Genomic DNA, 227,371 nt, shown 5'->3' with positions numbered 1-227,371 from the left:
ATTCCAGCGTGACAACGTCACAGGCAGAAACACAGCCTGCTGCATGCCCTCGCCGCCTGTTCCTGCCGACCACCGACGCCCGCCTGATTGCCATCAACGCGGATACCGGCAAGGTCTGCGAAGATTTCGGCGACCATGGTACCGTGGATCTGAGCGTCGGCATGGGCGAGATCAAGCCCGGATATTATCAGCAGACCTCTACGCCGCTGGTCGCAGGCAATGTTGTCGTCGTCGGCGGTCGCGTCGCGGATAACTACTCAACCGGCGAACCGCCGGGCGTGGTGCGCGCCTACGACGTGCACACCGGTAAGCTGGCGTGGGCGTGGGACCCGGGTAATCCGAACCTGACCGGCCTGCCGCCGGAAGGCCAGACCTACACCCGCGGCACGCCGAACGTCTGGTCAGCGATGTCCTACGACGCTAAGCTGAATCTGATCTACCTGCCAACCGGCAACGCCACCCCGGATTTCTGGGCGGGCGAACGTACCGCGCTGGATGATAAGTACAGTTCCTCCATCGTCGCCGTCGACGCGACCACCGGTCAGGTGCGCTGGCATTTCCAGACGACCCATCACGACCTGTGGGATTTCGACCTGCCTTCCCAGCCGCTGCTGTACGATCTGCCTGACGGTAAAGGCGGCACCACGCCTGTGCTGGTGCAGACCAGCAAGCAGGGTATGATCTTCATGCTTAACCGCGAAACCGGCAAGCCGGTGGCGAAGGTAGAAGAGCGTCCCGTTCCGGCAGGTAACGTTGAGGGTGAACGCTACTCTCCGACCCAGCCGTATTCCGTTGGCATGCCGATGATTGGCAACCAGACGCTGACCGAATCCGACATGTGGGGGGCGACGCCTGTCGACCTGCTGCTGTGCCGCATTCAGTTTAAAGAGATGCGCCATCAGGGCGTCTTCACCCCGCCGGGTCTCGACCGTTCCCTGCAGTTCCCCGGCTCTCTCGGCGGGATGAACTGGGGCAGCGTCTCCGTTGACCCGAACAACAGCCTGATGTTCGTCAACGATATGCGCCTGGGCCTGGCAAACTACATGGTGCCGCGCGCTAACGTGGCGAAAAACGCCAGCGGCATCGAGATGGGCATCGTACCAATGGACGGCACCCCGTTCGGCGCGATGCGCGAACGCTTCCTGTCACCGCTGGGCATTCCGTGCCAGAAGCCGCCGTTTGGCACCATGTCGGCCGTTGACCTGAAAACCGGCAAGCTGGTGTGGCAGGTACCTGTCGGCACGGTGGAAGATACCGGCCCGCTGGGCATTCGCATGCACATGCCAATCCCAATCGGCATGCCGACGCTGGGCGCATCGCTCTCTACCCAGTCCGGCCTTCTGTTCTTCGCCGGCACGCAGGATTTCTACCTGCGCGCGTTTGATACCGCCACCGGGAAAGAGATCTGGAAAGACCGCCTGCCGGTCGGCAGCCAGTCCGGCCCGATGACCTACGTGTCGCCGAAAACCGGTAAGCAGTACATCATCATTAACGCCGGGGGCGCCCGACAGTCGCCGGATCGCGGTGATTACGTTATCGCGTACGCGTTGCCCGATAAGCAATAAGATGTGAAAAAGGGACCGAAAGGTCCCTTTTTTGTAGGTCAGATTTTGTAGGTCGGGTAAGCGAAGCGCCACCCGACACTGCCGACAACTCAGAACGTCTCCCAGTTATCCCCGGAAACCGTCGCCGCCGGACGCAACGGCGCGTTCTTCGCCACTGGCGCAGACGTCACCGCGCGGCCCGACTTTGCACCGCTCAGACGAAACGCCCCGACCGCCTCGGTCAGACGCGCGCCCTGTTCTTCCAGAGACGCCGCCGCCGCAGAGGCTTCTTCCACCAGCGAGGCGTTCTGCTGGGTCACTTTATCCATCTCAGAAATCGCCTGGCTTACCTGCACGATACCGCGGCTCTGCTCGTCGGACGCGGCGGCAATCTCCAGCATGATGTCGGTCACACGTTTAACCGCTTCGACGATTTCATTCATGGTGTTGCCGGCAGCCACAACCTCACCGGAGCCCTGGTCGATCAGCGAGACCGATTCGTTAATCAGGCTTTCGATCTCTTTTGCGGCATTCGCACTGCGGCTTGCAAGGGTTCGGACTTCGCTTGCTACCACGGCAAACCCGCGCCCCTGCTCGCCCGCCCGCGCCGCTTCTACCGCCGCGTTAAGCGCCAGGATATTGGTCTGGAACGCAATGCTGTTGATGACGGCGGTGATCTCGGAGATTTTTTTCGAACTGGTGGAGATATTGCCCATGGTTTTGACCACGCCGGAGACCATCTGGCCGCCGCGGCTGGCTTTCCCGGAGGCATCTTCCGCCAGCTTGCTGGCATGATGGGCGTTATCAGCGTTCTGTTTCACCGTCGCGGTGAGCTGTTCCATGCTTGCGGCGGTTTGCTCAATGGCCGCAGCCTGCTGTTCGGTACGCGAAGAAAGATCGGTGTTACCGGCAGAAATCTCGCTGGTGCCGCGGTAGATCTCCTCCGCCCCCTGACGTACGGTGCCCACGGTGTTTTCCAGCGAGTGCTGCATGGTTTGCAGATCGCGCGTCAGGCGGCCAATTTCGCTGCGCCCGGCCACGTCGTCCGGCATCGTCAGGTCGCCTTTGGCGATATTCTCGATACGTTTCGCTGCACGCTGCAAAGGATTGATTACCGTACGGCGCAGAACGACAAAGGTCATCGCCGTCAGCACCAGCGCCAGCGCAAACGCGCCCACCATAAACATCAGGCCCAGCTGCGTGCGGCTGTGCGCCTGCGCCGTCAGCGCATTGGCACGCTCGGTACGGATCTTAATCGCCTTCAGCAGCACGGCGTTGTAAGCGTCATCCAGCGGGCGCGCCGTTTCGTTTTCGTGGTTGATAATCGCTTCGAACATGCCGTTTTTGGCAAATTTCACCATCGGCTGCATGCCCGAGATATAGGCGTCGTAGCGTGCTTTCAGATCAGCGTCCAGCGCTTCGTCTGAAGAGGTGCGCACCGTACGGTTCATATAGGCGGTAAAGCTATCCTGGGACTGCTTTATGCGCTTTTCCGCCTCGCTGATGTTCTGCTTCATCGCATCCATCTCCGCGATGCGGCTTGCCGCACCGGCGTGAATCAGATTGATACGTGCGGTTCGCAGATGGTTTGAGCTGTTCGACAGCCCCATACGCACCTGAATTTCGGATGTGACATCCTGCTGATCGTTATCGGCCTGCAGCAGGAAATACCCCGCCAGACCCGAGCTCAAGGCGAACAGAAGAATAATGCCACCGAGAATGGAGGAAAACAGCGGAACCAGCCTGATGTGATGCAAGAAGCTCAGCTTGCGCTGCGCCTGCATCGAAGTAGTGTTGTCCATGACCGTCGACTCTCTTGTAGGTAAGATGCGTAAAAACATGCGTGTTAAATAGTCATCGGCACGGTGGGAATTTAGATTACGGCTAAAAACGCCGCACTGGTCACACTTTAGAGAAGATTATTAAAGAAACGCCAGCGGTGAAAAACCGCTGGCAGAAGAGTTACTTGTCGCCGAAATGAATGACGGTACGGATGGATTTTCCTTCGTGCATCAGATCGAACGCGTCGTTGATCTGCTCCAGCGGCAAACGGTGGGTAATGAACGGGTCGAGCTGAATCTTGCCGACCATAGCATCTTCAACCATACCCGGAAGCTGAGTACGGCCCTTCACGCCGCCAAACGCGGAACCTCGCCACACGCGACCGGTGACCAGCTGGAATGGACGGGTTTTAATCTCCTGGCCCGCGCCAGCCACGCCAATGATGATGCTCTCGCCCCAGCCTTTGTGGCAGCACTCCAGCGCTGAACGCATCACGTTCACGTTGCCGATACATTCGAAGCTGAAGTCAACGCCGCCGTCGGTCATCTCAACAATGACATCCTGAATCGGTTTTTCGTGATCCTTCGGGTTAACGAAATCGGTCGCGCCCATTTCACCCGCGAGCTTGAATTTCTCCGGGTTGGTGTCGACCGCAATGATACGACCGGCTTTCGCCTGCACCGCGCCCTGAATCACCGCCAGACCAATGCCGCCGAGACCGAACACCGCCACGGTGTCGCCCTCTTTGACTTTTGCCGTGTTATGCACCGCGCCGATACCGGTGGTCACGCCGCAGCCCAGCAGGCAGACTTTATCCAGCGGCGCCTGCGGGTTCACCTTCGCCAGCGAGATCTCCGCGCAAACGGTGTATTCGCTGAAGGTGCTGGTGCCCATGTAGTGATAAACAGGCTCGCCGTTATAGGAGAAACGGGTGGTACCGTCCGGCATCAGCCCTTTCCCCTGGGTAGCGCGAACCGCCTGGCAGAGGTTGGTTTTACCGGATTTACAGAACTTACACTCGCCGCACTCCGCGGTGTACAGCGGGATAACGTGATCGCCAGGCTTCAGGCTGGTCACGCCCTCGCCCACTTCCACCACAATCCCGCCGCCTTCATGGCCGAGTACCGCCGGGAAAACGCCTTCAGGATCGTCACCGGACAGCGTAAACGCATCGGTATGGCACACGCCGGTATGGGTGATTTTGATCAGCACTTCGCCTTTCTTCGGCGGTGCCACGTCGATTTCAACGATTTTCAGCGGCTGGCCGGGACCAAATGCAACTGCAGCGCGAGATTTCATCATGTCTTCCCTTTTTGTCAGGTATGTGGGTTTATTTTAGATAAGAGCGCAGCAAATGGCCGACTTCTGCCATGCGTACGGCTCGCTGATCCGGCGTGGTTTCCCCCGTCACCAGCTCATCTTTGAGGTGAATTTCAACCATTTCGCCCATCAGGCCATTGGCAGCCCCGCGCACGGCGGCGATTTGCTGCAGGATGGCCAGACAGGGGTCGCCCGACTCCAGCGCGCGTTCAAGGGCCTCAACCTGGCCCCGAATGCGGCGGACGCGAGTAAGAATACGTTTTTTATCTTCGGGTGAATGCGGCATACGCCCTCCTGATACTATAGGGGGGTATGGTACCTATTTTATCCTTGATATGTAAACACTCTGTTTTTTATGGTTAATGCGCATTTCGTTAACGTTGCGTATTACTCCGGCAGCGCTATACCTGAAATCTCAGTACAAATATTAATGAGACGATCCTGCAATGCAACGTCGTGCGCCTGCGGATTAGCTGTCATGCGCTTCATGTGATAGAAATATTTCCCCGTTACGTCAGCCTCAGTATCACGGCTGGCGGCAAGCCAGGCCTGGGTCAGGTGCGCCTGGTCCATATCGTCCGGGGCATGCGGCCCCCCCATCTTTGTCGGCACCCAGCCAGGCTCGAGGCTGTTACTACGCACATCACGCCAGCGACGCGCCAGAGCAAAAGCCAGCATAGCGTCGTGCAATTTACTCTCCGCATAGGCGTCGGCCCCATTCCAGCGACGTTTGCGCCAGAGAATATCATCCAGGTTTGCCCGGGCATGATGATGCATACCCGAACTCAGGTAGACGAGGCGATGCGGACGTTCAATCACCGCGGTGAGGATGTAAGCCGAGAGCGTGTTGATCGCGAAAACGTGCGGCAGCCCGTCGCGGGTCACGCGATACACTTCATTGTAGCCAACGGCAGCATTGTGGATGACGGCATCGAAGCGTCCCAGGGCGTTGACACTTAATGCCGTTTGCCTGGCACCTTCAATTGTCTCCAGGTCACCGACAACGACGGCTTCAGCCTGGGGTAAGGCGCGGTGGGCCTCTTCTGCACGGTTCGCATTACGCGCGTGCAACACAACCTGATGTCCTTGTTGAACCAGCAGTTCGGCCGCCATCAGACCAAGGCCTGTGGACGAACCGGAGATGAAAATGCGTGACATATAATTTCTCCAGATTAGTAAACCGACAGCAAAGGCTGCCGGCTCGAATGTTTATTCAGGATTGCTGCATCCGAGACGCGCTCGCAATCAGCGCCCCCAGCAGCGCACAGGCCGCACCAGAGAGATATACAGCGGCATAACTAAACTGACCGGCGATCAGGCCAGCTACCGGCCCGGCGATTCCATAAGCGACATCCAGAAATGCAACGAATGCGCCCATTGCGCTGCCGCGGTTGGCTTGTGGAACACGGTTTAAGGCTTCAACGCCCAGTGCAGGGAAAACCAGTGCACAGCCCAGTCCGGTAACCAGAGCACCTGCTAGTGCCATCCATTCGTTTGAACCCAACCACAACATTGCCTGGCCAAGCGCTTCAACCACCAGTGACCAAACCGCAACGCGATAGCCGCCTGTTTGGTCTGGCAGATGCCCCAGGGCGAGGCGAACGAAAATAAAACCCAGACCAAACGCAGTCATCACCAGGCCGGCGTTCTGCCAGTGATGTGCCGCAAAGTACAGCGAGGCAAAAGCGGTTAGTCCTGACAACCCAACGCCCTGCAGCATTAATCCCAGCCCTTCGCGCCAGATGCGCCCTACTACGCGATGGAATGGCAGTCGCGGACCTCCAGGCGATATATATGATGTGGTACAAAATGCAACCAGAGCGGCCAACATCGGTGCAGCAATACAGGCAATCATCGCCATTGTGAGGCTGTAATGCTGATATAACGCCATGCCAACAGGAGCACCAATCGACAGCGCCGCGAACATCGCGATGCCGGTCCAGGACATGGACATACCGGCGCGCTGAGGGCCAACTGAGGCAATGGCCCAGGACACACATCCCGTCACGAACTGACTTTCGCCAAAACCGGCCATCAGACGACCTGCGATAACAATGCAAAGGGTTGCAGCAGGCGATAAATCCGTTACCGAAGCCACCAGATACAGCGCCCCTGCTATCGCTGAAAGTATTGCTCCCTGCAGAGCAGAACGTTTACCGCCCTGCTGGTCCGTAACCCGTCCGGCATAGCCGCGGGTCAGGACTGTGGCCAGAAACTGGATGCCGACCACCAGTCCCACCACGAGGTTACTGAAGCCGAGATGACCATGGATGAACAATGGAATCACCGGCAGTGGCAGTCCGACTGCCAGATAGCCAAAGAAAAGTGCGGCAATAACGCCCGTTGCCGGGCGGGGAAGCAGGACGCGCGGGGTGTTATCCTCCGCGAGCCGCTTAATGGCGAGGGCTCCCATGTCATTATCCTTTATGAAATATGATTAAGTGGGTTGAACGGCCCGGTGTATCAGGCCGCTCTGTCATCAGGATGCTTTAAAAAGATCGATGTGATAGCCGCTGGCGTTGAGCAGGTAATCACGAGAAGCGGTTATCTCTGTACTGAACGCCGCCAGATCAATATCCACCAACTTGCCCGCACGTTTACGAAGCTGGCCGGCCACCATCACGGTATCCACATCAGACCGCTCTATCGCCTGCACGACGGTACCAATTACGTTGGTTACCGGGAAAACAGCGGCTCCGCTGGTGCGAACCATGATAATGTCGGCCTGCTTGCCTGGCGTAAGGGTGCCAATCTGATCCTCCAAACCGGCCGCACGCGCGCCATTAACCGTTGCCGCTTTCAGGACCTCCTCGGCCGTGATGGGTGACGGCACATTGTCCTCACCACGGAAGCGACGGTAGCGCATAGCCGATCGCTGTTGCCCGAACAGAGCGTGCATTTCCCCGAACATATCGCTGCCAAAGGCAGTATCAAGGTCAATGCCCAGTGCCGGGGTCAAGCCGCGATCGACAGCCTGCTGGTAGGCAAAACTTTCATCGTCGAAGCCAAATAGCGCATCCGACCGTGGATTGACCGTGATGTTTACTCCTGAATCGGCCAGGAGCTTCCAGGTATCCTGAGTAACCCTTGAACAGTGGTTGAAGATGTTATGTGTGTCCAGTACGCCCGGCGTGGCAAACTCAGGGCCTAGATTGGCGAGATCGCCGATGAATTCGGTCAGAATACGCATGTCGAGTTTGCGAGCGACCTTCCACCAGTCAAGATTGAGCTGACCAAACAGACCAACGTGCACCAGGCTGTCACTTGTATTCCAGCTTCGCGAGAGTCGCTCCAAATCGGCAGGCAAATGCGCCGATGAAGCTTCTTTATCCATTGCTGCACCGACCATATGTAACGCACGGATGCCGCTTTCCTTTAGAGCATCTAATGCTGCATCAGTATGCTCGGGGCTGCGCGAGTTGTGGCAGGCATCAATGATGGTAGTAATACCGGCATCCAGTGAGGCAAGTGCCGTGAGCCTGGTACTCAGGTACATGTCCAGGGGACGATAATGTTTGCCCAGTTTCTCTGCGACCACATCAATGTAATCAAACAGATCGTCGACATTTGGCATCATGCGGCGCATTACGCCAAGCCACATATGGTGATGAGCATCCACCAGGCCGGGCATAACGATATGGCCAGCTGCATCAATTACCAGGGCATCATCCGCCTGCAGTTCCGGACCCACAGCTGCGATACGGTCGCCATGGACGAGAACATCGCCCACGGAGAGGTTGGGTATATCGGCATCCAAAGTAAGGATGATGCCGCCTTTAAAAAGAGTGCGCGTCGTTGTCATTTCGTATTCCTCAGGGTTAAGTGATGCCGTTCGTTGCGAGGTTTGCCCAGCCGGGGACAGGGAAAATAGCGCCTGGCAACGAATTGGCTGACACAATAGGTTGCGCACCATTTTTGATAAAGGTAGTTTTATGCAAATTATATTTGAATAAATTCAAAGGTGAGTCTCTATGAGTTTTGACGGAAGGCTACTGTCAGGATTGAGCGTGTTGGCCGCAGTTGTCGAGGCGGGTAGTTTCAGTCGCGCTGGCGAGGTGCTGGGACTGTCCGCTTCTGGCGTGAGCAGATCGATAGATCGCCTTGAAGAGAGGCTCGGTGTGCGTTTGCTAAACCGTACGACGCGTACGATGAACCTGACGAACGAAGGCCGAGCTTTGTATGAGCGCGCCTCGCCACATCTTGAAGGGATTGAAGTTGCGGCAAGCTACGTATCCGGTGCCGCCATTGCTGTACGAGGATCATTACGGGTCAGCGTTAATCCAATCTTCGCTCGTTATATTTTGGCCCCGAAACTGCCTCTTTTGCGCGAACGTCATCCGGAACTGGAACTTACAGTAGTGCAGCAGCCTGACGTAGGGGATCTTGTGACAGAGGGTATAGATGTTGCGGTGCGTTTCGGGCCACAACTCCCCTCAACTATTTCTTCGAAATTGCTCTTTCAGACGCGCGTACTCACTGTGGCATCACCGGCATATCTGAAACGGCATGGTCGACCTGAGCATCCTGAAGAACTAGTCACGCATGAGTGCATTCAGTATATCGATCCTCGCCACGGGAAACCGTTTGAGTGGGAATTCCGTCGTGATCGCGAAGTACTGGCTATTGATACTCATGGTCATTTGACGACAACCGATGTAGATCTGATGGTGCAATCCTGCGTAAGTGGTGTTGGCATTGCCCAGGTACTTTCACTCAGCGTCACGCAGTTGATCGCTGACGGAATGCTGGTCGAACTTTTTCCGGAATGGCCTGGCGAAACCTATCCGCTGTATATCACGCGGCCATCTCGTCGACTGCCCCCCGCTGCTGTCGAAGCCTTTATGGAATTTTGCGCTGAAATTTGCGCAAATCATGCAGCGAATTGAAAAAAGAAGCTATCAGCTGCTGGCCGCACTTCAGCGGCGAGCAGCTGATGGCCTCAGCGATAATCAAAGAATTTGTCTGCTCACAAGCATGGCCCCATTAATTTATTCCTTATTCGAGATTATTTACTCTGCCTCAACATGTACGCTGATGTTCAGCCGTTTTGCTTCCATCGATATCATTTTTTGGGCAAGAACCATATTGCCGCCATGTACTTGATCTATTAAGTGTTGAACGAGAGTCATCATCAAATAATCCTTATTAGCCGGATAAAAATCGATCATATCAATCCCGCTATCCTGCAGCTGCTGGTGCGTAGTTCTCTCCGTTTCAGCAACAATTTTGGCTACGCTGGCCTGCATCTTTTCGATTTGCTCAAATACAATACGGTTTATGATTTCGATTTGTTCTGGCTTTAAGTCCTTTACCATCATTACCTCTCATAAAATTTTGTAGCTAAGAAAATTTGGATTATGACAAACCTAATATAAGTACAGGAAGTGAGTCTTCATTCATCATTCATCATTCATCATTCAGCAGTATCTTAGGTACGACGGAACGTTTGCTGCCGCACAACGATATACCGCCAGTATAACCTCTCCATAATCAGCAAGATCGGTCAGGATTTTGGCCGTTCGGTGAGGCAAAGTAGGTCATCAGGAGGATGCAATGAACGATGCAATCAAAACGGCTTACCGCGAGCGCTTCACGACGGTGTGCGACTATATCGCCCAACATCTTGATGAACCGCTCACGCTGGAGAAGCTCAGCGCGTTAGCCTGCTGTTCGCCTTATCATTTTCACCGGCAGTTTCTGGCGTTTAGCGGCCAGCCTTTATATCGCTATATCCAGTGGCTGCGTCTGCGTCATGCTTCCTGGCGACTGGCGTTTAATCCTCAGGATAAGGTGATTGATATTGCGCTCGATGCCGGGTTCCAGAGCCCTGAATCGTTCAGTCGCGCCTTCAGAAACGCGTTTGGAAAAAGCCCGCGTCAGTTTCGGCAGCAGCCGGACTGGCTGAACTGGCACCAGCGCGTACCGAAAATGACCTTTCAGGAGCAAAAAACGATGGAAATTAAGATTGTCGATTTCCCACAGACCCAAGTGGCAATGCTTCAGCACCGTGGCAACCCGGATCGGGTAAATGACAGCGCGGCGAAATTTATTGCCTGGCGTAAAAGCTCGGGCCTATCGCCAGTACACGAAAGCAGCACGTTTGGTATCGCCTGGGATGACCCGGCAACCACGCCCGCAGACGCCTTTCGTTTCGATATCTGCGGCAGTATCTCTGAAGCGATACCAGAAAATGAATTCGGGGTTTGCAGTGGCGAAATCGACGGCGGACGTTACGCCGTAGCCCGCCACACGGGTTCTCTGGATACCATTTCCGCCACGGTGTGGGCAATGTTTCGCGACTGGCTACCGGCCAGCGGCGAAACGCTGCGCGATGCCCCGGTATTTTTCCACTACCTCAACTTCATTCACGAGGTGCCAGAACATGCGCTGCAAACGGATATCTACCTGCCGTTAAATTGACTATCCCTTGCTTCCACCTTTTCCGGGTAGCGCTGAGCTTGCCCGGCATAGCCCCCCTTGCAAACTGCGCCAGCGTTTGACGTTCCTCCTTGAGATAGCAACTGAAACCCTGTCACTAATGGGCCATCCGCGCCTGCGCGATTGGTGCAAAAAATCAAACACACCTTTAGATAAAGGCCACTTATTCTGGCATACGTTACAAGGTAGTATTCAGACACATGACGAGTAAAGTTGTAACTTAATAGTCGCAGTACCTCTAATGCAGATAAACCAACCCACGGAGATAAAATGCTGGTATTTTTAACAATGTTTATATTTTCACTGACGCTTTCATTTTCTCCTGGTCCCGTTAATATGGTGATTATATCGTCTGGTGCCATTCACGGCTTTAGAAAGACCTTCTCATTTGTCTCCGGTGCAACGATAGGGTTTACGTTATTACTTATCTTTATATGTTTCGGCTTTTACGCTGCAATCGAAAAATATCCAGTGTTTTTCCGGTATCTTAATATTGCCGGTTCTTTATTTATCATGTATCTGGGCTATAAGATAGCGTCGTCACGGTCCGATATGTCATTAACAAAAACGGATTCACCCGGTTTTATTCAGGGTTTTGTCATGCAGTGGATCAACCCCAAAGCATGGACCGCGTGCGCCTCTGGGGCAGCGATGTTTTCTGAACCCTCTAGCCCTGTTACAGCTCTCGTCTTTATCACGGTCTATTTTTTAGTCTGTTATATGTCGCTTTCAGCATGGGCCTTGATGGGAGAAAAAGTATCTGTGCTGCTCAGGAGCACGCGGCAGCTCCGCACGTTTAACGTGTTGATGGGCGGACTGCTGCTTATTACGGCGTGTTACATGCTCTTTTTAGCGTTTTAAACCCGTTATAACGCGTGAAACTCAATCTCGTTATAAATATCATTAATCAATTTGTAGGCAATACTGCTGGTCGACATATTAGAAGGCCATACGGCATAGACTTTCAGCGGTTCTAATGACCAGTCAGGAAGTATTTCCTGCATTTCTCCGCGCTTAACATCCTCTTCGCTTAAATAGCGAGGAGGTGCTGCGAGACCAATTTGTTGTCTGGCAAGGGCATAAGCGGCTTCGACATTATCTACATACACCGTGGGCGTATACGTTACGACGGCCACTTCTCCATTTTTATGTCGAAATTCCCGGTTATTCTGCCTCATATTGAGTCCAATCCATGGCAGTTTCGCCAGGTCATCAGGATGCGTAATCGTCGGGTAATGGCTGAGCAATTCCCGGGACGCAACTACCTGGCGCGGGAGCACAAAAAGATGGCGCGCTTTAAGAGAACTGTCCGGAAGCTCGCCGATTCGAAATGCCACATCGATACCGTCGGCAATAATATCTCTGCGCGTATCGCTATAAGAGATATTCAGTAAAATGCCCGGATGACGTTTTATAAAATCGGCCAGATGGCGGGTAAACGCACTCTTCAGAAAAACGGCAGGAAGAGAAACAGTCAGCTTATTCGCCGTTGATATCGAACGCTGCTTAAATTCAATGACCCCCTGCTCATAAAGCGCCAGCATCGATTTGGCCGTTTCCAGCAAATTGGCTCCATCGTGAGTCAGAGAGAGTTTACGGGTATTTCTGTACAGTAACGCGCAGCCAAGATTTTTTTCCAGCTTTGATAAATGCGCGCTTGCCGTTGCGGTTGTAAGCCCTAACGCTTCCGCCCCACCTGAAATGGATCCTGCCTCAGCAATCTTTGCAAACACTATCAGATAACGAATGTCATCAATCATTTATCGTCCTGTCGCGACGGTGTTCCTGCGAACTACGCGTTTAATCATAGAGTTACGATATCGTACTTTCCTCTCCGGTCGCATCTCTTTTTATCGTTTGGACTTTAGCGCCCTACTCATTTTGCGAGGCGCTGCAGTGTCAACCCGGCGACATCCTCTACTGGGAGCCGGACAGCCCGTAATGACGCGCCTGCGCCAGCGTTTGCAGCTCCTCCTTAAGCCAGCGCGTTGCGCCCCGCTGGCCGCTGCGTTTATGCGAGTAAATTTTCACTTCAAACGTGCGTATCGAAAACGGTAAAGGAAAAATCCTCAGGTCCGCTGCCGCAGCCAGCTTCTCAGCGGCAAAACGGGGGATCGCCATCAGCAGGTCGCTCTCCGCAACGATAAACGGCGCGCTGAGCATCGACGGCGTTTTGATCGCGATTTGTCGGGTATAGCCCAGTTGTTCCAGCCGCACGTCCAGAACGCCCTGCTTCTCATTCCATGGCGTCACCACCAGGTGTCGGGCCGCGAGATACTCCTCCAGCGTGAGACGCGTCCGGCGCGCGTTGCTGATGACCACATACTCATCTTCAAACCAGTCGATCTCTTCCAGCTCCGGGTGCCGGATATCATCCTGAGTGCTGAACCCCAGCGCGAGATCCACTTCGCCCGCCAGCAGTTCCGTCAGCGCAGGGCTGTGCGGCAGATAGCGCAATTCGAAACGCAAACCCGGGGCAGCAAGCTGCAGTTTGTGCATCAGCGCCGGGAAAATGCACAGCGCGGTAAAGTCCGTAATCCCAATTTGTAAGCTTTCGGTACTGCTGGCCGGGTCAAACTCCGGCTGCGGGGTCAGCTCATGATTGAGGAACGACAATGCGGAAGCAATGGAAGGCGCAAGCTGAGTGGCATACACGCTGGGGGACATGCGATGCCCTTCCCGAAAAAAGAGCGGGTCATTAAGGGTGATGCGCAAACGCGACAGCGCATGGCTCAGTGCCGATGTGCTCATCGCCAGCTCGTCAGCGGCCAGCCGAACGGAACGGTGGCGGTAAATCGCGTCGAAAACGGGCAGCAGGTTTAAATCAAGACGCCTCAGTACCGGATGCATAATATTCATCATTTGTTGATTTCATTGCACTTAATTCTTCGGACAATACTCCGTATGCTTAACGCCATCAATCGAAACACAGGAAAAACAATGAGCATCACCATTCGTCAGGCCCGCCCCGAAGATGCAGCGGCAATATACGCCATGATCTACGAGCTGGCGGTGTATGAAAAAGCGCCGGAAGAAGTGGTTACCACGCCGGAGGAGATCCGCGAAACGCTCTTTGGCGCAGGCACAAAAACCGAAGCGTTGATCGCGGAGTTTGACGGCAAGATAGCCGGCTATGCCGTGTTCTTCACCAGCTATTCGACCTGGCTGGGACGCAACGGGATTTATATGGAAGACCTGTACGTTTCTCCGGATTATCGCGGTAAAGGCGCGGGAAGAGCGCTGCTGAAACATATCGCGCAGCTCGCGGTAAAACGGCAGTGCGGCCGCCTTGAATGGAGCGTTCTGGACTGGAACCAGCCCGCCATTGATTTTTACCTGAGCATAGGCGCGCTGCCGCAGTCCGAATGGGTTCGCTATCGTCTTGATAGCGACGCGCTGCTGAAATTTGCCGAATAGCGACACGTGGTACCGGAGAAGATCCCGCCCTGCGGGATCGCTCTGTCCTGCCTTTATCCCGCCTCAACAGATTCTGAATTTATGCTACCCTTCCATAAATTTCATAAACATATTGCAGAACGCCATGACGACAGCCCCTTTTATTCGCCCACAACTTACCCTGCCCGACGGTGCCGACAGGCTGCTGTTGCATTCCTGCTGCGCCCCCTGCTCGGGTGAAGTGATGGAGGCTATCCAGGCGTCGGGGATTGACTACACGATTTTCTTCTACAATCCCAATATCCATCCGCAGAAGGAATACCTCATTCGGAAGGAGGAAAATATTCGGTTTGCGGAAAAACACGGCGTGCCGTTTGTTGATGCCGATTACGACACCGATAACTGGTTTGAGCGCGCGAAAGGCATGGAATGGGAACCCGAACGTGGCGTCCGCTGCACCATGTGCTTCGATATGCGTTTCGAGCGTACGGCGCTCTATGCGGCAGAAAATGGATTCAGCGTCATCAGCAGCTCGCTGGGGATCTCCCGCTGGAAAAACATGCAGCAGATAAATGACTGCGGCCAGCGTGCTGCCGCGCGCTATCCGGGTATGGTTTACTGGGACTATAACTGGCGTAAACAGGGCGGCTCCTCACGCATGATTGAGATCAGCAAGCGGGAGCAGTTTTACCAGCAGGAGTACTGCGGGTGCGTTTATTCACTCAGGGACAGTAACCTGCATCGTAAGTCTCAGGGACGCCCGCTGATTCGCATCGGGAAACTGTATTACGGTCAGGATGACAATGAGAAATAACGGGTTCCCGGTATAGAGATATATCCGAAAACAGCCCTGACGTGTACCGAATTTAGCCTTATGTCTCCCACATCCAGAAAGAGCGGCTATCCTTTAATTATCAACAAAAGGAGGTAAAAATGTCTGATTTCGGTACTGATAAAAACACCCAGTTTGCTGAAGATAAAGCAAAAAATAAATTTGATGAACTCGCAGGTTCAGCGCAGCAGCAGTTTGGTGAATTCGTCGATTCACCAAAACATCAGGTAAAAGGTGCCGCGAAAAAGTATGCCGCTCAGGCCAGCGATGCCGTTTCCGACGTCACTGAAGCTGTCAGAAATAATCCACTCACCGGCCTCGTCGCAGCGGGTGCGGTCGGTATTGTTCTCGGCCTGCTGCTGGGTCGAAAATAATAAAAGGCCCTTCGGGGCTTTATTTTTTCTTAGCTAAAAATCCTGACCATACGGTCTAACTCTTCCTCTTTCACGGCCCGCGATAAATAATATCCCTGAAAGTTTTTGACGCCTAACGCGACTAATTTTTCAAACTTTTCTTCACTATCAACCCCCTCGGCAATACAGTCCGTTCCGGTCATGTCGCTGTAAATCTGTATCGCTTTAATCAGGTTATAGTCATTGTCGTTTGCCACAAAATGCTCAACGATGTCCCGATCCAGCTTAAGACCATCAAAATGCACCTGCCGCACCGGGAACATAGTTTGATGATTAGAGAAGCAGTCATCCAGGAACAATCGACACCCCGTATTACGCAAATGCCGCATGGTTTCAGGGATCCTCTTGTCCTTCGTCACGTCAATATCTTCGGCGAATTCAAAGACCAGCTTCTCGGCCCACTGCGGTTTGAGCAGCATGTCGATAGCTTTCTTTGCCATATCAGGCAATGCATTCCCGGAAGCCAGGCGAGGCGGAATATTCACAGAAAAATAGTATTTACCGTTATACTTATTAATCCCGGACACGGCGGCATGGATGACTAACGCCGTTATTTTTAACCATATCTCATGGTTTGAAATATCCGTGAGAAAACTGGCCGGCTTGACAATTTTACCGTTTTTATTCCAGCGGATCAGTATCTCAAAGCCTACGCCTTTTTTGTCACGATCGGTAATGATCTGATAAGCAGGGAAGATCTCTTTTTTATATAATGCATTGAAAATCTCTGCTTCCTTATCCGTAAACTCCTTATTTTGACTCCGCCGCTTGATACTTCTTTCCGCATTAAAATTGTGCGAATCGTGTAACCACCGCTTAATTAAGCGTAATTTCAGCACGCCTTCCTTACGGTGCGTATAAACCGTTTTATTAGAAAGCCCCATTTCATCGCACATTTCTTTTACGGACATGCCGCGGTAGAAATTTAATAAAACGTCAATCTCTCTTTTTGTTAGCCATTTTACGTTGTCTTGCGAAGGATTATCCTTGTAGCGATCGCGTAATAAGTACGAACGATCTTTAAAAACATGATGGTGCGTTTGAGAACCAGTGACGACATCTGAAACGCGGGCTATGCGAATCAATGATAATTGATAACTATTATTTAAAAGAGTGCCCAGGGTGCGATATAGCCAGCCATCCGGTATGTCGCCATACAGGGTGACGCGTCGAATAACGGGAAGTGCATTGAGCACGGATGCCAGTCGCTTCAGGCTCTCCAGGAGACTGACGATACCTTTACCGAGAAACACCACAATATGAGCGCTCTGATTTATAAGGATATTTTCCAGATCCTGTTGGGATGCCTCATCCCCGTCAAAGTGAATATGCGAAGCCTGTATTCCGTACTGGTTAAGGATCAGACGATATCCCTGGAACGTAAAACCGCAGGCGGAGATGACAAATTTATGTTCATCGCACGCCTCATTTCTGAGAGAAATTTTGTGGGTCATAAACTGCTCCTGGGCACTAAGGCGCCATTTCCAATTTGTGAATACGTAAAATTTAACGCACCTGTTATAAACATTAATTTTACAGTACCGCCTCAGGGTAAGAAACAGATATCAGCTGAACTCACAGGAACATCTTTGCGTTAATCACCGTCGTTTAAATGTACTTTTCTTTGCAAATAACAACGGCAAATATCTTATTCTCAGGGTATAATGAAAATTCCGAAAAGAAGAGTGGACACTTCATCTATCGGCTCATTCAAATACGAGAAAAATGCTATGGATAATCACATCTCATCCAGGGCCTTGCTACATCGAAGGGATGTTATAAAGAACAATCCGCGATTCGGTGAGGCAATATTAGAGCACTACACAATTAATGACACCATCTACAAAAAACAACCTTTGTTCTACAAGACAATGCTGCAGGAATCACGATTTAACATTATTCTCTCCATGTGTTGTTTTATTTTTGGAAATCAGGCCGAGTCAGTTTCAGAGATTAAAGAGCTATGCTCTCGCTATAAAATAGCCAGCCCCAACAGCGTGATTGCGATCATTACGATACTGAGAACCACCGGGCGCATCAGGACCTGGCGCTGCACGGATGATCGACGCAAAACGAGAATCGCGCCAACTGAAAAAGGACTCAATGAACTTAAGCGTTATATGTCCGGCGCTTTTTTGCCCGTCAGCATTCTTTATCCGGCATTTAATATTAATGTTAATCTGCTGGATAATGATATTTTGAGAAACAACTTCTTCCGCCGCGCGGCTGAATATCTTTTTCGGGGATTAACGTTCAGAAAGGTGTTGCCTGAGGTGGGATTATTTATTGATAAAGATGGCGGCCGTATGATTATGCTTTATATCTATCTGCAGGCCATGAAAAATAAATCCGCTCACGGTGCGGTCATTGACTATTCAGCCAGCACGCTCGCAAAAGAATTTTTTGTTTCACGCATCCACGTCAATCGAATTATCAAATCGGCACAAGAGGCGGGATATCTTAAAGATCGTGGTGATGGTCGGATGTCGATATACCCGGCGTTTATCGACCTTGTCGAAAATTATGCCGGTTTATATTTTGCGTATGTTACGCATTACATCAACGTTGTGCCTAAAGAGCGACGCCACGCTCACAACGTGACGTCAACCGTATAATCCAGCAGGCGTTCGGAGTTCCGAACGCCATTCCCCTATCGTTCCCGCAGCGCCTCTTTTGCCTTGTTCAGCGGTTTCAACAGATAATCCAGAATGGTTTTACTGCCGGTTTTAATATCAACGGTAGCAATCATGCCCGGAAAGACCGGAAATTCCTGACCCTGCTTATTGGTCAGATGGTTACTGTCGGTACGGATATAAACGCGATAGTAGTAGACATCCCTTTTCACCTCATCCTGCAGGGTGTCCGGCGAAATCATGGTCACTTCCCCTTCCAGCCCGCCGTAAATGGAGTAGTCATAGGCCGTAATTTTCACCAGCGCTTTCTGGCCAGGATGAATAAACGCCACATCGCGCGGCGAGATTTTCGCTTCGACCACCATCTGATCGTCAAGCGGGACAAGGCTCATCAGCTTGCCGTTCGGCGGGATAACGCCTCCCACGGTCGTGACGTCAATATCCTTCACGATCCCGCGAACCGGGGCATTGAAGGTCAGCCGGGTCAGGGAGTCCTCACGCCCTTTCATCACTGAACGCTGGGCCTCAATCTCCGCATTGGCTTTTGCCAGCTCTTCACGGGCGCGAACGTAATACTGGTTTTTCATCTCGGTGATTTTATTCTCAAGCTCATTTTTTTGACGCTCAAGACGTAACACCTCAACCTTGCTGGCCGCTCCCTGGGTCACTAGCGGTCGGGTTAACGACAGCTCGCGCTGCACCAGCTCGGCGCCCTGACGCAACCCGGCCAGCCCTTTTTCGAGACTTTCACGACGGGACTGATAGAGCGCCGTTTCCTGTTTGACCAGCTCAACGTCGTCATCCAGCTCCTCCGGAAACGCGAGCTCCGTGTCGTTCACCTCGGCCTTCAGGCGCGCAGCGGTTGCCAGCGCCGCATTCAGGCGAGACTCGCTCTCCAGCACGCTCGACTCGGTTTTTGTCCGGTCAAGCTGCGCAAGCTGCTGGCCGCGTTCCACGATGTCGCCTTCGCGCACCATCAGGCTGTGGATGATGCCGCCTTCCAGAGACTGGATGACCTGCTCATGCGAAGACGGTATGACCTTGCCGCTGCCGGTCGTCACTTCATCCAGGTGGAACAGGCTTGCCCAGGCGATAAACACCGCCAGCAGGGCGAACAGGGACCATGCCACCAGCGACGAGCGCGGCAGGCGCGGCTCCTTCAGTCGGCTATTGAAACGAGAGAAATCATTCATGATGCGCCCTCCTCTGCAACCGCCGCCGGCTTCATGGTCACCGTACGCTGCGCGGCTTTCTGCGGCGCCATGCCGTGCTGGTGCAGGATCGCATCGCGCGGGCCGTCCATCACCACCTTGCCGTTTTCCAGCACGATGATGCGGTCGACCAGGTCCAGAATCGGCAGGCGATGCGTCGCCACCACCAGCGTCCGGCGTTTACCCAGCCATTTGTGAAGATGCTGAATAAACTGCTTCTCGCTCATTTCGTCCAGCCAGGCGGTAGGCTCGTCCAGCAGCAGGATAGTCGGCGAGGTAATCAGGGCACGCGCCAGCAGCAGCGCCTGACGCTGACCGCCGGAGAGGCCAGCCCCGCCCTCGTTGATGATGTAGTTCAGCCCCATTTTCTGCTTGCGCACAAACTCCAGCGCGCCGCTGTTAACCAGCGCCTGATGAATCTCATCGTCGGTGGCTAACGGGTTCCCCATCAGGATGTTGTCCCGCACGGAGCCAAAGAACAGCCGGGCCTGCTGGCTGAGCAGCTGCATGTCGCGACGCACGTCGGCCGGGTCCAGATGATTGAGGGCGATATCGTCGAGCAGGATGCTGCCCTGCTGCGGCTCCTGCATGCCCGCCAGAAGCTGCAGCAGCGTGCTTTTACCGGAGCCGTTGCGCCCAAGCACCGCCACGCGCTCTCCGGCGCGGATCTGCAGCTTGCTGATGTTGAGCACGGTGAGTTTCTCTTCCTCGTCGTAATAAAACCCGACGTCCTCAAGGCTATAGTCGCCGCGCAGGTGGGCTTTATGCACCTTCTTGCCGTGCTGCGGATCGTCAATCGGGCGCTGCATCAGGTCGTCCAGCCCCTTGCGCGCCACCTTTGCCGACTGCCAGCGCGAGAGCACGCCTGAGATCTGCGACAGCGGCGCGATAGTGCGCGACGCCAGAATCGAGGTTCCCACCAGCGCACCGGTGGTCATGTCACCGCTGATGACCAGATAACAGCCCACCAGCAGTACCACCGCATAGACGATGGACTGCACCTCCTGCGTCCAGGTGAGCAGCAGGCCCGTCAGCCAGCGCTGCTTCATGCCGACGCTGGCGGCGACGTCGTTGGTGTTGTTCCACTGGTTCTGGAAACGCTGCTCGGCGCGCATCAGCTTGATGTCCTCAATGCCCTGCACCGCCTCCACCAGCGTGGCGTTACGGATGGCGGATTCACGCATCCCTTCGCTGGAGAGTTTCCCCAGCGGGCGCTGCACCAGCAGGCCGGGGATGAGCAGCAGCGGCACGGCGAGCAGGACCACCAGCACCAGCGGGCCGCCAATCATCCACAGAATAAAGACGAACAGCAGGAAGAACGGCAGATCGGAAATCGCCGCAATGGTGGTCGAGGTGATCAGCTCGCGCACCGACTCCAGCTCGCGGATCTGGGCGATAAAGGATCCGGTTGATTTGGATCGCGCGCCGTTTTTAATCCGCAGCGCGTGGGCAAAAACGCGTTCGGAGATGCGCAGGTCGGCGCGCTTCCCCACCACGTCAGAAATATGCACGCGCAGCATGCGCATGATGAATTCGAACACGATGGCAATCATCACGCCGCCAAACAGCACCCACAGCGTGGCTTCCGACTGCGACGGCACCACCCTGTCGTACACCTGCATGGAGAAAACCATGCCGGAGAGCGCCAGCACGTTGGCAACCAGCGCCACCAGCATAATGTCGCTGTAGCGTCGCCAGTCCTTCAGCGCCAGCTGCCAGAACCAGTTTTTCTCATAGGGTTTGATGTAGTCGTCCACGCGGGCATCCGGCGTGGATTCGAGCGGGCGCAGCACCATCAGCCCTTTTAACCGCGCCCCGAGCTCATCGCGCGTCAGCGTGGTCTCCAGCCCCGCGTCGCCGCTAAACTGCAGGCTGACGTTGCCTTCGCTGTCCATGCGGTTAATGACCGCGATTTGTCCGCCGGTGAATTCCGCCAGCAGCGGCAGGCGCCACGGATCGAGGGATACCGCTTCAGCCGCCACCATACGCATCCCCAGCCCAAGCTGGCGCGCCATCTCCTCCAGCACCAGCTGGCGCGGAGACTGGCTTTCATGGTTAATCGTGACCCGAACATGCTCCGCTGAGAAATCCAGCCGGTAGTGCTTCGCGATGATGAGCATGCCCTGCAGCCAGGGTTCGTACTGTGGATGTGTCTTCATAATGCTACGTCCTGTCCAGAGCGGTAATTTCGCACTGAAATGATACCTTTACGGAATGATTAAAAATCGAACACTCTCTAAACGAGCCCGCAAAATAATCTTGTGAAATATAGGGTTATGGCTATTCATGTAAAGAAACGCAAAAGGCCGCGAGGATCGCTCCCCGCGGCGTTGTTTTACGCAATTAACAGCTGATGGTTCGCCAGCAGCGTTGCCAGATCCGTCTGCACGCCGTTCAGCGTCACCAGCGTGGTTGGCGAGAACTGACCGCCGGTACCGTCCAGGTCAACCTGGATCTCGGTATTGCTGCCGTTTTGCACCACGCGGATGTAATCGCTGATATTGCCCGCGCTGCTGTCCAGCGTGGCGACGCCGTTCACGTAGCTCGCCGAGCCCGTGCCCGTATAGCCGCTGCCGGAGAGCAGATCGCGCAGGTCAATACGATCCGTGTCCGCGGTCCCTTCCCAGGTGCCGACCGTAAAGCCGTTCACCACGTCGTGACCGTTACCGCCCGTCGCATCCGAGGCGTTAATCAGCTTGTAGAGCAACGTATCGTGACCACCGCTGCCGATGTTGAAGGTGTCGTTTCCGCCGCGCCCTTCGAACTGGTTATCACCGCTGTTGCCGGTAATAACGTCGTCGTAATCCGAGCCGTTGATGCCTTCAATGTTCAACAGTCGCGTGGTACCGAACCCGGTGTTCTGCGCGGTTGAGAGGCGCAAATCAACGTTAACGCCGGAGGTCGCGTTGCGGTAATCCACCACGTCCATCCCACCGGTGTTGCTCCAGGTGTCGTAGTCGGAGTGGGTATTCCAGCCGCCGGAGCCGTTGTAGGTATAGGTGCCGTCCTCTGCGATAAAGGTGTCGTTATACCCGGTCCCGGTGATGGTCCCGCTGTGGCCGCCGGTGGCGGCTTCGGCCGTCAGGACGTAGCCCTCTTTGCCGTTGCCCGCCTCCAGACCGCTCCAGGTGACGTTATCCGACACGCCGTTGGTGATCTTCAGGATCTCGGCCGAATAGGTTTCATTCGGATCCAGACCGTAGAAGCTCACCAGCGCAGAGGTATCGTTCGACCCGATACCGGACTGGGCGTTGATGATCTGCGAGGCCACCAGCACGCCCGCGGCGTTGTACAGATTGACCGTGTTGCCGTAGTAGGCGTTGATGCCCTCGCTGTCGACAATGTGCAGGTGCATCGCGGTGCCGTCAGCAATGGTTTTGCTGTTTTGCACCAGCACCACCTTGCCGTTCTGCTGAGAGACCAGCAGATCCTGCGCGCCGTCCCAGTTGTAGTCCACCGCCGCCACGCCGGTCGCGTAGGCAATACCGGACGCCAGCTGGCTGGAGGTCCAGGTGGAACCGTAGCCGCTGTTGGTGAACAGGGTCGCCGTCTGCGAGCCGCCGTAGGTGCTGAGCTTGATGATATCCATCTGACCGTCGCCGTTCCAGTCCACCGCCACCGACAGATACCCTGCCGTGGCGTTAGAGGCTTCCACCGCGCTCTTGGTGGCAGAGAGCTTCCCGGTACCGTCGTTGTAGTAAATCACCCCGCCGTTGTTGTTGTAGCTGCTGCCCAGGTACAGATCCATGTAGCCATCGCCGTTGAAGTCCGCCCACGTCATGGACGCCGCCGTGGTGGTATTCGAGGCGTTGACCACAAACACGTTGGTCAGGTTCTGACCGATAGAGAGCGTGCCGTTACCGTTGTTGTTGATCACGGTTAACGAGTACGCGCCGCTGCGGTTGGTGTGCTGAACAATATCCACCGTGCCGTCGTTGTTCAGGTCAACCCCGGAAATTTCGCGCCCGGAATCGAACTGACCGTAGAACCCGCCTTCCCCGCCGGTTCCGTCCGGCGACAGAACGCCGTTGTTGTTCACCAGGTAGGTCAGTGAGTCCATACCGGCATCGCCGTACGCCAGATCAAGATAGCCATCCCCGGTTTTGTCGTAGGCAATCACGCCGCCGTACCAGATGGTGGTGCCCATCGCCAGCTGGCTGGCGTTATAGGTGCTGCCATCATAGGTCCACATCACCTGCGTGGAGCCGGCGTAGGTGTTCTCGGTCGCGAAGATATCCTGCGTGCCGTTACGGTCAAAGTCGGCGGCGGTCTGGCTCACCACGTAGTAGTTACGGGTATTGGTCAGCGTATTGCCGGCATAGGTCGAGCTATCGCTGCTGGAGTATGACTGGCCGTTAGCGATGATATTCCACAGACCGCTGCTGTTCATGCCGAGGGTCATGGTGGAGTTGTTGCTGTTCCCCGCCGTGGTTGCCCAGTCGGTATTCACCGAGGTGGTATCAATCACCAGGCTGCCGGTCGCCGTACCCGTGGTATTGCCGTTACCCGCGCTGCTCTTCACCTGCGCGGTCACGCTGTAGCTCGCCACGCTCAGCGCATCGCCGTCCGGGATCTGCAGATACCAGGTGTTGTGATCCGGGTCGACTACCACCGCACCGCCGGTCTGGGAGGTGTAGGTTTTGCCGTTCACCGTCACCACCAGATATTCGCCGTTCACCAGGTCAGCGGAGACGGTACCGCTGACGATCGGCGTAGTGTCCGACGTGGTCTGCGCGGTAATCGCCGCCGTGGTGGTCGGGATACTGGTATCGACGTTCAGCACAAAGCCGTCGGATTCCGTGTAGTTTCCGGCCCTGTCGGTGACGCGCACGATGTAGGTGTGATTCCCGTCGCTCAGGCCGTTGTCCTGGAAGGACCAGCTCGCGCTGCCGTTCATGGTCACCTGGCCGAGCAGAACCCCGTCACGGTAGAGCTGCACGATCTCGCCGTCATCCGGGGCACGGTTGAGCGTCCCGTTGATCAGCGGCGAGTTATCGTCCGTTGCCACCGCGCTGCCAAAAGTGCCCTGACGCTCGCCTTCGCCGTCGGTGTAGCTCACGACCGTGCCAACCGTGGTCGGCGGCGTGGTGTCTACCGTGACGATCTGAGACGCGGTGGAACCCACATTGCCCGCCTGGTCGATAATCCGCACCTGGTAGATGTAGTCCCCGTCAGGCAGATCGCGGGTATCGGTGTAGCTCCAGCGCTGGTTGGTGACCGTGGTATCGAGCCAGGTATTTCCGCCGTCCAGGCTGATCTGCACGCGCTCGTCGTTTGCCAGCGCGCTGCCCAGCGAACCGTTGATGGTCAGCGTGGTGTCCATGGTGATGAAATCACTCCCGGACTGGCCGGTATCTTCGCTGATGCTGTCGATGGTGACGCCGTACTGCGGCGCCTGCGTATCCACCGTCACCAACTGCGAGGTGGTTGCCCCGACGTTCCCCGCCTGGTCAACAACCCGCACCTGATAGTTATGGCTGCCGTCGGTCAGGGTACGCGTGTCGCTGTAGCTCCACTGCGTACCGCTGACGGTGGCGTACACCCAGGTGCTGCCGCCGTCCATGCTCACCTGCACGAATTCACCCGCGCCAGGCTCTGCGCCGAGCGTTCCGTGCAGCGTGTACGAGGTCGAACTGGTCAGGAAGTCGTTATTGTCGAAGCCGGTATCCACGGTGATGTTATCCACGGTCACCGTAATCGACGCGTCCGGGGCGACCGTATCGACGGTCACCTGCTGATGGGCGCTGGCCCCCACGTTGCCCGCCGCGTCCACCACGCGAACGTAGTAGTCATAGGTCTGGTTACCCAGCGTGCGGCTATCGACGTAGTACCAGCTGTTGCCGGTGACGATCACGTTCTGCCAGGTGACGCCGCCGTCGATGCTGATCTGGGCATACTCGCCGTCGGCCAGCGTTGCGCCGAGCGAGCCGTGCAGCGTCAGGGACGTATCGTTAGTGACAAAGTCGCTGCTGCTCAGGCCAGTATCGTCGCTGATGCTGTCGATGGCGATGGTTTTGCTGGCGTCCGGCGCAACCGTATCAATGGTCACCACCTGGCTGGCGGTGGCGCTGATATTGCCCGCGTCGTCAATCACGCGCAGCTGGTAGTTATAATCCCCGTCGGCCAGCGTGCGGCCATCGACATAGGTCCAGCTCAGGCCGCTGACGCTGACGTCTATCCAGGTAACGCCGCCGTCGAGGCTGATCTGCGCGTGGTCGCCGCTGCCCAGCGCCGCGCCGAGCGTCCCTTTCAGGCTGATCTGGTTGTCGCTGGTGATAAAGTCGCTGCCGGACAGACCCGTATCCTGGGTGATGGAATCAACCGTAATCGTCGTTGCTACAGGCATGGTCAGGTCAATCACCACGTCCTGGCTGTCCGTCGCCCCCACGTTGCCCGCGTTATCGATCACGCGCACCTGGTACTGATACGTACCGTCCGTCAGGGTGCGGCCATCGGTGTAGCGCCAGGTGGTGCCGGTCACGGTCAGGTCAATCCAGGTGGTGCCGCCGTCGAGGCTGATCTGCGCCTTCTCGTTATTGCCGAGCTGCGCGGTCAGCGAGCCGTTGACCACCACCTGAGCATCGTTGGTGATGAAATCAGTCGCGCTCAGGCCGGTGTCGTTTTGCAGCGAGTCAATGCTGATGCCCATCGACGGCGCGGTGAGATCCACGGTGACGGTGTGGTTATCGCTGCCGCTGTTGCCGATGGTGTTGCTGACCTGTGCGTTAATCACGTACGAACCGCCGTCCGCCAGCGCGGTCACGTCTGCGCTGCCGACCGTATAGCTCCAGGTGCCGTCATTCTGGACGGTCGCCGTGTAGGTTTTGCCGTTCAGCGTAATGGTCACCGTCTGGCCCGCCGGGGCGTCGGTGGTACCGCTGACGACCAGCGGCGTACCGTGCTCGGCGGCGTTAACGATATCGTCCTGCGCAAAGGTGTTGATGGTGATGGTTGGGACATCGCCGTTCAGCGTCACGTCGTGCGTTGCGCTGCCCGGGTTACCCGCCTTATCGCTCACCGAAGCGGTGATGGTGTAATCCCCGTCGCTCAGGCCGAGGAAATCACGGCCCGGCACGAAGACCGACCAGGATCCGTCCGCCCCGACGGTTGCCTGATAGCTGTGCCCGTTGAAGGAGACGGTCACCGTCTGGCCCTGTTCCGCCGTGGTGGTACCGCTGATGGTCTGGCCCGCCAGCTGCTCCGCGTTGTTGACGATATCGTCATCGGCCACGGTGCTGATGGTCACGGTTGGCGCGACGGTGTCTACCGTTAAGGTGTGCGTGGTCTGGCCGTTATTACCCGCTTTATCGTTGACCGAGGCGGTCACCGTCAGCGCGCCCTGGCTCAGGGCGGCCAGGTCTGCCGCCGGCACGTCGAGCGTCCAGGTGCCGTCGTTCGCGACGGTGGCAGTGTAGGATTTGCCGCCCAGCGTCACGGTGACGGTCTGACCCGCCTCCGCGCTGGAAGAGCCGCGCACGGTCAGCGGCTGCTGCGCTTCTGCGGCGTTCAGCATATCGTCAGCCGACAGCGTCGCAATGCTCACGACCGGCGCAGTAGTATCCACGCTGATGCCGTGCGTCGCCGACGCGCTGTTGCCCGCGCTGTCCTGCGCCGACACGGATACCTGATAGCTCGCGCCATCGGCCAGCGCGCCCACGTCGGCGGCCGGAACGGTGGTCGTCCAGCTGCCGTCGCTCTGGATGGTGGCCGTATAGCTCTTGCCGTTCAGCGTCACGGTAACCTGCGTACCGCTGGCGAACTGGGCGCTGGAGCCGTTAATCACCAGGGACGAACCGGCTTCAGCCGCGTTAATGACGTCATCTCCGCTAACGGTGTTGATGGTCAGCGCCACGGAGGCGGTGTTCACTACCACATCGTGGGTCTGGGTGCTGCTGTTGCCCGCGCTGTCGGTAATCGTCGCGCTGAGGGTCACGGTGCCGTCGTTCAGCGCGGAAATCACGCTGGCCGGCACGCCCACGCTCCAGTTACCGCTAGCGTCAACGGTGGTGGTGTACTGGTTCGAACCGATGGTGATGACCACCTTATCGCCGACGCTCGCGCCGGTTGCGGTGCCGCTGACAATCTGCGCCTGCCCATGCTCCACGCTGTTGATGACGTCATCGCCCGCGACGGCGTTAAAGCTGACGGTCGGCGGCGTGGTATCAAGCGTAATCGCTTTGCCCGCGCTGCCCGGGTTACCCGCGGCGTCGCTCACGCTGACCTGCACGGTGTAGCCGTTATCCGCCAGTGCGGACAGGTCTGTGCCCGGCACGTTCACGTTCCAGATACCGCCCTGCTGCACCTGCGCGGTATAGCTCTTACCGCCCAGCGTCACGGTGACCGTCTGACCGACTTCCGCCGTGGTGGTGCCGGAAATGGCCACGCCCGCAGCCGCTTCGCTGGCGTTAATCACGTTATCGCCTGCGACCGTATCGATGGTCACGGTTGGCGCGGTGGCGTCCACGCTGTACTCCCGGCCCGCCGAGGCGCTGTTGCCGTGCGCGTTGGTGACGCTCACCTGTACGCTGGCATCGCCGTCCTTCAGGCCCGCGAGATCCGCAGACGGCACGGTGGCCGTCCAGTTACCGTCAGCATCCACCTTCGCGGTGTACGTCTTGCCGCCGAAGGTAACGGTAACGGTCTGGTTTTCCTCAACGTTCGAGGTGCTGCCGGAGAGCACCAGATCCGCGCCTTTCTCCGCCGCGTTAATCACGTCGTCGGTGGCAATCGCATCGATGCTGATAGCCACTGCTGACAGATCGACGGTCACGTCATGGCTGATGGTCACCGGGTTGCCCGCCGCGCTCTGGCCTGCAGCGGTCACGGTAATCGTGCCCGCAGCCAGGGCCCCGACGTCTGCCGCCGGGATCGCCGCGCTCCAGGTGCCGTCTGCCAGCACGGAGGCCGCATAGGTTTTGCCGTTGACGGTCACGGTGAGCGTGGTGCCTGCCGCCAGCCCGTCGCTGGAGCCGGTAACGATCAGGTTCTGCCCGTGCTCGATGCTGTTGATCACATCGTCGCCCGCCACGGTATCGACGCGCAGGCCCGGCAGGCTGGCGTCGATAGTGATTTCGCGCTCGCCCGCGCCGGTGTTGCCGTGGCCGTTGGTGACGGTCGCCGACACGGTCAAATCGCCGTTGCCCAGCGCGGTCAGGACGGATTCCGGCACGTTAACGGACCAGGTCAAATCGTTCTGTACCGTCGCGGTGTACGTATTGCCGCCAATGGTCACGGTGACGGTATTGCCCGCTTCCGCGTTCGCTACCTTGCCGCTGATGGTCTGGCCCGCGGCCACTTCCGCCGCGTTGATGACGTTATCGCCCGCAATGGTGTTGATGGTAACGGTCGGCAGCGCGGTGTCCACCAGCAGGGTCGCCGTATTGCTGACGCTGTTGCCCACGCCGTTGGTCGCGGCTGCGTTCAGGGTGTAGTTGGCTTCGCCCAGACCCGCGAGATCCGCTGCCGGAACGGTCAGGCTCCAGGTGCCGTCTGCCGCCGTCGTGGCCGTGTAGTTTTTGCCGTTCAGGGTCACGGTCACCACGGTGCCTTCCGCCAGGTTGGCGCTGGTGCCGCTCACGCTCAGATCCTGACCTTTTTCTACCGCGTTCAGCACGTTGTCGCCGCTGATGGCGTTGAACGCCACGGACGGCAGGCCGGTATCAACGGTCACGTTATGCGTGCCGGTACCTGTGTTGCCCGCCGCGTCGGTGACGGACGCCGTGACGGTTACGGTGCCGTCGCTGAGGCCGGAAATCACGCTGGCCGGTACGCCCACGCTCCAGTTCCCCGCCGCGTCCAGCACGGTGGTGTAGGTCTGGCCGCCGATGGTCACGGTGACCTTATCGCCCGCTGCCGCGCCGGTGGCGGTGCCGCTGACGATATGCGCCTGAGCGTGCTCAGCGATGTTAATCACGTCGTCGCCCGCCACGGTGTTGATCGTCACCGCAGGCACGGTCACGTCGACCGTCAGAGTGTGATCAACCGACGCCGGGTTGCCCGCCTTATCGCTTACCGATGCGGTAACGGTCACGCTGCCGTCCGTCAGGGCCGCAACATCGGCCGCCGGGACGTTGAGTGTCCAGCTGCCTTCCGCGCTGACGGTTGTGGTGTAGTCTTTGCCGTTCAGCGACACGGTCACGGTCTGGCCCGCTTCGGCGGTGGTGGTGCCGGATACGGTCAGATCGGACTGCGCTTCTGCGGCGTTCAGAATATCGTCAGCCGCAAGGGTGTTGATGGTCACGGACGGCGCGGTGGCATCCACGCTGTACTCACGTCCCGCCGAGGCGCTGTTGCCGTTGACGTTGGTGACGCTCACCTGCACGCTGGCATCGCCGTCCTTCAGGCCAGCCAGATCCGCAGACGGTACGGTCCAGGTCCAGCTGCCGCTGTCGTCCACCGTGGTGGTGTAGATTTTGCCGTTCAGGCTGATGGTCACGGTCTGCCCGGCTTCCACGTTGGTGGTCGCACCGGACAGCACCAGATCCGCGCCCTTCTCCGCCGCGTTAATCACGTCGTCGGTGGCGATGGCGTTGATGCTGATGGCAACGGTCGCCAGATCCACCGTCACATCGTGGCTGATGGTAATCGGGTTACCCGCTGAGCTGTCGCCGGTCACGCTGATTTTGACGGTGCCTTCCGGCCACGCGCTCACGTCGGTAGACGGAACAGCCGCGCTCCAGGTGCCGTCCGCCAGCACCGTGGCCGCATAGTCTTTGCCGTTGATGGTGACGGTCAGCGCCGTGCCTGCCGCCAGCCCGTCGCTGGAACCGGTGACAATCAGGTTTTGAGTATGTTCGATGCTGTTGACCACGTTGTCGCCCGCGACGGTGTCGACGCGCAGGCCCGGCAGGTTAGCGTCTATCACGATTTCGCGCTCGCCGGTGCCGGTGTTGCCGTGGCCGTTGGTGACGGTCGCCGTTACGCTCAGGCTGCCGTTGCCCAGCGCGGTCAGCACGTCGGACGGCACGTTCACGGACCAGGTCAGATCGTTCTGCACCGTTGCGGTGTAGCTGTTGCCGCCAAGGGTGACGGTGACGGTATTGCCCGCTTCGGCGTTCGCCACGGTGCCGCTCAGGGTCTGGCCTGCCGCCACTTCCGCCGCGTTAATGACGTTATCGCCCGCCACGGTGTTGATGGTGACCGTTGGCAGCGCGGTGTCCACCAGCAGGTTCGCGGTGTTGCTCACGCTGTTGCCCACGCCGTTGGTGGCGGTCGCGTTCAGGGTATAGTTGGCCTGGCCGAGACCGGCCAGATCCGCTGCCGGAACCGTCAGGCTCCAGGTGCCGTCTGCCGCGGTCGTCGCCGCGTAGTTTTTACCGTTGAGGGTCACGGTCACCACGGTGCCTTCCGCCAGGTTGGCGCTGGTGCCGCTGACGCTCAGATCCTGACCTTTTTCTACCGCGTTCAGGACGTTGTCATCGCTGATGGCGTTGAAGGCCACCGATGGCAGACCGGTATCAACGGTCACGTTATGCGTGCCGGTACCGGTGTTGCCCGCCGCGTCGGTGACGGACGCAGTGACGGTTACGGTGCCGTCGCTGAGGCCGGAAATCACGCTCGCCGGTACGCCCACGCTCCAGTTCCCCGCCGCGTCAAGCACGGTGGTGTACGTCTGGCCGCCGATGGTGACGGTGACCTTATCGCCCGCTGCCGCGCCGGTGGCGGTGCCGCTGATGATTTGCGCCTGGCCGTGTTCTGCGATGTTAATAACATCGTCGCCCGCCACGGTATTGATGGTCACCGCCGGGACGGTGATATCTACCGCCAGGTTGTGATCCACCGACGCCGGGTTGCCCGCCTTGTCGCTTACCGATGCGGTAACGGTCACGCTGCCGTCCGTCAGGGCCGCAACATCGGCCGCCGGGACGTTGAGCGTCCAGCTGCCGTCCGCGCTGACGGTTGTGGTGTAGTCTTTGCCGTTCAGCGACACGGTCACCGTCTGGCCCGCTTCGGCGGTGCTGGTGCCGGAAACCGTCAGATCGCTCTTCGCTTCGGTGGCATTGAGAATGTCGTCCGTCGCCAGGGTATTGATGGTCACGGACGGTGCGGTCGCATCCACGCTGTACTCGCGGCCCGCCGAGGCGCTGTTGCCGTTAACGTTGGTGACGCTCACCTGCACGCTGGCGTCGCCGTCTTTCAGACCCGCCAGATCGGCCGCTGGCACCGTGGCGGTCCATTTGCCGTCGGCGTCTACCGTCGCGGTGTAGCTCTTGCCGCCGAAGGTGATGGTGACGGTCTGGTTTTCCTCAACGTTCGAGGTCGCTCCCGAGAGCACCAGATCCGCGCCCTTCTCGGCCGCGTTAATCACGTCATCGGTGGCGATGGCGTCAATGCTGATGGCAACGCTCGCCAGATCCACCGTCACATCGTGGCTGATGGAGACCGGGTTACCGGCGCTGCTCTGGCCCGCAACGGTCACGGTGACCGTGCCTGCATTCAGCGCACCCACGTCCGCGGCCGGGATCGCCGCGCTCCAGGTGCCGTCCGCCAGCACGGTCGCCGGATAGGTTTTGCCGTTGACGGTCACGGTCAGCGCCGCGCCCGCCGCCAGCCCGTCGCTGGTACCGGTGATAATCAGGTTCTGCCCGTGTTCGATGCTGTTGATCACGTCGTCACCCGCCACGGTATCCAGGCGCAGGCCCGGCAGGTTAGCGTCTATCACGATTTCGCGCTCGCCCGTTCCGCTATTGCCCACGCCGTTCGTGACGCTGGCTGACACGGTCAAATCACCGTTGCCCAGCGCGGTCAGCACGTCGGACGGCACGTTCACGGACCAGGTGAGATCGCTCTGCACCGTTGCGGTGTAGCTGTTACCGCCAATCGTCACGGTCACGGTGTTGCCCGCTTCGGCATTCACCACCTTACCGCTGATGGTCTGCCCGGCTGCCAGCTCCGCCGCGTTAATGACGTCGTCACCCGCAATGGTGTTGACGATCACGCCCGGCAGAACGGATTCCACGTTCACGGTGTGCGACGTGCTGGTATTGTTGCCGACGCTGTCCGTCGCTGAGGCGGTGACGGTATAAAGCGCCTCGCCCAGCTGACCGACCTCGTTCGCCGGAACGGTAGTCGTCCATTTTCCGTTATTGTCCACCTGCGCGCTGTACGCTTTGCCGTTCAGCATCACGGTCACCACTGCGCCTGCCGCCAGGCCGGAAGCCGTACCGGAGATCGTCAGATCCTGGGCTTTCTCGGTGTTGTTGATCACATCGTCACCGGAAACGGTGTCAATGGTCAGCACCGGCGCGGTCAGATTCACCTCCACGCCATGCGTGGCGCTGTTGCTGTTGCCCGCTTTATCGGTCAGCGCCGCTGTAATGGTGTAATCTCCGGCGGCCAGCGCGGTAACGTCCGCCGCAGGCACGCCCACGCTCCAGTTGCCTGAGGCATCCAGAGTGGCGGTGTAGGATTTGCCGTTGAGGGTGACGGTGACCACGTCGCCCGCCGCCGCACCGGTCACGGAACCCGTGACAATCAGTGCCTGCGCATGCTCGGCGCTGTTGATCACGTCGTCGTCGGAAACGGTGTGGATGGTCAGCTGCGGGACGGTGGTATCGACCAGCACGTCGCGATCCGCAGAGGCCGGGTTGCCCGCCTTATCAGACACGGCGGCGCTGATGGTGTAGCTGCCGTCGGTAATGCCGCTCAGATCCGCGGTCGGCACGGTCACGCTCCAGCTGCCGTTTGCCTGCACGGTGGTGGTGTAGTCCACGCCGTTCAGCGTCACGGTGACGGTCTGGCCCGCTTCGGCGTTGGTCACGCCGTCAATAACCAGATCCTGCTGCGCTTCGGCCGCATTGATGATGTTGTTGTCGCTTACAATTTCAATAGACACCGTCGGCGCGGTGGCGTCCACGCTGTACTCGCGGCCTGCCGACGCGCTGTTGCCGTTCACGTTGGTGACGCTCACCTGCACGCTGGCATCGCCGTCTTTCAGGTTGCCTAAATCGGCAGACGGTAAGGTCGCCGTCCAGTTGCCGCTGGCATCGACCGTCGCGGTGTACGATTTGCCGCCGAAGGTGATGGTGACGGTCTGGTTTTCTTCCACGTTGGAGGTAGAGCCGGACAGCACCAGGTCCGCGCCTTTCTCAGCCGCGTTGATTACGTCGTCCGAGGCAATCGGGTCAATGCTGATGGCGACTGCCGCCAGATCCACCTTCACGTCGTGGCTGATGGAAACCGGATTACCCGCCGCGCTCTGGCCTTCCACGGTCACGGTGACCGTGCCCGCATTCAGCGCGCTGACGTCTGCCGCCGGAATAGCCGCCGTCCAGGTGCCGTCCGCCAGCACGGTTGCGGCGTAGGTTTTGCCGTTGACGGTCACCGTTAACGCCGCGCCCGTTGCCAGGCCTTCGCTGGAGCCGGTGATAATCAGGTTCTGAGCGTGCTCAATGCTGTTGATGACGTCGTCGCCCGCTACGGTATCCACGCGCAGGCCAGGCAGGTTAGCGTCTATAACGATTTCGCGCTCGCCGGTTCCGGTGTTGCCGTGGCCGTTGGTGACGCTGGCTGACACGGTCAGATCGCCGTTCCCGATGGCGGTTAAGACCGTGGACGGCACGTTGACCGACCAGCTCAAATCGTCCTGAACCGTCGCGGTCCAGGTATTGCCGCCGATTGAAATAGTGACAGTGTCACCGCTCGCCGCGCCGCTCACTTTCCCGCTCAGAGTCTGCCCGGCAGCCACTTCCGCTGCGTTAATGACATCGTCCGTGGCGACAGGGTTGATGGTGACCTGCGGCAGCGAGCTGTCGACCAGCACGCTGTGGCCGGTGCTCGCGCTGTTGCCCGCCGCGTCGGTTACGCTCGCCGTCACCACGTAGCTTGCTTCACCCAGCGCGGAGACGTTTGCCGCCGGAACGGTGATGCTCCAGCTGCCGCTGGCGTCGGTGGTGGCCGTATAGCTGATACCGTTCAGGGTCACCGTAATGGTGGTTCCGTCCGGCTGGTTGCTGGTGCCGGACACCTGCAGATCCTGGCCTTTCTCTGTCGCGTTGATCACGTCGTCAGCCGCCAGGGTATTGATGGCAATGACCGGCGCGGTCAGGGAGACGTCAAACTCGTGCGTCGCGGTGGTGCTGTTACCGGCTTTGTCGGTGAGGGTCGCAGAAATCGTCTGCTCACCGTTGACCAGCGCACCCACGTCCGCCGCCGGAACGCCCACGCTCCAGCTGCCGGACGCGTCCAGCATGGCGGTGTAGTCTTTGCCGTTCAGGGTCACGGTAATCACGTCACCCGCCTGCGCGCCCGTGACCTTGCCGGAGACGATCAGCGCCTGGCCGTGCTCGGCAATATTCACGACGTCGTCGCCCGCAACGATGTTGAACGAAATCTGCGGTACGGTGGTGTCGACCAGCACCGAAGAGCCCGCGCTGGCCGGGTTACCTGCTTTATCGGACACGGATGCCGTGACCGCCGCGCTGCCATCGGTAATGCCTGCCAGATCCGCCGCAGGCACGTCCAGCGTCCAGCTGCCGTCCGCCTGCACCTGCGCGCTATATTGGTTGCCGTTGAAGGTCACGGTGACCGTCTGACCCGCTTCGGCAGTAGAGGTCCCGCTCAGGGTCAGATCCTGCGCCGCCTCTGCCGCATTCAGCATGTTATCGCCGCTGATGGTGTTGATGGTAACCGTCGGCGCGGTGGTGTCGACGCTGAATGCCTGCGCCGAAGACGCGGCGTTGCCGTTCACGTTGATGACGCTGACCTGAACGCTGGCGTCGCCGTCTTTCAGGCCGCTCAGATCGGCAGCCGGAACGGTCCAGGTCCAGTCGCCGTTGCCATCCACCGTCGTGGTGTAGGTTTTCCCTGCGAAGGTGATGGTCACGGTCTGGCCCGCTTCAACACTGGAAGTGGTGCCGGACAGCACCAGATCCTGGCCTTTTTCCGCCGCGTTAAGCACGTTGTCGTCGGTCACGCTGTTGATGGTGATGGCGACCGGCGCGAGATCGACGTCCACGACGGTCCCGATGGTTACCGGGTTGCCAGAAGCATCCTGCGCGCTTGCCTTGATATCCAGCGAGCCATCCGCCCACTGGGACACGTCCGCCGCCGGTACCGCTGCCTGCCAGGTGCCGTCCGCCAGCACCGTTGCGGAATAGGCTTTGCCGTTGATGGTCACGGTCACGGCGCTGCCCGCCGCCAGATCGGTGCTGGTGCCGGACACAATCAGGTTCTGCGCGTGTTCAATCACGTTGATCACGTCGTCGCCTGCGACCGTATCAATACGCAGTCCCGGAAGCTGGGCGTCGATGGTGAAGTCGAGCGAAGAGGAACCGGTATTGCCGTGCGCGTTGGTGACGCTTGCCGATACGGTGAGATCCCCGTTGCCGAGCGCGGTGAACTGGCTCTCGCTTAACGGCAGGCTCCAGGTCATATCGTCCTGCACGGTAGCCGTGTATGTCTGGCCGCCAAGGATAATCGTGACAGTGTCACCTGGCGCCGCGTTCGTGACTTTACCGGACAGGGTTTGCCCTGCCGCCACTTCCGCCGCGTTAACGATATTGTCGCCCGCCAGCGTGTTAATCGTCACCACCGGCAGCGAGCTGTCTACCAGCACATCGTGTGAGGCTGAGGCGCTGTTGCCTACGCTATCGGTGACGTTCGCCGTCACGGTGTAATTCGCTTCGCCCAGCGCCAGCACGTTTGCCGCCGGTACGGTCACGCTCCAGTTGCCGCTGGCGTCAGCGGTGGCCGTGTACTGAATGCCGTTCAGGGTCACCGTAATAGTCGTGCCTTCCGGCTGGTTGCTGGTGCCGGAAATCTGCAGATCTTCGCCTTTCTCGGTCGCGTTAATCACGTCGTCCGCCGCCAGCGTGTTGATACCGATGACAGGCGTCACGGTATTCACCACCACATCCAGCGAACTGCTTCCGGTATTGCCGGATCTGTCGGTCACGGAGACGTCAACTGTCCAGGTGCCGTCAGCCAGCCCCTGCACGACGGACGCCGGCAGTCCAAGGCTCCAGTTGCCCGCCGCATCCACCACGGTGGTGTAATCGATGCTGTTAATGGTGATGGTCACCAAATCGCCCGCTGCCGCGCCGGTGACGGAGCCGCTCAGGACCTGCGCCTGTGAATGGGCGAGCTGGTTAACGGTGTTGGTGTCGGTGACAAAGCTGTTGATGGTCACCTGCGGCACGGTCGCGTCCACCAGACCCACGCGGTCGGCGCTGCTGGTGTTGCCCGCCACGTCGCTCACGGTGGCCGTCACGGTCACAATGCCGTCCGTCAGGGCACCCACGTCAGCCGCAGGCACGCTCAGCTGCCACGTACCGTCCGCCTGAACCGTGGTCTGATACGTTTTGCCGTTCAGCGTCACGGTGACCGTCTGGCCCGCTTCCGCAGTGCTGGTACCGCTTAAGGCTAAATCCTGCTGCGCTTCAGCCGCGTTGATGATGTTGTCGGCGGTCAGGTTATCGAGCGTAATCGCCGGTGGCTGCGTATCCACCGTGACCACGCGCGACGCGTCGGCACTGTTGCCATTGACGTTAGTGACGCTGACGCTCACCTGCGCGCGCCCGTCAATCAGGGTTTCCATGGCGCTGGCGGGCACGGTCAGGCTCCAGGAGCCGTCCTGCTGCACCAGCGCGGTGAAGGTCTGGTCGGCGAATTTCACCACCACGGTCTGCCCCGCCTCCACGCCCTGCGTCTGGCCGGAAATTGTTAAATCGGCGCCTTTTTCTGCCGCATTCAGCAGATCGTCGCCGGAGACGGTATCGATGGTGACCGCCACGGCGTTCAGATCCAGTTCAATCGGGTGTTCAGCCGCAACGGGATTGCCCCAGGCATCTACCGCACTGACGCTAACCGTCATGCCGCCCGCCGTCCAGGCCTGCAGGTCCGCCGCCGGAACGCCAATCTGCCAGCTGCCGCTGGCGTTAACCGCGGTGACGTACTCCACGCTGTTGATGGTGACAATAATCTGCGTGCCCGCGGCCAGATGGGTGCTGGAGCCGGTGACGCTCAGATCCTGCTGCTGTTCTATGGCGTTGATCACGTCATCGCCGGAAATGGTGTTCACGCGCAGGCCCGGCAGCTCCGCGTTGATATTGATATCACGCTCGCCGGTGCCGGTATTGCCGTGCCCGTTGGTGACGGACGCGGTGAAGGTTAAATCCCCGTCGCCGAACGCCTGAAGATCCGCTGACGGGATTTTCACGCTCCAGGTCAGATCGCTCCCAACCGTTGCGGTGTAGCTCTTGCCGCCTGCGGTGATGGAGACGGTATCGCCCGCCGCCGCGCCGGTAACGCGACCGCTGAGGGTTTGATCGACGCCCGCTTCGGCGTTATTGACCAGGTTGTCGCCCGCAAACGTATTGATAATGACCTGCGGAAGTACGGTATCCACCAGCAGGTTCGCCTCGGCAGAACCGCTGTTACCCACGCTGTCGGTCCCGCTGACGCTGACGGTATAAAGCGTGTTCGCCAGATTCAACACGTCAGAAACCGGCACCTGGACCGCCCAGATACCGTTTTCGACGGTTGCCTGATAGCTGACGTTGTTCAGCGTCACGGTGACGGCAGTGCCGTCCGGCAGATTGCTGGTACCGGTCAGGCTCAGCGGCTGCATCGCCTCCTGGGCATTCAGGACGTTATCCTGGCTGATGGCGTCAATCGTAAATTCCGGCGGGTGTCCGCTCAGCGTAATGCCGTGCGTGGCGCTGCCGGTGTTGCCTGCCGCGTCGGTCACGGAAACTGAAATCGTATGGTTACCTTCTCCCAACGCGCCCAGCACGGACGCCGGAACGCCTACGCTCCAGCTGCCGTCCGCCAGCACCACGCCGGTGAAAGACTGTCCGCCAACGGTCACGGTGACCACATCGCCTGCCGACGCGCCGCTCGCCTGCCCGGAAATAATCTGCGCCTGCCCCTGCTCGCTGATATTGAGGGTATCGTCGCCCGCCACGGTATCGATAGTGACGACCGGCGCGGCGGTATCCACCGTGAAATCTCCCGTCACGGACGTACCGTTGCCCGCTTTGTCGCTAACGTTAACCGTCAGAGTGTGATTGCCCTCGTTGAGCGCCTGCACGTCGTTCGCTGCAAGCGTGACGGACCAGGTGCCGTCGCTACCCACCGTAGCGTTATAGTTTTTACCGTTCAGGATGACCGTGACGATCTGACCGGCTTCCGCATTCGTTTTACCGGTCAGGGTCAGCGGCTGGTTGTGCTCAGCCGCATTAATGATGTTGTCCTGCGCGAGGGTATCGACAGAGAGGGTTGGCGCGGTGGTATCCACGCCAATCGTCTGGCTTCCGCTGACGGTGTTACCCGCCGCGTCTTTTCCGCTCACGTTAACCGTCCAGGTTCCGTCGCCCAGCGCCTGCGCGTCCGCCGCAGGCACGTTAACACTCCACGCGCCGTCTGCCCCGACTTCAGCCGCGTAGGTTTTGCCGTTCAGCGTCACGGTGAGTTCGGTACCCTGCGCCAGGTTTTTGCTGGCACCGGAAAGCGTAAAGCCCGCAGATTGCTCGCTGGCGTTCAGCACGTTATCGCCCGCCGTGGTGGCCAGCGTAATGGCGGCATCGGCGGTAGAGACCGTCACGGTGATACTGCCCGCAGAGGTGGTTTTACTGCCGTCGATCTGCACGACCGACCAGGTGTGCTCCCCGTCCGTCTGGGTCGGTAATATTACCGTCCACGTGCCGTCTGTACCGACCATGGTGCTGGCAATGGTGCTGCCGCTGCTGTCTTTGATCTGGATGGTCGCGCCCGGCTGGCCGGTACCGCTAAAGGTTGGGGTGCTGTCGTCCGTGATCTCGTTTGCGCTCAGCACGCCCTGCTTGTCACCCGCTTTATCCGACAGCAAGAAGGTCGGCGTGGCGCTTTCAACTTCTTTCGTATTATCAATGACTTTTGTTTTAGTTCCGCCGTCACCGCCGTTTGCCAGCAGCGCCCCGATGGCACCGCCGCCTAACGCCGCTCCCGCAATCCAGCCCCACGGCGCGTCGCTTAAAACGCTTTCCTGCTCGAGGAAAGGTTGAATGCTGCTAATCGGTGTGGCCTGCGCGGTTAACTCAGTCACCGCAGCGCCTGACGCTTCCCCGGCATCGGCAAAAGAAATATGCGTCAGTTCCTGACGGTCGTTGAACACCAGCTCTGACTGATTATGCGTTTCTGGATCTTCTGCGAAATAGTTATTGCAGCGAATAACGCTGCCATCTTTCATATAAATGAGGAGGTCTTTACCCTGGCGGACATAGCGCGCCACATCCTGAGCAGAGCCCTGGATTTCAATCACGCTCGGCGATGAAATAGAGACCGACAAATTTCCTTCGCCGGTTAATTTAGTTTTCTCCGCCGTTTTGCGAATGATGACATCAACAACTTTTATGTTACTCATATTCTTCTCCTTGCAGGTGTACGGATTCCTGTGGATATGTCCACCAGACGGATGTAGCTATCCCTGGGAAAAAACACCCATTATTTTCAGTCTTACTTTGCGCAACACTGCGCGTCTTTTATTAACTCAAGTCGGGTAATTTTGCGGCAGCGTTTTTCTCTATTCCAATAAGCGGCATTAAATTATCAACCGCGGAAGCATAATTAATTGCCGAACTCCAGCCGTCATACTCAGCGATTATTTTCGCAGATGTGGCCTGCCAGACATCCTGCTCAACGCTGAGCAGATCGTTAATGCTCCGCTTGCTCAGGGTGTATTCATTTTTATAAACATCGCGGGCCCGCAGAGCATTTTCCAGCTGTTGCTTCCCCGCCTCCATTCGTCCCCGTGCGCCGGTCCAGTCAGCCTGCGCGACGGAAGCTTTTTGCAGGACATCGAAACGCGCCTGATCGACCTGAGAGGAGGCCATGGCCCGCGCGCCTTCCGCCTGCCGAACGCGAGCAGAAACCGCGCCACCCTGATACAGCGGCGCGTCGATATTGAGCTGTATCTGGTCGTCCCAGTAGGAACGGTTGTCCGATTCATAACGGGTGCGCCCCCCCTTCAGGCTTAGCGTAGGCCAGTGCTGGGACTTCGCCGTTTCCACGCCATACTGAGCCGAACGTTCCATGTTCTGCGCGGCCATCACCGCCGGTATCAGGGAATAATCGATGCGGTTGAGCGAGTCCGGCTCCACGGCAAGATTCGCGGGCACCGGCGAATAGGCCTCTGCCTGCATCCCGGTTAATACCGCAAGCCTGGCGCGCGCGCTGTTTAAGGCGGCGTGATACTGCGCGACCGTCGCCTGCATGCCGGCAATGCGCGTGCGGGTCTGGAGCTCATCGGAGGTCGAACTCACGCCCGCGTCGGCACGCAGCTTTGCCAGCTGCTCAACGTTTTTCAACGCCTGAACGTTCTCCTTTGCCGCCTGCAGCAGATCGGCATAGCGTTTGACCTCGACGTAGCTCAGCGCCGTTTTTTCCGCCACGTCAGAGAGCGTGCCCATCAGCTGATAGCGATAGCTATCGCGCTGGGCCGAAGACTGGCTGATGCTGTTATTGGTCTTGCCAAAATCGTACAGCAGCTGCGTCAGGCTCAGCCCCCAGGCGGCCGAATTCTTCAGCGACCCGCTGGAATCGGTGGTCTGGCTGTGCCCTGTACTCCCGTTCAACGATATTTGCGGCATCCAGCCGCTGCGCGCTTCATCTATTTGTGCCTGGCCAATACCTAATTGTGCGGCCTGCTGGCTAATTGACGGATCGCGATCGATAGCAAAAAGAATACTTTCTTTTAAGGTTGTTGTTGAAACGGGGGCAATACCCACCTGCCCACTATTGGCGCAGGCAGTATTTATGGCTATCGAAAATAGTGCCATCGCGGCGGTATATCGAAGTAACATAGAATTTCTCAATATCGTCATTTTATCTCCCTGACTCTGAGTGATACTCATGCAAATACCCAAAAAGAGGTACAGATAATTAGACTAATATCTTCTTTGGTTTCCTCTCCGAATTTTAGGTAATACTCCCCATACCCATGTCCATTGGAGATGAGATCTGCCTGCGTCTTATTTCAATTAAGAATTTACTTATTTCTTAAACTGGTTAGCAGCATAACAAAATGCGGTATACCCCACTACACCCACAATGTTAACGCGGTGTTACAGATAAGAAAAAACATGGGGTTTCTGGACAAAACTCTGAAAATGGAGTTTCAAATGAAACATATAAAACCACTGTTATTTAAGGAAAATTCTTAATTCGTAATATGCACATTTTTGCGTTAATTTCAGCGCGGGTCAGACACAAAGATTTTCAAAGAAGTGTCAACTTACGTAGCTTATGGGATATATTTAAAATTAAGCGCCTTTAAAAAACTAATTAAAGCAACAAAATCCTGCATAATTTTAATTACACAGCATTTAAACCTACCCAGTGGCAGTACACTGGTTGTATAAACCAAATCGTTAAATAAAACATAACAATAACATTGTGATTAACATTCAAAACGGCTTCCTTATACCTGCTTAATAAAATTTTAATAATCACCTATGTGAATCATCACACCGCTGCACATCGTCATGACCACAATCCCCTTCTCTCTGCGTCAAAATGCTGTATTATGCAAACTATTGCGACATTTTGCAGGAATGTACCCCGATGCACAAAACCGCTCGTCAACGCTATGTCCTGGATATCCTCAGCGAGCAAGGCCAGGCCAGCATCACTGAACTGGCCGAAAAACTTCAGGTTTCAGCGGATACTATCCGTCGGGATCTGACCGATCTGGAAAACCAGGGCCTTGCACAGAAGAACCACGGCGGAGCCATCGCGCTCAACCTCTCCGCCATGAACCGTCAGGGCCGCAACACGCTGCTGCCGGAGACCAAACAGCGCCTGGGTAAACAGGTCGCACAGCAGGTTCCACCAGGCTCCACCCTGTTTCTGGATGCCGGAAGCACGGTGATGGCCGTCGCCACCTTTCTTCAGGGTCCGCTCACCGTTATTACTCCCTCACTGGATATCGCCCAGCATTTTAGCGACCGGGAAGATATTGAGCTGATCCTGCTCGGCGGGAAATGGGACCACAAGCAGCGACTGTTTGCCGGCAGCGCCACGCTGTCTTTGCTGTCCCGGTATCGGGCAGATATCGCCATTCTTGGAGCATGCGCCATTCATGCCGAGCTCGGGTTGAGCGCCGGTAAAGAAGCGGATGCCGAGGTTAAACGCGCAATGCTCGACGCAAGCCATGCGCACTGGATTGTCGCCGATCACCTGAAAATTAACCGCTGCGAGCCGTATCTGGTTTCCGGGTTATCCCGCATCCAACAACTCTTTTTAGATCGTCCCTGGCCTGAGCTTGGGGACCATAGCGCACTGCAGGTTACGGTGTGCGCGAATTAACGTGGAGAAGGTCATGAGTAAAGTTCAAACAATCAACATTGCGCTGATCGGGTATGGATTTGTCGGTAAAACCTTCCATGCTCCGCTGATCCAGTCGGTGGACGGGATTAAGCTGGCCGTGGTCTCTTCTCGTGATGAAGAGAAAGTTAAACGCGATCTGCCGGACGTACAGGTAGTTGCGACACCGGAAGAGGCCATTCAGCATCCTGATATCGATCTGGTGGTAATTGCCTCCCCCAACGCCACCCACGCCCCGCTGGCGACGCTGGCCCTGAACTCGGGGAAACACGTGGTCGTGGATAAGCCTTTTACCCTCGACATGCAGGAAGCCCGCGACCTGATTGCGCTGGCGGATGAAAAGCAGCTGCTGCTCTCCGTCTTCCACAACCGCCGCTGGGACAGCGATTTCCTCGGCATTAAGCAGATTATTGAACAAGGTACGCTCGGCAAGGTTAAACACCTGGAATCGCATATTGACCGCTTCCGCCCTGAAGTGCGCGTGCGCTGGCGCGAGCAGAACGTTCCCGGGAGCGGTCTGTGGTTTGATCTGGGCCCTCACCTGATTGACCAGACGCTACAGCTCTTTGGCCTGCCGGAGTCGGTTCAGGGGAATATCGCCACGCTGCGCGACGGCGCAGAAGTTAACGACTGGGCGCACGTGGTCTTAAACTACCCGGAGCATAAGGTCATTCTGCACGCCAGCATGCTGGTTGCTGGCGGTACGGCACGCTTTACCGCCCACGGGGACAAGGGCAGCGTGGTGAAAGCCAGAATCGACCAGCAGGAAGCGCAGCTGCTCGCAGGGGTGATCCCCGGCAGTGAAACCTGGGGCGAAGACGGCGACAGCATGGTGTTCTTTGGGGCCGACGGCGCACCGCAGACGATCCCTACTCCGAAAGGCGATCAGCGCCAGTATTACGTCAACGTACGTGATGCGCTGCTCGGGAAAATCACCAACCCTGTCCACCCTGTTGAGGCACTGGCGGTCATGGCCGTGCTGGAAGCGGCGGTGAAGTCGTCGGAGACGGGGTCAACGCAGGCGCTGGCGTTAACTGCCGAAGAGCGTGCGCTGCTGGGTTAAAAAACAAGCCGGGTGGCGCTGCGCCACCCGGCAAGCGTTAAAGACTACGAACGCTTTTTCGGCATCATGCGCAGAAGGGTATTATCTTTCCAGAAATAGTGATGCATCAGCGCCGCCGCCGCGTGCAGGCCAATCACAAAGTAGCCCAGGTTCGCCAGCGTCTCGTGCCACTCTTTCAACATATCAACCAGGTCGAAATTGGACTCCGCCGCATGCGGCATCGCCAGGCCGAAAGCAAACCAGTCGCTGCCCCGGTTATACATCATCACAATGCCTATCAGCGGCAGCGCAATAAACAGCAGATACACCACCAGATGCCCCAGATGGGACATCCCCGTTACCATCGCTTTTGGCTTCGGTTCAATCGGTGGCGCGCGGAACTTCAGGCGAACCAGAAGACGCGTCACCATCAGCACCAGGATACCGATCCCGCATGAGACGTGGATCATGTTGATCGCCGGGCGCGCGGTGCGCGGGAAGAAACCTCTGAACTCCATGGCGCAGTAGGCGACGATGATTAACAGAAACACCAGCCAGTGGATGCCGATTTGCAGGCTTGTATATTTAGTGCGCATGTGATTTCTCGATTAAAAACAGTTACCGCGCCAACATAATCCCCTTTCCTTAAAAATTCATTAACTTTTCTGTATGGTTTTTCAAATACTTCCTCCCGCATGAAGCATCTTCAATTGCCGCCCTGCCCGTGATGGTCTAAGCCTGGATGAGTTCAAACTGTCGCATCGACACGTTTACAGGAGAACACCATGAGTAAAATTGGCATTAACGGCTTTGGACGCATTGGGCGCCTTGTACTGCGTCGCCTTCTTGAAACCCAGGACAGTAATACCGTCGTCGCCATCAACGACCTCACCTCCCCGAAAGTGCTGGCCTACCTGCTCAGGCATGATTCCAACTACGGTGGCTTCCCGTGGAGCGTGGACTTCACCGAGGATGCGCTGATTGTGGACGGTAAAACCATTGCGGTGTACGCCGAGAAAGAGGCGAAGCACATTCCGTGGAAAGCCGCAGGCGTGGATATTGTCGTGGAGTGCACCGGCTTTTATACTTCTGAAGAGAAATCACGGGCGCACCTGGACGCCGGCGCGAAGAAAGTGCTGATTTCTGCGCCTGCGGGTGACATGAAAACTATCGTCTACGGCGTGAATGACGAAACCATTGACGCCAGTGATACCATCATCTCCGTCGCCTCCTGCACCACCAACTGCCTCGCTCCGCTGGCGAAAGCCCTGAACGATGCGTTTGAAATTAAGGTGGGCACCATGACCACCATTCACGCCTATACCGGTACGCAGGCGCTGGTAGATGGCCCGCGCGGGAAAGACCTTCGCGCTTCACGGGCGGCAGCAGAGAATATCATTCCCCACACCACCGGTGCCGCAAAGGCCATCGGTCTGGTGATCCCTGCGCTCAGCGGCAAGCTGAAAGGCCACGCGCAGCGCGTGCCGGTAAAAACGGGTTCGGTCACCGAGCTGGTGGCGATTCTCGGCAAGAAAGTCACCGTTGAGGAGATCAACGCCGCGCTGAAAAAGGCGACGCAGGGCAATAAATCGTTCGGGTATACCGACGAAGAGATTGTCTCGTCCGATGTGATTGGCTCGCATTACGGTTCGGTGTTTGACGCCACGCAGACGGAGGTGTCAGAAGCGGGAGAGCTACAGCTGGTGAAAGCGGTAGCGTGGTATGACAACGAGTACGGTTTCGTGACGCAGCTGGTGCGGACGCTGGATAAGTTTGCGGCGCTGTAATTCTATGCCTTTATTCAGGGCTAATATGAGCAGTGAAGCATCCCCTCTCCCTGTGGGAGAGGGTTAGGGTGAGGGGAACATACGGGTGTGGTGGTCATTCCGTTCACTTTATGTTCCTTGCTACTCTTTAACGACATAACCGGTGAACGTGCCAGGGTGGCTCAATCGCCCCCACCCTGGCAACCCGGGCTCCCGGCGGTAAATCGCCGCTTCGCGGTACCCTCAGCTTATTCCTTCAGGCTATCGGGTCGGGCATGAGCCTGCATCCCTGCAGGCCACGCCCTCTCGGCGCATCCCTGCGCCTCGCCCCGGCCTTACGGAAACGCTTCGGCGATATACAGCCGGACCAGGACATTGCTGTAAGCCAAAGGTTATTCTGAAGCGGTTGTTATCGCTTCTGATTACACCCTTAAATCGAGCGCCTGGACAACGCATCCGCGAGGATCGGATCCTGCTGCAGCTGTTTCCACGCGGCAATCACCGCCTCAGGGAATTCAACGTGCGCGATAAAATCCCGCCCGACCGGACCATAGCCGTTAACGTCATCATACAAACGCGGCAGCTCCCCCAGAACCAGTGAAAGATAACGGTCAACGGGCCACAGTCCGGCGTTACCCCCACTGAACTCCACGCCCTCTTTTCCGTTTTGCAGCGTTGGCGTAAACCCGGGATGGCTTATCCACTGTGGTGATACGGGCTCATCCCGACAAACGCGGGCAAACGTCGCCATCGTTCGGCGCTGCATCGTCGGATCCTGCACCACCAGCACCCGCCCGGTCGTTCGATGACGCTGTTTCAGCATATTCCAGCTAAAACGCGCATTCTCACCGCAGTTGGTGGAGCGATCTTCAATCCACAGGCGCGCATCGGGGATCTGCCAGAACTCCCGCGCAATGTCGGCAAGAATGCTCGCTTCGGCCCGCTCTTCGACCTGTAAGGTGTGATAACGCGGATGACTGCCGATAGCTGAATATAAAAACGCGGTTGAATGACCAATACCGCCGCTAATCAGGAGCGGGATTTCTCTCTGCGCGGCAATACGGCAGGCCGCCTCAATGGTCGGGATCACCGCGTTCCCTGCCAGGATCACCGCATCGACGTCCGAGTGCAGGCGGCTGTCACTCAGGTCGTCCTGCGCCAGCCATTCACCGACAGTATTGATGGCCGCCAGGGTGGCATCCGGCAGGATGGGAAAATGGGGCTGAACCATGGTGAACTCCTCATTTATGTCTCTTCAGGGTAGCGGCTTCTTACCGATAACGCAGAGGCGGGCTCTGAAATCAGACGTTGTTTTATCGCCCAAATTGTCATTTTTCTGAAATAACCAGAAACATCCAAAAACAATCGGGTTGCACCTGCATATTATGCTTTTTGTTTTCCATCATACAAAACATCCTGTTGCACATACTCTCTGCAAAAGCACCCAACGCTGCTTATTTCACCGTGATCTGACCAGTTTCATCTCCCGTTAGCTTGCTAAATACAACATCCAACCCTAAGTTGCTTAACAATTTCACAACCTTTTTCATCATCACAGGTTGCACCTGAAGCGCGCCAGGTGACACCTCATACATCATCAACGTGGCGGGGTTTCAGGTCATGACAGAACATGAAAGTACGACGACGGTATTACGAAAAAATAAGAAGGTGTTAATCGCCAGCCTTACCGGGAGCGCCATTGAATGGTTTGACTATTTTCTCTACGGTACGGCGGCCGCGCTGGTCTTCAATAAGATCTTTTTCCCGATGGTCGACCCGGTGATCGGGCTCATCCTCTCTTATCTCTCTTTCTCATTAACCTTTTTCATTCGCCCCATTGGCGGGGTACTTTTCGCCCATATCGGCGACCGCATCGGCCGTAAAAAAACGCTCGTACTGACCCTCTCTTTGATGGGAGGTGCAACCGTCATGATCGGCCTGCTGCCCACGTATGAAATGATTGGCCTGTGGGCGCCCGCTCTGCTGATCCTGATGCGTATCATTCAGGGGATGGGCATCGGCGGTGAATGGGGCGGCGCGCTGCTGCTGGCCTATGAATACGCGCCCGAAAAACGTAAAGGCTTCTTCGGCAGTATTCCGCAGGCGGGCGTCACCATCGGCATGCTGTTGGCGACCTTTATCGTCTCGCTGATGACCCTGTTCAGCGAGGAGGACTTCCTCTCCTGGGGCTGGCGCATCCCGTTCCTGCTGAGTTCGGGTCTGGTGTTGCTCGGCCTGTGGATCCGTAAGGACATCGACGAGACGCCTGATTTCAAGAAGGTAAAACAATCGGGCCAGGTGGCGAAAGCGCCTCTGCGCGATACCCTGAAACATCACTGGCGCGAAGTGCTGATTGCCGCCGGTCTGAAGGTGGTAGAAACCGCGCCGTTCTATATCTTCTCGACGTTTGTCGTGAGCTATGCCACCACGACGCTGACGTATCAAAAATCTCAGGCGCTGGAAGCCGTGACGCTGGGAGCCCTGGTGGCCACGGTGATGATCCCGTTAATGGGGCTGCTCTCGGATAAAATTGGCCGTCAACGCATGTATGCCGCGAGCGTCTTCATCCTGGGTTTGTTTATCGTGCCGTGGTTTATGCTGCTCAATACCGGAACAACCTGGGGCATTGTGCTTGCGACGGTCATCGCCTTTGGCGTGTTGTGGGCACCGGTAACGGCGGTACTCGGCACGCTGTGCTCTGAAATTTTTAGTGCAAACGTACGCTACACCGGCATTACGCTCGGTTATCAGCTGGGTGCCGCGCTGGCAGGCGGTACCACGCCGCTGATTGCCACCGGACTGCTGGCAAAATATGACGGCGACTGGGTTCCGGTGGCCTGGTATCTTGCCGTCACGGTAGTCATTTCCCTAATCGCGATTTTCTGCGCCAGCCGCGTCAAGCGAACGACCCTTCTGCAGGCACAGCCCGAACATCTCTGATCGTTGTCGGCCCGATTTTCGGGCCGCTCTTTTTCCTTAAACTTCCCTTCTACATTTGATTAACATGCGTAAATCATATTCACTTGAATTATCATTTGCGGCAGACGTAGAATCGCTAGCCCGCTAATTATTCAATTATTTCTAAGGTAAACGACGTTATGCGCCTGCCCGAACGCGACCCTTATGCTCCTCGCGAGTGGCAGCCACATGAGAAACCCGCCCTGCTGGGTTCGCCTTCCACACCCGAGCACAGTACGCTAAAACGGATTGCCTACGGCGTCGTTGGCCTGCTGGTGTGCCTGACGGGAGCGCTGGGAAATGCGGTGGTGACCGCCAATCTGCAAAACCTGCAGGGGACCTTCGGGGCCTGGTCGACCGAAATCGCCTGGCTGCCCGCGGTCTACGTGATGACCAACATCTCTATCAACCTGCTGCTGGTCAAGTTCCGCCAGCAGTACGGTCTGCGCGCCTTCACCGAAGGTTTTCTGGTGCTGTACGTGCTGGTGACCTTTTTCCACCTGTTCGTTAACGATCTCAGCTCGGCGCTGATGGTGCGCGCCGCGCACGGGATGGTGGCCGCCGCGCTCAGCTCGCTGGGGATTTACTATCAGATCCAGGCCTGGCCTGCGAAGCACCGCCTGAAGGCGCTCACCATCGGGATTACCGGGTCGTCGCTCGCCATCCCTCTGGCCCGCCTGTTTTCCACCGAACTGCTGCAGCTGGACGAGTGGCGCGGGCTCTATTTCTTTGAGCTGGGGCTGGCGCTGATCTCCCTCGCCTGCGTGATAGCCTTAAAACTGCCGCCGGGCGACAGGCGCAAGGTCTTCGAGAAGAAAGACTTCATCACCTTCTTTTTAATGGCCCCCGGAATGGCCCTGCTCTGCGCCGTACTCTCGTTAGGCCGCCTTGACTGGTGGTTCGAAGCGCCGTGGATTGGCTGGTCGCTGGCGCTATCGCTGGTGCTAATTGTGGCTGCCATCGTCTTTGAACATAACCGCGCCAACCCGCTGCTGAACACCCGCTGGCTGTCGAGCGGCAGCATCGTCCGTCTGGGGCTCATCATGCTGCTGATCCGTATCGTACTGGCAGAGCAAAACACCGGGGTCATCGGCTGGCTGCAGTACGTGGGGTTGCAGAACGAGCAGATGACCCACCTGGCGTGGTCCATTTTCGCCGGGATCGTCTGCGGGATTGTCACCAGCTGCCTCACGATTAAGCCGACCAAACTGGCGTGGCCGATTATCACCTCCCTGGCGCTGATGATTGTTGCCTCGCTGCTGGACAGCCAGTCCAACAACCTGACCCGGCCGGATCAGCTGATGCTAAGCCAGTTTCTGCTGGGCTTCGGCAGCGCCTTCTTCCTGGCACCCGCCATGCTGGCCGCCATTGGCGGGGTGATCGCCGACCCGCGCAACCTGGTCAGCTTCTCGGTGATGTTTGGCATGAGCCAGAACCTCGGCGGCCTGCTGGGCTCCGCGATCCTCGGCACCTTCCAGACCTGGCGCGAGAAGTACCACTCCAGCCTGCTGGCGGACCAGCTCACCACGCTCAACCCGCTGGTCAACGAGCGAATTCAGCTTTATACCCAGATGTATAAAAGCCTGATTGGCGACAGCGCGCTGCTGGGAACGCAGGCGATAACGCAGCTGCAAACGGTCACAACGCTGGAGGCGAATATTCTGGCTTATAACGATACTTATCTGCTGACGGCGAGCATCGCTGCCGCCACGCTGGTCTGGATTTTATGGCGCTTGCTGCGCCTGCGCATCACTGCCCGTCTGGCGCTGAAGAACGCCACCGGCAATAAATAATTGAAAGAGTTCTGGAGAGTTTATGAGTCAGCAGGATGCCGCCAAAGAGCAGGCCAACACCCGCAAAAATGTGCGCATTGTTTCCGTTTTTACCGCCGCCGCCATCGGTATTGTTGGCGTGCTGGTGATCCTTTACGCGTGGCAGTTGCCGCCGTTCACCCGCCACGCACAGTTTACCGACAACGCCTACGTGCGCGGTCAGACGACGTTTATAAGCCCGCAGGTAAACGGCTATATCACTGAGGTCAAGGTTCAGGACTTTGAGCAGGTCAAAAAAGGCGACCTGCTGGTGCAGATCGATGACCGAATCTATCGGCAGCGCGTGCATCAGGCCGAGGCGCAGCTGGCGATGAAAATTGCCGCCCTGAATAACAACCTGCAGCAGCGTAAAAGCGCCGAAGCCGTCATCGCCAAAAATGACGCCGCGCTGAAAAATGCCCGCGCCCAGAGCCTGAAAAGCCAGGCGGATTTAAAGCGGGTGAAAGAGCTGACCTCTGACGGCTCGCTTTCCATTCGCGAGCGCGACGCGGCGCTGGCCAGTGCCGCCCAGGGCAGTGCCGACATCGACCAGGCGAAAGCCGCCCTTGAGATGTCGCGTCAGGATCTGCAGACGGTGATTGTGAACCGCGGCGCGCTGGAGGCGGATGTCGAAAACGCGAAAGCGGCGCTTGAGCTGGCGCAGATTGACCTGCAAAACACCCGCATCGTGGCGCCGCGCGACGGCCAGCTCGGCCAGATCGCCGTGCGTCTCGGGGCGTATGTGACCGCAGGAACCCATCTCACCACCCTTGTGCCTCCTCAGCACTGGGTCATTGCGAATATTAAAGAGACTCAGCTCGCGGAGCTGCGCGTCGGCCAGCCGGTGAAGTTCACCGTTGATGCCCTGAACAACAAAGCGTATCAGGGCCGCGTCGAGAGCATCTCCCCGGCGACCGGCGTGGAGTTCAGCGCCATCACGCCGGACAACGCCACCGGCAACTTTGTCAAAATTGCCCAGCGTATTCCGGTGCGCATCGAGGTGCTCGGTAAGCCTGAGGAGTCCGCCCTGCTGCGTCCGGGTATGTCGGTACAGGTGACCATTGATACGCGGGAGGCGAAGTAATGATCCTTCGTCCGATAGCCGCGCTGGTGGCGGCGGTCATGCTGGCCGGATGCCAGTCCGTTGACGTCAAGCCGGCGCAGCCGACGCTACACATCCCCACCCAGTGGCGAGCTGACGCCGGGCCTGCGAGCCCGGCGGAGCAGCTCTGGTGGCGCAATTTTCATGACAACCACCTCAATCGCTATGTGGATCAGGCGCTTAAGAATAACAGCGACGTGCTGATCGCCCGCGAACGAATTAACGAGTATCAGGCGCGGGTCTATGCAGCTGACGGGAGCCTGTTTCCTTCGCTTGACGCGGGCGTAACCGGGACGCGCGCCCGTTCGCAGTCCGCCGCGACCGGGCTGCCGGTCTACGGCACGCTGTACAGAGGTAGCCTGACGGCGAGCTATGACGTGGATATCTGGGGCGTCAACCGCAGCACGGCCAGAGCCGCCGAGGCCTCGCTGGCGGCGCAAAAAGCCGCCGCCGCGGCCGCGGATTTGACCGTTGCCTCCTCCGTTGCATCCGGCTACGTCACCCTGCTCTCGCTTGACGAACAGCTGCGCGTGACCGAATCCACCCTGAAATCACGCGAAGAGGCGTTTAACCTCGCGAAACGTCAGTTTGAGACGGGCTACAGCTCACGCCTGGAGCTAATGCAGTCGGATTCCGAACTGCGCTCAACGCGGGCGCAGGTTCCCGTGCTGCGGCATCAGATTGCGCAGCAGGAGAATGCCCTCAGCCTGCTGCTGGGAAGCAATCCCGGCGCGGTGGCGCGCAGCGAAAGCTTCGCGGGACTGACGCCGCTTACGCTGCCGACACAGCTGCCTTCTACGCTGCTGAACCGCAGGCCGGATATCGTCCAGGCCGAACGCCAGCTGGTGGCGGCTGACGCCTCGCTCGCGGCGTCGCGCGCCAGCCTGCTGCCGTCGATCAACCTGACCGCGACAGGATCGATACAGGATCGCACCCTGTCCGGCCTGCTGGACAACCCGCTACAGCTCTGGAGCGTCGGAGGCAGTATTCTCGCCCCGCTGCTGAACCGCCTGGCGCTGAATGCGCAGGTGGATATTTCCCAGTCCCAGCGTAACCAGGCGCTGTACGCCTATGAAAAAACCGTGCGTAACGCGTTTGCCGAAGTGAACAACAGCCTTGATGCTATTACGCGCTATCAGGAACAGCTGACCGAGCTGCTTGCCCAGCAGAATGTAGCGCAGGAGACGCTGCGCATTGCGCAGAACCGCAATCGCAACGGCTACTCCTCCTATCTGGACGTGCTGGACGCCCAGCGCACGCTGTACTCGGTGCAGACCAGCGTGGTGCAGGTGAAAAATAACCTGCTGCTGGCGCAGATCGATTTGTATAAAGCGCTGGGCGGCGGCTGGAATAGCGCGTGAACCGCCTTGCGCGCTGATGCCCTCACCCCGACTCTCTCCCACAGGGAGAGGGAGAAAAATCCAAGGAGTCAATCTATGCAACAAAAATGGTCTGCCGTAGATAATTACATGATTTCTTCTCTTATCCCTGACGATGACGTACTGAATCAGGTTCTGGAAAACAACAAACGCGCCGGGCTCCCCGAGCACGACGTAGCGGCCAATCAGGGGCAACTGCTGGCGCTGTTCGTGCGCATGACGCAGGCAAGACGTGTTCTTGAGATCGGGACGCTGGGTGCCTATAGCTCAATCTGGATGGCGCGCGCCCTGCCGCCGGACGGTAAGCTGATTACGCTTGAGGCCGATCCCACGCATGCCCGCGTTGCGCGCGAGAATATTCAGCTTTCGGGGTTAAACGAACGCATTGAATTAATTGAGGGCCCGGCGCTGAGTTCGCTGGAAAATTTCGGCAACGTTCCCCCGTTCGACCTGATCTTTATTGATGCCGATAAGCCAAACAATCCCGGCTATCTGGAGTGGGCGCTGCACTATTCCCGCCACGGTACGGTGATTATCGGCGATAACGTGGTGCGTGACGGCGGGGTAATCAACGGGGAAAGCGACGACGCGCGCGTGCTGGGGGTGCGGCGTTTTATTGAGATGACAGGAGATAATCCGCGCTTAACCGCCACCGCGCTGCAAACGGTGGGGGTTAAGGGATGGGATGGGTTTACGCTGGCGATTGTGAACGGGTGAAAATTGTGCGGGCTGATGCCCTCACCCCGACCCTCTCCCACAGGGAGAGGGAGAAAACCCGGCAAGGGTTTAACCGGAAATCTGCTCCATCGCCTGCAGAATACGCTTATCCGAAATCGGATACGGCGTACCGAGCTGCTGGGCAAAGAAGCTGACGCGCAGCTCCTCGATCATCCAGCGGATCGCCTGCACGTCTTCATCGTCGCGGCGGGCAGGCGGCAGTTTGTTGAGCCACTGCTGCCACGCCTGCTGGACGCTCTCCACTTTCAGCATCTGCGCGCGATCGCGGTGCGGATCGATGGCCATCTTCTCCAGCCGTTTTTCAATCGCCTGCAGATAGCGCAGCGTATCGCCGAGACGATTGAAGCCGTTGCCGGTCACAAAGCCGCGGTAAACCAGGCCGGCCATCTGCGCTTTAACATCCGACAGCCCCAGCGCCATGGTCATATCCACGCGCCCCTTCAGGCGCTTGTTGATATTGAACACGGTGGTGAGGATCTGCTCGACCTGTTTGGCAATCTCCACCACGGTGTCGTTCAGCTCCGCGCGCACCTTTTCATGGAGCTGAGCAAAGCCCTCTTCCGTCCAGACCGGACCGCCCGCCTCGTGGATCAGCTTGTCCACGCCGCAGGAGATGCAGTCGTCAATCAGATCCAGCACCTTGCCGTACGGGTTAAAGTAGAGCCCCAGCTTGGCCTTGTTCGGCAGCTTCTCGTGCAGATACTTGATCGGCGACGGGATATTAAGCAGCAGCAGGCGACGCAGCCCGCGCCACATCATCTGCTGCTGTTCCTGCGGGTTATCAAACAGTTTGATTGCCACGCTGTCGCGCTCGTCCACCAGCGCAGGCCAGGCTTTGACCTTATAGTTGCCGCGCTTCTGCTCGTAGCTTTCCGGCAGCTGACCAAAGCTCCAGATATGCAGCCCGCTCTGCTCGATACCGTCGTCCGCCACCGCAGACAGCGTTTCCTGAACTTTGCCTTTCAGCGCCTCTTTCAGCTCGCTCAGTGAACGCCCTTCCAGCAGCTTTTTGTTTTTATCATCCACCACGCGGAAGCTGATTTTCAGGTGATCGGGCACCTGATCCCAGTTCCAGTCTTCGCGGTCGATGGTAGTGCCGGTCATGCGTCGGAACTCACGCTCGAGCGCGTCCAGCAGCGGCAGCTCCAGCGGCGTGACGCGGCCTAAAAAGGCTTCCGCATAGTTTGGCGCAGGCACAAAGTTACGGCGCACCGGTTTCGGCAGGGATTTAATCAGCGCAATCACCAGCTCGCGGCGCAGGCCGGGGATTTGCCATTCAAACCCGCCCTCATCGACCTGGTTTAGCAGCGGTAGCGGAATATGAACGGTCACACCATCCGCGTCGGCACCCGGTTCAAACTGATACGTCAGGCGCAGCTTGAGGTTGCCCTGATGCCAGAAGTTCGGGTAGTCGAGCTTGCTGACCGACTCCGCCCCCTCTTTAATCAGCATGCTCTTTTCGAAGTTGAGCAGGTCCGGCGTCTCTTTGCTGGCCTTCTTCCACCAGCTGTCGAAGTGGCGGGCGGAGATGACATCGTGGCTGATGCGCTGGTCGTAAAACTCAAACAGCGCCTCATCGTCCACCAGAATGTCGCGGCGGCGGGACTTGTGCTCAAGCTCCTCCACTTCCGCGCGCAGCTTCAGGTTTTCGCGGAAGAAGGCGTGGCGCGTCTGCCAGTCTCCCTCCACCAGCGCGTGGCGGATAAACAGCTCGCGGCTGAGCGCCGGGTCAATCTGGCTGTAGTTGACCTTCCGCGCGGCAACCACCGGCAGGCCGTAAACGGTCACCTTCTCGGTCGCCATTACCGCGCCCTGCGCGCGCTCCCAGTGCGGTTCACTGTACGAGCGCTTAAGCAGATGCTGCGCCACCGGCTCCACCCATTCCGGATCGATACGCGCGGCAATGCGCCCCCACAGGCGGCTGGTTTCCACCAGCTCCGCGACCATGGTCCATTTCGGCGGCTTTTTGAACAGGCCGGAACCGGGGAAGATGGAGAAACGGGCGTTGCGCGCGCCGGTATACTCCTGCTTTTCGGCGTCCTTCATCCCAATGTGGGACAGCAGGCCGGTCAGCAGCGCGATATGAATCTCGCGGTACTCCGCCGGCTCGCTGTTGACCGGAATGCCCAGCTCTTTCACCACCTGGCGCAGCTGGGTGTAGATATCCTGCCACTCGCGCACGCGCAGGTAGTTGAGGAAATCCACGCGGCACTGGCGGCGGAACTGGTTCGAGGAGAGCGCTTTCTGCTGCTCGCCGAGATAGTTCCACAGGTTTACGAAGGCGAGAAAGTCGGACTCTTTGTCGTGGAAGCGACGGTGCTTTTCGTCAGACGCCTGCTGTTTGTCCATCGGACGCTCGCGCGGGTCCTGAATGGAGAGCGCCGAGGTAATGATCATCGCCTCGCGCACGCAGCCGTGCTTTTGCGCTTCCAGCACCATACGGGCCAGACGCGGATCCACCGGCAGCTGGCTGAGCTGGCGGCCCAGCGGCGTCAGCTTGTAGACCGCCGCCTGCTCGTCGGTGGTAATGGCGCCGAGCTCTTCCAGCAGACGCACGCCGTCCTGAATGTTGCGTTTGTCCGGCGCTTCGACAAACGGGAACGCGGCGATGTCGCCCAGCCCCAGCGCAGTCATCTGCAGGATAACGGACGCCAGGTTGGTGCGCAGAATTTCCGGGTCGGTAAACTCCGGGCGCGACAGGAAATCATCTTCGGAATAGAGACGAATACAGATCCCTTCCGACACGCGGCCGCAGCGGCCCTTACGCTGGTTAGCGGACGCCTGGGAGACCGGCTCAATCGGCAGCCGCTGGACCTTCGTGCGGTAGCTGTAGCGGCTGATGCGCGCCGTGCCCGGGTCGATCACGTATTTGATCCCCGGTACGGTCAGCGAGGTTTCCGCCACGTTGGTCGCCAGCACGATGCGTCGCCCGCCGTGCGGCTGGAAGACGCGGTTCTGCTCGCTGTTCGAAAGGCGCGCGTAAAGCGGCAGGATCTCCGTATGGCGCAGGTCGCGCTTGCTGAGCGCATCGGCGGTGTCGCGAATTTCGCGTTCGCCGCTCATGAAGATCAGGATGTCGCCCGCGCTCTCGTTGCCCAGCTCGTCAACGGCGTCGAAGATAGCCTGCAGCTGGTCGCGCTCGGTATCATCCGCCTCTTCCACAATCGGGCGATAGCGCACTTCCACCGGATACGTGCGTCCTGACACCTCGATAATCGGCGCATTGTTGAAATGCTTTGAGAAGCGCTCAGGGTCGATGGTCGCGGAGGTGATGATGATTTTCAGATCCGGGCGACGCGGCAGCAGCTCTTTCAGGTAGCCGAGCAGGAAGTCGATGTTCAGGCTGCGCTCGTGCGCTTCGTCAATGATGATGGTGTCGTACTGCATCAGCAGGCGATCCTGCTGGATTTCCGCCAGCAGAATACCGTCGGTCATCAGCTTGACCATGGTGTTATCGCTAACGTGGTCGCTGAATCGCACCTTGTAACCGATGCAGCCGCCCGGCTCCGTCTGCAGCTCTTCGGCAATACGGTTCGCCACGGTGCGCGCCGCCAGTCGACGCGGCTGGGTGTGGCCTATCAGCCCTTTTAGCCCGCGTCCCAGCTCCATACAGATCTTCGGCAGCTGGGTGGTTTTCCCCGAGCCGGTTTCCCCCGCCACAATCACCACCTGGTGGTCGCGGACGGCCTCAAGGATGTCCTGTTTTTTCTGGCTGACGGGCAGGTTTTCCGGATAGGTAATCGCCGGGCGCGCGGTTTCGCGCAGCACAACTTTCCCTGCTGCCTGTTCAATCTCTTTCGCCATCTCCTGGTAAATGGCCTGTTGTGCATCAGGATTTTTAACCTTCTTCACGCCGTGCAGACGGCGGGCGAAGCGCTGTTTGTCGCGCAGCATCAGAGAATCGAGCTGTTGCAGGAGCATCGGGAAGGTTAATTTTTGTTGTTCTGTCATAGCGTTAAAGGGCAGTACACGCCCTGATAAACTCTCTTTTTAATGATTGCTATAGAGTACCACATCGACGCCTTTCGCGCCTTATTCAAAAAATTCGAACATAGGCTTCGATATATTGCGCTATCTCTGTGGCAGGATTGTGAATAGAGTGTCAACAAGCAACGGGGCAACCCCCTTCAATCAAATGCAAAAACAGGAATCACCCATGAGCAAAGTATTAGTTTTGAAATCCAGTATTCTGGCAGGGTACTCTCAGTCTGGTCAGCTGTCTGATTACTTCGTTGAACAGTGGCGTGAACAGCATTCCGCTGACGAAATCACCGTGCGTGACCTGGCTGCAAACCCAATTCCTGTGCTGGATGGCGAGCTGGTTGGCGCGCTGCGCCCAAGCGATGCACCGCTGTCTCCACGTCAGCAGGAAGCTCTGGCCCTGTCCGACGAGCTGATTGCTGAGCTGCAGGCGCACGACGTTATCGTCATCAACGCCCCAATGTACAACTTCAACATCCCTACCCAGCTGAAGAACTACTTCGACCTGGTGGCGCGCGCTGGCGTAACCTTCCGTTACACCGAGAACGGCCCTGAAGGTCTGGTGAAAGGCAAGCGTGCGATCGTACTGACCAGCCGTGGCGGTATCCATAAAGACACCCCAACCGACCTGGTTGCGCCGTACCTGAGCCTGTTCCTGGGCTTCATCGGCATCACTGACGTGAACTTCGTGTTCGCTGAAGGTATCGCTTACGGTCCGGAAGTGGCGACCAAAGCGCAGACCGATGCGAAAGCCGCTATCGACAGCCTGGTAGCAGCCTAAGACTTCACCCTCTCACCGCCTGGTGGGAGGGTTTTTCTTTTCCCCGCATTTCGTTATCATCCGCTCCCACTCTCCAGCCGGGCGGCCTGATGTCTGCGATTATTGATTCTTTTATTGCCCCACCGTGTCACGACGACATTCAGATCCTCTGGCAGGATGAACATCTGCTGCTGATCGATAAGCCTTCCGGTCTGCTCAGCCTCTCGGGCAAAAATCCGCAAAACCTTGATTCCGTCCATTATCGTCTGGTCCAGACGTTCCCCGGCTGCACGCTGGTACACCGTCTGGATTTCGGCACGTCCGGGCTAATGGTGGTTGCGCGCAATAAGGCCATCAACGCGGCGCTGTGCCAGCAGTTCAGCCAGCGCAGCGTGGAGAAGGTCTACAGCGCCCTGCTTTGCGGCCATGTGGAAAACGACGAGGGAATAATAGACGCGCCGATTGCCAAAGACCCGGCGCTGTTTCCGCTGATGTCGATTTGCGCCATCAACGGAAAACCCGCCCGCTCCCGCTATCGGGTCGTGGAACGTTTTTATCAGGGTACGGGACTGCCGTTAACGCGGGTGATACTGACGCCGGAGACCGGGCGAACCCATCAGCTGCGTATTCACTGCCAGCAGCTGGGACACCCGATTCTGGGCTGCGACCTATATGGCGGTCTTGAAGCGCTGGGGGCTGAGGAAACGCCCCGGCTGATGCTGCATGCAAGCGAGTTGAATTTTATTCATCCCGTCAGCGGAGAGCCGGTTAACGCCCGTCACGCCGCCCCGTTCTGAATGCGGTTTACCACATCAAATCGTCAGGGATTTTGAAGTCCGCGTACGGATCGTCTTCGTCCTGCTCTTCCTGGCTGAGCGCGCTGTTTAACACGATGCTGTCGGCATCGCGCTGGGCAATTTTATCGGCCACCACCGCCGGAATAATCGCGTATTCACAGTCGCCGCTGGCGTTGATGACCAGACGGGCAATCGCCAGACGGCCGTTGATCAGCTGAGCCTGAGTTTGCTTGTCGACGTCGATTTTTTTGATCAGATTGCCGTCGGTGAAGTTAAAGGTGATGTTGCCTTTCGCCACGGTGATGCGGTTCATCTCAATCAGCTGCTTCACCTGCGCCTTAAACTCTTTCGCCAGCACGGCCTGCTTCTGCTGCTCGCTCAGCAGCTTGTCGCGCTCGATCTGCGCTTTCTTGTTCTCTTCTACCGCTTCCCGAGCCTCGCGCGCCTGAACGCGTGATTTCTTTGCCGTGCGCTGCACTTTCGCCGCTTTTTTGCTGCTGACCAGGCCCGCTTTCAGCATCTGCTCTTGTAAGGTGAGTTTTGTCATGATTGTTTCTAAACCGGTTGGAAATTTTGGGGATTATAGCGGGAATTGCGGAGCCTGTGCCAGAGAAGTAGGCATGGCGCTTTGTCGCCTGAGCTTTGTTTATTCTTTATTCAGCGTTTACTAACGTTACGGCCGCAAGACTGATTAAAAAATGTCAGGTCATTTTCTTAAAAAAAATCAGCAACTCATAAATATGATGTGAGTTGAATATCTGTACCCGCTTCAGGCGTAGGCTGCTTTTCTCTTATTAAAAGAGTAAGGAAAAAATATGGCCTTAAAAGGAACAATGCTGCTTAACGATGCTGACTATGCGCCTTTTAACCTGCACGGCGTTGGCGTGTTTATGGCCCATTCCGGGCAGGGAATTTACAGAAACAATGGATTATGTGGTGCTGTTAAAGGCTCAGGTCCAATTCCCCCTGGGAAATACTGGATTGTTGACAGAGGGACTGGAGGTTTCTTTTCAGGGTTAAAAGCGAAGGTTCAGGATCGGTGGAACAAGGTTAGATCCGGGGCAGAATTTGGCCGCGATGAGTGGTTTGCTTTATACAAGGATGACTGGGGTATCGATGATGGCACCTGGATTGATAACGTCTATCGGGGTTTGTTTCGGCTGCATCCGGGTACGCTATCTGAGGGATGTATCACGATTGCCCATGATTCTGATTACGCATTGATCCGCAATGCTCTGATGAGTACGGAACTTATTCAGGTTCCCTGTATGCGTTCACTGATGGCACGCGGCTGGGTTGAGGTGATTGAAAGTGGCTACACCAACACTTGTCCGTAAATGGGGCATCAGGCTATTCAAAACGGTCTGGTTTCTATGCATCAGCATTATAGTAGGCCGCATATTGGGACCCGCTGAACGCTATCTTGATCATGACGTGGCCTCATCTATATGTGATTTTATTTATGGCGACGTGAATGCTGAAACAATATATGACACATATACCAATATCGATATTTTAATTGTACTGACCCTCGCCACGGTTATTTATCGCTTAACAACACTGCTACTCAAGAAAATAAGGAAATAAAGAATGCCAATTCCTCCCTACATGTGGCTAAAAGACGATGGTGGAGCAGATATTAAAGGTTCCGTTGATGTTCAGGACCGTGAAGGTAGCATTGAGATCATAGGGCTGAGTCATGGCCTAAACCTACCGGAGCGCTAACGGCAAGATCACCGGCACGCGTCAACACTCATCCATGCGGATTGAAAAGGAAGTTGATAGCTCCACGCCCTATCTCTATAAAGCAGCATCTACCGGTCAGGCTCTTAAAAGCGCTGAAATAAAGTTCTATCATATCAATGATGCCGGACAGGAAGTCTGTTATTACACCGTCTTGATGGAGAACGTAAAGGTTACGGGTGTTAACTGCAGCGTGCCGAACGTGAAGATCGCTGCCAACAATAAAATGAACCATGTTGAAAGCGTAAGTCTGCAGTACGAAAAAATCACCTGGCGCATTGTCGACGGCAACATCATGCACAGTGACGCCTGGAACGAACGTCCTACAGCATAACGCTAAGGGGCGCGATGCCCCTTACTCTTCCTATCCTGGCATGTGCGCAACACTGTTCATGAACTTCGCTCATGTTGCATTGAAATTAAGTCACTTCCCCTGCGCCGCGGGCTCAGGCATAAATTATGCATTGGTAACTTCTTAGCAACATGAACTTAGGATGCATAACCACAATGAGCAAAGCTTTCACATATACCCTTAAGCGCAGTTGCTTCGATGAGAATTACAACCCGTCAGAAAATACGCGTACGACCACCAACTTTGCCAACCTGGCGCGCGGGGAAAAGCGTCAGGAAAACCTGCGCAATACGCTGGTGATGATCAACAACCGCTTTAACGCCCTGGCGCGCTGGGATAACCCAAACGCCGATCGCTACGCGGTTGAGCTGGAAATCATCTCTGTCGATTTGAACATTGGCGCGGAAAAACCGTTCCCGGCCATTGAGATTCTGCAAACCACCATTGTCGACAAGAAAAACAACCAGCGTATCCCTGGCATCGTCGGAAATAACTTCTCTTCTTACGTGCGGGATTATGATTTCAGCGTGCGCCTGCTGGAACACAACAAGAACCAGCAGCACTTCAGCATTCCGGAAAAGTTTGGCGAACTGCACGGCAATATTTTCCGCCATTTTGTGAGCTCGTCGGAATACAAAGAGAACTTCAGCAAGGGTCCGGTGATCTGCCTGAGCGTCTCCAGCAAAGATACGTATCGCCGCACCGGTAACCAGCACCCGGTACTGGGCATTGAATATCAGCCGGATGGCGAGTCGCTGACGGAACAGTACTTCGCGAAGATGGGCCTGAAGGTTCGCTACTTCATGCCGGAAAACAGCGTGGCGCCGTTCGCGTTCTTCTTTACCGGGGATTTGCTGAGTGACTACACCGATCTGGAGCTGATTGCCACCATCAGCACGATGGAGACGTTCCAGAAAATCTATCGCCCGGAAATTTATAACGCAAACTCGGCGGCGGGACTGTGCTACCGACCGGATCTGAACCAGCAGGATCACTCCTTAACCAAAATTGTTTATGACCGGGAAGAGCGTAGCCGACTGGCGATTGAACAGGGTCGCTTTACCGAAGAATACTTCATTAAGCCTTACCAACACATTCTTGAGCAGTGGTCTGATAACTACACGCTTTAATTCATCAAAAAAGGTCTTTTATTATGAAAACATTGCTCCCGACTTCAACGGCTGGCAGCCTGCCTAAGCCGACCTGGCTTGCGCAACCTGAAACGCTCTGGTCCCCCTGGAAATTACAGGATCAGGAACTCCTGGCGGGTAAACAGGACGCGCTGCGCCTGTCCCTGGATGAGCAGATCCGCGCGGGTATCGATATCGTCAGCGACGGGGAACAAACCCGCCAGCACTTCGTCACCACCTTTATTGAACACCTGAGCGGCGTGGATTTTGAAAATCGCCAGACGGTGCGCATTCGTAACCGCTACGACGCCAGCGTGCCGACCGTGGTTTCTGCCGTTGCGCGTCAGAAACCGGTATTCGTGGACGATGCGAAATACCTGCGTCAGCTCACGGACAAGCCGATCAAATGGGCCCTGCCCGGGCCGATGACCATGATCGACACCCTTTACGACGCCCACTATAAAAGCCGCGAAAAGCTGGCCTGGGAATTCGCCAAAATCCTCAATCAGGAAGCGCGTGAGTTAGAGGCCGCAGGCGTGGATATTATCCAGTTTGATGAACCGGCATTTAACGTCTTTTTTGACGAGGTGAACGACTGGGGTATCGCCGCGCTGGAGCGCGCCATTGAAGGGCTGAAGTGCGAAACCGCGGTACATATCTGCTACGGCTACGGCATCAAAGCCAATACCGACTGGAAAAAAACGCTCGGCTCAGAGTGGCGCCAGTACGAAGAGGCCTTCCCTAAGCTGCAGACCTCGAATATCGACATCATCTCACTGGAGTGCCACAACTCCCGCGTGCCGATGGATCTGCTGGAGCTGATCCGCGGTAAGAAAGTGATGGTTGGCGCGATTGATGTGGCAACCAACGCCGTTGAAACGCCGGAGGAAGTCGCCGATACGCTGCGTAAAGCGCTGCAGTTCGTCGATGCCGACAAGCTTTACCCGTCAACCAACTGCGGCATGGCCCCGCTTTCACGCCAGGTGGCTAACGGCAAGCTGAAAGCACTCAGCGCCGGCGCAGAGATTATCCGCAAGGAGCTCGGCGCATAATTGCCTTAGGTTTGCCAGTAGAGCGGCGTGCCGAAAAACGCCACGTAATAATCAATCACCGCCCTGACGTTCAGGGGCGGATGACGTGCGTTAGGATAGATCGCCGCAATATTGAGTTGCTCCGTGTTGATGGCGCACGCCATTTCCGGCATAAGGGCGACCAGCTCCCCCCACTTCAGCCTGTCGCCAATCAGCCAGTCCGGAAACAGGACGATCCCCATCCCACCCAGCGCGGCAATGAGCAGCGACTCCGCATTATTGGACGTCATCAGCGGCGCGACGGGATAATGCACCCAATTCTCCTCTTTGCGACGCACGAGCCAGCGGTTAGGCCCGGACGAACCGCGATAGACCAGACATTTGTGCTGGCTCAGTTCGGTCGGGTCGGCCGGAATGCCGTGTTGACGCAGATACGCGGGCGACGCGGCGAGGTGGTAGCGCTGCTGCCCAAAAACACGGGCGTGGAACGTCGAATCCGTCAGCGTGCCGATGCGGAAAATGAGATCGGCGGCGTCCCGGTGCGGGTCGATAAAGTCATCGGTCAGCGTCAGCTCAATGGTTAACCGTGGATAACGCTCGGCCAGGCCTGCCAGGCCGGGCGCAACGTGTCTCTGTCCAAAAAATACCGGCCCATTTATGCGGACCGTGCCGGAGGGTACGGTCGAACGTTCGTCCAGCTCACGACGCGCCTCTTCGAAGTTATCGACCATCGCCCGGGCATAGCGGATAAACAGATGCCCGCTTTCCGTGGGGATCACCGCCCGGGTATTGCGATAGAACAGCTGCTGGCCGAGCGCGTCCTCAAGCTGATGAACAATGCGCGACACCTGCGAGGCAGAAATTCCCTCTCGTCGCGCGACGACGGAAAAGTTCTGCGTTTCATAGACGGCAATAAACAGCAGCAGTGAGCGAAGGTTCATGCTTCCGGCATCTGACATTAATGCATTTCCTGCAATGGTGTTTCCTGCATTATGGCATTTTTCTCACGGGTCTACCGACGTAATCTTCTTCGCCAGAAAACGGAGGAAGCGTAATGCAGTTTATTTTGATTTTACTGGTGATTGCCGGCGGGATGGGCCTCTCCGTCGAGGCGGGGCTGCTGGGGCCATTAGGGGGAGAAGTGGGCGATTTATGGGCGACGTTCAGCATTTTTGGCGTCGGCGCCGCGCTGACGTTTCTGCTGATGCTGTTTTTCAGCCCGCGTAACAGCCCGTCGTTTTTCGCCCAGCCCGGCTGGCAGCTGCTCGGCGGCGTGCTTGGCCCTGTTTACGTGGTCATTCTGACGATCGCCACGCCGACCATCGGCATCGCTCTGACGATGATTGGCATTCTGGCTGGTCAGGTTTTTAAAAGCCTGATCATTGACCACTTTGGCCTGCTGGGTACGCCGCACAGGAAGATAAACGCAAAACGTATCGTGGCGCTGGTTTTTATTATTGCGGCACTGGTTCTGGTCGCACAGGGGTGATGATATGACGCTGATAATGATTCTTCTGGCCGTCTGCGGCGGCGCAACGCTGAGCATTCAGGCCGCGATTAACGGGCAGCTCGGCAGCAGCGTGGGCGTTTTCAAAAGCGCGTTTCTGACATTTTCCGTCGGCGCGCTGGTGACCGCCCTGCTCATTTTCTTCTTTGAGCCTATGCAGGCGGTCACGCTGCTGGACGTGCCGAAATGGCAGCTCCTCGGGGCGATGTTCGGCGTGCCTTACATTGTGATCATGGTCGTGGCGGTGCAGCGCATCGGCACCGCCGTCGCCACGGTGGCGGTGATATTCGGCCAGCTCGCCATGAGTATGTTGATTGATAACTTTGGCTGGCTGGGCAATCCCGCCATTCCGTTTTCACCGAGCCGTCTGAGCGCGGTGGTGTGCCTGGGGATTGCCCTGTACTTCATCTACTCCAGCAGCAAAACCGGCAGCGTCCGCGACTAAGCTGAGGTCTTACGGGTAAAGAACAGCGTCACCGTGGCGACGGTGACACCCAGCTTCTTCATCTCGGTTTTATTAAACAGATGCGTCTCATCCTGCAAATACATCCAGTCGTCGAAGTTCAGTAGCCAGGTGCTGCCGTTGGCCTTCACGTTCATACTGTAATGCCAGTTAAAGGCGTTGCCTGCGGACTGTCCCGTGGCAACCCCTTCAATATCCCCTGCCGTACCCTCGTAGCGATCGTTCCCCACGCGGCGAATATGCCAGACCCGCTGCTGCTTCTCGCCGTCGTCGTAAACGAAGTGCTCGTTGAGCGTCAGCGTATCGCCGATAACGTCCCCGGCAATCTCAACGTGGAAACGGCGGATCTGCTTGCCGCTGCGATCCTGCACCATCCCCCACGCTTCGGTTTTGCCCTGGAAGTAGTGGAAGATATCAAGCCGCGGCTCCTGCTGGCGATACTCGGCCACTTCAGTGCTACAGCCCGCCAGCAGCATCGTGAATGCCAGCGCCATCATCAGGATACGTTTCATTTTTGGCCTCCGATTAACTGCTGACGCAGCTCAGGATATTGCGTGCGGGGATCGAGCCAGATGGCCAGAAAACGGGTGCTGAACGCTTCCGACTGACGCGGTCCAAGTGGAATAAACGATGTTTGCGCCGCTGACGCGCGATACCAGAACTGTCCCTGCTTATCGTTGAGCACAAACGCCAGCTGTGAGCCCGGGCGGACATCCGGCCAAAGGGACTGGAGCATCCGCAGCCAGGCTTCGCTTTGAGGCTCCTGCGCCAGGATCCCCTGCGCCTGCCACTGGTCGCGGGTCGCCTCAACCAGATCATCGCGATCGATGTCCCGCGCATAGGTAATAATCAGCGCCTGATCCTGATTATCCCGACCGTAACGCCCGTCCGGGGTGCGCAGCTGAGAGGTATAGACCGTGAACGGACCCCAGGTGAGCGTGGCGTCACCCACCTTCCGCCAGGCAAGCCAGTCGGCGGCCTGGGCAACCGGAACAACCAGCGTCAGCCAAAGCAGCAAAACCACAGATCTCATTTTTGTCTCCCCATCAGCAGGTGGAAAAACAGCATCAACACCAGCCAGCCCGGCGCCATCCAGCTCACGACGATAAAGGTCGGCTCCAGAAATGTGATGGCTCCCAGCCGCTCGCCAATCAGGTACGCCACCGGCCCGCCCACGGCGGCCAGCAGGGTCAGCAGCCAGCCGGGTAGCGTGGTGGTGCGCGTCAGCTGCGTCCAGACGGTGGCGAACATCAGCCACAGTGCCACCATCCAGAGCGGCATCAGGGAGTCGCTCGTGAAGGCAATCAGCCCCGTCAGCGCCCAGAGCGTATCCAGCAGGCTGCCCGCCGCCGCCAGACCAATGGCGTAAAAACGGTATACAGGCGGCAACAGCAGGCACGCCAGGATCGCCAGAGCGATCCAGATAATCAGGCCCTGTTCGCGAAAGAGCACCACCAGCGCCCAGTAGAGATCGAACGCGACGGCCAGCAGGAAGACCTGAATATGACGTCTCATACGCGCTCGGCGGTCAGCTGCACCACGCTAATGGTGCGGGCGTTAAACCCGGCTTCGCAGTAGCCAAAATAGTACAGCCACATGCGGCGGAAACGTTCATCGAAGCCGAGCTTTTCAATCTCCTGCCAGGCGTGGACAAAGCGCTGCCGCCAGTGGGCCAGCGTGCGGGCGTAGTCCGGCCCCATGTCGAAGAGATTGCGCACCACGAAATCGGTGTGGCGCGTCATCAACTCGTTCATCGCGGTAATGCTCGGCAGGAAGCCGCCGGGGAAGATGTAGCGCTGGATAAAATCGACGCTTTTGCTGTAGTCGCGATAGCGCTGGTCCTGAATGGTGATGGCCTGAATCGCCATTCGTCCTCCGGGGCGCAGCCGCGCCTGACAGGTCCGGAAGAACGTGGGCAGATAGCGTTGCCCGACGGCTTCAATCATCTCTATTGAGACCAGCTTGTCGTACTGCCCGGTGAGGTCGCGATAGTCGCAGAGCAGCACCTCAACGCGATCCTGCAACCCGGCGCGGGCGATCCGCTCGGTCGCCCAGCTATATTGCTCCTGCGACAGCGTGGTGGTGGTCACCCGACAGCCATAATGACGGGCCGCGTATTCCGCCATCGCGCCCCAGCCGGTACCGATCTCCAGCAGGTGGTCATTCGGTTCTAGCATTAACTGGTCACACAGGCGCGCCATTTTGGCCTGCTGGGCCGCCGTCAGGTCCTGCTCGTCCTCCGTAAACAAGGCGCTGGAATAGAGCAGCTCTTTATCCAGAAAATGGGCATAGAAGGTATTGCCCAGGTCGTAATGAGCGGCAATATTTTCACGCGCCTGCGCGCGGGAGTTACGCCGCGTCCAGTGGCGCAGACGCTCCAGCGGCCTGCCGAACAGGCGGAACCCGTTTTCCAGACGGCCAAGCACCTCGCCGTTGAGCGCCAGCAGTTCCAGAAGCGGCGTAAGGTGCGTGGTTTCCCATTCGCCGTCCATCCAGGCTTCTGCGGCAGCAAGGCTACCGCCCGTTAAAACGCGCCAGTAAACGCCGGGCGTGAGGATTTGTACGTCGGCCTGCAGCGCGGAGGATGTCTCGCCAAAATGGAAGGTCTGCGCCCCTTCACGCAGGGTGAGCGAGCCGCCGCGGATACCGCTTAACAGACGAAAAAGCAGCCAGCGCGCGATGCGCACGTTACGCGGGATATCGGGTTCTAACGCAAAGACGGGGTCGGTCATGAGCGTTCACTCCTGCTGAAGGGGTGGTTATACAGCGGCACGCGCTTGAGCCAGAGCCGCAGCGCCTGCCAGTAAATGGCAAAAACAGTTTTCAGGGTCATAAGCGGGACGCGAACCAAAAGCGAACGCAGCGCCGGGCGCGTCAAAGGCTCCCGGCGCAGGGCCAGCGTGGCGTCAAAGACCTTCGCTTCCTGATGATTTTCAATGTGCATATGCAGCGTGTTGTCCGGGTCGTTAAAGCGCCAGTGGTAGATCATGTCCATTGGGTTAAAGGGGGATACGTGAAACGCTTTTTCCGTCGGCTGCGCATCCTGTCCGTTGACGGAATAGTAATGACGTTCATTCCACGGCGTGTTGCGAACCTCCGCCAGCACCCAGCGCAGCGTCCCCTTCCCGTCGTAGCAGTAGTAAAAGTTGACCGGATTGAAATGAAAGCCGAAATAGCGCAGCTGCGTCAGGAGCATGACCCGCCCGTCCGGACGTTCCCCGGTCAGGCTCTCCAGCCTGCTCAGCACGTTTTCTTTGAGCGGCGTACCGAGCGGGTAGTCCGCATCGTGAAACGAAGCGGCGGCAAAGCGATTGCGCCGCACGCCAACGGACGAGAGCTGCGGCAGTTCATCGAGATCCAGCCAGGCCATAAAGACGCTGTAGCTGAATTCGTGGGTTTTCGGCTGAAGGCGGCGGTGGCGTAATACGCCGTGGTAGAGGCAGCTGTTCATCTCAGTTCCCCTCTCCGGCCGCTATCGCGTTGACCACGTCCAGCGCGCTGCGCACGCCATCTTCATGAAAACCGTTGTACCAGTAAGCCCCGCAGTACCAGCTCCGGTTGTGACCGTTGATCTCGCCGCGCCGCGCCTGCGCCCGCCAGCTTTGCGGGTTAAACAGCGGATGTTCATAAACGAAGCGTTGCAGAACGAAGCGTTCATCTACCGGCGCGTCAGGGTTGAGGGTAACGCAGAACAGCGGACTGCCCGCAGGCAGCTCCTGCAGAATGTTCATGTTGTAGGTGACGCAGGCGCTGGCCTGTTCCTCCGCGCTCAGGCGGTAGTTCCAGCTGGCCCACGCGCGCTGCCGCACCGGCAGCCAGCGCGGATCGCTGTGTAAAACGACCTCGTTGCGCTGCCAGCCGATATCGCCCAGCACCTCGCGCTCTGCGGGCGTCGGGTCATCAAGCATAGCCAGGGCGCTGGCGGAGTGGCAGGCAAAAATCACCCGTTCGAAAGTATGGCTGCCGTTTTCAAGCTGAAGCGTAACCCCGTGCTCATGGCGGCTCACCCGCTGAACCGGTGAATTGAGGTGCAGATTCAGACGGTCGCCCAGCTTGTCGAGCATGGCGCGGATATACTCCCGCGAGCCGCCCGGCACCACGTACCACTGCGGGCGATGGGTGATATCCAGCAGGCCGTGGTTCTGGAAGAAACGTAAGAAAAGCGGCAGCGGGAAACGCTTCATCTCCTGCAGCGACGAGGACCAGATCGCGGCCCCCATCGGCAGAATGTAGTGGCGCGCAAAAAACGGCGTGAAGCCGTGCTGGTCCAGAAACGTCTGCAGCGTGGCGTTCGGGTCCACCTCCCCGTCCAGCGCCTGTTTCGCCAGACGATTGAAGCGGACGATCTCCCCGAGCAGCCGCCAGAATGCCGGATTCACAAGGTTTCGGCGCTGCGCAAACAGCGACGTCAGGGTGTGTCCGTTGTACTCCAGCCCCGTCGCCGGGTTGTGCACCGAAAAGCTCATCTGCGTTTTTTGCCCGCTGATGCCCAGCTCGCTGAGCAGACCCATAAAGCGCGGATAGGTGCGATCGTTGTAGACGATAAACCCGGTGTCGATCGCGTATGTACCCTGCGGCGTCGGCACGTCAACCGTTGCGGTATGGCCGCCGGGCGTGGCGCCCGCTTCAAACAGGGTCACCTGATGGTGCCCGGCCAGGCGCCAGGCGCAGGTTAGCCCGGCGATGCCGCTGCCGATAATTGCGATGTTCATGAACGCACCATCCTGCGCAGCAGCGCGCGCTGAAGAAATGCCGGTAACCCGGAGAGCGCACGCAAAATAAAGCCGAACCCGGCGGGGAACGCGATATGCATTTTCTCTGCCGCCAGCCCGATACGGATCGCCTTCACCGCCTCGTCGACGCTCACCCTGCCCGGCATGGCAAAATCGTTTTTGCGCGTCAGCGGCGTATCAACAAAGCCGGGAGAAACCACCGTGACGGCAATACCTTTGGGCTCCCAGTCCAGGCGCAGACTCTCGGCGAACCAGCTCAGGGCCGCTTTGGACGCGCCGTATGCCTCTGCCCGTGGGAAAGGTAGCCAGTGGGCCATGGAACTCACCAGCACCACGCGGTTGCCAGCCGTCAGCTGGGGCTGCAGCGCGTCAAGACAGTTCACCGGGCCGAGGAAATTTGTCGTCATCACCCGCTCCACCAGCGCCGCATCCACCACGCCCCCATCGAGATATTCGCAGGTGCCGGCGCAGAGAATAATCAGATCGGCATAGCAGCCGGTCAGCGCCTGGCGGCAGGCGTCCCTGTCGGTCATATCGAACAGACGAACGGTAAGATTGGGGCAGATCTGGCGCAGCGCGTCGAGGCGCGCCCGATCGCGCCCGCAGGCAATCACATGGTAGCCGTCAGCGGCAAAGGATTTTGCCAGCCCGGCGCCAATGCCCGAGCTTGCGCCGGTAATCAGCACCGTCTTCATGATTTAACCCTCCGCTTCACGCCGCGTACCGCCCAGCCCAGCAGCGGGAGATGTTCGTAGATCATCTCTCCCGCATCGTAGTAGTCGCGCTGGCGCGTGATGAGATCGTTTTCCGTGTCCACCACCGAACATCCCGGCAGATCGAGCGGCTCACCTCCGGCAATGCGCGGATGCGACCAGTGCATCACCCAGGTGACAACAAACCGGTTCCCACTGCACAGCGGCGGATCGATAGAAAAACGGCAGTTCTCGACGTTGGCCAGCAGATGGGTGAAATAGCGCTGAAGCGCGAAAATCCCGTCATGCTCGCCAAACGGATCGATAAGCGTGGCATTCGAATGGTAAAGCCCCACCAGCGCGGACGGCGGCTGGCTATCCAGTGCGGCGTAGTACTCAACAAACCGACTCACGACAGAGGGCAAAGTGCTCATGGGTCACATCCTGGCTGTAAACAACGTGGCGTAATCGCATAATTAAAACTTACACAATTAATGTTATTTGTCCAAGTTTGTGGTGATTTATTTTTTATTTTATATATATGTCAATGGCTTAGTAGTAGGCAAAAGAGTGAATTCTGTAGGCCGGGTAAGGTGTAACCGCCACCCGGCTTTAACTTTCAGGATATCCTTAAGGCAAACTCGCCGGTCTTCTTCCAGGCTTATCCTTTTTATTCATAAGGATGCCCGCATGAAACGTTTCTTTCTCTCCCTTTTCTCCAGCCCGGAATCCTTACTGCAGGTGATGAGCCAGCAGGAAATCATTGAAGCCGTCGAAGATGGCGATCGCATCATTATCGACCAGGACGGGAACGCCTCGGTGAACTACAAAAGCAACGAGGTGCGGCAGGATTTTCTGCGTCACGTCAACATGCTGAAGAGGGCCTGATATGGGAACGGCGATATTTATGGTGCTGATGGTATGCGGGTACTGGTACACCAGCCGCGACCTGTCGACCCGTTTTAAAATCAAGCGCTCCATTGGCTGGGACGTCTATTTCCTGGTGGCGCTGTACGGCTGTATTTTCGTTCTGCAGGGCGTGATTGCCACCGGTCTGCTCTGGCTGCTCCTGCTCGCCCTTTCCGCCGCCAACAACGCTTTCCACTTTGCCTCACCGAAATATACCGACTGGCAAATCGACTTTATGAACTGGAGTTTTTTAGGCATTCAGGCGCCGGTGGTCGTGATGCTGGCGTTTGCCATTCTGTTTTGCCTCTACCGCTCTAACTGGGCAGGCAGCGCCAGGCTGGACGGCGAAAGCCGGAAAAAGCTCTACAAACGTCTGGCGCAGTCGAGCGGTATTGAACAGCTGCTGTATCAGTGTATGGAGCAAGGGGAACTGGCGCAGGTCACGCTGCGGTCGAGGCGGATTTACGTCGGCATGATCCACACCGCGACGCTGGAATATGAAAAAACGGCCAATATCGTGCTGATCCCGATGTTAAGCGGGTACAGAGACGCGAAGACGATGAACTTTCGCATCGAGAATAACTACAGCAGGTGGTATGCGGAGCATGACATCACGCTCGACTCGGAACCCCGCAGCGCCATGTCATTCCGGAAGGTGATTTTACTCAATCAGATTGAGAGCCTCTCGCTGTTCGATCCCGCCAGCGCCAGCGCGCTATCGCTGGCACAGCGCGACGAGAGCTCTCGCCCTAAAGAGACATCCCCATAATTCTGAGAATGCTCTGCTGTGAAGCGGTTTCGAAAAGGACGTTATTAACGCAGAGCATGCCCTGCTTCTGGTAGAACCGGTACGCTCCCGCATTCTGCTCAAGCACTTCCAGCCAGAGATAGTCTTTCCCCCTGCTCCGGGCCATGTCGGTGATGCTGTTGAACATCACCTGGCCATAGTTCTTGCCGGTCTCGGCGGGATCGAGGTAGAGCTTGTTGAGGAGAACCCCCTTCTTGTCCGTTTCCGGGAGCAGGGCTTCCCAGGTCACTTTCATGAATCCCACTGGCCGATCGGTCTCGGCAACATACCAGGAAACAGCGTTCTCTTTCAGGCTCTGTTCAAGTACGGAAAGCGCGTACTCGCCGTCGAGAAAATCCTTCATCTCTGCGTCTGACACCCACAGATGCTGAAAATGGGCGGGATAGATTCGGTATCCCAGCTCGCTTAAAAGCGTTGAATCGGCCCCGGAGGCCTGGCGAATTCGAAGAGTCATGTAAGGTATCCCTGGTAATCACCCGCGTTGGGCATGTTGAAAGAGGTCCCAGCGGTTGCCGTAAATATCTTCAAACACCACCACCGTACCGTACTCTTCCTCACGAGGTTCTTCGCAGAAATGAACGCCTTTGTCTTTCATGGCACGGTAATCGCGCCAAAAATCGTCCGTCTGAAGGAAGAGGAAAACTCTGCCGCCGCATTGATTGCCGATAAAGCTTTCCTGCCTCTCGTTAGAGGCGCGAGCCAGCAAAATATTGCAGTCGCTTTCCGGGTTGGGTGAGACGACCACCCAGCGTTTACCCGGTTGAGGCGTATCTTCTACGAGGGTAAAACCCAGCTTATCTGTGTAGTATTCAATCGCACGATCGTAGTCATCAACCACAATAGCCACGCAGCCAAGGCATCGCTTCTGCGTTCTCATTTTTCGTTTCCTTTGCATAAATGGGTTACGGGCAACGCTATCCCATTGCAGCGTGCTGGCCGCCGGGTTTACTGGCTTGCGTAAGCCTCGCGCTTTTCTGCCCATTTCAGCATGGCATCAAGCGCCGGACATAATGCCTGACCCCAATCGGTGAGGCGATACTCCACTTTCGGTGGCACTTGAGGGTAGACCATCCGCGAAACGATACCATCGGATTCAAGTTGCCTGAGCTGCTGCGCCAGCATCTTCTGGGAAATACCGGGGATCAGTTTTTCGAAATCAGAGTAGCGCTGCACTTTTCCGTCGAAAAGATGAAAAAGAATAATTAATTTCCAACGGCCTTCCAGCAGCCGTAACACTTGCTCCACGCCGCTCGCGGCAGATTCCGGACTATATAACTTACTCATAATTCAGTAGCTCACTTTTTCGTGCGTACTTGTCAATTTCTCAGTCTATGTTGAATATAACTGTACTGTAAATAACGGGAGTGCAAGGTTATGTCATTAGATATTGATTTTAAAGGCAAACGCGTGCTTGTTACCGCTGGCACGAAAGGGCTCGGAAAAGCGGTCGTCGGGCTTTTAAAACAACTCGGTGCAACGGTATTCACCACTGCGCGCCACGAGCCGGACGTAGATATAGCAGATACTTTCGTCGCCGCGGACCTTACGACGGTCGCTGGATGTGCCGCTGTCGCATCTGCGGTTCAGGAACAGATGGGAGGCGTCGACGTGATTATCCATGTTGCGGGCGGTTCAACCTCGCCCGGTGGCGGTTTTGCTGCGCTTGGCGAAGAAGAGTGGCAGCAGGAGCTCAATCTTAATTTGTTGCCTGCAGTACGCTTAGATCGCGCCCTGCTTCCCGGAATGCTCGCGCAGGGAAATGGGGTGATTATTCACGTGACGTCTATTCAGCGCGAGCTGCCGTTACCGGAATCAACAACGGGTTATGCGGCGGCTAAAGCAGCCCTCTCAACCTACAGTAAAAGTCTTTCAAAGGAAGTCTCACCGAAGGGCGTTCGGGTGGTGCGCGTTGCGCCCGGCTGGATCGAAACTGAAGCGGCAGTTGCACTGGCGGAGAGGCTGGCAAAGCAGGCAGGAACAGACTACGAAGGCGGTAAGCAGATTATTATGAAGGCGTTAGGTGGAATACCGCTCGGACGCCCTGCCAGACCGATTGAGGTGGCCAACCTCATCGTCTTCCTCGCTTCATCGCATGCTGCGAGTATCACCGGTACTGAATTTGTGATTGATGGCGGCACCATTCCGACAGTGTAACGCGGGTGCTTAATCGGCTCGGTGCGCGAGTTGATTAAGCACCGGGGAATATCACCGATCGGACAGTTTCTCCAGGCCCTTTTTTAACGCATGTTTTACCGCTTCTGAATCCATGCCCATCTGTGCATGAATAATTGCGCCGTCAATGAGCAGCATGATTTCATTGACGACGCGCTCATCTGCACTCTTCGTCAGCAAGGCAATAATTTTCTTTGTTTCTGACTTATGACTGCGGCATATCTCTTTTATCTCGCTTTCAATATCTTCCGATTTCGCCTCTGCGCTGGCGTTAATAAACGCGCAGCCGTGGAAATCGGGCGAAATAAACCATTCGTAAAGCGTTGCAGATATCGCATCAGCAGGTATTTCGCCTTCATCGAGATGTCGACGCAGCGTGGATTCAAACCAGTTAATCCATATTTCATGCCGATAGTGCAAATAGGCGAGAATAAGCAAGCTCTTACTCGAAAAATGACGATAGAAAGTCACCTTGGTCACTTTAGACGCTTTAATCAGCGTATCCACACCCGTCGCCCTGAAGCCCGTGGAATAAAACAGATCGTGCGCCGTGAGTAATATCTTATCTCTGACGCTGATTTTTGTATCGTTGCCTGCGGGTTCTGTTTTCACTTTTGGCTAGCCTCAAAAAGAATGTTGACAGCGTTATTTCACAGGCATAGATTACCGCAAGTAGACGAACCTGTCTACATAATATAACGCTGAGGTAATCGCAATGAACACACGTCCTCCTTTACCGCCCTTCACTCGTGAAAGCGCCATCGAAAAAGTCAGACTGGCAGAAGATGGCTGGAACAGCCGCGACCCGGCGAAAGTCGCGCTTGCCTATACGCTGGATACCCAATGGCGTAACCGCGCAGAGTTCGCCACCAACCGTGAAGAAGCCCAGGCGTTTCTGGAGCGGAAATGGAAAAAAGAGCTGGACTATCGTCTGATTAAAGAGCTCTGGGCATTTACGGAGAATCGGATCGCGGTGCGCTATGCCTATGAATGGCATGATGATTCCGGCAACTGGTTCCGCTCTTACGGCAATGAAAACTGGGAGTTTGAGCCGGACGGATTGATGAAGCGACGCTTTGCCTGCGTAAACGATATGCCGATCAAAGCCTCTGAGCGGCTGTTCCACTGGCCGCTGGGCAGACGCCCGGACGATCACCCTTCGCTGAGCGATCTTGGCTTATAGGATTTTCGCATCACTCCGGGCCGCCCCGGAGTGATGACCTTACAGCGCGCCCAGCTGTTTCATCAGCGTCAGGTTGTCCTCAATATGCCAGTTAGCTACGATCTTACCGTCACCAATCTCATAAATATCCGTGGCGATAAAATCTATTTTCTGCCCCTTTCCTTTCAGCTTGCCAAATGTTCCGGTGAAGGTGCCGTGAAAATGTAAATGCGAAACCACGCGATCGCCTGAAATAATCATTTGCTCAACGTCACAGCGTAAATCAGGCACGGCTGCACGAAACGCGCGGGAAGCTAAAATAGCGCCTTCCGCCCCCTGCTTACGCCCTTCCGGAGGCGTTTTATCAATAAAGCCTGCCGCCAGGGCATTACGCGCCAGGGTTTCATTACCCGTGTTCCAGAATGAAGCATATTCTCTGGCGACGGCTTCATTCGTCTTTAATTTCGCCTGCGGCAGGCTGTTGTCCACAATTAGCTGCTTCGGCTGCAGCCATTCCCCCTGCGCGGAAATCGCATTGCCCGACAGACCTGCAAAAATAACCATCGCTACAGCCGAATGAAAATACGTCGTATATTTCATGATATCTCTCAATAGAGTATTACATTACCCGCAGTCGATTTCCTGCGGTTCAAATCAGAGAGGGTCAGTTAATTAACGCCCCGCCCTCAATATCAATGACCGACCCCGTGACAAAGGGATTATCAATGGCGAAAAGATACCCTTGAGCGATATCCTCCGCCCTTCCCCAGGCTTTGGCCGGCAGGGTTTCCGCCGCGCCAGCGAGCATTTTTTCCCGCGCGGCGGCATCCATGCCCGCGTACGCTTCCGTGTCGGTCAGCCCCGGACTCACGACGTTGACGCGCAGCGGTGAAAGCTCTTTCGCCAGCACTTTTGTCGCGGCCTCAATGGCGGCATTCATCGTCGTTTTAACAATGGCGCCCGCCACGGTGCGACGCGCCACGAACCCGCTGGTGAACGTCAGCGTACCGCGGGGGGCGATGTTCCCGCCGAGATAGCGGGCGACATTGATGCTTCCCCAGAATTTTGTATCAAAGGCCAGCCTTGCCGCGCGGAGATCCAGCCCGGAAAGAAGCCCTCCCGGAGCCTGTGAACCCGCCGTAACGACAATATTATTGACCTCACCCAGCGTTTCACCGAGTGCGACAAGCTCTTCCTCACGGCTGATGTCCAGCACGAGGGTGTGAACTGACGCGGCGTGGGCGCTAAGCCGCTGTCGCGCGGCGTCCAGTTTTGCGCTGTCGCGTCCCGCAAGAATAATCTCCTCGCCGCGCCCGGCAAGCAGGCTGCCCAAGGCGAAACCGATGCCGGAACCGCCGCCGATAATTAAAGTTTTACGGGTCATAATGTTTCCTCCTGTAGAGCGTACGTTGGGTAATCGGTATATCCCGTGCCGGTACCGCCAAACAGCGTGGCGGGGTCGCGCACCTGGGCAAGAGGCAGCTGGTTTGCCAGCCGGTGGGGCAAATCGGGGTTGGCAATAAACGGACGGCCGAAGGCAATCAAATCGGCATAGTCGGCAGCAAGGATCTTTTCAGCTTTATCAAGGTCATAGTTACCCGCGACGATAAGAGTTCCGCTAAAGGTCTCGCGAAGGGACTGACGGAAACGCTCGGGTACCTGAGGGGCATCATCCCAGTCGGCTTCCGCCAGGTGGATGAATGCAATACCTTTTTGTTCACACCAGGCCGCAAGCGCAAGTATGGCTTCAGAGACCTGCGGGTCGTTCATCCCGCGCTGGGTAATAAATGGGGAAAGGCGGATACCCGTGCGCTCGTGACCAATGGCCTCGGCAATGGCGCTTAACACCTCCTGGGCAAAACGGATGCGGTTCACCAGCGTACCGCCGTACTCATCCGTGCGTTTGTTGGAGGTTTGACGCAGGAACTGGTCTATCAGATACCCGTTTCCGCCATGAACTTCTACGCCATCAAAACCGGCCTGGACGGCATTCAGTGCCGCCTGACGATAGTCCGCGATGATGCTGTGAATATCCTTGCGCGAGAGTGTTCTCGGCTGCGGGCAGTCAACCATCTGGCCTTCCCCACGCTCATTCACCACCCACACCTGCGCGTCTGGCGCCAGTGCTGACGGGGCGACGGGCTGACCATCCTGGTGAAAACTGGCGTGCGACATTCGCCCGACGTGCCAGAGCTGCGAAAAAATCACTCCGCCCGCCTGATGCACGGCGCCCGTCGTGAGTTGCCATCCCGAAACCTGTTCAGGCGAATGGATGCCGGGTGTCCATGAGTATCCCTGGCCCTGAGGCGAAATCTGCGTGGCTTCCGTGATGATTAATCCCGCGCTGGCACGCTGCCGGTAATACTCTGCCATCAGCGCGGAGGGGATATTTCCCGGCTGAAGGGAGCGCGCGCGGGTCATCGGCGCCATGACGATACGATTTTTCAGGTCCAGCGAACCCAGCCTGTAGCGTTCAAAAAGTGAGGTACGTTGCATGATTTTATCCCTTATGGTTTGGATAACATCACTTTACAGTCCGCATCTGATTTTGATAATTACGCTAAAAGTAGATGCACTTTTCGGAAAATATGAATAATGGGCAAACTCGAAGACATGGCTTTACTGGTGGAAGTTGCCGAGGCCGGAAGTCTTTCCGCCGCCGGACGACGCCTGTCGCTTTCCCCCGCGACCATGACGGCCAGGCTGAAGGCGATTGAGGAGCGTTACCAGACGCGCCTGTTTCACCGCTCAACGCGATCCCTCACCCTGACCCGCGCCGGGGAAGAGTTTTACCATGCCGCGCTGCGCGTGCTGGAAGAGATGCATCATGCCGAGTCGTTACTGACGCAAAAAGAGGGCGTGCTCAGCGGCAATATTCGCCTTTCCGCGCCCTCGGATTTTGGCAGACAGTATCTTAGCCCCGCCGTCATTGATTTTTCCCGGCGCCATCCTGACGTTAAATTTTTCATCTCGTTAAGAGAACACATTGAGGACCTGGTCGCTAACCGGCTGGATATGAGCGTGCGTTTTGGCAACCTGCCGGACAGCAGCCTTGTCGTCAGAAATATCCGCCCGAACCATCGGGTGCTGGTTGCCTCCGGGGCGTATCTTAACGACCACGGCGTCCCCGCCACGTTTGCCGATTTAGCCCGGCACCGGTGCCTGGCGCTGGAATCGCAGGGCGTGGTGATGAACGAATGGCGCTTTGAAAAAGATGGCGAGGAAAGCGTCGTTCGCGTAGAGCCAGCCATGGTGTGCGACGACGGGGCTTTACTTCGCCAGTGGGCACTCAGCGGAGCTGGCATCGCGGGGAAATCGTGGTGGGACGTCAAAGACGATGTTGAAACCGGAAGGCTCACGGTACTGTTTGCCGACAGCTTCACCGGCTTTAGCCGATACGATCGCAAAGATGTCGGCCTGCAGCTTGTTTACCCCCAGCGCAAACTGCAGCCGCTTCAGGTCACGGCTTTTAGCCAGTTTTTTCTCGACTGGCTAAAAAAGCAGTAAAATTAAATCGCGTCAGGCATCTGCGGTTAATTTCTCGCCAAAATAAGAGATGGCGCGCATTTCGCTGACAACCTCAGGACTACTCTGTGTGCGGTTTTCAGGAGGTAAAAAATATGAAAAAGCTTCTGATCTGTTGTTTGTTTGGTAATACCGCAAACTCTCTCGCCAAAAAGATGCAGTCTCTGGCAGAACGCGAAGGCTATCCGCTGATGATTAGCGCTGTTGGGCTGGATAACTTCGCCAGCGTCGCTCCCGCTTTCGATGGTTTCCTCATCGCGCCGCACATTCAGTACAAACTCGATGAGATAAAAGAAAAGGTGGGCAATACGCGCTCAATCGCCATTATTGAGAGCCTGCCCTATGCCTCTCTCGACGCGAGGAAAGTATTGAATTTCGTGAAGGAACAGATGCCTGAACTGGCTGCCTGACAGATAAGGCCGCATCGGTTTTGCGGCCTCCTCTCACCCGGCGATCAAAACGTGTCGACGCAAGGCTGACCGACCTTATTTAGGGCGTTTTTCAACCTGGCTCTGAGTTCAATTAACGCCGCTTCTTTCTCTTCAAGCTGCTGCAGCTTGCGGCGCAGAGAAGCCTGTTTTTGCTCAGCGGTAAAGTTGTCGTCAACCCAGACAGCTAAAACCTCTGCAATTTCGGCTAAGGTAAAGCCCAGCATTTTGGCATGCTTGATCATGTTTAAACGCTGTAAATCCACGGCGGAATAAACTTTGTAGTTATTGCTGCGATTGGGCTGCGGGATATTCTCTAATAGCCCCTGTCGCTCATAGTAACGCACCGTCTCTTTCGACAATCCCGTTTTCGCACACAGTTCACCAATTCGCATCGCGTCGCCCTCACCCTGGAAAAATCACGCTTGACCGTGTACCTAAGTGCACGGTTTATCCTGTGCGTCATACATTAGGGAAACGGGATTAAAGATATGAATTCTTTTGATTATACAGGAAAAACAGCGCTGATTACCGGAGCATCTTCGGGCATCGGTCGTGATTTCGCCAGGCAGCTCGCCGCCCGAGGCGTGGCCTTGATCCTCGTCGCCCGCAGCGAGCCAAAGCTGCAGGCGCTTGCCGCAGAGTTGGTCAGAAAGCACGGCGCCTCCATCACGATTATCGTGCAGGATTTAGTGAAGCCGGAAGCCATTCCCCACATTGTGGAACGGCTTGAAACCTTAAGACGCGTCCCAGACATTCTGATTAATTGCGCCGGGTTCGCCACCTACGGGCCATTCGAAAAGCTGTCAATCGACAGGCAGCGTGATGAGATTAACGTAAACTGCATGCCCCCCGTGGAGCTGACTCACGCCCTGCTGCCGGGAATGCTGCAGCAAGGTTCCGGGGTGATTATTAACGTTGCCTCAACGGCCGCGATGCAACCGGATCCCTATATGGCGATTTATGGCGCAACCAAAGCCTTTCTGCTCTCGTTTTCGAACGCGCTGTGGGGAGAATATCGCTCCAGGGGCATCCGCGTCCTGGCGCTTTGCCCCGGCGCAACGGATACGGCCTTTTTTGATGTGGTGAATGCTGAGGAAGCTTCGGTAGGTAAACGAATGCCCGCTCACAAGGTGGTCACCCTGGCGTTGAAGGCCATGGAGAGTAACCGTAGCTACCTGATTACCGGATGCGGTAACTGGCTTCTGGGGCAGCTACACCGGTTCGTGACGCGCAGGCGTCTGGTGCTTATCGTTGAAAAAATATTGCGCCCGCGCTCGGCTTAAGCAAAAACGGCTCTGTTCAGCGCAAGGGAGTTGCGCTGAAATGCTCGCTTATCGCAGACAGATAGATGCCATAGTGCACGAAAAACAGTGATACACTTACCGCATCTGGTTGATCGTCCCGTCTGAACGTTTCATGATGAATGACGGTAACCAAATCTCAAAATGGTCACTCGTTGTTAATCGTAGCCCGTCACGCTAAGCTTAAATAATGACTAAAAATATTAATCCCCCATCAGCACGTGGTCCCCTTGACCACGCTGTCAGAGAGCAAATCGTCGAAGCGGCTTTTGAGCACTTCGGTCACTACGGCTATGAAAAAACCACTGTCGCCGAACTGGCTAAATCTATTGGTTTTTCAAAGTCCTACATCTATAAGTTTTTCGATTCCAAACAGGCTATCGGCGAGGTGATCTGCGCTAACCGCCTGGAGCTGATCATGGCGGCAGTGCTTTCCGCCATCGAGGATGCGCCGTCAGCAAGCGAAAAATTACGCCGCCTTTTCAAAGCGCTCACCGAGGCGGGAAGCGAGCTGTTTTTCCACGACCGTAAGCTATACGACATTGCCGCCGTCGCCGCGCAGGAGCAGTGGCCGTCAACCCAAAAATACAGTGAAAGCCTGATGAAGCTGATCGAGAGCATCATTATCGAAGGCAGGCAGGCCGGCGAGTTTGAAAGAAAAACGCCGCTGGATGAGGTCACATTTGCCGTCTACATGGTGATGTGTCCTTACATTAACCCCGTTCAGCTGCAGTACAACCTCGAAATGGCCCCCACGGCGGCAGTGCTACTCTCTTCACTGATTTTAAGAAGCCTGGCCCCCTGATTTGTGACCATTGACAATTTTGGTCACTAGTCAGAGAATGCGGATACCGTCCTGTTACGTCAAAAAGGTTTCCCATGCTCAGGCTCACTTCAGCCCGCGTTGCCGTTTGTCTTCTGCCGTTTGCCCTGGTGGCGTGCGGCGATATTTCCGCGAGTGACGATCCGCGCACAAAGCCACCGCTTGTCAGATCCGCCTCCGTCGAGCTTGCGAACAATAGCGCCCGCGCCTTCACGGGCGTGGTGGTCGCAAGAACGCAAAGCGATTTAGGTTTCAGAGTCCAGGGAAAAATCCTTGAGCGGCTGGTCGACACGGGGCAGACCGTCAAACAGGGCCAGCCCCTGCTGCGCCTGGATCCGGTTGACCTGAAATTACAGGCTCAGGCGCAGCAGCGCGCGGTGGATGCGGCTCAGGCGCGCGCGCGCAAAGCCACCAGCGATGAGGCGCGCTATCGCGGTCTTGTGGCGTCCGGCGCGGTGTCTGCCTCGGAGTATGACCAGATCAAAGCGGCGGCCGACACGGCCAGGGCCGATCTCAGCGCCGCCCGGGCGCAGGCCAGCGTGGCGCAAAACGCCACGGGCTATGCCGTACTGCTGGCGGATTCAGACGGCGTGGTCATGGAGACGCTCGCCGAGCCGGGTCAGGTCGTCAGCGCCGGACAGGTGGCGATCAGGCTCGCCAGAGCGGGACAGCGTGAAGCGCTCGTCCAGCTTCCGGAAACGCTGCGTCCTGCCGTCGGCAGCGAAGCGCAGGCCACGCTGTATGGCAATGAAAAACATCCTGTCACCGCAACGCTGCGCCTGCTGTCTGACTCGGCCGATGCCGCGACCCGCACGTATGAAGCCCGCTACGTGCTGGATGGCCTGCTGGCGAACGCGCCGCTGGGGGCGACCGTCACGCTGAACATTCAGGACAATAAAGCGGAAGGTCAGGTCATGCAGGTCCCGCTGGCTTCACTCTATGATGCAGGAAAAGGTCCCGGCGTCTGGCGCATTTCCGCCCAGCCGGCAAAGGTCGCATGGACGCCCGTCAGGGTGCTGAGCGTGGGTGAAGATGCGGCGCAGGTCACGGGCGGCGTGAAGCCCGGTGAGAAGATTGTTGCGTTAGGTGCCCATCTTCTGCACGAAGGTGAGGTCGTCAGGCTTGCCGAGCAACGCAGTGCCGCCCTGGCGGAGAATACGCCATGAGCGGAAGCCGCTTCAACCTGTCGGCGCTGGCCGTCCGCGAACGTTCCATTACGCTGTTTCTGATCGTTCTGGTCACGATTGCCGGAATTTACGCCTTCTTTGGGCTCGGACGCGCGGAAGATCCGCCCTTCACGGTAAAGCAAATGACGGTGGTAACCGTCTGGCCGGGCGCCACCGCGCAGGAAATTCAGGATCAGGTCGCCGAGCCGCTGGAAAAGCGCCTGCAGGAACTCAAATGGTATGACCGTACCGAAACCTATACCCGTCCCGGCATGGCGTTTATCACGTTGTCATTGCAGGACAAGACCCCGCCAGCCGAAGTGCAGGAGGAGTTCTATCAGGCGCGGAAGAAGCTTGGAGATGAATCGCAGCGACTTCCGGCGGGCGTCATCGGCCCGATGATCAATGACGAATTCTCGGATGTCACCTTTGCCCTCTTTGCGCTGAAAGCGAAAGGCGAACCGCAGCGGCAGCTGGTACGCGATGCCGAAGGCCTGCGCCAGCAGCTTCTGCACGTTCCCGGCGTGAAGAAAGTGAACATTATCGGCGAACAGGCCGAGCGGATTTACATCTCCTTCTCCCACGGCCGTCTGGCGACGATAGGGCTCTCACCCCAGGATATTTTCAACGCCCTCAACAGCCAGAACGCGTTAGCCGCGGCGGGCTCCATTGAGACCCGAGGCGCGCAGATTTTTATCCGCCTGGACGGCGCGTTCGATGAACTGCAGAAAATCCGCGATACGCCTTTTGTGGCTCAGGGCAAAACGCTCAAGCTGTCCGATGTGGCAACGGTTGAGCGAGGCTACGAAGATCCCCCGACGATGCTGATACGTAATCAGCATGAGCCCGCCCTTCTGCTGGGCATCGTGATGCGTGAAGGCTGGAACGGTCTGGCGCTGGGGAAAGCGCTGGATGCGGAAACGGCGAAAATAAATGACAGCCTGCCGCTGGGCATGTCCCTGACCAAGGTCACCGACCAGTCCGTGAATATTCGCTCGTCGGTCGATGAGTTCATGATCAAATTCTTCGTCGCCCTGCTTGTGGTCATGGTGGTGTGTTTTATCAGCATGGGCTGGCGCGTGGGTGTTGTCGTTGCGGCGGCGGTCCCGCTGACGCTGGCGGTCGTTTTCGTGGTGATGGAAGCCGCGGGGATAAACTTTGACCGCGTTACGCTGGGCTCCCTGATCCTCGCCCTCGGCCTGCTGGTTGATGATGCCATCATCGCCATCGAAATGATGGTGGTGAAAATGGAGGAAGGTTACGACAGAATCAAAGCCTCGGCCTTCGCCTGGAGCCATACCGCCGCGCCCATGCTGGCCGGTACCCTGGTGACGGCCATAGGCTTTATGCCGAATGGCTTTGCCCAGTCGACCGCAGGGGAATACACCAGCAATATGTTCTGGATTGTCGGCCTCGCCCTGATTGCATCGTGGTTTGTCGCGGTGGTGTTCACGCCCTATCTTGGGGTGAAGATCCTGCCGGCGATCCCTAAAGTAGAAGGGGGTCATGCCGCCATCTATAACACGCCTCGCTATAACCGTTTTCGCCAGCTGCTTGCCCGCGTTATCGCCAGAAAATGGCGGGTAGCCGGGTCGGTGGTCGCCATTTTCATTCTTGCCGTGCTCGGTATGGGGCTGGTTAAAAAACAATTCTTCCCGACCTCCGATCGCCCGGAAGTACTGGTTGAGGTGCAGATGCCATACGGTACCTCGATTGAGCAAACCAGCGCCGCAACCGCAAAAATCGAAGCGTGGCTGGGCCAGCAGCCCGAAGCCAAAATTGTCACGGCCTATATTGGTCAGGGTTCGCCCCGTTTTTATCTGGCGATGGCGCCTGAACTGCCCGATCCGTCTTTTGCGAAAATCGTGATCCTGACGGACAGCGAGACATCGCGCGAGGCGCTCAAGCTCCGGCTGAGAGACGCTGTCGCCAACGGCCTTGCCCCCGAAGCCCGCGTACGGGTAACGCAGCTGGTGTTTGGCCCGTACTCGCCCTTCCCGGTTGCCTGGCGCGTGTCGGGGCCGGATGTCGAACAGGTGCATGACATCGCTGACAGGGTGAAAGCCGTGCTCCAGGCAAGCCCGATGATGAGAACCGTCAACACCGACTGGGGTTCACGCGTTCCTGTCCTGCATTTCACCCTCGATCAAAACCGCCTGCAGGCGACCGGCTTGACCTCCAGTGCCGTTGCCGATCAGCTTCAGTTTCTGCTCTCAGGCGTGCCCGTCACCTCCGTGCGAGAGGATATTCGCTCGGTAGAGGTTATTGGACGCGCGGCGGGAGACATCCGTCTCGATCCGGCAAAAATCGAGGGTTTCACCCTTGTCGGCAATGCGGGACAGCGCGTTCCGCTGTCGCAAATCGGCAAGATTGAGATCGGTATGGAAGATCCGATCCTGCGCCGCCGCGATCGCACCCCGACGATTACCGTGCGGGGCGACATCGCTAACAATCTTCAGCCACCGGATGTGTCGGTCGCCGTCATGAAGCAGCTCCAGCCGATTGTTGATGCGCTGCCGCCCGGGTACCGAATAGACATGGCGGGTTCGATTGAGGAATCGGGTAAAGCCACGCAGGCAATGATTCCGCTGTTCCCGATCATGATTGCCCTGACGCTGCTGATCATCATTTTGCAGGTGCGCTCAATCTCGGCGATGGTGATGGTGTTCTTAACCGCGCCGCTGGGGCTGATTGGCGTAGTGCCCGTGCTGTTGATTTTCAATCAGCCGTTTGGCATCAACGCGCTGGTCGGCTTGATCGCCCTTTCCGGCATTCTTATGCGCAATACGCTGATCCTGATCGGTCAAATCGATCATAACCAGAAGGACGGCCTCGAGCCGTTCCAGGCGGTGGTTGAAGCGACGGTCCAGCGCGCGCGCCCGGTCCTTCTGACCGCCATAGCCGCCGTGCTGGCGTTCATTCCCCTGACGCATTCGGTGTTCTGGGGCACGCTGGCTTACACGCTGATAGGCGGCACGCTGGGCGGGACGATCGTCACGCTCGTCTTCCTGCCCGCGATGTATGCGATCTGGTTCCGGATCCGACCTGCGGAACAACGCGTTCAGCACCCTGCAGAAAACGTGTAAACTACCATGAGTAGATAACACTTCTGAGGAAAGCATGGTTGTTAAGCGCTTAAGAAAAGAGGACCGCCGCGTGCAGCTGCTGGAGGTTGCGCGCGGAATCGTTCGTCAGCAAGGCACGGAAGCGCTGACCCTTGGCTACCTGGCCGAACGCGCCAACGTGACCAAGCCTATCCCCTACGATCACTTTGGCGATCGTGAAGGACTGCTGATGGCGCTGTACCAGGATTATAGCGACCGGCAGCTGGCGAAATTCCGCGAGACGCTGGCGGTCGACAGCAAAACGCTGGAGAAGACGATCCGCTTTTTCAGCGCTGCCTATATCGACTGCGCCATTAGCGCCGGGCCTGAGACCGGGCCGATTGCTGCCGCGCTGTCCGGATCCCACGCGTTGCAGACGTTTCGTGAAGCATGCGTGGCCGAATGTGCCGACTGCCTGCGTACCGCGCTTTCCCCTTTTGTTACTCTGAAAGGCGTTCAGGGAGAAGCGGTACTGACGGCCATTATTGGCGCCGCGGAGGCGCTCAGCACTGCCGCTGGCAACGGCGTGCTCGCCCGGAACGTGGCGGAAGATACGCTCAGCGGCGCCATGACCGGCGTGCTGGAGACCTACGTGAATAGCACAAAATGATCGCTGGGGGCGGATTGACACCTAAGTTACCAATAGTAACATAGGCATCAATTCTCACCCATCCGAGGTCGCTATGTCTGCTACAAATGCCATTAATAACGCACTGATCGTGACGGCTCATCCTGTCGACAATTCGTTATCCCATTCGCTGGCAGCCCGTATTGCCGGAAAATTACGCGAGCAAGGTACGCAGGTTGAGATTGCCGATCTGCATGCTGAAGGGTTTAATCCGGCGATGACCCGCGCCGATCTCGATTTGTATCACGGCGATCCGAGCGCCCTTCCTGAAGATATTCTGCGCGAGCAGCAGCGCGTCGAGCGAGCGGATATGCTGGTGTTTGTTTTCCCCGTGTACTGGTGGTCGGTCCCCGCGCTGTTGAAAGGCTGGTTCGATCGCGTATTAACCCTGAACTGGGCGTATAAGGTGGCCGACGATGGCCGGATTGTGGGCAGCTTACGCGATGTTCCCGTCCGCCTGATTGCCACCGGCGGCAGCGATCTCACCGGATTCGACAAACACGGCTATTCGACGGCGATTCAGACGCAGATAATCGAAGGCGTGTTTGGCTTCTGCGGGCTGAAGAACGTTAAGCTCGATATTCTTTACCAGGCAGACGCGGCGACGCCTGAGCAGGTGGAGGAGTTCCTGAAGGGACTAGAGGGCCTTAAATAATCCCGGCTATTCAGTCAGCAAAGGCGTGCACAGCAGGTTACGAGCCTTTGCTGACAGCTTCCTGCCGCTTGATCGTACCCCTACTCAAGTTGGTGTCTTGAAGCAATGAGTTAAGCAACGCTATAACTAACGTGATAATTCCGCATATAGCGTAATGAATAAACAAAGGTCATTCCATGTATCAGTCAGTTCAGCCAACAACCACCCTCACCACCACCGGCACCTTCGGCGGCGTGGGCGTATCTGTAGCGAACTACTGACAAACAGAACCTCAATCCCCGCCAGCCTGGACGGGGAAATACCTCTCCGTTCACCACCCTCTGAATGGAGAAAGAAAATGATTTCTGACAATGCTCTCTTAATTATCGACATGCAGCAGGGCCTCTTCCGGGGCCCGGTCTCACCCTGTTCCGCCGATGCCGTTCTGGCAAATATCCGTTTGTTAATAGCCAACGCGCGCCACGCTCAGGTACCCGTCTTTTTTGCCCGCCATGTTGGACCAGACGACTCCCCCTTCTCAGAGAAGGGGCCGTTAACGCAGCTGATACCCGAGCTGGACGTGAAGGAGCAGGATGTTGTTTTCACCAAGCGCCATCCCAGCTGTTTTCGGGGTACCGAATTGCTGCGTGAACTTAATCAGAGAGGCATCAAACAGCTGGTCATTGCCGGGATGAAAACAGAATTTTGTGTCGACACCACCTGCCGGGCCGCGCCGGAGGTGGGCTTCAGGACGGTATTGATTTCAGATGCACATACCACAATGGATAACGCACATTTATCCGCCACTGACATCATTGCGCATCACAACAGCACGCTGGCCGGCCCGTTCGTGATGCTGTCGACTGCCAGCGGCTGGCATTTTAATACGGTCAGTTGAGTTGGCGGGATCGTCTCTCTCTATCCCGACGCGCCTTTCCGCGCGTCGGGAAAAGTAGAGAACATTACAGGGTAAAACCTCCGTCACCCACCTGCGCCTGGGCGTACCATTTCATCAGCTCCGCGGTACCGGGCGCGTTCTCAGCCGGTGACCATGGGGCGGTATCGTGCTCCGGAACAGGCTGATAGCCGCCGTGTTTCACCTCAAAAATGACGCCGCCTTTATCCAGCGACAGCACGGCATGCCAGGTACCGGCATCCATCTCCAGCACTTTGCAGTCTTCACCTAACACCACGCGCTGGGTCACGTTACCGCTGTCATCAAAATTCAACACCAGAAAGCGACCGCTCAGAGCCGTCAGCAGTTCAAACGTGTGCGGGTGGCGATGAGGGCGAACATAGGTACCAGGCTCCATCGCGATAGCCAGGCGTTGTACCGGGTCGCTCAGCTCGGGATGTAAATTGCGGTGCGCGCGTAAGCGAGGAGAATTGGCAGCCTGCTCGCTTTGTTGCTGCAGGTCACTGAACGTAATTTGTTTCATATACACCTTTGTGAATGGAGTCAGCGGGCGGCAACCCGATTGCCGCACGACGTTATACCATTCTGGACGGTCGATGAGCGATGGCGTTTGTGAAACAAAACGCTGCAACGTGAGGAGGTGCATGATCGCACTTCAAAGCGCAACATTGAGTAAAACTCACATTGATTCCCACTATTTATCGTTTTTATAAAGTGACGCACCTGAAATACCATCCATTCACCCCTGGGATAGAAAAATAAATAATACTAAGCCTGTATGGAGCACCTATGACACTCGATGTTTTATTCCCTGTAATGAATATTATCTCGCCTCATAAATTTAGCATCCAGGCAAATGTGCATGAGTTGATAACGTTACTTTCAGCAGAAAAGGAAAGCTCAGAAGCGCTATCGCCTTTCATACATAGACTGCATCTTTTGGCTTTCGCCCAAAGCAATCCGGGTAACGCCGAAGAGCTGCTCTCAGCGCACTTGCCAAAAGAAGATGGGATCCTTCCGCTGCTAGACTTTGCGGACTGGCCAAAGGTGCGTTACGCCGCGTCAGGCGAAACTAAGACGCGTGAATCTGAGGAGTATTTCCGTGACATGACGTCGGCTGCCAATCTGTTACGCACGGCGCTGATCGACGCAGAGCGCGCAAGGGGGACGCCTGCGCTTTATATTCTGGATAAATTGCTCAACCTGAACAGCGCATTGCCGGAGCGATATAAACAGATGGCGAATATTCCCTACGCATAAATACGCTCAATCTGCGGAATATCCCTCAATAAATATTCCGCCATTTATTAAACCCGCTTTTCGCTATAATCAAGACAGACGATATCCAACGAAGGCAGCACCGGCGCATTAAGGTTAAGCCACGCCAGCAACCGTTCAATACTCTGTCTTCTGAGCGAGTTTTTCGGCCAGACGAGGTAATAGCCATCGCCGGTTGCGATAGCTTCCCTGAAGGGCAGCGCGAGCAGACCGCTTTTCAGCGCGTCGAGCGTGAGGCGGAGATCGGCCATCGCCACGCCGTGACCGTGCATGGCGGCCAGGCTTCCCTGCTCCAGGGTGTCGAATACTATCCCTCGACTCACGTCGAGTCCGGGGAATGACCCCGTTCTTTTCAGCCAGCGTTTCCAGTCCCGTCTGTCCTGGGAGGGATGAATAAGCTCGCACTGCGCAAGCTGATGCCGGGCAGATTCAAGCAACGACGGGGTACAAACCGGAATGAGCCATTCACTGAAGAGCAGCCTGCTTTCCGTTGACTCGCCGAAATAGCCATTACCGAGCAGGATCGCACAATCGTAGGGCTCACGGCTGAAGTCAACGGTGTCGAAGTCCATCCAGACGCTGGCAATTTCAATTTTTGGCTTCGCGTGGTTCTCGCGAAAGGATTTAAGCACATTCAGAAGCCACCGCATCGTCAGGGTGCTGGGGGCTTTGAGGCGCAGAAGGTGGTTTTCACTTCTGAATGCGCGACAGGCCCACTCAATACTGGAGAAACTTTCGCTGAGCTGCCCGGCCAGAATACGTCCGGCATCACTGACCTCCACGCGCGGCCCCTGGCGTTTAAAGAGCTCACAGTCGAACCACTGTTCAAGCGTCCGGACATGCCTGCTGACCGCGCCCGGCGTGATATTCAGTGCTTCAGCCGCTTTGCTGAAGGAGTTCAGCCGCGCGGCAACTTCAAAAGCGCGCAGCGCATACAGTGGCGGTAAAGACATACGTTCCCTTTCTGTGAGGTTTAGCTATGCAGTGTTTGTATTTTCGGCACTCGGTGACTTGTCGCTCAGGTCCTCAGACGGGAACGTCATCAGCAGCTCCCTGAGGAGGGACTCAAGCTGCGCGCGCTGTGCGTCAGATAAGCTGCTCAGCAGCGCATTTTGCGTTTGCGTATGGACGATCAGCGCCTGTTCGATGCGCTCCTGCCCGTGCGGCGTCAGGCTTACGAGGGTGCTGCGCTTATCATCCGGATCGGCAATTCGCCTGATAAGCCCTTGCTGTTCTAGATGGCTGAGCCGGTTCGTCATCGCCCCCGAGGTTACCAACAGCGATTTATACAGCTGCGTGGGGGAAAGGCAGTACGGCTCACCGGCGCGGCGGAGCGTGGCGAGCACGTCAAACTCGCCCTCGCGAAAACCAAACTGCGCCATGGCCTGCGCCCGTTCTTTTCCCAGATGCTTCATTAGCCGGAGCATTCGGCCAAAAATTTTCATCGACGAGGCGTCCAGCTCCGGCATGGCGCGGCTCCACTGGCCGACAACAAAGTCTACATGGTCTTGCATTTTCACCCCTGATGGCGTGCGAATTTATCCTGTTGTGCGGTACATCTTACGCAAAAACATATTTTATCTTAACGTTAAGATAAATGCTCGTGCCGATTTGCGCGGGCCATTCACAACCGAAAAGGATTCCACGTTGAAACGCACGTCGCCTTTACTCTTCGCCGTTATCGCTTTTATCGTCGGGCTGAACCTGCGCCCCATTCTGGCTTCTGTCGGACCGCTGTTTTCCGTGCTGCAGCGCGAAGCGGGGCTGACCGCTACGCAATTCAGTCTGTTGACCACCCTACCGGTCGCGATGATGGGGCTGGCCGCCTTGTCAGGTCCCTGGCTTTTAGCACGACTCGGCGCCGTTCGGGGAATTATGCTCGGGCTCTTTATACTGCTTGCGGCCTGTTTGCTGCGCGGTTTTAGCGCCTCGCCGGAGAGTCTTATGGGCACCGCGTTACTGGGCGGGGCCAGCATAGGCACGATCCAGGCGTTAATGCCTGCCCTGATAAAAAAGGAATATACGCAAACGGCCAGCACGGTGATGTCGCTCTTCAGCACGGGCATTATGGCCGGAGCGGCAGTCGCCGCCGCCAGCGCAGAGCCGTTGTTTTCATGGCTCACGCTGAAGCCCGCGCTGGCAATGGCCGGGCTGTTAGCGCAGCTTGCGCTGATACTTTGGTTAACCCTGGTTAAGCATCCTCAGGAGGAAAAAACAGCCCACGAAACCGTCACGCTCTCGTCCTCCCGTACAGCACTACTGTTGCTCTTTTTCGGCGTGGGTACGGGCGCCTACACGCTGGTATTGGCCTGGCTGCCCCCGCTTTACATTCAGGCGGGATGGTCCGCACGCAGCAGCGGCTACATGCTGGCCTGGCTAACGTTAACCGAGGTTGTCGCCGGGTTTGCCGTCTCCGCGCTGATCGGTAAATTCCCCGACCGCCGCGTGCCGCTGATCGCCGTATTGCTGTTGTTGCTGGCGGGATTACTGTGTCTGGTATTTGCGCCGGGTACAACACCGGTGTTATCCACGCTGCTGCTTGGCACCGGGATCGGCGCCCTCTTCCCGCTGTCGCTCATCGTCACGTTCGATCATGCGCGAACGCCCGCCCAGGCCGGGAAGTTACTGTCTAAAGTTCAGGGAGGTGGATACATGATTGCCGCGCTTATGCCGCTAATAGCGGGGATCGTTCGCGACAGTTCGTTCTCGCTGACCAGCGCATGGCTGATCATGAGTGCGGGAATCGTGCTGCTGATCGTCATCGCGCTGAATTTTAAACCCGTCGTGGACGTGCAGGCAGGGTGAATGCAACACCAGAATTGAGAGTCGTATTTCCGCCGATCGTAAGATAAATTCAGTGTGAATTTCACCTCATTCAGGAGTGGATATGCCGCAGACGTTACCGGAAATTGATGTCTTGTTCGTCGTCGGGTTCGGGCCCATTTCGCGGGATACGGAGTCCAGCACCGCGTTTTATGTCCAGACACTCGGCCTTCCGCTGAAGCCGATGGAGGGGAACAGCGATTATCTGCTCACTGAAGAGGGTCAGCTGGAAGGCGTGAAGCATTTTGCCGTCTGGCCGCTCGCACAGGCGGCTGCGTCCTGTTTTGGAGAGGAACAGTGGCCAGTTGAGCACCCGATACCGCAGGGATGGGTCGAGTACGAGGTTCAGGATCTGGACTGGGCTACCCGCGTTCTGAGTGAAAAAGGCTATCGGCTGCTGGTGGCTAACCGCACGGAACCGTGGGGGCAAACCGTCACTCGCCTGCTCAGCCCGGAAGGCTTGCTTACCGGGCTGACGATTACGCCGTGGCTGCGGGGGTAAATGGGAATGTGTTTGTGACGCCGGTTGCAGACGTGCATACCATAGCGAAGTTGGTCGTCTTATCCGCAGCTGACTGTTATTTCGCATTAAGCCAGAAATCATTTAAATATTAGAAATCACCTCTTTCAGGCTGCCCAAAGTTAAATATTGTTCCTTACGTCAAATAATAAAAAAATTACCAAAACTAGCAGTTGATTATTGTTGTTATGACTTTTAAGATTTTACCGCAACTCATTGATTAATTTGCTTTAGGGAAATAAAAATGACAAGAAATATCGTTGCGGGAATGATGATGGCCGCGTTTTCAGGGGCAGTATATGCAGGACCAACAATCGTTACACCAGATTTTTCACCGGATAGTTTAGCGGTTTCAGCCTCTGCCGGGATGCTGAGCGGAAAATCTCACGAAATGGTTTATGACGAAGCTACAGGAAGAAAAATTAGCCAACTGGACTGGAAAATAAAAAATGTCGCCATTCTGAAAGGCGATATCACCTGGGATGCTTACTCATTTTTAACATTGAACGCCCGCGGCTGGACGTCCCTGGCATCAGGTTCAGGTCATATGGATGACTATGACTGGATGAATGAAAAACAATCCTCCTGGACAGACCATTCAAGCCATCCGGCCACGAACGTTAACTACGCCAATGAATATGACCTCAACGTAAAAGGGTGGATCCTCCAGGGCGATAACTATAAAGCGGGCGTAACCGCAGGCTATCAGGAAACACGCTTCAGTTGGACGGCGACTGGTGGAACTTACAATTATGATAACGGTGCCTATCAAGGGAACTTCCCGACAGGCGAACGCGGCATTGGTTATAGCCAGCGTTTTTCTATGCCCTACATTGGCCTTGCAGGACAGTACCGTTTCAATGACTTTGAATTTAATGCCCTCTTCAAATTCAGTGACTGGGTGCGTGCACATGATAACGACGAACATTACATGCGCGATCTGACTTTCCGCGAGAAGACAACAGATTCCCGCTATTATGGTGCCTCTGTTGATGCCGGGTATTACGTCACTCCGCACGCCAAAGTTTTTGCAGAATTTACCTATAGCAGTTACGAAGAAGGTAAAGGCGGTACGCAGATTATTGATACCAATACTGGTGACTCCGGCTCTATTGGCGGGGATGCGGCAGGTATTTCTAACCATAACTATACCATTACAGCGGGCCTGCAATACCGCTTCTAATCCAGGCGAACAACAGTCCATTGTTAAAGCAGACCAGGCCCCTGACGGGGCCTTTTTCGTTACGTTAAGCTAATTCCTTGCCTGGGACACTCCCAGGATACCTGCCATCCAATCCAGGTGTTGGTGACAGATTCTTCAAGTACAGTAATTGCATATTTACCACCCCACTGGCATCTTCATTTCCTTTAACTGACGCATTACAAAAAATAACAGTTTTAACTCAAAATAATAGATTGTAATATGGTTCCAAATGCTAACAAACAAAGGAGTGACATGCTCTCTCAAACACTAAGTGACAAAAGATGGATGGGGCTTTCTTAGCGAAATTTCAAGATCGAAAAGATCAAAAAATAATCAGTTACAGGCATGGCGTTAGTTATTGATGAGTCTGGCAAACTAACAACGTCAAACCCCGAAAAATGAATTTAACTTATCAAGGAATAAAAATGAAAATTATCATATCAAGCGTAATAATTGGCGCGTCAGTGTTGTTATCCTCTGCAATGTTATCGGGAAATATAGAATTTAAGAAACAGAACATTTTAAGCAATGACAACGGTCATGTATCATTAGGAAAAGTTTATAGTGAAAATACATTTCTCAATGTTGAATTAAAAACAGAAAGCGATAACTCAACAATCTTCAAACTTACCGATTTATCTGTCGGTTCTTATCAAGACGGCATTAAGAGAGAAATTCAGTCAATTATTGATGACTATAACAAAGATAAATCCGATGATAAAAAAACAACTAGCGACAAACTTTCTTTAAAAGTCCCTGCAACACTTACACTGAAGATTTACAATGTATATCGCGCTGAAAACATTCCGGTGTACAATCTCACAATAGATACCCAGTCCATAAAATTTGGTAAAGAAACCCCAGTGTTAAAGTCCGTACTGGAAGCATCAGAAAAAATATTGAAGGATAATAACCAACGAATCCAGGAAACATTTTTCTTGTCGAAAAAATAGAATTATAATTTATAAGCTCGTTATGCTAGCGTGGAGCAACCACTCTACGTTTCTCTTCATCAGCGGGCCGTCAGCTTTTATAAATAATAACGTCCGCTCCCGGCACAACGCGTTAAAAATAGCGTTTAGTCCGTCAGGAACACAGAGCGGGCGTTATCTTCTCTCCGATGTGAGTGTTTCGTCATGCTCTAAGAGAAAGGTTCGGCTATCAGATACCTTACATTTCCAGTGCCGCAAGAATTGCAGGATCCATTTTCTCTGGCGTAGTCATCGGTGCAAAACGCTTGAGTGGTTTACCGTCGCGGCCGATCAGAAACTTAGTAAAGTTCCACTTAATACGACCTCCCAGCACGCCGGGCAATTCGTTTTTCAGGTAACGAAACAGCGGGTGCGCCGCATTGCCGTTGACCTCAACCTTCTCAAACATCGGGAAGCTTACGCCGTAGTTGATGTAACATGTTTTCGAGATTTCGTCGGCGCCGCCGGGTTCCTGTTTGCCGAACTGGTTGCAGGGGAAGCCCAGCACCACTAATCCTCGATCGGAGTATTTCTTGTATAGCGCTTCCAGACCAGCATATTGCGGCGTGAAGCCACACTGGCTGGCGGTATTGACGACCAAAACCACCTTTCCCGCATAGTCGGCCATTGAGATAACACGGCCATCCAGGCTGGTGGCGGTAAGTTGATAAAAGCGAGTCATACTGAAATCCTCAAAGCAGGCCGAAAGTCGCGGTGACCATCAACAGGGCCGCCGCCGTCTAGAAAGTTTACATTCAGGCAGGCTATTTGTGATACATTCCTGGCGCGCTAATGACCACCACACTCGCTATCAGGTATGCAGAACATAACAATAAAAATTCGCTGGCTTCTGCTTACTCTCCCACTCCTCAGCGGTTGTGGCACGCTCTCACAGATGTCCTCCCCGGAAGGTACTCAGGAACTTCTCACCCATGATTCGCTGGATGGCGACGTTGACAGCGTGGTGCGTCACTATATGGTGCAAAAATCCGTTCCCGGGATGACGGTCGCGGTGATCCATAATCACGGCTCGCCGCAGTTTTACACCTGGGGCGTAACCGATGCGGTCAATCGCTATCCGGTCAGGCCTGACACCCTGTTTGCGCTCGGCTCGCTCAGCAAAGGGATCACGGCGGAAGTGGTGGCGTGCCTGGTGAATGAAGGGCAACTGAACTGGAACGATAACCTGGCAACACTGCTACCGCCGGGCACGCCGCTTAGCGCGGATGCACAAAAAATTACCCTGCTTGAACTGGTAACCCATACCTCCGGCCTGCCGCGTCAGAATATGGATGTTCCGATGCTTGGAAAATTCATCAGCTACTTAAGCACCGGCGATAATTTCTATAGCGAGCTGGACAGCGATAACGTGCTGCGCTACCTCGCCGACTGGCGGGCGCCAAAGAATAAAGTGCCGCAATACTCCAATACCGGCTACGCCCTGATCGGCTATATCCTGAAGCACAAAACCGGCGAAGATATCCAGAGTTTAGCCTCGCGCTATATTTTCCGTCCGCTGCAAATGGCTAACAGCAGCTTTATTCCCCAGCAGCTAAAAGGATACCCGGAGCGTGCGCTCGGCCACGCGGGCGATCAGCCGAAATTTATCCCGCGCGGGCAGCTCACCCCGGACTGGCATTTTTCCAACAACATGGTGGCGGCAGCGAGCTTGTACAGCAACGCCGAAGATCTGGCGACCTATGCCCGCTATCACGTATCGACGACGCATAATCCCTTGCTGGACAGCGTCTTTGCCGAAGTGAGAAATACCGATATTCAACGCCCCGACGGAGTACAGGGTATTGCCTGGACCACCGACTTTATCGGCCTGGAAAAAATCACCTATCAGGTCGGCTATATCGGCGGCTACTCCAGCTTTATCGGCTATGACAAAGAAAAAGGCAATGCGGTGGTGGTGCTGCAAAATACCTTTAACTGGAGTAATTACATTGGCATCGCGCTATTAATGGATATGGCGAAAAAAGACAGCCAGAGCCCTGGCAGCCGCTTTGCGATTAATGGGATCCCAAAACGCGTTTATCAGCAATAGTAGTGAACGCCCGCCGTCAGATTCAGGCCTGATGCGCAAGATCTTCGCGAGTCGGCCCCTGAAAGTAGATAGTACTAATATGGCAACTTCGAGGCTGAGTCAGTACAAAACGAATCGTTTCCCAGATTGACCATCCATTCACCAGACGCTCCCCCATTCTTGATTGATTATCGACATGCGCATCTAAACCGGTCAGTTCAAAATCAGGCGGATATAATCCGGTTACCCGAATGTTTTCTTTAGATAAGTGTTCTGACAGTTTCGTTGTAAAACCGCTGAGCCCGTGTTTGCTGGCAAAAAAGCGGGATGGGCAATCGAATCTGTAAAGTTCGGAATACCGCACGCAGAGATAACCGCAATGATGTCTGCACTGTCTGAGCGTCTTAAACCCGGAAGCATTGCCTGGGTTAGCAGGATTGAACCTGTCAGGCCTGAACTGACGGTATTGAAGATTTCTGTGCTCGAATGTTCGTCTATTGTCCCTGACAACCACTGAGCAGCATTCAGAATTAAAATATCGATTGGCCTGTCTGAATGTAAGATCTGCGAAGAAAACTGAGAAATGGATTCCGGCAGGGCTAAATCACAGAGATACCCTTTCGCCTCACCACCTTCAGCCGCGATGAGGCTGCAGGTTTTTTGAATATCCACCGCCCGACGGGCGCTAAAATCCACTTCAACGCCCTCTCGGGCAAGCCAGACGCACAGCGCCTGACCAAATCCCCCGCCGCCACCCGTGATAACAGCTCTTTTACCCCTCAGCATAACTCTGCGTCCTCTGTCGTGATGAGTCTTTATTGAGGATTAATAGCATGATGAGGCGGGTAACATCTTCCCGTTAGTGCCGTGGCGCGAACTTCCCGTCCTACACCGCCGACTTCGGCCTTAAATTCTCATCAAACGCCAGCCGTTTCCGGTCAGGCTCAGCCTCGCGCAGCGGCTCCACCTGGTGCATAGTGAGCTTGCAGCGCTCCACCAGCACCTGATACTCCCGCGTGCCCTGCTGCTTCCACGCCAGCTCCTGCTCGCTGAGTTCGCGAATCGCTTTGGCCGGGCTGCCGATAATCAAATGGTTGGCGGGCATCTCCGCTTTCGCCTTCACGAACGCCGCCGCGCCGACGATGCTGTTTTCACCGATGACCGCGCCGTCCATCACCACCGCGTTCATGCCCACCAGCGCATTGCGGCGGATCACGCAGCCGTGGAGAATGGCGCTGTGGCCGATATGCCCGTCCTCTTCCACCACCGTGTCCTGCTCCGGGAAGCCGTGCATCACGCAGTTATCCTGAATGTTGGCACCGTCTTTTACCACGATACGGCCAAAATCACCGCGCAGGCTGGCGTTAGGACCGACGTAAACGCCTTTGCCCAGAATCACGTCCCCGATCAGCACCGCCGTCGGGTGAACATAGCTCTCGTCCGGCACGACCGGCGTCAGACCGTCAATTTGATAAACTGGCATCTTCGCTCCTTATGCGCTTGTAAGACCACCAAAGCGTTGATAGTAAAGCGTGCCGGGCACGGGCAGTTCGCCCACGGAGGTTTCGCCCTTCTCGCTGACAAACGCCAGCGCCCCCGGCGCGACACGCTGATAGATATTAATGCAGAGCTGTCGGGCGCTTTGTCCCGCCCAGTGCGCGGGCAGCAACTCTTCCGGCAGCAGCGGGTCTTTCAGCACCACGCGACGATAAAAGTGAATCAGCAGCAGCTGGATCTGGAAACAGCGTTCCGGCGTCAGCTCCTCGGGCGCGGCCTCTTTCAGCAGCGGCAGCAGCGGCCGGAACGAGTTGATAAACGACTCGTACATCGCGTTTTGCTCGGTTAACTGCCAGCACTCTTCCACCCGCGAACGCAGCGCGGCGCGGGAGAGCGCCAGCGGCGAGTGGGCTTCAAAGAAGATCACGTTTTCCGCCACGCCGGCATCGTGAAGCAGGGACTGCACGTCCGCCAGATGCTGCGACGGCGAGGCCATCAGGCTCGGCGCCAGCGTGCCAAACCCCTGCCAGATCAGCTGTTTTTTGACGTCGGCAAGGGTGGCTTTATCGAGACCTTCGGAGAGCAGCAACAGCCATTTGCCGTCCCAGGCGGGCAGTTCCGCGCGGTAAATCTTATTCTCCGCGCGACGCGTCAGGCGAAGCCCCTTGTCGCTCAGGCGGTAAAAGCTGCGCCGCCCGATGCGGGAAACGTCCAGCCAGCCCTCTTTGTTGAGGCGAAACAGCGCGGTGCGCACGAAGCGCTCGCCAAACCCCATGCCTTCCAGCAGGGCGGCCAGGCTACCGAGCCAAATCTCACCGCCGCGATGGGAAAGCGCGTCACCGTATAACGAGGAGATGAGAGAGGTCCCGCTGACGGGTACGGAGCTGACCGCGTGCTGGATAAAGGCGTCGAGTTTATTCATGTGATTCATTCTGTTGTAATTTTTGTCCTGGATGAATCATAGCACAGGATTCTGGGATAGCCCCTCACCCTAACCCTCTCCCAAAGGGAGAGGGAATTTTTTACACCCTCTCCCTTTGGGAGAGGGCTGGGGTGAGGGAAACTCAACCGTTAGCTGCGACTTTACGCAAATCAAACACCCGGCAGGCTTTGCCCTCCGAGCGCGGGATGCTGCCGCAGTTAACAATCATTACGTCGGTGGAAATTCCCACCATTGACTTAATGCGGTGGCGAAGCTGGTGGCACACCTGACAACGCTGCTCGTGCGTCAGCGTCAGACTGCTCTCTTTTAGCTCCACCTTCACGGAAAGTGAATCAAGATGCCCGCGACGGTTCACCTCCAGCTGGTAGTGCGGCGAAAGATGTTCGAACTTCACGATCTCCTCTTCCAGCTGCGACGGGAAGACGTTGACGCCGCGGATGATCAGCATATCGTCGCTGCGGCCGCTGATCCGGTCCATGCGGCGCATGCTGCGCGCGGTTGCCGGAAGCAGGCGCGTCAGGTCGCGGGTGCGGTAGCGGATCACCGGCAGCGCCTCTTTGGTCAGCGTGGTGAACAGCAGTTCGCCCTGCTGACCGTCATCCAGCGGCGTGCCGTCGTTCGGGTTAACGATCTCCGGGTAGAAGTGATCTTCCCAGATGGTCGGGCCGTCGACGGTTTCGATACACTCCATCGCCACGCCCGGCCCCATCACTTCGGAGAGGCCATAGATATCCAGCGCGGTAATGCCTAAGCGTTTTTCGATTTCGCGACGCATGGCCTGCGTCCACGGCTCGGCGCCGAAGACGCCCACGCGCAGGGAACAGCCGCTGGCATCGCCGCCCATCTGGCGCTCCAGCTCTTCAATCAGGTTGAGGCAGTAGGATGGCGTCACCATGATCATATCCGGCTGGAAATCACGGATCAGCTGCGCCTGTTTCTCCGTCTGGCCGCCGGACATCGGGATCACCGTCGCGCCTAAACGCTCGGCGCCGTAGTGCGCGCCCAGCCCGCCGGTAAACAGGCCGTAGCCATACGCCACGTGAATTTTGTCCTTCGCACTGCCGCCCGCGGCGCGCAGGGAGCGGGCCACCAGATTGGCCCAGTTGTCGATGTCGCCCTGCGTATAGCCGACAACGGTCGGTTTGCCGGTGGTGCCGGATGACGCGTGAATGCGCACCACCTGCTCCATCGGCACGGCAAAGGTATCGAACGGATAGTTATCCCGCAGGTCCTGCTTGGTGGTGCACGGGAATTTGCGGATATCCGCCAGCTCTTTGAAATCGTCAGGGTGAACGCCCGCGGCGTCAAACTTGCGTTTGTACATCGGCACGTTGCTGTAGGCGTGATGCAGCGTCCATTTCAGACGCTCGGTCTGCAGCGCCTGTAACTCGTCAAGGGAGGCCGTTTCAATCGGATCAAGCTTTATTGTATTTGTCATTGTAGGGTACTCACATTGTTTTTATGCTCAAACACGCTCAAGGATCATGGCAATGCCCTGACCCACACCGATGCACATCGTACACAGCGCGTAGCGCCCGCCGCGTCGGTGCAGTTCATTGCTCGCGGCCAGCGCCAGTCTGGCACCGCTCATGCCCAGCGGGTGGCCCAGCGCAATCGCGCCACCGTTCGGGTTGACGTGCGCGGCATCATCCGGCAGGCCCAGCTGACGCAGCACGCCCAGCGCCTGCGAGGCGAAAGCTTCGTTAAGCTCGATCACGTCCATATCGTTAATGCTGAGTCCGGCGCGCTCCAGCACCTTGCGAGTGGCCGGGACCGGACCGAGCCCCATCAGACGAGGCTCCACGCCCGCCGTCGCCATCGCCACGATCCGCGTGCGCGGGACTAGCCCCTGCGCCAGCGCCATCTTCTCGCTGGCGACGATCAGCGCCGCCGCGCCGTCGTTGACGCCGGAGGCATTTCCCGCCGTGACCACCCCGTTCTTACGGAACGGCGTTTTGAGTCCAGCGAGCTGTTCGAGCGTGGTGTCCGCGCGCGGATGTTCATCCACGCAGAACTCCGTGACCGCCCCTTTTTTGCCCGGCACCGGTACCGGCACAATCTCCTGCGCCAGAATGCCGTTCTGCTGCGCCTGCGCGGTACGCTGCTGGCTGCGCAGCGCGAACGCGTCCTGATCGGCACGGCTGATATTTAACAATTCAGCTACATTCTCTGCCGTTTCCGGCATACTGTCAGTTCCGAATTGCTGATGCATGAGCGGATTCACAAATCGCCAGCCGATGGTGGTATCAAAGATCTCCGCCTGACGCTGAAACGCGGCGGTGGCTTTGCCCATCACAAACGGCGCGCGCGACATCGACTCCACGCCGCCCGCGATCAGCAGCTCGCCATCGCCTGCCTTAATGGCGCGCGCCGCAAAACCAATCGCGTCAAGACCCGATCCGCACAGGCGGTTAATGGTGGTTCCGGACACCGTCTGCTGCAGCCCGGCCAGCAGGGACGACATGCGCGCTACGTTGCGGTTATCTTCCCCCGCCTGGTTGGCGCAGCCGAAAATCACGTCGTCGATCCGCTCGAGGTCGAGCTGGGGATAGCGGGCCAGCAGCGCGCGCAGCGGCACGGCACCGAGATCGTCGGTTCGGACTGCGGCAAGCGCGCCGCCGTAGCGCCCCACCGGGGTTCGAACGCCATCACAAATAAATGCGTCACGCATCTGCCTCTCCTGTCACGCTGCCGCCGATGCGGTGAGATTTCCCGCGAAAAAGGGCGACGGTTTTCTGTTGTTGGTTCTGGATTTCAATGTCGTACACGCCGGTCAGTTTGCCCTGGTGCATCACCCGCGCGGTGGCGGTGAGCGTGTCCCCGGCAAAGCCCGGACGCAGAAAATCAATCGAGCAGCCTGAGGCTACCGCCGCCAGCCCCTGGCTGTTGCAGGCATAGGCAAAGGCGGTGTCTGCCAGCGAAAAAAGCTGTCCGCCGTGGCAGGTTTGGTGGCCGTTAAGCATCTGCGGGGTGATGATCATGGTCACCACCGCGTAGCCTTCATCCATGTCGACAATGTCCATCCCCATCGCCTGCGCGCAGGCGTCCCGTTCGTACATCGCGCGGGCGTTATGCCAGGCGTTATGACTCATAGCTACTCTCCAGAAGCGCGCGCTGGCGCAGCAGTGAACAGGGGCGATAGCGCTCTTCGCCGTAATGACGCTGCAGGTTCTCCAGCAGCGTCAGCAGGCGCTGCCAGCCCAGACGCTCGCCCCAGGCGATCGGCCCGCTCGGGTAGTTCACGCCCAGGCGCATGGCGGTATCGATGTCCTTTTCGCTGGCGACCCCTTTTTGCAGGGCATCCAGCGCTTCGTTGGCAATCATCGCCAGCGTGCGCCAGACCAGCAGGCCGGGATAATCGGCGATTTGCACCACCCGGTTACCCTGCTGCTGCAGGTAGCGGATGGCCTTTTGCGTCGCGGTGTGCGGGTTGCTGGCGGCCGACGCAATCACCGCCACGTCGCGCTCAATGCGGTCCACCACCACCACCGGGCCGTTGAGCCGCAGCGCCAGCGCCTGAGCGGTTTCGCCCTGCGTTTCGATCAGGTACACATCATCAATTTCTGTGACACCGTCACGTCTTCTTTCCACGCGCATCGGGCTGTAGCTGTCTTTCACGGCCGGCACCCACTGCACGGCGGGTTTGTCACCCTGCCAGTCGTAGACGCCCTTCCCGCTCTTTTTGCCCAGCCTTCCCGCCAGCACCAGCTCCTGCTGGACCAGCGAAGGCAGAAAACGACGCTCCTGCCAGAAGGCGTTAAATACCGAGCAGGTCACCGCGAAATTCACGTCCTGACCAATCATATCGGTCAGCTCCAGCGGCCCCATCGGGAAACCGCCGCCGTCGCGCAGGGCGGCATCAATCACCTCCGGCGGGGCGACCTGCTCTTCCAGCGCGCGCCAGGCCTCGGAATAAAACGGACGGGCGACGCGGTTGACGATGAATCCCGGCGTTGACTGGCAGCGAACGGGCTGTTTACCCCAGTTCAGCGCCAGCTCGCACAGCGCGTCGGCTACTTCCGGAGAGGTCGCCAGCCCGCTGACCACCTCCACCAGCTTCATCACTGGTGCCGGGTTAAAGAAGTGCAGCCCTGCGACCCGCTCCGGGTGGTGGACGTCCGCCGCAATCGCCGTGACGGAGATGGAAGAGGTATTGCTGGTCAGCACCGTCTGCGGCGGGCAGATCTCAGCCAGCTGAGCAAACAGCGCCTTTTTCACCTCCAGACGCTCGGAGGCCGCTTCTATGACCAGATCGGCCGCGGCGAGCGCCTCGATATCCGTGACCGGAAGCAGCCGGGCGAGGATCTGGCTCCCGGCATCGGCGGAGAGTTTTCCGCGCGTCACCCGGGAGGCCAGACGCTGGCGGATCCCGTCGATGGCCCGCGATATCGCGTCGCTGGAGATGTCGTAGATCAGCACCTGATGCCCATGGCTGGCGGCGACTTCGGCAATCCCTGCGCCCATCGTGCCGCTGCCGATCACGGCGACAGTACGTATGTTCAGCATCTTATTTCCCCGTAAAGTTCGGCGCGCGCTTCGCCAGGAAGGCGCTGACGCCCTCGCGGTAATCGTCGCTTCGCCCGGCCAGGCGCTGATAGTCGCGTTCCAGATCGAGCTGGGCGTCCAGGGTGTTGGTTTCCGCTGCATTGATTGCCTGCTTGATCAGCCCCAGCCCGAAGGTCGGTTGAGACGCAAAGTGCAGCGCCATCTGCTGCGCGGTAGTGGAGAGCTGTTCGTCATCCACCACCTGCCAGATCATCCCCCAGGCCTGCGCCTGTTCGGCGCTGAGCTTGTCGCCGAGCAGCGACAGCCCCATGGCGCGGGCGCGTCCGGCCACGCGCGGCAGCAGCCAGGTGCCGCCGCAGTCCGGCACCAGGCCGAGCTTGCTGAAGGCCATCACGAAGCTGGCGGAACGCGCGGCAATGACCATGTCGCACCCCAGCGCCAGCGTGGCCCCCGCGCCTGCCGCCACGCCGTTAACGGCACAAATGACCGGTTTCGGCAGCTTTGCCAGGCGGCGCACCAGCGGGTTATAGAAGGTTTCAACGGACATCCCCAGATCCGGCGCCGGGCCGTTGGGGTCGACGTTGCGGTCGTTCAGATCCTGACCGGCGCAAAAGCCGCGTCCCGCTCCGGTGATCAGCAGGCAGCGAACGGTGTCATCACGCTCGGCCTGTTTCAGGCACTCGGCAAGCTGCTGGTGCATCACGTCGTTAAAGCTGTTCAGACGCTCCGGACGGTTCAGCGTAATGGTCATTACGCCCTGCTCAACATGACTGAGAATACATTCCACAATTAGCGTCCTTTAAAGTCGGGGGTGCGTTTTTGTAAGAAGGCGTCGATGCCTTCCCGGCGGTCTTCGGTGGCAGAAAGCAGCGTAAACAGCTGGCGCTCCTGGGCCAGACCGGCCTGGAGCGGCACCTCCTGAGACTGGCGCAGCGCCTGTTTCGCCGCCTGCAGCGCCAGCGGAGAGTGGCGCGCCATCAGCGCCGCCTGCTTCAGGGCATACTCTAGCGTCAGCGCTGGCGGGAAGACGTCGCTCACCAGCCCGGCGCTCAGCGCCTGCTGCGCGGAGATACTCTCTCCGGTCAGCACCATTTTGCTGGCGAGCGATTTACCGACGCTGCGGATAAGACGCTGGGTGCCGCCCGCGCCGGGCATAATGCCAAGCGTAATTTCCGGCAGGCCGAAACGGGCGTTATCGCCAGCAACGATCGCGTCGCACAGCAGCGCCAGCTCGCAGCCTGCGCCCAGCGCGAAGCCGTTCACGGCGGCAATCAGCGGTTTAGGAAAAGCGTTAATCCGCGCCCACAGCTGCGGGCGAATATCGTTCAGCGTGGCGGGCAGGTCTTTCTCAGCCATTTCGTTGAGATCGGCCCCGGCGGCAAAGCAGCGCTCGCTGCCGTAAATCACGCAGACGGAAATCTCGATGTCAGAAGCCGCGGCCTCCAGCTGTTCCGCAAGCTGCGTCAACAGCGCATTGTTGAGGGCGTTGCGCGCCGCCGGACGGTTTAGCGTCAGCTGCAGCACGCGGCCATGACGGGTAACAGTCAGTTCGCTCATGCCATCCCCTTCGCGTCGAAGTCGACAATCACGTCGGCGGTTAACGGCAGCGACTGGCAGCTCAGCACGTATCCGGCGGCCAGCTCGTCCGGCTCCAGGCTGTAGTTGGTCGCCATATCCACCTTCCCGCGCAGCACTTTGCATTTACAGGTGGCGCACACCCCGCCCTTGCAGGCATACGGAAGATCCGCCCCCTGACGCAGGGCGGCATCCAGGATGCTTTCGTCGTCCGCCGTCAGGGTGATTTCACGATCGCGCCCGTCCTGGCGCAAGGTCACTTTCTGTCCTTCCGCCTGGACGTGCACCGCGCGTTTAGCGGTGGTCCCCGGGGTGTTAAAGCGCTCAAGGTGAATGGATTTGTCCGGCATCCCCAGCGCCTTCAGCGTCGCTTCGGCGTCGTCCATCATCGCCGACGGGCCGCAGATAAACGCCTCGTCGTACTGGCGGAAGTTAATCAGGGTTTTCGCCAGCGCCTGCAGCTTTTCCCCGTCGATGCGGCCAAAGAGCAGATCGCTGTCCAGCCGCTCCTGGCTGAAGATGGAGACCAGCTGCAGCCGCTGCGTATACTTGTCCTTCAGGTCCGCCAGCGCCTGGCGGAACATCATGCTCTGGCTGCTGCGGTTGCCGTAGATCAGGGTGAACTGGCTGTTGGGTTCGGTCGCCAGCGTCGCGGAGATAATCGCCAGCATGGGAGTGATCCCGGAGCCTGCCGCAATCGCCAGATAGTGGCCTTCACGTTCAGCCCGCGGCTGGTAGCCAAACTGCCCCTGAGGAACCATCACCTCCAGGGCCATGCCCGCTTTGATCTCATCCCGCGCATAGCGGGAAAAGCGCCCGCCGTCGATGGCTTTGACCGCCACGCTGATTTCACCCGGGGCGGTACCCCGGCAGATGGAGTAGCAGCGGCGCAGCTCGTCCCCGTCAAGCTTCGTTTTTAACGTCAGGTGCTGGCCGGGACGGAAGCGGTAGGCCTCCTGCAGCGCCTGCGGCACCGCAAAGGTAATGGTCACCGCGTCGCGGGTTTCGGGTTCCACTTTTGCCACTGTTAATGAATGAAACGTTGTCATGGCAGCCTCAAATACATTTGAAATAGTCGAAGGGCTCGCGGCAGGTGTTGCAGCGGTAGAGCGCTTTGCAGGCCGTCGAGCCAAATTCACTGATAAGCGAGGTATCGGTGCTGGCGCAGCGCGGGCAGCTCACCTCCACAGGCGCGTGCGCGTGGCAGCTATGCCCCACGGGCGGGCTGATGCCGTACGCCCGCAGGCGCTCGCGCGCGTCGGTGGTCATCCAGTCGGTTGTCCAGGCGGGTTCAAGCTGGAGCACAATGTGCACCGGGGTGAAGCCGTTCGCGGTCATCGCGTCGCGGATCGCCCCCAGCAGGTGTTCCGTTGCCGGACAGCCCGAGTAGGTTGGCGTGAAGCCAATGACCCAGCCTTCCCCCTGCGCCTTCACGCTGCGCACCATGCCTAAATCGGTGATGGTTAATACCGGCACTTCCGGATCGGGGATCTGGCTTAGCAGCGACCAGATCTGCGGGATTTGCGCGGGCGCGATGTCGACGAGGCGTTGCATAGCGTTCTCCTTTACCACTGCTGACCGGGATACGCGCGCTGGAGATACTGCATTTCCGCCAGCATCGGGCCCAGATGTTCGGTATGCAGCCCCCTCTTGCCCCCGGTGCGGTACGCCACCTCTGCGGGAACCTGCAGGCAGGCTTCATTCAGACCGGCAAACACTTCGCTTTCCCACGGCTGGCGCAGGACGCGCGGGTCAACCGCCACGCCGGAGTCAATCAGCGCCAGCTCGACGTCATCGGCTTCGAACAGCTCCGCCGTAAAACGCCACAGATTGTCGATAGCCTGCTGCATTTTTTGCGCGGACGTTTCGGTCCCGTCGCCCAGACGCACCAGCCAGCCGCGGCAGAAGCGCAGGTGGTAGCGCGCCTCTTTAACCGCTTTGGCGGCGATGGCCGCAAGCTGACCGTCGCTGCTTTGGGTCAGCCGTTCGTACAGCGCCACGTTCCAGGCATCCATCAGATACTGGCGGGCAATGGTGTCGGCGAAGCTGCCGTTCGGCTGCTCCACCAGCAGGACGTTGCGGAACTGGCGCTCGTCGCGGCCAAACGCCAGCGTGTCTTCATCGCCCTGGCCTTCCCGCTCCGCGGCATAGGTCAGGAAATTGCGCGCCTGCCCCAGCAGGTCGAGGCCGATATTGGCGAGCGCGAGGTCAATTTCCAGCTCCGGCGCGTGGCCGCACCAGGCGCCGAGGCGCTGGGAAAGCACCAGACCGTTGTCGCCCAGACGCAGGGCATAGGCAGTCACTGAATTCATTCTTTGCCTCACATATGCTCGATGCCGTCGGGGATGGTGTAGAACGTCGGGTGGCGGTAAACCTTGCTTTCCGCCGGGTCGAAGAACTCACCGCTCTCTTCCGGCTGGGAGGCGACAATCTCGCTCGCCTTTACCACCCAGATAGAACACCCTTCGCTGCGGCGGGTGTAGGCATCACGCGCATTTTCCAGCGCCATGCGATCGTCGGCGGCATGCAGACTGCCCACGTGACGGTGGGATAACCCTTGTTTGCTGCGTACGAACACTTCGTACAGCGGCCAGTAGACGTTGCTCATCGTGATTCCTCTTAAGCCACTTTGCGGGCGTGTTGTTTTTCCGCGTGCGCCAGTGCGGCTTCCCGCACCCACGCCCCCTCTTCCCAGGCTTTACGTTTTGCGGCCAGGCGTTCGTGGTTGCAGATGCCGCGCCCGTTAATGACCTCGTTAAACTCCTGCCAGTCAATCTCGCCGAAGCGATAATGACCGCTCTCTTCATCAAATCGCAGGTCGGGATCCGGCACCGTCATGCCCAGCATCTCCACCTGCGGCACCGTGTTGTCGACAAAGCGCTGGCGAAGCTCGTCATTGCCGAAGCGTTTGATTTTCCAGGCCAGGCTGCGGGCGCTGTTCGGCGAGTTGTCGTCGTTCGGCCCGAACATCATCAGCGCCGGCCACCAGAAGCGGTTGATGGCGTCCTGCAGCATCTGACGTTGGGCCTCGCTGCCCTGCGCCAGCGCCATGCAGGCCTCAAAGCCCTGGCGCTGGTGGAAGCTCTCTTCTTTACAGATTTTCACCATCGCGCGGGCATACGGACCGTAGGAGGTGCGGCACAGCGCCACCTGGTTGACGATGGCCGCGCCATCTACCAGCCAGCCGATCACGCCGATATCGGCCCAGCTCAGGGTCGGATAGTTGAAGATGGAGGAGTATTTCATCCTGCCGTCGAGCATCTTCTGGTAGATGTCTTCCCGCGCGCAGCCCAGCGTTTCCGCCGCGCTGTAGAGGTAGAGCCCGTGTCCGGCTTCGTCCTGCACCTTCGCCAGCAGGATCGCTTTTCGGCGCAGCGTCGGCGCGCGGGCGATCCAGTTCCCCTCCGGCAGCATGCCGACAATTTCGGAGTGCGCATGCTGACCAATCTGACGGATCAACGTCTTACGGTAGGCGTCAGGCATCCAGTCCTGAGGCTCAATCGCCGTCTCCTGCGCTATGCGCTGCTCAAACCGTTGTTCTTGCGTCACGTCGTCACCTTTATGATTCGTTAGTTTGCAAATTAAAGCGTAATGTTGAATCACTTTGTTTTTTAAAAGTTACACAAAGGTTAAATATAACCCCAAGAATTGTTTCCTGGTTTTGTGATGCTGCTCTCAAGGCTTTTGTCTCAGGCCTTTCAGAAAGCGCCTTCAAGCGGTGAGATTCATCCGGCCAGATCACAACGTTAACAATTCATTAAAAACTCAGCTTGATTTTTATGATTCATGATCAAACTATTAATGAGTAAATTACGTAACACTTGGAGATAAGCGATGCAGCAGTTAGCCAGCTTCGTGTCCGGTACCTGGCAGTCTGGCCGGGGCCGCGAACGCACTATTCATCACGCCATCAGTGGCGAAGCCCTGTGGAGCGTGACCAGCGAAGGGCTGGACATGGCGGCCGCCCGTCGTTATGCGATTGAGCGCGGCGGTGAAGCGCTTCACGAGATGACCTTTATCGAACGTGCGGCCATGCTGAAGGCGGTGGCAAAGCACCTGCTTAGCGAGAAAGAGACGTTTTATGCCCTGTCAGCCCAGACGGGCGCGACGAAGGCGGACAGCTGGGTGGATATTGAAGGCGGCATCGGCACCCTCTTCACTTACGCCAGCCTGGGCAGCCGCGAGCTGCCGGATGACACGCTGTGGCCGGAAGATGAGTTAATCCCGCTGTCGAAAGAAGGCGGCTTTGCGGCGCGCCACGTCCTCACCTCCAAATCCGGCGTGGCGGTGCACATCAACGCCTTTAACTTCCCCTGCTGGGGCATGCTGGAAAAGCTGGCGCCGACCTGGCTTGCCGGCATGCCCGCCATTATCAAACCCGCTACCGCGACCGCGCAGGTGACGCAGGCGATGGTGAAATCCATCGTGGACAGCGGGCTTGTACCGGACGGCGCCATCAGCCTGATCTGCGGCGGCGCGGGGGATCTGCTCGACCAGCTCGACAGCCAGGACGTCGTGACCTTTACCGGCTCCGCCAGCACCGGGCAAAGCCTGCGCGTGCACCCGAATATTGTGGCGAATGCCATTCCGTTCACCATGGAGGCCGACTCCCTGAACTGCTGCGTGCTGGGGGAAGACGTCACGCCGGAACAGCCGGAGTTTGCGCTGTTCGTCCGGGAAGTGGTCCGCGAGATGACCGCCAAAGCCGGGCAAAAATGTACGGCCATTCGCCGCATTATCGTCCCGCAGAGCCAGATTGACGCCGTGACCAAGGCGCTGATTTCACGCCTGGAAAAAGTGGTGGTGGGCGACCCGGCGCAGGAAGGGGTGAAGATGGGGGCGCTGGTCAACGCCGAACAGCGCGCGGACGTGCAGGAAAAAGTGGATCAGCTGATCGCCGCTGGCTGCCAGATCCGTCTGGGTGGCAAAGCGGATCTGCAGGCCCCGGGGGCGTTCTTCCCACCGACCCTGCTGTTCTGCCCGCAGCCGGACGAAACCCCGGCGGTGCACTCAACCGAAGCCTTCGGCCCGGTTGCGACGCTGATGCCGTATCGCAACGCACGCCACGCGATGCAGCTTGCCCGCGCGGGCGGCGGCAGCCTGGCGGGTACGCTGGTCACCGCCGATTCGGCGATTGCCCGCCAGTTTATTGCCGGCGCGGCGCGCGCCCACGGGCGCATTCAGATCCTTAACGAGGAATCATCAAAAGAGTCTACCGGCCACGGCTCCCCGCTGCCTCAGCTGGTGCACGGCGGCCCGGGCCGCGCGGGCGGCGGCGAAGAGCTGGGCGGCCTGCGCGCGGTGAAGCACTACCTGCAGCGCACCGCGATTCAGGGCAGCCCGACGATGCTGGCCGCCATTGGCAAACAGTGGGTGCGTGGCGCAGCGGTGCAGGAAGATCGCGTGCATCCGTTCCGCAAATACTTCGAGGAGCTACAGCCGGGCGATAGCCTCCTGACGCCGCGCCGCACCCTCACGGAAGCGGACATTGTGAACTTTGCCTGCCTGAGCGGGGACCACTTCTACGCCCATATGGACAAGATCGGCGCGGCAGAGTCGATCTTCGGCGAGCGCGTGGTGCACGGCTACTTCCTGATCTCAGCCGCCGCGGGGCTGTTTGTTGATGCGGGCGTCGGGCCGGTTATTGCAAACTACGGCATGGAGAACCTGCGCTTTATCGAGCCGGTTAAGCCTGGCGATACCATTCAGGTACGTCTGACCTGCAAACGTAAAACGCTGAAGAAACAGCGTACCGCCGAGGAAAAACCGACCGGCGTGGTGGAATGGGCGGTTGAGATCTTCAATCAGCACCAGCAGGCCGTGGCGCTCTACTCCATCCTGACGCTGGTGGCGCGCCAGCAGGGTGATATTTTATCTTGAGCCTTAACTCTTAATCCGCAGATGTGTTGCGTTAAGAGAAAATATAAACTGGATGGCATTGGGAGACCAAACCATCCATCCAGCCAGCCTGGTCTGGATAAGTTACAACCAGAAACAGTAATCGAATTGACCATATTATTATCAAGGCTATTATTTTCTGACGTGAATATTTTCAAGTGCAATTACATGGAAGGTTAATTGAATATGGCAATACCCGTATATCTTTTCTTAACGGACGACGGCGGCGCAAAAATCACAGGCTCAGTGGATATTCGTGACCGCGAGGGAAGCATTGAAGTCACCGGCTTTACCCATAACCTCCGCCTGCCAACGGATCCTTTGACCGGTAAAATCACCAGCAAACGCAACCATGCGCCAATCGTTTTTCAAAAGGAAATTGATTCATCTTCTCCTTATCTGATGAAAGCCGTTGCTACTGGGCAAACCCTCAAAACAGCGGAATTCAGGTGGTATCGCATAAATGACGCTGGTCAAGAGGTAGAATATTACAATATGCATCTCGATAATGTTCGCGTCGTTTCCGTTACGCCATTGATGCATGACACTAAAGACCCGACGAAAGAAAAACACAATCATCTTGAAGTCGTTGAACTACGGTACGACAAAATAACCTGGACATATTGCGACGGTAATTTGCGATTCGCCGATAGCTGGGCAGAGCGTTAACTATGCGTGTGCCTTCATATTCTACTCCATACGATATTGCTTCATTTTCGCCCCCGGGCGTTGACGTTGTCAGCCATATGGTCATCGCTCGATTTCATGGCGGTCCCTCAATGATGACGTACATCTGGTTTTATCAAATGGTGAGAAATCATGGCCCATGGGACTATAAGCAAGGCCGTTCGCAATATGCTAACTTTGGAAATTTTCATTACGGTGCGGTTGGCGCGGCGGCGGGCATTCCTGATGGAGTGCTGCTACGCGGTGCAGGTACTGCGCAGATCCTTGCTGGCACAAGCGATCCGGTAGAATTTGCTAAATATCATGGTGCCAGTGCTTATGGAGATGACCCTGTTGATCAATTATGGATTAGGGCAGGAATAGATTATGCACGACGTTCGGGATTTTAACTGGCGAATCGTAGTGGCGGTTGTCATTTTTCTGGGGTTTATCTTATACCCTTTCCGCGATCTGTTTACCGTGTATGAAAAATTTCAGGAAAAAATTATCGTTAATGATCGTTTAGCTCTCTACATAACCCAGGTTGAAGCGAGTTCTTTATCCAGAGATACGTTTCACTTTTATCTCTATGATGCGAAAAAAAGCACTGAAGATTTTATGTCTCACGTATCAGATATCAAACCTGTCATGGTTACCAACGATGCTAAAGCCACAGCAACGGTAACAAACGGAGATATTTATCTCCGCGTTCGCGGAAATATTTACTCTTTCACTACAGTTGGGTTCGACGTGCGTATTTATCTGGATAGATCACCATACTGATCCCATGAAGCCTCTATCTCGGGGATGTGACGTATCCCCGCTCTTTTTTTAACCTGGCAAGACTGGCAAATAACCTGGCAGATGCAGGCAAACGCTTTTCTCATAGGCCTGTCAGGATAAGGCTGTCACAACACAATAAACACAACAAGATGAGGTCTACGATGGGAAGCAATTCTTCTTTTTCTGCCCGTAGAACGGCGCTGGCCATGGCCGTTGCGCTGTGTTGCGCCTGGCAATCCCCTGTTTTCGCCCACGGCAGTGAGGCGCATATGATCCCGATGGACAAAACGCTGCAGGACTTTGGCGCGGACGTTCAGTGGGATGATTACGCACAGATGTTCACCATTGCGAAAGACGGTGCCTTTGTGAAGGTCAAACCGGGCGCTAAAACCGCCATCGTCAACGGTAAAACCCTCAGACTCGAGGTGCCGGTGGTGATGAAAGGCAAGAAAGCCTTTATTTCCGATACCTTCATCAACGATGTGTTCCAGTCCGGCCTTGACCAGACCTTCCAGGTAGAAAAACGCCCTCACCCGTTAAACGCGCTAACGGCGGACGAAATTAAGCAGGCCGTTGAGATTGTGAAAGCCTCGGCGGACTTTAAACCGAATACCCGCTTTACCCAGATCGCCCTGGCAGAGCCCGAGAAAGCCAAAGTGTGGGACTTTGTGCTTAACGGTACGGCAGTGGATGCCCCTCGCCAGGCGAAGATCGTCATGCTCGATGGCAAGCACGTTATCGAAAGCGTGGTGGACCTGAAGGATAAAAAAATCCTGCGCCGGGAGCCGGTAAAAGACGCGCACGGCATGGTGCTGCTGGATGATTTCACCGCGGTTCAGCAGATCATCAACGAAAGCACCGAGTTCGCCGAGGTGCTTAAAAAACACGGCATCACCGACCCGAAAAAAGTGATTACTACGCCGCTGACCGTCGGCTATTTCGACGGTAAAGACGGCCTGAAGCAGGAAGATCGCCTGCTGAAGGTGGTGAGCTATCTGGACGTGGGCGACGGCAACTACTGGGCGCACCCGATTGAGAACCTGGTGGCCGTGGTCGATCTTGAACAGAAAAAGATCCAGAAGATTGAAGAAGGCGCCGTTGTTCCGGTTCCCATGACCCCGCGTCCCTATGATGGCCGCGACCGCGTTGAGACGCCGAAAAAACCGCTCAACATCACTGAGCCGGAAGGTAAGAACTACACCATCACCGGGGATATGGTGCACTGGCAGAACTGGGATTTTCACCTTAGCCTGGACTCCCGCGTCGGTCCGATGATTTCAACCGTCACCTATAACGACAACGGCAAAAAGCGCCAGGTGATGTATCAGGGGTCGCTCGGCGGCATGATCGTCCCTTACGGCGATCCGGACGTGGGCTGGTACTTTAAAGCCTATCTCGACTCCGGCGACTACGGTATGGGCACCCTGACCTCACCGCTGGTGCGCGGTAAAGACGTACCGTCCAACGCCGTGATGCTCAATGAAACCATCCCGGATTACACCGGCGCGCCGATGGAGATCCCGCGCGCGATCGCCATTTTCGAACGCTACGCCGGGCCGGAATACAAACATCAGGAGATGGGTCAGCCAAACGTCAGCACCGAGCGCCGCGAGCTGGTGGTGCGCTGGGTGAGTACCGTGGGCAACTACGATTACATCTTTGACTGGGTGTTCCATGAAAATGGCACTATCGGCATTGACGCCGGCGCAACGGGTATCGAGGCGGTGAAAGGCGTTCAGGCGAAAACCATGCACGACGCCACAGCCAAAGACGACACCAAATACGGCACGCTGATCGACCATAACATCGTGGGCACCACGCACCAGCATATCTACAACTTCCGTCTTGATATGGACGTGGACGGCATCAACAACAAGCTGGTGGCGATGGATCCGGAAGTGAAGCCGAATACCGCCGGGGGCCCGCGCACCAGCACCATGCAGATCAATCAGTACGATATTAATACCGAGCAGCAGGCGGCGCAGAAGTTCGACCCGGGCACCATTCGGCTGCTGAGCAACACCAGTAAAGAGAACCGCATGGGCAACCCGGTCTCGTACCAGATTATCCCTTACGCGGGCGGTACGCACCCGGTGGCGACCGGCGCGAAATTTGCCCCGGACGAGTGGATTTACCATCGCCTGAGCTTTATGGACAAACAGCTGTGGGTGACTCGTTACCACCCGGATGAGCTCTACCCTGAAGGAAAATTCCCGAACCGCTCCGTACACGACACGGGCCTGGGGCAGTACAGCAAGGATAACGAGTCGCTTAACGATCAGGATGACGTGGTCTGGATGACCACCGGCACCACCCATGTCGCCCGCGCGGAGGAGTGGCCGATAATGCCGACGGAATGGGTGCATACCCTGCTTAAGCCGTGGAACTTCTTCGACGAGACGCCAACGCTCGGGAAGAAGAAAGACGAACAGAAATAAATAACGTACCGGGCGCAATGCCCGGTTTTTTTTGCCTCTGGATTTGAGGATCGTCCTGGCTTGCTTATAGTTACTGATATCTCACCTGCATGATTTATCCCCCGGTCGGGAAAGGGCTTTATGGAAAAAAGAAAAAAACCGACACTTGAACGGGCAACCTGGCCAACGCACCATGCTATGGTTATGCACGGGCTGGCGATGAACCTGCCGTGGCTGGCCTTCGTGAATATCAGCTTCGCGGTGATGATTCTGCTGCGACACATTTTGCTTAATACCAGCGATCCCCTTTATCCCCACTCGCCGCAGCTGGCGAGAATGGTCGATGCCTCCATGCTCGGCATTATCATTCTCTCTGCTGCGCTGATCCTCATGGCCTGGCGACGCATCGCCGGCATTAGCGTGGTACTGTTTATCTGCAGCGCCATCTGGTCGGTCTCCTGCTTTTGGTTTATCACCCAGCTGCTGCTCCCGCACGTCTGGCCGCTGTGCGTCATTTTATTACTCGCTGGCTTAACGGCGCTCTATTTTTATCCTGAAGGGCTACTCGCCTTTGTGCTCCCGCTCTGGATCACCTTGCCGGTAGCAAGCTGGATACGGAACGATGGCCTCAACCTTCACTTTTTTGTTATCTGGAGCGTCTTTACGCTGATCCTGATCTGCGGGCGTTTCATCCTGCTGAGCTGGTTTGACGAGGCCTGGCGACGTAACCAGCAAAATCAGCTGCTGATCTCCAGGCTGGATGCGCTGGCGCATCAGGATCCGTTAACCAAAACCGCCAATCGCCGGAAAATGGAAGTGGTGCTGGAGAACGCGGTTGAGCAGAAAAAAACCTTCTCGGTGATCATGCTGGATATCGACTATTTCAAACGCTACAACGACACCTACGGGCACCAGGCGGGTGACGACTGCCTGACGCGCGTGGCGCGGGTGCTTAAGCAGTCGGTGCGCACGCCTGATGATGTGGTGTCACGCTACGGCGGCGAGGAGTTTGTAGTGATCCTGTTTAACTGTCCGGAAAACATCGCAGAAAAGGTGGCCTTACGTATTCAGGACGGCCTGCGCACAGAAGCTATACCGCACAGCGCGTCAACCGTTAGCGATCGTGTCACCGTGAGCATGGGAATTGCAAGCATGGCGGAAGGGTTAGCGGGCACCGAGATCATCGCCCGCGCCGATGCGGCGCTGTACCGGGCGAAAGAGGCCGGTCGGGATCGGTGGTCGCTTTAATTAAAGCCGGGTGGCGGCTACGCCTTACACGGCCTGCAAAATTCGCCCGGTGCGGCTGGATGCCCTCACCCTGACCCTCTCCCATGGGAGAGGGAACAAACACTAAAAAGGCAACCTCCAGGTTGCCTTTTGCTTTTACTAGTAGCGCACGCAAACCGATTTGGTTTCACACCAGCCGTCCAGCCAGTCCGGACCGAAGTCGCGTCCGGTGCCGGACTGCTTCATGCCGCCGAACGGCAGGTTGGCGTCAATCAGCGTATGGCTGTTTACCCAGACGGTGCCCGCCTGCAGCCGGTCGGTGTACTCCAGCGCCTTGCTGATATTCTGCGTCCAGACGCTGGCAGTCAGGCCATATTCGGTGTCGTTTGCCAGCTGGAGCGCCTCTTCCCCGTCGGCGACGCGTACCAGGTTGACCACCGGGCCAAACACCTCTTCACGGGTCAGGCGCAGTGAGGCATCCGGGTTCACCACCAGCGTAGGCGAAACGTAATAGCCTTTGCCTTCCGGCCCCCGGTTACCGACGATCAGCTCCGCGCTGCGCGACTTCGCTTCGTCAAGGAAGGTCTGCACCTTGTCGCAGTGCGCGCGCGATACCAGCGGGTTGATAAACGCCTCCGGCGACATACCCGGCCCGACGCTCAGGGATTTCACCGCCTGCTCAAACCCGCTGACCAGCGTGTCAAACAGCGGCGCTTCAATATAGATGCGCGAGCTCGCCGCGCACACCTGCCCCTGGTTCAGGAAGCTGCCGGTCATCAGGCCTTCGATTACCCACGCCGGGTCCGCGTCTTTTAGTACAATGGCCGGGTTTTTCCCGCCCAGTTCCAGAGTCACCCCGGTTAGCGTATCCGCCGCCGCGCGGGCGATTTGCTTACCCGTCGCCGTTGAGCCGGTAAAGCTCACCTTTGCAATATGCGGATGCGAGGTCAGCGCTGCGCCGCACACCGCGCCGCTCCCGGTCACCACGTTGAACACCCCGTCCGGAATACCCGCTTCGCTTGCCAGCTCCGCCACGCGCAGCATGGTCAGCGGCGTGGTCTCTGACGGCTTGATGACAATAGAGCAGCCGGCGGCCAGCGCAGGCATCACTTTCCACATCCCGATCATCAGCGGGAAGTTCCAGGGCACAATCCCGGCCACCACGCCAACCGGCTCTTTACGCGTCCACGCCTGATAGCGGGCGCCCTGCGGCAGCGGAATGGAAAGGTCGAGGGTTTTACCCGTAATTTTGGTGGTCAGCCCGGCGGTATAGCGCATCCAGTTCAGGGTGCAGCCGACTTCAAACATGCGGGAAATGTTGATGGATTTGCCCTGCTCCAGCGTTTCAAGCTGGGCCAGCTCCTCGCTGTGCTGTTCGACCAGATCGGCGAAATGAAGCAGGATCCGCTCGCGCTCCGCCGGCAGTTTTCCGGCCCAGCTGCGGGCGACAAACGCGCGCCAGCCGGACATAACAGCACGGTCAACGTCGTCGACGCTGGCATCGGCAGTTGAGGCAATGACCTCGCCCGTGGCCGGGTTGAAGACGTTCAGCCGCTTTTCACTGTCCGACGCGGCCTGACGCCCTTCAATCCACAGGCCATGCTGACGGTCTAAAAATTGTTGTACGGCAGGCTGAATGGCCACCTGTGATTCAGACATAGGATACTCCTTCGTTATTCTTCGCAGGGTGTCCATCCAGTCTAAGTGGGGTTTTGCGTTCTCGCTTTTGTCTCTGTGACATTCGCTTTGCCACCTGTGACAGGCTCCGCAAATCGCGATAATTGCCGCTTATATCGCTGTTACCGGTGAGTGTTCTTTCCTATAGTCAGCCTCATAGCTCTGACAAAATGCAACACAAATGCAACAATGCGAAAACGTTGACGGTGCAGTGAGAGAAACGATGGCGTGTGCAAGCGAGCAGGAACAGTATCAGCAGTGGCTGGCGCAAATTAACCAGGTTTGCGGGCGTTTTAACGCGCAGCCCACCGGGGGGAAATTCTTCGGCGAGCTGGAGACCAGCTATGCGCGCAGCCTGAAGCTCAGCACCGTGACCGCAGGCGGCGTTAACCTGTTCCGCTCCCGTCAGGAGATCGCTCAGAGTAATGATGCCTGGTTCTATACCGTGTTCCAGCTCGAAGGCAGCGCGGAAATTGAGCAGGATGACCGTCGCGCGCTGCTCAGAACCGGTGATATCACGCTGATTGACGCGTCGCGTCCATGCTCGATCAACTGGCGGGAAAAATCCCGCCAGATTTCGCTGCTGGTTCCCCGCCAGATTATTGAGCAGCAGTGTCGTTTTCAGGAGATAAGCTGCGCGACCGCCCTTTCCCGCACCTTGCCCACGGTACAGCTGAGCCATCGCCTGCTGATGGAGAGCATGAGCAATGCCGACCTGAGTGACCGTGAAAGCGAAGCGGCGCTCGAGGCGATGATCTGTCTGCTGCGCCCCGCTTTCCAGCAGCGTGAAATCATTCAGCCGCGCAAGGAGCGCCAGTTCCAGCATGTGGTGGCGCTGATTGACGACCATATTCAGTCTGAATCGCTGCGCCCGGAATGGATTGCCGCCGAGAGCGGCATGTCCGTGCGCAGCCTTTACCGCATGTTTGCCGAGAAGGGGCTGGTGGTAGCGCAGTACATCAAAAACCGTCGTCTGGATCTCTGCGCGCAGGCACTGCAATCTACCGGTGATGATGAAAAGCTGGCGGGTATTGGCTACAGCTGGGGGTTCACCGACCATAGCCATTTTTCTACGGCGTTTAAGCAGCGTTTTGGCGTCTCGCCGGGTGAATACCGCAGGCGCTACCGCTAACTACTTTTTGAGCCATTTTCCGTTAATGCCCTTCACGTATTCGCCCGGCTGCGCGCGGGCAACCAGTTTCTGACCGGCCATTTTAGCCACTTCATCGACCGGCAAATTATTGCTGTCAGCCAGCTTCTGGTAGTTTTCCGCGCGCGCCGCATTGATACGACTGACCAGCGCCAGCGTTTCCGCGTCCTGTTGAATCGGGGCAAGATAGCCGCTGAGGGTTTCCCCCACGCGCCCCTGTGCCCGGGCATCGTTTAAGGTCAGCGCAGCCGCCTGCACGTTCATCCCCAGCGCCAGTAAAATCAGAGCTAATCGTTTCATGGTATCCTCAGAACAGATCGCTGCGCGATTTCAGCAGGGTTTCGACGTCTTTATCGACCTTAATATGGATTTCATGTTCGATTTTGACATTCATATTGATGGTAATCGGCTCTTTTGGCGCAGCGACTTCAATGCGCGGCGTACAGCCGGTCAGTAGCGCGGCAACGGCAACGGTGAGCACACCAGCCATCTTTTTCATTGTTGTTCCTCACTTTCCTTGCCAGTCAAACTGCGGGGAGCAGGTATCGCCGCATGTTGCTCAAACCAGGTTTGCAGATTGTCCCCAAAGCGCAGGCTGCGCCAGAGGGTAAAGACATTCTCATCATGGGTATAGTTCAGGTTGACGGAGCTGCTTTTGCCATCCACCCGGCTGGTCCCCTTGAGGGTCGCCTGCATGGTTAATTCACCCAGATTATCTAAATTGATTCTCGTCCACGAACGCGAAATTTCCATATAGCGGAGCCAGTTAATCGCCGCGCCCGCCACCATATTATCTTTCACGATGGCGTCTGCCGTATCTTTGTCGATGCGCAGCGTCATTGGCCCCGGGTTGGTCAGCCAGCCATCTTTAATGATCCATTTTTCATTGTCCAGCCAGAACGGCAGCGCCCCGCTCACCGGCCCTGACATGGTAAACTGTTTCGGATTAACGGCGCTGATCAGCTCGCTGGAGGAGATATTGTCCACGCGCAGCAGGGCCGGATCGTGCTGAGGCATCCGCAGCTGCTGCATGGTGATCTTCCCGCCGAGGGTTTCCACCTTCACGTTGGTGAGAAGCAGCGGATTGTCCTCCGTCCAGGGATAGTCCCCCTGTAGATCGGCGGTAATGTTGCGCGCGGTCACCAGGTTTTCCACTTCGCCAATGCGCAAGGTGACCGGACCGCGCGTGCCGAGAGACCAGGTTCCCTCGCTGAATCGGAACGGCAGCACAAAATCGACGCCGTTAATCTGGTTATCCGGCATCCAGGCGCTGCCGGATTTCAGCACGCCGTGCCCGCCCGCCTCAAAGCCCTGATCGGCCGCCGCCGAGAAGGCGACCTGCGCGTAAAGCTCCCCGTCGCGCAGCGTCATTTTCCAGTCCGGCGGGATCAGCGGCTGGAAGACGGTGAGCGACTGTTTCGGCCACCAGGCCTGCCCGCGAAGGCGCACGCCATCCCAGCGTCCGTTCACCTGTACCGGGCCGATTTTGTCCGCATGGAGGTCGCCCTTAAACTGGAAAATGGTCGGGTCGGTACCGTCGACGCTGAAGGTCAGGACCGAGGGCGGCAACGCGCTGCCGCCGGAGAAACGGGTTTGCCCGGCGTTGAGCGACAGCGCGCCGCTGAAGGCCGGTTTTTCGGGGTCACGCAGCCAGCGCACCGGCCGATCCAGCACCAGACGCGGCTTGCTGACCTCCATCGTGCCGTACTGGAGCTTGTCAAAACCGGTGGAGAGCGCCGTCAGCTCAATAAGATTGTCGCGCCACTCGCCTTTCCCGGCGACATCCCAGCGGGCATGCATCGGCGTAAAGCCGCCTTTTCCCCAGTAGCGCCACTGCCACAGACCGTTATCAGGTAAAAAGTCGTTGGCCTGGCCGTCCAGGTGGAGTTCAAAATCACCCATCTGGTTTTCATGAGCGCGCAGAATCGCCTGTAATCGACCGTCCACGCCCTTCTGCGTCAGCTTCACGCCCGCCAGCGGCCAGCGGATTTCATCGATATCGAGTGAGTCAATGATGCGCCCGCGCGAGCGGAGCAGCGCGCCCGGCTCAAAGGCCAGCTGCGGTTCATACAGGCTGCCGGTCAGCGTTGCGGGCAATTTGGCGTAAAGAATAAGATCGTTTTGCTTCGCCTCGCCGCTCAGATGCAGGGGCATGTCGCTGTTTTCCATGCTGAGCCTGCCGGGCCCAATGTTCAGTACCGCGTTGCCTTTCCCCGCATCACCCTGAGTAAGCACATTCAGCCGTCCGGTCAGGGTGGTTTTATCGAGCCCCTGCTGCCAGTTGTCGGCGCGAAGAGACACCCGGCCGCTCAGCGGCATCCCCGAGAGATCCCAATTCCAGCGCCCGTCGCTGATGTTCAGCTGCTCCGCCGTGACCTGCCACGGCAGGTCGAGCAGCGGATCGGGATTGTCCCGCGCCATCACCACCAGCTGTCCCTGATTGTCTTCCCAGTCCAGATCGGCATCGACCAGAGACGTTAACTGTGGCACGTTAAAGGTCGCGACCGCGTGGCCTTTAACCGGCACGCCATCCGGCACCAGCGGCAGGGTAAACTCGCCCACCAGCTTAATCGGCTGCGGCTGGTCCGGGAGCTGTACATCGAACTGGCTGACCGAGAGCGTCTGACCGCGCAGCGTGCCTTTAATGCTGACCTGCTCGCCTTTATAGGCGATCTCCTGAATGGACGGCGTCAGCGACGCATGCAGCTCGCCCTGCCACTGCTGCCAGGGCGACAGCGTCAGACGGTGAATCGTGATCCAGGTATTCGGTAATACCGCCTGCCACTGCGCCAGCGTTTTGGGGGCGACCGTTGAGGGTGCAGACTGGGGAATTTTGCTCAGACAGACGGAATTGAGATCCATCGCGCCGACATCCAGCTTCCAGCGGCTCGGATGTGACAGCGTAACGTTATCGATGCGGGCAATTTCGCAATCTTCAACCAGATAGCGAAGATCGGGGATCACCAGCGCGTGACGGGTAAGTTTCGGACGCTCTTCGAAAGCGATGCGCGTCCCGACGGGCAGCCAGATCCCGGCGAGCGTCGGTACCCACTGAGCGAGCGTCATCAGCAGCGTCAGCGGCAACAGTATGAACAGCAGTAAAAGCGCAAGAGCGGCTTTGTATTTACCCTTCATGGGCAGTTAATATCCTGATTTAGCGAAAGATTTAAGCCGGCAGAGCCGATCATTGTCGCATGTTTAGGCAGTCAGTTGAAGGGAATGCCATTTTTAAGGATAGATGCTCTAGAATAATTGATAGAACTTATTGAATTCAATAATATTTTAGAAATTGTAAGATTATTTTAATCATGCTAACGTGAATACAAAATCACTGGAGAAAGTCTTATGAAACTCGCGGTATATAGCACAAAGCAGTACGACAAAAAGTATCTGCAACATGTTAACGAGGCTTACGGGTTTGAGCTTGAATTTTTCGACTTTCTGCTGTCCGAAAAAACCGCCAAAACGGCGCACGGCTGTGAAGGCGTCTGCATTTTTGTTAACGACGACGGCAGTCGTCCGGTGCTGGAAGAGATAAAAAAACAGGGCGTGAAGTATATCGCCCTGCGCTGCGCGGGCTTTAATAACGTGGACCTCGACGCGGCGAAAGAGCTGGGTCTGAGGGTGGTGCGCGTCCCGGCGTACTCCCCGGAAGCGGTCGCGGAACATGCGATTGGCATGATGATGTCGCTCAACCGTCGTATTCACCGCGCTTATCAGCGTACCCGTGATGCCAACTTCTCGCTGGAAGGGCTGACCGGCTTTACCATGTACGGCAAAACCGCGGGCGTGATCGGCACCGGTAAAATCGGCATCGCCGCCCTGCGCATTCTGAAAGGCTTCGGCATGCGTCTGCTGGCGTTCGATCCGTATCCAAGCGCCGCTGCGCTGGAGCTGGGCGTGGAATACGTCGACCTGCCAACCCTGTTCTCGCAGTCTGACGTGATCTCCCTGCACTGCCCGCTGACGCCGGAGAACTACCACCTGCTCAACCAGGCTGCGTTTGACCAGATGAAAGATGGCGTGATGATCATCAACACCAGCCGCGGCGGGCTGGTTGACTCTCAGGCCGCTATCGAAGCGCTGAAAACCCAGAAAATTGGCGCGCTGGGGATGGACGTGTACGAGAACGAACGCGATCTGTTCTTTGAAGACAAGTCGAATGATGTGATCCAGGACGACGTGTTCCGCCGCCTGTCTGCCTGTCATAACGTGCTGTTTACCGGACACCAGGCGTTTCTGACTGCCGAAGCGCTGATCAGCATTTCGGAAACCACGCTGGGTAACCTGCAGCAGCTGGAAAAGGGCGAAGCGTGCCCTAACGAACTGGCGTAAGCGTGACGCCGGGTGGCGTCTATGCCCCACCCGGCGTACTGTCAGTTTCCCAGGTCCGGTGCGCAAAGCACCACCATAGCAGTACGGCCACCAGCGCAATCGCGCTCAGGACGCTGAATGCCGTGGCAAATGAGTAATGACCCGCAATCGTGCCGGTTAACGCCGGGCTCATGGATGCCCCGACCCCCTGCATCAGCATCACCACGCTCTGCCCGGCATTGACGTGCCCGCTTCCGCGCAACAGCACCACGATAAACGACGGTACTGCGACGCCCAGAATCCCTGCGGCCAGCCCGTCGAGAATTTGTACCGGGATCATCATGAGCGGCGCGTCCGTAGACGCCGCCAGCGCGGCGCGAACCGGCATCACCAGCAGCGCCAGCATAATTAAGCGCCAGTAGCCGTATCGGTCTATTCGGTTGGCGACCCAGATGGCAACGGGAATCATCACCGCCTGAGAGATGATAACGGTGCCCGCCGCGTACAAACCGGGGTTGATCGAGGCGGGCGCGGCGGCCACCCTCATGCTCAGCATCGGCAGCAGCGCGGCGTTCGCCAGGTGAAACAGCAGCAGCGTCAGTCCGGTCACGAACAGCGCCCGGTTTTTTATCAGCACGGCAAATCCGGGAACCGGCAGGCTCGCTGAAGAAGAGAGTCCCCGTGCGGCGTCGTTGTCGATATCCCCGTTGCGAATGGCAAGCAGCGCGCAGAGCGTTAACAGCGTGGTACAGGTCATCAGCAGGAAAATCCCGCCGACGCCCCAGTACCACGCAATGCCGCCTGCAATCAGTGCGGTAACAAAGTTGCCGCCGTGATTGAAGGCCTCATTTTTGCCCATCTGCGCGCTGAACCCGCCCTGACCGGTCAGCCCCAGGGTAATTCCGGCGATCAGCGGACCGACAAACGCCGCACAGATACCGGTGACGATTTGCGAAACAGCGACAATGCCGCTCTGCTGGCTAAACCAGAGCAGGAGCGTGCTAAGGGTGATGAGCAGGCACACCAGCGCCAGCACGGTCCGCTTGCTGCGCGAGGTGTCGGTAATGAATCCCGCCGGCAGCGTAGCGAGTAGTCCCGCCAGCCCACCGGCCGTCATCAGGATGCCGATATCATCGGGGGTCCAGTGGCGTTCGGTCAGAAAAATACCGAGAAAAGGACCGAGGCCATCGCGGACATCCGCAATGAAAAAACTTGTCAGGCACAATGCCCGCAGCGAACGAAGAGACATACTTCCTGCCTTTGTCTGTTATCGCCTGTAAAAAAGAAAATGTAGTATACCGGGTATTTTTGAAAATCAGATGACGTCTTAAAAAAACATGCTTTCCGAACTTAAACAATTCATAACGGAGTCTGTTTTTTCGCTTTACTCATTATCGCCCCTGACTATACTGGCAATAAATTTTCACAGGAGTCCTTCGTTGGAAAGTTATTTTATCGTCGATACGAAGGTAAGCTAGCGCGATTTTCTCGCTGCTTACCTGAAACGGTGGGCAGCAATCCTCTTTAAGCGATTGTATCCCGACACAGTAAGAACCACTCAATTTGTGGGGGATCGCATGTTCATGTTTACTCATTCACTCTTTCCGCCACCGTTGTCCTGACACGCTTAGCATTTAAACGGCGTTATGATGTGCTTAGCAAAGCACTGACGCTTATTATTTAATAACGTTAACAGGCGACAGGCTGATGTTCCCTTATATCTCTCATCTGCTCGCAGCGATGCTGCTGGGCGCAATTATTGGCGCGGAAAGACAGTGGCGCCAGCGTATGGCCGGGCTTCGTACCAATGCACTGGTTGCCACGGGTGCGGCAGTGTTCATTCTAAGTTCGGTATCGACTTCACCTGATAGCCCAGGGCGTATCGCAGCGCAGATCGTCTCCGGAATCGGCTTTCTTGGCGCTGGCGTCATTATGCGTGAAGGAATGAATATTCGTGGTTTGAATACCGCCGCAACGCTGTGGTGCTCGGCCGGAATTGGCGTACTGTGCGGATTAGGCCAGTTCTGGAATGCCGCCATGGCCAGCCTAATTATTCTCTGCGCTAACATATTGCTTCGCGAAGCCGCGCAGCGAATTAATCAACTGCCCGTGCTTCATGAAGGCGAAAAATGCTATGTCCTTAAAATCACCTGTAATGATGAGCATGAAGATGCGGTGCGGCAAAGCGTCGTAAACATGGCGAAAGAGTTGACGTTAAGTCTGAAAGCGATTTATTCCGCTACTGCGCAAGCAGAAGGTAAAACTGAAATTCGCGCGGAGGTGATGACCCGGGAGGAATACCGAAAATTACTCGATATGATTATGGGGAATATGGGCGGGAATAAAATTATCGCGTCCGTCAGCTGTCACGCAATATAAAGCCTAAACCGGGCGTTACGCCCGGTTTAGGCTTTGCCGTTTAGCCGGAAACGAACGGTGACGCGGAGATATTCATAAAGCTGTGCTGATTTTAGCCAGGCGTTTCATCATTTCCGTCGTCAGGAAGAGCTGCTCGCTGCCCACAAGATGGGACAATTCTTGTTTAGCGGATTGCCAGACCGGGATGAGCTCCTCGAGCAGACGCCAGCCCTCAGCTGTCAGGATGAGTCGTTTCCCTGCACGTCCACGGCCTCCAGCCGAGTCGATAATGCCGCGCGATTCCAGACTGCGGATATTTCGACTCAGCGTGGTCGCATCCACCCCGGCTCTGGCGGCGAGTTCCGCAACGGTTTCATTTGGGGAACCCCCGATGCCAACCAAAAGGCTGAACTGCTCCGCGGTCAGCTCAAACGGTCTGAAGCAGGCATTGTAATAGCGCGTAATAGCCCTGGCGGTAGCGCGCGCCTGAAACGCCGGGCAGACTTCCGGGATGGTCTTCAACAGCGCAACATCAATGTTGTTCATCATTTCATCTCGACAATCAATGCTAAAGTTAATACTGTATATACATTATTTGTCATGCTTATGGAACGCCTATGCCAGCCTTTGTTCATATCAACTTACGCGTTATTGATCCAGCCAGACAGGCCAGCCTTGCCCCCCGCTTCACGTCTGCATTAGAAGAGGCAGGAGGTAAAATCGTTCATTTTGGTGCTGTCGCACAGCTCCTGGAAGGGGAAGTGGAGCCGTTACCCTATGCGGGCATTTTTGAATTCCCTACCCTGGAGCAGGCCGTTGCCTTCTATCATTCGGAAAAATATGCGCCGATTAAGGCTGAACGCCAGCTCGCTCAGGAGGCGAGAATGTTCATTGTCACGACGGAATGACGGAATGACGGCCAGGTTCCACTGTACGCCTATCACATAACCGAAATTTGTACCCGTTATGACAGCTTGCTCTCTGTTTTCCTGAAATTAACGGTCTACCCTGAATTGTGTAAAAAACACTCAGGAGGGACAAATGTATAATTCAATTTTGGTTCCAATTGACATTTCGGAGGATAGCCTGACGCACATGGTTATCCCCTTCGTTCAGGCACATACAGCACTTAACACAGCTAAAGTTCACTTTCTTACCGTCATTCCATCGCTTCCGTATTATTCATCATTAGGCCTGGCCTATTCGGTAGAAATGCCGAAGCTGAAAGAGTTCCAGCACGCGGCCTTAGCGAAGCTGGATGAAATCGTTAAGCAATTCAAAATTCCTCCAGACAAGGTACAGACTCACGCCGTGACGGGATCTCCAAAGGATCAAATCCTTAAGCTCGCTGACACGATCGATGCCGACCTGATTATCATCGCTTCCCACAAACCTGACATATCGACGTATCTGTTGGGTTCGAACGCTGCGGCAGTGGTTCGGCATGCGAAATGCCCTGTCCTGGTCGTGAGATAGAAAGCGGCGTTTACGCTCGTGGATACGAACGGATAGCGGATAACAAAAACCGGGCGCGAAGCCCGGTTTTTCATTTACGCAGCCCTGAGTGAAAGCGCGATTTAGAGATTTACTCTGTTAGCGTTTAAATTTAAGTCCGTAATGGCGGCCGGTTTTCCAAGTAAGTAGCCCTGAACTTCATCACATTTATTTTTTTTCAGAAAAGACAGCTGTTCGGCGGTCTCCACCCCTTCTGCGGTTACCGCCATGGAATAGGCTTTCCCCAGGTCGATAATTTTCTCCACGACTGACTGGTTCTGCGGCGAGTCCCCCAGGGTAAAAATAAAGCTCTTGTCGAGCTTAAGCCCGTCAAACTGAAACTTCCGCAGATAGCTCAGAGAGGCATAGCCGGTACCGAAATCGTCAATCAAAATGCGGACGCCCATTTTTTTGAGAGACTTCATGGTCTGCAAGGTTTTTTCAGGATCGGAAAGCGTGACGTTTTCAGTGACTTCAATTTCCAGCCGGTTGGGTTCAAGCCCCGTTTCGTGAAGGATCTCTTTTATCCTTTCGGCAAGATCGCTTGCCTGGAATTCGATAGCAGAAATATTGACGGAGACCGATAATCCCGGCAATTTGTCTTTCGTCTCCGTACTGGCTTTGCGTATGACCCAGTTGCTCAGGCTAATAGTCAGCCCGGTTTCTTCTGCCAGCGGAATAAACTGATCGGGCATTATGGTCCCCCGAGCCGGGTGCTGCCAGCGTACCAGCGCTTCGACGGCCTCAATTTTAGAATACCGGAGGTTATAACGCGGCTGGTAAACCAGGTAGAGCTGTTCTTCGCGAATCGCGGTCTTGAGTTCTAATTCCAGTTTCCTGCGTTCAGTCAGCTTTTCCGACATATCAGGGCGATAATAGACCCATCGGTTTCTGCCGGATTGTTTCGCCTGATACAGCGCAATATCCGCGTAGCGGAGAAGATCGTTTGCGCTGCTGCTATCCCGGGGAGCCAGCGCAATGCCCATGCTTACGCCTATCGCCACATCATTGCCCTCAATGGCGAAAGGACGGTTAAGTTCTTGCACGATGCGACGACACACCTCCTCAATCTGCTCTTGCTGGCTGGTGTTGCCGAGGAGCAGCATAAATTCATCCCCTCCCTGCCGTGCGACAAAATCACCTCGACGAACGCAATTTTTAAGACGTGAAGCGACCTCCCCAAGCAGGGCATCGCCGGTGGAGTGCCCGAAAATATCATTGACGGGTTTAAACTTGTCTAAATCAAGGCAAATCATGGCAAAGGGATAATGATTAAGGTCTTCTTTCGCTAACTTGCCAGCCAGAAATTCCTTAATGTGATATCGGTTCGGCAGACCGGTTAATTCATCATGGCGTGACAGGAACTCCACGCGTTTTGTTGCTTCAACTTCCTGAGAGACGTCGGTTGCCGCGCCTCGCAACACCACCGTTCCATCAGGCTGAGCAGAAAACTTTGCCAGAAGCGTGCAATATGAGGTGGATTGTTGCGCGTGAGTATAAGGACAGTTTTTAAATTCAAAGCGTTCGGTTAAGTCCCGCTGCCTGGCGCAGTCATGTGATAATCCGCTTGTCGACGGAAAGAGTTCATCCAACCTGCGGCCTATCCATTTGCTGTTTTCATATCCCGTTATTGTAGAAAAACGACCCGATAGCCACGTTATCCTTAACGATAAATCTGTTTCCCAGAACCAGTCGCTGGTTGTTTCACTGACGTCCCGAAATCGTTTTTCACTCGTAATAAGATTCAACCGCGCCTGCTCGAGGAGAAACGTATTTTCGTCAAGCATTCTCGCCTTGTGCATAATATGGCGCATTAATATCACCGTCATCAATACCGTCAGAACGACGGAAAGAATGAGCAATGGCAAAAAATAAATTATTAACGCCTGGCCGGGATTTTCACCGTCCCAGATAATTTGCACATCCCCATTCTGGGTGCTTAAGGTAAATTCCGTCTGATTATTTATTTGAGAACTGGCTGTATCAGGTGAAGTACGAACGTTCTGGATACCGGCATCCTGCCCAATCGTGAGGAGTTTTTTAGCCGTTAACTTGTCTATAAACACCATTGTCGACGGTTTTCCGGGTAGGGTTTGCACGCTCGTATCATCGCCCGTCGTTATCCATTGCGCAGAAACAATGGCCGGCACGGAATCGATAAGCGCTAGCACAGAAACCGGCACTCCCTTTTTTATACTCAACTCATGGAGTAAACGGTCTTTGGTTGATTTGTCTAACCAGCGCTCCAGCTCCTGAAGCTTCAGCTTCCCGTCAACGACGCTGTATCGCGTGCTCCCTTCCGGCGAGAGAACAAACACCCCTTCGTAGCCAAAGTTGTCATACAGGGATTTGCCCAGGTTCTGCTTATCCCATGCCCAGTGAACGTCATTGTTCAGATGAAGATGTTTGTAGGCATCTCCCCACTCGGCATTATCTTTCAAATGACTTCGCATGCTCTCTTGGCGGGTCTCCAGGGCTTTCCTTAACAAAAATTCATCGTGCTTGTCGCTGATTTCATTCACATTATCTTTTATTATTAGCAGGGAAATTATTGCCGCAATAAAAATACTTATCAACAACGTTACAATATAGGTAAAGGTTTTATTTATCAGGCCTTTAGAAGGCTCGGTGTCGGTGAAGCCCGGATTGTTCAGAGGTAGGGTCATCTTTCGCCTTCTTAACTGCTAGTACGTCGATTTGTATGCCACTTTCATTTATCGGCACAAAATAACAAAAATTTATAGCTAAAAATCTGAGATTAAAGAATATTTGATTTCTCTAACCCAGATCAAATTATTAATCATTAACTCTTTTACTACCTAAACTCGGTAAATTAAATATACTGTTCGAAGTAAGTTTTAATCTCACCTGTTTTATTTATAAAGAACGCATATTAAAACTATTTTTGCAGAAGACGTTACAAGCACGTTGGAGCCTATAAAAAAACCGGGCGTAAAGCCCGGTTCTTTTTTCAGACGAGACTGGCTCTATTCGCTCAACCCGCGATTTTCCAGCATCGGTTCAATCTTCGGATCGTGCCCGCGCCACTGCCGATAAAGTTCAGCCAGATCCGTGCTGTTACCACGGGACAAAATCGCCTCGCGGAATTTTTGCCCGTTTTCACGAGTCAGGCCGCCCTGTTCAACAAACCACTGATAGCCGTCGTCCGCCAGCATTTGCGTCCACAGGTAGGCGTAATATCCCGCCGCGTAGCCGCCGCCGAAAATATGGGCAAAATAGCTGCTGCGATAGCGCGGCGGTACGGCGGGCAGATCCAGCCCCTCTTTTTGCAGTGCTGCCGCTTCAAACGCGTCAACGCTCGAAACGGCTTCGCTAATCCCGTGCCAGTTCATGTCCAGCAGCGCGGCAGCCAGCAGCTCCGTCATGTCATAACCCTTGTTGAAATGGGTCGCGTTGAGCATGCTTTCACGCAGCGCCTCCGGCATCGGTTCACCGGTTTCGTAATGGCGGGCGTAGTGGGTAAACACCTGTGGATGGCTGGCCCAGTGTTCGTTGATCTGCGACGGGAATTCAACGAAATCGCGCGGCGTATTGGTCCCGGAGAGCGTGGCGAAACGCTGGCTGGCAAACAGACCGTGCAGCGTATGGCCAAACTCGTGGAACAGGGTGATCACGTCATCCCAGGAGAGAAGCGCAACGCCGCCGTTAGCCGGCTTTTGGTAGTTACAGACGTTGTAGATCACCGGACGGGCAGCTAGCTCGAAGGATTGCTCGACGAAATTCCCCATCCAGGCCCCGCCCTGCTTGGAATCGCGGGCAAAGAAGTCGCCGTAAAACAGCGCCATGCCCTCACCGGTGTGGTCGAAAATTTCCCAGACGCGGACGTCCGGGTGATACACCGGGATATCGAAGCGCTCCACAAAGCGGATGCCAAACAGCTGGCTTGCGGCCCAGAATACGCCGTCGTGCAAAACGGTATTGAGCGCAAAATAGGGTTTGATTTGCGATTCATCGAGGGCATATTTTGCCTGACGCACGCGCTCGGCATAAAAGGCCCAGTCCCAGGCCTGCACGGTGAAACCGCCCTGTTCGTCATCAATCACTTTCTGAATATCGGCCTGCTCGCGCTCAGCACGGGCACGGGCGGCAGGCACAATGCCGCGCATAAAGGTCAGCGCGGCGTCCGGAGTTTTCGCCATCTGGTCGGCGATACTCCAGCTGGCGTAATCCTCAAAGCCCAGCAGGCGGGCCTGCCTCGCACGCAGCGCCGTAAGGCGGAGGATCAGATCGCGAGTGTCGTTTTCATCCCCTTTCTGGGTGCGCGTCCAGCCAGCGTTGAACAGGTTTTCGCGGGTCTGACGATTGCGCAGCGCGGAAAGCGCGGGCTGCTGGGTCGTGTTCAGAAGCGGGATTAGCCAGCGATCGTTTAGCCCTCGCTCCGCGGCAGCCTGCGCCGCGTCGGCAATCTCGCTGGCGCTGAGCCCATCAAGCTGGTGCGCGTAATCCACCACCAGCCCACCCGTCTTATCGGCAGCCAGCAGACGCTGATTGAACTGGCTGGTCAGGGTCGCCGCCTCGGTATTCAGCGCCTTCAGCTCGGCTTTTTCCGTTTCATTGAGACGCGCGCCGGCCAGAATAAACCGCTGATACGTCTCCTCGACCAGCCGACGGGATTCGGCGTCCAGCGCGGCACGATCCTGCCAGACGCTCTCCACGCGGGCGAAAAGCACGTCATTCAGCCAGATGTCGTTCGCCAGCGCGGCAAGCTCGGTGGAGAACTGTTCCTCAAGCTCCTGCAGGTACGTATTGGTATTCGCGGAGGTCATGGCGAAGAACACGCTGCTGACGCGCGAGAGCATGGCACCGCTTTTCTCCAGCGCCAGCACGGTGTTGGTGAAGTCCGGCGCAGCGGTTTGGGACACAATGGCGTCTACGTCCGCCCGCTTCTGGCGAAGCGCTTCATCGAAGGCCGGGCGATAGTGATCGTCGGTGATTTCATCAAAATGGGGGGCCTGATAGGGCAGCAGGCTGATGTCAAAAAAGGGATTCGTGGCCGTCATCTTTCGCTCCTGAGTACGGGTATCCTCCCAGAGTAGGCCAGGCCGCCATCCCCTGCAACGCCGTCATACAAATGTTGCCTTAACGCACCCTCTGCGGCCGTGCTATGTTAGTACAACACAAAAAGCGTTGAGGAACAGTGAGATGATTATTTTAGTTACCGGGGCAACGGCAGGTTTTGGTGAAAGCATCACGCGTCGCTTCGTCGCCAACGGGCACAAGGTTATTGCCACGGGCCGTCGTCAGGAGCGCCTGCAGGAGCTGAAGGACGAATTAGGCGACAGCATCCTGACCGCGCAGCTGGACGTGCGTAACCGCGCGGCCATTGAAGAGATGATTGCCAACCTGCCCGCCGAGTGGCGCGCCATCGACGTGCTGGTCAACAATGCCGGTCTGGCGCTGGGCATGGAGCCAGCCCACAAAGCTAGCGTTGAAGACTGGGAAAACATGATCGACACCAACAACAAAGGGCTGGTCTATATGACCCGCGCGGTTCTGCCGGGCATGGTCGAGCGCAACCGCGGCCACATTATCAACATTGGCTCCACCGCCGGAAGCTGGCCTTACGCAGGCGGCAACGTCTATGGCGCGACGAAAGCGTTTGTGCGCCAGTTCAGCCTTAACCTGCGTACCGACCTGCACGGCACCGCCATTCGCGTCACCGATATCGAGCCGGGTCTGGTGGGCGGCACCGAGTTTTCCAACGTGCGTTTCAAAGGGGATGACGCAAAAGCGGGCAAAACCTACGAAAATGCTAACGCGCTGACGCCGGAAGATGTGACCGAAACGGTCTGGTGGGTGGCGACGCTGCCAAAACACGTCAACATCAATACCGTGGAAATGATGCCAGTCAGCCAGAGTTTTGCAGGACTTAGCGTCCATCGTGGCTAAATCCGCCCTTCCCGGCCTGCGGGCCGGGTCTGTTTCGGGTTATAAAAGAATGGTAGTATGTTCAGGCTAACTCTCTGAGAAATGACAACTCATGGCCGCTGAATCGCAACTCAATCCCACCCAGCCCGTTAACCAGCAAATCTATCGCATTTTGCGACGTGATATTGTCCATTGCCTGATCCCACCGGGAACGCCGCTTTCTGAAAAAGAGGTCTCCGTGCGTTTTGACGTTTCCCGTCAGCCGGTACGTGAAGCGTTTATTAAGCTTGCTGAAAACGGACTGATTCAGATCCGTCCGCAGCGCGGCAGCTACGTGAACAAAATTTCACTCTCTCAGGTGCGCAACGGCTGTTTCGTTCGCCAGGCCATTGAATGTGCGGTGGCGCGCCGCTCCGCAACGCTTATCAACGACAACCAGTGTTACCAGCTTGAGCAGAACCTTCACCAGCAGCGTATTGCGATTGACCGTAAGCAGCTCAATGATTTCTTCCAGCTTGATGATGAATTCCACCAGAAGCTGGCGCAGATCGCGGATTGTCAGCTGGCCTGGGACACCATCGAGAACATCAAGGCCACCATCGACCGCGTGCGCTATATGAGCCTCGATCACGTCTCCCCGCCGGAAATGCTGCTCCGACAGCATCATGATATTTTCAGCGCGCTGGAAAAACGCGACCCGGACGGTGTGGAAAAAGCGATGACGCTGCATCTGCAGGAAATTAGCGAATCCGTGCAGCTTATTCGTCAGGAAAATAGCGAGTGGTTTAGCGAAGAGTAATATTCGCCGCCCCTTTCGGGTGCGGCGGCGTGATTAGCGAACGACTAACACCGGGATCGTGGCGTAGCGCAGAATAGATTCCGCATTTGAACCCAGCAGATGAGTGGTGATGCTCGGGTTTTTCGACCCGATGACAATCGCATCATATTCCCCCTCCTTGCTCAGCCTGATAATTTCATCCCGGACGTTGCCAAAACGCACCATGCTGTGAATATTCTCTGGGGCGATATCGAACAGTCTTTTTAACTCGTTCATTTTCTTACCGGATTCTGCGGTCATATACTCTTCAAACTTTTTTATATCGGCGTTGAACCCGCGCAGCAGAGACCGGCTGCTGGCTGGCAGAATATTGACCAGGGTAATCGACGCGCCCTCAGCCTTTGCAAGGTTTGCCGCGTGGCGAACCGCTTTGTCGCTCAAATCCATTTCAAACACGTCTACAGGCATCAAAATGCTCTTATACATAAGCCTGACTCCTTATTCCGATGAAGGGTTATTTCCTGCACACAGGATGACATCGGAAATATAAACCAACCCTCAACGCTTCCCTGTCGAAACTATCAATTAATGAAAATAATGGTCTATTTTGTAAATTACCGTCCTGAACCGTCAGCGCCCGACGAAATAAAGAAAAAAGTGTGAGTTTGATCAAAAACAAAAACATGAAGCGTGGACAGGCGTATTTATATGCCCCGTGAACGGCATAACCCGAAATAGCGCCGTAACGAACAGGTTAGAGAGGAGAAAATACCATGTTGACATACGACCGTAACCGCAATGCAATCACCACCGGCAGCCGCGTCATGATTAGCGGCACGGGCAAAACCGGCGTGATTAAAGCGATCCACAGCGACGGGCTGGATGCCGCGCAGGTGCGCCGCAGCAAAACGGTTGAAGTGGAAGGATGCGAAGGTAAGTTCGAGCCGATTGAGCTGATTCGCCTGGGGATGCACTAAACTGTGCGCAGCCATGCCGCCGCGCACGGCGGCATGTGCTGAATTACCGTTGAGACGCGTACTGCGCGACGGTCGCTTTCGCGCCTTTTTGCAGCAGCGCCCGGTACGCGGTCATCACTGCAGCAACGAAGCGCGGCTCCTGCGGTAACTCTTTACCAAAGATGGCCTCAATGCCGAGCAGCGCGTTAACCCGACTTTCCCCTTCCGCACTTCCCTTCACCGCCGCCTGAATCACCGCCAGCTGCGGATCGCTCACGTCGATGGCGTTACCCTGCTCGTCCACGCCGCCAACATAACGCATCCACCCTGCCACGCCCAGCGCCAGCAGTGGGAAAGGCTTCTGATGCACCAGGTGCCAGCGCACGGAGTCCAGCATACGCTGCGGGAGCTTCTGGCTGCCGTCCATCGCGATTTGCCATGTCCGATGGCGCAGGGCCGGATTGCTGTAGCGGGCAATCAGGAGATCGGCATAGCGACCTAAATCAACGCCCTTCACTTTCAGCGTGGGCGCCTGCTCGTTAAGCATCAGCGTATGTGCGGCGAGGCGGTAGTTCTCATCTTCCATACAGTCGTTGATATGCGGGTAACCGGCCAGATAGCCCAGGTACGCCAGGAAGGAGTGGCTGCCGTTGAGCATGCGCAGCTTCATCTCTTCAAACGGGATCACGTCTGACACCAGCTCGGCACCGGCTTTTTCCCACTCTGGACGTCCTGCCACAAAGTTATCCTCGATCACCCACTGGCGGAACGGTTCACAGGCGACCGCCGCCGGGTCACGCACGCCGGTCAGCTGCTCAATTTTATCCAGCGTATCGGGAGTGACCGCCGGCACGATGCGATCCACCATGGTTGACGGGAAGGTGACGTTAGCCTCGATCCAGTCCGCCAGCTCGCCGTCTACCGCTCGTGCGTAAGCGCAGGTCACATTGCGCATCACGTGGCCGTTCTCCGGCATGTTGTCGCAGGACATCACACTAAACGCGGGCAGACCCGCCGCTTTGCGACGCGCCAGCGCTTCCACCACCACGCCCGGCGCGGATTTCGGCTGGTGCGGGTTTTGCAGGTCGGCGACGATAAACGGGTGATCGAGCATCAGTTGTCCGGTCGCCGGTGAGTGGCAGTACCCTTTCTCGGTGATGGTCAGCGAGACAATTGCCACCTGCGGTTCGCACATCGCCGCCAGCACGCACTCCAGCCCGTCGACCTGTGCATGCAGCGCTTTTTTAACCACGCCAACCACGCGGGATGTCCATGCGTCGGCAGACATCTCCGCCACGGTGTAGAGGTTATCCTGCGCGTTCAGATCGGCAATCTGCTGCTCGCCGCCAATCAGGTTAACCTCACAGTAGCCCCAGTCGCTGCCGTACTCAGCGGCGAGGATGTCGGCGTATACTGCCTGGTGCGCCCGGTGAAAGGCGCCAAAACCCAGATGAACAATGCGTGGTTGAAGGCTGTCGCGATCGTACTGAGGCAGCGTCGCGTTGGCCTGTAATAAGGTGTTTTCCATGATTAAGACTCGTTAATTAGAAAGCCGTGGACCGCTGCCGCGCCTTCAGAAGCGGCAGCGCCTGCTGACTACACCAACTAGAATGGCAGTTGGGGTAAAAAAGTAACTGCCATCAACCATACTGATACTGCCGTTTGAGATTTTGATTTATATTAACTTTTGCTCATGTGGTGTGACATAAACAAAAAGTTGTGTGATAAGTCACGCAAGATATAAACCATTAGCGTCGCGTGGAGACCGCACCGTAGCCCACGCTCTCTTTTGGCGCGGCTTCCGCTGCATCTTCCGCTGCGCTCAAATCACGGTCGCGCACTTCCGGCATCAGGATCGCCGAGACCAGCCCAATCGCGGAATAGGCCACCAGCATGGCGACAATCGGCCACCAGGAGCCGGTCATATTGCAGAAGATCCCCGCCAGCACCGGACCAAAGCCCACCGCCACCAGACCGCCCGCCTCTTTCGAGATAGCCATACGGGTAAAGCGATTTCGCGAGCCAAACATCTCCGCCATGGTGATATTTTCCAGCGCAAACAGCCCCAGCACGGCGAAGTTATGGATAACGATGATCGAGAGCATGATTGTCCCCGGCGCATAGCTCTTATCGACGATGATCGACAGCATCGGATACGCGAGAAGAATGGCGGAGATATTGAGGATAATGTACGGCAGACGGCGCCCTACTTTATCGGAAAGCCAGCCCAGCAGCGGAATGGAGATAAACCCGAGAATGGAGCTGATCATCAGCGCGTCGGTCGGGATGGCTTTATCGAACAGCAGCGTCTGGACCAGATATCCCGCCAGGAACGTCTGGATCAGACCCGAGTTGCCCGCCTGGCCAAACCGCAGGCCGGTCGCCAGCCAGAAGGATTTACTTTTCACCATTGAACCCAGCGAAGTGTCCGGCTGCACGCTTTGCGCATCGTTCACTTTCTCAAACACCGGGCTCTCTTTCAGGTTCATTCGCAGCCAGATGGCGAAAATCATCACCACGACGCTGGCGAGGAACGGCACGCGCCAGCCCCAGGCAATCAGCTCTTCACGGTCGAGGGCAAAGAACATTACCGCCCAGATCGCCGTTGCGCTCAGCGTCCCGCAGTTTGTGCCCATCGCCACCAGCGAGGAGATAATGCCGCGTTTGCCTTTCGGCGCGTACTCCGCCAGCATGGTCCCGGCCCCGGAAATCTCCGCCCCGGCTCCCAGGCCCTGGATGATACGCAGCATCACCAGCAGAACGGGAGCAAAAATCCCAATCTGCGCGTAGGTCGGCAGGACGCCAATCAGCGTGGTGCAGATCCCCATCATGGTGATGGTGATAAACAGCACCTTCTTACGACCAATGCTGTCGCCCATTCTGCCGAATATAAAGGCGCCGACAATGCGTGCTATGTAGCCTGCGCCGTATGTCCCCATCGCGAGGATCAGCGCCATCGCGGCTGACTGTTCCGGGAAGAAGATCTCGTGAAAGACCAGGGCAGCCCCCAGCGAGTAAAGCTGAAAGTCCATAAACTCCAGGGCGGTGCCCAGCCAGCCGGAAACGGCGGCTTTCACCAGATCGGAGGTGGTTCTTTGAGGTTGTGCTTGCGTCATAATGGCTATCTCTGAAGGGTAAGATGCGTACCACATAGAGCCTGTCTGCGCAGGCTCTTAACCGCGTAAATAATTATTGCCCGAACGTGAGCAAGACTTTGCAGCACTGCCGCTGGTCTTTCTCAAACAGCTCAATGGCGTCTGTTACATGGTGATAGTCAAAGGCATGAGTGATCAGTTTTTCCGGGTCGATCAGCCCTTTTTTCAGCCAGTCGATGACGACCGGGAATTTATTGGCATTGAGGCGAGAGGAGAAGATCGCCAGCTCTTTGCCGGTGATGCTCTGCTGGATAATCTGGCTCGGCTCGCTGGAGAAGCCCATCAGCACGATGCGCGCCGCCGGAGAGGCCAGGGTAATCGCCTCCTGCAAAATCGCCGGATGACAGGCTGCATCAATGATTAACGTCGGTTTGATGCCCCGTTCGTCCAGCGCGGCCTGCAGCGACTGCTCGCCGTTATTCAACACCCAGTCCGCGCCGCTGCGCTGGGCCATTTTCAGGCGTTCGTCGATGCGATCAACCACGATAACCTGCTTCACCTTATAGACGCCCTTCAGCGCCTGCACGGTGACCAGCCCCATCGGCCCTGCGCCGTAAACCAGCGCGACGTCCTGCCCGGTGGGGCAGGCCTGTCCCGTCACGTTGGCGGCGATGGTGAAGGGCTCAACCATGACGGCGTGTCTATCCGGAATGTCATCGGGGATAGGCCAGGCATTTTTAGCGGGTACCGCCGCGTATTCGCTGAAGCCCCCGTCGCGGTGTACGCCCAGCACGACCAGCGAGGTGCAGACGTTCGGTTTTCCGACGGAACACGGATAGCAGTGTCCGCAGCTGATCACCGGATCGACCGAGACGCGCTGGCCCAGACGGGCGCTGTCTACGCCCTCGCCCACGGCGTCAATCACGCCAAAAAACTCGTGCCCGATCGTGCGTGGATACTTCGCAAACGGGTTATGGCCGCGATAGATGTGGCTGTCCGAACCGCAGATCCCCGCCAGCGTGATTTTGACGCGAACTTCACCCGGGCCTGGCTGCGGAAGTGGCCGCTCTTCAATCACCAGTTCGTTCGGCTGTTGAATCACTACGCTTTTCATCGTTCGCTCCTCGTTTACCAGTTCCACAGCGTGCCGTCTTCAAGACGGGCCACCGGCAGATAGGCCGGATCGTAGGGGTATTTCGCCGCCAGTTTTTCATCAAACTCGATGCCCAGCCCCGGCTTGTCGCCCGGATGCATGTAGCCGTTATCAAAGCGCCAGCTGTGCGGGAAGACCTCCAGCATCTGTTCGGAGTAGCCCATATATTCCTGGACGCCAAAGTTTGGCACCCACAGGTCGAAATGCAGCGCGGCGGCGTGGCATACAGGCGAGAGATCCGACGGACCGTGCGAGCCGGTTCGCACCTGGTAGAGCGAGGCGAAGTCCGCGATGCGGCGCATTCCGGTGATCCCGCCCGCGTGGGTAATGGTGGTGCGGATATAGTCGATGAGCTGCTCTTCGATGAGCTGCTTGCAGTCCCAGATGCTGTTAAACACTTCGCCCACGGCAATTGGCGTGACGGTGTGCTGGCGAATGAGGCGGAAGCAGGCCTGGTTTTCCGCGGGCGTTGGATCTTCCATCCAGAACATGCGGAATTCTTCAATGCTCTTGCCGAAACGCGCCGCTTCGATTGGCGTCAGGCGGTGGTGCATGTCGTGCAGAAGATGTTCATTGAAGCCGAATTTACTGCGCACCGCGTCAAACAGCTTCGGTGTGAAATCGAGGTATTTTTCGGTCGACCACAGCTGCTCTTCCGGCCAGTCGCCTTTGGTCGCAGGCTCGTAGGCCAGCCCCTTCCCTTTGGCCATGCCGTAGGTGGTTTTCATGCCCGGCACGCCGCACTGCACGCGGATCGCCTTAAAGCCCATCTCCTTATGGCGCGCGTAATCTTCCAGCACGTCGTCAATGGTGTGACCGGTGGTGTGGCAGTAAACCATCACGCCTTCGCGGGATGCGCCGCCCAGCAGCTGGTAGAGCGGCATGTTGGCCGCTTTGGCTTTGATGTCCCACAGCGCCATGTCCACGGCGGAGATGGCCGACATGGTGACCGGACCGCGACGCCAGTAGGCGCCTTTATAGAAGAACTGCCAGACATCTTCGATGCGGTGCGCATCGCGGCCAATCAGCTGCGGGCAGAGGTGGTCCTTAAGGTAGGAAGCAACGGAGAGTTCACGCCCGTTCAGCGTAGCGTCACCGAGGCCGACAATCCCCTCGTCGGTGGTGATTTTAAGGGTGACAAAGTTCCGCCCCGGGCAAGTAACAAACACGTCAGCCGCGACAATCTTCATAATTCCTTTCCTTACATCATTCGTTGTGATGCTGGAAACTTACTCACCAACCAGACTGCCATACAAGTATAATGATCATAAAATCGGCTAACGATCACAAAACCGGGGGATCAGGCCCGTCCCCATCCCGCCACAATAATCAGCATTCCGCACAGGGCAATCAGCGCGCCGGCCCAGTCGTACGCGCTGAGCCTGACGCCGTCCACCACGCGTAGCCACAGCAGCGCGGTACAGACATAGACGCCGCCGTAAGCGGCGTAGACGCGGCCGCTCGCGGCAGGATGCAGCGTTAACAGCCAGACAAACAGAGCCAGCGCGACGCTTGCCGGGATGAGCAGCAATACGGATCCCCCCTTCTTCAGCCAGAGCCAGGGCAGGAAGCAGCCGATGATTTCGCATAGCGCGGTGGCAAAAAAAAGCAGCGTCGTTTTGAGCATATTTCACGTCAGGTGAGGATTTATTTAGACATCATACCTGATGATATCCTTTACTTTTCCATACCTGCTCCGCGGGTATGCCGTCTTTTCGCTTTGGTGTAGAATCTGTTCGGGATAACTTGATTATCTGCACCCGTTTAAAAGGAAACGCTATGACCACATTAAGCAAACGCCTTTGTCTGACAGCCCTGCTAGCGCTGTCATCGTTCGCCTTTGCCGCCTCTGCGACAGCGGAAACCAGCAAGCTCATTATTGAGTCTGGTGACAGCGCGCAAAGCCGCCAGAACGCCGCCATGGACAAAGAACAATGGAATGACACCCGCAGCCTTCGCCACAAGGTCAACAAACGTGCTGAGAAAGAGTGGGATAAAGAAGATGTCGCTTTTGACGCGCGCGATAAGTGCCAGCAAAGTGCAAACGTCAACGCCTACTGGGAGCCAAACACCCTGCGCTGCCTGGATCGCCGCACTGGCCGCACGGTAGCCCCGTAATGTCGGCGCCCTGCGACGTTAAGCTTCGCCCGCTGGAGCGTGAAGACCTGCGCTTCGTCCACCAGCTCGACAATAACGCCAGCGTAATGCGCTACTGGTTCGAAGAGCCGTACGAGGCTTTTGTTGAGCTGTCCGATCTCTACGATAAGCACATTCACGATCAGAGTGAACGTCGTTTTGTGGTGGAGTGTGAAGGCGAAAAAGCCGGACTTGTGGAGCTGGTTGAAATCAACCATGTTCACCGTCGGGCGGAGTTTCAGATCATCATCTCCCCTGAACATCAGGGAAAAGGCCTTGCCTCACGGGCAGCGAAGCTGGCGATGGATTATGGATTCAACGTTCTGAATCTCTACAAGCTTTACCTGATTGTGGATAAAGAGAACGAGAAAGCGATCCATATCTACCGCAAGCTGGGCTTTATGGTGGAAGGCGAGCTGATTCACGAGTTCTTTATCAACGGCGAATACCGCAATACCATTCGCATGTGCATCTTCCAGCATCAGCACCTGGCCGGACACAAGCCGTCAGGCGCCAGCCTGCTGAAACCGACCGCGCAGTAACCTGCGCGGTTTTATTCTCAGTAGTATTCAATCGTGTTTTTGATGGTGTATTTGCGCTCAACGGCAGGTTTGACGCTATCGTCCGTGATCGTCAGGTCGCAGCTCACCGGATTATTGTGTCGATCGTAATCGCAGCTCTGCTTCACGTTGCCCAGCGGCTTATCATTCAACATGCTCATCGCCGAGTAATCCATTCTTTTGCGAACGTCTTTAGACGGCGTCGACTGGACGGACAGGTGCTGATCCCCGGAGACGGTGGTTTTGCCCAGCGGGTAGCCGTCCGCATCGTAGCGATACTTCACTTCCATCTCTTTGCCGTGCGCCGCCACCACAAATCCGTTGTCGTCGGTATCCCACATTATCCCGGCTGACGGCAGTTCGGCCAGCTGGCATTTCCCCTGCAGCTTCACTTTTCGCTGCTGGGTTTCTGCATCAAGGTAGTAATTGGCATCCAGCACCAGCGCCACGCCGGTATTGGCCTCCAGGTCGTGCAGCTCAAGGGTATCGAAACACCCTTCCGTAGACACGGTGCCGGTGACCCGTTTGGACACTTCGCCCTTCTCGTTGAACAGCGTCTGGGTAAAGTCTTTCACCGGGCCGCGCAGCGGATCAAAATCAAATTCGTTCGAGAAACTCGCCATTTCGGGCGTAAACGACAGCGGCGCGGAGCTGTTGTCGCACCCCACCATTGTTGCTGCCAGTAGCGTTATCGCTGCGTATTTCTTCACATTTATTACCGTACAGGGAGATTATTCCCAATCATATTAGCAAATACAGTTGTTTACACGAAGCCTGCTAAAATTAATCTCTACACAGAGAAAAGGAGCTACAGATGAAACGGTTACCCTGGATTACCGCCCTGCTGTTAATGAGTGTCTCAACGGCCGCGCTGGCGGCACCGGATTCCTGCGAGCGCGTGAAAAGCGACATTCAGCAGAAAATTATCAACAACGGTGTGCCTGAATCAGGTTTTACGCTGAGCATTGTGCCGAACGATCAGGCCGACCAGGCGGGCACGCAGGTGGTGGGCCACTGCGCCAACGACACCTTTAAAATTTTGTACACCCGTTCAGGCAACGGGGCTGCTGAAGCACAGTAATTTACCCTCAATCCCCTTTGATTTGATAAGGATTAAGATTTAATACCCCCAAATCAGTAACACTCACCCCATCATTAGCCCGGTTATCATTTCGGGAAAAATAATACGTAATTATAATGATGGGGTGAGCCATGTCCGATACTGAACATCACGGCGGGATTAGCCGTCGAACTCTCGTGAAATCTACGGCAATAGGGTCTCTGGCGCTGGCCGCCGGTGGGATCTCGCTTCCTTTTGGTTTAAAAAGCGCCGCCGCGGCGGTGAAGAACGCCGTCCAGCCTGTTGAAGATAAAGTGGTGTGGGGCGCCTGCTCGGTCAACTGCGGCAGCCGCTGCGCGCTGCGTCTGCACGTCCGCGACGACGAAGTGTACTGGGTCGAAACGGATAACACAGGTGAAGATATTTACGGTAACCATCAGGTGCGCGCCTGCCTGCGCGGGCGTTCTATTCGCCGTCGGATCAATCACCCTGACCGTCTCAACTACCCGATGAAACGCGTGGGCAAACGCGGTGAAGGCAAGTTCGAGCGCATCACATGGGATGAAGCGCTGGACGCCATCACCGCCAGCCTTAAAAACGTGGTCAGCAAATACGGCAACGAAGCGGTGTATATTAACTACTCCTCCGGGATTGTCGGCGGCAATATCACCCGCTCCTCCCCTTACGCTTCGCTGGTGGCGCGCCTGATGAACTGCTACGGCGGTTTCCTGAGCCACTACGGCACCTACAGCACGGCGCAAATCGCCTGCGCCATGCCCTACACCTACGGCAGCAACGACGGGAACAGCACCTCGGATATTCAAAACAGCAAACTGGTGGTGATGTTCGGCAATAATCCGGCGGAAACGCGCATGAGCGGCGGCGGGATTACCTATTATCTGGAGCAGGCCCGCGAGCGCTCAAACGCGCGAATGATCGTTATCGACCCGCGCTATACCGATACGGCAGCCGGACGCGAAGATGAATGGATCCCGATCCGTCCGGGTACCGATGCCGCACTGGTGGCGGGGATCGCGTGGGTAATGATCGACGAAAACCTGGTCGACCAGCCTTTTCTCGACAAATACTGTGTTGGCTACGACGAAAAAACGCTGCCGGAAGGCGCGCCCGCTAACGGCCACTACAAAGCGTACATTCTCGGCCAGGGCGATGACCGCACGGCGAAAACGCCGGAGTGGGCCTCACGCATCACCGGCATTCCGGCGGATCGCATCATCAAGCTGGCCCGGGAAATCGGCTCCGCGAAACCGGCCTATATCTGCCAGGGCTGGGGACCACAGCGCCAGGCGAACGGCGAGCTGACGTCGCGCGCCATCGCCATGCTGCCTATTCTGACTGGAAACGTGGGGATTAGCGGCGGCAACAGCGGCGCGCGTGAGTCGACATACACCATTACCATCGAACGTATGCCGATACCGGATAATCCGGTCAAAACGCAAATATCCTGCTTCAGCTGGACGGACGCCATCGCCCGCGGACCGGAGATGACCGCCCTGCGCGACGGCGTGCGTGGGAAAGATAAGCTGGACGTGCCGATTAAGTTCATCTGGAACTACGCGGGCAATACCATCATCAACCAGCACTCCGATATCAATAAAACCCACGATATCCTGCAGGATGAAAGCAAGTGCGAAATGATTGTCGTCATCGACAATTTCATGACCTCGTCAGCGAAGTATGCCGATATCGTGCTGCCGGACCTGATGACCGTCGAGCAGGAAGATATCATTCCTAACGATTATGCGGGAAATATGGGCTACCTGATTTTCCTCCAGCCCGTGACCGCGCCGAAGTTCGAGCGTAAGCCGATCTACTGGATCATGAGCGAAGTGGCGAAACGCCTCGGGCCGGATATCCATCAGAAATTCACCGAAGGACGCACGCAGGAACAGTGGCTGCAGTTTCTGTATGCCAAAATGCTCGCGAAAGATCCTCAGCTTCCGTCATATGACGAGCTGAAAAAAATGGGCATCTATAAGCGCAAAGATCCGAACGGACACTTCGTGGCCTATAAAAAATTCCGCGAGAACCCTGAAGCCAATCCGCTGAAAACGCCATCGGGCAAGATTGAAATTTACTCCAGCAAGCTGGCAGAGATTGCGGCCACCTGGGAGCTGGCAAAAGATGAGACCATCAGCCCTCTGCCCGTCTACGCATCGACCTTTGACGGCTGGGACGCACCCGAGCGCACGCAGTTCCCGCTGCAGCTTTTCGGGTTCCACTTCAAAGCCCGTACCCACTCGAGCTACGGTAACGTCGACGTGCTGAAAGCGGCCTGCCGCCAGGAGGTGTGGCTTAATCCTGTCGATGCCGAAAAACGCGGCATTAAGAACGGCGATACGGTGCGCGTCTTTAATAGCCGCGGCGAGGTGCGAATTGAAGCGAAAGTGACGCCGCGCATCATGCCCGGCGTGAGCGCCATGGGCCAGGGCGCCTGGCACGATGCCAATATGAGTGGCGATCGTATCGACCACGGCTCCTGCATCAACACGCTGACGACCCATCGTCCTTCTCCGCTGGCAAAAGGCAACCCGCAGCACACCAATCTGGTGCAGATTGAGAAAGTGTAGAGGGTGAAACACGAGACCCTGGTTTATTCTGTGGTCAGTATTATCGTTTAACACAGTCGCGCGGACGTCATCCGCGCGAGCAAGGAAGGTTTAATGAAAGACGTCTCACATAGTGAATCGTTCGCGTTCAGCGCCCGGGTGCTGGGCGCGCTGTTTTATTTCGCTCCGGACAGCGAGCAGGCCGCGCCGCTGGTGAAAGCGCTCACCGCTGGCGAATGGGTTCAGGACTGGCCTCTGCCTGCAGAAACGCTGCAGCCCGTTGCCGATACGTTTGCCTCATCTTCCGATGAGCCGCTGGCGGACGCCTGGCAACGGCTGTTTATTGGTCCGTATGCCCTGCCCGCTCCGCCGTGGGGTTCCGTCTGGCTGGACCGTGAGTCCGTATTGTTTGGCGACTCGACCCTCGCGCTGCGCCAGTGGATGCGTGAGAACAATATCGCGTTTGAGATGCAGCAGAATGAGCCGGAAGATCATTTTGGTACTTTGCTGCTGCTGGCGGCGTGGCTGGCCGAGAATGGCCACGAAGCAGAGTGCGCTCAGCTTCTGGCGTGGCACCTGCTGCCGTGGAGCACCCGCTTCCTGTCGGTGTTTGTGGAAAACGCCGGGCATCCCTTTTATACCGCGCTGGGCAGGCTTGCTCAGCTGACGCTCGCGGACTGGCGAGCCGGGCTGCTTATTCCGGTTGCGGAAAAAACGCTGTATCGTTAAGGGATGCGGCTTGCTCGCGGTTGGCGGGCAAGCCTTTAGCTTATACCTCGCTACCTGATTCACTCGCACTCTCTTTGCTTTGAATGAACCGAAGTGCCAGATAGAGGTCTGGCGCCAGAATCATGTCATCATCATTCATTGTTGGCCGGCTATCTTTAAACCAGCGCGTTAATTCCGTTTTTCTGCCCGCAAGGATTAACGTAATCTGTCGACCTTTCAGATCGCGCTTTAACTCATTTATGGTTGCCAGAACGCTGATGTCTGAATAGGTGAAGCAAGCAACGGCATCAATGACCACCCATTTAGGCTGTACTGCTGCACCATCAACCAGGTTCAATACCCGACGTTTAAAATAAGCCACGTTAAAATAGGTCAACGGTGAGTTAAATCGATACATCAGCACCCCCGGGACCATTTTAATATCGGTTGTATTACCTAATGAGTGAATCATGCCATCGTCGTCAGTTCCCAGTAAGTGCTCAGAGGGACGAAACACCGTACGCAGGAACTGTAACAGGCCAAGCAACACCGCAAGGCCGATCCCCTGGATAACGCCGATAATTAACACACAGCCAAACGTGAAGAAGGCCAGGCGAAATGCCTGTTTATTTCTACGCCTCAGGTTCCATAACCCGCGCAGATCAATTAATGACCAGGATGCGTACATCAAAACAATACCTAATGCAGATACCGGAATAAATTGTAATGGCTGAGTGAAAAACACCACTACGATACCGATGAGTAAGGCTGCGACGATGGAAACCAGCTGGCTTTTCCCACCCACTGAATCATTAACCGCGGTCCGGGAATCGGCTCCACTGATAGCAAACCCCTGAGATAATCCCGACATGAGGTTCGCAATCCCCAGCGCCCGGAACTCTGCATCAGCATTAATTTCATAGCCATTTTTCGCGGCGAAACTGCGGGCGGTCAGCATCAGGCTGACAAAACTGACCAACGCCAGGTTCAGCGCCGGGATCACTAAATCACGCATCGGACCGGGCTGGAACGCGGCCCAGTTAACGACGGGTAAACCAGGCTGGAAGCCTTCTCCCCCAATAGTGGCAATACCATACTGTTGTGCAGATGTCGCCCATACCAGTAACGTTGTCATCACAATGGCAATCAACGGTGCTGGCCAGTGGCTGCGATACGTTTTGATCGCCATTAAAATAATTAACGTTAAAAGCGATATGCCAACGGTTAATAAATGGCTTTCTGAAAGACGGCCTGGCAAGGCCATTATTTTCTCAATAACCTGCGCTTCGTCGAGTTTTATCCCCAACACCTTGCCTAATTGCCCGACAATAATCGTCACGGCAACGCCATTAAGCAAACCCGTAAGGATGGGATGAGAAAGCAGATCGGCAAGTGCGCCCAGGCGGAATTTACTGGCAAGCAGGCACCACCCACCCATCATCAACGTCATGATAATGGTCAGCTGCCAGTGCAGTTCGGGATTACCTGCAGAAAGAGGAAACACGACGGCCGCAATCACCGCGCAGGTCGTGGCATCAGGGCCCACAATAAGCTGACGTGAAGAACCAAAGAGTGCATACGCTATCATCGGTAAAACGCAGGAATAGAGCCCCACTATTGCCCCAACACCCGCCAACTCAGCATAAGCAATAGCCACCGGAAGCGCGACAGCCGCAACGGATAAGCCAGCTTTAACATCATTTTTTAGCCAGCTTTTATCGTAGGCTAACAAAGTTTGTAAACCTGGCATGTAGTTTAACAATTGTTTTCCGAACACGTTGTTCTCCGGATAGGAATATTAGCCACGTCATGCTGGCACACTTCTCAGTGAGGTTCTGGCTTTCAAATGCTCCGGATTAAGGCCGCCACTATTCAGAATCTAATAACAGTTCAACTATTTATTATCCTGACTGGTGTTAAACATAGTTCAAAAACGACCGCTTGTGACTATTCTTCGCATGGGAACGTATCGGCTTCAGGAGAATAATGCTGACAAACGCATGCCAGCTTATGCCCGTCAGGATCGCGCAGATAGGCAACATAAAAATCGGGGCCGTACGCGGTTCGTGTCCCTGGCATGCCTTCACTCTTTCCTCCCGCAAGAAGGCCTGCTGCATGGAAACGTCTGACAAGCTCCGCGTTAGCTGCACGGAATGCGAACATGGTCCCGTTTCCCGCCGTTGCGGGTTGTCGGTCAAAGGGAGGACAAATACAGAAGCTAAACCCCTCATCTGGATTATTTTCATCTCCCCACATTGCCCAGTCCTTGGTCCAGGCAGGCAAACGTGAATAGCCAAGTACTTTAAAAATCGCGTCATAAAACGCCGCGGCGCGCTGAAGATCATTTGTACCTATAGTGATATAAGTCAGCATCTTGTCACATCCTCTTTGCCTTTTTCTGAACAGCGATTATACCTCAGAGGCTATGATTTTAGCGGCGGCAAAAAGGCTGATTTTCACTCGTGTAAGCGCTTGGGGTAAGGGTTCGCAGAACATGTTCTATCGTAATTTCAGCCCCCAATCCGTGACGTGAATATCTCGAGTTTTGGTATGTATGCTAAAATTTATCCAGCCGAAGACCGAAAATAGTCCTTATAATTTCAGTTCGTTAGCCAAAGTGAGCGAATATGGATAATATTCCACATAAGCAGACAGATCGGAAAAGATGGCCCACATGGCTGTGGTGCGGAAGTTTTTATCTTTTTACGTTGCATTGCTCTGCAGATGAAATAAATCTGTATTCAATAAATACCGGCTCATACGTTTATCATCTGACGCATAATCGAGGACAATACACGGAGAACTTTGAAAATAAGTTCATATCCGTTGAGAGGAAATTCTCGGATACGTCGAAATACAGTCTTGTGCTAGGGACAATGAAAAACAGCTTTAATGACAGATGCCTGGCTGCCGGCGTAAGAAGAGACTGGGCTGGATGGGATAACGGTTGGGTTTTTAAAGGAATCTATGGCTATGTAGGTGAATTTTTCTTTGATACTTTCGATGATTGTGGTGACCATGGTTCATACCATGATTTTAAAAAAGCAACGGGAATAGGATTTTCGCCCTATATATATCATGGGTTCCAGTATAATTTTACGTCTTATTTTGGAATGGATGTGGGTATTATCATACCTTCCGTGTTTGTCATTACGGCACAATGGAGCTTTAGATAAATCCGTCAACCACGTGTGCAGTGCTGTAACTTTCTGCAAAGGGAACCGCCCCGCCATCTCAACCGGAGCGGCTTAAATTACCGCAAATGCGTGCTCAAAACGTTAAGCCACCGCAGCCAACATCAAAAACTGTACGTCACCTTCAAACTCCCCGTGGGCGATGTTTTGCGTTGCACAATGGGGCTATCACCCGCATCCCCCGTCAGCTGCGTAACGCCCGCTGAGGCAAGGACGCTCCAGCGCGAGGTGAGCCTGTGGGTCCAGTCCAGATTCATCGAGTAGCTATAAATCCCGGCCCCGACGTCATGTTGGGCAAAGCCCGATGCGCTCGACTGGGCGGCGCTGACCCCATAGTAGGTCTGCATGTACTTGTCGGATCCCCAGCTACCGGTCAGCGCCAGCGTCACCTCATTTTTTGATGAGGTGTAGAACGGGCTGGAAATGCCGAAATGAACCGCTTCACCGTTGTCTCTTTCTGAAACCGGTACCTCTGCCTGCATCTGCAGGTGAAGCCAGTCGGTCACCCTGTACTCCAGCCCGGGCACAATGATTGCCGAGCCTTTTATCTCGCCCATTCCTCGCAGCTCGTCGCTGCCGGAGCTGATGGAATCGCTGCTCACGTCTTTATCTTTACGCCCAACTCGATAGCTCAGCGCGGCGCTGTAGTCCAGGTTGCCAATGTTGTTGCCGTAACCGATCCCTCTCGTGGTGCCGATAAAAAAGCCGTTTGCCATGGCGTGCTCCACCACCTGAGCCGCACTGAGGCGGGTTTTATCGGAACCCGAGTAGCGCGGCGCGACGTCCACGCCGCCCCCCAGCGTTAAGACGTTACCCTGACTCTGTTCTGTCGCCAGCGCAGGCATGGCCAGTAACGCCAGAACGAAGCCCGGCACGAGGTTTTTCAGGCTGCGGCCCGGAAGTAAATGGGGGAACGAATGACGCAGTTCAATGTTTCTCATTAAAGAAGCCCTTCTGGATTCAAATGATGACGATGCATGCGGTTAACCGCCAGAACGCCCATTTTGAATACCGACCCTAAGGTTCTTATGAGCCGAACATGAAGAAACACTGAAGCGCGAGCAGGCGCTGTAAACCGGGCAGGTTTCCTGATACCGTTTTTTTCTTAAGATGTTCTTCATTCACGGTTGATACAGTTGCCAGTGTGAAAATTTTACTAATCGAAGACGACCTGGATCTCGGCAACGGCGTACGTATCGCCCTCTCGGATCAAGGATTTGACGTCATATGGGTACGCCGCAAAGAGGATGCGCTGCATCAGCTGGACGTCTGCGTGCCGGAACTTATTTTGCTCGACCTGGGGCTGCCCGACGGCGACGGCATGAGCCTGATGGCGCGTTTGCGTCAGCAGCTCAAGGGGATCCCGGTCATCATCCTGACGGCGCGAGGTACGCTGCAGGATCGCCTGTGCGGGCTGGATGCAGGTGCAGACGACTATCTCGTAAAGCCTTTTATTCTCGCCGAACTGCTGGCGCGAGTCAGAGCCCTGGCGCGGCGCAGCTACGGCTTCGAGAATGAAGCGATAGAAATTCGAGGCTTATCGCTTCATGTTCCGACGCGCCGCGTGACGGTCAGCGCGCGCCACGTAGACCTGACGGCGAGTGAATATGCGCTGCTGGAAACGCTGATGCTGCGCGCCGACCGCGTGATTACGCGACGGTTTCTGGAAGAACGGATATTCGGCAACAAAGAGAACCTCAGCAATGCGCTCGACGTGCATATGGGAAACTTGCGGCGAAAAATCGGCGACGGCTATGTGCGGACGGTGCGGGGCGTCGGGTACGTCATTGATACCGTCTCCATTCAAAAGGTGACCGGTTAATGCAAAACGTCTGGTATCACCTGAGGCGCCCGACGCTGGTGCGCCGAATTATCATCGCCCAGATGCTGCTGACCCTGCTGTGGTGTCTTTTTCTAACCTTCATTCTGTGGGAGGACCTGCGCAGCCCTCCCATCCTCACGGGCAGTAAAACATACGAAACCGTTTAGCGCGGAAAGGGAACGGGTTTTCATTGCGGATGCCGCGCACGAGCTGCGTACCCCCCTCGCGGCGATGCGCATCAACGTGGAAGCGCTGCAGTCCTGGGTCATCAGAGAGAGCCAGCAGGAGCTGCTTGCGGGGGTGATTCGCAGCAACAGCCGGGCAGCGCGTCTCGTCAACCAGCTGCTTCTGATGATGCACAGCGAAGCGCGCATTGATACGGAAATGGAGACCGTGCCGCTGACGACGCTCATCCAGGAGCGAATGGCCGAGCTGGAACCGCTGGCCTCTGCGCGCAGGATAGAACTGGAATTCTTCGCCGAGGATGACATCTGGATCCCCGGCGTCAGGGAACGCCTGGTGTCGCTTATTGATAACCTCATTGAGAACGCCGTGAAGTACAGTCCCGAGGGCGGGCGGATTCAGGTCGATGTCTGCATAGCAGATGGCTTCGCGCGGCTTCGCGTTTCAGATGCAGGGCCCGGTATTCCGGTTGAACTGCGCGAGCGCGTGTTCGACCGGTTTTTCCGCGACCCCAATCAGGTGCAAAGCGGGAGCGGGCTGGGGCTTGCCATCGTCAAGGCGGTGGCGCAGCAACACAACAGCAGCGTAAACCTGAGTACTTCCGCTGAAGGTGGCCTGATGGTGACGGTTGACTTCCCGAACCGCACGTTTTGCTAAATCAGAACGGGGGGTTCGATCGCAAATGCCGCAGATTGCTTCAAAATAATTACCGTATTTGTTATATTGTTGTTTATTGCTTATTCACCTCTGCGGTGCCAAAAAGAACAAGATTCACCGCAACCCAGGACAGAGAAATGTTAGATTACCGCTTCCCGACAGCTTTGCAGATGGTTCTCAGCGTAGCGATGGCGGAGCAATTGGGTGAACGTTCTACGAGTGCGATTCTGGCCTACGGCCTGGAAGCGAACCCGAGCTTCATCCGCAAATTGATGGTTCCGCTGACGCGTGACGGCATTATCGTCTCAACGCTTGGCCGTAACGGCTCAATTCATCTTGGTCGCCCGCCGGAAGAGATCACCCTGCGCGACATCTACCTTTCGGTAATCGAAGATAAAAAGCTGTGGGCGTCGCGCCCTGACGTGCCGGCCCGCTGCGTGGTCAGCGCTAACGCCTGCTGGTATTTCAAATCGATATCCGAAGAAGCCGAGGAGGCTTCGTTAGCGGTACTGGCCCGCCATACCGTGGCAAGCGCCCTCGAAGCGGTCAAAAACGCCGATAGCAGCGGATGGGATCCGCTCCCCGACCTTATTGCCCAGTATCAAAAAACGTCTTAACGATCTTGCCGGCTGGCGCTGCGCTTACCCGGCCCATATTCAGATGTAAAAAAAACCGCCTTCACAGTGAAGGCGGTTTTTTATTATCTGCAGCATTCCTACGCGGGCAGAACGTCCCTTTCCTCTTTTTTCCCGCGCGTCACGAACTTACGCAGCGTCACGTAAAACACCGGCGTCAGGAACAGGCCAAACAGCGTCACGCCCAGCATCCCGGAGAAGACCGTGATCCCGGTGACGCCGCGCACTTCTGCGCCCGCGCCGTGGCCGAGGATCAGCGGAATAGTCCCGGCAATAAAGGCGATGGAGGTCATCACAATCGGACGTAAACGCAGGCGGCACGCCTCCAGCGCGGCTTCCATAATGCCTTTGCCCTGAATTTCCAGCTCGCGGGCAAACTCCACGATAAGAATCGCGTTTTTACACGCCAGCCCCATCAGAACCACCAGCCCCACCTGCACGAAGACGTTGTTATCGCCACCGGTCAGCCAGACGCCAAACAGCGCGGAGAGCATGGTCATCGGCACGATAAGGATCACCGCCAGCGGCAGCGTCCAGCTTTCATACAGCGCCGCCAGGACCAGGAACGCCAGCAGCACCGCGACCGGGAAGACGATCAGCGCCGTGTTGCCCTGCGTCGCCTGCTGGAAGCTCAGGTCCGTCCATTCAATGTTCATCCCGTTTGGCAGGATCTGCTTAGACATGGCGTCCAGCTGCGTCATCGCCTGCGCAGACGAAAGCACGCGCGGGTCGGCATCGCCAATCAGATCTGCCGCCGGGTAGCCGTTGTAGCGGATCACCGGATCCGGGCCGTAGGTGGTCGTGATTTTCACCATGCTGCCAATCGGCACCATTTCGCCCTGGCTATTACGGGTGCGCAGATTCGCAATATCTTCCACGCTGTCGCGGAACTGTCCGTCGGCCTGCGCCATCACGCGCCAGGTACGGCCGAACTGGTTAAAGTCGTTCACGTACGACGAGCCAAGATAGGTTTGCAGCGTACCGAAAAGATCGGTCAGCAATACGCCCTGCGCTTTCGCCTTATCACGGTCTACCTGCACGTCCAGCTGCGGAACGTTAGCCTGGTAGGTTGAGATCGGGAAGTGCATTCCCGGCGTCTGCATAATCGCACCGGACATGGTGTTCACCGCGTTTTGCAGCGCCCCATACCCCAGACCGCCGCGATCCTGAATGTACAGAGAATAGCCCGACCCCTGACCCAGCCCTAAAATCGGCGGTGGCAGAATGGAGAAGCCAAAACCTTCCTGAATTTGCGCGATTTTCGCGTTGATCTCAGCGTTAATTTCCGCCGCAGTATGTTTGCGCTGATCGAACGGCTTCAGGCCAAAGAAGACCGTCCCGGTATTCGGCGTGTTGGTGAACTGCAGCGCGTTCAGCCCCGGGAACGCAACCGCGTAGTCCACGCCTTCGGTATTCATCCCGATTTCGCTCATTTTGCGGATCACCGCGTCGGTGCGCGCCAGCGAAGAACCTTCCGGCATTTTCACGCCGCCAATCAGGTACAGCTTATCCTGCGTCGGAATAAACCCGCCGGGAACCGCTTTAAACATGACGCCAGCGGCACAGAGCAGCAGCAGATACACCACAAATACCGAGCCGCGTCGTCCCAGCGTTTTGCCCACCAGCCCCTGATAGCCGTTCGAGCTGCGGTGGAAAAAGCGGTTAAACGGACGGAAAATCCAGCCGAACAGACGATCGATAAGCCGGGTCGGGAAATCCTTCGGCGCGCCGTGCGGTTTTAACAGCAGTGCCGCCAACGCCGGAGAGAGCGTCAGCGAGTTAATCGCTGAAATCACCGTAGATATCGCGATCGTCACCGCAAACTGCTTGTAGAACTGACCGGTAACGCCCGAGAGAAACGCCATCGGCACAAACACCGCGCACAGCACCAGCGCAATCGCGATAATCGGCCCGGACACTTCGCGCATCGCCTGATGCGCCGCCGCAAGCGGAGCAAGCCCCTCTTCTATGTTTCGCTCGACGTTTTCCACCACCACGATGGCATCGTCCACCACGATACCGATGGCCAGCACCAGCCCGAACAAGCTCAGGGTGTTCAGCGAGAAGCCGAGCAGGTAGAGAATGCTGAAGGTACCCACCACCGAAACCGGCACCGCGATCAGCGGAATGATCGACGCGCGCCAGGTTTGCAGGAACAGGATCACCACCAGCACTACCAGCACCACCGCTTCCAGCAGCGTTTGCACGACCGCACGGATGGAGTCGCGCACGAAAACGGTTGGATCGTAAGGTGCCGCCCATTTCATATCTGCCGGGAAGCGCGTGGACAGTTCGTCCATTTTCGCGCGCACCGCGTTAGACAAATCAATGGCGTTCGCCCCCGGCGACTGGAAGATACCAATCCCGACCGCGTCTTTATTGTTCAACTGGGAGCGCAGCGCATAGCTGCCGGACCCCATTTCGATACGCGCCACGTCGCGCAGGCGGACGACCGTACCGTCCTGCGTCGTTTTCAGGACAATATTGCCGAACTCTTCTTCGGTATGCAGACGCCCTTGGGCGTTAATGGAGATCAGGAAATCGCTCTCTTTCGGCAGCGGCTCGGCGCCAAGCTGCCCGGCGGATACCTGAACGTTCTGCTCCTGCATCGCCGTGACCACGTCCGACGCGGTCAGCCCGCGGGCCGCCACCTTGTTGGGATCCAGCCAGACGCGCATCGCGTACTCGCCCGAGCCGAAAATCTGGATCTGGCCGACGCCGGGCAGACGCGCCAGCTCGTCCTTCACCTTCAGCGTGGCGTAGTTACGCATATACAGGGAGTCGTACTTACCGTTGGGCGAAAACAGATGCACCACCAGCGTCAGCGTCGGGGACTGTTTCTGGGTGGTAATGCCCAGGCGCCGCACGTCTTCCGGCAGACGCGCTTCGGCCTGCGCGACGCGGTTTTGCACCTGCACCTGCGCCTGATCCGGGTCGGTTCCCGGACGGAAGGTGACAGTGGTGACCAGCACGCCGTCGGAGCCCGCGACGGACTTCATGTACATCATGTTCTCAACGCCGTTGATCGCCTCTTCCAACGGCGTCGCCACGGTCTCGGCAATCACTTTCGGGTTGGCGCCCGGGTACTCCGCGCGCACCTGCACGCTTGGCGGCACGACGTCAGGATATTCGCTCACCGGCAGCAGCGGGATGGCGATTAACCCTGTGATAAAAATCAGAATCGACAGCACCGCGGCAAAAATCGGCCTGTCGATGAAAAAGCGGGAAAAGTCCATGGGTAGGATTCTCAGGTCAAGGGATCAGTTGAGGGCGCTGGTGGCGGTCATGGCAACGGTTTTGGCGTTAACCGGCATACCCGGCATAAACACTTTTTGTAAACCCTCGACGATGACTTTATCGCCAGGGTTCAGCCCCTGCCGCACGATGCGTAAACCGTCTGCCAGACGGCCCGGCGTGATGTCGCGGCGCTGCGCTTTCCCCTCTTTATCGACGATATAAACGTACTTACGATCCTGATCGGTCAGCACCGCTTTGTCGTCGATAAGCGTGGCTTTGAACTCCGCGCTGCCCGGCAGGCGTACGCGGGCAAAAAGTCCCGGCGTGAACTGACGCTGCGCGTTATCCAGCAGCGCGCGCATACGGATGGTGCCGGTACTCGGCGTCAGCTGGTTATCCAGGAAGTCCACTTTACCCTGGTGGGGATATCCCTCCTCGCCCGTCAGGCCAATCTCAACCGGAAGCGCCGTATGATTGCTGGAAGCCCCCTGCCCGCTGCGGGCCAGATTCTGGTAGTGAAGATAGGTCGACTCGTCCACGTCAAAGTAGACGTAAACCGTTTTCTGCGAGACCAGCGTGGTAAGAACGCTGGCGGTGTCACCCGCCGTCACCAGGTTTCCGCTGGTGATCAGCGCCCGGCTGGCGCGACCGTCGATAGGCGCGGTGACTTTGGTGAAGTCCAGGTTGAGCTGCGCGGCGTCAACTGCTGCCTGCGCGGCACGAATATCGGCCTGCGCCTGAGTGGCGGCCGAACGACGCTGCTCCCACTCTTCGCGGGAGACAACGTTGGTATTGACCAGCTTATCGGTACGATTAGCCTCACTTTGCGCCAGGCTGGCCTGCGTTTTAGCTCTCGCCAGGTTCGCCTGCGCCTGTTCCAGCGCCGCGCGATAGGTTCGGTCATCAATCGTGAATAGCACCTCGCCCTTCTTCACTTCCTGGCCGTCGGTGTAATTCACTTTATCAATGTAGCCGGAAACGCGCGGACGGAGCTGAACGCTCTCCACCGCTTCAATCCGGCCGTTAAAGCTATCCCACTGGCTAATGGATTTCACCACCACGTCAGCAGCGCTGACGGCGGGCGCAGGCGGCGCGGCGTTTTGCGCGACGCTGTTGTCGCATCCGACGAGCAGCACGGAGAGCAACATGGCCCCCAGCGCGTTCAGATGAAAGTTACCCCAGGTTTTTTGCAGGCTCATTATTTTTATTCCGGTAATTGTCGCCGCCGGGCAAGACGCAGCAGGAGGCACTGCGCCACTTCCTTTGTCCGGTGGCTATCTCAAGGCCATTTGTGTCGTTCATCGCCACAAAACTGTAACAGTTGCGAATACACTATCGCGGCGATTGTAGGAAGGCGCTTAACTAAGTGCAAGAATAATTGTTGCACTTTATGTGCTATTTGAGCGGATGTGAAAAGACCCGTTTCGGTCAGGGATTTAAATGCAACAATAAAACTTGCAATTAATACAAAAACGCGCCACCTTTTAATGCAACAGACAAAGATACTTTTTGACAGGCAGCGTGGGAGTAACCAGATGAACACTGGCGCATTTATGCATGATTTACTCGACTGGATCGACAACAACCTGGATAGCCGTCTGGACATTGAGTCCGTCGCCAGGCGGTCCGGCTACTCAAAATGGCACCTCCAGCGCCTCTTCAAAGAGCATACGGGCTATCCCCTCGCCGGGTATATTCGCGCGCAAAAGCTGCAAAAATCGGTTGAGCGCTTAACCCGCAGCGATGAGCCTATTCTAAACGTGGCGATCGCGCTGGGCTTCGACTCCCAGCAGTCCTTCAACCGCAGCTTTAAGCGTCAGTATGGTCAGGCGCCTGGGGCATGGCGGCGGAGTATGGGTGGCCCGGAAACACAGCAGCTTCGCCAGTAATGCATATTTTGCTGCAACGTCCATCTGTTGCTGCTACACTGTATATAAATACAGTATAGCGAGGTGCACGATGGCTGTTGAAACAAAATATGTTGTCATAAGAAAAGGTGAAGAGAAAATGACATTTGCCAGTAAGAAAGAGGCTGACGCTCACGACAAGCTGCTCGATATGGCAGATGCGTTCACCGACTGGCTGTTGCAAAGCGGAATGCAGATGGATGAAACGCAGGCTGAAAATCTTGGCCTGTATCTCGCCGAGCAGAAAGAGACCGTGCAGCATATTCTGCGTACTAGCAAGCTTCCCGATCTCAATGCCCCAGCTGCAGCGGATAAAACTGAATCCGATGCGGCTGACACGAAAAAAATCAGGGCGGTGAAAGCGGCCTGATTTATTCTGCCAGAAAGAAAAAAGCCTCCCAACGGAGGCTTGTAGAGTAATACTTCACGGGCTATTTCAGCCTCTCTCTCAATTCGATATAGACTTCATTCAATTTCGTTATATTGGCTTCATCCATCGAGAGCACTGAGAAGTCTACAAACCAGTTACCATTACCGTGCTTCCTTATGATAAATAGTTTTTTGCCGTTCATAAATTGATACTCAACATCGTAGCTTTTATGAGTCCACGAGAGATTATCCGGAATATTGAATTTCGTCGTCTGTGCTGGTTTTGTCGGATCCCATTTTAAAAAGTTAGTGTACAAAGTTATCCAATGTTCGAGGCTGGCCTTGGTGACGTAACCAAAATGACCAGACAAATCCCCACCGTAGTAAACGGTCATTACTGCGTATTCACCTTTATCGTCGAGGCGGAGAATTCCATCAAAACCATCTTTATACTGGGGTTCATTAACCAGCATCACTTCAACACCAGTTTTATATTGTGTCCAGGTATAATAGAACGCCGGCTTCCCTGGCGTTGAACACCCGGCAGTAAGCATTACGAATATAAACCCTAAGATTTTAATCATCACTACCCCTAATTAAATAAATTTTATTTATAGCAACTAAAAAAATATAATTAACTACAAGATGCTACACTTTATTTGACCACAATATCTGTTGACCAAAGTTCTCATTAACTGAACGGCTATTCCGCGAAAAACTTTAGAGAAATTTTCCAGCTTAAACTAAATCCTCCGGTAAACTCTGCCATTAGTGCTGGTCTATTTTTAGGCAACTGAACAATTATCGCCGTGATATCTGCGGAATGTGTTAGCTATGTTTGCGTCCCACTCATTGCAAACGTAACGTTACTTAGCGCCTCCACTTCAAACCCACAGCACCATCCATAAGACCTGGTAGCTATACAAACACGCCAGACTGTTACGTTAATACCTGTTTAGCCCTTAACAAGGAAACTCGCATGACCCCACATCCGCTACGCCAGATCATCGAATCCTGCGATCGCGCCATCACGACCAAAAACTATGACGCCCTGATGGAGTACTACGCCGACGACGCGGCTCTGGTGGTCAAGCCCGGCATGACGGTTAACGGAAAAGAAAATATTCGCAGCGCGTTTATTGCCATTTCTGATTATTTCCAGGACCAATTGATTGTGGAACAAGGAGAGATGCAGGTGATCGAAGGCGGTGACAATGCCCTCGTTATCATGGAAACCGTTCTGCGTTTTCCTGATGGTCAGGGTGGGATAACGGAAATGTCCCGCCGCGCAACCTATGTTTTTCGACAGGAAAGCGACGGTCGCTGGCTTTGTACCATCGACAACTCCCACGGAACGTCGCTTCTGGATACGGGGAACGCATCACGTTAATCACGCTTTCAAAGGGGCGCTACCGCCCCTCCACGTCAGCGTACTTAATGCGCAGTAATGCGCGGCTCCTTCACAAACTCAGCCAGCAGCCACACCATATCGTGCAGCAAGCCCGTAAGCTCTTTCGCTACGTGAGCGGGCAGCGTTCCACCCATAACCGCTTGCGTCAGCGCCAGTGCATAGTCCACCTGAGTAACGGTGTCCTGCCAGCAGTCCGGCACGCAGGAGTTCATTTTCTCCCCCATGATCAACTGCGCGATCAGGTCCGGCGGAAGATCGACATCGCAGAGTTCGCGCAGCTTGCGCAAAGACTGAAGGAGACGCTCGCAAAGCACGGTAAACAGCTTCGCATCCTCGATTTCGACCAGCACGCTCACCAGCGCGGCGCAGCTGTCAGCGACGTCAAAAAGATCGGCATCAGCCGGAAGCGGCCGGGAGATAAGGTGCTGAATAACGCTTTCGTCAGACGGAAAATAAGTGAGGGTTGGGATAGTAGCCATACAAGGCTTCCTTCTATATGCAGTTCATTAAGCCACCCAGTAAGTTCCTACGCTCGGGGGGTAGCGCTGACAGAGGTAGGAATACCGCCCATATAGAAAAACGGCCAGCCTTACGGCTGCTCCGCCAGCGCCACCGCAATTGTAACGGGATCGGTGCTGCCGCGACATACGAAATGTCACTATATGGTAGATACGGGTTCCTACGCCCGATTGCGGATATGCCGCAACGCAGGCACTTTACGACTCCGTAGAAATGAATAAAAGACATAACCCTTGGTTACAGAGGGTTACTTTGCGGTTTGCGAGGCGCCTTCCAGAATGACAACGCTGCCCTAAATTTTAAGGGTATCAATCACCGCTCTCGCTGGGCTTTGACTCCCGGCAGTCCTTCAACCGCAGCTTTAAGCGTCAGTATGGTCAGGCGCCTGGGGCATGGCGGCTAAGTATTGGCTGTCGTGAAACGTTAACCGAACGTTTTTAGGGTCAACGAACTTACCGTCGGCGGTAACATAGGCGCTATTAACCACTTCTCCACTTTCTTTGTCTGTTAACGCAATATGCGGTGCGTCGTGCAGTATGTTTTTATGACCCCACTCCATCAAAGAGAAAAGAATCGGCGCAAGGCTGCGGCTTTTGGCGGTGAGAACATACTCATACCGTTCACGCGCCCCTTCTTCCTGATAAGGGATTTTGCAAAGCAGGCCGAGTTCAGTCATTTTTTTTAACCGGTTCGCCAGCGTCTGCCTGGTGATTTTTGTATGATCCCGTATCGTTTCAAAGCGTGTTACCCCATAAAACGCCTCTCTCAGAATCAACAAAACCCATTGATCGCCAAGAAGCTCAGCGGCCGCCGCTAACCCACAAAGCTCAGGTAATAAGTACGGTAATGATTTATTTTTTGACATCTCTTCGTTTGCCTCGTAACCTGAGTATGATTTAAAGACTCAGTTATTTAAGGAGAATACAATGCCCTTCGTAAATGTGCAAACCATTAATGGAATTATGAATTCGGAGCAAAAAAAAGAACTGCTACGTCGTATGACTGACCTTATTGTTGAAATTGAGGGAAACGGCGACCCTGAATTCCGGCGTTCAGTATTGATCCGTATTGACGAGCATGAACCGGAACAGTGGAGTCTTGGGGGAATACAGCCCACATCTGAAATGATTGCTGCAAAACTTGCTTCACCACAGCGGTCCTGATTTATTTTTAGGCTTAGCTCACCGGCGGGCAATTTGAATGTCCGCTCTCGTGATGTTATGCCGCCCTAAATTTTCAGCGTATCGATCACAGCCCTCAGGGCAGGCGACACGTTGCGGTGCGGATAATAGAGATACAACCCGTCCATGCGCAGGCTATAGCGCTGCAACACCCGGACAAGCGTTCCGCGCTCCAGATCGTCAGCCACCAGCTCCACCGGGACATAGGCCAGCCCAAGCCCCAGCCGGGCGGCCTCGGCTTCCATGTAGCTGTCAGACAGCGCCCATTGCCCCTCTGGCCGATGGGTGATTTTTTTCCCGTCCTGCACCAGTTCCCACTGATAGTCACTACCGTCGGCAAACTGGTAAGCAATGCAGGGATGAGCCACTAAATCGGCTGGTGTCTGCGGAAAACCGTAGCGTCTGAAGTGTTCCGGGGCAGCCACCGCGGCCATTTCCATATCAGGCGTGATACGCACTGCAATCATTCCCTGCCCCACTTCCGGCCCCAGTCTGACACCCGCATCGAACCGCTCGGCGATAATGTCAACGAAGCGGCTTTCATTCATCAGTTCCAGCCTGATGTCCGGGTAACGCTGTTTAAAAATGGCGAGCTTTGGCAGCAGACACTTATCGATAGCGTGCTGGCTGGCATTAATACGCACCGTGCCGGACGGCGTCTGACGATAGTGTGCCAGGGTCGCCAGACCCGTATCGAGCGTATCGAATGCAGACTCGGCGGTCTGATAAAGCTGTTCCCCGGCATGGGTGAGCGAGAGCTTGCGCGTGGTGCGGACCAGAAGTTGAACGCCCAATCGCTCTTCCAGCTCGCGAACCGAGCGGCTGATCCCGGATTGCGCCAGCCCAAGCCGAAGCGCGGCCGCCGTGAAGCTCCCCTCCCGTACCACCTGCATGAACAGGTACAGCTCATTATAGTTTTCCCGTTTCGCCATCATCCCCACCCATTTATAACAATATGATATGAATCCTAGCAGCTTTCGCCCTCTAATCAGCACTATTTCTGCTAACTATAATGACCGCAACACAACAACCCAGGGTTCATTTCTATGAAAACATTTACCCAAAAACTGTCCGTTGCGATGCTGCTATGTGCATCATTAAGTGGAGTGACAACAATGAGTTATGCAGAAACCACCAACCCAAACGCGCCTGTTTCGATGGTGAGCACATGGGATAAAACCTTCGCCGAAAGTGACAAAGTCGATCACCGTAAGGTGTCCTTCCAGAACCGATACGGGATCACTTTGGTAGGCGATCTGTATCTTCCCAAAAACCGCGGCGACCGCAAGCTGGCGGCGATTGCGGTCAGCGGGCCATTTGGCGCGGTCAAAGAGCAGTCCAGCGGCCTGTATGCGCAAACCCTGGCAGAAAATGGGTTTGTGACCCTGGCGTTCGATCCGTCCTATACGGGCGAAAGCGGTGGCCAGCCGCGCAACGTAGCGTCTCCGGATATCAACACCGAAGACTTTAGCGCGGCGGTGGACTTCCTTGGGTTGCAGAAAGAGGTTGATCGTAACCGCATTGGTATTCTCGGCATCTGCGGCTGGGGCGGTATGGCGCTCAACGCAGCATCCATGGACACCCGCGTGAAGGCGGTCGCCACCAGCGTGATGTATGACATGAGCCGGGCGATGGGCCACGGCGTGGGCGACGGGAAAGATCGCTATTCAACGTCTGACCGCCGTGCCGTTCTGCAGTATCTGAACGCACAGCGCTGGAAAGATGCTGAGAACGGTACCTTCGCGCACGGCGGCCATGACATTTATGTCGATGAGAACGGTAAGGTGACGGCAGCTGAACGTATTCTGCCGGAGACGTTACCTGACAACCCGAATCCGGTACTCAAAGAGTTCTTTGACTACTACCGTATGCCGCGCGGCTTCCATGCGCGCTCCGTCAACTCCACCGGCGCGTGGACCGCGACCACGCCATTATCATTTATGAATATGCCGCTGCTGAGCTACGCCGGGGAAATTACTATTCCAACGCTTATCGTAACCGGTGAAAAGGCACACTCCCGCTACTTTGCTGAAGATGCGTTTAAAGCGGTCGGCAGCAAGCAGAAGGAACTGGTGATTGTTCCGGGCGCAAACCATGTCGATCTCTACGATAATGCTGCCGGGAAGATCCCCTTCGGCCAGTTTGAGCAGTTCTTCAAAACCAACCTGAAATAAATCTCTACGCCACTCGCCCTATACGGGTGGCTCTTTGTGAAATCTGACTATGTCTACACTGAGCCGCACCACATCACAGAACACAGAGCATGCACACTGGAGTGGCGTTTTTGCCATGACCCTGTGCGTATTTATCTTGATTGCCTCGGAATTTATGCCCGTCAGCCTGCTTACCCCCCTTGCCAGAGATTTGGGCGTTACGGAGGGTCTCGCTGGCCAGGGGATCGCGATTTCCGGCGCGCTGGCGGTGCTGACCAGCCTCTTCCTTTCCCGGCTTGCCGGGAATATAAACCGCAAACACCTTCTTCTGGGCATGACGCTCCTGATGGCGCTCTCGGGGATGATTATCGCTTTCGCCCCAAACTATCTGGTTTACATGACAGGCCGCGCGCTGATCGGTATCGCTATAGGCGGGTTCTGGTCCATGTCTGCCGCAACGGCCATTCGCCTTGTTCCGCCGCATAAGGTTGCGCGCGCGCTGGCCATTTTCAACGGCGGTAACGCGCTGGCAACGGTGGTGGCCGCCCCGCTTGGCAGCTATCTTGGGGGCATTATTGGCTGGCGCGGCGCATTTCTTTGTCTGGTGCCCGTGGCGATAGTCGCGTTCATCTGGCAGTGTTTAAGCCTGCCTGACATGAGCGCGCGTAAAAACGGTAAATCACGAGGAAGTGTTTTTCGGTTATTCCGCCAGCCTGCCGTTTCCGTTGGTCTGCTGGCCTGCGGCCTGTTCTTTATGGGGCAGTTTGCGCTGTTTACCTATCTGCGCCCGTTCCTTGAAACCGTCACCCGGGTGAGCGGAGCCGGGCTGTCGCTGATTTTGCTCACCATAGGCGTTGCGGGTTTTGTGGGCACCCTTTTCGTTGCCCTGGTGCTTAATGCCGCGTTTTACATAACGCTGATCGCGATCCCTCTACTGATGGCGGCCATCGCAGTCGCGTTGATTCTCGCCGGGCATAACGTGTGGATTGTGGCCCTGCTGTCAGGCCTATGGGGGATGCTGGCAACATCAGCACCGACGGGGTGGTGGACGTGGATTGCGCGAACGCTGCCGAAGGATGCTGAAGCCGGCGGTGGACTGATGGTTGCGGTGATCCAGCTCGCCATTGCGCTCGGCTCAACGGCGGGCGGTATAGCGTTCGATCGTTATAGATGGCAGAGCACGTTTGCATTGAGTGGCATAGTGCTCCTCTTTGCGGCAGCGCTAACGTTTCTGCTTTCGCGTCTTCACAAATAACGCGCCGGATGATTTTTGACGCTTTTCTTCACCGTTCGTGTATTGTTTTTAAACAATAACATCCATTAAAGGACACCTGCGCAATGATCACCATCCTCGGCAAAACCACCTCCATCAACGTTCGTAAAGTGCTCTGGACCTGCGAAGAAGCGGGCATAACCTATCAGCAGGAAGATTACGGCAGCGGTTTCGCCTCGACGGAAACGGACGCCTTCCGCGCCCTGAACCCCAACGCCATGGTGCCGGTGCTGATTGATGGCGATTTCGTGCTGTGGGAGTCCAATTCCATCTGCCGCTATCTGGCGCGCAAGCCCGAACGTCACGATCTGCTGCCCGCAGAACCGCAAGCCTGCGCTAACGTTGAGCGCTGGATGGACTGGCAGGCCACTGAATTTAACAACGCCTGGCGCTATGTCTTCCCGGCGCTGGGGCGTAAAAACCCGGACTTTAACGACCCTGAGCGCATTGCGGCGGGAATAAAAGAGTGGAACCACTGCATCACCATTCTGGAAAACCAGCTGCAGCGCACCGGCGCATTTGCGGCGGGCGAGACGTTTACCCTAGCGGACGTGGTGCTTGGGCTGTCGGTGAATCGCTGGAAAATGACGCCGTTTGATAAACCTGACGTGCCGGCGATTGAGGCCTGGTTTGAACGTCTTAACCAGCGACCGGCGTTTTTGCGTCACGGCAATAACGGCATGATTTGAAATTTACGCCCCCATGTTGAGCAAGACTATTTTATTTAATTACGAAACCCTGAAAGTCGTCAGAGGGAATAATAATTAAGCCATATCCTGGACAGCCCGTTGCACTGCTTTGCTAGCCTGAATAGTCAGGCAACGCTCAACCTGGAGGTATTCTTGCTGATTAGACTCAAGAAAGAACGAACGCATAAGGAAGATCGCCGGCTTGCTCTCTGGCTGGCGACCTCGGCAGGTTTACTAAACGCCATCGCCCTCGGGGCATTTGGTTTTTTCCCCTCACACATGACCGGCAACACCTCACAGTTATCCAGCGAAGTCTCCTCCACCGATCTCAGCGATATTATTTTCTTCGGCTCGATTATTCTCTCTTTTGTGGCCGGCGCCATTATTGCGCGCGCGATCGTGATATGGGGGATTATCCATAACGTCAGGCTGGTTTTTTGCCAGATCCTGTTTGTCGAGGGGATATTACTGACCGGCGTCTCTTTCTACGAAATGTATTTTCATGCCCTCACCAGCAACCGCGAGATAATTCTTTTTCTCTGCTTTCTGATGGGCATTCATAATTCTACCTCCACGCAGCTTTCCAGCGGACGGGTAAGATCGACGCACATTACCGGCACGCTGACGGACGCGGGGATCTCCCTGGCCTCGGTACTGGTGGCGATGCTGCGCAGGGATTACTCCAAAGATACGGCGGCGCAAAAAAGCCAGCTGAAAACCCACTTAACCACCCTTTTCTCGTTTATTACGGGCGGTATCACGGGGCTGCTGCTGTTCAGGTGGATCGGGTTTAACGCCATGCTGGCGCTCGGGTTGATGCTCGCCGTGGTCGCTATCGTTTCAATTATCACCGTCTCGACGCGGGTTCGACGGGTTCGTGCCTCTCTGTGAAGTTAATGACCGATATCCGGCGTATGAGCCCTTTAGATGTGACACCGTCACATCTAAAGATTCGCTTTAGGACTATTCTGCCTGACCCTCAATCAGCCCTTATGCCATCAGGCCTAACACAATGTTGTCACTGTTTTCATAGGGTTACTGATTTTACCCCTTCGCTGGAACCCTTCCCAAACGCTTGCTATAGGTGAAATACCCCTGCCGAAACATGGCATAACAACAGGCAACCGATGGTTGCTATAACGCATGCGCACAGGGAGACACACCGCAATGCATCCATTACTCAAACGTTCGCTGCTGTTTGTCGGCGCCATTATCGTGGTTCTCGCCCTCCTCGTCTGGGGCATTGGGCTGGAAACGATCAGGGCGCGCCAGGTTGACCTGGTTTATCTCGGGCAACAGCACATGATTCTGGTTTTCTCATCGATGTTTTTTGCCCTGCTGGTGGGTATTCCAGCCGGTATTCTGCTGAGCCGCCCGGCCGCGCGGGGTATCGCCGAATATGTGATGCAAATCTTCAACGTCGGCAATACGCTGCCGCCGCTGGCCGTTCTGGCGCTGGCGATGGTGGTGATTGGCATTGGCGATACGCCCGCCATCATCGCCCTGTTCCTCGCCTCGCTGCTGCCGATCGTGCGCAATACCTACGCCGGGCTGTGCTCGGTCCCGCCGTCGCTGCTGGAAGCGGCAAACGGCATCGGGATGACCAAATGGCAGCGTCTGCGCCAGGTAGAGCTGCCTGCCGCCTGGCCGGTCATGCTCTCGGGGATCCGCATCGCCACCGCCATTAACGTCGGTACCGCACCGCTGGCGTTCCTGATTGGCGCCAGCAGCTACGGCGAGCTGATTTTCCCCGGCATTTACCTGAACGATTTCCCGACCCTGATCCTCGGCGCGGCGGCTACCGCCCTGTTCGCACTGATCCTCGATACCCTGCTGGCGGCGCTGGGTCGCGCGATGAGTCCCCATCTCGCTCGATAACAATAACAAGGAGCTTTTATGAGACTGTTTTCCGGCCTGACGGCGCTATGTGCCGCGGCGCTGTTCACCAGCCAGGCGATGGCGGCCCCGCTGATTCTGGCGACCAAGAGCTTTACCGAGCAGCACATTCTCTCGGCGATGACCGTGCAGTACCTGCAGAAAAAAGGTTTCCAGGTCCAGCCGCAAACCAATATCGCCACGGTGATTTCCCGCAACGCGATGATCAACAAGCAGATTGACATGACCTGGGAGTACACCGGCACGTCATTAATCATCTTTAACCACATCAACAAGCGCATGTCGCCGCAGGAGTCTTACGAGACGGTGAAACGTCTGGACGCGAAGCACGGTCTGGTCTGGCTCAAGCCCGCCGACATGAACAACACCTATGCGTTCGCCATGCAGCGCAAGCGCGCCGAGGCGGAACATATCAACACCATGTCGGAGATGGTGGCGAAGATTGAGCAGATCCGTAAAACCAACCCGGACAAAAACTGGCTGCTGGGCTTAGACCTGGAGTTTGCCGGGCGCAGCGACGGCATGAAGCCGCTTCAGGCCGCCTATAAGATGGACCTGGACCGCCCGCAAATCCGTCAAATGGACCCCGGTCTGGTCTATAACGCGGTGCGCGACGGCTTCGTCGACGCCGGTCTGATTTACACCACCGACGGGCGCGTGAAAGGCTTCGACCTCAAGGTGCTGGAAGACGATAAAGGCTTCTTCCCGAGCTACGCGGTGACGCCGGTGGTGCGTAAGGACACGCTGGAGGCCAACCCCGGGCTGGAAGAGGCGCTCAACACCCTCTCGGCGCAGCTCAACAACGACGTTATCACCGAGCTGAACAAGAAGGTGGATATCGACCATCAGTCACCGCAGCAGGTCGCCCGCGATTTCCTGCGTAGCAAACAGCTGCTGTAGGAGGCGCTATGGAGACGATTCACTACATTCTGGACAACTGGGATTACCTCTTAACCCTCACCCTTCAGCACCTGTGGCTGGTGGCGCTGGCCGTAGGTTTAGCCATCATCATCGGCGTACCGCTGGGCATTCTGATTGTCCGCCACAGGTGGCTGGCGACGCCGGTGCTGGGGATAGCCACTATCGTGCTGACCATTCCGTCCATCGCCCTGTTTGGGCTGATGATCCCCCTGTTTTCGCTGATCGGTCAGGGAATTGGCGCCCTGCCCGCGATTACGGCGGTGTTTCTCTACTCGCTGCTGCCGATTGTGCGTAACACCCATACGGCGCTCGACAGCCTGCCGCCGGGCCTGCGTGAAGCCGGACGCGGTATCGGCATGACCTTCTGGCAGCGGCTGCGCTGGGTTGAGATCCCGATGGCGCTGCCGGTGATTTTCGGCGGCATCCGCACCGCCGTGGTGATGAACATCGGCGTGATGGCGATTGCCGCGGTGATTGGCGCGGGCGGCCTGGGCCTGCTGCTGCTCAACGGCATCGGCGGAAGCGATATTCGCATGTTGATTGCGGGCGCGCTGATGATTTGTCTTTTAGCAATTGTGCTTGACTGGCTGCTGCATCGTCTGCAGGTGGTTCTGACTCCGAAGGGGATTCGATAATGATAAAACTGGAAAACCTCACCAAACAATTTTCACAGAAGCACGGCCAGACCTTTAAGGCCGTCGACAACGTTAACCTGACCGTACCCGAAGGGGAAATGTGCGTTCTGCTCGGCCCGTCCGGCTGCGGGAAGACCACCACCCTGAAGATGATTAACCGCCTCATTACCCCAAGCAGCGGAACGATCCTGATCAACGGCGAGGACACCAGCGGGATGGACACCGTCACCCTGCGCCGCAACATTGGCTACGTGATCCAGCAGATTGGCCTGTTCCCGAACATGACCATCGAAGAGAACATCACCGTCGTGCCGCGCATGCTGGGCTGGGATAAAGCGCGCTGCAAAACCCGCGCCGAAGAGCTGATGGATATGGTGGCGATGGATCCGCATAAGTTCCTGAATCGCTACCCGCGCGAGATGTCCGGCGGCCAGCAGCAGCGTATCGGCGTGATCCGCGCCCTGGCGGCTGATCCTCCGGTACTGCTGATGGATGAACCCTTCGGCGCGGTGGACCCGATCAACCGCGAGGTGATCCAGAACCAGTTCCTGGAGATGCAGCGCAAGCTGAAAAAAACCGTCATGCTGGTGAGCCACGATATCGACGAGGCCCTGAAGCTCGGCGACCGTATTGCGGTGTTCCGTCAGGGGAAAATCGTGCAGTGCGCAAGCCCGGATGAACTGCTGGCGAAACCGGCGAATGAGTTTGTCGGCTCGTTTGTCGGCCAGGACCGGACGCTGAAGCGTCTGCTGCTGGTATCGGCGGGCGACGTCACCGACCAGCAGCCGACCATTACGGTGCGGGGCTCTACTCCGCTTCCCGAAGCCTTTGCGACCATGGATGATAACGACATTCGTGCCGTGACGGTGGTCGACGAGCACGGCAAACCCCTGGGCTTTGTGAAGCGTCGCGAAGCGCGTAACGCGAGCGGTACCTGCGCCGACATCCTGCATCCGTTCCGCATGACCGGCAAAGCGGAAGACAACCTGCGCGTGGTGCTTTCACGTCTGTATGAGAGTAATACCAGCTGGATGCCGATCGTGGATGAGGACGGTCGTTACAACGGCGAGATTTCGCAGGACTATATTGCCGAGTACCTGAGCTCCGGACGCACGCGCCGGGCGCTGAATATTCATAGCGACACCTAACCCTTCTGGCCGGGCATCGCCCGGCCTTTTCGCACGCAGACCTTTTGCTAACCCTGCGATTTCCCGCCACAATATCGTATCGTCCCCGTAAAAACGCACCCCATGCAACGTCTTCATACCTACCCCGACATCCGCGCGATGTTTCGCCGACTGCTGATTGCCACCGTCACCGGCGTGCTGGCCGCGCTGGCCGTTGCGGTATTCCGCCACAGCATGTACCTGCTGGAGTGGCTGCTTCTCAGCAACGACAGCGGCAGCCTGGTGAATGCCGCCGCGTCGCTCTCGCCCTGGCGGCGCGCATTGACGCCAGCGCTGGGCGGGCTGGCCGCCGGACTGCTGCTATGGGGATGGCAGCGTCTGACCGCGCAGCGGCCTCATGCCCCTACCGATTACATGGAGGCGCTGGAGACCGGAGACGGCCAGTTTGACTACGGCGCCAGCCTTGTGAAATCCCTTGCCTCGCTGCTGGTCGTTGCCAGCGGAAGCGCCATCGGGCGTGAAGGGGCGATGATCCTGCTTGCCGCCCTCGCCGCCTCCCTATTCGCCCGGCGCTTTACGCCCAAATCCGAGTGGAAATTATGGATTGCCTGCGGCGCCGCCGCCGGGATGGCCAGCGCCTATCACGCCCCCCTTGCCGGAAGCCTGTTCATCGCGGAAATTCTGTTTGGCACGCTGATGCTGGCCTCGCTCGGCCCCGTGGTGATTGCGGCGGTGGTGGCGCTGCTTACGACGCAGCTCCTGGCTCCGGGCGCGGGTACGCTCTACGCGGTCCATCTGAGCGGCATCCTTACCGCGGCCGATTATGCTCTTCTCGTCGCGATGGGGCTGGTGGCGGGCCTCTGCGGACCGCTGCTGATGTGGCTGATGGACTTCAGCCACGGGCTTTTCCTGCGCCTCAAGCTTTCGCCGCCGTGGCAGCTGGCGCTGGGCGGTGCGATCGTCGGGCTGCTGTCTCTCCTCACGCCGAAGGTGTGGGGGAATGGCTACAGCGTGGTTCAGGCTTTTCTGCTCGCTCCGCCGCTGCTGACGGTCATTGCCGGGGTGTTCATCTGTAAGCTGCTGGCAGTGCTGGCGAGCAGCGGATCGGGCGCGCCCGGAGGGGTGTTTACACCTACGCTGTTTGTCGGGATGGCAACAGGGATGCTGTTTGCGCAGCTGTTCGCGCTGTGGCTACCGGGTTCTGAGACGGCGATTCTGCTGGGGCTGGCGGGGATGGCAACTCTACTTGCCGCGACCACGCATGCGCCCATTATGTCGGCGCTGATGGTCTGTGAAATGACCGGGCAATATCTTTTACTGCCCGGCCTGCTGGTCGCCTGCGTGGTCGCGTCCGTGCTGTCGCGGACGTTACGCCACGACTCGGTCTACGGTCAACACGCCACCGAGGGCAGAGAGATCGATGTACTGCGCTAGCTCGCGCTGCTCGGCGCGCGGCAGATAAGGCAGTTCACCCACCAGCGGTCCGGGCAGTTTTTTGCTCAGCACGTCGATAATCTCCGCGTAGTGCGCCAGGCCCGGGTTGATGCGGTTTGCCACCCAGCCAATCAGCGGCAGGCCGTCATTGGCAATCGCCTGGGCCGTCAGCAGCGCGTGGTTGATGCACCCTTCCTGGATACCCACCACCATCACCACCGGAAGCTGCTCCTGCACGACCCATTCAGAAAGCGGGCGCAGGTCGTTCATCAGGCTGCGCCAGCCGCCCGTCCCTTCCACCACCACGTGATCAACCTTCTCGCTCAGGTTCGCCAGTCCGTCGGACAACAGGGGATAATTAATCAGACCGCTGTGCGCTACGCTGCTCTCCTCTTCGCTTAAGGCAATGGGATTGACCGCGTGATAAGGCAGTTCCAGCGACGAGACGCTTTGCAGCACCAGGGCGTCTTTATTACGCAATCCCTCTGGCGTCTCTTTACTGCCTTTTGCGACCGGTTTGTACCCTGCCACGCTTTTACCGCTTGCTGCCAGCGCCTGCAGCAATGCGCGGGATACGACGGTCTTGCCGACAGAGGTATCTGTACCAGTAACAAAGAAACGCTTAAGCATGACTCACTCCACCTCTTGGGTATGCTTCGAAAATATAAACCAGGTAAATAATTCAGTGGAGTAAGTCTACGGGATGCATGCGCTACCCGGCTTGAGATAGCGCAATTTTTCTTACATCAGCGGAAAAGAGTTAACCCTGTAACAGGCGGATCAACAGCGAGCCGTTATACATGGCATCTTTGACCAGCGCCGCGCCGGCCATGGTTCCCTGGTTGGAAAACTGGGTACTTTCTACCGCGATATTTTTGCTGTACGCGGGAAGCGACTGCTGCTGAATACAGGCCGTAATCGCCGGAAAAAGGATCTCCGCCGCCTGGCTGAGCGGCGAGCCAATCAGGATTTTCTGCGGGTTGAAGAGGTTCACCATAATGGCCAGAATGCGGCCAACGTTATTACCCACGCCGGTAATAATGTCCTTCGCCAGCAGATCGCCCTGGCGCGCGGCGGCGCAGAGGGAATCCACCGTTAAGGGTTGTCCGTGCAGCGAGGAGCTCATGGACTGGCTGAGCCTGACCTGCGCCAGCTCAAGCACGCTTTCCACGCTGGCAATGGTCTCCAGACAGCCGTGGTTCCCGCAGTAGCAGCGCTTGCCGTACGGATCGACCTGGGTGTGGCCAATTTCCACCAGGCTACTGCTCCCGGCGTGGAGAAGACGTCCGTCGGTAATCACGCCCGCCCCAACGTTATGGTCGATGACCACCTGAATCACATCCCGCGCGCCGCGCGACGCGCCAAACAGCGCCTCCGCCATCGTCCAGGCGCTGATGTCATGCTGAATATAGACCGGCACGCCGGTATGATTTTTCAGCACCTCACCCAGCGGCATCTCTTTAACATCGTCGTAAAAAGGCATGCGGTGAACAATACCATTTTCGGTATCAATAATTCCCGGCATGGTGATGGCAATCGCCGTTAAGCGTTCAAGCCGCTGCTGATGGCGGATAAAGAAGTGATCGATATGCGAGACAATCGCGTCGAGGAGAGGTTCCTCCGCGTTGAGCGGCAGTTCAAGCCGGTCTTCCACCACCAGCTTGCTGCTCAGGTCGCGCAGCGCAAGGAAGATCTCCCCCCGGCTGATGCGCAGTGACAGGTAGTGCCAGGCTTCCGTTTCAACCACCAGCCCGACTGCCGGACGGCCACGGCTGCCCGGTTCCTGAATTTCCGTCTCCTGAACCAGGTGCGCTTCCAGCATCTCACGGACAATCTTGGTGATACTGGCAGGTGCCAGTTGTGCCAGGCGCGAAAGATCGATACGCGAAACCGGACCAAGCTGATCAATCAGGCGATACACCGCGCCAGCGTTGGTCTGCTTAATCTGATCGATATGCCCTGGCTGACTATCAGCAACCACCTCGTACTCCCTTATTTTCGAGCTTCGAAATAAACTGTTTGCTATGGTGAAGCACTTCCATGGCCGTCGTCAAATATTTACTTAGCCATGTGATTTACCGCACATTTTTACCCTCTTTTCCGTGAAAATGCCGCCCGGCAGAGGCGCTCATTAGCTGCTGTTTGAAGCGCTGTGCGGCATGGCTCTGTTCACGATGTTTTGACCACACCAGCCACATTTCGGAAACGGCATCCTCTTCGGCAATGGTCACCCAGCGCATTTCACGCAGCTGCACCCGCTTAAAGGAGGCCGGAAGAATAGACACGCCCAGACCGGCCGCGACCAGGCCGATAATGGTCATCGCTTCCCCTACCTCCTGGGTGATGACCGGGGCAAGATCGTAGCGGCGCATCAGCCCCAGGATATCGTCATACAGGCCCGTCCCGACCTGCGGGTCAAAAAAGACAAACGGCTCTTTTGCCAGCTCTGCCAGCGAGACCGCCGGACGCGACGCCAGCGGGTGATCGTGCGGGATCATGGCCATCAGCGGCTCGCGCAGGATCACCTCCCACGCCAGCGAGTCCGGCAGCTGGGTGTTACGCATCAGCCCCAGATCCAGCGAACCCTCATTCAGCGGCGCAATCTGCTCGCGGGTATTGATTTCGCGCGTCTGAATATGAACATCCGGAAAGTGGCGACGGAATGACGAAAGGGTCTCCGAGACGGCGCTGATGAACGGCGCGGACGAGGTAAACCCGATTCGCAGCTCTCCGGCTTCTCCGAGATAGAGCCGTTCTGCACGGGCGGCGGCGTCATCGACCATGCTCAGAATTTGTCGGCTGTCGATCAGGAACTGCTTACCCGCCGCCGTCAGGCTCACGCTGCGGTTGGTGCGGGCCAGAAGGCGCGCCCCGACCTGCTGTTCCAGGATCTGAATCTGCTGGCTTAACGGTGGCTGAGAGATATTCAGCCGTGCCGCCGCGCGGCCAAAATGCAGCTCCTCGGCAACGGCGACAAAGTAGCGAAGATGACGCAGCTCGATATTCATATTTTTAAAGTATCATTTGAGATTATTAATATATTAGACAGAATATTTACATTTTCCTACCCTGAACATGTGGTCATACCCGTCACCAGAAATCACGGGGATGTTTAAGCAAGGAAACAGTGTGAGCCGTACAACGACTATTGATATCGATCCGGCAAGAGATATCAATGATTTACCCGCAGCACCGCAGCCGGTCCAGTTCATTAAACGTGGTACCCCCCAATTTATGCGCGTCACGCTGGCGCTCTTTTCCGCCGGTCTGGCGACCTTCGCCCTGCTCTATTGCGTTCAGCCGATCCTGCCCGTTCTCTCTCATGAGTTTGGCGTATCGCCTGCCAGCAGCAGCGTTTCACTCTCTATTTCTACCGGCATGCTGGCGATTGGGCTGCTCTTTACCGGGCCGCTGTCCGACGCCATTGGCCGTAAACCGGTGATGGTGACCGCGCTGATGCTGGCGTCGGTCTGTACGTTACTCTCGACCATGATGACCAGCTGGCACGGCATTCTGGTAATGCGCGCGCTGATTGGGCTCTCGCTCAGCGGCGTGGCGGCGGTCGGGATGACCTACCTCAGCGAGGAGATCCACCCGAGCTTTGTTGCTTTCTCTATGGGGCTTTACATCAGCGGGAACTCGATTGGCGGAATGAGCGGCCGCCTGCTGAGCGGGGTGTTTACGGACTTCTTTAACTGGCGTATTGCGCTGGCGGTAATCGGATGTTTTGCGCTGGCATCGGCCCTGATGTTCTGGAAAATTCTGCCGGAATCGCGTCATTTCCGGCCGACATCGCTACGCCCGAAAACGCTGTTTATCAACTTCCGCCTGCACTGGCGCGACAAAGGTTTGCCGCGCCTGTTTCTGATGGGATTCCTGCTGATGGGCGCCTTCGTCACGCTGTTTAACTATATTGGCTACCGCCTGATGCTCTCGCCGTGGCATCTGAATCAGGCCGTTGTCGGTTTGCTTTCTGTGGCCTATCTCACCGGCACCTGGAGCTCGCCAAAAGCCGGGGCGATGACCGCACGCTATGGACGCGGGCCGGTACTGCTGGTATTCACGGGCGTGATGTTACTCGGCCTGCTGCTGACGCTATTATCCTCGCTGTGGTTCATCTTTGCCGGGATGCTGCTCTTCTCCGCCGGGTTCTTCGCCGCCCACTCGGTCGCCAGCAGCTGGATTGGCCCGCGCGCGCGTCGCGCCAAAGGACAGGCATCATCGCTGTATCTGTTTAGCTATTACCTGGGTTCCAGCATCGCCGGGACCCTCGGCGGCGTGTTCTGGCATTACTACGGCTGGAACGGCGTGGGCGGGTTTATCGCGCTGATGCTGTGCGCGGCGCTGCTGGTGGGCACCAGTTTGCATAAACGTCTGCATTAACATTCCAGCGCCTTCGTGTTTAAATCAAGCCGATGCTAATTTTTGTCATCGGCTGATTCAGACACGAGGACTTCATGAAAAACAATAACTACCAACAACTCACCCGCACCTTCCAGCGTCTCTCCCGCTTCTCTCACCTCTCCTCCATCGCCAGCTGGGACATGTTCACCATGATGCCGCCGGGCGGCAGCGCCGCGCGCGGCGAGGCGCTGGCGGAGATGAGCGTCCTGCAACATCAGATCCTGACCGATAAAAAAGTCGGCGACCTGTTAGCGGCGGCGGCAGGTGACGATCTGAATGATGTCGAACAGGCCAACCTGCGCGAAATGACGCGCCACTACCAGCAGGCCACTCTGCTGCCGGAATCGCTGGTGGAAGCCAAATCCCTGGCGGGCAGCAAGTGTGAACACGCCTGGCGTACCCAGCGTCCCGCTAACGACTGGCAGGGTTTTTCCGCCAACCTGAAAGAGGTGGTAAAACTCAGCCGCGAAGAGGCTCGCCTGCGGTCTGAAGCCAAAGGCTGTACGCCTTACGACGCGCTGCTGGACATTTTTGAACCCGACATGACCAGCGCGCGTCTGGACGTTCTGTTCGGCGATATGAAGTCCTGGCTACCGGACCTGCTGGCAAACGTGGTGGAAAAACAGGCTCAACGGTCGTTTATTCCCCCGCAGGGCCCCTTCCCGACGGCCACACAGCGTGAGCTGGGCCTGGAAGCCATGAAGATGCTTGGCTTCGATTTTAACGGCGGTCGCCTGGACGTGAGCGCGCACCCGTTCTGCGGTGGCGTCCCGGAAGACGTGCGCATCACCACGCGCTATGACGAAGATGAGCTGCTCAGCGCGCTGTTTGGCGTGATCCACGAAACCGGACACGCCCGCTACGAACAAAACCTGCCGCGCGCGTGGGCAGGACAGCCGATTGCCCTGGCGCGCTCAACCGCGATCCATGAGTCACAGAGCCTGTTCTTTGAAATGCAGCTGGGGCGCAGTGAAGCCTTCCTCAGGCATCTCCTCCCTGCGGTACACGCCCGCTTTGGCAGCCAGGCGGCGTTTAGCGAAGAGAATTTTATTGCCTGGAACCAGCGCGTCAAACCTGGCTATATCCGCGTCGATGCGGACGAAGTGAGCTACCCGGCACACGTGGTGTTGCGCTATGAGATTGAGCGCGCGCTGATCAACGGCGAGATAGAGGTGGACGATATTCCCGCCCTGTGGGATGAGAAAATGCAGGCCTGGCTCGGATTATCCACCAAAGACAACTACCGCAACGGCTGTATGCAGGATATCCACTGGACCGACGGCGGTTTTGGTTACTTCCCGTCATACACGCTTGGCGCTATGTACGCCGCGCAGCTGTTCCATGCCGCCAGAACCGCACTGCCGGGTCTGCAGGCCTCCATCGCCGAAGGTGATTTTTCCGCACTCTTTGAGTGGCTGCGTCAGAACATCTGGCAGCACGGCAGCCGCTTCAGCACGTCGCAATTAATCACCCAGGCGACGGGCGAAGATCTGAATATCCGTTACTTCCGGGAACATCTGACCTCCCGTTATCTTTAATCCCTCTGCCGGAGCCTGCTCCGGCACTCTTCTCACCCTTTTCAATAAGAATATGATTTAGCACATGTTGTCATGATTGCGTCGGGTGTATGAATGCGTGTCCTTCCGACACAATTAGACTGCCATCAGGTCAGGATTAAAAAAATAAAGGGATGAATGATGAAAGGCATAATGAAAACGATGTTAGCCATTCTGTGTGCGACCAGTTTAAGTACTTTCGCAGCCACGGATAATACCCCGCAAGACGCGTTTAACGATATTACCCGCTCTCTTGCAGACCTCCAGCCCATCACGTTTCAGGCTCCTGCTGAAAAATATAAGCTGCTGGTGTTTATTGATAACCAGTGCATTTACTGCAGCAACGTAGTGAAAAACGTTAAGCAATATACGGATGCCGGTTTGACGATGTCGTTTCTGACCGTTGCGCCCAACGCCATTCGCGACTCGGTAATTGAAGATATGGGGCGCGTCTGGTGTTCAACCGATAAGGTCAAAAGCCTGCAACAAGCGATGGCGGGATTTTTACCGGATAACGACACCACCACAGCCTGCTCCGATCTGATCGCGCGGCAATCTGCCCTGGCAGAACGTTTGGGCATTAGCATCACCCCGGTAATGGTGGTGATCGAGCCTGAATCACGGACGATTATAGGCAGTCAGTCTCCGGCGGCTATTCTGGCCACACTGAACAAATAACAGAGGCCCGTACGAGCAGCGGCGTTTGGCCTGTTCGTACACTTTCCTCCCCTCTGTACATTCCGTTACACGCCGATACCAATCACTCACGGAAACCTCGAATTTACAGGGATATAGTTATTTCAACGGCCCCGCAGTGGGGTTAAATGAAAAACCAAATTCGAGGGTATGAGAATGAATAAAGTATTAGCTCTGGTTGTTGCCGCTGCTATGGGTCTGTCTTCTGCTGCATTTGCTGCTGACACTACCGCAACTGCTGCACCGGCTGCCGCGCCTGCTGCAACCACCACCGCTGCGCCAGCAAAAGCGGTTCACCATAAGAAACATCACAAAGCTGCAGCGAAAAAAGAAGCCGCTGCACCAGCAACCGCAGCACCAACCGAGCAGAAAGCTCAGGCTGCCAAAAAGCACCACAAAAAAACCGCTAAACCGGCTGTAGAGCAGAAAGCTCAGGCTGCTAAAAAGCACCATAAAAAAGCGACCAAACCGGCTGTAGAACAGAAAGCGCAGGCCGCTAAGAAGCACCACAAAAAAGCAACCAAACCAGCTGTAGAACAGAAAGCTCAGGCTGCTAAAAAGCATCACAAAAAAGCAGTAAAACACGAAGCTGCTAAACCAGCTGCACAGCCAGCTGCGTAAGAGTACAAGCTTAACCGTGCCCTTCGGGGCACGTTGGTAAACCGGCGCTGAACCGGAACAGGTTCCGCGCCGTTTTTTTATTTCCGGAGGGCGTATGCTGCGACGCTATCGGTTTGAGCTGATTCTGATCCTGCTTATTTTATGCGCGCTCATCGCCAGCCATTTTTATCTTTCCTGATTGTAGCACGCTGATTTTACTCCCACTTTAGCGCTGTCCCGTCTATAGTATTTTCATAGGGTTCACTTTTAATAATCATAATTACCCCCACCAGAGTGTGATATGCGTAAATCTGTTGTGTTGTTACTGGGAACGTTTGGTCTTTTTTCTGGATTCTCACATGCGGATGATGGCGGTGATGACACCATTAGCGCGAAAGAGCTAAAGACGCTTTTTTTCGGTCATGACGATCGTACGCGCGTCGCCGATCCCACCCAGGCACCCTGGGATGCTATAGGCCAGCTGGAAACCGCCAGCGGTAACTTATGTACTGCGACGCTGATCACCCCGCAGCTTGCCCTGACGGCAGGCCACTGCCTGTTAACGCCGCCAAACGGCAAGCCGGATAAAGCCGTTGCCTTGCGGTTTGTGTCGCAAAAAGGGACCTGGCGCTATGAAATCCACGGCATTGAGGGAAGGGTTGATCCTTCTCTCGGCAAACGCCTGAAGCCAGATGGCGACGGCTGGATAGTGCCACCTGCGGCCGCCTCGTGGGATTATGGCCTGATCGTTTTACGCTACCCACCTTCGGGCATTACGCCGCTGCCGTTATTTGACGGCGACAAGGCCGCCCTCACCGCCGCGCTGAAAGCCGCCGACCGAAAGGTGACGCAGTCAGGCTATCCTGTCGATCACCTGGATACGCTTTATACGCACACCGACTGTATTGTGACGGGCTGGGCGCAAACCAGTGTACTCTCGCATCAGTGCGATACGTTGCCGGGTGACAGTGGTTCACCGCTGATGCTGAAAACCGACAAGGGCTGGCAGTTGATTGGTGTCCAGAGCTCTGCCCCGGCGGCAAAAGACCGGTGGCGCGCCGACAACCGCGCCTTGTCCGTTACCGGTTTCCGCGACCAGCTGGAGGCGCTGGCTACACAGTAAGCCAGCGCGGAGGCCTGAAACTAAGGATCGCAACGTTATCAGGCGAGTTTTATCATGATCATGCCGGCAAGCAGCAAGATGAGCCCCATCCAGCCCTTGTTGTTTAAACGCTGGCCGAAGAGCACCCAGCCTGCGGCCAGCGTGGCGGCGATACCAAAACCGCCCCACAGCGCATAGGCCACCGACAGATCGATCCCTTTTACCGCCTGGGACAGGGCGCTGAATGCCCCCAGAACCGCGGCAATCGACATCAGGCCGTACAGTTTACGGCGAAAACCATCCGAGAATTTCAGCAGAACGTTCGCCAGGATTTCCAGCACGATGGCGAGCCCCAGCCAGGCCGCATGAACCCACTCAAACTGTTGCATGGTTCTGCTCCTTCTGCTGTTTGCCAGGCTTACGGGTACCCGATTTAATCAGCACAATACCCGCGACCAGCGTCGTTAATCCGGCGACCTTCATTGTTGTTAATGTTTCGTCAAATATCAGCACGCTGAACAGCGTAATCAACAAAATACCGATCCCTTCCCACAGTGCATACGCGACGCCCAGCGCAATTTTTTTCACCGCAAACGAGAGGAAAATATAAGAAAGCGAAATCATCACCAGCATCAAAATAAAACCGGTGTTGCCATCGCTGACGCTTGCCCATTTCATAGACAGCGTGCCGGTAATTTCAGCGACGATAGCCAGCGCTAATAGGATCCAGTAAAACATGTTTTTCTCCTGCTTGAGAATATAATCCATTGTGGCCCGCTGCGTGCAGCAAACCAAAAAAAAACGAATTGAAATCAGTTAGCTAAGCGCTTAGCGCCAGCTCAGGCAGAAGAAATGACTATAGTGCGGTGCGCCAGTGTTGCTCACCAGAAAGCAGGCAGAAGGAGGTGGAGTAGACAGCGGTATTGTTTGAAGAGTACGTCCTGAACATATTGTCCATAAAATTACAATTATCCGCGTTGTTGCTTCTCGTCTTTGCGGATGAAAATTGTCCTCGGTAGTTAAACACACCAGATTTGTACCATAAGCCAGGATTTTACTCAAAGTCTTTGCAATTCTTTACCCATACCGTTTGATTTTGGTTAGTTTATTGCAACGCCTTTCACCTTTATTATAAATATAAAGAAAAATTCGGAGTCACCATGGCTAAACCCATTATTACCCTGAACGGGTTAAAAATTGTCATCATGCTGGGCATGCTGGTGATCATACTGACAGGCGTTCGTTTTGCCGCCGACATTATTGTGCCCTTTATTCTGGCCCTGTTTATCGCGGTGATCCTTAACCCGCTGGTGCAGCGCATGACGCGCCTGCGCATCCCGCGCGTGCTGGCGATCACGCTGCTTATCAGCATCATCATTGTGGCGATGGTCTTGCTGGTGGCGTATCTGGGGACCTCGCTCAATGAGCTGGCGCGAACGCTGCCGAAGTACCGTTCTTCGCTGGCGATACCGCTGCTCCAGCTGGAACCCTGGCTGCAGCGCGCGGGTATCGAAGTCTCGGTTGAGGAGCTCCTGAAATATATCGACCCCAACGCGGCCATGACGATCGTCACCAGCCTGCTGGCGCAGCTTTCCAATGCCATGACCTCCATTTTCCTGCTGTTTTTAACGGTGGTGTTCATGCTGCTGGAGGTGCCGCAGCTGCCGGCAAAGCTGCAGCAGATGATGGTCCGTCCGGTTGAAGGCATGGGGGCGATTCAACGCGCGCTGGACAGCGTCTCCCGCTATCTGGTGCTGAAAACGGCGATTAGCCTGGTCACGGGCGGTGTCGTCTGGGCGATGCTTCTGGCGCTGGACGTTCGCTTTGCCTTTGTCTGGGGGTTACTGGCGTTTGCGCTTAACTACATTCCCAACATCGGCTCCGTGCTGGCGGCGATCCCCCCTATCCTTCAGGTGCTGGTTTTCAGCGGGTTTTATGACGCGCTGATCCTGCTGGCCGGCTATCTGGTCATCAACCTGGTGTTCGGTAACATTCTTGAGCCACGCATGATGGGGCGAGGGCTGGGACTCTCCACGCTGGTGGTCTTTTTGTCCCTGATTTTCTGGGGCTGGCTGCTCGGGCCCGTTGGAATGCTGCTCTCCGTCCCGCTGACCATTATCGTCAAGATTGGCCTGGAACAGACGGCGGGCGGGCAAACCATCGCCGTGCTGCTGAGCGATATGAGCCATAAATAGCGGTCAGTCCGCCATCGACAGGAGGGGCTTGCGGGTCCTTCCCCCTTCGCGATACGTACCGATCGCCCTCCGCCATTCCGCCAGCGGATACACCGTGACGTCGCTGTACCCGCTGGCGGGCAAATTAAGCCAGATGCGGTCAAACTCCGCGCGCCACGCCTCAGCGCTGAGCGCATCCAGACCGTTTCGGATATGGAACCACGCCACGCGCGGCGCGGGCCGTTGCTGTCTGAACGTTTGCCCGGAGAGCAGCCCGTAGCAGACAAACATGCCCTGCTCGGGCATCGCGCTGAGGATCGCTTCCGCCAGCGGCCCGCCGGTTGCATCGTAGACGACGTCAGCACGCGCGGCGACGGTGCCAATCCGCTGCGCGTCATGCTGCGCGACGGGAATGATACCCATCGCCTCCAGCCGTTCAGCGTGAACGGGGGAACGGTGGATCCCGTACACGGCTTCCGCTCCTGCCTGACGTGCCCACTGCCCCAGCAGAATGGCGCAATCCGACCCGGCAGCCGTCAGCAGCACCCGCTTTCCTTCAGGCGGATAGCGGGTAAGCATCATCTGCGCTGCCAGCGGGTTGATATAGGCCCGTGCGGCCAGATGTGCGTCAACAGCGTCCGGAACGGGGATAGCATACTCTGCCGGGCAATCAACATAGCGCTGCCAGGTGCCTTGACCGCGCAGCGGCAGGACGCGTATACCCAGCAGATGCGCAAAGGACGCGGGCACGTCGGTGACAATGCTGACACCTTCATACCCCGCTACCGCCGGTAACGGGGTTCTGTGGCGGTAGGCGCCGGTAATGGGAATAAGATCGGACGCGTTCACGGGAGAAAACAGCATTCGCACGCGCAGATGACCCGGCGCAAGCGCCCCCAGCGGCGCGGTTTCAGAGTGCAGAACGGTTTCTGGCTCGCCAAAACGGCGATACCAGAGGGCCAGATTTTCCATTACGATCTCACGGCTGATAGCGGAACGACTACTCGCGCCAGCCCATTGCCGGTGCGACGTGTTTGAGAATAGATTCAATCACGTGCGCATTGTAATCCACACCGAGCTGGTTCGGCACGGTCAGCAATAACGTATCGGCTTCAGCAATCGCGTCGTCCTTTTTCAGCTGTTCAATCAGCTTGTCCGGCTCCGCCGCATAGCTGCGCCCGAAGATCGCGCGCGTTTTCTCATCAAGATAGCCCACGCTATCGCTGTCGTTGCGGCTGGCACCGAAATACATCCGGTCGCGGTCGTCCATCAGCGCAAAAATGCTGCGGCTGACCGACACCCGCGGCTGTCGAGAATGCCCTGCCTCTTTCCAGGCCTGACGGTACGCGCGGATCTGTTTTGCCTGCTGAATATGGAACGGCTCGCCGGTTTCATCGTCCTTCAGGGTTGAACTTTGCAGGTTCATTCCCAGCTTTGCGGCCCATACGGCCGTCGCATTGGAACCGGCGCCCCACCAGATACGCTCGCGCAGCCCTTCAGAATACGGCTCCAGGCGCAGCAGCCCCGGCGGATTCGGAAACATAGGCTGTGGATTGGGTTTGGCAAACCCTTCACCGCGCAGCACCTCAAGCAGCACCTCGGTATGACGGCGCGCCATATCCGATTCGTCTTCCCCTTCCTGCGGGACATAGCCGAAATGGCGCCAGCCATCAATGACCTGCTCCGGCGAGCCGCGGCTGATGCCAAGCTGCAAACGACCGCCGGAAATCAGATCCGCCGCGCCCGCATCTTCAGCCATGTACATCGGATTTTCATAGCGCATATCAATCACGCCGGTACCGATTTCGATGGTTTTCGTTTTTGCGCCTATTGCCGCCAGCAGAGGGAACGGCGAGCTAAGCTGTCGGGCAAAGTGGTGCACGCGGAAATACGCGCCGTCTGCCCCCAGCTCTTCAGCCGCCACGGCTAAATCGATGGACTGCAGCAGCGTGTCTGCCGCCGAGCGCGTGCCGGACTGCGGAGAAGGCGTCCAGTGACCAAAGGATAAAAATCCGATCTTTTTCATAACCATTTTTCCTGATAATACGTTGCGTTCTGTCCACTTTACGCATTACCCGATAAGAATAAATGCCGTTTATTTAACGGAAAGCATCAAATAAATTGACAGAATAGCGTGGTTCTTCATTCCGCCCCATAATGGGATATAATCTTCCCCACTCTTTTCATGGCAGGTAAAACCGGCAATGGCTTTGATCCCCAAAAACTACGCGCGGCTGGAAAGCGGCTATCGCGAAAAAGCATTAAAAATCTATCCCTGGGTCTGCGGACGCTGCTCGCGCGAGTTTGTCTATTCCAATCTGCGTGAACTCACGGTGCACCATATCGATCACGACCATACCAACAACCCGGAAGATGGCAGCAACTGGGAGCTGTTGTGCCTGTTTTGCCACGATCACGAACATTCGAAATACACCGAAGCGGATCAGTACGGCACCACCGTGGTGGCCGGGGAAGACGCGCAAAAAGACGTGGGCGTCGCCACGTTTAACCCGTTTGCCGATTTAAAAGCGATGATGGATAAGAAGAAATAATCCTCTCGCCCCCTCGTGCTCCTCGAATTTAAAATGTCCAGGTGATAGCGGCGGTTGCAGCCCCCTCATTGCGCCGCATCACGATCGGGCTGTTATTCGCACGATCGCCCAGCCAGGTATAGTCCGCACTCAGCACCGTCCCCCAGTGGGCATCGAACTGATGGCTCCAGGTCAGGCTGGTGTCGACGCCATAGAATCCACCCGGCGCAGCATAGCGGCGATATCCGGTGCGGCGGCTCTGCCGCTCGCTGACCCCATACCAGGTATTCAGATAACGGCTGTCGCCAAAAAGGGCCGCTGACTGAAAGGCAACCGTGTCCTGATTATTTTGTAAGGGGATTAGCGTCACGGAGGCCTGATAGCTTGCCCCCTGGCTGTCCGTTAACGGCAGCGTCGCTTTGCCTTCCATACTCAGCCATGGCGCGGCCTGCCAGCCCACGGCAAGGCCGGTATTCAGGGTGGCATCAATGTCCCCCATCCCTTTCAGATTGTTTGCGCCCTCACGCCAGCCAGAATTTTTCTCAGCCCTTCCGAAATCGTAGCCCAGCGTGTGTTCGAAATACCAGCCGCTGTCGTTTTGCAGGTCATATCCCACCCCTTTTTGCGCATCAATAAAGAAAGCGCCTTTGCGTCCCTGCAGCACCGGAACCACCTGCCACACCTGCTTGTCTGAGCCTGAGTAACGCGGGGCATACTGCCCCCCAAGCCCGACGGTTAAGGAATCGGACGCGGCGCCATCCTCCGCCTGCGCGCCGGAAACCACGGCCATCAGAAGCGGGACGGACATATACAGGACTTTTTTTATCGCTATCATACTGCTCTCCATACGGACGCTAGCGCCTCCTGATACGGGGGCGGCCACACAACGTTGGCGCAGTATGATTTGGCTGAATCAATGAATCGTCGGGATAGTGTTAAGAAATGGTCAAGGTGAACGGATGTTGTCCAGAAGAGTGCTGATTATTGAAGATGACGCCGATGCGGCTGGCGTGCTCGAGGCCTATTTACGGCGGGAAAATTACGAGGTGACCATTACCGGAGACGGTCATTCCGGGCTGGATATGGCGCAGCGGTGGAAGCCCGACCTCATTCTGCTGGACGTGATGCTGCCGGGGCTTAACGGCACCGAGGTGCTGGCTGGCCTGCGTCGTAAAAGCGATGTGCCGGTGATCATGGTCACGGCCATGGGGGATACCCCTGACCGCATTGGCGCCCTGCGATACGGTGCCGATGATTACGTTGTGAAGCCTTATCATCCGGGCGAAGTGGTGGCTCGGGTGCAGGCGGTGCTGCGGCGCAGCAGTAAAAAAGAGACGGACGGGGCGATCCTTCGCTGGCAAACGCTGGAGGTGGACGTGGCCGCCATTGTGGCGAGCGTGGATAACGGCGGCGACGCGCCCGTGATGCTCGATCTTACGCCAACGGAATTCTCGCTTCTGGCAACGCTGCTGCGTTCTCCGGCGCACCCGTTCTCCCGCCAGTATTTACTGGAGCACTGTTTGCCGGAAAGCGAGGCGCTGGAGCGCGTGGTGGACACCCATATTTATAACCTGCGTAAAAAACTCGAAGCGGCGGGGATCTCCGGCGTGCTGATCAACGTTCGCGGCGTGGGTTACAGGTTCAGACAGCCATGATTAAAAATCAGCACTCCTCTCTGTGGCGCTGGATTTGCGCGCGCATCCTGGCGCTGGCTATCGGCAGCGTGATCGTCATTGCCACCTGCATGTGGCTGCGCTATGCGGTTCAGAACTACTGGATAATGGGCAAAATGCCAGCGGCGGTCCGCCAGGAGTTTCTGACGCTCAGCCAGAACCCGCAGGCCAATCCGGCCCGCTTCCACTCGATTGTGGACACCTGGTGGGGCCTGAGCTATTCCACGCCGTCTATCGCCTCAGCCGACTGGGCCACGGTGGCCCTGCTGGTGCTGGTGATGATCCCGTTTATCGTGGTGATGGGGCTCAAACACGCCCGGCCGCTGGCGCTGCAGTTCAGCCGCCTTCGCGATGCGGCAAAGGATGTCGCCGACGGGCAGTTTGGCCGTCAGGCGGAACTGATCGAGGATGCGCCGGCGGAAATGATCAGCTTTGCGACCGACTTTAACTCCATGACGGGACAGCTCGCCCGCTATGAAAAAGAGCTCCGCGCCTCGCACGTCGCGATGGCGCACGAGCTGCGCTCGCCCCTGACGGCCGCCATCGGGCGTCTGCAGGGCATGTTAGACGGCGTGTTTGATGCCAGCCCGGCACAGCTCGGCATGGTGATGAAACAGCTTCAGCACCTCAACCGCCTCACCGATGAGCTTCACCTTCTGTCGCTCGCCGACGCGGGTAACCTCGTGCTGGAGGACCAGCCGTTTTGCCTCGATGAGCTGATTCAGGAGCGGGCTGCCTGGATCATGCCCGAGGCTGACGCGCATCATTTTCGGATAACGCTTCGCAACCCGCGCACCAGCCCCTTCAGAGGCGATGCGTTCCGTCTTGGACAGGTCGTTACCATCCTCATGGAAAATGCGCTACGTTACGGACGCGAGGGCGGCCACCTCGAGGTGGCGCTGCACTACGCCAGCGGTCATTACATCCTCGAATTTACCGATGACGGGCCGGGCGTGTCGCCCCAGTTCTTACCGGAAATGTTTAAACGCTTTAGCCGCGAGGAGCAGTCCCGCGCGCGGCATTCCGGCGGCAGCGGCCTCGGTTTGTCCATCGCCCGGGCGATTTGCGAGGCGCATGGGGGTGAGATTAGCGCGTCATTGCCGGAAACCGGCGGCCTCGCCGTGCGCATTTTTTTGCCCTGGCACCCGTCCGGTAATGAAAATATCCACTCTTGATAAAGCCTTGACAGAACGTCGAATCTTTCTCGACGTAGCGCACATTTAATAACGCCATTCCCTTTATGGAGCGGCGTTATGTCAGACGAATTTTTTCTCTCCCTCCGCCACTGCCTGCATCATTTGTACGGCGTGGCGCGCACCCTTTCCTGGCTGCATTTTCTTCCCCTGGCCCTGCTTGCGCTGGCGATTTTTCCGCTGACCGGCTGCGGTGATAAACACGAAAATAAGCCCGACCCTGCGCGAGCGGTACGCTACGTCGTCATCGGGGCCGCCCAGACCCTTCCCGCGCTGGAAAGAACCGGTGAGATCCATGCCCACGATGAAACGACCCTGAGCTTTCGGACCGGGGGCCGAATACTGACGCGCAGCGTTGATATTGGCGACCGGGTCACTGCCGGACAGCTGCTGGCCACGCTTGACGATACAACCGGGAAAAACCAGCTCGACGGCGCTGAGGCCGACTATGAAGGTGCCAAAGCCTCGGCGCAGGTCGCCGCGCTTAACGTCAGTCGAATGCAAAAGCTCATACCAACGGGTGCTATCGCCCGCACGCAGCTCGACAGCGCCCGTGCCGACTGGCTTGTCGCCCGCGCGCGCTTAAAAAGCAGCGAGGCCGCGTGGCGAAATGCCCGCGAAAGCCTCGGCTGGACGCGCCTGATCGCGCCGCAGGCGGGCGTCATCACCGCCGTGAACGCCTCTGCCGGACAGGTTGTCAGCGACGGTCAGTCCGTACTGACGCTGGCAACGGGTGAAGCCCGCGACGTGGCGTTTGATATTGCCACTCCGGATGCGATCCCGCCTCTGGATAAGGCGGTTTTGCGGGTTTCACTCCTCAGCGACCCGTCGGTACAGGCGTCTGCCGCGCTGCGGGATATTACCCCGCAGGCCGATCCTCAGACCCGCACCTGGCGCGTCAGAGCCACCCTGCAAAACCCGCCGGCGGCCATGGCGCTGGGCGCCAGCGTTACCGTCACGTTGCCATCGTCTGCCCCGCGCGGCTACACCCTCCCCGCGTCGGCACTGACCCGCGTCGGCGACAAACCGGCCGTATTTGTGATTACCCCGCAGTCGCGGGCGCAGCTGCGCGCGGTGGTGCCCGCGAGCTATACGGCCACCTCCGTCATGATTGCCTCCGGCCTTGAGCCGGGCGACAGGGTGATTACGGCGGGCGTGAGCACATTGCGGTCCGGCGAGCCGGTGGTTGCCGGAGAGGTTCAGCCATGAACACGGGATCGGAAGCGAAATTTAACCTCTCCGCCTGGGCGCTGAAGAACCAGCAGATGGTCAGCTTTTTGATATTGCTGGTGATTGCGATGGGCGTGTTTTGCTATGAGAAGCTGCCGCGTAATGAAGATCCGGCTTTTACCATTAAAACGGCCGTCGTCTCCGCGCAGTGGCCGGGAGCCTCCGTGGCGGATACCACCCGCCTGCTGACCGATACGCTTGAAAAAAAGCTGCAGGAAACGCCCTGGCTGGACTATCTCGAAAGTGAAACCCGGGCCGGACGCACCGTTATCCACGTCAACCTTCGTGACGATACGCCCCCGCAACGCGTGCAGGATATCTGGTATCAGGTTCGCAAAAAAATGCAGGACATCGCGCCGTCCCTGCCTGAAGGGGTGCAGGACCCTGCCGTGGACGACGAGTTTGACGACACGTTCGGCACAATTTACGCCTTTATTCCCGAGGGCTTCACCCTGCGGGAGGTGCGGGATCGCGCAGAGACAATTCGTCGCGAGCTGATGTCCCTGCCGGATATAGGCAAAACCACCCTGCTGGGCGAACAGCAGGAGCAGTGGGTTCTCGCCTTTTCTCCGGCGCGCCTGGCCGGGATGGGGCTTGATATTCAGGAGGTTGCCGACGCCCTCCGGACGCAAAATGCGGTTGTCCCGGCAGGAACGATGCGTACCGAAAAAGAGAACATGGCGATCAAGGTCAGCGGGGCGCTCATGACCGAAGAGAGCTTACGCGCCGTCACGCTGCACGTGAACAATCGCTATATTCCGCTGACCGACATTGCCACCGTCACCCGGGAAATCGCCGAGCCACCGGCCCCGGCCTACCGGGTAAACGGCAAGCCGGCTATCGGGCTGGCGGTGTCGATGGCACCAACGGGCAACATGCTGCGTTTCGGCGCTGCGCTGAATGCCAGAATGGCGGCCCTCAGCGCCGGGCTGCCGCACGGTATCGAGATGGTGAAAGTTGCCGATCAGTCAGCGGTGGTCAGTGACGCGGTAAGCGGGTTTATCCGGGTGCTTATCGAAGCCGTTATTATCGTGCTGGCGGTTTCATTTGTCTCGCTGGGCTTACGGGCCGGACTGGTGGTGGCGACGGCCATTCCGCTGGTGCTCGCCATGACGTTTGCCGGCATGATGCTCGCCGGCATCGGCCTTCAGCGCATCTCGCTCGGGGCGCTGATCATTGCCCTGGGCCTGCTGGTGGATGACGCCATGATCGCCGTTGAAACGATGGTCTCGCGGCTGGAAGCGGGGGATTCCCGTCGGCATGCGGCCACCCATGCGTTCAAAACAACGGCCTTCCCGATGCTCACCGGTACTCTGGTGATGATTGCCGGCTTTATTCCCGTTGGTTTTGCGGCCTCCAGCGCCGGTGAATACTGTTTTTCCCTGTTTGCGGTGGTGCTCATTGCCCTGCTCTGCTCCTGGGCCGTCGCGATCCTGTTTTCGCCGCTGACGGGCACGTGGCTGCTGCCGGAAAAAGTCAGACATCACGCGGCAGGCCCCGGCAGGATCGCGCGCGGGTACGGACGACTTTTACGCCTGGCGCTGCGCCACCGACTCGCTACCGTGCTGATTGCGCTTGCCGCGCTGGGGCTGTCAGCGTACGGCACGACGTTTATGCAGGGCGAGTTTTTCCCCGCTTCGGATCGGCCTGAGCTGCTGGTCAGCCTGACGCTTCCGGCCAACGCGTCGCAGCCGGAAACGCTAAGAGAGGTGAAAAAGCTGGAAAAGGCGCTGGCCGGCAACGGCAACATCGATCGCTATTCGACGTACGTCGGGTCGGGCGCCATCCGTTTTTACCTGCCGATGGACGTGCTGCTGGAAAATGAAAATATCGCCCAGATGGTCGTGGTGGCTAAGGATCTTGAGGCGCGGGATCGTCTGCATGCGCAGCTCAACAGGCTCCTGGCGACGCAGTTTAGCGACATCATCACGCGCGTGTCGCCCCTTGAGCTGGGGCCGCCCGTCGGCTGGCCCATCAAATACCGGGTGAGCGGGCCAGATTATCTGCAGGTTCGGGCGTTGGCGAACCGTCTCACGGACGCGATTGGCCGCTCCCCGTTCTCACGCGACGTTAACCAGACGGCCGGAGAGCCTGAAAGGGTCATCACCCTTAAGGTGAATCAGACGGCGGCCAGGGCGGCGGGAATATCGTCAGAAAGCCTCGCCCGCACGCTGAACACCGTCTGGTCCGGCAGCGTTGTCACCTCCATCAGGGATAACGACCGCCTTGTCGACGTGGTGCTGCGGGCCACGGACGATGCACGTCACAGCACCGCCACCCTCTCCTCGCTCACGATTCAGGGGAATGACGGTAAAAAAATTCCGCTCAGCGCCGTCGCGACGCCGGTCTGGGGCGTGGACGATCCGGTCATCTGGCGTCGCCAGCGCGTGCCCTTTATCACGGTGCAAACGGACCTTGCCCCGGGCCTGAAGGCTGAAGCGGTATCCGCGGCGCTGCGTCCGGCGGTCGACAAGCTGCGCGCGAGCCTGCCCGCAGGTTACAGCATTGAAGAGGGCGGCGCGGTTGCCGAATCGGACAAGGGGAACAGCTCCGTCTTTACCGTTCTTCCGGTAACGCTGGTCCTCATGCTGTTGCTGCTGATGCTTCAGCTGCGGCGATATTCCCGGATGCTGCTGGCCCTCCTGATGGCCCCGTTTGGCCTACCGGGGATCGTGCTGGCTATGCTGCCCGGCGGCACGCCGATGGGGTTTGTCGCGCTGCTGGGCGTCATCGCCCTGGCGGGGATGATCGTGCGCAACGCGGTGATACTGATTAGCGAAGTTGACAGCAATCTTGCTCAGGGGATGGCAATCGATGCCGCAATTATGGCGGCCGCGGAACACCGGGCCAGACCCATCTGTCTGACCGCCTGCGCCGCCATTCTGGGCATGATCCCGATCTCTCATCAGGTCTTCTGGGGGCCAATGGCCTATGCCATTATCGGCGGGCTGCTGGTCGCGACGCTGGTGACGCTGACCGTGTTACCCGCGTCGTTTAGCCTGCTGTTACAGTGGGGAGCTCAGCGCAACGCCGCAGAAGACGGACTGCGCTGAGGCTCCACCGTTTCCCGGCAGATTACGCGGCGATCAGCGCAAAACGGTCTTTCAGGACATGGCGGATTTCATCCTCCGCCAGCTGCCGCGTTTCAGTGCCGTTCGCCGTGATGGTTTTCAGCACATCGCCCAGCAAAATCTGGCGTCCCTCCGGGCTGTGCTGCACCACCACCCTCTTCTGCACAAAGATGGCATCCGGGTGCGTGGAGTTAAGATAGTTGGCCGGAACGAAATCAATCCATTCCTGAGGGGTGAGATCAAAGCCGTACTGCCGGGCCCACTCTCCCTCAACCTTCGCCTCAAGCAAATACTCACCCTCCGCGCTGCGGCTCAGTCGGAACGTGTCGAAATCCTGCGTGATATCCACATCAAGCGTGTCCAGCGCCATTGGCGCACGAATACCGTAGCTGCCGAAACCGAGGTCGCAAAGCCACTGTCGGCTATCTACCTCAGCAACGATCGCCATGTGGGTTTTCGGCCGCCGCGCGGGGTAGAACATCGGGCGCGCCGCCACGAAGCGGTAAGGGATCCCTAACGCCTCCAGCGCCATGGCAAAAAGCCCGTTTACCTCATAGCAGTAGCCGCCGCGCCCCTGCGTTAACACCTTATCGGCGATATCGTCTGGCGCCAGCGAGACAACTTTGCCCGCCTGTACGTCCAGATTTTCAAAGGGAACGGAAAAGAGCTGATGGCGCATGAGTGCATGCAGGGTGACCGTATCGGCACCCGCCGGTCCGGTATAGTTTATGCGTTTGAAATAGGTGGAAATGTTGAAGTTATCGCTTTGCATAATGCCTCCTTGTCCTGAACATGCCGGACACTATAGATGGCGCGCATCATTGGCTGTATAGTCAGTTTTATCGAAAATTAGCCTGAACAGTTCCCCATGTCTGCCCCGTCCCGGTCCTCTCCTCACTATCGCCGTATTGCGGATATGCTGCGTTTTACCATTACGTCCGGCGCGCTGCGCGCCGGTGACAGGATGATCTCCGCGCGCAAACTGGCCGAACGCGAGCGAGTTAGCCTTCCGACGGCGCTGGAGGCCCTTCGCTGCCTTGAGGCTGAGGGGCTGATCGTTGCGCGCCCGCGTTCAGGCTATTACATCCGCCAGACCAGCCTGCCACCGCGCGTAGAGCCCGCGCGCTCCACGCCAGGCCCGGTCCCCGTCACCCTGTCCGCAGTGGCCCGGTCGCTGTTCAGCAGTGCAGAAGCCCGGCTGATCCCGCTGGGCGCCGCCCTGCCCGATCCCGCGTGGCTGCCGGGAGATGCGCTGCAGCGGGCGTTGCACTCTGCGGGCCGTCGTCTGGACGCGCATGGACAGAGCTACAGCCTGCCTCCGGGAAGGCGGGATTTGCGAAGCAAGATTGCCGCGCGCTCTGCCCAGTGGGGAGCCCGGTTCGGCGCGGACGATCTCATTATTACCGCAGGCGCGACGCAGGCGCTGCGCCTGGCACTTCGGGCCGTGTGCCAGCCGGGTGATGTCGTGGCGATTGAGCAGCCAGCCTACTTTGGTACGCTCCTGCTGCTGGAGGATTTAGGCCTGAAGGCTTTAGCGATCCCCACCGACCCTGTAGAAGGCCTGCTGCTGGAACCGCTGGCGGACGCTATTCGCTGCCACCGCCCCGCGGCCGTTCTGGCCTCGCCCACGGTGCAAAATCCTTTGGGTGCCAGCATGCCCGTCGCGCGCAAGCAGGAACTGGTTGCCCTGCTTGAAGAGGCTGAAATTCCTTTAATTGAGGACGATGTTTACGGTGATCTGGTCGGCGAGGGGCAACGCCCTCCGGCCTGCAAGGCGTTCGACCTGAGCGGGAATGTGATCTACTGCAGTTCCCTGTCTAAAACGCTTGCGCCCGGATGGCGAATCGGCTGGATCGCCGCCGGACGCTACTCCCCGCAGGTCTTACAGGCCCGCATGGCCGGAGAATGGGCTGGCGCCCCGCTGCTGGAAGCGGCGACGAGCGATGTTCTGGCGAGCGGCGACTACGATCGCCATCTGCGGCGGCTGAAGCGCCGGATCTCAGAGGGCGTTCGCGCCGTCGTGGCGCAGGTCAAGGCGAGCTTTCCGCCCGGTACGCGCGTTAACGTACCCGCTGCCGGTTTCCTGCTGTGGGTTGAACTGCCTCAGCGGGTCAACGCGCTGGAGGTGCATCGTCGCGCGCTGGCGCTGGGCATTGGCGTCAGCCCTGGCCCCTTGTTTTCCCCTGCCGCGGAGTTAACGCACTTTCTGCGGCTGAACTGCGCAAACGAACCCACGCCCCGCCTGCTGAACGCCGTGGAACAGATTGGCGCGCTGTGTCACGAGCTGGCCGCTTTCACACCAGACTCTCCAGCCACTCGGTAAAGACCCGCACCTTCCGGGAGAGGTGGCGGTGTGGATAGAGCAGTGACAGCTTGCGGTCCGGCGAGCGATAGTCCGGCAGGACTTCAACCAGAAGACCACTGTCTATGTAAGGCTGAAGAAAGAGATTCATCCCCTGCATTAACCCCAGCCCGGCAAGGCCTGCCGCGATGTAGGCCTCGGAGTTATCCACGACAAGCTTACCGGGCAAGGTAATTTCCGCGATGCCTTCTGGCGTGGTAAACGTCCACGGATGAATTTGTCTGCTGCGGTTATTAATCCAGTTGATGGCCTGATGTTTGCGTAAATCATCCGGCGTTTCTGGCGTACCGTGTTTTGCCAGCCAGTCCGGGCTGGCGCAGGTCGTGATTTTGATGTTCCCGATTTTACGCGCGATGTAGCCCTGGTGGGAGCGAAGCTGCAAAATGTGACATGTTAAAAAAATTGAAGTTTAACCCATCAAAACAATCAGATTGATGCTCAAAAGGATCTCAAGAGGATCCTTTTGATTTTACTGACCGTTATGCCCTACCAGTTGCCATACGGATAGATTTTCCCTTTGATGAAATCGGGTGTCTTTCCGTAATAAATATATCCGTTAGGATGTTTCGTTACCCCTTTGCATATCAGCATATCCTCCCCTGTCAGAGTGAGTTGCCGCGCAGGATGCTGAAGCACAACAGGATCGCCGTTATTCTCCAGCCAGACCCGCACCGTTCCACCCGGTGCCAGTCCGATAATCATATTATCCCGGTAATACGTCTTTCCCGGCTTATAGGTATCAGGATAGGCTGTGAGCATCTGCTGCCATGTCTCCCGACTGAACCAGATCTCCGTTTCGTACGCCTTTTTATCGATAACCGAGTCCCAGCACACCGTCATCCTGACAGGCAGCGCCTTGCCGATATTAAAATTGGCTGAAAAACCACCCACGCGCTGGCTCCATGTCCCCACGCTGCTCTGGCTCGGTTCCGTGGGGTCCAGTCGCCGGAAAATACTTTCCCGGATATCCCCATCCTCCAGATACACCATGGTCACCAGTGCCGGCAGGTTGACGGGATAGAAAAAATTAAACTGCCAGTGATCGTAAGGCAGTTTCTGCCCCCACTGTTCTACACCATCCCCTGACAATGACTTCACACCCTCCCGGCGATCGTGGCAACCGGCGAGCAATACGACACCCAACATGACCGCTACCAGCGGTAATCGTTTCATCCCTGCCTCCTCAGAAAAGTCTGTCCAGCGCGTCCGCATTCGCCCGCGCCCTGTCTTCCCACTGCTGCTGGTCGTCCATCCGCCATACCGTCCGCACCCACCCTTTGCCAGGAGCCATCGGCCACACGAACGAGCGCTCGTCCGTTGGCGCATAGTGGTTTCTCAGAAAAACTTCTCCTGAGGACGGACTCACCCACAGACTCAGATCCGAATCGATGTTCCAGTTCGCCGAACAGTGCAGGTAACGCCCGATGGTCCGCATCTCATCTGCCGTGAAGCTCTCCTGGTCCGTACCGCGTCGGACTGCGCGCCCCTGCGCTATCGCTTTGTCACACAGGGAAACAAGCTCAGCGGGAAGAGCCATGTCAGTATTTTGCGGATCAATATCACCGAATATCACCCCGGCATCCTGTGCCGCATCGAGCATCACCCGCATACTCACCTTTTCCCAGTCGTTCGGCACCGCCCGGCGAGTCATAAATACCGCCGCGCCGGCTTTCTTCTCCAAAATAAACGCCCGTGCCTTATCCCGGTTAACCAGTGGCCACGAAATCATTTTCGTCTCTACCTTACCGTGCGGCATCAGGTATTTCAGCGCCGGCAGCGAATATAGCGTCTGACGCATCTTCCTCGCCTTACGATATACTGCCGTCTGCATTTCATCCGAGCTTTCCGGTATCACTTCAAAGTCCGGCATCGTCAGCAGGGATATTTCATCCTCTCCCGCGTTGTAGCCTCCACCGATATCCGAGTGCGCACCCGGCAGCGCCAGCTCCGGCCACATCCCCGCTATGCTGTTCAGGCTGAAGTTATATCTGCACTCGTGCATTGCGCTTATCTGAAACACCTTCTGCGCCACCGAGGGACGCAGTTCGAGGTTGACGCCGGGGTTGCTGCGCCCGTTGATGCCGTAGAAGTTCAGCAGACTCCCGATGGCCGCCACCGTGTCAAACAGCCCCAGAAAGCGTACCTCTCCCGCCGCTTTTCCATGGTGCCCTGTCAGGTCTAATCCTTTGTCTATCGCCACCGCTATCTCCGCGTCCTGGTTCATCACCCGGTTGGCGAAGTGCCGCGCTGCCGCTGCCCCGCGGCTAAAACCGAACACATCAAACTGCACCTTCGCTATCGCCACTTTGTCACGGTTAAGTTTGATAAAGCGGCTCAGCTCTGCGCTGATTTTGTCAAGCGCCTCGTCTGTCTTCGTCACCACCCCTTCAAACTGCCGGATAAGGCTGCTGCCCAGCGCCGCTCCCAGCATAGAATCGCTTTCACCGTCCGCCGTCCCGATGCCGCTGACGTAGATTTTTACCTGCGCCTCTGTCTCACTGTCGTTGAGTTCATCACTAGACTGATAAAGGTCAAACAGTCGCGAAATATTAGTGATGCCGCCCTGCCAGCTGGCGTTCCCTAACTCTGCTCTGGCATGCTTTTCATACTTCTCGCACGCCCTGGCACGATCCTCGCCAACCAGATTAGCGCAGTGCGCATATGCCAGCCGCAGATCGTCTGAATTCGCCCGGTTATTCCCAGTGCCGTCAAAGAACACACCTACGGTCAGCGCGATCCCCCTGACTGGCACCCGCCGGCACTGAACGGTTTTTACAGTCCCGACAGCGCTGGTTCGCAGAGTGCAGTCCCCGATAACTTCATACCGATAATAACCGGTATCTTCCGGTGTGGTCTTTTCGTTTGTGCTCATGGAAAATCCTTTTAGTTTTGAGGGTTAATAAATATCCCATCATACCTTAACCAAAATCACCGCTCTATCTTCAGTAGATGATGCACATGCTCAAATGTATCGAGGGGATTGTATCCGCCTGTTCCTGCATACCCGGTAAAGAGCCATTTTTACTCAGTTCCAGTTCAAAAAAAGCCAGATGTCGCATTTTGCAGCTTCGCTCCCACTAGGCCATATAGTCGCCGTCGCCCAGTTCGCCCACCCACAGCACACAGTCAAGGCAGCACCAGAACATATCCCGGCGGTGTTCAGAGCTGCTCGGAATGATATCGATTTCAGGATGCTGACGATAAAAATCAGGCATGCCGGGCATCACCCGCAATGCCGCAAAAGAGATAGGAATATCCGCAGCGTGAAAAGCGTGGCCGAGGTTGTGAATGCGTTAACGGTTGAGTAAACACCCGGCGTCCTGGCCTGCACCAGGACGCCCAGGCTCATCAGGGAATAATCCGCGCGGCTCTCAACTGCGCGAACAGGCGGAAAAACATCGCATCGGTCGCCTGCATTTGCGTGAAGCCCGATCGCCGGAGTTTGCTCCCGTCACCAAACATGTCGTAGTCCCAGCTAAAGACAGAATCGGCAAACCGCCCGTCGCTCAGCTGCAGAATATCCGCTTCCACCAGTCGCTCTTCGACAAGCTCGCGCCATACGCCGCGATAGTCGTTAAACAGCTGATGAAATGACAGCCTCACCGGCGGCGCAGAGTCCAGTTCAAACCAGCGTGCGATGCGCGGCCACAGCTCGCTCCAGCGCCAGATATCGCCATTGTTTACGTTGAACGCCTGATTCTGTGCCGCAGGTGACGCGGCGGCCCACACCGTGGCCTCGGCCAGCAGCCCGGCGTCGGTATGGTCAACGATGCTGTGCCAGGCCTGTTCCGAACCGGGAAAACGCAGCGGTAACCCCAGCGCCTTGCACAGGGAGGCGTACAGGGCGATGCTCAGCGCAAGGTTCATGGCATTACCCGGTACCGCGCTCCCCACCACGCCCGGCCTGATGGCATTCCAGTGCCAGCGTTTTCCCCGCTGAAACTGGCTGAGCCACGCGAGCTGCGCGGCGTTAAATTCGGCACCCGGCACGCCGGGATCGCTTTCCCGCGCCGGGGTTTTAAACGGCCCCAGATGCGCACCATAGACTTTGTATCCCTGCATCAGGCTTACCGTCTGCAAAGGCGCCGTTTTTTCGAGGGTGCTGACCAGATTACGCAGCATGGTGACGTTCGGCTCAACCATGTCCGTCCAGTTTGCCGCATTCGCCCAGGCGCTGTAAAAGATGTGGGTGACACCGTTCAGGGCGTGCAGCGCCCGTGCGGTATCCTTCGCATCCAGTAAATCGACGTTCACCACGGGAATGCCGTCCGGATGGGTTACCTCGCGGCGACTGAGGCCAATCACCTCCCACTGATGGTGCAGGAGGGTATTGACCAGCTGTCTGCCGACAATGCCGCTGGCGCCCGCGACCAGGGCGACGTTGTGTTGCTGCATCTTATTCATGGTGTTTCTCCGGAAAGAGTGACAGACGCAGTGTGATCTATTATTTTTTCTGGAGATATCCCCTGAAACCGATGGCACTTATAAGCAGAATCATTAAATGAATAATAAGCTCACCGCCATTTCTACCTTTCTACGCGTCGCTGAAGCGGGCTCGTTTTCAGCGGCCGCCCGTCAGACCGGTATTAAGCAGTCCGCCGTCAGTCAACAGATCGCGGCGCTTGAGGATGAGCTTGGCGTGGTGCTGCTGCACCGTACGACGCGTACGATGAAGCTGACCGAACAGGGTGAACGTTACCGGCGAGATATGCAGCTTGTGCTGGACGCTATGGGGGAAGCGGAAAGGCGTTTACATCCTGCCGATCATCGCGTTCAGGGACGCGTCCATGTCCAGTTGCCGAGCGGCCTGGGGCAGATCATTTTGCCGCATCTGCTGGCGCTACAGCGCCTGCATCCCGAACTGCAGCTGATGATTTCCCTGGATGACCGCCTTGCCGATCTGGTGACGGAGGGCGTGGATGTCGCGATACGGCTGAGCAGTGAGCCTCCGCAGGCGCACGCGGCTCGCGTGCTGGCGCGTATTGAAGCCGCGCTGTTTGCCGCTCCCGGTTCTCAGGCGGTACACACCGTCAGCGAACTGACCACGCTGCCACACGTACGGTTCAGCGGTATTCCGCTGGATGCCCCCCTGCGCCTGATTTCTGACGAGGAAACGGTCGAGGTCAACGTGAATACCGTTTTCCGTGCCAACACCAGCGACGCGCTGCTGCAGGCGCTGGAGTCAGGCATCGGTATCGGCGGCATGCAGCGATCGCTCGTGGCCAGGGCGCTGCAGGCGGGCACGCTGGTACCGGTGCTGCCCGACTGGCGGTTACCCGATCGCTTCCTCTATGCCGTCTATCCTGACGCCCGCTTTATTCCGCAGCGCGTCAGAAAGGTCGTCAGCGTGATTGAGCAGTTACTGCCTGAAATACTAAAGAAATGCTGATGATTCCCCCCGTAAATTACGTGCATTTTTCAACCGCCAGGAATAGAGTATTTTTACCGTATCCCCTTTTTCTGGAGCACTTATGCCGGAGTACTGTTTTTTCCAAAAAGGCCCAAACCTCATAGCAATCGAAAGCGCAAACACCGATGCGGCTGCACAGCTCATCGCCCAGGGGTTCGAAAAACAGTTCGAGGAGATCGGCGCCGCGGATGAAAAAGAGGCGCTTACTCGCCTTACCGATATCCGTAAAAATAGTGAGATCGATCGTCATAACTTCCTGGCCGGTGCGGGCGAAATGCCGCTGATCGGCGTGCTGGCGGCTGCGGCAACCTGGTTGGTGCAAAAGAAATAACGCAACCATCTTCTACTTCGCCACCGGCAAATCGGCGTACCGCGTCGTATAGGCCGGTGACAGCATCTCACGCTTCATCGCCCAGGATTTCTCAATACCCTGCCCGGCGAACCATATCTTCCCTTTACCGGAATGATTTACGCTGTCCATCATCTCCATCAGCGCCGCGCTGTTGGCGCGCAGACGATTATCGTCAAACAAATTAAGCTGGGCGACGCCGCTGCTGAAAAAGTCCGCCAGCATGACCCCGGCTTTCATATAGCGATAGCCGTCGAGCCATATACGCCCCAGCGCCTCCGTGGCGGCGCGGATGATATCGCGCGAGTCATTGGTGGGCATCATCAGGGTGACAGAAGCCTGATTGCCGTAATAAATTTCGTTGTCCGCATGCGGGCTGGTGCGAACAAATACGCTGATAAAACGACAGTATTGATGCTCGCCGCGCAGTTTTTCCGCAGCGCGTTCCGCGTAGGCGCAAATAGCCTGGTGCATCTCTTCATATTGGGTAATACGGTGTCCAAACGAACGGCTACAGATGATTTGCTGCTTCGTGGGGGTGAACTCCTCCAGATCAAGACAGGGCTCACCGCGCAGCTCGCGGGCCGTACGTTCCAGTACCACGTTGAAATGTTTGCGGATGACCCAGGACGACGCTTCCGCCAGCTCCAGCGCCGTGGTGATCCCCATAGCGTTGAGCTTTTTCGTGATGCGCCGCCCTACCCCCCACACCTCCTCTACCGGAACCTTTTCCAGCAGCTTACGCTGCCGCTCTCGGCCTGAGAGATCGACCACGCCGCCAGTGCCGGACCATCGTTTCGCCGCATAGTTGGCCAGCTTCGCCAGCGTTTTGGTCGGGGCAATACCGACGCCAACGGTTAGGCCCGTATTTTTTAAGACCTCTGTGCGCATCTGGTGACCGAACGCTTCCAGCGACAGGCAGTGGCTGACCCCTGAAACGTTCACGAACGCCTCATCGATGGAGTAAATCTCTATTGCCGGGGCGAGATCGGTCAGCGTCTGCATGACCCGACTGCTGAGATCGGCATACAGCGCATAGTTCGAGCTAAAGACGTAAACTTTTGACGGGTATAGCTTTTCTTTGAATTTAAAATACGGCTCCCCCATTTTTATGCCGAACTGCTTTGCCTCCCGCGACAGCGAAATAATGCAGCCGTCGTTATTGGACACCACCACGATGGGTTTCCCCTCCAGATCGGGGCGGAATACCTTCTCGCAGGAGGCGTAAAAGCTATTCACATCAACCAGCGCGAACATGTTTATGCGTTTTGAGAGTGTGGGTGACGACGCCGAAGATCTGCAGCTCCTCTTCGGACTGAAAGGTAATCGGCTGATAGCGGGCATTATGCGGCAGAAGTCTCAGAACCGGGCGGGTCTGTAGCTCTTTCACCGTAAACTCACCGGCGACCGACGCCACGACGATATCCCCGTGTTCGGCATTTAACGAACGATCGACCACCAGCAGATCGCCGTCGCCGATCCCCGCCCCAATCATGGAGTCTCCACTCACCTTGATAAAATAGGTCGCACTGGGGTGTCTGACTGCCAGCCGGTTAAGATCGAGACGATCCTCCACATAATCCTGCGCCGGGCTGGGAAAACCACAGGCCACGCGTTCTAAAAACAAAGGTAATTCAATGTCTTGATTTGAGTGATAAGAAAAGAGAGTGTCCATAATGCCTTTCTCGCCGAATACTGTATATAAATACAGTATTACGAATTATGGACAAGGATCAAGGTCATTTCCAAAGGTGAACCCAAACGCGTTGAAGTTTGAGCGGTTTTAATTTAGCAACGTTGCCCGCCGATAACCCTCCCCATGGTTCTCCCCAGAGTGCGATAAGAGACGCGCCAACAAAAGTCATTAAAAAGTCACAAATCAAAATACTTCATAATGACTTATATAAAAACACAATCACTATTAAATCACTGAATATTGACTTTTAAGTCAGATAAAAGCATATTTTACCGAACGAATTAATAAGACTTACTGGAGAATATTTTCAATGCCAGCCCGTGACTATCCAGACAAGCGTGTTGCACGCGGTCTGGCAAAGGAGGCCGATCTCAGGATGTTGAGCGCCCGCATCGATCCCGATCTGATGGAGTACATCAGAACCACCGCCTTTGAGACGCGTAAGAGCAAGCAGGAGATTGTGGCGGAAGCGTTGGCGCTGCACAGGCAGAAAAGTCAGACAGGAGCCTAAGCGCGCAAAGCCGGAAGCATCCTTCAGGCTTTGCGCGTGTCACCTTTAATCCCTCAGCGAATTCAGCGTTTCCAGTGCTTCAGGCGGCAAACGCAGCTCCCCCGCCGCGAGGTTTTGCCGTAAATGCGCTACGGAAGAGGTGCCCGGGATCAGCAGAATATTCGGGGAACGTTGCAGCAGCCATGCCAGCGCAACCTGCATTGGCGTGGCGCCCAGTGAATCCGCGACGGTCTTCAGCCCGGAAGATTGCAGTGGCGTAAAGCCTCCCAATGGGAAGAACGGCACATACGCGATCCCCTGCTGCGCCAGCAGATCCACCAGCGCGTCGTCACCCCGGTTTACAATGTTGTACATGTTCTGCACGCACACCACCGGGACCATCTTCTGGGCTTCCGCAACCTGAGTGGCCGTGACGTTGCTCAGGCCAATATGACGCACCAGACCCTGCTGCTGTAATTCGGCCAGGGTGGAGAGCGGTTCCGCAATCGACCCTTCCGCCGGCCCGTGTGCGCTAAACATGACCCGCAGATTCACCACGTCCAGCACGTCCAGCTGTAGATTACGCAGGTTGTCATGCACCGCCTGAGTCAGTTCCTGCGCGGAAAAGGCCGGCAGCCAGGCACCTTTGTCGTTGCGGCGGGCACCAATCTTGGTGACGAGCGTCAGATCGTCCCGGTATGGGTGAAGCGCCTCGCAGATCAGCTGGTTAGTGACATGGGGACCATAAAAATCACTGGTATCAATGTGGTTCACCCCCGCCGCCACCGCTTCGCGCAGCACGTCCAGCGCGGCCTGCTTATCCTTCGGTGGGCCAAAGACGCCCGGCCCGGCGAGCTGCATCGCACCGTAGCCCAGTCGTTTTACCGTCCGCGTCCCGAGCGCGTACGTCCCGCTTTTATCAATGCTGCTCATGTTAACCTTCCTCATAAAAATGATCCGGATTTACAACAGGTTCCTCACCGGAGCCCTTAGTTAAGCGCGAGTTAAATTAAAGTTTAAATTCTATACGACGATAGTATTGGTGTACCTCTGCATCCTTTCTAACGGACGACCGCTATGCTGAAAAATTTGCACGTGATTACCGGTATTATCTTTGCCCTCACCATATTCTGTCTGCTGCAAGTTGTGACGGGAGGGTTGTTCTACTCTGCCGTCAGCAACGATCGCCATAACTTCCAGAATTCCGGCGTGCTCAATGCCCAGCAGGAAAGCCTGAGCGACAGCGTAAACACGCTGGTGAAAACACGCGTCACCGTCACCCGCGTGGCGATCCGCTACCTGAAAAACCAGCGTGACCCGGCTTCACTTGCGGCGATCAATAAACTGCTTGGCACCGCAGCCGACTCGCTGGCAAAAGCCGAAGCCTATAACAAAGAGTGGCAGAAGCTGCCGCAGGTTAACGGCCAGGAGGCGGTATTAACCGACGAGATGCAGAAGTCCTGGAACCAGATGCACGAAGTGATGCGCTTATCGATTGAGTATCTGCGTGCCGACAACTACCAGGCCTATGGCGATCTGGACGCGCAGCAGGCGCAGGACGAGATGGAAGCGGTCTATAACCGCTGGCGCGCCGAAAACAACACCCTGCTGAAGGCCGCAACCGAAGAGAACCAGAGCAGCTTCACGCAGATGCAGTGGACGCTGGCGGCTATTCTGCTGGCCGTTATCGCGGTTCTGGTGGTCATCTGGCAGGGTTTACAACACCTGCTGTTAAAACCCCTCCACTCCATTATGAACCATATTCGCGCCATTGCAGGGGGTGACCTGACGCAGGAGATCGCTATCTCCGGTCGCAATGAGATGGGCCAGCTGGCCGCGGGCCTGCATGAGATGCAGCAGTCGCTGGTGACCACAGTCAGCGCCGTACGTGGAAGTACAGATTCCATCTACACCGGCGCAGGCGAAATTGCCGCAGGGAGCAACGATCTTTCCGCCCGCACCGAGCAGCAGGCCGCCTCGCTCGAAGAGACCGCCGCCAGCATGGAAGAGCTGACCGCGACGGTTAAACAGAACTCCGATAACGCCCGTCAGGCCACGCTGCTGGCGAAAAACGCCTCTGAAACGGCCGCGCGCGGCGGTCACGTCGTGGATAACGTGGTTCGCACCATGAACGAAATCGCCGACAGTTCGCAGCAAATTGCGCATATTACCGGCGTGATCGACAGCATCGCGTTCCAGACCAACATTCTGGCGCTTAACGCAGCGGTGGAAGCGGCACGCGCCGGGGAACAGGGCCGTGGTTTTGCGGTTGTTGCAGGTGAAGTCCGTACGCTGGCGAGCCGCAGCGCGCAGGCGGCGAAAGAGATCAAAGGGCTTATTGAGAACTCCGTCAGCCGGGTGAATACCGGTTCTGAGCAGGTCAGCGAGGCTGGCACCACCATGAAGGAAATTGTCGCCGCCGTGAGCCGCGTGACCGATATTATGGGTGAGATTTCATCTGCCTCTGACGAGCAGAGCCGCGGTATTGAGCAGGTGAGCCTGGCCGTTTCGCAGATGGACAGCGTGACGCAGCAAAACGCCGCGCTGGTGCAGGAGTCCGCCACGGCGGCTGCGGCACTGGAAGATCAGTCCGAGCAGCTGCGCCAGGCGGTAGCCGCGTTTCGTCTGAACGGCAAAGAAAAAACGGTAGCCCCGCGCCCGGCCAGCGTGAAAACGCCCCAGCTGTTGCACCCGGCAACCGCAAACGCCTCCACCGACAGCAACTGGGAAACCTTTTGAGTTTCGGGCGGGCGAGAATATCGCCCGCTAGCGGCTGCGCTTGGCGTGCCGCTCCCAGTTCTCCTGTTTTGCTTCACCGGATTTACGCAGTGAAACGTAACATGCCCCGCTGCCGCCGTGATGCGGCAGCGCCACGCAGAAGGCCTGCACTTCCTCAAATTCGGTTAACCAGCGCGCAAGATAGCTGCGCACCACATTGGGATGCGAGTTCTGCTCGCGCCCTTTCCCGTGAATGATAATCAGATTGCGTAACCCGTCTCGTCCGGCCTGGCGAATAAAAGAATAGAGCATCTGACGGCAGCGTTCGGCGGGCTGACGCAGGAGGTTTAAGCTGGCCTGACGGGCGTATTTACCCGTGCGCAGCTTATCAATAACGCCCTGCTGTACCCCTTCGCGCTGGAACGCCAGCGGTTCTTCCAGGGGAAGCACGTCAAGAAAATCCAGCGTCAGGAAGTTATCCAGCTGTTCGCTATCCACCTCCTCGCGCGTCCGCGTATTGCGGCTGGGCTGCCAGTGAATATCCGCGCAGCGCTTCAGGGGCTGGACATCTTCCATGGCGTCAAGAAAAAATGATTTGTCGTCAGGGTTCATGGACATCCTCCGGCTACATCTGAGGACTGTACTATACCTGCGCCAGAGACCGGCCTCAATCACCGTTACAGTGCGATGCGTGGCAATAATATTAACCTGATGAATATATATAGTAATTATTAAATAAACTTAAATCAGACTTAACTAAAATTTCAGCAAAGGTAAAATACGTGATTTATGTTAAAATTTCGTGAAATCAATCACTCGCCCGCCTTTCATTTTTCGGGAAAGGTGTTATACCTAAATATACCTGCCTCATGGAAATAATACTCAGGATTGGCGAAAGGACGTACTGCTGTGTGTACTATAGGGTCTGTCTGATGTCGGGCAGATCCTGTTTTTTTAGTCTGTATTTCACGCGACGACTATTTTCCTCACCTCCCTTCTGAACTGCGTAATTAATGACTCAGCAAGGGGAGTCTGACGTGAATCACGACGCTGAATTAAATAATAGGTTGCTTTAGGAAGCGATTCGACAACCGGCAGCATGACCAGACGGTGTGCCAGCAGCGGGTCACAGCCTAGCTCCTGCGGCAATATGCTTAAAAAATCACTTTGCGCGACCAGGCTAATACAGGAAGAAAATGTTTCGCAAACCACACCAATTCGCGGTATTTGCGAACGATCGCTAAATACCTCCTCTAATTGCTTATAATAACTTCCCCGCGGCGTCGGCATTGTCCAGTTATAATGCAGAAGTTCATTAATTGACGTTGCCCCCATTGCCGGGTGACCTTCCCGACAAAATACCGCAAACGGTTTTTCGAAGAGCTTTTCAAACGTAAATTCCTGGTCGTAAGGCCCCTGATAATAGGTATTGATGGTGAAGTCCAGCTCGCCCTGGCGTAATTCATTGATCATCGACACCAGCTGCCCTTCCATAATCCGCACCTTGACCTGCGGATGCTGCGCATGAAAGCGGGTGATAACGGCGGGCATCAGCGTGCGTGAAACGCTGGCCCCCATCCCGATGTTGATCTGCCCGGCCAGCTCCCCCTGCCGCTGACGGATATCATCCTGCGCCGCGCGCAGCTCTTCCAGAATCAACCTGGCGCGCTGGTAAAAGCCCTCACCGCATTCGGTCAACGCGACGCCTTTACTCCTGCGCACGAAAAGCTGCGCCGCCATGCCCTCCTCCAGCTCTTTGATGGATTTGGTCAGCGCCGGCTGGGAAAGATTCAGCGTCCTGCTGGCACCGCGAATGCTGCCCTGACGCGCAACCTCAACAAACGCCCGGATTTGATGAAATTTAATCTGGAATGTCATAGCCCGACCGATAACCGTTGTTTATCAGAGTAAAGAAACTGTCATCTACTTTAATGGAAAGGGATGTGCGAGGGTAATTCCTGAACGGTTAAAACTGTGAAAAAACGGTTAGTGATAAGTAAAAACTATCACAGCGTGAAGCAGTTCACATATTTTAATGATGACAGGAACAGATATGGACACACTGGCGCAGTACATCCAGACATTATCCCCGCAGCTGAGCGCATGGCGTCGCGATTTTCACCATTTCGCGGAATCCGGCTGGGTAGAGTTTCGAACGGCCGCGAAAGTCGCGGAAATCCTCGATTCGCTGGGTTACGAACTGGCGATGGGCCGCGACGTCGTCGATGCCGAAAGCCGGATGGGGCTGCCCGATGCAGCTACCCTGGCGCAAGAGTTTGCCCGCGCGCGGGCGCAGGGCGCGCCAGAGAAATGGCTGGCGCCGTTTGAGGGCGGGTTTACCGGCATTGTGGCGACCCTCAATACCGGACGTCCTGGACCGACCCTGGCATTTCGCGTCGACATGGATGCCCTTGATTTAAGCGAAGCGCTGGATGAAAGCCATCGCCCGTTCCGCGACGGGTTTGCCTCCTGCAACGCGGGCATGATGCACGCCTGCGCGCACGACGGCCACACCGCTATTGGTCTGGGGCTGGCGCAGGTGCTTAAGCAGAATGACACGCAGCTCAACGGCACCATCAAGCTGATCTTCCAGCCTGCCGAAGAAGGTACCCGCGGCGCGCGCGCCATGGTTGCCGCCGGGGCGCTGGACGACGTGGACTATTACACGGCCATCCATATTGGTACCGGCGTCCCTGCCGGAACGGTGATTTGCGGCAGCGATAACTTTATGGCCACCACCAAGTTTGACGTGAACTTTACCGGCGTTGCCGCACACGCGGGCGGTAAACCGGAGGACGGACGTAACGCCCTGCTCGCCGCCGCGCAGGCCGCCCTCGCCCTGCACAGCATCGCCCCGCACAGCGACGGCGCCTCCCGGGTGAACGTCGGAGTGATGCAGGCGGGCAGCGGACGCAACGTGGTGCCCGCGAATGCCCTGATAAAGGTTGAAACGCGCGGCGAAAGCGAAGCGATTAATCAGTATGTCTTTGAACGCGCGCAGGCGGTTATTACCGGCGCAGCGGCGCTCTACGGCGTGAGCGCCGAGATGCGCCTGATGGGCGCCGCAACCTCCAGCGCGCCGACACCGGCGTGGGTTGATTACCTGCGCGAACAGGCGAGCCGGGTTTCCGGGATTATTCACGCCATCGATAAGGTGAAGGCGCCAGCGGGTTCCGAAGACGCCACGCTGATGATGGCCCGCGTGCAGGAGAACGGCGGCATGGCGTCCTATATGGTGTTCGGCACGGATTTGAGCGCCGGACATCACAACGAAAAATTCGACTTCGATGAACAGGTCATGGCGATTGCCATTGAAACGCTGGCGCGAACTGCGCTCAATTTCCCGTGGACGCGAGGTGTGTAATGCAGGAGAACTACGCTTTTATTGCCGATGCGATCGACACGCGATGTCGGACGTTAACCGATATTGCCGACGCGATCTGGGATCGTCCTGAAACCCGCTTCGAAGAGTTCTGGTCCGCCGAACGGCTGGCCAGCGAGCTGGAGGCCGAGGGCTTCACGCTGACGCGCGAGGCCGGCGGTATTCCAAATGCCTTTATCGCCAGCTTCGGCAGCGGGAAACCGGTCATTGCCCTGCTGGGCGAATACGACGCGCTGGCCGGGCTAAGCCAGCAGGCGCACTGCGCGACGGCGCAATCCGCCACGCCGGGGGCCAACGGCCATGGCTGCGGGCATAACCTCTTAGGCACCGCGGCGCTTGCGGGCGCGGTGGCGGTGAAAAGCTGGCTGGAGCAGCACGGCGGCAGCGGAACGGTGCGTTTTTATGGCTGTCCCGGCGAGGAAGGTGGCTCCGGGAAAACCTTTATGGTGCGCGAAGGTCTGTTTGATGACGTCGATGCCGCCGTCACCTGGCACCCGGAAGCCTTCGCCGGGATGTTTAACGTCAGCACGCTGGCGAATATTCAGGCAGCCTGGCGTTTTCACGGCGTGGCGGCGCATGCGGCCAACTCCCCTCATCTGGGGCGCAGCGCGCTGGACGCCGTGACGCTGATGACTACCGGCACCAACTTCCTCAACGAACACATCATTGAGAAAGCGCGCGTCCATTACGCCATCACCGATACCGGCGGGATTTCGCCCAACGTGGTGCAGGCGCAGGCCGAGGTGCTGTATCTGATCCGCGCCCCGGAGATGGCCGATGCGCAGCAGATCTACGAACGCATCGAAAAAATCGCTCAGGGCGCGGCGATGATGACCGAAACCACCGTCGAGTGCCGCTTTGATAAAGCCTGCTCCAGCTACCTGCCGAACCGCACGCTTGAAGCGGCGATGTATCGCGCGTTGCAGCACTACGGCACGCCGCTCTGGACGGAGGAAGAACGCACCTTCGCCCGCGAGATCCGCGCCACCCTGACGCCCAACGATCTGCAAAACAGCCTGAAAAATATTGCTGCAACGGGCGGTGATGCGGGTAAAGCCTTTGCCCGGCGTCATCAGGAGACGCTGCTGGTGGATGAAGTCGCGCCCTATGCCATCACCGACAACGTGCTGGCGGGTTCAACCGACGTGGGCGACGTAAGCTGGAAAATGCCGGTCGCCCAGTGCTTCAGCCCCTGCTTTACCGTCGGCACGCCGCTGCACACCTGGCAGCTGGTGGCGCAGGGACGTACCTCCATTGCCCACAAAGGCATGCTGCTGGCCGGAAAAGTGATGGGCGCAACCGCGCTTAACCTGCTGCAGGACGCGGCGCTACTGAAAAAATGCCGTGAAGAGTTCGAACAACAAATACAAGAAAAACCGTACGTGTGTCCGATCCCACAGGGCGTGACACCGTCACCTTTAAAATAAAAAAACACAACACAACAACACAACACTCTCGAGGAACGCCCATGAGTATGTCTTCCATACCTTCGCATTCCCCATCCGGTAAGCTCTATGGCTGGGTTGAAAGGATCGGCAATAAAGTGCCGCACCCTTTCCTGCTGTTTATCTATCTGATTGTGATTTTAATGGTCGCCACCGCCGTGCTCTCCGCCTTTGACGTGAGCGTGCGCAGCCCGGCTGACGGCAGCCTGGTGGCGGTAAAAAACCTGCTCAGCGTTGACGGGCTGCACTGGTTTTTACCCAACGTGATTAAAAACTTCAGCGGCTTCGCCCCGCTGGGCGCCATTCTGGCGCTGGTGCTGGGCGCCGGGCTTGCTGAACGCGTGGGCTTGCTGCCTGCATTAATGGTGAAGATGGCTTCTCACGTCAGCGCGCGTTACGCCAGCTATATGGTGCTGTTTATCGCCTTCTTCAGCCATATCTCCTCCGACGCCGCGCTGGTGATCATGCCGCCGATGGGGGCGCTGATTTTCCTCGCCGTCGGGCGTCACCCCGTGGCGGGCCTGCTGTCGGCGATTGCGGGCGTGGGCTGTGGATTTACCGCCAACCTGCTGATCGTAACCACCGACGTGCTGCTCTCTGGCATCAGCACGGAGGCGGCAAAGACCATCGATGCGGCAATGCACGTCAGCGTGATCGACAACTGGTACTTTATGGCCAGCTCGGTGATTGTCCTGACGATTGTCGGCGGGCTGATTACCGATAAAATCATCGAGCCGCGGCTGGGTAAATGGGAAGGCCGTAGCGATGAAAAGCTGGAGACCCTGAGCAAAGAGCAGCGCTTCGGCCTGCGCGTGGCGGGCGTGGTCTCGCTGGCCTTTATCGCGCTGGTGGCGCTGATGGTGGTGCCGGAAAACGGCATATTGCGCGATCCGGTTAAACATACCGTCCTGCCCTCGCCGTTTATTCAGGGCATCGTGCCGCTGATTATTCTGTTTTTCTTTGTCGTCTCGCTCGCCTACGGTATCGCTACCGGCAAAATCCGCCGTCAGGGCGATCTGCCGCAGCTGATGATCGAGCCGATGAAAGAGATGGCGGGCTTTATCGTGATGGTGTTCCCGCTGGCGCAGTTTGTGGCGATGTTTAACTGGAGCAACATGGGCAAGTTTATGGCAGTGGGCCTGACCGACGCGCTGGAGACGGCCGGGCTAAGCGGCGTACCGGCGTTTGTCGGCCTGGCGCTGCTGTCATCCCTGCTGTGCATGTTTATCGCCAGCGGCTCCGCCATCTGGTCGATTCTGGCCCCCATCTTCGTGCCGATGTTTATGATGCTGGGTTTTCATCCTGCATTTGCCCAGATCCTGTTCCGCATCGCGGACTCCTCGGTGATTCCGCTGGCGCCGGTTTCGCCGTTTGTTCCGCTGTTTTTAGGCTTCCTGCAGCGCTATAAACCCGAGGCCAAACTGGGTACCTACTATTCGCTGGTTTTACCCTACCCGCTTATCTTTTTAGGGGTATGGCTGGTGATGCTGGTGGCATGGTATCTTGTCGGCCTGCCGATTGGGCCGGGGATTTACCCGAGGCTGAACTAAAGGAATGAGGATGCTGAGATTACTCGAAGATAAGATTGCGACGCCGCTCGGGCCGCTGTGGGTGATCGCGGACGAGCAGTTCTGCCTGCGCGCCGTCGAATGGGAAGAGCACAGCGACCGCATGGAAGAACTGCTCCATGTTCACTACCGCTCACAGGGGTATGAACGTATCCGCGCCACCAACCCGGGCGGGCTGAGCGACAAGCTTACGGCCTACTTCGAAGGCGATCTCAGCATCATCGATACTCTGCCGACCGCCACGGCAGGCACGCCTTTTCAGCGCGAAGTGTGGCAGGCGCTGCGGTCCATTCCCTGCGGGCAGGTCATGCATTACGGCCAGCTCGCGGAACAGCTAGGCCGCGCGGGCGCCGCACGCGCGGTGGGTGCCGCTAACGGCTCTAACCCGGTCAGCATCGTGGTGCCCTGCCATCGCGTCATTGGCCGCAACGGCACCATGACAGGCTATGCCGGCGGCGTGCAGCGCAAAGAGTGGCTGCTGCGTCACGAAGGGTATCTCCTGCTCTAGCTTCCAGGCTTTTTGTGCTTAATTTTCTTCCGGTTAGGCTAAAAATCCATAATCAAGCTGTGGAATTTCAAGAAGATGGCGACACAATGTCGCCACTTGCCCTTATTGAGGGTTTGTCAGGCTTACGTACTTACCAAAAAGATGTTAAAATTGACCAATATCAATTAAGGCTTGAGCAAACCTATGATCCCGGAAAAGCGAATTATACGACGCATTCAGTCTGGCGGTTGTGCTATCCATTGCCAGGATTGCAGCATCAGCCAGCTCTGTATCCCGTTTACCCTGAATGAGCATGAACTCGATCAGCTTGATAATATCATTGAGCGCAAAAAGCCTATTCAGAAAGGGCAGACGCTGTTTAAAGCGGGAGACGAACTGAAATCGCTCTATGCTATCCGTTCTGGCACCATCAAAAGCTACACCATCACCGAACAGGGTGATGAGCAGATCACCGGCTTCCATCTGGCGGGCGACCTGGTGGGCTTTGATGCCATCGGCACGGGCCATCACCCGAGCTTTGCTCAGGCGCTCGAAACCTCAATGGTTTGCGAAATCCCGTTTGAAACCCTGGACGATCTGTCCGGCAAGATGCCTAACCTGCGTCAGCAGATGATGCGTCTGATGAGCGGTGAGATCAAAGGCGATCAGGACATGATTCTGCTGCTTTCTAAAAAGAACGCAGAAGAGCGCCTGGCCGCATTTATCTACAACCTCTCCCGCCGCTTCGCCGAGCGTGGCTTCTCGCCGCGTGAGTTCCGTCTGACGATGACGCGTGGCGATATCGGTAACTACCTGGGCCTGACCGTGGAAACCATCAGCCGTCTGCTGGGCCGTTTCCAGAAAAGCGGGATGCTGGCCGTTAAAGGTAAATACATCACTATCGAAAACGGTGAGGCGCTGGCCGTTCTTGCCGGGCACGCCCGCAACGTGGCGTAACTCTCCGCATATCAATCACCAGACCAATAAATCTTGTGATTTATTGGTCTGGTATAATCACTCCCGTTTCAGAACATTTTCACCGTAGCACGTCCCCACACAGCGCCCAAAAGGTTCTCGTTGAGGTTATGAATTGAGAGAAAGTTTGTTTTTCGTTTCAGTCGTGATTGCCTCTGTGACCTTTCTCTTCATCTGGATCATGCTTGTCGGCCCAATGAAGGGGGAGGAAAAAACCTACGTTCAGGACTCCACGACCTTTGCGATAGCGGTGATGGTGCTGCTGTTTATTGCGTTTATCGCGGTGACGACTACGGTGCTTTTCCTCTGATAAATTTTCATGAATTATTGATCTGGCAAAACCTCCCCTCTGTTTCATTCAGGATATATAGGTTACTCTTTTAATTACAGACTGTGGTGACAGTAGTAAGGAGACCTGTATGGCCAAGTATCAAAACATGCTGGTAGCTATCGATCCGAATCAGGACGATCAGCCGGCATTACGACGTGCTGTGTATTTACATCAACGGATTGGTGGCAAAATCAAAGCGTTTTTGCCGATCTATGACTTCTCGTATGAGATGACCACCCTTCTGTCGCCTGACGAGCGCACCGCTATGCGTCAGGGCGTCATCAGCCAGCGTACCGCGTGGATCCGTGAACAGGCGAAGTATTATCTGGAAGCGGGCGTGCCCATTGATATTAAAGTGGTCTGGCATAACCGACCTTTCGAAGCCATCATCCAGGAAATTGTCGCCGGCGGGCACGACCTGCTGCTGAAGATGGCGCACCAGCACGACAAGCTGGAATCCGTGATCTTCACCCCGACCGACTGGCACCTGCTGCGCAAATGTCCTTGCCCGGTCTGGATGGTGAAAGACCAGCCGTGGCCTGAAGGCGGGAAAGCCGTTGTGGCGGTAAACCTCGCGAGCGAAGAGGATTACCACAACTCGCTGAACGAGAAGCTGGTGAAGGAGACCATCCAGCTTGCCGACCAGGTGAATCATACCGAAGTGCATCTGGTTGGCGCCTATCCGGTCACGCCGATCAATATCGCCATTGAGCTGCCTGAATTTGACCCGAGCGTGTACAACGACGCGATCCGGGGTCAGCATCTGCTGGCCATGAAAACGCTGCGTCAGAAATTCAGCATCGATGAGAAAATGACCCACGTGGAAAAAGGGCTGCCTGAAGAGGTGATCCCGGATCTGGCGGAACACCTGCAGGCGGGGATTGTGGTGCTGGGTACCATCGGCCGGACCGGTATTTCTGCCGCCTTCCTCGGCAACACCGCCGAACAGGTGATCGACCATCTGCGCTGCGACCTGCTGGTCATTAAGCCGGATGATTACCAGACGCCGGTTGAGCTGGACGATCCGGAAGACGATTAACGCCTGACGCCCGGCGGCACAGGCTTGCCGGGCCTACAAACCCGTAGGCCGGGTGCGCGTCAGCGCCACCCGGCAATAAAAAAACCGCCGAATTCGGCGGTTTTTTCGTTTCAGCGCAACTTACAGCGCTTTCAGAATCGCATCCACGCTGGCTTTAGCATCGCCGAACAGCATGTGGGTGTTCTCTTTGAAGAACAGCGGGTTCTGAACCCCGGCATAGCCGGTATTCATGGAGCGTTTAAACACAATCACGTTCTGCGCCTTCCATACTTCCAGAACAGGCATACCGGCGATTGGGCTACCCGGGTCGTCCTGTGCCGCAGGGTTAACGGTATCGTTGGCGCCAATGACCAGCACGGTGTCGGTGTCGGCGAAATCATCGTTGATCTCATCCATTTCCAGCACGATGTCGTAAGGCACTTTCGCTTCCGCCAGCAGCACGTTCATATGGCCTGGCAGACGCCCTGCCACCGGGTGGATACCAAAGCGAACCTTGATGCCGCGCGCGCGCAGCTTCTCGGTGATTTCCGCAACCGGATACTGCGCCTGCGCCACCGCCATGCCGTAGCCTGGAGTGATGATCACGGAGTGCGAATTTTTCAGCATGTCTGCGGTATCTTCCGCAGAAATTTCACGGTGCTCACCCACTTCTTCATCCGCACTGGAAGAAGACCCATCGGTCCCGAAACCACCGGCGATAACGCTGATGAACGAGCGGTTCATCGCCTTACACATAATGTAAGACAGGATCGCACCGGAAGAACCCACCAGCGCACCGGTGACGATCAGCAGGTCGTTGCTCAGCATAAAGCCTGCCGCCGCTGCCGCCCAACCGGAGTAGGAGTTCAGCATCGAGACAACCACCGGCATATCCGCACCGCCGATGGACGCCACCAGGTGCCAGCCAAACGCCAGCGCGATGATGGTCATCACCAGCAACGCCAGTACCTGCAGGCCCACGCTTTCGGTACGCACGAAGACCACCAGCAGAACAAACGACACCACCAGCGCCGCGAGGTTCAGCTTATGACGGTTTGGCAGCATCAGCGGTTTAGAGGAGATCTTCCCGCGCAGCTTGCCGAACGCGACAATGGAACCGGTGAAGGTCACCGCACCGATGAAGATACCGAGGAACACTTCCGTCAGGTGGATATTCACCAGAATCGGTTCCAGGCCCGGTTCGTGATACAGGTAGCTGTTGAACCCCACCAGCACCGCCGCCAGACCCACGAAGCTGTGCAGAATGGCAACCAGCTCCGGCATCTCGGTCATTTCAACGCGTTTTGCCAGGCGAATACCAATCGCGCCGCCGATGATCATCGCCACCAGGATCCACGCCACGTTGCCGGTATCCGGCCCGAAGATGGTGGCAATCAGCGCAATCGCCATCCCGGCGATACCAAAGTTATTACCCTGCTGAGACGTTTCGTGTTTGGAAAGCCCCGCCAGACTGAAAATAAACAGGATTGCAGCAACAATGTATGCGGCTGTCACTAATCCTCCAGACATATGCTACCCCTTAGCCTTTACGAAACATTTTCAGCATGCGCTGAGTCACGGTGAAACCACCGAAAATATTGATACTGGCGATCAGCACCGCGATAAAGCTCAGGAAGCTGATCCAGCCGCCGTGACCAATCTGCAGTAACGCCCCCACCACGATGATCCCCGAGATGGCGTTGGTTACCGACATCAGCGGCGTATGCAGCGCATGGGAGACGTTCCACACCACGTAGTAGCCCACGACGCAGGAGAGCGCGAAGACGGTAAAGTGGCCGAGGAACTCTTTTGGTGCGACGTCAGCCAGCCAGCCGAACAGAATAATCACCAGCGCCATGATCGCGTATTTGCGCCACGGAGAAGCCGGTTTGGCGGGTTCTTTTGGCTCAGGTGCCGCTTTCGTTGCCGCCTGAGGCTGAGCAGAAACCTGAATAGGCGGCGCAGGCCAGGTAATTTCACCTTCACGAACCACCGTGACGCCGCGCACAACCACATCGTCGAAATCAACGGTGACGTTGCCGTCTTTCTCTTTGCAGAGCAGCTTCAGCAGGTTGACGAGGTTGGTGCCGTACAACTGAGAAGACTGCGTAGGCAGGCGGCCCGGCAGATCGGTATAGCCGATCACCTTCACGCCGTTAGCGGTCGTGGTTACCTGATTTGGAACGGTATATTCACAGTTACCGCCGTTTTGGGCGGCCAGGTCGACAATCACGCTGCCCGGCTTCATGGAGTCAACCATCTCACGGGTAATCAGCTTCGGCGCCGGTTTACCCGGGATAAGCGCGGTGGTGACAATAATGTCGACATCTTTCGCCTGGGCGGCGAAGAGTTCCATTTCGGCTTTGATAAAGGCTTCGGACATCACCTTCGCGTAACCGTCGCCGCTGCCTGCTTCTTCCTTGAAATCCAGCTCAAGGAATTCGGCGCCCATACTCTGGACCTGTTCCTTTACTTCAGGACGGGTGTCAAAGGCGCGTACGATAGCGCCCAGACTGTTTGCCGCACCGATTGCGGCAAGGCCCGCCACGCCTGCGCCAATCACCATCACTTTCGCCGGAGGGACTTTACCCGCGGCGGTGATTTGACCGGTAAAGAAGCGACCAAACTCGTGGGCCGCCTCAACAATAGCGCGGTAGCCGGCAATGTTTGCCATGGAGCTTAAGGCATCCAGCGACTGCGCGCGCGAAATGCGCGGCACGGAGTCCATCGCCATCACGGTCACGCCGCGGGCCGCCAGCTTCTCCATCAGCTCCGGGTTTTGCGCAGGCCAGATGAAGCTCACCAGGGTCGTTCCCGGATTGAGCAGCGCAATCTCACTCTCTTCCGGTGCGTTGACCTTCAGAATCACCGGCGACTGCCAGACGTCAGCACCGTCGACCACTTCCGCGCCGGCCTGGATAAAGGCCTCGTCATCGAAACTCGCCAGTTTGCCCGCGCCGCTTTCAACCGCGACCGTAAAACCCAGTTTAAGCAGTTGCTCCACCGTTTTCGGTGTTGCCGCTACGCGGGTTTCATTGGCTAACCGTTCTTTTGGTACCCCAATACGCATAGTTTTCCCTTCCATCGGTTTTTGATGATGGTTTATCGATAAATGCCCGCGGTTTGTATCAATTTTCGCCATCGCGCAAGCGACGAGAGATGATTAACCCCGGAAAATAAAACAGTAACAAACTGTCTATAACCTACTGAAAATAGCGCCCGTGATCTACCGCCAGAAAACACTATTTCTTACTTTATCTGTGAAAAATAAGCGATCGGCGTCACTGACAGTGATATTTACCTTAAATTCACTGCCAGAACCGATAAAACGCGCAAGCGAAGCGGTAAAAACATGATATAGCGCCATAAGAGAACAACTTGTTAACATTAAATTAACTTGTAAAAGTCATATGCTTTATCAGTTTTACTTGTCAAACGCGTGTTTTTTCAACATATCACTAAATGTTATCGAATTCGGTGATTCAGTAAGCACAGGCAGTGAAAAATGGCGCAGACAGCGACGGGTTTTAAATGCAATAATCGGGACCGTCTCAAATTAACAACAATACCAGTACATGGTTTGCGCAAGGCGAAGGATCATTTTTATGAAGCTTAAGAACACACTCCTGGCGTCCGCACTTCTTTCCGCGACCGCCCTGTCTGCGAATGCCGCAACAGAGTTAACGCCGGAGCAAGCGGCAGCGTTAAAACCTTTTGACCATACGGTCATTGTGGGTCGTTATAATTCTATTGGCGACGCCGTCGCCGCTGCATCAAAAGCCGCAGATAAAAACGGAGCGGCCTCGTTTTATGTGGTTGACCAGTCCGATTACGGCAACAGCGGTAACCAGCGCGTGACCATTGCGCTGTTCAAAGACAATGCGCCGAAAGCTGACGCACCAAAAAACCGCGTGATCAACGGTGTTGTTGAACTGCCGAAAGATCAGGCGATTGAGCTGGAACCTTACGACACCGTCACCGTTCAGGGCTTCTATCGCAGCCAGCCTGAAGTGAACGATGCCATTACCAAAGCCGCGAAAGAGAAAGGTGCCTACTCTTTCTTCATCGTGCGTCAGGTCGATGCTAACCAGGGTGGCAACCAGCGTATTACCGCGTTCATCTATAAAAAAGATGCGAAAAAACGTGTTCTGCAGAGCCCGGATGCCATCCCGGCGAATTCAGAAGCAGGTCGCGCGGCGCTAGCTAAAGGCGGCGAAGAAGCGAAGAAAGTTGAAATTCCAGGCGTAGCAACGACGGCTGCTCCAAGCGCTGAAGTGGGCCGTTTCTTCGAAACGCAGTCCACGAAAGGTGGCCGTTATTCCGTTACGCTGCCGGACGGTACCAAAATTGAAGAGTTGAACAACGCCACTGCAGCGCAGATGGTGCCGTTCGACAGCATCAAGTTTACCGGCAACTACGGCAACATGACGGAAGTCTCTTACCAGGTCGCCAAGCGTGCGGCGAAGAAAGGGGCGAAGTACTACCACATCACCCGCCAGTGGCAGGAACGTGGTAACAACGTAACCATCAGCGCCGATCTGTACAAGTAACAACATCGTTTACGAAAGGCGGCGCAATGCCGCCTTTTTTTGTTACTTTTTTTGAATTTCTGCCTCACGTCATTGCATGCATTCGTTACACTCCGTAAAATCCCGCGCCTTAGTGTGATCCACCATTTTTATGCGCCTGAGCGAAATAATTATTCTGGATTTTGACCTTTCATAACAGGAAGCCAATGGAAAAGAAACTTGGCCTGAGTGCTCTGACTGCACTCGTTTTAAGCTCAATGCTGGGTGCAGGCGTATTCAGTTTGCCGCAAAATATGGCCGCCGTCGCCAGCCCTTCCGCGCTCATCATTGGCTGGGGCATTACGGGTGTCGGCATACTGCTGCTGGCCTTCGCGATGCTGCTGCTCACCCGCATTCGCCCGGATCTTGACGGCGGCATTTTCACCTATGCGCGTGAAGGTTTCGGCGAGCTGATTGGCTTCTGTTCCGCATGGGGATACTGGCTGTGTGCCGTTATCGCCAACGTCTCTTATCTTGTAATCGTCTTCTCGGCGCTCAGTTTCTTTACCGATACGCCTGAGCTGCGCCTCTTTGGCGACGGGAATACCTGGCAGTCTATTGTGGGCGCCTCGGTGTTGCTGTGGTTCGTCCACTGGCTGGTGTTGCGTGGCGTACAAACGGCCGCCAGCATCAACCTGGTGGCGACGCTGGCGAAACTGGTTCCGCTCGGCCTGTTTATCGTTCTGGCCTTTATTGCGTTCCGTATGGACGTTTTCAGGCTTGATTTCAGCGGCGTTGCGCTGGGCGTTCCCGTCTGGGAGCAGGTGAAAAACACGATGCTGATTACCCTGTGGGTGTTCATCGGCGTAGAAGGCGCGGTCGTGGTTTCTGCCCGGGCCAGAAATAAACGCGATGTGGGCCGCGCCACGCTGCTGGCTGTACTGGCCGCGCTGGGGGTCTATTTGCTGGTGACGCTGCTGTCGCTGGGCGTGGTGGCGCGTCCTGAACTGGCTGAAATGCGTAACCCGTCAATGGCAGGCCTGATGGTGAAAATGCTCGGTCCCTGGGGCGACGTGGTGATTGCCGCAGGGCTGATCGTCTCCGTCTGCGGCGCTTACCTGAGCTGGACCATCATGGCGGCTGAAGTGCCGTTCCTGGCCGCGACGCACAAGGCGTTTCCACGCCTGTTCGCCCGTCAAAACCAAAACAGCGCGCCGTCGGCATCGCTCTGGCTGACCAACATCAGCGTTCAGGTCTGTCTGGTGCTGATCTGGCTCACAGGTTCTGACTATAACACCCTGCTGACCATCGCCTCGGAGATGATTCTGGTACCCTATTTCTTAGTGGGTGCGTATCTGTCAAAAATTGCCACACGCCCGGCGCATTATGTCGTGGGTGTCGGAGCCTGTATTTACGGCCTGTGGTTGTTGTATGCTTCCGGGCCTATGCATCTGCTGCTGTCGGTGGTGCTGTACGCACCGGGTCTGCTGGTGTTTATCTACGCCCGCCGCACGCATCAGCTGGAGAACGCGCTGAAACGCCGTGAAATGGCATTAATTGGACTGTTACTGGTTGCTGCCCTGCCGGCAACCTGGATGTTAATGGGTTAGCATCGCCTTTCCCATTGTTGAACTGTAAAGGAGAATACGATGGGAAATGCACCGCTTCGCCCAATACTGATTACCGGTGGAGGCCGCCGTATCGGCCTCGCCCTCGCCCATCACTTTCTCAACCTTCGCCATCCGGTCATTGTCAGCTACCGTACGGAATACCCGTCGATTGAAGGGTTACGCAAAGCCGGGGCGGTCTGCATTCAGGCTGATTTTTCGACCGATGAAGGCATTCTGGCTTTCGCGGAAAAGGTAAAAGCCGCCACGACGGGACTGCGCGCCGTGATCCATAACGCCAGCGCATGGCAAGCCGAAAAACCCGGTACGTCACTCAGCGAAACGCTCTCCTCCATGCTGCAGATCCACGTCAATGCCCCTTATCTGCTTAACCACGCTCTGCAGGATCTGCTCCGCGGTCATGGGCACGCGGCGGGCGACATTATTCACTTTACCGATTATGTGGTTGAGCGCGGCAGCGACAAGCACATCGCCTACGCGGCCAGCAAAGCCGCGCTGGATAATATGACACGCTCGTTTGCCCGCAAGCTCGCGCCCGAGGTGAAGGTGAACGCCATCGCCCCGGCGATGATTTTGTTTAACGAAAACGATGATGCAGAGTATCGTCAGCAGGCGCTGAATAAGTCGCTCATGAAAATCGCCCCGGGCGAGAAAGAGGTCATCGATCTTGTGGATTATCTGCTCACCAGCTGCTACGTCACCGGCAGAACCTTTGCCGTGGACGGCGGCCGACCGCTGCGCTAGTGAAAGCGGCTCCAGAAGAAAATTAACACCCAGGCGCTGAGTCCCCAGCAGACTACCGCCCCGCTCAGCGCCAGGGGAAGACGCAGAAAACCGGTGAAATACCACAGCGAAAGCAGGTAGAGAAAATACGGAATGATAGACCACATGCCAAACACGATGGTTGTGCGTAACGCTTCCGTGCCCCGCTCAGAAGCCACGATATAGTGGGCAATCAGCGCAAAGGTCGGGAACAGCGGGATTAGCCCGGCAATGTAGTAGTTTTTCGTTTTTGCCAGAATGCCAATCAGTAACACCACCAGCGCGCCCAGCGCGGCTTTGATCGCCAGCCCCATACTTTTTCCTATAACAATCAAATAACATTAAGAGCCAGAATAACGGAACCGGCGTTAATTTTGAAAGATTAATGGAAGGTTAAGGTTCCGCGGTGTATGTTGGCTTTTTTCACGAAAACAGACGCTGTATGAATAAGATTGTTTATGTTGAAGACGAACCCGAGGTCGGGCAACTGATCGCCGCCTATCTGGGTAAACATGATATGGACGTCATTGTTGAACCTCGCGGCGATCGTGCCGAAGAGGTGGTCGTCCGTGAAAACCCGGATCTGGTGCTGCTGGATATCATGCTGCCAGGCAAAGACGGCATGACGCTCTGCCGTGACCTGCGCGCCCGGTGGGAGGGCCCTATCGTTCTGCTCACCTCACTGGACAGCGATATGAACCACATTTTGTCGCTGGAGATGGGCGCAAATGACTACATTCTGAAAACCACACCGCCTGCCGTCCTGCTTGCCCGCCTGCGCCTGCATTTGCGCCAGCACGCCAGCATCGAACGCGAAGCGCCCGCGCCTTCTCTGACGCCGCACAAAGCGATGCGCTTCGGTACGCTGTCTATCGACCCTATTAACCGCCAGGTGCTGCTCTCCGGCGAGCTTATCGCCCTCTCCACCGCAGACTTTGACCTGCTGTGGGAGCTGGCAACGCACGCAGGGCAAATTATGGACCGCGACGCGCTGCTGAAAAACCTGCGTGGCGTGAGCTATGACGGAATGGACCGCAGCGTTGACGTGGCGATTTCGCGTCTGCGCAAAAAGCTGCAGGATAACGCTACCGAGCCCTACCGCATTAAAACCGTGCGTAACAAGGGTTATCTGTTTGCCCCGCACGCCTGGGAAACCTGACTCCGTTATCCGGTTAGCATAACCTGCGCGAAATGAAGGGATTAAACACCGATGCCCTCTCTTTCGCGCGTTTATTTATCCGTTTGCGCAACAATTGACTTGCTAAGCACGCGAACTATTCCATAATTAAGTCTCCCACTCTCCTTTCTTCAGCTCGCCCCGACTGCATGTAGACTCGCTTTCACCGCGAAGCGTTACGATATCTCTCCCATACAATCTTGAAATGAGGATTTAAGCCTATGGCATATGTATAGCTACAATCAGGTAGAAGCCATCAAAACCAATCTCGAGTGGATTGTTAATCAGGCAGCTTTAAGGCGCGCCTCTCCCTCGCGCTCCGATCAAAAAGCGCTTTTTGACCTGCTGGAACTTATCCAGTATTTCGAAATACTCCTGGATTTAATTAACGAATTCGGTACCGATGTGATTGATACGCACATTGCAGAAGGCCTGGCCGTGACGGAAAAACTCATCGCCAAGGTAAAAAACAGCGCGAAAGCCATGTAACACGCGCGACAGACGTGAAAAACGCGAAGGGTTTTCATGTATATTCTGCACATAGCGTTTTTTCGGTGAGACCCAATGAAAAAGCTGTTTGTGCAGTTTTATCTTTTACTGTTTGTCTGCTTCCTGGTCATGACCATGCTGGTCGGGCTGGTCTATAAATTCACCGCCGAACGTGCGGGCAGGCAGTCGCTGGACGATCTGATGAAAAGCTCGCTCTACCTGATGCGCAGCGAGCTGAGAGAGATCCCGCCACACGACTGGGCGAAAACCCTCAAAGAGCTGGACCTGAATCTGTCGTTCGATTTACGCATCGAGCCGTTGAAAGATTTCGATCTGGATCCGCCCGCCATGCAGCGTCTGCGCGATGGGGACATCGTCGCGCTGGATGAGAAATACACCTTTATCCAGCGCATACCGCGCAGCCATTACGTGCTGGCCGTCGGGCCGGTGCCCTATCTCTACTATCTCCACCAGATGCGTCTGCTGGACATGGCGCTGATGGCTTTTATCGCCATTTCGCTCGCGTTTCCGGTTTTTATCTGGATGCGCCCGCACTGGCAGGACATGCTGAAGCTGGAATCCGCCGCGCAGCGTTTTGGCGAGGGGCATTTTACCGAACGCATTCACTTCGACAGCGGTTCCAGCTTTGAACGTCTGGGCGTGGCTTTTAACCAGATGGCCGATAACATCAATGCCCTGATCGCCAGCAAGAAACAGCTGATCGACGGGATTGCGCACGAGCTGCGCACGCCGCTGGTTCGTCTGCGCTATCGTCTGGAGATGAGCGAGAATCTGACTGACGCGGAGTCTCAGGCGCTTAACCGCGACATCGGCCAGCTTGAGGCGCTGATTGAGGAGCTGCTGACCTACGCGCGCCTCGATCGTCCGCAAAACGAACTGAACCTCAGCACGCCGGATCTGCCCGCGTGGCTGCAAACCCATATTGACGACGTTCAGAGCGTAAACCCGCAGCGCACGCTGTTAACGCGCGTCACGCCGGGTGATTACGGCGCGCTCGATATGCGCCTGATGGAGCGCGTGCTGGACAATCTGATGAACAACGCCATGCGCTACAGCGAAAGTACGCTACAGATCGGACTGGATTTGCAGGGCAACCAGGCCAGCCTGACGGTGGAGGATGACGGTCCGGGGATTGCCCCGGAAGCGCGAGAAACCGTGTTTGAACCGTTTGTCCGCCTCGACCCCAGCCGCGATCGCGCCACTGGCGGATGCGGCCTGGGGCTGGCGATTGTTTACTCTATCGCGCAGGCGATGGGCGGCACGGTGCATTGCGAAGAGAGCGAGCTCGGCGGCGCGCGCTTCTGCTTTAGCTGGCCGGTGTATCATAACATCGCCCTTCCCGTCCCTGCCTGACCTCAACCGCACGCTGGCCTGACCCGGCGTGCTGTGCTATATGATAAGTATGTTGTAACTAACGAGAGTGCTTATGGCGACCTACGATCTCCTCGAACGGCTGAACAGCACGTTTCGGGAAATAGAACACGAGCTCCTGACCCTGACCGAACGTTTGCAGAACTGCCGCCTGCTGGCCGCGCGCGTCTTTACCCTGCCCGAGGTGGCTAAAGGGGCCGAGCACGACCCGCTGGACACCATCGAGGTTGAACAGCACATCGGCAGCGCCGCCCTTGAGCTGGCGCTGAAGCACTATCGCCGACTGTTTATCCAGCAGCAGTCAGAAAACCGCAGCAGTAAGGCCGCCGTGCGTCTGCCCGGTGTGATCTGCCTGCAAACCGATGCGACAACGCGTGACGCGCTGGAAAGCCAGATTACCCATCTCAACACCCTGAAAGCGGCCTTTGAAAAGATCGTTACCGAAGAGTCCGGCCTCGCCCCTGCCGCCCGGTTTGAATGGGTGCACCGTCAGCTTCCGGGGCTGATTACCCTGAACGCCTATCGCACGCTGACGGTACTGCGTCACCCCGCCACGCTGCGCTTCGGCTGGGCGAATAAGCACATCATTAAAAACTTCACCCGGGATGAGATTCTGGCGCAGCTGGAAAAAAGCCTGAAGACGCCGCGCACCGTCGCACCGTGGTCGCGCGAGCAGTGGATTGAGCGCCTGGAGCAGGAGTACCACAGCATCGCCTCGCTTCCGGCGGACGCGCGCCTCAAGATAAAGCGCCCGGTGAAGGTGCAGCCTATCGCCCGCGTCTGGTATTCCGGCCAGCAAAAACAGGTTCAGTATGCCTGCCCTACGCCGCTGATTGCGCTTTATGATGCCGACCGGGGAGCTATCGTGCCGGATATTGGTGAGTTGCTGAATTACGATGCTGAAAATGTCCAGCACCGTTACCGACCTCAGGCGCAGCCGCTGCAGCTGATTATTCCGCGGCTGCACCTGTACGTGGCGGGATGACTATTTCAGGCTGCCGACCATCGCCTCAGGGCGCACCCAGGCATCGAAATCCTCCTCCGTGAGATAGCCCAGCGCCAGGGCGGAGGCTTTCAGCGTCAGCCCCTCTTTATGCGCTTTTTTCGCGATCTCGGCGGCTTTGTCGTAGCCGATATGGGTATTCAGCGCCGTCACCAGCATCAGGGATTCATTGAGCAGCTGGCTGATACGCTCGCGATTCGGCTCAATCCCTACCGCACAGTGCTCGTTAAAGCTCTCCATCCCGTCCGCCAGCAGACGAATCGATTGCAGTACGTTATGGATCACCATCGGGCGATAGACGTTCAGCTCGAAGTTGCCGGACGCACCGCCCAGGTTGACGGCCACGTCGTTGCCCAACACCTGACAGCAGAGCATGGTCATGGCTTCGCACTGGGTCGGGTTCACTTTACCCGGCATGATGGAGCTGCCCGGCTCGTTTTCCGGAATACTGATTTCACCGATGCCGCAGCGCGGACCCGAGGCCAGCCAGCGCACGTCGTTGGCGATTTTCATCAGCGAGGCCGCCAGCCCTTTCAGCGCGCCGTGGGTGTGGACCAGCGCATCGCAGGTCGCCAGCGCTTCGAACTTGTTGGGCGCCGTGACGAACGGCTGCCCGGTGATGTTTGCCAGCTCCTCCGCCACGCGCACCGCGTATTCAGGATGGGTGTTTAACCCGGTCCCGACCGCCGTTCCGCCGAGCGCCAGCTCCGCCAGGTGCGGCAGGCTGTACTCAATATGCTTCAGGTTATGTTCCAGCATCGCCACCCAGCCGGAAATCTCCTGGCCGAGCGTCAGCGGCGTGGCGTCCTGCAGGTGCGTACGGCCAATTTTGACGATGTCGCGGAAGGCCTGCGCTTTCTCGTTGAGTGTGGCTTTCAGGACGTTAAGCTGCGGGATAAGCTGCTCGCGTATAGCGATGACCGCCGCCACGTGCATCGCCGTCGGGAAGACGTCGTTGGAACTCTGGCTTTTGTTGACGTCATCGTTCGGATGGACCTTACGCTCCATGCCGCGCACGCCGGCCAGCAGTTCGCTGGCCCGGTTCGCCAGCACTTCGTTCATGTTCATGTTGCTCTGAGTGCCGGAACCGGTCTGCCAGATGGCGAGGGGGAATTCGTCGGGATGCTTACCCGCCAGCACTTCGTCGGCGGCGTTGATGATGGCGGTCGCTTTTTCTGCCGGCAGCAGGCCTAAATCCTGGTTCACTTTAGCGGCGGCGCGTTTGGTGAGCGCCAGCGCCTGAATCAGCGAGACGGGCATTTTTTCAGTCGAAATACGGAAGTGCTCCAGCGAACGCTGGGTTTGCGCGCCCCATAGCTTATCGGCCGGGACGTCGATGGCGCCCATCGAATCTTTCTCATGGCGTACCGTGGTCATTACTTTCTCCTTGATAACAAAAGAGGGATTGCTCACATGCTTAAGGAATAAGTATTGATGACTTCTGAGAAACGATATGGCGCTTTGTGCGCTCTTTTTGATGTCGGGTGGCGCTGACGCTTACCCGACCTACCAGACTCGTAGGCCGGGTAAGGCGCAGCCGCCACCCGACAATTTACAGAATTACTTCACGCACGCCGAACACTGGGACGACTGGATCTGCTTGAAGAAGTCGTTGCCTTTGTCATCCACCAGGATAAACGCCGGGAAGTCTTCCACTTCAATTTTCCAGATCGCTTCCATACCCAGTTCCGGGTACTCCACGCACTCCAGGCTCTTAATGCTGCCCTGCGCCAGAACCGCAGCCGGGCCGCCGATGCTGCCGAGGTAGAAGCCGCCGTGCTTGTGGCAGGCGTCCGTAACCTGCTGGCTGCGGTTGCCTTTCGCGAGCATGATCATGCTGCCGCCGTTGGCCTGCAGCTGGTCAACGTACGAGTCCATACGCCCTGCCGTGGTTGGGCCTAACGAGCCGGATGCGTAGCCTTCAGGCGTTTTCGCCGGGCCGGCGTAGTAGATCGGGTGATCTTTAATGTACTGCGGCAGCCCTTCGCCGTTGTCCAGACGCTCTTTCAGCTTCGCGTGCGCGATGTCGCGGCCCACGA

Annotated in this window: 208 protein-coding genes and 4 pseudogenes (2 of these 212 only partly in view); 110 read left to right on the top strand and 102 right to left on the bottom strand. The window is 56.7% G+C overall.

Annotated elements, in window-relative coordinates:
* Positions 1–1,565, top strand: the 3' portion of a protein-coding gene (locus ACOTZC_RS04425) for a glucose/quinate/shikimate family membrane-bound PQQ-dependent dehydrogenase (RefSeq protein WP_421635610.1). The gene continues 817 nt to the left of window position 1, outside the view; 1,565 of the gene's 2,382 nt are visible here — the last part of the coding sequence; its start codon lies off the left edge, out of view; the stop codon is at positions 1,563–1,565.
* 89 nt (positions 1,566–1,654) lie between these two features.
* Here ACOTZC_RS04425 and ACOTZC_RS04420 read toward each other — a convergent pair whose 3' ends face one another.
* From ACOTZC_RS04420 to ACOTZC_RS04395, 6 genes are all read right to left on the bottom strand, one after another.
* Positions 1,655–3,346 (bottom strand): methyl-accepting chemotaxis protein, encoded by a 1,692-nt coding sequence (locus ACOTZC_RS04420; protein WP_248162293.1) that lies wholly within the window; start codon positions 3,344–3,346, stop codon positions 1,655–1,657.
* Positions 3,347–3,506: 160 nt separating this feature from the next.
* Positions 3,507–4,625: an S-(hydroxymethyl)glutathione dehydrogenase/class III alcohol dehydrogenase gene (locus ACOTZC_RS04415; RefSeq protein ID WP_032668253.1), complete on the bottom strand. Its 1,119-nt coding sequence runs from the start codon at positions 4,623–4,625 to the stop codon at positions 3,507–3,509.
* Positions 4,626–4,656: 31 nt separating this feature from the next.
* Positions 4,657–4,932, bottom strand: coding sequence for a metal/formaldehyde-sensitive transcriptional repressor (locus ACOTZC_RS04410; protein WP_023311663.1), 276 nt, complete (start codon positions 4,930–4,932; stop codon positions 4,657–4,659).
* A 101-nt stretch (positions 4,933–5,033) separates the two neighbouring features.
* Positions 5,034–5,804, bottom strand: coding sequence for an SDR family oxidoreductase (locus tag ACOTZC_RS04405; RefSeq protein WP_421635609.1), 771 nt, complete (start codon positions 5,802–5,804; stop codon positions 5,034–5,036).
* Positions 5,805–5,859: 55 nt separating this feature from the next.
* Entirely contained in the window at positions 5,860–7,059 is a 1,200-nt protein-coding gene (locus ACOTZC_RS04400) for an arabinose transporter (RefSeq protein ID WP_213751174.1), read from the bottom strand.
* Positions 7,060–7,125: 66 nt separating this feature from the next.
* Positions 7,126–8,448, bottom strand: coding sequence for an amidohydrolase family protein (locus ACOTZC_RS04395; protein ID WP_421635608.1), 1,323 nt, complete (start codon positions 8,446–8,448; stop codon positions 7,126–7,128).
* Positions 8,449–8,617: 169 nt separating this feature from the next.
* Here ACOTZC_RS04395 and ACOTZC_RS04390 point away from each other — a divergent pair, with 169 nt between their 5' ends.
* A complete protein-coding gene (locus ACOTZC_RS04390; RefSeq protein ID WP_421635607.1) occupies positions 8,618–9,532 on the top strand; it encodes a LysR family transcriptional regulator in 915 nt (304 codons plus the stop codon).
* A gap of 123 nt (positions 9,533–9,655) precedes the next feature.
* Here ACOTZC_RS04390 and ACOTZC_RS04385 read toward each other — a convergent pair whose 3' ends face one another.
* Positions 9,656–9,961 carry a hypothetical protein gene (locus ACOTZC_RS04385; protein ID WP_045399370.1) on the bottom strand — a complete coding sequence of 102 codons (306 nt, stop codon included), beginning with the start codon at positions 9,959–9,961 and terminating at the stop codon, positions 9,656–9,658.
* A gap of 238 nt (positions 9,962–10,199) precedes the next feature.
* Between ACOTZC_RS04385 and ACOTZC_RS04380 the strand changes: the two genes are divergently transcribed.
* Entirely contained in the window at positions 10,200–11,066 is an 867-nt protein-coding gene (locus ACOTZC_RS04380) for an AraC family transcriptional regulator (protein ID WP_045620237.1), read from the top strand.
* A gap of 288 nt (positions 11,067–11,354) precedes the next feature.
* Positions 11,355–11,945 carry a LysE family translocator gene (locus ACOTZC_RS04375; RefSeq protein WP_064790974.1) on the top strand — a complete coding sequence of 197 codons (591 nt, stop codon included), beginning with the start codon at positions 11,355–11,357 and terminating at the stop codon, positions 11,943–11,945.
* 5 nt (positions 11,946–11,950) lie between these two features.
* On the opposite strand, the gene ACOTZC_RS04370 is transcribed toward ACOTZC_RS04375, so the two are convergent.
* The gene (locus tag ACOTZC_RS04370; protein WP_248162292.1) at positions 11,951–12,844 is read right to left on the bottom strand and encodes a LysR family transcriptional regulator; all 894 of its coding nucleotides are present in this window, start codon (positions 12,842–12,844) and stop codon (positions 11,951–11,953) included.
* A 59-nt stretch (positions 12,845–12,903) separates the two neighbouring features.
* Between ACOTZC_RS04370 and ACOTZC_RS04365 the strand changes: the two genes are divergently transcribed.
* Entirely contained in the window at positions 12,904–13,026 is a 123-nt protein-coding gene (locus ACOTZC_RS04365) for a helix-turn-helix domain-containing protein (protein WP_421635677.1), read from the top strand.
* Here the strand turns inward: ACOTZC_RS04365 and ACOTZC_RS04360 are convergent.
* Positions 13,002–13,946, bottom strand: a complete 945-nt coding sequence (locus tag ACOTZC_RS04360) for a LysR family transcriptional regulator (protein ID WP_421635606.1) — start codon at positions 13,944–13,946, stop codon at positions 13,002–13,004. The two genes, ACOTZC_RS04365 and ACOTZC_RS04360, sit on opposite strands and share 25 nt — an antisense overlap.
* A 78-nt stretch (positions 13,947–14,024) precedes the next feature.
* Between ACOTZC_RS04360 and ACOTZC_RS04355 the strand changes: the two genes are divergently transcribed.
* The 3 genes from ACOTZC_RS04355 (at position 14,025) to ACOTZC_RS04345 (ending at position 15,686) form a co-directional block, all read left to right on the top strand.
* Positions 14,025–14,501, top strand: a complete 477-nt coding sequence (locus ACOTZC_RS04355) for a GNAT family N-acetyltransferase (RefSeq protein WP_023311653.1) — start codon at positions 14,025–14,027, stop codon at positions 14,499–14,501.
* 124 nt (positions 14,502–14,625) lie between these two features.
* Positions 14,626–15,294 carry an epoxyqueuosine reductase QueH gene (locus tag ACOTZC_RS04350; protein ID WP_064790976.1) on the top strand — a complete coding sequence of 223 codons (669 nt, stop codon included), beginning with the start codon at positions 14,626–14,628 and terminating at the stop codon, positions 15,292–15,294.
* Positions 15,295–15,413: 119 nt separating this feature from the next.
* On the top strand, positions 15,414–15,686 hold the full coding sequence (locus tag ACOTZC_RS04345) for a DUF883 family protein (protein WP_023311651.1): 273 nt from the start codon (positions 15,414–15,416) through the stop codon (positions 15,684–15,686).
* 29 nt (positions 15,687–15,715) lie between these two features.
* Here the strand turns inward: ACOTZC_RS04345 and ACOTZC_RS04340 are convergent, their stop codons facing one another.
* Positions 15,716–17,179: an EAL domain-containing protein gene (locus ACOTZC_RS04340; protein WP_064790977.1), complete on the bottom strand. Its 1,464-nt coding sequence runs from the start codon at positions 17,177–17,179 to the stop codon at positions 15,716–15,718.
* 276 nt (positions 17,180–17,455) lie between these two features.
* Here ACOTZC_RS04340 and ACOTZC_RS04335 point away from each other — a divergent pair, with 276 nt between their 5' ends.
* Complete coding sequence (locus ACOTZC_RS04335; RefSeq protein WP_032668361.1) at positions 17,456–18,340, top strand: hypothetical protein; 885 nt, start codon at positions 17,456–17,458, stop codon at positions 18,338–18,340.
* A 35-nt stretch (positions 18,341–18,375) separates the two neighbouring features.
* On the opposite strand, the gene ACOTZC_RS04330 is transcribed toward ACOTZC_RS04335, so the two are convergent.
* From ACOTZC_RS04330 to ACOTZC_RS04315, 4 genes are all read right to left on the bottom strand, one after another.
* Positions 18,376–19,551: an HlyD family type I secretion periplasmic adaptor subunit gene (locus ACOTZC_RS04330; RefSeq protein ID WP_029740549.1), complete on the bottom strand. Its 1,176-nt coding sequence runs from the start codon at positions 19,549–19,551 to the stop codon at positions 18,376–18,378.
* Complete coding sequence (locus ACOTZC_RS04325) at positions 19,548–21,728, bottom strand: type I secretion system permease/ATPase (protein ID WP_064790978.1); 2,181 nt, start codon at positions 21,726–21,728, stop codon at positions 19,548–19,550. The genes ACOTZC_RS04330 and ACOTZC_RS04325 overlap by 4 nt, the downstream gene beginning before the upstream one ends.
* 176 nt (positions 21,729–21,904) lie before the next feature.
* On the bottom strand, positions 21,905–39,910 hold the full coding sequence (locus tag ACOTZC_RS04320; RefSeq protein WP_421635605.1) for an Ig-like domain-containing protein: 18,006 nt from the start codon (positions 39,908–39,910) through the stop codon (positions 21,905–21,907).
* Positions 39,911–40,031: 121 nt separating this feature from the next.
* Complete coding sequence (locus ACOTZC_RS04315) at positions 40,032–41,369, bottom strand: TolC family outer membrane protein (RefSeq protein WP_047174300.1); 1,338 nt, start codon at positions 41,367–41,369, stop codon at positions 40,032–40,034.
* A 739-nt stretch (positions 41,370–42,108) separates the two neighbouring features.
* Here ACOTZC_RS04315 and ACOTZC_RS04310 point away from each other — a divergent pair.
* Both ACOTZC_RS04310 and ACOTZC_RS04305 read left to right on the top strand, forming a co-directional pair.
* Positions 42,109–42,852 carry a DeoR/GlpR family DNA-binding transcription regulator gene (locus ACOTZC_RS04310; RefSeq protein ID WP_045399145.1) on the top strand — a complete coding sequence of 248 codons (744 nt, stop codon included), beginning with the start codon at positions 42,109–42,111 and terminating at the stop codon, positions 42,850–42,852.
* A gap of 13 nt (positions 42,853–42,865) precedes the next feature.
* Entirely contained in the window at positions 42,866–43,933 is a 1,068-nt protein-coding gene (locus tag ACOTZC_RS04305) for an oxidoreductase (RefSeq protein ID WP_045399143.1), read from the top strand.
* A gap of 44 nt (positions 43,934–43,977) precedes the next feature.
* Here the strand turns inward: ACOTZC_RS04305 and cybB are convergent, their stop codons facing one another.
* Complete coding sequence (cybB, locus tag ACOTZC_RS04300) at positions 43,978–44,508, bottom strand: cytochrome b561 (protein ID WP_248162287.1); 531 nt, start codon at positions 44,506–44,508, stop codon at positions 43,978–43,980.
* A 189-nt stretch (positions 44,509–44,697) separates the two neighbouring features.
* Here cybB and gap point away from each other — a divergent pair, with 189 nt between their 5' ends.
* Complete coding sequence (gap, locus tag ACOTZC_RS04295; protein ID WP_421635604.1) at positions 44,698–45,699, top strand: type I glyceraldehyde-3-phosphate dehydrogenase; 1,002 nt, start codon at positions 44,698–44,700, stop codon at positions 45,697–45,699.
* A 409-nt stretch (positions 45,700–46,108) separates the two neighbouring features.
* On the opposite strand, the gene ACOTZC_RS04290 is transcribed toward gap, so the two are convergent.
* Positions 46,109–46,909: a YdcF family protein gene (locus ACOTZC_RS04290; RefSeq protein ID WP_045399138.1), complete on the bottom strand. Its 801-nt coding sequence runs from the start codon at positions 46,907–46,909 to the stop codon at positions 46,109–46,111.
* A 389-nt stretch (positions 46,910–47,298) separates the two neighbouring features.
* Here ACOTZC_RS04290 and ACOTZC_RS04285 point away from each other — a divergent pair, with 389 nt between their 5' ends.
* From ACOTZC_RS04285 to ACOTZC_RS04265, 5 genes are all read left to right on the top strand, one after another.
* Positions 47,299–48,618, top strand: a complete 1,320-nt coding sequence (locus ACOTZC_RS04285; RefSeq protein ID WP_045399368.1) for an MFS transporter — start codon at positions 47,299–47,301, stop codon at positions 48,616–48,618.
* Positions 48,619–48,776: 158 nt separating this feature from the next.
* Complete coding sequence (locus ACOTZC_RS04280; protein ID WP_248162282.1) at positions 48,777–50,429, top strand: MFS transporter; 1,653 nt, start codon at positions 48,777–48,779, stop codon at positions 50,427–50,429.
* A gap of 22 nt (positions 50,430–50,451) precedes the next feature.
* A complete protein-coding gene (locus ACOTZC_RS04275; protein WP_248162279.1) occupies positions 50,452–51,531 on the top strand; it encodes an HlyD family secretion protein in 1,080 nt (359 codons plus the stop codon).
* Positions 51,531–52,910 carry an efflux transporter outer membrane subunit gene (locus ACOTZC_RS04270; RefSeq protein WP_248162278.1) on the top strand — a complete coding sequence of 460 codons (1,380 nt, stop codon included), beginning with the start codon at positions 51,531–51,533 and terminating at the stop codon, positions 52,908–52,910. Before ACOTZC_RS04275 ends, ACOTZC_RS04270 begins: the two co-directional genes overlap by 1 nt.
* Positions 52,911–52,985: 75 nt before the next feature.
* A complete protein-coding gene (locus tag ACOTZC_RS04265) occupies positions 52,986–53,645 on the top strand; it encodes an O-methyltransferase (protein WP_045399121.1) in 660 nt (219 codons plus the stop codon).
* Between the two features lie 69 nt (positions 53,646–53,714).
* Here ACOTZC_RS04265 and hrpA read toward each other — a convergent pair whose 3' ends face one another.
* Entirely contained in the window at positions 53,715–57,617 is a 3,903-nt protein-coding gene (gene hrpA, locus ACOTZC_RS04260) for an ATP-dependent RNA helicase HrpA (protein WP_248162277.1), read from the bottom strand.
* A 205-nt stretch (positions 57,618–57,822) separates the two neighbouring features.
* Here hrpA and azoR point away from each other — a divergent pair, with 205 nt between their 5' ends.
* Together azoR and ACOTZC_RS04250 are read left to right on the top strand one after the other, a co-directional pair.
* Entirely contained in the window at positions 57,823–58,428 is a 606-nt protein-coding gene (gene azoR / locus ACOTZC_RS04255) for an FMN-dependent NADH-azoreductase (RefSeq protein WP_008502313.1), read from the top strand.
* Between the two features lie 89 nt (positions 58,429–58,517).
* The gene (locus ACOTZC_RS04250) at positions 58,518–59,204 is read left to right on the top strand and encodes an RluA family pseudouridine synthase (RefSeq protein WP_023311632.1); all 687 of its coding nucleotides are present in this window, start codon (positions 58,518–58,520) and stop codon (positions 59,202–59,204) included.
* A gap of 7 nt (positions 59,205–59,211) precedes the next feature.
* Here ACOTZC_RS04250 and ACOTZC_RS04245 read toward each other — a convergent pair whose 3' ends face one another.
* A complete protein-coding gene (locus tag ACOTZC_RS04245) occupies positions 59,212–59,751 on the bottom strand; it encodes a DUF2058 domain-containing protein (protein ID WP_023311631.1) in 540 nt (179 codons plus the stop codon).
* 268 nt (positions 59,752–60,019) lie between these two features.
* Here ACOTZC_RS04245 and ACOTZC_RS04240 point away from each other — a divergent pair, with 268 nt between their 5' ends.
* The 4 genes and pseudogenes from ACOTZC_RS04240 to ACOTZC_RS04225 all read left to right on the top strand — a co-directional run bounded on the left by ACOTZC_RS04240 (position 60,020) and on the right by ACOTZC_RS04225 (position 63,481).
* Positions 60,020–60,541, top strand: a complete 522-nt coding sequence (locus ACOTZC_RS04240; protein ID WP_033145468.1) for a DUF2778 domain-containing protein — start codon at positions 60,020–60,022, stop codon at positions 60,539–60,541.
* 253 nt (positions 60,542–60,794) lie between these two features.
* Positions 60,795–61,281: pseudogene (locus tag ACOTZC_RS04235) on the top strand (Hcp family type VI secretion system effector).
* Between the two features lie 173 nt (positions 61,282–61,454).
* Positions 61,455–62,429 (top strand): DUF1852 domain-containing protein, encoded by a 975-nt coding sequence (locus ACOTZC_RS04230; protein WP_248162276.1) that lies wholly within the window; start codon positions 61,455–61,457, stop codon positions 62,427–62,429.
* Between the two features lie 23 nt (positions 62,430–62,452).
* Positions 62,453–63,481 carry a methionine synthase gene (locus tag ACOTZC_RS04225; RefSeq protein WP_023311627.1) on the top strand — a complete coding sequence of 343 codons (1,029 nt, stop codon included), beginning with the start codon at positions 62,453–62,455 and terminating at the stop codon, positions 63,479–63,481.
* Between the two features lie 5 nt (positions 63,482–63,486).
* On the opposite strand, the gene ACOTZC_RS04220 is transcribed toward ACOTZC_RS04225, so the two are convergent.
* Positions 63,487–64,419 carry a LysR substrate-binding domain-containing protein gene (locus ACOTZC_RS04220; protein ID WP_421635603.1) on the bottom strand — a complete coding sequence of 311 codons (933 nt, stop codon included), beginning with the start codon at positions 64,417–64,419 and terminating at the stop codon, positions 63,487–63,489.
* A 95-nt stretch (positions 64,420–64,514) separates the two neighbouring features.
* Between ACOTZC_RS04220 and ACOTZC_RS04215 the strand changes: the two genes are divergently transcribed.
* Both ACOTZC_RS04215 and ACOTZC_RS04210 read left to right on the top strand, forming a co-directional pair.
* The gene (locus ACOTZC_RS04215; protein WP_023311625.1) at positions 64,515–64,949 is read left to right on the top strand and encodes a DMT family transporter; all 435 of its coding nucleotides are present in this window, start codon (positions 64,515–64,517) and stop codon (positions 64,947–64,949) included.
* 4 nt (positions 64,950–64,953) lie between these two features.
* On the top strand, positions 64,954–65,412 hold the full coding sequence (locus ACOTZC_RS04210; protein WP_045399108.1) for a DMT family transporter: 459 nt from the start codon (positions 64,954–64,956) through the stop codon (positions 65,410–65,412).
* Here the strand turns inward: ACOTZC_RS04210 and ACOTZC_RS04205 are convergent.
* From ACOTZC_RS04205 to ACOTZC_RS04170, 8 genes are read right to left on the bottom strand one after another with little or no spacing between them, the layout of a single operon-like run.
* Positions 65,409–65,942: a DUF3833 domain-containing protein gene (locus ACOTZC_RS04205; protein ID WP_045399106.1), complete on the bottom strand. Its 534-nt coding sequence runs from the start codon at positions 65,940–65,942 to the stop codon at positions 65,409–65,411. The two genes, ACOTZC_RS04210 and ACOTZC_RS04205, sit on opposite strands and share 4 nt — an antisense overlap.
* On the bottom strand, positions 65,939–66,463 hold the full coding sequence (locus tag ACOTZC_RS04200) for a hypothetical protein (RefSeq protein ID WP_023311622.1): 525 nt from the start codon (positions 66,461–66,463) through the stop codon (positions 65,939–65,941). Before ACOTZC_RS04200 ends, ACOTZC_RS04205 begins: the two co-directional genes overlap by 4 nt.
* The gene (locus ACOTZC_RS04195) at positions 66,460–66,945 is read right to left on the bottom strand and encodes a DUF2878 domain-containing protein (RefSeq protein ID WP_023311621.1); all 486 of its coding nucleotides are present in this window, start codon (positions 66,943–66,945) and stop codon (positions 66,460–66,462) included. Before ACOTZC_RS04195 ends, ACOTZC_RS04200 begins: the two co-directional genes overlap by 4 nt.
* Positions 66,942–68,162 (bottom strand): SAM-dependent methyltransferase, encoded by a 1,221-nt coding sequence (locus ACOTZC_RS04190; protein ID WP_045399100.1) that lies wholly within the window; start codon positions 68,160–68,162, stop codon positions 66,942–66,944. The genes ACOTZC_RS04195 and ACOTZC_RS04190 overlap by 4 nt, the downstream gene beginning before the upstream one ends.
* The gene (locus ACOTZC_RS04185; RefSeq protein ID WP_126303250.1) at positions 68,159–68,881 is read right to left on the bottom strand and encodes a DUF1365 domain-containing protein; all 723 of its coding nucleotides are present in this window, start codon (positions 68,879–68,881) and stop codon (positions 68,159–68,161) included. Before ACOTZC_RS04185 ends, ACOTZC_RS04190 begins: the two co-directional genes overlap by 4 nt.
* Position 68,882: 1 nt before the next feature.
* Positions 68,883–70,142 (bottom strand): NAD(P)/FAD-dependent oxidoreductase, encoded by a 1,260-nt coding sequence (locus ACOTZC_RS04180; protein WP_126303249.1) that lies wholly within the window; start codon positions 70,140–70,142, stop codon positions 68,883–68,885.
* Positions 70,139–70,858: an SDR family NAD(P)-dependent oxidoreductase gene (locus tag ACOTZC_RS04175; RefSeq protein ID WP_126303248.1), complete on the bottom strand. Its 720-nt coding sequence runs from the start codon at positions 70,856–70,858 to the stop codon at positions 70,139–70,141. The genes ACOTZC_RS04180 and ACOTZC_RS04175 overlap by 4 nt, the downstream gene beginning before the upstream one ends.
* Positions 70,855–71,289 carry a nuclear transport factor 2 family protein gene (locus ACOTZC_RS04170; protein WP_126303247.1) on the bottom strand — a complete coding sequence of 145 codons (435 nt, stop codon included), beginning with the start codon at positions 71,287–71,289 and terminating at the stop codon, positions 70,855–70,857. Before ACOTZC_RS04170 ends, ACOTZC_RS04175 begins: the two co-directional genes overlap by 4 nt.
* Positions 71,290–71,545: 256 nt before the next feature.
* Here ACOTZC_RS04170 and ACOTZC_RS04165 point away from each other — a divergent pair, with 256 nt between their 5' ends.
* Together ACOTZC_RS04165 and ACOTZC_RS04160 are read left to right on the top strand one after the other, a co-directional pair.
* Positions 71,546–71,743 (top strand): hypothetical protein, encoded by a 198-nt coding sequence (locus tag ACOTZC_RS04165; protein WP_023311615.1) that lies wholly within the window; start codon positions 71,546–71,548, stop codon positions 71,741–71,743.
* Between the two features lies 1 nt (position 71,744).
* Positions 71,745–72,533 carry a hypothetical protein gene (locus ACOTZC_RS04160; protein ID WP_421635602.1) on the top strand — a complete coding sequence of 263 codons (789 nt, stop codon included), beginning with the start codon at positions 71,745–71,747 and terminating at the stop codon, positions 72,531–72,533.
* Here the strand turns inward: ACOTZC_RS04160 and ACOTZC_RS04155 are convergent.
* The 3 genes from ACOTZC_RS04155 to ACOTZC_RS04145 form a co-directional block, all read right to left on the bottom strand.
* Positions 72,514–73,026 carry a GNAT family N-acetyltransferase gene (locus ACOTZC_RS04155; protein WP_045399086.1) on the bottom strand — a complete coding sequence of 171 codons (513 nt, stop codon included), beginning with the start codon at positions 73,024–73,026 and terminating at the stop codon, positions 72,514–72,516. The genes ACOTZC_RS04160 and ACOTZC_RS04155 overlap by 20 nt on opposite strands.
* Positions 73,027–73,044: 18 nt before the next feature.
* A complete protein-coding gene (locus ACOTZC_RS04150; protein ID WP_063408880.1) occupies positions 73,045–73,449 on the bottom strand; it encodes a VOC family protein in 405 nt (134 codons plus the stop codon).
* A 68-nt stretch (positions 73,450–73,517) separates the two neighbouring features.
* The gene (locus tag ACOTZC_RS04145) at positions 73,518–73,856 is read right to left on the bottom strand and encodes a winged helix-turn-helix transcriptional regulator (RefSeq protein WP_023311611.1); all 339 of its coding nucleotides are present in this window, start codon (positions 73,854–73,856) and stop codon (positions 73,518–73,520) included.
* Between the two features lie 90 nt (positions 73,857–73,946).
* On the opposite strand from ACOTZC_RS04145, the gene ACOTZC_RS04140 reads away from it, so the two are divergent.
* Positions 73,947–74,726 carry an SDR family oxidoreductase gene (locus ACOTZC_RS04140; RefSeq protein ID WP_047647844.1) on the top strand — a complete coding sequence of 260 codons (780 nt, stop codon included), beginning with the start codon at positions 73,947–73,949 and terminating at the stop codon, positions 74,724–74,726.
* Between the two features lie 51 nt (positions 74,727–74,777).
* Here the strand turns inward: ACOTZC_RS04140 and ACOTZC_RS04135 are convergent, their stop codons facing one another.
* The gene (locus ACOTZC_RS04135; RefSeq protein WP_047174280.1) at positions 74,778–75,356 is read right to left on the bottom strand and encodes a TetR/AcrR family transcriptional regulator; all 579 of its coding nucleotides are present in this window, start codon (positions 75,354–75,356) and stop codon (positions 74,778–74,780) included.
* A 103-nt stretch (positions 75,357–75,459) separates the two neighbouring features.
* On the opposite strand from ACOTZC_RS04135, the gene ACOTZC_RS04130 reads away from it, so the two are divergent.
* Entirely contained in the window at positions 75,460–75,927 is a 468-nt protein-coding gene (locus ACOTZC_RS04130) for a DUF1348 family protein (protein WP_023311608.1), read from the top strand.
* A gap of 39 nt (positions 75,928–75,966) precedes the next feature.
* Here the strand turns inward: ACOTZC_RS04130 and ACOTZC_RS04125 are convergent, their stop codons facing one another.
* From ACOTZC_RS04125 to ACOTZC_RS04115, 3 genes are all read right to left on the bottom strand, one after another.
* Entirely contained in the window at positions 75,967–76,506 is a 540-nt protein-coding gene (locus ACOTZC_RS04125) for an ester cyclase (RefSeq protein ID WP_045399076.1), read from the bottom strand.
* Between the two features lie 64 nt (positions 76,507–76,570).
* A complete protein-coding gene (locus ACOTZC_RS04120) occupies positions 76,571–77,290 on the bottom strand; it encodes an SDR family oxidoreductase (RefSeq protein ID WP_126303244.1) in 720 nt (239 codons plus the stop codon).
* Entirely contained in the window at positions 77,287–78,402 is a 1,116-nt protein-coding gene (locus tag ACOTZC_RS04115; protein WP_126303243.1) for an alkene reductase, read from the bottom strand. Before ACOTZC_RS04115 ends, ACOTZC_RS04120 begins: the two co-directional genes overlap by 4 nt.
* A 99-nt stretch (positions 78,403–78,501) precedes the next feature.
* Here ACOTZC_RS04115 and ACOTZC_RS04110 point away from each other — a divergent pair, with 99 nt between their 5' ends.
* A complete protein-coding gene (locus ACOTZC_RS04110) occupies positions 78,502–79,413 on the top strand; it encodes a LysR family transcriptional regulator (RefSeq protein WP_126303242.1) in 912 nt (303 codons plus the stop codon).
* 113 nt (positions 79,414–79,526) lie between these two features.
* A complete protein-coding gene (locus ACOTZC_RS04105) occupies positions 79,527–79,841 on the top strand; it encodes a PTS sugar transporter subunit IIB (protein WP_045399064.1) in 315 nt (104 codons plus the stop codon).
* 44 nt (positions 79,842–79,885) lie between these two features.
* Here ACOTZC_RS04105 and ACOTZC_RS04100 read toward each other — a convergent pair whose 3' ends face one another.
* The gene (locus tag ACOTZC_RS04100) at positions 79,886–80,254 is read right to left on the bottom strand and encodes a MerR family transcriptional regulator (protein ID WP_047174276.1); all 369 of its coding nucleotides are present in this window, start codon (positions 80,252–80,254) and stop codon (positions 79,886–79,888) included.
* Positions 80,255–80,350: 96 nt separating this feature from the next.
* Here ACOTZC_RS04100 and ACOTZC_RS04095 point away from each other — a divergent pair, with 96 nt between their 5' ends.
* From ACOTZC_RS04095 to ACOTZC_RS04065, 7 genes are all read left to right on the top strand, one after another.
* Positions 80,351–81,145, top strand: coding sequence for an SDR family NAD(P)-dependent oxidoreductase (locus ACOTZC_RS04095; RefSeq protein WP_126303241.1), 795 nt, complete (start codon positions 80,351–80,353; stop codon positions 81,143–81,145).
* Positions 81,146–81,353: 208 nt separating this feature from the next.
* On the top strand, positions 81,354–81,968 hold the full coding sequence (locus ACOTZC_RS04090; protein WP_023311599.1) for a TetR/AcrR family transcriptional regulator: 615 nt from the start codon (positions 81,354–81,356) through the stop codon (positions 81,966–81,968).
* A 74-nt stretch (positions 81,969–82,042) separates the two neighbouring features.
* Positions 82,043–83,152, top strand: coding sequence for an efflux RND transporter periplasmic adaptor subunit (locus tag ACOTZC_RS04085; protein ID WP_047174274.1), 1,110 nt, complete (start codon positions 82,043–82,045; stop codon positions 83,150–83,152).
* A complete protein-coding gene (locus ACOTZC_RS04080; RefSeq protein ID WP_421635601.1) occupies positions 83,149–86,238 on the top strand; it encodes an efflux RND transporter permease subunit in 3,090 nt (1,029 codons plus the stop codon). Before ACOTZC_RS04085 ends, ACOTZC_RS04080 begins: the two co-directional genes overlap by 4 nt.
* 34 nt (positions 86,239–86,272) lie before the next feature.
* Positions 86,273–86,866 carry a TetR/AcrR family transcriptional regulator gene (locus tag ACOTZC_RS04075; RefSeq protein ID WP_248162262.1) on the top strand — a complete coding sequence of 198 codons (594 nt, stop codon included), beginning with the start codon at positions 86,273–86,275 and terminating at the stop codon, positions 86,864–86,866.
* 73 nt (positions 86,867–86,939) lie between these two features.
* Positions 86,940–87,539: an NAD(P)H-dependent oxidoreductase gene (locus tag ACOTZC_RS04070; RefSeq protein WP_045354851.1), complete on the top strand. Its 600-nt coding sequence runs from the start codon at positions 86,940–86,942 to the stop codon at positions 87,537–87,539.
* A 337-nt stretch (positions 87,540–87,876) separates the two neighbouring features.
* Positions 87,877–88,416, top strand: a complete 540-nt coding sequence (locus tag ACOTZC_RS04065; RefSeq protein ID WP_126303238.1) for a cysteine hydrolase family protein — start codon at positions 87,877–87,879, stop codon at positions 88,414–88,416.
* Positions 88,417–88,480: 64 nt separating this feature from the next.
* Here ACOTZC_RS04065 and ACOTZC_RS04060 read toward each other — a convergent pair whose 3' ends face one another.
* On the bottom strand, positions 88,481–88,957 hold the full coding sequence (locus ACOTZC_RS04060; protein WP_023330341.1) for a WbuC family cupin fold metalloprotein: 477 nt from the start codon (positions 88,955–88,957) through the stop codon (positions 88,481–88,483).
* A gap of 266 nt (positions 88,958–89,223) precedes the next feature.
* Between ACOTZC_RS04060 and ACOTZC_RS04055 the strand changes: the two genes are divergently transcribed.
* Positions 89,224–89,694 carry a hypothetical protein gene (locus tag ACOTZC_RS04055; protein ID WP_248162254.1) on the top strand — a complete coding sequence of 157 codons (471 nt, stop codon included), beginning with the start codon at positions 89,224–89,226 and terminating at the stop codon, positions 89,692–89,694.
* A gap of 47 nt (positions 89,695–89,741) precedes the next feature.
* Here the strand turns inward: ACOTZC_RS04055 and ACOTZC_RS04050 are convergent, their stop codons facing one another.
* Both ACOTZC_RS04050 and ACOTZC_RS04045 read right to left on the bottom strand, forming a co-directional pair.
* Complete coding sequence (locus ACOTZC_RS04050) at positions 89,742–90,665, bottom strand: LysR substrate-binding domain-containing protein (RefSeq protein WP_248169130.1); 924 nt, start codon at positions 90,663–90,665, stop codon at positions 89,742–89,744.
* Positions 90,666–90,689: 24 nt separating this feature from the next.
* Complete coding sequence (locus ACOTZC_RS04045; RefSeq protein ID WP_045399039.1) at positions 90,690–91,226, bottom strand: MarR family winged helix-turn-helix transcriptional regulator; 537 nt, start codon at positions 91,224–91,226, stop codon at positions 90,690–90,692.
* Positions 91,227–91,359: 133 nt separating this feature from the next.
* On the opposite strand from ACOTZC_RS04045, the gene ACOTZC_RS04040 reads away from it, so the two are divergent.
* From ACOTZC_RS04040 to ACOTZC_RS04025, 4 genes are all read left to right on the top strand, one after another.
* Positions 91,360–92,517, top strand: a complete 1,158-nt coding sequence (locus tag ACOTZC_RS04040; protein WP_421635600.1) for an MFS transporter — start codon at positions 91,360–91,362, stop codon at positions 92,515–92,517.
* A gap of 82 nt (positions 92,518–92,599) precedes the next feature.
* Positions 92,600–93,037, top strand: a complete 438-nt coding sequence (locus ACOTZC_RS04035; RefSeq protein ID WP_248169128.1) for a VOC family protein — start codon at positions 92,600–92,602, stop codon at positions 93,035–93,037.
* A gap of 262 nt (positions 93,038–93,299) precedes the next feature.
* A complete protein-coding gene (locus tag ACOTZC_RS04030) occupies positions 93,300–94,238 on the top strand; it encodes an omptin family outer membrane protease (protein ID WP_047174268.1) in 939 nt (312 codons plus the stop codon).
* 446 nt (positions 94,239–94,684) lie between these two features.
* The gene (locus ACOTZC_RS04025; protein ID WP_047174267.1) at positions 94,685–95,212 is read left to right on the top strand and encodes a hypothetical protein; all 528 of its coding nucleotides are present in this window, start codon (positions 94,685–94,687) and stop codon (positions 95,210–95,212) included.
* 217 nt (positions 95,213–95,429) lie between these two features.
* On the opposite strand, the gene ACOTZC_RS04020 is transcribed toward ACOTZC_RS04025, so the two are convergent.
* Positions 95,430–95,912, bottom strand: coding sequence for a glutathione peroxidase (locus ACOTZC_RS04020; RefSeq protein WP_047174266.1), 483 nt, complete (start codon positions 95,910–95,912; stop codon positions 95,430–95,432).
* Positions 95,913–96,047: 135 nt separating this feature from the next.
* Between ACOTZC_RS04020 and ACOTZC_RS04015 the strand changes: the two genes are divergently transcribed.
* The gene (locus ACOTZC_RS04015; RefSeq protein ID WP_047174265.1) at positions 96,048–97,280 is read left to right on the top strand and encodes a serine hydrolase domain-containing protein; all 1,233 of its coding nucleotides are present in this window, start codon (positions 96,048–96,050) and stop codon (positions 97,278–97,280) included.
* Positions 97,281–97,302: 22 nt separating this feature from the next.
* Here ACOTZC_RS04015 and ACOTZC_RS04010 read toward each other — a convergent pair.
* The 14 genes and pseudogenes from ACOTZC_RS04010 to paaA form a co-directional block, all read right to left on the bottom strand.
* Positions 97,303–98,045: pseudogene (locus ACOTZC_RS04010) on the bottom strand (SDR family oxidoreductase).
* A gap of 100 nt (positions 98,046–98,145) precedes the next feature.
* Positions 98,146–98,742 carry a phenylacetic acid degradation protein PaaY gene (gene paaY / locus ACOTZC_RS04005; protein ID WP_023335575.1) on the bottom strand — a complete coding sequence of 199 codons (597 nt, stop codon included), beginning with the start codon at positions 98,740–98,742 and terminating at the stop codon, positions 98,146–98,148.
* A 9-nt stretch (positions 98,743–98,751) separates the two neighbouring features.
* The gene (gene paaX, locus ACOTZC_RS04000) at positions 98,752–99,687 is read right to left on the bottom strand and encodes a phenylacetic acid degradation operon negative regulatory protein PaaX (protein ID WP_045354833.1); all 936 of its coding nucleotides are present in this window, start codon (positions 99,685–99,687) and stop codon (positions 98,752–98,754) included.
* Positions 99,688–99,820: 133 nt separating this feature from the next.
* A complete protein-coding gene (gene paaK, locus ACOTZC_RS03995; RefSeq protein WP_421635599.1) occupies positions 99,821–101,137 on the bottom strand; it encodes a phenylacetate--CoA ligase PaaK in 1,317 nt (438 codons plus the stop codon).
* A gap of 27 nt (positions 101,138–101,164) precedes the next feature.
* Complete coding sequence (gene pcaF / locus ACOTZC_RS03990; protein WP_126303235.1) at positions 101,165–102,370, bottom strand: 3-oxoadipyl-CoA thiolase; 1,206 nt, start codon at positions 102,368–102,370, stop codon at positions 101,165–101,167.
* A complete protein-coding gene (gene paaI, locus ACOTZC_RS03985; protein ID WP_047174261.1) occupies positions 102,363–102,791 on the bottom strand; it encodes a hydroxyphenylacetyl-CoA thioesterase PaaI in 429 nt (142 codons plus the stop codon). The genes pcaF and paaI overlap by 8 nt, the downstream gene beginning before the upstream one ends.
* Positions 102,781–104,205: a 3-hydroxyacyl-CoA dehydrogenase PaaH gene (paaH, locus tag ACOTZC_RS03980; RefSeq protein ID WP_126303234.1), complete on the bottom strand. Its 1,425-nt coding sequence runs from the start codon at positions 104,203–104,205 to the stop codon at positions 102,781–102,783. Before paaH ends, paaI begins: the two co-directional genes overlap by 11 nt.
* Position 104,206: 1 nt before the next feature.
* A complete protein-coding gene (gene paaG, locus ACOTZC_RS03975; RefSeq protein ID WP_421635676.1) occupies positions 104,207–104,995 on the bottom strand; it encodes a 2-(1,2-epoxy-1,2-dihydrophenyl)acetyl-CoA isomerase PaaG in 789 nt (262 codons plus the stop codon).
* Complete coding sequence (gene paaF, locus ACOTZC_RS03970; RefSeq protein ID WP_047174259.1) at positions 104,995–105,762, bottom strand: 2,3-dehydroadipyl-CoA hydratase PaaF; 768 nt, start codon at positions 105,760–105,762, stop codon at positions 104,995–104,997. The genes paaG and paaF overlap by 1 nt, the downstream gene beginning before the upstream one ends.
* A complete protein-coding gene (paaE, locus tag ACOTZC_RS03965) occupies positions 105,759–106,829 on the bottom strand; it encodes a 1,2-phenylacetyl-CoA epoxidase subunit PaaE (RefSeq protein ID WP_047174258.1) in 1,071 nt (356 codons plus the stop codon). The genes paaF and paaE overlap by 4 nt, the downstream gene beginning before the upstream one ends.
* Positions 106,830–106,836: 7 nt before the next feature.
* The gene (gene paaD, locus ACOTZC_RS03960; RefSeq protein ID WP_045398988.1) at positions 106,837–107,334 is read right to left on the bottom strand and encodes a 1,2-phenylacetyl-CoA epoxidase subunit PaaD; all 498 of its coding nucleotides are present in this window, start codon (positions 107,332–107,334) and stop codon (positions 106,837–106,839) included.
* 11 nt (positions 107,335–107,345) lie between these two features.
* Positions 107,346–108,092: a 1,2-phenylacetyl-CoA epoxidase subunit PaaC gene (paaC, locus tag ACOTZC_RS03955; protein ID WP_045398985.1), complete on the bottom strand. Its 747-nt coding sequence runs from the start codon at positions 108,090–108,092 to the stop codon at positions 107,346–107,348.
* An 8-nt stretch (positions 108,093–108,100) separates the two neighbouring features.
* Positions 108,101–108,388, bottom strand: coding sequence for a 1,2-phenylacetyl-CoA epoxidase subunit PaaB (gene paaB / locus ACOTZC_RS03950; RefSeq protein WP_003857353.1), 288 nt, complete (start codon positions 108,386–108,388; stop codon positions 108,101–108,103).
* 11 nt (positions 108,389–108,399) lie between these two features.
* Positions 108,400–109,329 carry a 1,2-phenylacetyl-CoA epoxidase subunit PaaA gene (paaA, locus tag ACOTZC_RS03945; protein WP_241238558.1) on the bottom strand — a complete coding sequence of 310 codons (930 nt, stop codon included), beginning with the start codon at positions 109,327–109,329 and terminating at the stop codon, positions 108,400–108,402.
* Between the two features lie 285 nt (positions 109,330–109,614).
* On the opposite strand from paaA, the gene paaZ reads away from it, so the two are divergent.
* The 6 genes from paaZ (at position 109,615) to ACOTZC_RS03915 (ending at position 116,792) form a co-directional block, all read left to right on the top strand.
* Entirely contained in the window at positions 109,615–111,660 is a 2,046-nt protein-coding gene (gene paaZ, locus ACOTZC_RS03940) for a phenylacetic acid degradation bifunctional protein PaaZ (protein ID WP_047174254.1), read from the top strand.
* 204 nt (positions 111,661–111,864) lie between these two features.
* Entirely contained in the window at positions 111,865–112,347 is a 483-nt protein-coding gene (locus ACOTZC_RS03935) for an Hcp family type VI secretion system effector (RefSeq protein ID WP_045398973.1), read from the top strand.
* A 110-nt stretch (positions 112,348–112,457) separates the two neighbouring features.
* Positions 112,458–112,754, top strand: coding sequence for a polymorphic toxin type 44 domain-containing protein (locus ACOTZC_RS03930; RefSeq protein WP_223604042.1), 297 nt, complete (start codon positions 112,458–112,460; stop codon positions 112,752–112,754).
* Positions 112,732–113,127 (top strand): hypothetical protein, encoded by a 396-nt coding sequence (locus ACOTZC_RS03925; RefSeq protein WP_045398970.1) that lies wholly within the window; start codon positions 112,732–112,734, stop codon positions 113,125–113,127. Before ACOTZC_RS03930 ends, ACOTZC_RS03925 begins: the two co-directional genes overlap by 23 nt.
* A 161-nt stretch (positions 113,128–113,288) precedes the next feature.
* Complete coding sequence (gene tynA / locus ACOTZC_RS03920) at positions 113,289–115,565, top strand: primary-amine oxidase (protein ID WP_045398968.1); 2,277 nt, start codon at positions 113,289–113,291, stop codon at positions 115,563–115,565.
* Positions 115,566–115,685: 120 nt separating this feature from the next.
* Positions 115,686–116,792 carry a GGDEF domain-containing protein gene (locus ACOTZC_RS03915; RefSeq protein WP_045620220.1) on the top strand — a complete coding sequence of 369 codons (1,107 nt, stop codon included), beginning with the start codon at positions 115,686–115,688 and terminating at the stop codon, positions 116,790–116,792.
* 138 nt (positions 116,793–116,930) lie between these two features.
* Here the strand turns inward: ACOTZC_RS03915 and ACOTZC_RS03910 are convergent, their stop codons facing one another.
* Entirely contained in the window at positions 116,931–118,430 is a 1,500-nt protein-coding gene (locus tag ACOTZC_RS03910) for an aldehyde dehydrogenase family protein (protein ID WP_126303233.1), read from the bottom strand.
* 241 nt (positions 118,431–118,671) lie between these two features.
* On the opposite strand from ACOTZC_RS03910, the gene feaR reads away from it, so the two are divergent.
* Positions 118,672–119,580, top strand: coding sequence for a transcriptional regulator FeaR (feaR, locus tag ACOTZC_RS03905; RefSeq protein WP_033145415.1), 909 nt, complete (start codon positions 118,672–118,674; stop codon positions 119,578–119,580).
* On the opposite strand, the gene ACOTZC_RS03900 is transcribed toward feaR, so the two are convergent.
* The 3 genes from ACOTZC_RS03900 to ACOTZC_RS03890 are packed head-to-tail and all read right to left on the bottom strand — an operon-like array spanning position 119,581 to position 122,733.
* Positions 119,581–119,898, bottom strand: coding sequence for a YdbL family protein (locus tag ACOTZC_RS03900; protein WP_045401153.1), 318 nt, complete (start codon positions 119,896–119,898; stop codon positions 119,581–119,583). It abuts the gene before it with no gap.
* Positions 119,899–119,905: 7 nt separating this feature from the next.
* Positions 119,906–120,097: a YnbE family lipoprotein gene (locus tag ACOTZC_RS03895; protein WP_014169918.1), complete on the bottom strand. Its 192-nt coding sequence runs from the start codon at positions 120,095–120,097 to the stop codon at positions 119,906–119,908.
* Positions 120,094–122,733: a YdbH family protein gene (locus ACOTZC_RS03890; protein WP_126303232.1), complete on the bottom strand. Its 2,640-nt coding sequence runs from the start codon at positions 122,731–122,733 to the stop codon at positions 120,094–120,096. Before ACOTZC_RS03890 ends, ACOTZC_RS03895 begins: the two co-directional genes overlap by 4 nt.
* Positions 122,734–122,943: 210 nt before the next feature.
* Here ACOTZC_RS03890 and ACOTZC_RS03885 point away from each other — a divergent pair, with 210 nt between their 5' ends.
* A complete protein-coding gene (locus ACOTZC_RS03885; protein ID WP_421635598.1) occupies positions 122,944–123,933 on the top strand; it encodes a 2-hydroxyacid dehydrogenase in 990 nt (329 codons plus the stop codon).
* 19 nt (positions 123,934–123,952) lie between these two features.
* Here ACOTZC_RS03885 and ACOTZC_RS03880 read toward each other — a convergent pair whose 3' ends face one another.
* A complete protein-coding gene (locus ACOTZC_RS03880) occupies positions 123,953–125,161 on the bottom strand; it encodes an MFS transporter (RefSeq protein ID WP_045401159.1) in 1,209 nt (402 codons plus the stop codon).
* 458 nt (positions 125,162–125,619) lie between these two features.
* Here ACOTZC_RS03880 and ACOTZC_RS03875 point away from each other — a divergent pair, with 458 nt between their 5' ends.
* A complete protein-coding gene (locus ACOTZC_RS03875; protein WP_045401161.1) occupies positions 125,620–126,291 on the top strand; it encodes an MgtC family protein in 672 nt (223 codons plus the stop codon).
* A gap of 72 nt (positions 126,292–126,363) precedes the next feature.
* On the opposite strand, the gene ACOTZC_RS03870 is transcribed toward ACOTZC_RS03875, so the two are convergent.
* Complete coding sequence (locus tag ACOTZC_RS03870; protein WP_235832501.1) at positions 126,364–126,819, bottom strand: MarR family winged helix-turn-helix transcriptional regulator; 456 nt, start codon at positions 126,817–126,819, stop codon at positions 126,364–126,366.
* A 68-nt stretch (positions 126,820–126,887) separates the two neighbouring features.
* Here ACOTZC_RS03870 and ACOTZC_RS03865 point away from each other — a divergent pair, with 68 nt between their 5' ends.
* Both ACOTZC_RS03865 and uspF read left to right on the top strand, forming a co-directional pair.
* Positions 126,888–127,178: a DUF1330 domain-containing protein gene (locus ACOTZC_RS03865; protein WP_126303230.1), complete on the top strand. Its 291-nt coding sequence runs from the start codon at positions 126,888–126,890 to the stop codon at positions 127,176–127,178.
* Positions 127,179–127,311: 133 nt separating this feature from the next.
* Positions 127,312–127,746 carry a universal stress protein UspF gene (gene uspF / locus ACOTZC_RS03860; protein ID WP_023311561.1) on the top strand — a complete coding sequence of 145 codons (435 nt, stop codon included), beginning with the start codon at positions 127,312–127,314 and terminating at the stop codon, positions 127,744–127,746.
* A gap of 101 nt (positions 127,747–127,847) precedes the next feature.
* Here the strand turns inward: uspF and ACOTZC_RS03855 are convergent, their stop codons facing one another.
* Positions 127,848–130,430 (bottom strand): bifunctional diguanylate cyclase/phosphodiesterase, encoded by a 2,583-nt coding sequence (locus ACOTZC_RS03855; protein WP_421635597.1) that lies wholly within the window; start codon positions 130,428–130,430, stop codon positions 127,848–127,850.
* 321 nt (positions 130,431–130,751) lie between these two features.
* Positions 130,752–132,785 (bottom strand): peptidyl-dipeptidase Dcp, encoded by a 2,034-nt coding sequence (gene dcp, locus ACOTZC_RS03850; protein WP_126303228.1) that lies wholly within the window; start codon positions 132,783–132,785, stop codon positions 130,752–130,754.
* Between the two features lie 142 nt (positions 132,786–132,927).
* Between dcp and ydfG the strand changes: the two genes are divergently transcribed.
* Together ydfG and ACOTZC_RS03840 are read left to right on the top strand one after the other, a co-directional pair.
* Complete coding sequence (gene ydfG / locus ACOTZC_RS03845; protein WP_023311558.1) at positions 132,928–133,674, top strand: bifunctional NADP-dependent 3-hydroxy acid dehydrogenase/3-hydroxypropionate dehydrogenase YdfG; 747 nt, start codon at positions 132,928–132,930, stop codon at positions 133,672–133,674.
* 91 nt (positions 133,675–133,765) lie between these two features.
* A complete protein-coding gene (locus ACOTZC_RS03840; RefSeq protein WP_421635596.1) occupies positions 133,766–134,452 on the top strand; it encodes a GntR family transcriptional regulator in 687 nt (228 codons plus the stop codon).
* A gap of 33 nt (positions 134,453–134,485) precedes the next feature.
* On the opposite strand, the gene ACOTZC_RS03835 is transcribed toward ACOTZC_RS03840, so the two are convergent.
* A complete protein-coding gene (locus ACOTZC_RS03835) occupies positions 134,486–134,917 on the bottom strand; it encodes a universal stress protein (protein WP_045401170.1) in 432 nt (143 codons plus the stop codon).
* A gap of 287 nt (positions 134,918–135,204) precedes the next feature.
* Between ACOTZC_RS03835 and ydfZ the strand changes: the two genes are divergently transcribed.
* The gene (ydfZ, locus tag ACOTZC_RS03830) at positions 135,205–135,408 is read left to right on the top strand and encodes a putative selenium delivery protein YdfZ (RefSeq protein ID WP_126303227.1); all 204 of its coding nucleotides are present in this window, start codon (positions 135,205–135,207) and stop codon (positions 135,406–135,408) included.
* A gap of 43 nt (positions 135,409–135,451) precedes the next feature.
* Here ydfZ and ACOTZC_RS03825 read toward each other — a convergent pair whose 3' ends face one another.
* From ACOTZC_RS03825 to ACOTZC_RS03805, 5 genes are all read right to left on the bottom strand, one after another.
* Positions 135,452–136,915 carry a mannitol dehydrogenase family protein gene (locus tag ACOTZC_RS03825; RefSeq protein ID WP_332961713.1) on the bottom strand — a complete coding sequence of 488 codons (1,464 nt, stop codon included), beginning with the start codon at positions 136,913–136,915 and terminating at the stop codon, positions 135,452–135,454.
* A 220-nt stretch (positions 136,916–137,135) separates the two neighbouring features.
* Positions 137,136–138,503: an MFS transporter gene (locus ACOTZC_RS03820; protein WP_213751134.1), complete on the bottom strand. Its 1,368-nt coding sequence runs from the start codon at positions 138,501–138,503 to the stop codon at positions 137,136–137,138.
* 73 nt (positions 138,504–138,576) lie between these two features.
* Positions 138,577–139,596, bottom strand: coding sequence for a Zn-dependent oxidoreductase (locus tag ACOTZC_RS03815; protein WP_047174827.1), 1,020 nt, complete (start codon positions 139,594–139,596; stop codon positions 138,577–138,579).
* Between the two features lie 14 nt (positions 139,597–139,610).
* Complete coding sequence (gene manD, locus ACOTZC_RS03810; protein WP_047174828.1) at positions 139,611–140,825, bottom strand: D-mannonate dehydratase ManD; 1,215 nt, start codon at positions 140,823–140,825, stop codon at positions 139,611–139,613.
* Positions 140,826–140,935: 110 nt separating this feature from the next.
* Positions 140,936–141,262: a YnfA family protein gene (locus ACOTZC_RS03805; RefSeq protein ID WP_045401189.1), complete on the bottom strand. Its 327-nt coding sequence runs from the start codon at positions 141,260–141,262 to the stop codon at positions 140,936–140,938.
* 152 nt (positions 141,263–141,414) lie between these two features.
* Between ACOTZC_RS03805 and ACOTZC_RS03800 the strand changes: the two genes are divergently transcribed.
* Together ACOTZC_RS03800 and speG are read left to right on the top strand one after the other, a co-directional pair.
* Positions 141,415–141,753, top strand: a complete 339-nt coding sequence (locus tag ACOTZC_RS03800) for a DUF1283 family protein (RefSeq protein WP_023311550.1) — start codon at positions 141,415–141,417, stop codon at positions 141,751–141,753.
* Positions 141,753–142,313: a spermidine N1-acetyltransferase gene (gene speG, locus ACOTZC_RS03795; RefSeq protein WP_023311549.1), complete on the top strand. Its 561-nt coding sequence runs from the start codon at positions 141,753–141,755 to the stop codon at positions 142,311–142,313. The genes ACOTZC_RS03800 and speG overlap by 1 nt, the downstream gene beginning before the upstream one ends.
* Positions 142,314–142,330: 17 nt before the next feature.
* Here the strand turns inward: speG and ACOTZC_RS03790 are convergent, their stop codons facing one another.
* Positions 142,331–143,041: a YnfC family lipoprotein gene (locus tag ACOTZC_RS03790; protein WP_421635595.1), complete on the bottom strand. Its 711-nt coding sequence runs from the start codon at positions 143,039–143,041 to the stop codon at positions 142,331–142,333.
* A gap of 104 nt (positions 143,042–143,145) precedes the next feature.
* Here ACOTZC_RS03790 and ACOTZC_RS03785 point away from each other — a divergent pair, with 104 nt between their 5' ends.
* The 3 genes from ACOTZC_RS03785 (at position 143,146) to dmsD (ending at position 146,690) form a co-directional block, all read left to right on the top strand.
* The gene (locus tag ACOTZC_RS03785) at positions 143,146–143,412 is read left to right on the top strand and encodes a DUF1161 domain-containing protein (protein ID WP_126303224.1); all 267 of its coding nucleotides are present in this window, start codon (positions 143,146–143,148) and stop codon (positions 143,410–143,412) included.
* Between the two features lie 131 nt (positions 143,413–143,543).
* Entirely contained in the window at positions 143,544–145,982 is a 2,439-nt protein-coding gene (ynfE, locus tag ACOTZC_RS03780; protein WP_047174829.1) for a selenate/tellurate reductase subunit YnfE, read from the top strand.
* A 93-nt stretch (positions 145,983–146,075) separates the two neighbouring features.
* Positions 146,076–146,690 carry a Tat proofreading chaperone DmsD gene (dmsD, locus tag ACOTZC_RS03775; RefSeq protein WP_421635594.1) on the top strand — a complete coding sequence of 205 codons (615 nt, stop codon included), beginning with the start codon at positions 146,076–146,078 and terminating at the stop codon, positions 146,688–146,690.
* Positions 146,691–146,730: 40 nt separating this feature from the next.
* Here the strand turns inward: dmsD and ACOTZC_RS03770 are convergent, their stop codons facing one another.
* Entirely contained in the window at positions 146,731–148,446 is a 1,716-nt protein-coding gene (locus ACOTZC_RS03770) for a SulP family inorganic anion transporter (RefSeq protein ID WP_045401201.1), read from the bottom strand.
* 170 nt (positions 148,447–148,616) lie between these two features.
* The gene (locus ACOTZC_RS03765; protein ID WP_045401204.1) at positions 148,617–149,042 is read right to left on the bottom strand and encodes a VOC family protein; all 426 of its coding nucleotides are present in this window, start codon (positions 149,040–149,042) and stop codon (positions 148,617–148,619) included.
* A gap of 254 nt (positions 149,043–149,296) precedes the next feature.
* On the opposite strand from ACOTZC_RS03765, the gene ACOTZC_RS03760 reads away from it, so the two are divergent.
* Positions 149,297–149,845 carry a hypothetical protein gene (locus tag ACOTZC_RS03760; RefSeq protein WP_223604024.1) on the top strand — a complete coding sequence of 183 codons (549 nt, stop codon included), beginning with the start codon at positions 149,297–149,299 and terminating at the stop codon, positions 149,843–149,845.
* 122 nt (positions 149,846–149,967) lie between these two features.
* Here ACOTZC_RS03760 and ACOTZC_RS03755 read toward each other — a convergent pair whose 3' ends face one another.
* Positions 149,968–150,804: a MipA/OmpV family protein gene (locus tag ACOTZC_RS03755; protein ID WP_047174830.1), complete on the bottom strand. Its 837-nt coding sequence runs from the start codon at positions 150,802–150,804 to the stop codon at positions 149,968–149,970.
* Positions 150,805–151,007: 203 nt separating this feature from the next.
* Here ACOTZC_RS03755 and ACOTZC_RS03750 point away from each other — a divergent pair, with 203 nt between their 5' ends.
* The 3 genes and pseudogenes from ACOTZC_RS03750 to ACOTZC_RS03740 all read left to right on the top strand — a co-directional run bounded on the left by ACOTZC_RS03750 (position 151,008) and on the right by ACOTZC_RS03740 (position 153,142).
* Positions 151,008–151,685, top strand: coding sequence for a response regulator (locus tag ACOTZC_RS03750; protein WP_045354785.1), 678 nt, complete (start codon positions 151,008–151,010; stop codon positions 151,683–151,685).
* Positions 151,685–152,525: pseudogene (locus tag ACOTZC_RS03745) on the top strand (sensor histidine kinase). Before ACOTZC_RS03750 ends, ACOTZC_RS03745 begins: the two are co-directional and overlap by 1 nt.
* A gap of 137 nt (positions 152,526–152,662) precedes the next feature.
* Positions 152,663–153,142 carry an RrF2 family transcriptional regulator gene (locus ACOTZC_RS03740; RefSeq protein ID WP_029739386.1) on the top strand — a complete coding sequence of 160 codons (480 nt, stop codon included), beginning with the start codon at positions 152,663–152,665 and terminating at the stop codon, positions 153,140–153,142.
* A 98-nt stretch (positions 153,143–153,240) separates the two neighbouring features.
* On the opposite strand, the gene oqxB is transcribed toward ACOTZC_RS03740, so the two are convergent.
* Positions 153,241–156,396, bottom strand: coding sequence for a multidrug efflux RND transporter permease subunit OqxB (oqxB, locus tag ACOTZC_RS03735; protein ID WP_023311530.1), 3,156 nt, complete (start codon positions 156,394–156,396; stop codon positions 153,241–153,243).
* A 24-nt stretch (positions 156,397–156,420) separates the two neighbouring features.
* Positions 156,421–157,596, bottom strand: coding sequence for an efflux RND transporter periplasmic adaptor subunit (locus tag ACOTZC_RS03730; protein ID WP_023311529.1), 1,176 nt, complete (start codon positions 157,594–157,596; stop codon positions 156,421–156,423).
* A gap of 336 nt (positions 157,597–157,932) precedes the next feature.
* Between ACOTZC_RS03730 and ACOTZC_RS03725 the strand changes: the two genes are divergently transcribed.
* Together ACOTZC_RS03725 and ACOTZC_RS03720 are read left to right on the top strand one after the other, a co-directional pair.
* Positions 157,933–158,286 (top strand): helix-turn-helix domain-containing protein, encoded by a 354-nt coding sequence (locus tag ACOTZC_RS03725; protein ID WP_023311528.1) that lies wholly within the window; start codon positions 157,933–157,935, stop codon positions 158,284–158,286.
* A gap of 70 nt (positions 158,287–158,356) precedes the next feature.
* The gene (locus ACOTZC_RS03720; RefSeq protein WP_045401210.1) at positions 158,357–158,674 is read left to right on the top strand and encodes a YebG family protein; all 318 of its coding nucleotides are present in this window, start codon (positions 158,357–158,359) and stop codon (positions 158,672–158,674) included.
* A gap of 61 nt (positions 158,675–158,735) precedes the next feature.
* Here ACOTZC_RS03720 and ACOTZC_RS03715 read toward each other — a convergent pair whose 3' ends face one another.
* A complete protein-coding gene (locus ACOTZC_RS03715; protein WP_045401214.1) occupies positions 158,736–159,257 on the bottom strand; it encodes a hypothetical protein in 522 nt (173 codons plus the stop codon).
* 395 nt (positions 159,258–159,652) lie between these two features.
* On the opposite strand from ACOTZC_RS03715, the gene ACOTZC_RS03710 reads away from it, so the two are divergent.
* On the top strand, positions 159,653–160,063 hold the full coding sequence (locus tag ACOTZC_RS03710) for a YybH family protein (RefSeq protein ID WP_045401217.1): 411 nt from the start codon (positions 159,653–159,655) through the stop codon (positions 160,061–160,063).
* A 44-nt stretch (positions 160,064–160,107) separates the two neighbouring features.
* Here the strand turns inward: ACOTZC_RS03710 and ACOTZC_RS03705 are convergent, their stop codons facing one another.
* Together ACOTZC_RS03705 and ACOTZC_RS03700 are read right to left on the bottom strand one after the other, a co-directional pair.
* Positions 160,108–160,563 carry a hypothetical protein gene (locus ACOTZC_RS03705; protein ID WP_045619785.1) on the bottom strand — a complete coding sequence of 152 codons (456 nt, stop codon included), beginning with the start codon at positions 160,561–160,563 and terminating at the stop codon, positions 160,108–160,110.
* A 401-nt stretch (positions 160,564–160,964) separates the two neighbouring features.
* On the bottom strand, positions 160,965–161,468 hold the full coding sequence (locus tag ACOTZC_RS03700) for a winged helix-turn-helix transcriptional regulator (RefSeq protein ID WP_023311523.1): 504 nt from the start codon (positions 161,466–161,468) through the stop codon (positions 160,965–160,967).
* A 61-nt stretch (positions 161,469–161,529) separates the two neighbouring features.
* On the opposite strand from ACOTZC_RS03700, the gene ACOTZC_RS03695 reads away from it, so the two are divergent.
* Entirely contained in the window at positions 161,530–161,766 is a 237-nt protein-coding gene (locus tag ACOTZC_RS03695; RefSeq protein WP_045401224.1) for a tautomerase family protein, read from the top strand.
* A gap of 65 nt (positions 161,767–161,831) precedes the next feature.
* Here the strand turns inward: ACOTZC_RS03695 and ACOTZC_RS03690 are convergent, their stop codons facing one another.
* Positions 161,832–162,716: a LysR family transcriptional regulator gene (locus tag ACOTZC_RS03690; RefSeq protein ID WP_421635675.1), complete on the bottom strand. Its 885-nt coding sequence runs from the start codon at positions 162,714–162,716 to the stop codon at positions 161,832–161,834.
* Positions 162,717–162,830: 114 nt separating this feature from the next.
* Here ACOTZC_RS03690 and ACOTZC_RS03685 point away from each other — a divergent pair, with 114 nt between their 5' ends.
* From ACOTZC_RS03685 to clcB, 9 genes are all read left to right on the top strand, one after another.
* The gene (locus ACOTZC_RS03685) at positions 162,831–163,958 is read left to right on the top strand and encodes an alpha/beta hydrolase (RefSeq protein ID WP_134866384.1); all 1,128 of its coding nucleotides are present in this window, start codon (positions 162,831–162,833) and stop codon (positions 163,956–163,958) included.
* A gap of 49 nt (positions 163,959–164,007) precedes the next feature.
* Positions 164,008–165,192, top strand: coding sequence for an MFS transporter (locus ACOTZC_RS03680; protein ID WP_045401229.1), 1,185 nt, complete (start codon positions 164,008–164,010; stop codon positions 165,190–165,192).
* An 83-nt stretch (positions 165,193–165,275) separates the two neighbouring features.
* Positions 165,276–165,899, top strand: coding sequence for a glutathione S-transferase family protein (locus ACOTZC_RS03675; RefSeq protein WP_045401231.1), 624 nt, complete (start codon positions 165,276–165,278; stop codon positions 165,897–165,899).
* A gap of 153 nt (positions 165,900–166,052) precedes the next feature.
* Positions 166,053–166,790, top strand: a complete 738-nt coding sequence (locus tag ACOTZC_RS03670; protein WP_421635593.1) for a YoaK family protein — start codon at positions 166,053–166,055, stop codon at positions 166,788–166,790.
* A 276-nt stretch (positions 166,791–167,066) separates the two neighbouring features.
* A complete protein-coding gene (gene osmY, locus ACOTZC_RS03665; protein WP_045356906.1) occupies positions 167,067–167,777 on the top strand; it encodes an osmoprotectant ABC transporter permease OsmY in 711 nt (236 codons plus the stop codon).
* Positions 167,778–167,795: 18 nt separating this feature from the next.
* Entirely contained in the window at positions 167,796–168,695 is a 900-nt protein-coding gene (gene osmX, locus ACOTZC_RS03660; RefSeq protein ID WP_023327329.1) for an osmoprotectant ABC transporter substrate-binding protein OsmX, read from the top strand.
* A gap of 8 nt (positions 168,696–168,703) precedes the next feature.
* Positions 168,704–169,351 (top strand): osmoprotectant ABC transporter permease OsmW, encoded by a 648-nt coding sequence (gene osmW, locus ACOTZC_RS03655; RefSeq protein WP_023311514.1) that lies wholly within the window; start codon positions 168,704–168,706, stop codon positions 169,349–169,351.
* Positions 169,351–170,499 carry an osmoprotectant ABC transporter ATP-binding protein OsmV gene (gene osmV, locus ACOTZC_RS03650; RefSeq protein ID WP_045401236.1) on the top strand — a complete coding sequence of 383 codons (1,149 nt, stop codon included), beginning with the start codon at positions 169,351–169,353 and terminating at the stop codon, positions 170,497–170,499. Before osmW ends, osmV begins: the two co-directional genes overlap by 1 nt.
* Before the next feature lie 102 nt (positions 170,500–170,601).
* The gene (gene clcB / locus ACOTZC_RS03645) at positions 170,602–171,912 is read left to right on the top strand and encodes a voltage-gated ClC-type chloride channel ClcB (RefSeq protein ID WP_045401238.1); all 1,311 of its coding nucleotides are present in this window, start codon (positions 170,602–170,604) and stop codon (positions 171,910–171,912) included.
* Here the strand turns inward: clcB and bioD are convergent.
* The 3 genes from bioD to ACOTZC_RS03630 all read right to left on the bottom strand — a co-directional run bounded on the left by bioD (position 171,847) and on the right by ACOTZC_RS03630 (position 174,920).
* Positions 171,847–172,542 carry a dethiobiotin synthase gene (gene bioD / locus ACOTZC_RS03640; RefSeq protein ID WP_045401241.1) on the bottom strand — a complete coding sequence of 232 codons (696 nt, stop codon included), beginning with the start codon at positions 172,540–172,542 and terminating at the stop codon, positions 171,847–171,849. The two genes, clcB and bioD, sit on opposite strands and share 66 nt — an antisense overlap.
* Positions 172,543–172,672: 130 nt before the next feature.
* Entirely contained in the window at positions 172,673–173,893 is a 1,221-nt protein-coding gene (gene mlc, locus ACOTZC_RS03635; RefSeq protein WP_163353744.1) for a sugar metabolism global transcriptional regulator Mlc, read from the bottom strand.
* A gap of 94 nt (positions 173,894–173,987) precedes the next feature.
* Positions 173,988–174,920: a LysR family transcriptional regulator gene (locus tag ACOTZC_RS03630; RefSeq protein ID WP_023311509.1), complete on the bottom strand. Its 933-nt coding sequence runs from the start codon at positions 174,918–174,920 to the stop codon at positions 173,988–173,990.
* A 121-nt stretch (positions 174,921–175,041) separates the two neighbouring features.
* On the opposite strand from ACOTZC_RS03630, the gene ACOTZC_RS03625 reads away from it, so the two are divergent.
* From ACOTZC_RS03625 to ACOTZC_RS03605, 5 genes are all read left to right on the top strand, one after another.
* The gene (locus ACOTZC_RS03625; RefSeq protein ID WP_023311508.1) at positions 175,042–176,295 is read left to right on the top strand and encodes an MFS transporter; all 1,254 of its coding nucleotides are present in this window, start codon (positions 175,042–175,044) and stop codon (positions 176,293–176,295) included.
* A gap of 74 nt (positions 176,296–176,369) precedes the next feature.
* Positions 176,370–177,854: a carboxypeptidase M32 gene (locus ACOTZC_RS03620; protein WP_045401253.1), complete on the top strand. Its 1,485-nt coding sequence runs from the start codon at positions 176,370–176,372 to the stop codon at positions 177,852–177,854.
* A 171-nt stretch (positions 177,855–178,025) separates the two neighbouring features.
* Positions 178,026–178,550 carry a thioredoxin fold domain-containing protein gene (locus tag ACOTZC_RS03615; protein ID WP_226855153.1) on the top strand — a complete coding sequence of 175 codons (525 nt, stop codon included), beginning with the start codon at positions 178,026–178,028 and terminating at the stop codon, positions 178,548–178,550.
* A gap of 174 nt (positions 178,551–178,724) precedes the next feature.
* Positions 178,725–179,189: an acid resistance repetitive basic protein Asr gene (gene asr / locus ACOTZC_RS03610; RefSeq protein WP_421635592.1), complete on the top strand. Its 465-nt coding sequence runs from the start codon at positions 178,725–178,727 to the stop codon at positions 179,187–179,189.
* Positions 179,190–179,469: 280 nt separating this feature from the next.
* Positions 179,470–180,291 carry a trypsin-like serine peptidase gene (locus tag ACOTZC_RS03605; protein WP_045401259.1) on the top strand — a complete coding sequence of 274 codons (822 nt, stop codon included), beginning with the start codon at positions 179,470–179,472 and terminating at the stop codon, positions 180,289–180,291.
* A 38-nt stretch (positions 180,292–180,329) separates the two neighbouring features.
* Here ACOTZC_RS03605 and mdtI read toward each other — a convergent pair whose 3' ends face one another.
* From mdtI to ACOTZC_RS03590, 3 genes are all read right to left on the bottom strand, one after another.
* Positions 180,330–180,659, bottom strand: coding sequence for a multidrug/spermidine efflux SMR transporter subunit MdtI (gene mdtI / locus ACOTZC_RS03600; protein ID WP_024909144.1), 330 nt, complete (start codon positions 180,657–180,659; stop codon positions 180,330–180,332).
* Positions 180,646–181,008: a multidrug/spermidine efflux SMR transporter subunit MdtJ gene (gene mdtJ / locus ACOTZC_RS03595; protein ID WP_023311502.1), complete on the bottom strand. Its 363-nt coding sequence runs from the start codon at positions 181,006–181,008 to the stop codon at positions 180,646–180,648. The genes mdtI and mdtJ overlap by 14 nt, the downstream gene beginning before the upstream one ends.
* Positions 181,009–181,126: 118 nt before the next feature.
* A complete protein-coding gene (locus ACOTZC_RS03590; RefSeq protein ID WP_085930315.1) occupies positions 181,127–181,297 on the bottom strand; it encodes a hypothetical protein in 171 nt (56 codons plus the stop codon).
* A 133-nt stretch (positions 181,298–181,430) separates the two neighbouring features.
* Here ACOTZC_RS03590 and ACOTZC_RS03585 point away from each other — a divergent pair, with 133 nt between their 5' ends.
* Entirely contained in the window at positions 181,431–182,465 is a 1,035-nt protein-coding gene (locus ACOTZC_RS03585) for an AI-2E family transporter (RefSeq protein ID WP_023311501.1), read from the top strand.
* Between the two features lie 3 nt (positions 182,466–182,468).
* Here ACOTZC_RS03585 and ACOTZC_RS03580 read toward each other — a convergent pair whose 3' ends face one another.
* Both ACOTZC_RS03580 and ACOTZC_RS03575 read right to left on the bottom strand, forming a co-directional pair.
* On the bottom strand, positions 182,469–183,416 hold the full coding sequence (locus tag ACOTZC_RS03580; RefSeq protein WP_248169099.1) for a zinc-dependent alcohol dehydrogenase family protein: 948 nt from the start codon (positions 183,414–183,416) through the stop codon (positions 182,469–182,471).
* Positions 183,417–183,444: 28 nt separating this feature from the next.
* Positions 183,445–184,470, bottom strand: a complete 1,026-nt coding sequence (locus ACOTZC_RS03575) for an LLM class flavin-dependent oxidoreductase (RefSeq protein ID WP_023311499.1) — start codon at positions 184,468–184,470, stop codon at positions 183,445–183,447.
* Between the two features lie 178 nt (positions 184,471–184,648).
* Here ACOTZC_RS03575 and yajD point away from each other — a divergent pair, with 178 nt between their 5' ends.
* Positions 184,649–184,996, top strand: coding sequence for an HNH nuclease YajD (yajD, locus tag ACOTZC_RS03570; protein ID WP_003857471.1), 348 nt, complete (start codon positions 184,649–184,651; stop codon positions 184,994–184,996).
* A 28-nt stretch (positions 184,997–185,024) separates the two neighbouring features.
* On the opposite strand, the gene ACOTZC_RS03565 is transcribed toward yajD, so the two are convergent.
* The gene (locus tag ACOTZC_RS03565) at positions 185,025–185,810 is read right to left on the bottom strand and encodes a MipA/OmpV family protein (RefSeq protein WP_045401265.1); all 786 of its coding nucleotides are present in this window, start codon (positions 185,808–185,810) and stop codon (positions 185,025–185,027) included.
* 124 nt (positions 185,811–185,934) lie between these two features.
* Here ACOTZC_RS03565 and ACOTZC_RS03560 point away from each other — a divergent pair, with 124 nt between their 5' ends.
* From ACOTZC_RS03560 to ACOTZC_RS03545, 4 genes are all read left to right on the top strand, one after another.
* Entirely contained in the window at positions 185,935–186,630 is a 696-nt protein-coding gene (locus tag ACOTZC_RS03560) for a response regulator (RefSeq protein ID WP_421635591.1), read from the top strand.
* Entirely contained in the window at positions 186,627–187,823 is a 1,197-nt protein-coding gene (locus tag ACOTZC_RS03555) for a sensor histidine kinase (RefSeq protein ID WP_045619788.1), read from the top strand. The genes ACOTZC_RS03560 and ACOTZC_RS03555 overlap by 4 nt, the downstream gene beginning before the upstream one ends.
* Positions 187,824–187,901: 78 nt before the next feature.
* Positions 187,902–189,050, top strand: coding sequence for an efflux RND transporter periplasmic adaptor subunit (locus ACOTZC_RS03550; protein WP_045401275.1), 1,149 nt, complete (start codon positions 187,902–187,904; stop codon positions 189,048–189,050).
* Positions 189,047–192,124, top strand: coding sequence for an efflux RND transporter permease subunit (locus ACOTZC_RS03545; RefSeq protein WP_421635590.1), 3,078 nt, complete (start codon positions 189,047–189,049; stop codon positions 192,122–192,124). Before ACOTZC_RS03550 ends, ACOTZC_RS03545 begins: the two co-directional genes overlap by 4 nt.
* A 22-nt stretch (positions 192,125–192,146) precedes the next feature.
* Here the strand turns inward: ACOTZC_RS03545 and ACOTZC_RS03540 are convergent, their stop codons facing one another.
* Positions 192,147–192,914 (bottom strand): arylamine N-acetyltransferase family protein, encoded by a 768-nt coding sequence (locus tag ACOTZC_RS03540; protein WP_047174620.1) that lies wholly within the window; start codon positions 192,912–192,914, stop codon positions 192,147–192,149.
* 96 nt (positions 192,915–193,010) lie between these two features.
* Between ACOTZC_RS03540 and ACOTZC_RS03535 the strand changes: the two genes are divergently transcribed.
* A complete protein-coding gene (locus ACOTZC_RS03535) occupies positions 193,011–194,465 on the top strand; it encodes a PLP-dependent aminotransferase family protein (protein ID WP_248200973.1) in 1,455 nt (484 codons plus the stop codon).
* On the opposite strand, the pseudogene ACOTZC_RS03530 reads toward ACOTZC_RS03535, so the two are convergent.
* From ACOTZC_RS03530 to ACOTZC_RS03510, 5 genes and pseudogenes are all read right to left on the bottom strand, one after another.
* Positions 194,437–194,862 (bottom strand): annotated as a pseudogene (locus ACOTZC_RS03530) (LysR substrate-binding domain-containing protein); the annotation flags it as partial. The gene ACOTZC_RS03535 and the pseudogene ACOTZC_RS03530 overlap by 29 nt on opposite strands.
* Before the next feature lie 128 nt (positions 194,863–194,990).
* The gene (locus ACOTZC_RS03525) at positions 194,991–195,677 is read right to left on the bottom strand and encodes a DUF2931 family protein (protein ID WP_059446687.1); all 687 of its coding nucleotides are present in this window, start codon (positions 195,675–195,677) and stop codon (positions 194,991–194,993) included.
* Between the two features lie 10 nt (positions 195,678–195,687).
* Complete coding sequence (locus ACOTZC_RS03520) at positions 195,688–197,376, bottom strand: T6SS phospholipase effector Tle1-like catalytic domain-containing protein (RefSeq protein ID WP_163353735.1); 1,689 nt, start codon at positions 197,374–197,376, stop codon at positions 195,688–195,690.
* Between the two features lie 205 nt (positions 197,377–197,581).
* Positions 197,582–197,719 carry a hypothetical protein gene (locus ACOTZC_RS03515; RefSeq protein ID WP_369880841.1) on the bottom strand — a complete coding sequence of 46 codons (138 nt, stop codon included), beginning with the start codon at positions 197,717–197,719 and terminating at the stop codon, positions 197,582–197,584.
* Between the two features lie 133 nt (positions 197,720–197,852).
* The gene (locus ACOTZC_RS03510) at positions 197,853–198,908 is read right to left on the bottom strand and encodes an SDR family oxidoreductase (protein WP_163353734.1); all 1,056 of its coding nucleotides are present in this window, start codon (positions 198,906–198,908) and stop codon (positions 197,853–197,855) included.
* Positions 198,909–199,005: 97 nt separating this feature from the next.
* On the opposite strand from ACOTZC_RS03510, the gene ACOTZC_RS03505 reads away from it, so the two are divergent.
* Together ACOTZC_RS03505 and ACOTZC_RS03500 are read left to right on the top strand one after the other, a co-directional pair.
* Entirely contained in the window at positions 199,006–199,893 is an 888-nt protein-coding gene (locus ACOTZC_RS03505) for a LysR family transcriptional regulator (RefSeq protein WP_421635589.1), read from the top strand.
* A gap of 82 nt (positions 199,894–199,975) precedes the next feature.
* Complete coding sequence (locus ACOTZC_RS03500) at positions 199,976–200,245, top strand: hypothetical protein (RefSeq protein WP_047174615.1); 270 nt, start codon at positions 199,976–199,978, stop codon at positions 200,243–200,245.
* 12 nt (positions 200,246–200,257) lie between these two features.
* Here the strand turns inward: ACOTZC_RS03500 and umuC are convergent, their stop codons facing one another.
* Both umuC and umuD read right to left on the bottom strand, forming a co-directional pair.
* Positions 200,258–201,520 carry a translesion error-prone DNA polymerase V subunit UmuC gene (umuC, locus tag ACOTZC_RS03495; RefSeq protein ID WP_047174614.1) on the bottom strand — a complete coding sequence of 421 codons (1,263 nt, stop codon included), beginning with the start codon at positions 201,518–201,520 and terminating at the stop codon, positions 200,258–200,260.
* Complete coding sequence (gene umuD, locus ACOTZC_RS03490; protein WP_045401287.1) at positions 201,504–201,938, bottom strand: translesion error-prone DNA polymerase V autoproteolytic subunit; 435 nt, start codon at positions 201,936–201,938, stop codon at positions 201,504–201,506. The genes umuC and umuD overlap by 17 nt, the downstream gene beginning before the upstream one ends.
* 331 nt (positions 201,939–202,269) lie before the next feature.
* On the opposite strand from umuD, the gene ACOTZC_RS03485 reads away from it, so the two are divergent.
* On the top strand, positions 202,270–202,470 hold the full coding sequence (locus ACOTZC_RS03485; protein ID WP_023311485.1) for a hypothetical protein: 201 nt from the start codon (positions 202,270–202,272) through the stop codon (positions 202,468–202,470).
* Positions 202,471–202,515: 45 nt separating this feature from the next.
* On the opposite strand, the gene ACOTZC_RS03480 is transcribed toward ACOTZC_RS03485, so the two are convergent.
* Positions 202,516–203,382, bottom strand: a complete 867-nt coding sequence (locus ACOTZC_RS03480) for an aldo/keto reductase family oxidoreductase (protein ID WP_047174613.1) — start codon at positions 203,380–203,382, stop codon at positions 202,516–202,518.
* Positions 203,383–203,526: 144 nt separating this feature from the next.
* On the opposite strand from ACOTZC_RS03480, the gene tcp reads away from it, so the two are divergent.
* Positions 203,527–205,188 carry a methyl-accepting chemotaxis citrate transducer gene (tcp, locus tag ACOTZC_RS03475; protein WP_421635588.1) on the top strand — a complete coding sequence of 554 codons (1,662 nt, stop codon included), beginning with the start codon at positions 203,527–203,529 and terminating at the stop codon, positions 205,186–205,188.
* Between the two features lie 27 nt (positions 205,189–205,215).
* On the opposite strand, the gene smrA is transcribed toward tcp, so the two are convergent.
* Both smrA and ACOTZC_RS03465 read right to left on the bottom strand, forming a co-directional pair.
* Positions 205,216–205,779, bottom strand: coding sequence for a DNA endonuclease SmrA (gene smrA, locus ACOTZC_RS03470; protein WP_045401296.1), 564 nt, complete (start codon positions 205,777–205,779; stop codon positions 205,216–205,218).
* Between the two features lie 354 nt (positions 205,780–206,133).
* Positions 206,134–207,045: a LysR family transcriptional regulator gene (locus ACOTZC_RS03465; RefSeq protein WP_023311481.1), complete on the bottom strand. Its 912-nt coding sequence runs from the start codon at positions 207,043–207,045 to the stop codon at positions 206,134–206,136.
* A 175-nt stretch (positions 207,046–207,220) separates the two neighbouring features.
* Here ACOTZC_RS03465 and ACOTZC_RS03460 point away from each other — a divergent pair, with 175 nt between their 5' ends.
* The 7 genes from ACOTZC_RS03460 (at position 207,221) to uspE (ending at position 214,394) form a co-directional block, all read left to right on the top strand.
* Positions 207,221–208,531 (top strand): M20 family metallo-hydrolase, encoded by a 1,311-nt coding sequence (locus ACOTZC_RS03460; protein ID WP_047174687.1) that lies wholly within the window; start codon positions 207,221–207,223, stop codon positions 208,529–208,531.
* On the top strand, positions 208,531–209,976 hold the full coding sequence (locus tag ACOTZC_RS03455) for a M20 family metallopeptidase (RefSeq protein WP_045401305.1): 1,446 nt from the start codon (positions 208,531–208,533) through the stop codon (positions 209,974–209,976). Before ACOTZC_RS03460 ends, ACOTZC_RS03455 begins: the two co-directional genes overlap by 1 nt.
* Positions 209,977–210,017: 41 nt before the next feature.
* Positions 210,018–211,544, top strand: a complete 1,527-nt coding sequence (abgT, locus tag ACOTZC_RS03450; RefSeq protein WP_163353731.1) for a p-aminobenzoyl-glutamate transporter — start codon at positions 210,018–210,020, stop codon at positions 211,542–211,544.
* Between the two features lie 10 nt (positions 211,545–211,554).
* Positions 211,555–212,070: a methylated-DNA--[protein]-cysteine S-methyltransferase gene (ogt, locus tag ACOTZC_RS03445; RefSeq protein ID WP_063409056.1), complete on the top strand. Its 516-nt coding sequence runs from the start codon at positions 211,555–211,557 to the stop codon at positions 212,068–212,070.
* A gap of 183 nt (positions 212,071–212,253) precedes the next feature.
* On the top strand, positions 212,254–213,006 hold the full coding sequence (gene fnr / locus ACOTZC_RS03440; protein ID WP_006174991.1) for a fumarate/nitrate reduction transcriptional regulator Fnr: 753 nt from the start codon (positions 212,254–212,256) through the stop codon (positions 213,004–213,006).
* Between the two features lie 175 nt (positions 213,007–213,181).
* Positions 213,182–213,334: a hypothetical protein gene (locus ACOTZC_RS03435; protein WP_223826004.1), complete on the top strand. Its 153-nt coding sequence runs from the start codon at positions 213,182–213,184 to the stop codon at positions 213,332–213,334.
* 109 nt (positions 213,335–213,443) lie between these two features.
* Positions 213,444–214,394 carry a universal stress protein UspE gene (uspE, locus tag ACOTZC_RS03430; RefSeq protein WP_023311476.1) on the top strand — a complete coding sequence of 317 codons (951 nt, stop codon included), beginning with the start codon at positions 213,444–213,446 and terminating at the stop codon, positions 214,392–214,394.
* 120 nt (positions 214,395–214,514) lie between these two features.
* Here the strand turns inward: uspE and pntB are convergent, their stop codons facing one another.
* Both pntB and pntA read right to left on the bottom strand, forming a co-directional pair.
* Positions 214,515–215,903 carry a Re/Si-specific NAD(P)(+) transhydrogenase subunit beta gene (pntB, locus tag ACOTZC_RS03425; RefSeq protein ID WP_032668239.1) on the bottom strand — a complete coding sequence of 463 codons (1,389 nt, stop codon included), beginning with the start codon at positions 215,901–215,903 and terminating at the stop codon, positions 214,515–214,517.
* Between the two features lie 10 nt (positions 215,904–215,913).
* Entirely contained in the window at positions 215,914–217,443 is a 1,530-nt protein-coding gene (pntA, locus tag ACOTZC_RS03420; protein WP_023311474.1) for a Re/Si-specific NAD(P)(+) transhydrogenase subunit alpha, read from the bottom strand.
* 535 nt (positions 217,444–217,978) lie between these two features.
* On the opposite strand from pntA, the gene ydgH reads away from it, so the two are divergent.
* The 3 genes from ydgH to folM all read left to right on the top strand — a co-directional run bounded on the left by ydgH (position 217,979) and on the right by folM (position 221,253).
* On the top strand, positions 217,979–218,923 hold the full coding sequence (gene ydgH / locus ACOTZC_RS03415) for a DUF1471 family protein YdgH (RefSeq protein WP_045356963.1): 945 nt from the start codon (positions 217,979–217,981) through the stop codon (positions 218,921–218,923).
* A gap of 185 nt (positions 218,924–219,108) precedes the next feature.
* Positions 219,109–220,491, top strand: coding sequence for an amino acid permease (locus ACOTZC_RS03410; RefSeq protein WP_421635587.1), 1,383 nt, complete (start codon positions 219,109–219,111; stop codon positions 220,489–220,491).
* Between the two features lie 39 nt (positions 220,492–220,530).
* Complete coding sequence (gene folM, locus ACOTZC_RS03405; RefSeq protein ID WP_045401319.1) at positions 220,531–221,253, top strand: dihydromonapterin reductase; 723 nt, start codon at positions 220,531–220,533, stop codon at positions 221,251–221,253.
* On the opposite strand, the gene ACOTZC_RS03400 is transcribed toward folM, so the two are convergent.
* Positions 221,250–221,585 (bottom strand): GlpM family protein, encoded by a 336-nt coding sequence (locus ACOTZC_RS03400; RefSeq protein ID WP_023311470.1) that lies wholly within the window; start codon positions 221,583–221,585, stop codon positions 221,250–221,252. The genes folM and ACOTZC_RS03400 overlap by 4 nt on opposite strands.
* A 128-nt stretch (positions 221,586–221,713) precedes the next feature.
* Between ACOTZC_RS03400 and rstA the strand changes: the two genes are divergently transcribed.
* The 4 genes from rstA to tus all read left to right on the top strand — a co-directional run bounded on the left by rstA (position 221,714) and on the right by tus (position 225,314).
* Positions 221,714–222,430: a two-component system response regulator RstA gene (rstA, locus tag ACOTZC_RS03395; protein WP_021241154.1), complete on the top strand. Its 717-nt coding sequence runs from the start codon at positions 221,714–221,716 to the stop codon at positions 222,428–222,430.
* Between the two features lie 246 nt (positions 222,431–222,676).
* Positions 222,677–222,937, top strand: a complete 261-nt coding sequence (locus ACOTZC_RS03390) for a hypothetical protein (protein ID WP_045401321.1) — start codon at positions 222,677–222,679, stop codon at positions 222,935–222,937.
* A gap of 75 nt (positions 222,938–223,012) precedes the next feature.
* Complete coding sequence (rstB, locus tag ACOTZC_RS03385; RefSeq protein WP_045401324.1) at positions 223,013–224,311, top strand: two-component system sensor histidine kinase RstB; 1,299 nt, start codon at positions 223,013–223,015, stop codon at positions 224,309–224,311.
* A gap of 73 nt (positions 224,312–224,384) precedes the next feature.
* Positions 224,385–225,314, top strand: coding sequence for a DNA replication terminus site-binding protein (gene tus, locus ACOTZC_RS03380; protein WP_421635586.1), 930 nt, complete (start codon positions 224,385–224,387; stop codon positions 225,312–225,314).
* On the opposite strand, the gene fumC is transcribed toward tus, so the two are convergent.
* Both fumC and fumA read right to left on the bottom strand, forming a co-directional pair.
* Positions 225,315–226,709 (bottom strand): class II fumarate hydratase, encoded by a 1,395-nt coding sequence (fumC, locus tag ACOTZC_RS03375; RefSeq protein WP_421635585.1) that lies wholly within the window; start codon positions 226,707–226,709, stop codon positions 225,315–225,317.
* 183 nt (positions 226,710–226,892) lie between these two features.
* On the bottom strand, positions 226,893–227,371 hold the 3' portion of the coding sequence (gene fumA, locus ACOTZC_RS03370; RefSeq protein WP_023311463.1) for a class I fumarate hydratase FumA. 1,168 nt of this gene lie beyond the right edge of the window; the window shows 479 of its 1,647 coding nt (coding positions 1,169–1,647); its start codon lies off the right edge, out of view — the gene reads right to left on this strand; it ends in the stop codon at positions 226,893–226,895.

The sequence above is a fragment of the Enterobacter cloacae complex sp. SHL009 genome (assembly GCF_049237205.1).
GTDB lineage: Bacteria > Pseudomonadota > Gammaproteobacteria > Enterobacterales > Enterobacteriaceae > Enterobacter > Enterobacter cloacae_M.
This window is presented reverse-complemented; position numbering and strand designations above follow the sequence as displayed.

What these genes read in the sequence shown, in the direction of transcription:
- ACOTZC_RS03760 (WP_223604024.1), top strand. Translation starts at nt 149,297, where the DNA reads ATGGATAATATTCCACATAAGCAGACAGATCGGAAAAGATGGCCCACA.
- osmY (WP_045356906.1), top strand. Translation starts at nt 167,067, where the DNA reads ATGCATCCATTACTCAAACGTTCGCTGCTGTTTGTCGGCGCCATTATC.
- ACOTZC_RS03585 (WP_023311501.1), top strand. Translation starts at nt 181,431, where the DNA reads ATGGCTAAACCCATTATTACCCTGAACGGGTTAAAAATTGTCATCATG.
- ACOTZC_RS04185 (WP_126303250.1), bottom strand. Translation starts at nt 68,881, where the DNA reads ATGAACAGCTGCCTCTACCACGGCGTATTACGCCACCGCCGCCTTCAG.
- ACOTZC_RS03880 (WP_045401159.1), bottom strand. Translation starts at nt 125,161, where the DNA reads ATGTCTCTTCGTTCGCTGCGGGCATTGTGCCTGACAAGTTTTTTCATT.
- dcp (WP_126303228.1), bottom strand. Translation starts at nt 132,785, where the DNA reads ATGACGGCCACGAATCCCTTTTTTGACATCAGCCTGCTGCCCTATCAG.
- ydfG (WP_023311558.1), top strand. Translation starts at nt 132,928, where the DNA reads ATGATTATTTTAGTTACCGGGGCAACGGCAGGTTTTGGTGAAAGCATC.
- ACOTZC_RS03410 (WP_421635587.1), top strand. Translation starts at nt 219,109, where the DNA reads ATGGAAAAGAAACTTGGCCTGAGTGCTCTGACTGCACTCGTTTTAAGC.
- uspE (WP_023311476.1), top strand. Translation starts at nt 213,444, where the DNA reads ATGGCCAAGTATCAAAACATGCTGGTAGCTATCGATCCGAATCAGGAC.
- ACOTZC_RS03705 (WP_045619785.1), bottom strand. Translation starts at nt 160,563, where the DNA reads ATGGCTACTATCCCAACCCTCACTTATTTTCCGTCTGACGAAAGCGTT.
- paaE (WP_047174258.1), bottom strand. Translation starts at nt 106,829, where the DNA reads ATGACAACGTTTCATTCATTAACAGTGGCAAAAGTGGAACCCGAAACC.
- ACOTZC_RS04045 (WP_045399039.1), bottom strand. Translation starts at nt 91,226, where the DNA reads ATGCAAGACCATGTAGACTTTGTTGTCGGCCAGTGGAGCCGCGCCATG.
- ACOTZC_RS04140 (WP_047647844.1), top strand. Translation starts at nt 73,947, where the DNA reads ATGTCATTAGATATTGATTTTAAAGGCAAACGCGTGCTTGTTACCGCT.
- ACOTZC_RS04070 (WP_045354851.1), top strand. Translation starts at nt 86,940, where the DNA reads ATGTCTGCTACAAATGCCATTAATAACGCACTGATCGTGACGGCTCAT.
- ACOTZC_RS03800 (WP_023311550.1), top strand. Translation starts at nt 141,415, where the DNA reads ATGACCACATTAAGCAAACGCCTTTGTCTGACAGCCCTGCTAGCGCTG.
- tynA (WP_045398968.1), top strand. Translation starts at nt 113,289, where the DNA reads ATGGGAAGCAATTCTTCTTTTTCTGCCCGTAGAACGGCGCTGGCCATG.
- ACOTZC_RS03680 (WP_045401229.1), top strand. Translation starts at nt 164,008, where the DNA reads ATGTCTACACTGAGCCGCACCACATCACAGAACACAGAGCATGCACAC.
- ACOTZC_RS04210 (WP_045399108.1), top strand. Translation starts at nt 64,954, where the DNA reads ATGACGCTGATAATGATTCTTCTGGCCGTCTGCGGCGGCGCAACGCTG.
- ACOTZC_RS03560 (WP_421635591.1), top strand. Translation starts at nt 185,935, where the DNA reads ATGTTGTCCAGAAGAGTGCTGATTATTGAAGATGACGCCGATGCGGCT.
- paaD (WP_045398988.1), bottom strand. Translation starts at nt 107,334, where the DNA reads ATGCAACGCCTCGTCGACATCGCGCCCGCGCAAATCCCGCAGATCTGG.
- gap (WP_421635604.1), top strand. Translation starts at nt 44,698, where the DNA reads ATGAGTAAAATTGGCATTAACGGCTTTGGACGCATTGGGCGCCTTGTA.
- ACOTZC_RS04410 (WP_023311663.1), bottom strand. Translation starts at nt 4,932, where the DNA reads ATGCCGCATTCACCCGAAGATAAAAAACGTATTCTTACTCGCGTCCGC.
- ACOTZC_RS03885 (WP_421635598.1), top strand. Translation starts at nt 122,944, where the DNA reads ATGAAACTCGCGGTATATAGCACAAAGCAGTACGACAAAAAGTATCTG.
- paaI (WP_047174261.1), bottom strand. Translation starts at nt 102,791, where the DNA reads ATGAGTCATAACGCCTGGCATAACGCCCGCGCGATGTACGAACGGGAC.
- ACOTZC_RS04205 (WP_045399106.1), bottom strand. Translation starts at nt 65,942, where the DNA reads ATGAAACGTATCCTGATGATGGCGCTGGCATTCACGATGCTGCTGGCG.
- ACOTZC_RS03575 (WP_023311499.1), bottom strand. Translation starts at nt 184,470, where the DNA reads ATGAAAAAGATCGGATTTTTATCCTTTGGTCACTGGACGCCTTCTCCG.
- cybB (WP_248162287.1), bottom strand. Translation starts at nt 44,508, where the DNA reads ATGCGCACTAAATATACAAGCCTGCAAATCGGCATCCACTGGCTGGTG.
- dmsD (WP_421635594.1), top strand. Translation starts at nt 146,076, where the DNA reads ATGAAAGACGTCTCACATAGTGAATCGTTCGCGTTCAGCGCCCGGGTG.
- ACOTZC_RS03895 (WP_014169918.1), bottom strand. Translation starts at nt 120,097, where the DNA reads ATGAAAAAGATGGCTGGTGTGCTCACCGTTGCCGTTGCCGCGCTACTG.
- abgT (WP_163353731.1), top strand. Translation starts at nt 210,018, where the DNA reads ATGAGTATGTCTTCCATACCTTCGCATTCCCCATCCGGTAAGCTCTAT.
- ACOTZC_RS03605 (WP_045401259.1), top strand. Translation starts at nt 179,470, where the DNA reads ATGCGTAAATCTGTTGTGTTGTTACTGGGAACGTTTGGTCTTTTTTCT.
- ACOTZC_RS04285 (WP_045399368.1), top strand. Translation starts at nt 47,299, where the DNA reads ATGACAGAACATGAAAGTACGACGACGGTATTACGAAAAAATAAGAAG.
- ACOTZC_RS04025 (WP_047174267.1), top strand. Translation starts at nt 94,685, where the DNA reads ATGAAAATTATCATATCAAGCGTAATAATTGGCGCGTCAGTGTTGTTA.
- ACOTZC_RS03825 (WP_332961713.1), bottom strand. Translation starts at nt 136,915, where the DNA reads ATGGAAAACACCTTATTACAGGCCAACGCGACGCTGCCTCAGTACGAT.
- ACOTZC_RS04230 (WP_248162276.1), top strand. Translation starts at nt 61,455, where the DNA reads ATGAGCAAAGCTTTCACATATACCCTTAAGCGCAGTTGCTTCGATGAG.
- ACOTZC_RS03400 (WP_023311470.1), bottom strand. Translation starts at nt 221,585, where the DNA reads ATGGGGCTGGCGATCAAAGCCGCGCTGGGCGCGCTGGTGGTGTTACTG.
- ACOTZC_RS03820 (WP_213751134.1), bottom strand. Translation starts at nt 138,503, where the DNA reads ATGACGCAAGCACAACCTCAAAGAACCACCTCCGATCTGGTGAAAGCC.
- mdtJ (WP_023311502.1), bottom strand. Translation starts at nt 181,008, where the DNA reads ATGTTTTACTGGATCCTATTAGCGCTGGCTATCGTCGCTGAAATTACC.
- pcaF (WP_126303235.1), bottom strand. Translation starts at nt 102,370, where the DNA reads ATGCGTGACGCATTTATTTGTGATGGCGTTCGAACCCCGGTGGGGCGC.
- fumC (WP_421635585.1), bottom strand. Translation starts at nt 226,709, where the DNA reads ATGACCACGGTACGCCATGAGAAAGATTCGATGGGCGCCATCGACGTC.
- ACOTZC_RS04105 (WP_045399064.1), top strand. Translation starts at nt 79,527, where the DNA reads ATGAAAAAGCTTCTGATCTGTTGTTTGTTTGGTAATACCGCAAACTCT.
- ACOTZC_RS03390 (WP_045401321.1), top strand. Translation starts at nt 222,677, where the DNA reads ATGTATAGCTACAATCAGGTAGAAGCCATCAAAACCAATCTCGAGTGG.
- ACOTZC_RS03690 (WP_421635675.1), bottom strand. Translation starts at nt 162,716, where the DNA reads ATGGCGAAACGGGAAAACTATAATGAGCTGTACCTGTTCATGCAGGTG.
- tcp (WP_421635588.1), top strand. Translation starts at nt 203,527, where the DNA reads ATGCTGAAAAATTTGCACGTGATTACCGGTATTATCTTTGCCCTCACC.
- ACOTZC_RS04020 (WP_047174266.1), bottom strand. Translation starts at nt 95,912, where the DNA reads ATGACTCGCTTTTATCAACTTACCGCCACCAGCCTGGATGGCCGTGTT.
- ACOTZC_RS03485 (WP_023311485.1), top strand. Translation starts at nt 202,270, where the DNA reads ATGCCAGCCCGTGACTATCCAGACAAGCGTGTTGCACGCGGTCTGGCA.
- ACOTZC_RS03740 (WP_029739386.1), top strand. Translation starts at nt 152,663, where the DNA reads ATGTTAGATTACCGCTTCCCGACAGCTTTGCAGATGGTTCTCAGCGTA.
- ydgH (WP_045356963.1), top strand. Translation starts at nt 217,979, where the DNA reads ATGAAGCTTAAGAACACACTCCTGGCGTCCGCACTTCTTTCCGCGACC.
- ACOTZC_RS03540 (WP_047174620.1), bottom strand. Translation starts at nt 192,914, where the DNA reads ATGCAAAGCGATAACTTCAACATTTCCACCTATTTCAAACGCATAAAC.
- clcB (WP_045401238.1), top strand. Translation starts at nt 170,602, where the DNA reads ATGCAACGTCTTCATACCTACCCCGACATCCGCGCGATGTTTCGCCGA.
- ACOTZC_RS04130 (WP_023311608.1), top strand. Translation starts at nt 75,460, where the DNA reads ATGAACACACGTCCTCCTTTACCGCCCTTCACTCGTGAAAGCGCCATC.
- ACOTZC_RS04065 (WP_126303238.1), top strand. Translation starts at nt 87,877, where the DNA reads ATGATTTCTGACAATGCTCTCTTAATTATCGACATGCAGCAGGGCCTC.
- fnr (WP_006174991.1), top strand. Translation starts at nt 212,254, where the DNA reads ATGATCCCGGAAAAGCGAATTATACGACGCATTCAGTCTGGCGGTTGT.
- ACOTZC_RS04420 (WP_248162293.1), bottom strand. Translation starts at nt 3,346, where the DNA reads ATGGACAACACTACTTCGATGCAGGCGCAGCGCAAGCTGAGCTTCTTG.
- ACOTZC_RS04090 (WP_023311599.1), top strand. Translation starts at nt 81,354, where the DNA reads ATGACTAAAAATATTAATCCCCCATCAGCACGTGGTCCCCTTGACCAC.
- ACOTZC_RS04240 (WP_033145468.1), top strand. Translation starts at nt 60,020, where the DNA reads ATGGCCTTAAAAGGAACAATGCTGCTTAACGATGCTGACTATGCGCCT.
- ACOTZC_RS03765 (WP_045401204.1), bottom strand. Translation starts at nt 149,042, where the DNA reads ATGCTGACTTATATCACTATAGGTACAAATGATCTTCAGCGCGCCGCG.
- ydfZ (WP_126303227.1), top strand. Translation starts at nt 135,205, where the DNA reads ATGTTGACATACGACCGTAACCGCAATGCAATCACCACCGGCAGCCGC.
- ACOTZC_RS04160 (WP_421635602.1), top strand. Translation starts at nt 71,745, where the DNA reads ATGGGAACGGCGATATTTATGGTGCTGATGGTATGCGGGTACTGGTAC.
- paaK (WP_421635599.1), bottom strand. Translation starts at nt 101,137, where the DNA reads ATGACAAATACAATAAAGCTTGATCCGATTGAAACGGCCTCCCTTGAC.
- ACOTZC_RS04380 (WP_045620237.1), top strand. Translation starts at nt 10,200, where the DNA reads ATGAACGATGCAATCAAAACGGCTTACCGCGAGCGCTTCACGACGGTG.
- ACOTZC_RS03835 (WP_045401170.1), bottom strand. Translation starts at nt 134,917, where the DNA reads ATGTATAAGAGCATTTTGATGCCTGTAGACGTGTTTGAAATGGATTTG.
- ACOTZC_RS04120 (WP_126303244.1), bottom strand. Translation starts at nt 77,290, where the DNA reads ATGACCCGTAAAACTTTAATTATCGGCGGCGGTTCCGGCATCGGTTTC.
- ACOTZC_RS04200 (WP_023311622.1), bottom strand. Translation starts at nt 66,463, where the DNA reads ATGAGATCTGTGGTTTTGCTGCTTTGGCTGACGCTGGTTGTTCCGGTT.
- ACOTZC_RS03730 (WP_023311529.1), bottom strand. Translation starts at nt 157,596, where the DNA reads ATGAGCCTGCAAAAAACCTGGGGTAACTTTCATCTGAACGCGCTGGGG.
- ACOTZC_RS04015 (WP_047174265.1), top strand. Translation starts at nt 96,048, where the DNA reads ATGCAGAACATAACAATAAAAATTCGCTGGCTTCTGCTTACTCTCCCA.
- ACOTZC_RS04115 (WP_126303243.1), bottom strand. Translation starts at nt 78,402, where the DNA reads ATGCAACGTACCTCACTTTTTGAACGCTACAGGCTGGGTTCGCTGGAC.
- paaF (WP_047174259.1), bottom strand. Translation starts at nt 105,762, where the DNA reads ATGAGCGAACTGACTGTTACCCGTCATGGCCGCGTGCTGCAGCTGACG.
- ACOTZC_RS03755 (WP_047174830.1), bottom strand. Translation starts at nt 150,804, where the DNA reads ATGAGAAACATTGAACTGCGTCATTCGTTCCCCCATTTACTTCCGGGC.
- ACOTZC_RS03675 (WP_045401231.1), top strand. Translation starts at nt 165,276, where the DNA reads ATGATCACCATCCTCGGCAAAACCACCTCCATCAACGTTCGTAAAGTG.
- ACOTZC_RS03615 (WP_226855153.1), top strand. Translation starts at nt 178,026, where the DNA reads ATGAAAACGATGTTAGCCATTCTGTGTGCGACCAGTTTAAGTACTTTC.
- ACOTZC_RS04225 (WP_023311627.1), top strand. Translation starts at nt 62,453, where the DNA reads ATGAAAACATTGCTCCCGACTTCAACGGCTGGCAGCCTGCCTAAGCCG.
- ACOTZC_RS03555 (WP_045619788.1), top strand. Translation starts at nt 186,627, where the DNA reads ATGATTAAAAATCAGCACTCCTCTCTGTGGCGCTGGATTTGCGCGCGC.
- paaX (WP_045354833.1), bottom strand. Translation starts at nt 99,687, where the DNA reads ATGAATCACATGAATAAACTCGACGCCTTTATCCAGCACGCGGTCAGC.
- ACOTZC_RS03865 (WP_126303230.1), top strand. Translation starts at nt 126,888, where the DNA reads ATGCCAGCCTTTGTTCATATCAACTTACGCGTTATTGATCCAGCCAGA.
- ACOTZC_RS03710 (WP_045401217.1), top strand. Translation starts at nt 159,653, where the DNA reads ATGACCCCACATCCGCTACGCCAGATCATCGAATCCTGCGATCGCGCC.
- smrA (WP_045401296.1), bottom strand. Translation starts at nt 205,779, where the DNA reads ATGAACCCTGACGACAAATCATTTTTTCTTGACGCCATGGAAGATGTC.
- ACOTZC_RS03715 (WP_045401214.1), bottom strand. Translation starts at nt 159,257, where the DNA reads ATGATTAAAATCTTAGGGTTTATATTCGTAATGCTTACTGCCGGGTGT.
- ACOTZC_RS03685 (WP_134866384.1), top strand. Translation starts at nt 162,831, where the DNA reads ATGAAAACATTTACCCAAAAACTGTCCGTTGCGATGCTGCTATGTGCA.
- ACOTZC_RS04340 (WP_064790977.1), bottom strand. Translation starts at nt 17,179, where the DNA reads ATGACCCACAAAATTTCTCTCAGAAATGAGGCGTGCGATGAACATAAA.
- ACOTZC_RS04250 (WP_023311632.1), top strand. Translation starts at nt 58,518, where the DNA reads ATGTCTGCGATTATTGATTCTTTTATTGCCCCACCGTGTCACGACGAC.
- ACOTZC_RS03550 (WP_045401275.1), top strand. Translation starts at nt 187,902, where the DNA reads ATGTCAGACGAATTTTTTCTCTCCCTCCGCCACTGCCTGCATCATTTG.
- ACOTZC_RS04280 (WP_248162282.1), top strand. Translation starts at nt 48,777, where the DNA reads ATGCGCCTGCCCGAACGCGACCCTTATGCTCCTCGCGAGTGGCAGCCA.
- ACOTZC_RS03500 (WP_047174615.1), top strand. Translation starts at nt 199,976, where the DNA reads ATGCCGGAGTACTGTTTTTTCCAAAAAGGCCCAAACCTCATAGCAATC.
- ACOTZC_RS03695 (WP_045401224.1), top strand. Translation starts at nt 161,530, where the DNA reads ATGCCCTTCGTAAATGTGCAAACCATTAATGGAATTATGAATTCGGAG.
- ACOTZC_RS04375 (WP_064790974.1), top strand. Translation starts at nt 11,355, where the DNA reads ATGCTGGTATTTTTAACAATGTTTATATTTTCACTGACGCTTTCATTT.
- ACOTZC_RS04060 (WP_023330341.1), bottom strand. Translation starts at nt 88,957, where the DNA reads ATGAAACAAATTACGTTCAGTGACCTGCAGCAACAAAGCGAGCAGGCT.
- ACOTZC_RS03725 (WP_023311528.1), top strand. Translation starts at nt 157,933, where the DNA reads ATGAACACTGGCGCATTTATGCATGATTTACTCGACTGGATCGACAAC.
- ACOTZC_RS03455 (WP_045401305.1), top strand. Translation starts at nt 208,531, where the DNA reads ATGCAGGAGAACTACGCTTTTATTGCCGATGCGATCGACACGCGATGT.
- ogt (WP_063409056.1), top strand. Translation starts at nt 211,555, where the DNA reads ATGCTGAGATTACTCGAAGATAAGATTGCGACGCCGCTCGGGCCGCTG.
- ACOTZC_RS03510 (WP_163353734.1), bottom strand. Translation starts at nt 198,908, where the DNA reads ATGAATAAGATGCAGCAACACAACGTCGCCCTGGTCGCGGGCGCCAGC.
- ACOTZC_RS04405 (WP_421635609.1), bottom strand. Translation starts at nt 5,804, where the DNA reads ATGTCACGCATTTTCATCTCCGGTTCGTCCACAGGCCTTGGTCTGATG.
- ACOTZC_RS04360 (WP_421635606.1), bottom strand. Translation starts at nt 13,946, where the DNA reads ATGATGAATATTATGCATCCGGTACTGAGGCGTCTTGATTTAAACCTG.
- ACOTZC_RS03840 (WP_421635596.1), top strand. Translation starts at nt 133,766, where the DNA reads ATGGCCGCTGAATCGCAACTCAATCCCACCCAGCCCGTTAACCAGCAA.
- ACOTZC_RS04220 (WP_421635603.1), bottom strand. Translation starts at nt 64,419, where the DNA reads ATGTCAGATGCCGGAAGCATGAACCTTCGCTCACTGCTGCTGTTTATT.
- ACOTZC_RS04395 (WP_421635608.1), bottom strand. Translation starts at nt 8,448, where the DNA reads ATGACAACGACGCGCACTCTTTTTAAAGGCGGCATCATCCTTACTTTG.
- ACOTZC_RS04390 (WP_421635607.1), top strand. Translation starts at nt 8,618, where the DNA reads ATGAGTTTTGACGGAAGGCTACTGTCAGGATTGAGCGTGTTGGCCGCA.
- ACOTZC_RS03815 (WP_047174827.1), bottom strand. Translation starts at nt 139,596, where the DNA reads ATGAAAAGCGTAGTGATTCAACAGCCGAACGAACTGGTGATTGAAGAG.
- ACOTZC_RS03870 (WP_235832501.1), bottom strand. Translation starts at nt 126,819, where the DNA reads ATGATGAACAACATTGATGTTGCGCTGTTGAAGACCATCCCGGAAGTC.
- ACOTZC_RS03720 (WP_045401210.1), top strand. Translation starts at nt 158,357, where the DNA reads ATGGCTGTTGAAACAAAATATGTTGTCATAAGAAAAGGTGAAGAGAAA.
- ACOTZC_RS04180 (WP_126303249.1), bottom strand. Translation starts at nt 70,142, where the DNA reads ATGAACATCGCAATTATCGGCAGCGGCATCGCCGGGCTAACCTGCGCC.
- ACOTZC_RS04325 (WP_064790978.1), bottom strand. Translation starts at nt 21,728, where the DNA reads ATGAAGACACATCCACAGTACGAACCCTGGCTGCAGGGCATGCTCATC.
- ACOTZC_RS03525 (WP_059446687.1), bottom strand. Translation starts at nt 195,677, where the DNA reads ATGAAACGATTACCGCTGGTAGCGGTCATGTTGGGTGTCGTATTGCTC.
- ACOTZC_RS03545 (WP_421635590.1), top strand. Translation starts at nt 189,047, where the DNA reads ATGAACACGGGATCGGAAGCGAAATTTAACCTCTCCGCCTGGGCGCTG.
- ACOTZC_RS04265 (WP_045399121.1), top strand. Translation starts at nt 52,986, where the DNA reads ATGCAACAAAAATGGTCTGCCGTAGATAATTACATGATTTCTTCTCTT.
- ACOTZC_RS04055 (WP_248162254.1), top strand. Translation starts at nt 89,224, where the DNA reads ATGACACTCGATGTTTTATTCCCTGTAATGAATATTATCTCGCCTCAT.
- ACOTZC_RS03935 (WP_045398973.1), top strand. Translation starts at nt 111,865, where the DNA reads ATGGCAATACCCGTATATCTTTTCTTAACGGACGACGGCGGCGCAAAA.
- ACOTZC_RS03535 (WP_248200973.1), top strand. Translation starts at nt 193,011, where the DNA reads ATGTCTGCCCCGTCCCGGTCCTCTCCTCACTATCGCCGTATTGCGGAT.
- ACOTZC_RS04100 (WP_047174276.1), bottom strand. Translation starts at nt 80,254, where the DNA reads ATGCGAATTGGTGAACTGTGTGCGAAAACGGGATTGTCGAAAGAGACG.
- bioD (WP_045401241.1), bottom strand. Translation starts at nt 172,542, where the DNA reads ATGCTTAAGCGTTTCTTTGTTACTGGTACAGATACCTCTGTCGGCAAG.
- oqxB (WP_023311530.1), bottom strand. Translation starts at nt 156,396, where the DNA reads ATGGACTTTTCCCGCTTTTTCATCGACAGGCCGATTTTTGCCGCGGTG.
- ACOTZC_RS03620 (WP_045401253.1), top strand. Translation starts at nt 176,370, where the DNA reads ATGAAAAACAATAACTACCAACAACTCACCCGCACCTTCCAGCGTCTC.
- yajD (WP_003857471.1), top strand. Translation starts at nt 184,649, where the DNA reads ATGGCTTTGATCCCCAAAAACTACGCGCGGCTGGAAAGCGGCTATCGC.
- ACOTZC_RS04155 (WP_045399086.1), bottom strand. Translation starts at nt 73,026, where the DNA reads ATGACTCTTCGAATTCGCCAGGCCTCCGGGGCCGATTCAACGCTTTTA.
- ACOTZC_RS04350 (WP_064790976.1), top strand. Translation starts at nt 14,626, where the DNA reads ATGACGACAGCCCCTTTTATTCGCCCACAACTTACCCTGCCCGACGGT.
- ACOTZC_RS04370 (WP_248162292.1), bottom strand. Translation starts at nt 12,844, where the DNA reads ATGATTGATGACATTCGTTATCTGATAGTGTTTGCAAAGATTGCTGAG.
- ACOTZC_RS03565 (WP_045401265.1), bottom strand. Translation starts at nt 185,810, where the DNA reads ATGATAGCGATAAAAAAAGTCCTGTATATGTCCGTCCCGCTTCTGATG.
- ACOTZC_RS04290 (WP_045399138.1), bottom strand. Translation starts at nt 46,909, where the DNA reads ATGGTTCAGCCCCATTTTCCCATCCTGCCGGATGCCACCCTGGCGGCC.
- ACOTZC_RS04330 (WP_029740549.1), bottom strand. Translation starts at nt 19,551, where the DNA reads ATGAATGATTTCTCTCGTTTCAATAGCCGACTGAAGGAGCCGCGCCTG.
- azoR (WP_008502313.1), top strand. Translation starts at nt 57,823, where the DNA reads ATGAGCAAAGTATTAGTTTTGAAATCCAGTATTCTGGCAGGGTACTCT.
- ACOTZC_RS04050 (WP_248169130.1), bottom strand. Translation starts at nt 90,665, where the DNA reads ATGTCTTTACCGCCACTGTATGCGCTGCGCGCTTTTGAAGTTGCCGCG.
- ACOTZC_RS04400 (WP_213751174.1), bottom strand. Translation starts at nt 7,059, where the DNA reads ATGGGAGCCCTCGCCATTAAGCGGCTCGCGGAGGATAACACCCCGCGC.
- mdtI (WP_024909144.1), bottom strand. Translation starts at nt 180,659, where the DNA reads ATGCAACAGTTTGAGTGGGTTCATGCGGCCTGGCTGGGGCTCGCCATC.
- ACOTZC_RS03875 (WP_045401161.1), top strand. Translation starts at nt 125,620, where the DNA reads ATGTTCCCTTATATCTCTCATCTGCTCGCAGCGATGCTGCTGGGCGCA.
- ACOTZC_RS03515 (WP_369880841.1), bottom strand. Translation starts at nt 197,719, where the DNA reads ATGCCTGATTTTTATCGTCAGCATCCTGAAATCGATATCATTCCGAGC.
- ACOTZC_RS04125 (WP_045399076.1), bottom strand. Translation starts at nt 76,506, where the DNA reads ATGAAATATACGACGTATTTTCATTCGGCTGTAGCGATGGTTATTTTT.
- ACOTZC_RS03700 (WP_023311523.1), bottom strand. Translation starts at nt 161,468, where the DNA reads ATGTCAAAAAATAAATCATTACCGTACTTATTACCTGAGCTTTGTGGG.
- ACOTZC_RS03480 (WP_047174613.1), bottom strand. Translation starts at nt 203,382, where the DNA reads ATGAGCAGCATTGATAAAAGCGGGACGTACGCGCTCGGGACGCGGACG.
- tus (WP_421635586.1), top strand. Translation starts at nt 224,385, where the DNA reads ATGGCGACCTACGATCTCCTCGAACGGCTGAACAGCACGTTTCGGGAA.
- ACOTZC_RS04245 (WP_023311631.1), bottom strand. Translation starts at nt 59,751, where the DNA reads ATGACAAAACTCACCTTACAAGAGCAGATGCTGAAAGCGGGCCTGGTC.
- paaY (WP_023335575.1), bottom strand. Translation starts at nt 98,742, where the DNA reads ATGCCAGTTTATCAAATTGACGGTCTGACGCCGGTCGTGCCGGACGAG.
- pntB (WP_032668239.1), bottom strand. Translation starts at nt 215,903, where the DNA reads ATGTCTGGAGGATTAGTGACAGCCGCATACATTGTTGCTGCAATCCTG.
- rstA (WP_021241154.1), top strand. Translation starts at nt 221,714, where the DNA reads ATGAATAAGATTGTTTATGTTGAAGACGAACCCGAGGTCGGGCAACTG.
- paaC (WP_045398985.1), bottom strand. Translation starts at nt 108,092, where the DNA reads ATGAATTCAGTGACTGCCTATGCCCTGCGTCTGGGCGACAACGGTCTG.
- paaZ (WP_047174254.1), top strand. Translation starts at nt 109,615, where the DNA reads ATGCAGCAGTTAGCCAGCTTCGTGTCCGGTACCTGGCAGTCTGGCCGG.
- ACOTZC_RS04215 (WP_023311625.1), top strand. Translation starts at nt 64,515, where the DNA reads ATGCAGTTTATTTTGATTTTACTGGTGATTGCCGGCGGGATGGGCCTC.
- rstB (WP_045401324.1), top strand. Translation starts at nt 223,013, where the DNA reads ATGAAAAAGCTGTTTGTGCAGTTTTATCTTTTACTGTTTGTCTGCTTC.
- ACOTZC_RS04315 (WP_047174300.1), bottom strand. Translation starts at nt 41,369, where the DNA reads ATGACGATATTGAGAAATTCTATGTTACTTCGATATACCGCCGCGATG.
- ACOTZC_RS04150 (WP_063408880.1), bottom strand. Translation starts at nt 73,449, where the DNA reads ATGAGAACGCAGAAGCGATGCCTTGGCTGCGTGGCTATTGTGGTTGAT.
- paaB (WP_003857353.1), bottom strand. Translation starts at nt 108,388, where the DNA reads ATGAGCAACGTCTACTGGCCGCTGTACGAAGTGTTCGTACGCAGCAAA.
- ACOTZC_RS03580 (WP_248169099.1), bottom strand. Translation starts at nt 183,416, where the DNA reads ATGGAAAATCTGGCCCTCTGGTATCGCCGTTTTGGCGAGCCAGAAACC.
- pntA (WP_023311474.1), bottom strand. Translation starts at nt 217,443, where the DNA reads ATGCGTATTGGGGTACCAAAAGAACGGTTAGCCAATGAAACCCGCGTA.
- ACOTZC_RS03900 (WP_045401153.1), bottom strand. Translation starts at nt 119,898, where the DNA reads ATGAAACGATTAGCTCTGATTTTACTGGCGCTGGGGATGAACGTGCAG.
- ACOTZC_RS04195 (WP_023311621.1), bottom strand. Translation starts at nt 66,945, where the DNA reads ATGAGACGTCATATTCAGGTCTTCCTGCTGGCCGTCGCGTTCGATCTC.
- osmV (WP_045401236.1), top strand. Translation starts at nt 169,351, where the DNA reads ATGATAAAACTGGAAAACCTCACCAAACAATTTTCACAGAAGCACGGC.
- hrpA (WP_248162277.1), bottom strand. Translation starts at nt 57,617, where the DNA reads ATGACAGAACAACAAAAATTAACCTTCCCGATGCTCCTGCAACAGCTC.
- asr (WP_421635592.1), top strand. Translation starts at nt 178,725, where the DNA reads ATGAATAAAGTATTAGCTCTGGTTGTTGCCGCTGCTATGGGTCTGTCT.
- ACOTZC_RS04415 (WP_032668253.1), bottom strand. Translation starts at nt 4,625, where the DNA reads ATGAAATCTCGCGCTGCAGTTGCATTTGGTCCCGGCCAGCCGCTGAAA.
- ACOTZC_RS04145 (WP_023311611.1), bottom strand. Translation starts at nt 73,856, where the DNA reads ATGAGTAAGTTATATAGTCCGGAATCTGCCGCGAGCGGCGTGGAGCAA.
- ACOTZC_RS04165 (WP_023311615.1), top strand. Translation starts at nt 71,546, where the DNA reads ATGAAACGTTTCTTTCTCTCCCTTTTCTCCAGCCCGGAATCCTTACTG.
- ACOTZC_RS04385 (WP_045399370.1), bottom strand. Translation starts at nt 9,961, where the DNA reads ATGGTAAAGGACTTAAAGCCAGAACAAATCGAAATCATAAACCGTATT.
- folM (WP_045401319.1), top strand. Translation starts at nt 220,531, where the DNA reads ATGGGAAATGCACCGCTTCGCCCAATACTGATTACCGGTGGAGGCCGC.
- ACOTZC_RS04085 (WP_047174274.1), top strand. Translation starts at nt 82,043, where the DNA reads ATGCTCAGGCTCACTTCAGCCCGCGTTGCCGTTTGTCTTCTGCCGTTT.
- umuD (WP_045401287.1), bottom strand. Translation starts at nt 201,938, where the DNA reads ATGGACACTCTCTTTTCTTATCACTCAAATCAAGACATTGAATTACCT.
- ACOTZC_RS04270 (WP_248162278.1), top strand. Translation starts at nt 51,531, where the DNA reads ATGATCCTTCGTCCGATAGCCGCGCTGGTGGCGGCGGTCATGCTGGCC.
- ACOTZC_RS03465 (WP_023311481.1), bottom strand. Translation starts at nt 207,045, where the DNA reads ATGACATTCCAGATTAAATTTCATCAAATCCGGGCGTTTGTTGAGGTT.
- ACOTZC_RS03890 (WP_126303232.1), bottom strand. Translation starts at nt 122,733, where the DNA reads ATGAAGGGTAAATACAAAGCCGCTCTTGCGCTTTTACTGCTGTTCATA.
- ACOTZC_RS04310 (WP_045399145.1), top strand. Translation starts at nt 42,109, where the DNA reads ATGCACAAAACCGCTCGTCAACGCTATGTCCTGGATATCCTCAGCGAG.
- ACOTZC_RS04345 (WP_023311651.1), top strand. Translation starts at nt 15,414, where the DNA reads ATGTCTGATTTCGGTACTGATAAAAACACCCAGTTTGCTGAAGATAAA.
- osmX (WP_023327329.1), top strand. Translation starts at nt 167,796, where the DNA reads ATGAGACTGTTTTCCGGCCTGACGGCGCTATGTGCCGCGGCGCTGTTC.
- ACOTZC_RS04035 (WP_248169128.1), top strand. Translation starts at nt 92,600, where the DNA reads ATGCCGCAGACGTTACCGGAAATTGATGTCTTGTTCGTCGTCGGGTTC.
- ACOTZC_RS03785 (WP_126303224.1), top strand. Translation starts at nt 143,146, where the DNA reads ATGAAACGGTTACCCTGGATTACCGCCCTGCTGTTAATGAGTGTCTCA.
- uspF (WP_023311561.1), top strand. Translation starts at nt 127,312, where the DNA reads ATGTATAATTCAATTTTGGTTCCAATTGACATTTCGGAGGATAGCCTG.
- ACOTZC_RS03520 (WP_163353735.1), bottom strand. Translation starts at nt 197,376, where the DNA reads ATGAGCACAAACGAAAAGACCACACCGGAAGATACCGGTTATTATCGG.
- ACOTZC_RS03855 (WP_421635597.1), bottom strand. Translation starts at nt 130,430, where the DNA reads ATGACCCTACCTCTGAACAATCCGGGCTTCACCGACACCGAGCCTTCT.
- osmW (WP_023311514.1), top strand. Translation starts at nt 168,704, where the DNA reads ATGGAGACGATTCACTACATTCTGGACAACTGGGATTACCTCTTAACC.
- speG (WP_023311549.1), top strand. Translation starts at nt 141,753, where the DNA reads ATGTCGGCGCCCTGCGACGTTAAGCTTCGCCCGCTGGAGCGTGAAGAC.
- ACOTZC_RS03915 (WP_045620220.1), top strand. Translation starts at nt 115,686, where the DNA reads ATGGAAAAAAGAAAAAAACCGACACTTGAACGGGCAACCTGGCCAACG.
- feaR (WP_033145415.1), top strand. Translation starts at nt 118,672, where the DNA reads ATGGCGTGTGCAAGCGAGCAGGAACAGTATCAGCAGTGGCTGGCGCAA.
- ACOTZC_RS04305 (WP_045399143.1), top strand. Translation starts at nt 42,866, where the DNA reads ATGAGTAAAGTTCAAACAATCAACATTGCGCTGATCGGGTATGGATTT.
- ACOTZC_RS04320 (WP_421635605.1), bottom strand. Translation starts at nt 39,910, where the DNA reads ATGAGTAACATAAAAGTTGTTGATGTCATCATTCGCAAAACGGCGGAG.
- ACOTZC_RS04190 (WP_045399100.1), bottom strand. Translation starts at nt 68,162, where the DNA reads ATGACCGACCCCGTCTTTGCGTTAGAACCCGATATCCCGCGTAACGTG.
- ACOTZC_RS03910 (WP_126303233.1), bottom strand. Translation starts at nt 118,430, where the DNA reads ATGTCTGAATCACAGGTGGCCATTCAGCCTGCCGTACAACAATTTTTA.
- ACOTZC_RS04110 (WP_126303242.1), top strand. Translation starts at nt 78,502, where the DNA reads ATGGGCAAACTCGAAGACATGGCTTTACTGGTGGAAGTTGCCGAGGCC.
- ynfE (WP_047174829.1), top strand. Translation starts at nt 143,544, where the DNA reads ATGTCCGATACTGAACATCACGGCGGGATTAGCCGTCGAACTCTCGTG.
- manD (WP_047174828.1), bottom strand. Translation starts at nt 140,825, where the DNA reads ATGAAGATTGTCGCGGCTGACGTGTTTGTTACTTGCCCGGGGCGGAAC.
- ACOTZC_RS04355 (WP_023311653.1), top strand. Translation starts at nt 14,025, where the DNA reads ATGAGCATCACCATTCGTCAGGCCCGCCCCGAAGATGCAGCGGCAATA.
- ACOTZC_RS03930 (WP_223604042.1), top strand. Translation starts at nt 112,458, where the DNA reads ATGATGACGTACATCTGGTTTTATCAAATGGTGAGAAATCATGGCCCA.
- ACOTZC_RS03805 (WP_045401189.1), bottom strand. Translation starts at nt 141,262, where the DNA reads ATGCTCAAAACGACGCTGCTTTTTTTTGCCACCGCGCTATGCGAAATC.
- ACOTZC_RS03460 (WP_047174687.1), top strand. Translation starts at nt 207,221, where the DNA reads ATGGACACACTGGCGCAGTACATCCAGACATTATCCCCGCAGCTGAGC.
- ACOTZC_RS04030 (WP_047174268.1), top strand. Translation starts at nt 93,300, where the DNA reads ATGACAAGAAATATCGTTGCGGGAATGATGATGGCCGCGTTTTCAGGG.
- ACOTZC_RS04175 (WP_126303248.1), bottom strand. Translation starts at nt 70,858, where the DNA reads ATGAAGACGGTGCTGATTACCGGCGCAAGCTCGGGCATTGGCGCCGGG.
- ACOTZC_RS04095 (WP_126303241.1), top strand. Translation starts at nt 80,351, where the DNA reads ATGAATTCTTTTGATTATACAGGAAAAACAGCGCTGATTACCGGAGCA.
- ACOTZC_RS03925 (WP_045398970.1), top strand. Translation starts at nt 112,732, where the DNA reads ATGCACGACGTTCGGGATTTTAACTGGCGAATCGTAGTGGCGGTTGTC.
- umuC (WP_047174614.1), bottom strand. Translation starts at nt 201,520, where the DNA reads ATGTTCGCGCTGGTTGATGTGAATAGCTTTTACGCCTCCTGCGAGAAG.
- ACOTZC_RS04170 (WP_126303247.1), bottom strand. Translation starts at nt 71,289, where the DNA reads ATGAGCACTTTGCCCTCTGTCGTGAGTCGGTTTGTTGAGTACTACGCC.
- ACOTZC_RS03505 (WP_421635589.1), top strand. Translation starts at nt 199,006, where the DNA reads ATGAATAATAAGCTCACCGCCATTTCTACCTTTCTACGCGTCGCTGAA.
- ACOTZC_RS04075 (WP_248162262.1), top strand. Translation starts at nt 86,273, where the DNA reads ATGGTTGTTAAGCGCTTAAGAAAAGAGGACCGCCGCGTGCAGCTGCTG.
- ACOTZC_RS04080 (WP_421635601.1), top strand. Translation starts at nt 83,149, where the DNA reads ATGAGCGGAAGCCGCTTCAACCTGTCGGCGCTGGCCGTCCGCGAACGT.
- ACOTZC_RS03630 (WP_023311509.1), bottom strand. Translation starts at nt 174,920, where the DNA reads ATGAATATCGAGCTGCGTCATCTTCGCTACTTTGTCGCCGTTGCCGAG.
- ACOTZC_RS04275 (WP_248162279.1), top strand. Translation starts at nt 50,452, where the DNA reads ATGAGTCAGCAGGATGCCGCCAAAGAGCAGGCCAACACCCGCAAAAAT.
- paaH (WP_126303234.1), bottom strand. Translation starts at nt 104,205, where the DNA reads ATGCTGAACATACGTACTGTCGCCGTGATCGGCAGCGGCACGATGGGC.
- ACOTZC_RS04335 (WP_032668361.1), top strand. Translation starts at nt 17,456, where the DNA reads ATGGATAATCACATCTCATCCAGGGCCTTGCTACATCGAAGGGATGTT.